The following is a 230,686-nucleotide window of genomic DNA, read 5'->3' on the forward strand; positions in this document are numbered from 1 at the left end:
TGTCAGAACTGGCTAAGGATTTGGGGATAACTCGGCAGGCTCTCTATAAATGGTTGTCAGGGGAGAACCAGCCTGATGATGCTTCAAAAGTCCAATTCATTACCAACCTCAGTAATGTTGCTGACTCTTTTTCCAAAGCTGGACTCAATGATGCGAAGCTATTGGTGAAAATGAAAGCATTCAATGGTAGGTCATTGATGGACTTAGTAAAAGAAGGTGAGGATTGGAACAAGCCAGTTCAGGTACTGATTGATGAAGCTAAAGCGATGAATGCAGCTGCTGAATCGGCCAATTACTTAGCAAGCAAGGCGAAACCGACAGATGATTGGAAGTCATCTATTTCAATTCCTGGAACAGTAGAGGAATAAATCACATTTATGTTGGTACGAGGAACATCATGGCGTCAGGGGCATGTTCTTAAACATGATGATGCCGTTTCACTTGGACTTCTGAAGCCTGATGAAACGAACCATAAAGTTGTAGTTATAACGCATGATTGTGATTTACAGAGTAATTCTGAAAAAAACGTGGAACTGATGTTTGGCCCCTTGAAAAAGGGGTCAAGCAAGATGAAAAGAGCTAAGCATCCGAGAATCCTCGATCTATGCTTTGAAAACCCAGAAAGTGCTAAGAAGAACGCAGTAGAGCTTCGGCATGAAAGAAAAGTCATCATTTCTAAAGAAGCTTTCCGTTGTGAGGAAAACGATCCGGCATTCTCCATTAGCACAGAAGAGAAACAAGCTCTTAAGCAATGGTTAGCAGCTAAGTATGGTCGTCCAGCTTTTCCTAACTCGTTTGAAGAACGCTTGCGGGCTTACGACGAGGATAAAAAGTTTATTTTCGAAAAAGAAGTTGCGGACATTATCGCCACAAACGCAGAGCATTTGATCGGAGTTTTTTTCGATTTGGGCGAAGAAAGATTTAACGATCTTGATGAAGGCATACCATATGAGCTTTCTATCAATGTTGTTTATGATGCAACTGAAGGTGGCCCCGATGCCAGAGGGGCGGCTGAACAAACCTGTTCTGATCTAAAGGCATTGTTTTATAAGTTTTATGGTGATCCAATCTTGGGACATTCAGAGCTTATAGAATTGAATACGTGCATTGCTGTTGCCGATACTCATTTCTCCCTGTATGCATTGAGGCGGATGGATCAATGGAGGGTGGAATACATCAGCCTTGAAGAAGATTCATATGGCGATTTCATTGGTGCCGGTGTTTAAACTGGCTGTTTCGACAGCCAGTTTAAACAGGCTTTAATCAAGCATCGCCTAATTTATATTCGTCAAAACGAATAATTTCGTCATTAAGCCACTCATTTAATTCCATTAATCTTTTTTGAAGTGGAATCAATTCATTACGAACGAATACTCGACTAGCTTTTTCCACATCTCCAAACCCACCAACGTTGCTCGGCATAATTCCCATCATCTGCGGTGGCACGCGGTGCGCTGCCATCATGTCATCGCGGCTAACGTTCTTGATGTTAAGAAACTCATCCTTTGCCGCAACTTCCGACAACGGGATGATCTGGATGCCGTCTTTTTTACCATTGGGCGAGTACATAAACAGGTTGCGGAAGTTGCCTGGCCCTTTGGCGCTTTTCATTGCCTGGCGGATATTGTTAACGTCCTCCTGATTCTGTGCTGCATCGGTCATATACATGATGAAACCCGCATGGCTGCCGTTGATGTAATACTTCCGGCGGAACAGTGTTGCGGACTCGTTGAGCAGGGTTGATGGGATAGCGGAGAGATATCCGGGCAGCCCGTAAATCTCTTGATTAATATCCGGCTCCAGCAGATGAAAGATGTTGCCCTGCGTAAATTCATAGGGCTGCGTGGTCATGCCATACTGCACAAACCAGTAGGTGTCGAGGTCCACGCCGCGCCGTGTATACTTCGCCAGTGCTGGTTCCAGCGAGAGAACGCCGCCGAGCCGGTTGGTGCGCTTTTCCAGATAGGCGTTACCGAACACCAGATAGTCCTGGACAAAACGGGCAAAAGCCTGCTGGCTGAGCAGGCGGTGCGGGATGTAGGTACTGCTGAGAATGTCACGCTTTACGGCAATCGGTGAGCTGTGATGCACAGCGGCGCGATAGGTCCGCGCCAGTCCGTCAAAGCTCACCGGCGGCTCATACCAGCGGTCCATCTGCACGCATTCCACATAGTCCAGTAATTCGCGGCGGTCCAGCACTGGGATCGGATCACCAAAGCTGAATGCTTCCGCCCGGGTGGTGTTTTGTTGCTGCGCAGTTTCCTGCACTGGTGCGGTGCTGGTCTGGGCGTCGTGTTCACTCATTAAAAAATCTCCACAATGTTGCTGGTATTGGCGGCCTCGCCCTGCAGCGGTTCGTTAAACAGTGCGTGCATCGTTGCCCAGGCCAAATCTGCGTGGCTGGCCTCTTCGCTGCGGCTGGCTTCGTAAGTAGGGCGGTTGCCACTGGCGGTGGTGGCCCGGCGGATAGCCATAAAGGACTGCGCAATGTCGGTATGCCCGGCGTCGAACTCCAGACGCCGGTGGCTGATAATGTCGTATGCCTTGAGCACCAGGGCGTTTTTGACGTTGGGGTTGTAGACAAACTCCCGCACAGCAGGAAAGAACGCTTTCACGTTCTCGTAGACACCGTGACCGACGCCGGTTGAGTCGATGCCGATATAAGTCACGTTGTACTGCTGCGTCAGTTTTTTAATGGCGTCAGCCTGGGCGCGGAAATCCATCCCGCGCCACTGGTGCCGCTCAAGAATGCGGAACTTGCCACCCGGCACGGTTGGCGGTGCCATCACCACGCACCCGGCGCTGTCACCGTTCTGCGTGCCTTTCGCCGGGTCGTAACCGATCCAGACTTCGCGCCAGCCAAAAGGGCGCAGCGCCAGCGCCTGAAAATCGGACCATACTTCCCAGCTGTCCACCATGCACGCCTGCAGCTCGCTGAGCGGGAACACTGACGCCAGATCGTCAATAAATTCGCACATCAGCAGGTTCTGGTATTCGTCCGGGCTGTACTCCATGCGCAGCTGGTCAAGGTCGAACAGATTACAGCCGCCGCGCACCGCATCCTCCACGGTGACGATCTGGCGATACTGTCCGTCCGGGCAGAGCACGCCGCGCGCAAGGTTGCTGTGGGTCAGGTCAATATCCACCTTGTCCGCTTTGGCGCGGCCCCGGTTGAACAGCGCACCGGACCAGAACGGATAGGCGCTGTGGGTCAGGCTGGACGGCGTGGAGAAGTAGGTTTGTCGCCATTTCTTGTGAATGGCCATACCGGAAGCAACCTTGCGCAGCTCCTGGAATTTCGGTATCCAGAAATATTCGTCAAGATACAGATTGCCGTGGTAGCTCTGCGCCGTGCGGGCGTTGGTGCCGAGGAAGTACAGGCACGCCCCGTTGCTGAGTGTCATCGGGTCGCCTTTCAGCTCAACATCCACCTCTTTTGCAAAGTCGATGATGTACTGCTTAAAAACGTGCGCCTGCGCCTTACTAGCTGAGAGGAAGATCTGGTTGCGCCCGGTGGTGATGGCATCAATCAGCGCTTCGCGGGCAAAAAAGTATGTTGCTCCGATCTGGCGTGATTTAAGCAGGTTGCGAATACGGTGTTTTACGCCTGCCTGCCACCAGTGGCGCTGATATTCAAACATGCCGTTGCGGAAGATTTCTTCCAGCTTTTCGGTCTGTTCATCAGTGAAAACATTCTTTTCGGGCTGGCGGCGTGGCCCTTTGTTACGGTTGGCAACGTTCGGGTTTAAGTCAGCTTCGTTCCCGCCATCGTTAAATTTACCGATCCGGGCGTGGCGCTCTGACTGGCGCGCCAGCAGGTCAATTTCCTTGAAGTCTTTCCCTTCTTTCTGCTCCTTCATGATGAGCTGGCAGTAACGTGCGGCGGTGGTGAGCTGCATCTGATCCAGCGGCCCATAGTCGCCCCATTTGTCGCGCTTCTTCCAGCTGTGAACGGTTGCAACTTTCTCTCCCAGCATTTCAGCAATGCGGGCTACGCGGTATCCCTGAAAGTACAGCAGCATGGCCTGCCGACGGGGATCGAGGTCTGCGGGGGTCAGTGTCGTGTTCATGGCCCAAACATACGGCCTTGCCTGACGGCTTTCCCCGGCTGCGGTTTGTGTGGTTTACCGTACAAGTGCCGCGCGTTGTTTCGCTCCCCCCATCACCGCAAACATAAGGCTCCAGTAAGTTATTTCTAACGGAGCACGGCTCATGACAGTGAAAGCAAAGCGTTTCCGTATTGGGGTGGAAGGTGCCACCACTGACGGGCGCGAAATCCAGCGTGAATGGCTGGTACAGATGGCTGCCAGCTACAACCCGACGGTCTATACCGCGCTGATTAATCTTGAGCACATCAAGTCTTATCTGCCGGACAGCACCTTTAACCGCTACGGCAGGGTGACGGGGCTGGTTGCAGAAGAAATCAAGGACGGGCCGCTGGCGGGCAAGATGGCGCTTTATGCCGATATCGAACCCACGGACGCCCTAGTGGAACTGGTGAAGAAAGGCCAGAAGCTTTTCACCTCCATGGAGGTCAGCACGAAGTTTGCCGACACCGGCAAAGCCTACCTTGTGGGGCTGGGTGCGACGGACGATCCGGCGAGCCTTGGCACCGAAATGCTGGCATTCAGCGCCAGCGCCGCGCATAACCCGCTGGCGAACCGTAAGCAGAACCCTGAAAACCTCTTTTCAGAAGCGGTTGAAACGCTGATCGAACTGGAAGAAGCCCAGGACGAAAAGCCGTCCCTCTTTGCCCGCGTCACCGCGCTGTTCACCAAAAAAGAGCAGACCGATGAGGCGCGTTTCTCCGACGTGCATAAAGCCGTGGAACTGGTCGCTACCGAGCAGCAGAACCTGAGCGAGCGCACGGATAAATCCCTGACCGAACAGGACAAGCGCCTTTCTGAGTTGGAGTCCTCCCTGCAGGAGCAGCAGGCCGCCTTTGCCGAACTTGAGCAGAAGCTGAGCAGCGAAGACAGCCGTAAAGACTACCGCCAGCGCGCGCCGGGCGGTGACGCACCGGCAGGCACCCTGACCAATTGCTGATGGAGCATAAAACCCGATGAAAAAGAAAACCCGCTTTGCCTTTAACGCTTACCTGCAGCAGCTGGCGCGCCTGAACGGTGTGGAGGTTGAAGAACTCTCCAGTAAGTTCACTGTGGAGCCGTCCGTGCAGCAGACGCTGGAAGACCAGATCCAGCAGTCCGCCGCTTTCCTGACACTGGTTAACATCACGCCGGTCACTGAGCAGTCCGGGCAGCTGCTGGGGCTGGGCGTTGGCAGCACCATTGCCGGAACCACCGATACCACCACCAAAGAGCGCGAGCCTACCGATCCGACGCTCATGGAAGACGTGGAATACAAATGCGAACAGACCAACTTTGATACGGTGCTGACCTACGCAAAACTGGACCTGTGGGCAAAGTTCCAGGACTTCCAGGTGCGTATCCGCAACGCCATCGTCAAGCGTCAGGCGCTGGACCGCATCATGATCGGCTTTAACGGCGTGAAGCGCGCCAAAACCTCCAATCGTGCTGAAAACCCGCTGCTGCAGGACGTCAATAAAGGCTGGCTGCAGAAAATCCGCGAAGACGCGCCGGATCACGTCATGGGCAGCAAAACCGCAGAAGACGGCACCACTACTGCGGAACCGGTAAAAGTAGGTCCGGGTGGTAAGTATGTAAATCTTGACGCGGTGGTGATGGATACCGTCAACGAGCTGATCGATGTGGAGTATCAGGATGATGACGAACTGGTTGTTGTCTGTGGTCGTGAACTGCTTTCTGACAAGTATTTCCCGCTGGTCAACAAAGAGCAGGACAACAGCGAGAAAATCGCCGCCGATCTGATCATCAGCCAGAAACGCATGGGCGGCCTGCAGGCTGTGCGCGCGCCTTTCTTCCCGGCAAATGCCCTGCTGATCACCCGTCTGGATAACCTGTCCATCTACTGGCAGGAAGACACCCGCCGCCGTTCTGTTATCGACAACCCGAAACGTGACCGGATTGAAAACTTTGAATCCGTCAACGAGGCGTATGTGGTCGAGGACTACCGCTGCGCGGCGCTGGTAGAAAACATCGAAATCGGTGATTTCAGCGCGCCTGCCGCACCGGAAAGTGGGGAATAACGCATGAGCCTGAGTCCCGCACGGCAGCACCGCCTGCGCATTCAGGCTGAACAGGCCGCCCGTGAGGGCGGCAGTGTTCGCCATGCGTCGGGCTATGACCTGATGCTGCTGCAGCTGGCAGAAGACCGCCGCCGCCTCAAGGGCGTCCAGTCCACGGTGAAAAAGGCGGAAATCAAGGTGGAACTGCTGCCGAAATATTCCGCCTGGGCGGAGGGCGTGCTGGCTGCCGGAGGTGCGCAGCAGGATGATGTGCTGATGTACGTGATGCTGTGGCGTATTGACGCCGGTGATTATGCCGGTGCGCTCGAAATCGGGCGCCATGCGCTGCGCCATGGCTGGGTGATGCCTCTGGGCAACCGTAACGTGCAGACCGTGCTGGCAGAAGAAATGGCAGACGCGGCGCAAAGCGCTCTGCTTGCCGCTGCCGGTTTTGATGCCGATCTACTTCTGCAGACGCTGGACCTGACCACCGATCTGGATATGCCGGACCAGTCGCGGGCGCGCCTGCATAAAGCCATCGGCGCTGTACTGAGCGAAAGCAACCCAGCGTCTGCCCTGAATCACCTTAACCATGCGCTGCAGCTTGATCCCCGCTGCGGTGTGAAAAAAGAAAAGCAGCAGCTGGAGCGCAGACTGCGCAATGACAGCCGCTAACGAACGTGCCCCGCGCACGGGCGGCACGGGATGGCGAAAGGCACTGCCACATCAAAATTCCGTCCACCGCCCACTTATTCAGGAGAAAGCCGCATGAAGTTTGTTGCGCCAGAACAGGCACCGGAACAGGCGGAGGTCATCAAAAATACGCCGTTCTGGCCTGATGTGGATCTGTCGGAATTTCGCAGTGTGATGCGCACTGACGGCACGGTGACGCCGCCACGTTTAAAGCAGGTCGTGCTGACGGCAATTTCTGAGGTTAACGCTGAGCTGTTCGACTTCCGCAACCGTCAGCAGATGCTGGGCTGGCGGACACTTGCTGAGGTTCCCGCAGAAATGCTGGACGGCAAAAGCGAGCGTATCCGGCACTACCACAACGCTGTTTTTTGCTGGGCGCGCGCCGTGCTCAATGAGCGTTATCAGGACTATGACGCCACGGCGTCAGGTGTGAAGCGAGGGGAGGAGCTGGCGGAGGCCAGCGGCGATCTGTGGCGTGATGCCCGCTGGGCTATCAGCCGGGTGCAGGATGCACCGCACTGTACGGTGGAGCTTATCTGATGAAAGTGCGTGCGCATCAGTATGACACGGTGGACGCGCTTTGCTGGCGTCATTACGGGCGTACGCAGGGTGTCACTGAGCAGGTTCTGCAGGCAAATCCGGGGCTGGCTGAGTACGGCCCATTTTTACCGCACGGGCTGCAGGTGGAGCTGCCGGACATTACGGCGTCAACCACGGCGCAGACCGTCCAGCTATGGGACTGAATTATGACGCTTGAACGAATCAGCGCCTTTATCACTTACTGCATCGCCGTGCTGCTGGCATGGCTGGGCGATCTGTCGCTCAAGGATGCGTCAACGGTTGGCGGCGTACTGATTGGTGTGCTGATGCTGGCTATCAACTGGTACTACAAACACCAGTCTTTCAAATTGTTACGTGGCGGCAAAATTTCGCGGGGGGAATATGAATCCTTCAATCGTTAAGCGCTGCCTTGTCGGGGCGGTGCTGGCTATCGCCGCCACGCTGCCCGGTTTCCAGTCGCTTCATACCTCCGTTGAGGGGCTGAAACTGATCGCCGATTACGAGGGATGCCGCCTGCAGCCTTATCAGTGCAGCGCGGGCGTGTGGACCGACGGGATCGGCAATACGTCCGGTGTGGTGCCGGGCAAAACTATCACGGAACGGCAGGCGGCGCAGGGACTTATCACCAATGTGCTGCGCGTGGAGCGGGCGCTGGAAAAATGTGTGGTGCAGCCGATGCCGCAAAAGGTCTATGACGCGGTGGTGTCGTTTGCTTTCAACGTGGGCACCGGCAACGCCTGCAACTCCACGCTGGTTAAGTTGCTGAACCAGCGGCGCTGGGCGGATGCCTGCCATCAACTGCCGCGCTGGGTATATGTCAAAGGTGTGTTTAATCAGGGGCTGGACAACCGCCGCGCGCGGGAAATGGCCTGGTGCTTAAAAGGAGCATAACGGAATGAAAAAGAAAGTCATGAGCGTTTTTTTCCAGCTGGCATGGGCTGCGCTGTTGGTTATCAGCCTGCTGTATCCGCGCAGCGTTGCGCCGGTTCTGGTTGGTGCGTCTGTCTGGGTGTCATGCTTCCTCGCCTGGCTGCTTGCTGCGCTGTGCGCTGTAGGGTGGTTCGCCGGAGATCGGGCGCGCGATGAGGTCAGGGCGGCATTGCTGAAATTCAGGGCGCACCCCGTAAAACCCGTGCGTACATGGGTAATCAGGCTGCTTATTGTTCTGTGCCTGGCGTTTTCTGGATGGGTGATCACCCTGGTGTTTTACCTGCTGACGCTGGTTCTGTATCAGATTGCCCGCGCGCCGCTTCATGAGCCGATGGCGGCCTGATGCGTGCGCTGGCGGTAGTGCTGGCGCTGGTACTTGCGGCGCTGGGCTGGCAGTCGTGGCGGCTTAACAATGCCAGCCACACTATCGAGACGCAGGGCGCGGCGCTGAAAAGCAAAACGCAGGAGCTGACGAAGAAAAACAGCCAACTGATCGGCCTGTCCATTCTGACCGAAACCAACAGCCGGGAGCAGGCGCGGCTTTATGCGGCAGCGGAACAGACCACCGCACTTCTGCGCAGCCGCCAGCACCGGATCGAGGAACTGAAACGTGAAAATGAGGATTTGCGCCGCTGGGCTGATACTCCTTTGCCTGCTGACATTATCCGGCTGCGGGAGCGTCCGGCCCTCGCCGGAGGTGCAGCTTACCGTGAGTGGCTGTCCCAGAGTGACGCAGTGCCGTCTGGAAAGGTCAGCGCCGCGCAGTAACGGCGATCTGAACGCGGTGCTGGATGAAACCGAGGCCGCCTGGGCGGTCTGTGCTGACAAAGTGGACACGATTATTGCGTGTCAGGAGCGAGACAGTGAACAAACCGCAGTCCTTACGCAGCGCCCTGAATAAAGCGGTTGCTTATGTCCGCGACAACCCGGACAAGCTGCACCTTTTCGTTGATAACGGCTCACTGGTGGCAACCGGTGCCAGCTCTATGTCATGGGAATACCGCTACACCCTGAACGTGGTGATCGAGGATTTCAGCGGCGACCAGAATCTGCTGATGGCTCCTGTGCTGCTGTGGCTAAGTGACAACCAGCCGGATGCTATCAATAACCCGGAGCTGCGCGAAAAACTGTTCACCTTTGAAGTGGATATTCTGCGCAACGATGTGTGCGATATCAGCCTGAACCTGCAACTGACGGAGCGCGTGCTGGTCAGCACTAACGGCAGCGTGTCAAGCGTTGAAGCGGTGCTGGAGCCGGACGAACCCGAAGAAATGTGGACGGTGAAACGTGGATGAACTGCAGAGGGTGGATGACTGGCTGACGGCGCTACTGGCGAATCTGGAGCCTGCCGCGCGCAGCCGTATGATGCGGCAACTGGCGCAACAGTTGCGCCGGACGCAGCAGCAGAACATCAGGCTGCAGCGTAATCCTGACGGCAGCGGCTATGAGCCGCGCCGGGTGACAGCCCGCAGCAAGAAGGGACGCATCAAACGCCAGATGTTTGCAAAGCTTCGCACCACAAAATACCTGAAAACCACCGCCAGTGCGGACTCCGCCAGCGTGCAGTTTGATGGCAAGGTGCAGCGCATTGCCCGTGTTCACCATTACGGCCTGCGGGATCGCGTCAGCCGAAAAGGCCCGGAGGTTCGCTACGCAGAGCGCCGCCTGCTGGGCGTGAATGAAGAAGTGGAAACCGTCACCCGTGACACCATGCTGCGCTGGCTGGCGGGGTGATCTTTGTTTCATCGCTGGTACAACCGCCAGAACTGCCTACCTTTTCCCACTGATGGCAACCTTTCGTTATGAATGCACAACTGACCGAAATCATGCGCCTTATCACCAACCTGATCCGCACCGGCACCGTGACCGAAGTGGACCGGGACGGCTGGCTGTGCCGGGTGAAAACGGGCGAGCTTGAAACCAACTGGATTAGCTGGCTGACATATCGGGCTGGAAAGTCTCGCACCTGGTGGTGTCCGTCACCAGGGGAGCAGGTGGTGCTGTTCAGCCTGGGCGGAAATATGGAAACGGCTTTTGCGCTTCCCGCTATTTACTCCAATGAGTTCCCGCCGCCGTCAGATTCTGAAAGCGCTGACGTGACCGAATATGAAGATGGTGGCTGGTTTGAATATGAACCCGCCACCGGACGATGGTATGTCAAGGGCATCAAATCTATGGTGATCGAGGCAGCAGACAGCGTCACCTACAAAACCCGTGAGTTTGTGGTGGAAGCTGACAGAACGCGTATTAACAGTGACATGGTTATCAATGGCAGCGTCACACAGGGCGGCGGCGCAATGAGTTCTAACGGGATCGTGGTTGATGACCATGAGCATACTGGTGTTCTGAAAGGCGGCGACAACACGGGAGGTCCGGTATGACGTTGTATATCGGTATGAGCAGGAATGACGGGCAGGCCATTGCAGATACAGAACATCTGCGCCAGTCGGTGCGGGATATTCTGCTGACTCCGCAGGGTAGCCGTCTTGCCCGTCGGGAATATGGCTCCCTGCTGTCTGCCCTGATTGACCAGCCGCAGAACCCGGCGCTGCGCCTGCAGATTATGGCTGCGGTCTATGTGGCGCTGAACCGCTGGGAGCCGCGCCTTACGCTGGACTCCATCACCATCAGCGGCAATTTTGACGGATCTATGGTGGTTGAGCTTACCGGACACAGCAATAACGGCGCGCCAGTTTCCCTTTCCGTATCAACAGGAGCAGACAATGGCAGTCATTGATCTTTCCCAACTACCGCCGCCGCAGATTGTGGATGTGCCGGACTTTGAGGCATTGCTGGCAGAACGCAAGGCCGCCTTTGTGGCCCTCCATCCGGCTGATGAACAGGAGGCCGTTATGCGTACGTTAGCGCTGGAGTCAGAACCTGTCACCAAACTGCTGCAGGAAAATACTTACCGCGAAATTCTGCTGCGTCAGCGAATTAATGAGGCTGCGCAGGCGGTCATGGTGGCCTATTCCATGGGGAATGACCTTGAACAACTGGCAGGTAACTGCAACGTGAAGCGCCTGACGGTAGTCCCTGCAGATAATGACGCGGTGCCGCCGGTCGCCGCAGTGATGGAAAGTGATGAAGCATTACGCCAGCGTATTCCTGCAGCATTTGAGGGGCTGTCCGTTGCAGGGCCGACGGGAGCCTATGAGTTCCACGCCAGAAGCGCCGACGGGCGCGTGGCTGATGCCAGCGCAACCAGTCCTGCACCGGCAGAGGTGGTGCTTACCGTACTGAGTCGCGAGGGTGACGGTACAGCAGGGGCTGACCTGCTGGCAGTGGTTGAGCAGGCGCTTAATAGTGAAAAGGTTCGCCCGGTGGCAGACCGCCTGACGGTGCGCAGCGCTGAAATTATTCCGTACAGCGTGGATGCGACGATCTTCCTTTATCCGGGGCCGGAGGCTGAGCCTGTGATGGCAGAAGCAAAAGCCAGCCTGCAGAAATACATTGCCAGTCAGACGCGGCTGGGACGTGATATCCGCCGCAGCGCCATTTATGCCGCGTTGCATGTGGAGGGCGTCCAGCGTGTGGAACTGGCGTCCCCGCTGGAGGATGTGGTGCTGGATAAGACGCAGGCGGCGTCCTGTACAGAGTGGAGCGTCACCAACGGGGGCACAGATGAATAGTCTGTTGCCGCCGGGTTCGTCGCCGCTTGAGCGCAGACTGGCGCAGACCTGCAGCGGGATTTCCGATCTGCAGGTATCGCTGCGTGATTTGTGGAACCCGGCAACCTGTCCGATCAGATTCCTGCCTTATCTGGCCTGGGCGTTTTCTGTTGACCGCTGGGATGAGAGCTGGACAGAAAGCGTCAAGCGCCGCGTTGTGCAGGACGCTTTTTATATCCATCAGCACAAGGGGACAACCAGCGCCGTGCGGCGCGTGGTGGAGCCGTTTGGCTTCCTGATCCGCATCATTGAGTGGTGGCAGACCGGCGAAACGCCGGGGACGTTCCGTCTGGATATTGGCGTGCAGGACCAGGGCATAACAGAAGAAACCTATCTGGAGCTGGAGCGCCTGATCGGTGACGCAAAACCATGCAGCCGTCATCTGGTTGGTATGTCCATCAACCTGCAGACAGGCGGCCCGTATTTTGTGGGTGCAGCCACCTACACCGGCGAAGAAATCACGATCTACCCGTATATCAACGAAACCATTATTTCCGGCGGCACCGCTTATGAGGGCGGGGCGGTCCATGTTATTGACACGATGAGAGTGAACCCATGAGCGCAAAATTTTACACCCTGCTGACGGATATCGGCGCGGCGAAACTGGCAAGCGCCGCCGCGCTCGGTGTCCCGTTGAAAATTACCCATATGGCGGTGGGCAGCGGTGGCGGTGCGCTGCCCACACCCAACGCGCAACAGACCGCATTAGTTACTGAGGAGCGCCGCGCAGCGCTGAATATGCTGTATATCGACCCGCAGAACAGCAGCCAGATTATTGCAGAGCAGGTGATCCCGGAAAATGAGGGCGGGTGGTGGATCCGTGAAGTCGGCCTGTTTGATGAAACCGGCGCGCTGATTGCTGTGGGAAACTGCCCGGAGAGCTACAAGCCGAAACTGGCGGAGGGCAGCGGACGCACGCAGACCGTGCGTATGGTACTGATTACCAGCAGCACCGATAACATCACCCTGAAAATTGACCCTGCTGTGGTTCTGGCAACCCGCAAATATGTGGATGATAAGGTGCTGGAGCTTAAGGTATATGTGGATGACCTGATGGCAAAGCATCTTGCTGCTGTTGATCCCCATTCGCAGTATGCGCCAAAAGACAGTCCGACGCTGACAGGCATGCCTAAAACGCCAACGCCACCGGCAGGAAACAACAGTACCCTGATTGCCAGCACCGCCTTTGTACAGGCTGCTATTATTGCCCTGATTGGTGGCGCCCCGGCAACGCTGGATACGCTGAAAGAAATTGCAGCAGCTATCAATAATGATCCGAATTTCAGTACCACCATTAACAATGCGCTGGCACTGAAAGCACCGCTGGCAAGTCCGGCTCTGACCGGAACGCCAACGGCTCCCACTGCTGTTCAGTCAACGAATAATACGCAGATTGCCACTACCGCGTTTGTGAAATCTGCCGTTGCGGGGCTGGTTGGTTCATCGCCGGAGGCGCTGGACACACTGAATGAACTGGCGGCGGCGCTGGGGAATGATCCTAACTTTGCGACAACAGTGATGAATGCGCTGGCGGGAAAACAGCCACTTGATGCCACGCTGACGAATCTCAGCGGGAAAAGCATTTCGGGTCTTCTCGAATACCTTCAATTGCAAGAAACGGTGAAAGAGGCCGCTGGCTCACTCCAAAAGGGGAATAACTTTTCCGACGTTGAGAATATTGTTGCTGCACGACTTAACCTTCAGTTGGGGGATTCGGCGATTTTAAACGTTGGGAAAGTCTATGGGTCTGTTGCCTCCGGAGATTCTACGTTTGGCATAGCTCAGCAGTATAAAGATGTAACATCCTCTAGGGTGCTCGGCGTGACATATACCAATACAACATCTCGTGCAATAATGATATTGGTCACGTTGGATGTTCCATTAAATGGCCGCCGAGACGCTGTTGTAGGTGGAGTAATCACATCAAGTTTTGCGTCATCAAATTCAGCCAGTCAGATCGGTACGGTTTACGCTGTCGTTCCACCAGGAGTTACATACTCAATAGCAGCATCAATTATCCCTGGTGGTTCACTGATTAGATGGATGGAGCTATCACAATGAAATACTTCAAAGATATAAATAATATTGTCTATGCCTACGAGTCGGATGGTTCTCAAGACGAATTCATAATCCCAGACCTTTCTCCAATAACTGAAAAGGAGGCGATGGATATAGCTAATCCCCCACCGACTCAGGATGAGGTGATAGCAGAGGCTGAGGCTAAAAAATTACAGCTGCGCGCCACCGCTGATGCTGAGATTGCGTGGCGGCAGGACGCTGTCGATGCGGGGGTAGCGACAGCCGCAGAAACCGTGGAGTTGGCAGAGTGGAAAAAATACCGGGTACTGCTGATGCGCGTCGATACAGCAGCCCCCGTCTGGCCTAATGCGCAGGAGGCGTAGGCCATTTGATATCCGGCGCACTGGAGGTGTCTACCGCTTCCAGTGCATCCAGATAATCCAGCCACAAATTATACTGCCCTTTTTCTGTATCTTTCATGCGTCCGAGCGCGGATTTGCCAGGCCACTGCTTGTTGTTCATGTAGTCATTGGCCTGGTCAATCCGGGACTGCTTTTCTGCGTCAGCAGTAGCAACATCAGATGCATTCTGCGCATCTGTATCCGTTACCCACTGCATACCATCCCATTTATCAAAAGGGGTAAGCGGTTTTATCAGGGTTAGCGTCTCAGCTAATTCGCCAATATCGCTCACCGTTACGACCTCACCAGATTCTTTGATATAGGCGGTCATTCCGCGAAAGTCGGGGGCTGCATCCCATGACAATCCATTCCAGATGTACGCAAATCCTTTCTTTGGCTCCGGAGCAATGGTCAGAGTGGAAAAGGCAGGAATACCGGTTCCATCAATAATACGAACATCATAGGTATCAATAAATTCACCAGTCATGGCGTCGTAACTACTGACAGTTGCAACATGTGTTTCTGTCGCATTTCCATTTTTATCAAATAACGACATTATTTAGCCCTCACAATCATATTCCACGCCGCGTTTTTCATTCTGTTTTCATTTGCCGTTCTTACAACTGACGCATTATCAAAGCCTATCGCTCTGTAATATAAATATGCTGATGATACCGCCGCTGAGGCGTACCAGTGCTGAGATGGTTTAGGTGTAATGGTGAATGCGCCGGTAGCCTGGAGAGAGTCACCTGAACCCATATCTGTAAGTTCGCCGGTTATTCTCTGCATCGCATCATTCTGTTCCGACATCAGTACACGTCCGGCATCGACACCCCGCCCCCAGTCCCACCCTCGCACCACGTTAGCACGCATATCTACGGGTAAATGCAGGTTCGGGTGTAATGTCGCAAGTAGCGGATACTTTACCGGATCGAATGACTGCCCTATGTACGGGATAAACTCCATCTTCATATCAGGGTAAATTTCATTCGGCATTTTGTCAGACGGCCATTCAATCAATTCGCCTATCATCGGTGCGCCATACTTTGCGAAATTTGGCAGTTCTTCCAAATGAACGTTTAAGAAAATGCCGTTTTCCCGCCTGGCTGGCATTATTTGGACTTTTGCATAAGGGAAAACAAATGTTAGTCGGCTATGTGCGCGTATCAACAAGTGAGCAAAACACAGCGCTGCAGCGTGATGCACTGGAACGCTCAGGATGTGAGCTAATTTTTGAAGACAAAATGAGCGGAAAAACAGCAGACAGGCCAGGGCTAAAAAGGTTGCTCAGGACGTTATCAGAGGGAGACACGCTGGTTGTATGGAAGCTCGACAGGCTGGGAAGAAGCATGCGACACCTTGTTACCCTGATAGAAGAACTCCGGCAGCGCGGAGTTAATTTCCGTAGTCTGACTGACAGCATAGACACCAGTACGCCAATGGGGCGGTTTTTCTTTCACGTTATGGGGGCATTGGCGGAGATGGAACGCGAGCTGATAGTGGAACGAACCCGTGCGGGACTGGAAGCTGCAAGAGCTAAAGGCAGGATTGGAGGGCGAAGACCAAAACTGACGCCAGAGCAATGGGCACAGGCTGGCAGGTTACTTGCTGCAGGTGAAACACGGCAGCGGGTTGCTTTAATTTTTGATGTGGGGATCTCGACGTTATACCGCAAATATCCTGCGACATTGTGTGATTAACAGGACAACGCCGCGCAGCTGTCTGCGTGACGTAATCAATACAACATAGGGCGAAGCCTATTCCAATCAGGAGGTTCGCCGCTATGGCTCAGGATTACCACCACGGGGTGCGCGTTGTTGAAGTCAACGACGGCACCCGCTCCCTTACCACGGTAAGCACCGCTATCGTGGGTATGGTCTGCACCGGCGATGATGCTGATGCGTCCGTATTCCCTCTCAATAAGCCGGTTCTGCTGACGGATGTGCTGGAGGCCAGCGGTAAAGCAGGCGAGTCCGGCACACTGGCTCGTTCGCTGGATGCGATTGCCGACCAGTCAAAGCCCGTAACGGTTGTTGTGCGCGTGGCACAGGGTGAAACCGAAGCGGAAACCACCTCCAATATTATCGGTGGCGTCACGTCCGACGGTAAAAAAACGGGGATGAAAGCGCTGCTTTCTGCGCAGTCGCAGCTGAAAGTTAAGCCGCGCATTCTCGGTGTGCCGGGGCACGACACGCAGGCAGTTGCCACTGAGCTGATGAGTGTTGCGCAGAGCCTGCGCGGGTTTGCCTACCTGTCTGCCTATGGCTGTAAGACGGTGGAGGAAGCCATTGCATACCGGGACAATTTCAGCCAGCGAGAGGGGATGCTGATCTGGCCTGATTTCATCAACTTTGACACCGTTTTGAAAGCCGATGCGACGGCTTACGCCTCGGCCCGTGCGCTCGGTTTGCGCGCCAAAATTGACGAACAGACCGGCTGGCACAAAACCCTGTCCAACGTGGGTGTGAATGGCGTCACCGGTATTTCCGCTGATGTATTCTGGGATCTGCAGGACCCGGCAACGGATGCGGGACTGCTGAACCAGAACGACGTCACCACGCTGATCTGTAAAGACGGGTTCCGCTTCTGGGGTTCCCGCTGCCTCAGTGACGATCCCTTGTTTGCGTTTGAGAACTACACCCGCACGGCGCAGGTGCTGGCTGACACGATTGCAGAGGGGCATATGTGGGCGGTGGATAAGCCACTGAATCCGTCACTGGCCCGCGACATTATCGAAGGTATCCGCGCCAAATTACGCAGCCTGGTGAATCAGGGATACCTCATCGGGGCTGACTGCTGGCTGGATGAGTCAGTGAACGATAAAGACTCCCTGAAAGCCGGGAAACTCACCATCGACTACGACTACACGCCTGTGCCGCCGCTTGAAAATCTGATGCTGCGCCAGCGCATCACCGATCGCTACCTGGTCGATTTTGCCAGCCGTGTCAGTGCATAAGGGGGATACATGGCATTACCACGCAAGTTAAAACACCTGAACCTGTTCAACGACGGGAACAACTGGCAGGGGATCGTTGAGTCCCTGACTCTGCCGAAATTCACCCGCAAGTTTGAGAAGTATCGCGGCGGCGGTATGCCGGGCGCGGTGGATGTGGATATGGGGCTGGATGACGGCGCACTGGACACGGAATTTTCAATCGGCGGCACCGAATTGTTGTTATTCAAGCAGATGGGAGCTGCCACGGTGGATGGTATCCAGTTGCGTTTTACCGGCTCTATTCAGCGTGACGATACTGGCGAAGTGCAGGCCGTTGAGCTGGTTGTGCGCGGGCGTCATAAAGAGGTGGATTCCGGCGAGTGGAAAACCGGAGAAAGTAGCGCCACCAAAGTCAGCAGCACCAACAGTTACGCGAAGCTGACCATTAACGGCGAGGTGCTCTATGAGGTTGATGTGGTCAACATGATTGAAATCGTTGACGGCGTGGACCTGATGGAAGCGCACCGTAACGCCCTTGGCCTCTGATTTAACTTAACGGCGCGGTGATCCGCGCCAGTATCTGATTAACAGGAAACGAACATGAACGACAAGCTGACTGAAAAAACCGTACAACTGGATACGCCCATCATGCGCGGTAAAACCCAAATCACCGAAATTGTGCTGCGTAAGCCGCAGTCCGGTGCGCTGCGCGGCACCCGCCTGCAGGCCATTATGGATATGGACGTGGGGGCCATGATGACAGTGATCCCGCGTATTTCCACCCCAACGCTGACCGCACAGGAAATGGCTGAACTGGACCCCGCCGATCTCACCGCGCTGTCGGTCGAGGTGGTGACTTTTTTGTTGAAGAAGTCGGTGCTTGCCGGTTTACCGACAGCCTGACGATTGATGACCTGGTGGCGGATATCGCCACCATCTTTCACTGGTCGCCGTCCATCACTGACGTTATGCCGCTGACTGAGGTGCTGGAGTGGCGGCACAAAGCGATTCAGAGAAGCGGGGCCAGCGATGAGTGACAATAACCTGCGTCTGCAGGTGATTCTGAATGCGGTTGACAAGCTCACCCGCCCATTTCGATCCGCGCAGGCCAGCTCGAGGGAGCTGGCTACTGTGCTTCAAACTACCCGGAACAGCCTGAAAGAACTGAATAAACAGGCCGGGCGTATTGATGAATTCCGTAAAACCAGGTCACAGCTTGCTATTACTGCAAAAAATCTCAACGCCGCACGCGAAGAAGCCGCAAAACTTGCCACTCAGTTTGCTGCAACAAACCGCCCAACCGCTGCGCAGGCCAAGTTATTTAGCCAGGCGAAAACCCGCGTACAGGAACTGCAGCAGACATACAACGGTCTGTTGGGTTCGGTACAAAGACAGCGGCAGGCGCTGAAAGAATCCGGGATCGATACTAAACAGCTTAGTAGCGCGCAGCGGGAACTGCGGAAAAATGCAGATGAAACAAGGCAGGCTCTTGAACGTCAGCAGAAATCCCTGAAACGTCTGGGCGAACAGCAGGCAAAAATGAATGCTGCCCGTGAGCAATATTCCCGACGCCTTGAGGTGCGGGATCGCATCGCAGGGGCAGGTGCTACTACCACGGCGGCAGGGGTAGCAATGGGGGCACCTGTTGTGGCGGCAGTTAAGAGCTATAGCAGCATGGAAGATGCCATGAAAGGCGTGGCGAAGCAGATGAATGGCCTGCGGGATGATAACGGGAATCGCACGAAACAATATTATGACATGCAGGATGCCATCAAGGCCGCCAGTGAAGATTTGCCGATGGAGAATGGCGCTATAGACTATGCCGCGCTGGTTGAAGGGGGCGCGCGTATGGGCGTGACCAACCAGGACGATCCCTTTGAGGACCAGAAACGTGACCTGCTGGCCTTTGCATCCACGGCGGCAAAAGCTGCAACGGCCTTTGAACTGCCTGCCGATGAGCTGGCGGAAGGGCTGGGGAAAATCGCGCAGCTCTATAAAGTTCCGACGCGCAATATTGAACAACTGGGCGATGCGCTGAATTACCTGGACGATAACGCCATGTCAAAGGGTGGGGACATTATCAACGTCCTGCAGCGCATGGGGGGAGTGGCTGACCGCCTTGACTTCCGAAAGGCTGCTGCGCTGGGTTCAACATTCCTTTCTTTGGGGGCTGCCCCGGAAATCGCCGCCAGCGCTTCTAATGCCATGGTGCGTGAGCTGTCCATTGCCACCATGCAAAGTAAACGCTTCTTTGAAGGTATGGATCTGCTGAAACTCAATCCGGAGGAGATTGAAAAGCAGATGACCACCGATGCCATGGGAACCATTCAGCGGGTTCTGGAGAAGGTCAACAATTTGCCGCAGGATAAACGCCTGTCAGCCATGACAATGATTTTTGGCAAAGAGTTTGGCGATGACGCGGCAAAGCTGGCTAACAACCTGCCTGAGCTGCAGCGCCAGCTGAAACTCACATCAGGCAGTGGTGCTAATGGCTCCATGCAGAAAGAATCCGACATTAACAAGGATTCATTGTCTGCGCAGTGGTTGCTGGTTAAGACTGGCGCGCAGAACGCTTTCAGCAGCCTGGGGGAAACGTTGCGCCAGCCGCTGATGGATATTATGGGTATGGTTAAGGGCGTGACCGGGGCGCTGCGTCGCTGGGTGGAGCAGAATCCCGTACTGGCTGGCACGCTGATGAAAGTGGCGGCGGCTACGGCGGTTATCACTGTTGGACTGGGAACACTTGCGGTGGCGGTGGCTGCGGTGCTGGGGCCGATTGCAGTGATCCGATTTGGCCTGTCTGTGCTGGGTGTAAAAACATTACCTTCCGTTGCTGCAGCAGTAACACGTACTGGCAGTGCCCTGTCATGGCTGGCAGGTGCGCCACTTTCCCTGTTGCGTCGGGGTATGGCGTCATCCGGTGGCAGTGTCGGGTTGCTGAGTGCCCCGCTTAATTCCCTGCGTCGCTCAGCCGGAATAGCGGGTAATGCACTGAAAACGGTGGCAGGTGTGCCGCTTGCCGTGTTCCGTGCCGGTATGTCAGGCATCCGTAATGTTATCGGTATGGTGATGAACCCGCTGGCGGCGTTGCGGGGTGGACTGACAGCTGCCGGTGGCGTGTTGCGTTTTCTTGTTTCTGGTCCGCTGGCATTACTTCGTGGCGCGCTGTTTGGCATTTCTGGCCTGCTGGGTGCGCTGCTCAGCCCGATAGGGCTGGTTGTGGCTGCGCTGGCTGGTGTGGCGCTGGTTGTGTGGAAATACTGGCAGCCCATCAGTGCATTTCTGGGGGGCGTGGTGGAAGGGTTCAAAGCCGCTGCTGCGCCCATCAGCGCCGCCTTTGAGCCGCTCAGACCCGTGTTTCAGTGGATTGGTGACAGGGTGCAGGCCCTGTGGGGCTGGTTCAATGATTTACTTACGCCGGTTAAATCCACTTCCGAAGAACTGAACAGCGCAGCTGCAATGGGGCGCCGGTTTGGTGAGGCGCTGGCGGACGGTCTGAATATGGTGATGCACCCGCTGGAATCACTTAAATCTGGTGTGTCGTGGCTGCTGGAAAAGCTCGGTATTGTCAGTAAGGAGGCGGCAAAGGCGAAACTGCCCGCGCAGGTCACGCAGCAGCAGCCCGCCACGGTGAACAGTGACGGCAAAGTGGTGCTGCCGCCCGGCGGGTTCCCGGCTTACGCGGGGATGTACGACACGGGCGGGATCATTCCACGCGGGCAGTTTGGCATTGTCGGAGAAAATGGCCCTGAAATTGTGAACGGACCGGCAAATGTCACCAGCAGGCGGCGTACTGCTGCGCTGGCCTCTGTCGTTGCAGGCGTGATGGGGGTAGCTGCGACACCTGCAGAAGCGGCTCCGCTTCATCCGTTCAGTCTGCCTGCGAGGGCATACCAGACGCAGCCAGTTAAGGCTGACAGCCCGCCGTCAGTTATTCGTTATGAGATAAATGCGCCCATTCATATCGTCGCGCAGCCGGGACAGAGTGCGCAGGATATTGCCCGTGAAGTGGCACGCCAGCTTGACGAGCGGGAACGCAGGGCCAGGGCAAAAGCGCGCAGCAATTTCAGCGATCAGGGGGGGTATGAATCATGATGATGGTGCTGGGTTTATATGTATTTATGTTGCGCACTGTCCCTTATCAGGAGCTGCAGTATCAGCGCAGCTGGCGACATGCCGCCAACAGCCGGGTGAACCGCCGCCCGTCAACGCAGTTTCTTGGCCCGGATAATGATTCACTGACACTGTCCGGGGTTCTGCTGCCGGAAGTGACCGGAGGCAGGCTGTCATTGCTGGCGCTGGAGTTGATGGCAGAGCAGGGCAAAGCCTGGCCTTTGATTGAAGGCAGCGGAACCATTTACGGCATGTTTGTTATTGAAAGTCTGAGCCAGACAAAGACGGAGTTTTTTGCCAGCGGAATGCCCAGGCGCATTGAGTTTACGATCACCCTCAAACGGGTTGATGAATCGCTGTCTGACATGTTCGGGAGCCTGAGTGACCAGCTCAGCAACCTGCAGGACTCTGCTGCCTCTGCGATTGGGGGGATTAAGAACACGGTGGGAGGATTGCTGCAGTGAACGTTAATTCTGATCTTCTGAATCTGAACAGCAAAAGCCCGGCTTTCAGTATCGTCATTGAAGGTAAGGACGTGACGACTGTGCTGGATACCCGCCTGATGAGTCTGACGCTGACGGATAACCGGGGCTTTGAAGCGGACCAGCTTGATCTGGAGCTGGACGACGCCGACGGGCTGATCTCCCTGCCGCGACGTGGGGCAGTGATTCAGCTGGCGCTGGGCTGGAAAGGCCAGCCGCTTTTCCCTAAAGGGGCTTTTACCGTGGATGAAATTGAACACAGCGGTGCCCCTGACCGGCTGACCATCCGGGCGCGTAGCGCAGATTTCCGTGAAACCCTCAATACACGGCGCGAAAAATCATGGCATCAGACAACGGTGGGGGAGGTGGTAAAGCAAATCGCCGCCCGGCATAACCTCAAAATGGCGCTGGGTAAAGACCTGACGGATAAGGCGCTGGATCATCTGGACCAGACCAATGAAAGCGATGCAAGTTTCCTGATGAAACTGGCGAGACAGTATGGGGCGATTGCTTCCGTTAAGGACGGGAACCTGCTGTTTATCCGGCAGGGACAGGGAAGAACGGCGAGCGGCAAGCCGCTGCCGGTTATCACCATCACGCGCAAAGCCGGTGACGGTCATCGGTTCACCCTTGCTGATCGTGGTGCTTATACCGGTGTTATTGCCAGCTGGTTGCATACGCGTGAACCCAGGAAAAAAGAGACAACCAGTGTTAAGCGTCGTCGAAAGAAAACCACCACACCCAAAGAGCCGGAAGCAAAACAGGGCGATTATCTGGTGGGAACGGATGAAAACGTGCTGGTTCTTAATCGTACCTACGCCAACCGGAGCAATGCAGAGCGCGCAGCAAAAATGCAGTGGGAACGTCTGCAGCGTGGGGTTGCTTCATTTTCCCTGCAGCTCGCTGAGGGGCGGGCCGATCTCTATACGGAAATGCCGGTGAAGGTTACAGGGTTTAAGCAGCCGATCGATGATGCAGAATGGACCATTACCACCCTGACGCATTCTGTCAGCCCGGATAATGGATTTACGACCAGCATGGAGCTTGAAGTAAAGATTGATGATTTAGAAATGGAATAAATAAGTTCTCAATATTGGTTATTTGTGTATCATTATTGAGATTTTAAAGGTGGCGGAGAATTGAAAATGATGAATTGCCCAAAGTGTGGACATGCGGCGCACACCAGGAGTAGCTTTCAGGTTACTGATAGCACGAAGGAGCGTTACTGCCAGTGCCAGAACATTAATTGCGGCAGCACATTTGTCACCCATGAAACGGTTGTACGATTTATCGTTACACCGACAATAATCAATAATGCCCCGCCACACCCTACGCCGGGTGGTCAAGGGCACATGAATTTTTAAAACAAGAACCTGCAGCAGCAGGTTTTTTTATGTGTCAGGAATTTCACCTGTTTCTATAAAATGCGCAAAACTTTCTTCATCAATGATGATCGTACCCTTCATGCGTGCAGCATTTACTTTGGAAGGACCGGCATTGTACCCGCAACAGAGCATCTGCAGATTTTGAGTAACTGAACTTCTCACTGTCAGGCTGTGCGCTTGGGCAACTTCAATCAAACGCTCTTTATCTGCCTTTTTGAAACCTGTAAAGCAGACGTCAAAAGTGAGGGTTTTAGGCTTGGTTGCCTTGGTTAGATGAATGTAATTTTCTGGTAGGAAGGACTGACAGGCTTGCTGTGCTTCCTCAGCAGATGTGCATTCTTGAAGTATTCTATCTTTACGAAACGTTCTTATTGAATGGGCTGATTGGCATATACCCTGAATGTGGGTATCGCTGTGGCTAACACTGCTTATTGAATGGGCACCAATACGCGCATTCGCATTGATGTAAACAAAGTGCATTTCTTCCATGTGAATCACCTTTATTACACAAACGGCTAAGACGTTAATGAACGGTGGGCAAATTGGCTGCCGCCATTTTGCCGCCACAGCCAAACAAAAAGGGGTTACGTTTGCACGTAACCCCTTGTTTTATTTGGTGGAGCTGGCGGGAGTTGAACCCGCGTCCGAAATTCCTACATCCTCGGTACTACATGCTTAGTCAGTCTTTACATTCGCCTGGCACCTGCGGACAGACACGCCACTACCAGACTAGCCTGATTAGATTTAACGCTTCAACCCCAGGCAGGGCCTCCACGCGATCTCTTTTGGGTTTGACCTCTCTTTGATCCCCGTCTTAAGAGCGGAAGCTAGGGAGAGAGGGCTCAGAGCAGGTTATTAAGCTGCTAAAGCGTAGTTTTCGTCGTTTGCGACTATTTTTTTGCGGCTTTTTACGAGGCCAACCGCCCCTCGGCATGCACCTTGGGTTTCGCGAATCCCGTCGAATCCAGAATCAGCCCCAATGTGTTAGAGCAAGTATAACAGACTTGTGACACGCGTGACCAGCCCCCGCAACCCCTAATCCTCAAGGATTTACCGCTCGCGCAGCGCTTCTTTTGCGCGATTAAACGGTTTGATTAAATAGTCGACGATGGTTTTTTCACCTGTTTTTATATCCACTGTGGCAATCATTCCCGGTACGATGGAGAAATGGCGTCCCAGTTTGTTCTGTAAGAAGTCCTGATGGGTGCGGATAAACACGCGGTAGTAGAATATCTCCGGTTTCACTTTGTCTTGAATAGTATCCGGGGAAATAGTTTCGACTACGCCTTCCAGACCGCCGTAAATCGCGTAGTCATAAGCGGTTATTTTCACCAGCGCCCGTTGGCCGGGGTGGATGAACGCGATATCGCGCGGAGACAGGCGGGTTTCTATCAGCAGATGATCGTCCAGCGGTACAATCTCCATCATCTCGCCATTGGGCGGGATAACGCCGCCAATGGTAGTGACCTGGATGTTTTTCACAATACCGCGCATCGGCGCGCGCACGGTCAGGCGGGTGACGGAATCCTCGCGTCCTTTCAAAATAGCTGCCAGCATATCCACTTCGGCATTGGCTTTTGACAGCGCTTCCCGCGCCTGCACGAAGTATTGTGAGCGCAGATCGGTGATTTTTAATCCTAAATCGCTTTTTTGTCGTTGCAGGCGCAGCACTTCAACGTGGCTGGCGGCACCACTTTTTTCCAGCCGTTGGGTTATGGCCAGCTCTTTATTTACCGAGACCAGCGCATCCTGCAGTTCTGCCATAGAATCAGCGAGCTGCGCGCGGCGACTTTTATACAAGCGCGTTTCGGAGGCGATGAGATCCGGCCAGGCGCGTAGTGAAGCGGGAAACACGAGCGGCAGATCGTTAACTTCGGCATTGAGCCTTGCGCTGGAAGCCAGTGAGGCGCGATAGCGGGCGGCGCTCTCCCCAACGTTGGACTCAGAGCGAGTGGGGTCGAGGCGCGCGACAATCTGATTAGCCTGTACTTTATCTCCTTCGCGTACCGTGAGCTCGGCGAGAATACCGCCATCCAGCGACTGCAAGACCTGCTCGCGCGAGCTGGGGATTACCTTCCCGCTGCCGGTCGAGACTTCATCCAGCTTGCCGAAATACGCCCAGATACCCAGGACGGCAAACAGCAGTGTGCTGAGCAGAATAATGCGGCTGGCCCCGGAAAAACGGTGCTCGCGACGGATATCGAGGTCGTCCATGGCAGCGTCATGCGGATTGGTTTTCATTTTTCCACTCCCGACCGTGAGTAGGGGCTGGTGCCCGGCTCGCATTCAGCGCCTGCGCTTTCGGGGCATCCATGACCAGTTGACCTTCTTTTAACACCACTACGCGCTCGACCAGCTCCAGAACCGGTACGCGATGGGTGGCGACAATCAATGTTCGGTTGCCCAGCCACTGGTTCAGGCGCTGAATAAACTCTCGTTCGGTATGTTCATCCAGCGAGGCGCTGGGTTCGTCGAGCAGCACGATATTGGGCGATCGCAGCAGCATTCTTGCCAGCAGGATCGACTGCCGTTGTCCACCGGACAGACCGTTGCCGCCCTCCATAATGGGGTGTGCCAGCCCTTTGGTGAGTTGTTTAACGAAAGCCGCCGCGCCGCTGACCTCCAGCGCTTCGAAGATCTGCGCGTCGCTGGCATGCGGTGCGCCGAGGGTCAGGTTCTCGCGCAGGGTGCCAAAAAACAGCCGCGCATTCTGACTGAGAAAACCGATATTGCGGCGTAAATCGGCCATATCGATCTGCGCCAGGCTAAGGTTATCGAGTCGGACATCGCCCTGAATAATCTCTACGCCACCCGCCATGGCCTGTAGCAGTGTTGATTTCCCGGCGCCGTTACGCCCGAGGATCGCCACCCGTTCACCGGGCATGACCTCCAGACGCGAGATGCGCAGCGGAACGCGTTGATCGTCGCTGTGGTAGCGAAAGTGCGCATTTTCAAACAGATAATGGCCGTGAAAAATCTCCTGATGCACCCGGTCTTCATCGTACTGCGTTTCGGTGGGAAGCTGCATGATGCTGTCTAACCCCATCTTCGCCGCCTTGACCTGTTGCCAGCGGGCCAGCACGCCGCACAGGTTCGCCATCGGGGCAATCATTCTGGAACCGAGCATCGACGCGGCCACCACCGCCCCGGTGGTCATTGTGCCTTCAATGACCATCGGCGCGCCGAACATAATGATGGCGGCGTAGACCAGGCTTTGTACCGACATGCCCCAGCCAATCAGCCCTTGAGTCAGCTTGCGCGTGCGCAGTCCGGACTCTCCGGTAATACGGATGTAGCTGTTCCACTGTTGTAAAAAGCGGTTTTCCGCCTGCATCAGCTTGATATCTTCCAGCCCCTGAACGCTCTCGACCAGCACCGCGTTGCGCAGGGTGGATTCATGCGCTGCCTGGTTGGCGAGTACCGCCAGTTTCTTCTGTAACAGCAAACCAGGCAGGATCATCAGCAGGGCCGCGACGGGGGCTATCCACGCCAAGGGCGGGGCGATAAAGGCCAGCACCACGATAAACAAAAAGAAAAACGGTAGATCGACAATCGTCGACAGGGTCGAGGAGGTGATCATCTCGCGAACCTGTTCCAGCTCGCGCAGTTGAGAAATAAAGCTCCCCGTCGAGCGGGGGACGGCACTGTTGCGCAGTCGCAATGCGTGGCTGAACACGCGATCGGAAATGCGCATATCGGCGCGTTTGCCGAGCAGGTCCATTATGTGGGTACGCGCTTCGCGCAGCAAAAAGCCAAACAGCACCGCCACCAGAACGCCGGTGGAGAGAACATACAGCGTTGGATAAGACTGGGCGGGGATCACCCGATCATAGACCTGCATCGAAAAGATAATCCCGGCGAGCGACAGGACGTTAATCAGAAAGGCGGCAACCATGACCGGCAGGTAAGGGCGGATGTCCTGTAACACCAGTTCGCGCATCCAGTCGGGCCTGAAGCGCGAAATATAGCGGTCTACCCGACTGTCCTTCAGCGCTGACAGCGGGCGCAGTGCGGTAATGCTCACGATCTCCGGCAGAAGTTCTGCAACTGTGAGTCGGTTACGCTGGCCCTCTTCGGCGATGATAAAAACATCCAACGCATCTTCACCGTTGAAATGTTCTATCACCATCAGTTGGCCGTCGCGCAGTTCCGCCACCACCGGCAGACGCCACTGGCCGAATGCCTGCGTGGCGGTATCCAGCGCATGAAATGACAGCCCTGCCTGACGCGCCAGCTGCGCCAGGGCCATAGCTCGGCTTTTTCCCGCAAACCACGGGGCGTTGGCCTGGATTGCGCCGGGCGAACAGGCAACGCGATAGTGGCTGGCAATATGCGTCATCGCCAGCGCCCACTGGCTCAGGGCGTGTTCGCCAATCGCATCTTCCGCATGTGTATCGACGTCGCTCATAGCTTTATCTCCACCGATTGAATACTGCGGTTATTTAAGGCGAACGCCTGGCGAAGCGAGCCGGTGTTATAGAGGCAGTTCAACTGGAGCTGGCGCAGCTGGTTTTGAGTCTGGAGTTCAGCAAAACGGGCCTGATATACCTCCTGCTCGGCGTTAAGCACGTCGAGCAGTGGGCGTGACCCGAGGTCCAGATACTGCTGTTGATAAAGCTCGCGCGTTTGTTCACTCAGCCGTTGCTGGCGACGCAGGATCTGCAGGGCAGTGGCGAGGCTCATCGCCTGGCTGCGGGATTCCAGTAATTTCTGCCGCACTTCAAGTCGGGTACGCTGGATGGAGTACTGTGCAGACTCTACCGCGTGACTGGCGGCGTTGCGTCTGGCGGTGAGTCCGCCCCCCTGATACAGCGGCATCTCGACTTTTACCCACGTGGAGTACTGGGTTTTGTCGAGCACCTCATGGCTGGGGTATTTGTCGTTGAGATAGTGCTGAACCGACGGCTCCAGGGAGATAGTGGGCGTCATCTGCGCGTTGGCGTAATCGAGATTTGCCTGTGCCACATTCGCCTGCGCCCATGCCGCCAGCACCGCGGGAACCAGCTTATCGTCCGGTTTGACCACATCACAACTGCTGTCCAGTTTGACCGGAAATTCGTTGCTGATGCCGTTAAGCGAGTTCCAGCCGAGGAAGCTCATCAGCGTTGCCTTGCTGCTGTCGAGATTAGCCTGATACTGCGCCAACTGAGAACGTGCAGACTCGATACGCGCATCGGTTTGCACCACGTCGGATAGCGAGGTTGCCCCTTCATCATTGCGTTGACGGGTCAGCCGACCAATACCGTTCAAGGCGCTGAGCTGCTCTTCGGCGGCGTCCACCATTTGCTGCCACGTCTGCACCTGGACTATCGCGTTGGCGGTTGCGTGGGCGATGGTATCAATACTGAGTAACACATTCGCCTGCTGTTGTGCGGATCCGGCGGTTTCAGCACGGACCTGGCTTGCCACTTTGCCGAAGTCGTACAGCATTTGCGACACTGAAATAACCAGGGCCGGGCTAAAGCCGTGATCGGTGTAAGTATTGCTGTAACCGTTGTTCATCCCGGCAGAAACCTGCGGGTAATATTTTGATTTCGCCACGTCGATCTGCTCATTTTGTGAGAGCAGTTTGCCGATGGATTCACGAATAGAAGGATGCCAGCTCACGGCGCGACTCACTGCGTCGTTGAGCGTCAGGCTGCCGGGGGCGGCGGCGCTCAGCGGCAGATCGGCAACCGCGCCGTCCAGCGAGGGCAGCATCTGGCTGGTGGCCAGTCCTTCCGGCGTAATAATTTGCGGTTCATCTTCGGCATTCACCCGCAGGGTACAGAGCGTTAATGCCAGCAGTAAGGCAACAGGCGCGACATTTCTCATAGTTTATCCCTTACAAAATACGGCAGCGACGACTGTTATTGCCCCGGACGTCATGGCATCCGGGGCTGTAGTTATGGCGCTTTAACGTTATGCGTTAGCTTCAGGGCACAATGTGATTTTGTTGCACCAGCTCATCGAGCGTGGTGTGTACGTTCTCCAGCGTTATGAGATTGGTTGAGTGATAAGTGTTGCCCGTACCGTCGCGGTCGATAGCAATCACCGTGTTGTTACCGCTGGTGGTCACGGTGAGGTAGTTGCCGAGCGTAGCGTTCTGCCCGTTCCAGCCCACCAGCAGGTCGCCGATATCGATTTTGTCACCCTGGGCCAGCGAGAAGTTAGTCCAGTTGTCGGTAGCGCCATTGCTAATGTTGCCGCCGGTAGCGTCGTTGGCGTTGAGCAGGTGATAAATCAGCGTATCGCCGTAGACCGATCCGGTGATCACCTCATGCTGTGCGGTGCTTACCATCTGCGGATTCATATTGATGGTCAGCGTAGCGGTGTCCGTATGCCCGTTTTGGTCGTTAAGCGTATAGGTAAAGGTCTCTTTGCTGGTGATCGATGCTACGGTTGCACCCGGCTTCAGCGTGTAGATGTATGAGCCATCCAGGTTCATGGTCAGTGATCCATAATGACCCTGAATTATTGCGCTACTGGCGCTGCTGGCCGGATTGAGGGTGGCAGTACTGCCGTTAAAGCCGGTGACGGTGAGCTGGGTATGGACGGTTGAGAGCTGATCGTGCGCGCCGGCGGCATCACTGCCATCAAAAATATTGCCATTCACCGTGGTGGCGTTAACGTCATAGGTATTGAGGTGCCATGTCGTGCCCGTGACGTTTGGCGTAATGCTGACGTTGCCAACTGCTAGTCCTCCCATTGTTCCGGTGAAGCTGATGTTGTAATGGCCTGCGGCCAGCTCGGCATTACCCAGCGAGATGGCAATTGAACTGCCTAACAGGCTGATGGAACTGGCGGGTACAGAGCCAGAAAGCGAGAATCCGTCGGGACCGGTGATTGTCCAGGCAATGCCCAGCGTACCGACGGTGATAAGCGTGCCGATGTTGAAGTTGAGCGTGGCGCTTTTCAGTACGTCATTTGTCGCGATATCAAACGAACCTGTACCGGTTGCTTTGTTCCCAAGCGTCGGAATTGTCGCTGTTCCCAGCGCGCCGCTTCCGTATGCAGCAGAATCCTGAACGGTACTTACCGCCATTGTGCTGCTGACGTCATTTACGGCGTCCAGCGGCTGCGGCGTTGGTTTGATATTCAGCGAGGCGCTGCCGGTATCGCCGTTTGGTGCTCTGACCTTATACACGAAGCTGTCCGGGGTGTTGATACCGTCTGCACCCAGTCCGCTTCTTAGCGTGTAGGTGTAGTTCCCCTTCGCATCGATAGTCAGCGTGCCGTACTGCCCATTAATAGTGGTTGTGCCCGTCCCGTTAACGACGATACCGTTTACTTCGGTGATAACGGTATTGGCCGGAGCCGAGTCGTTGACCAGCAGATTGCCATTGGTTGTCGCACTCAGGCTGTCGACGGCGTAGGTGTGATCCGCCTGAATATTCAGGGTATAGCTGGTCAGCAGCGTCAGGCCGCCGGAAGCGTTAAGCAGGAACAGATAATCGCCACCCGGTAGCGTAATGGTATACGCTGACGAACTTCCGCCCAGTAGGGCAGTGACCCAGTTTGGCTGTACCCGGTACTGCTCATACTGCTGAATTGACTCGTTGAAGCGATAAACATAGAGATCGAAGCCGCCAAGCGTCACGCCGAGAACATTCGCCTGTACGGTCAGCGTGCGGGTTGCGCCATCGTCAACGTTGAACTTAATCGGGTTAGTCAGACCGTTGACCAGACTGACGTCCAGCACATTGCCGAGTCCGACGCTGGCGAGCGTGAAGCCGGTTTGTTGTGATGGCAAGTGGTCAACCGCGATGACCTGCGTTCCGTAAGTCAGCACTGCTGCATCGTCTGCCGCGGTTACCGTGCTGGTGGTTGGAGCCTGACCGAGCGTTACCACCAGTTTTGCCGAGGAGTGATCGCTGCCATGCGTCAGCGTGTAGGTGAAGCTTTCGGAGCGCCCATACACCGAGATTGACGTATTGGTCAGGGTATAGGTGTAGCTACCGTTCTGATTGATATGCAGGATGCCGTATTTCCCCTGCACATCAATGCCGCCCGCCGGGATATTCACGACGTTGCCGTTACCGTCGGTGATGGAGGTGACCAACGTGCCGGAAGGCGCATTATCCTGCCCGTTGGCGGGATCGGTATCCGTGATGATGTTCCCGGATTCCGTGGTACCGCCGATGATGGTCCCTGCGCTGGCTTTTACCACCGAGACATCAAGGCTGGTGTATGCCCCGGTCGCCAGCAGGTTGGTGTTGTAACTGACCACGCGGTAATCACCGCCAGTCAGCCCGCCGTAATTGAGCGTTACGCCCGAGGCGCCCAGGGTGAGCAAGCTGGCAAAGTCTGATTTACCGGTATCCACCACCGTTACCCAGGCATTCAGCGAGGTGTCAAAGCGTTGGATGACGATCTCCAGCGTGTTTAACAGCGACAGCACCACGCCGGTCGCGGCGGCATTGATCGTAATGGACCCGCTGCCGCCAGAAGCGATGCTGAAATTAACGCTTGCCGTATCGTTCCCCAGCACGTTGGCGACATTCCCCAACGCATTAACCAGCAGGAAACCATAATCGCTTTGATGATCGGTGCTGACGATGACATCGGTTTGCAGCGGCAGACTGGTGACATTGTCTTCAGCCAGCAGCGGTAATACCGGTGCGATAGCGCTTGTCGGCGATGAGGTATTGCCCGCCGCATCGGTCGCTGTGGCGGACAGCGACTGACCTTCAATCTGGCGAACCGGCAGGTTGACGCTGTAGACACCGCTGCTGTTGGCGATTGCCGTCACGCTGGTGCCGCCGGGCAGGGAGATAGTGACCGTGCTTCCCGCTTCGGCGACGCCGCTGACGGTGCCGCCATCGGCGCTGATCAGTATCGTTGGCGCGGTCGGTGGCGTGGTGTCCACAATCACGCTGAACGAGCTGGACAACCCGCTTGCGCCGTTGGCGTTTGTTGCAGTGGCGGTAAACGCGTGGTTACCTTCGCTGAGCGCCCCGGATGGGGTAAAGCTCCAGATCCCGTTACCGTCTGCGGTCGTGGTGCCCATTAGCACGCCGTTGTTGTACAGGCTGACGATGGTGTTAGCCTGCGCCGTTCCGCTGAGCGTTGGCAGCGTATCATTGGTTGTTTTACCGGGGGCGACGGGCCCCGTGATCGTACCGACGTCATCAAGTACGCTGGCAATAACCGGCGCAGGCGGTACGCCAGTAAACGGTGCCAGAACGTTACCCGCCGTGCCAATGTTGCCTGCGGCATCCTGGGCGCTGACCTGCAGCGTTTGCCCACTGATTTGCGGTGGGTTCAGCGTGAAGGTGAAATTACCGGAGGCGTTGGCGGTTGCCGTGCCGAGCACCGTTCCACCGCTGGAGGTAATAATGACCGTGCTGTTTGGCTCGGCAACGCCGGTGAGCGTGGTACCGTTGGCGTTTACCGCCAGCCCTGTAGGAATACCCGGGGCGACGGTATCGACCACGATCGCTGCCGCAGACGATATGCCACTGGTATTACCCGCACTGTCCGTTGCGGTGATGGTAAAGGAGTGGGTACCTTGTGCCAGCGCGGTGGTTGGGGTGTAACTCCAGTTACCGCTGCCGTCCGCCGTCACGCTGATGACAAAGCTGCCGTTATCGTAAATATCTACCCGCGCGTTGGCTTCTGTGGTGCCGTTTAACGTTGGGCGTGCGTCGTTGGTTGGCTGATTAGTGCCAATCGCCCCGGTGTTTGGCCCGACGTCGTCAATAATGCTGCTGATTGAAGGCTGCGTCGGCGCTGTGGTGTCGACCACCACGCTAAAGCCTGCCGTCGCACTGCTGGTGTTGCCCGCCGCATCTGTCGCGGTGACGGTGAAGGTGTGCGATCCATTCGTCAGCGGCGTAGTTGGGGTAAACGACCAACTGTTATTACTTTGCACCAGCGCCGTACCCAGCAGGGTGCTTCCATCATAGATGTTGACGGTGCTGCCTGCCTCGGCGGTACCGTTCAGCGTCGGGCGCGCATCGTTGGTCAGTTGTCCGTTGTTGAGCGCCGCATTGAACACGCCGCCTGCGATATCATCCACCACTGAGACCAGCAGCGGGGCGGATGGCGCAATGGTGTCGACATTAATAATAAACCCGCCGGAGGTGGGACTTACGTTTCCGGCGGCATCGGTGGCGATAGCGGTAAACACATGCTGACCGTTACCCAGCGCGGCAGGCAGATATTCCCAGGTGCCGTCTATCGCCGCAGTTACCGTTGCCAGCAGCGTGCCATTATCGTAGATGGCTACTCGGGCACCGGCTTCCGCTGAGCCGTTGAGTACGGGACGGGTGTCGTTGGTAAAGGCCCCGCTCGACAGCGTTCCGGTTCCCGGTAGCACGTCATCAAAAGCCTGGATAATCGTTGGCGCAAGCGGGGCGACGGTATCAACAACGATGTTAAATCCAGCGGACGTGAGGCTGACGTTTCCGGCAGCGTCGGTGGCTGTCACTGTCAGCGCGTGGTTACCGTTGCCAAGCTCGGTTCCTGGCGTGAAGCTCCAGGCGCCCGTGCCATCCGCTGAGGTAAAGCCGATAAACGATCCGTTATCGTAAACTCTTACCGTGGAATTGGCTTCAGCCGTGCCGCTAAGCGTCGGGAGTGGATCGTTCGTGGCCTGACCGTTGTTCAGATTACCGATCAGCGGGCCGACATCATCTGCAACCTGAGTAATCGCTGGCGTACCAGGCAACACGGTATCCACGATAAGCGTGAAGCTATTGGATGGCTGGCTGGTATTACCGGCGCTGTCGGTGGCGGTGACGGTCAGCGTATGCGGGCCGTTACTGAGTGCATCCGTTGGGGTTAAGCTCCAGGTGCCGTTTGCCCCAACGGTGGTGGTGCCGATGGGCTGACCATCGCTCAGGACGGTTATGGTCGCGCCAATTTCACCGGTGCCGCTCAGGGCCGGACGGGATTCATTCGTGGTCTGCCCGTTGGTTATCGGGCCTGTTGTCGGTGCGGTGCTGTCCTGAACTGAGCTGATGACCGGGATTGACGGGGCAACTGAGTCCAGCTCAATAGTAAACGATGATGATACTCCGCCGGAGTTACCTGCCTGATCGGTGGCAACGGTGGTGAATATATGTTGTCCCTGTCCCAGCGGTGCATCCGGTGTGAAGCGCCAGTTGCCTGACTCGTCCACCTGCGCTGTACCGATGGCGACGCCGTTATCACGGATCGTGATGATGGTACCGATCTCGCCTTTGCCGTTCAGCGTAGGCTGCGCATCGTTTGTCAGTTGTCCGTTGGTCAGTGTTGTATTGCCGGGCTGATCGTCAATTACGGAGGTAATGGTCGGTGCCGCTGGCGGCAGCGTGTCGACGACAACCACAAACGGCGGCGTTGCCGGGCTGATATTGCCCGCGCCATCTGTGACAGTGGCAGTCAGCGAGTGGCTGCCTTCACCGAGGGCAGGCGCAGGCGTAAAGCTCCAGTTGCCGTTTTCATCGCTGATGGTTGTGCCGATGACCGCCCCGTTATCGCGGATGGTAACAATCGAATCCGCCTCGGTAACGCCAGCAAGCGTTGGAGTATTATCGTTGGTCAACTGCCCGGAGGTCAGGGTCTGAATCGCACCAACGTTGTCCGTGACTGTCACAATAGAGGGGGCATTCGGCACCAGGGTATCGACAATGATCTGGAAATCACCGGATGGATCTCCCTGGTTGCCTGCGGCATCTGTTGCGCGAGCGGTAAAGATATGGTCGCCTTCTCCCAGCGGAGCGGTCGGGGTAAAACTCCAGAATCCGTTGCTGTTTACCGTGGTAGTGGCATAAGCGATGCCATTATCGTAAAGGGTGATGGTTGCCCCCGCTTCGCCGGTTCCGTTAAACGTCGGGCGTGAATCGTTGGTAATTTGCCCTTTATCCAACGATCCGGTGCCAGGGGCAATATCGTCAATAATGCTGGTGATAGTTGGCACCTGCGGGGGCGTGGTGTCGATGGTGATTGCGTAGTTGGGCGACAGACCACTTGGGGTACCGTCCACCGTTTGTGAAACCGTGAAGTTATAGGTTATGCCGTTAGTCAGCGCAGTGGGTAGCTGATAACTCCATGCGCCAGACACGGCATCGGCGGTTACCGTGGCGATGGATGCGCCATTTTGATAGATAGTCACCGATGCCCCAGCAGTGGCCGTCCCTTGCAGCAGCGGTAAGGTGTCGTTGGTGGTTTTACCGTTGCCAATCACCCCCATGATGGGCGCGATGTCATCAACGATCTCAAGAGTCGGTGGATGCGGAACGCTGGAGGTAGCGGCGTTAAACGTTGTCGGATCGCTTTGATTTCCGGCGGGGTCCTGAGCGATGGCGTTGAGCGCCTGACCGGTTGTTTGCGCTGGCGAAATGGTGACAGCAAAGTTACCAGAACCGTCTGCCATCCCCTGGCCGAGAATGGTGTTACCGCTGCGAATAATCACGGTGCTGCCAGCATCGGCCGTACCGCTTACCAGCGTCCCGTTAGGATCTACGCTGGTAACCGTAGGCGTTGCAGGCGGCTGGGTATCGACAATCAACGTCAGCGGGTTATCTGCAGCCAGTGAGTTACCTGCGGCATCCACTGCACCGAACGTCAGTGAGTGAGTGACGTTCGGCGTGAGGGGTACATCCACACTCCAGGTGCCGTTAGCAGCAACCGTAGCCGTAGCAATTGCGACGGGATTATTGCCATCGAAAATTAACACCGTACTGCCAGGTGTGCCGGTCCCGCTAATGGTCGGGGTGGTATCGTCCGTGACGCTGCCACTGGTTAGCGAACCGGTAAAGATTCCAACGTTATCCTGAATATCCGTTACCTGCGGCAACGTCAGCTTCGTGTTGTTAACCGTAAACGAAATGCTGGTTGAATTGTCGCTGATGTTACCTGCCGGATCGGTTGCGGTGGCGCTTAACGTGTAGCTTCCGTTCGCCAGCGCAGTCCCTGGCGTAATACTCCAGGTTCCGCCAGCCACCGTTGTAGTACCGATTACCGTCCCCCCGTTATACAGGGTGATGGTATCCCCGTCTGTGCCAGTACCGCGAATGGTTGGTGTGGTGTCATCAGTCACGGCATCTGGCGCAAGGTCGCCCGTGACATCACCGACATTATCGTTGGCGGCGATGATCACCGGTGGTGCAGACGGCGTCGTGTCGATGTTCAGTGTTATGGCGTTAGATGGCAGGCTGACGTTGCCTGCTGGATCGGTTGCGGTGAGAGTTACCTGATAACTACCAGGAGCAACCGGTGCTGACGGAGTGAAGCTCCAGGTACCGTCTGCACCTACTGTTGTTGTTCCCTGCAATGGGGGAGTACCGGCAAGATAGAGGGTAATCAGATCCCCGACGTTCCCCGTGCCGCTAAAGGTTGGCGTGGTGTCATTGGTGTTGCCATTAGTGACCACACCCGTTACCGGAGCCACATCGTCGGTAATGATTGGCGCGGCTGGTTGTGCGGGAGGCGTATTGTCTACTGTCAGAGTAAAGCTTGCCGACGGGATCCCCGTGTTGCCCGCGACGTCAGTCGCCGTGGCGGTAAATTTATGCGGCCCGTCGGCGAGTGAGGTTGGGGTAAATGTCCAGGTGCCGTCTGGCTGTACGGTGACGGTGCCAATAGAACCGCCATTATCATAAATCGTAATCTTCGGGCCGGGCTCGCCGATTCCGGAGAGTTCGGGATTCGAGCTCTTGGTACTGCTGCCGTTATTCAGCGTTTGTAGATTTGTCCCAATCAGACCTTCTGCAGAGCTGATAACCGGGGCAACTGGTGGGGTGGTATCAATCGTCAGCGTAAAGTTCCCTGCATTGCTGGCGTTGCCTGCAGCGTCCGTGGCGATAGCAGATAAATTGTGTGCGCCTTCACTGAGCGGTTGGCTGAGTTGAATACTCCAGGTGCCGGCGGGTAAAACCGTTGTGCTGCCAATTGGCGTGGAACCCTCATAGAGGGTAATTGTAGAACCGGCTATTCCGGTTCCTTTCAGCTCTGGTAAGGTATCGTTTGAACGGCTTCCGGAAGGCAGATCGATCGGCGCATTCCCAACGTCGTCGGTGGCAGCCAAAATGACAGGATCGCCTGGCGGTTGAGTATCTACGGTAACGCTGATCACTGTGGGTGAGGTGATGACATTACCGGCAGCATCGGTTGCCGATACCGTAAACTGATGAGTGCGGTCGCTGAGCACCTGATTTCCCGGAACGGTATAGCTCCAGGTGCCCGAACTGTCGACAAGAATAACCGTCATCAACAGACTGCCATCGTACAGGCTCACCAGTGAACCTGGTTCACCGGTACCCGAGAGAGTTGGCGTATTGTCGTTGGTGACCCAACCGTTATTTGCAACGTTGCCCGTAATGCTGCCAACATCATCGTTAACCAACGTTATTACTGGAACGGTTGGGGCGATGCTATCGACAATAATTTTCCAACTGGCGGCGCTGCTGGTGTTGTTGGCAGCGTCTGTTGCCGTCACCGTAAATACGTGCGCGCCCTGGCTTAGTGCTGCGGTGGGCGTATAGTTCCAGTTACCGTTGTTATCAGCGTTAACGGTCGCAAGCAGGGTGCCATTATCATAAATTTTGACCCGCGAACCTGCTTCGGCGATGCCTTCAATTTTCGGTTTATCGTCGTTGGTTAACGCATTGTTATTGATGGGGCCAGTGAAATCGTCAACATCATCAGTAACGGCAATAATAACTGGCTGGTTTGGTGCAGTGATATCCGGAGCCAACGCGGAGGTAGGCTGACTCTCGTTATTGCTGCTGTCCGTTGCGGTGACGTTTACCGTTTCGCCGTTCTTTTGCGACGGCGCTATAGACACGGTGAAATTACCGCCGCTGTCAGCCTGGCCTATGCCAATCGGGTTACCGTTGCTGTCTTTAACGGTGACGGTGCTTCCCGCTTCAGCATGTCCGCTTACAGAACCGCCGTCTCCGGCGACGGTGACGCCGGTTGGCGCATCAGGTGCCGTGGTGTCCGGTGCGGTGACAGAGGCGTCGTCGCCCTTGTTGCCTGCGGTGTCGGTCGCATTTGCCGTAAGGGGCTCGCCGTTGGTTTGCGGCGGAACCAGCGTTGCGGTGAAATCCCCATCCGTATCGGCAGTTGCCGTACCAATGATATTGCCATCTGGATCCAGAATATTGACCGTACTGTTGGGTTCGGCCTTGCCGGTGACCTGGTCGCCAGTGCCATTAACTAGCAGGTTTGTTGGGGGCTGTGGCGCGGTAATGTCTGGTGCAAGCGCCGTTTCTGGCAGGCTTGGGTTTCCTGCCGGATCGGTTGCGATGGCTTCAATGGTTTCGCCATTGGTCTGTGGTGGGTTAATGGTGATGGTAAATGAGCCGTCCGTTCCGGCGACGCCGCTGCCGATCTGAGTTCCGCCACTGCCGGTGATAACCACGGTATTGCCTGGTTCGGTCGTTCCGGTGACGACAGTCCCATCCGCAGATACGTTGAGATCATCAGGTGGCGACGGTGGCTGGGTGTCGATGTTGATATTGAACGCTGGTGACATGCCTCCTGTACCTGACTGGTTTGTCGCGGTGGCGCTGAAGGCGTGTAGCTCATCTGATAACGGGGAGCTGGAAGTCCATGTCCAGTTACCGTTACCGTCAGCCAGTACGCTGTCGATAATTGTGCCGTTGTCGTAAATAGTCACCGTGCTGTTGGCGTCGGCAGTGCCAGAGAGCGTGGGGGTATTATCATTGGTGGCCTGATTATTGCTCAATGGTCCGGTTGAGGGTGCAAAATCATCCATTATGCTGACGATAACGGGCACGCCCGGGTAGCCAGAGTTGGTGGCATTGAAAGAGGTATCTGGCCCGATGTTGCCTGCTGGGTCCTGAATTTTCGCGATCAGCGCTTCACCGTGCGTCTGTGAGGGCGAAATCGCGATGACGAAATTGCCGGTTTGACCGACCGTTGTTGAACCCAAAACCTGATTATTACTGCCGATGATAATGACCAGGCTTCCCGCCTCAGCGCTACCGGTTACCGTTGTACCTTCCGGATTAACGGAGGAAATGACTGCGGCTGCAGGCGGGGTGGTATCAACGGTGAATGTCGGCACGCGCGTTTCCGCGCTCACGTTACCCGCGGCGTCAGTTTGCGTCAGCGTCAGATTGTGAACACCATCGCTGAGCGGAATGTCCGGTGTAAATGTCCAGTTCCCATTGTCATCCACCCGGGCCATGCCGATCAGAATGCCGTTATCAGAAATGCTGATGAAACTACCTACTTCGCCTGTACCAGTGAGCGTCGGCGTGGCATCGTCGGTTACGCCGTTATTGGCGATAAAGCCGGTAATGGAACCGACATTGTCGGTTTCCTGAGTGACCACGGGGGCGTCGGGGGCAAGCGAATCGACAATAATTTCCCAACTGTCCGACATGCCGCTGCTGCCAGCACCGTTTGAAGCGCTGACGGTAAACTGGTGTGTGCCGTCTGCCAGAGGAGAGGATGGCGTAAACGACCAGTTGCCGTTGGCATCGATTGTGACCTGGCCTATTTCGACGCCGTTATCAAAAATATGTAATGTGGCATTCGCGGGGCCGGTGCCCTGGAGTGTCGGCGTATTATCGTTGGTGGATTCCTGCTGATTGACAGGGCCAGTAATCAGCTCCTGGTTATCGATTATGCTGGTGATAACGGGTACGTCAGGCCTGTTAGGGGTTGTCGTTGGCGGTGTGCCGCCGTCACCGTCACCGTCACCATTACCGTTACCGTTACCGTTACCTTCGCCGTTGCCGCCGTTGCCGCCGTTGCCATTGCCGCCGCTACCATTGCCGTTCCCGTTCCCGGCATTACCGTTCCCAGCGTTATTATCGCTCCCACCGCCGCCACCACCACCACCCGCAGCGAGGCCAATCCCGCCAGCGACAGCGATCCCGCCAAGAACCCACGGCCAGACGGCGCCGCCTTCATGACTGCCTTCGGCCGTCATCAGCGGTGTGAGATCGTCCAGGTGCTGGAAATGGAATGCTCCGTCAGTATCCTGAACCCACCACAGTGCGCCATTACTGTCCTCCAGAACAAGTTGGTTTTGCGCTTCACCTTTTCCGAGGTAGAAATTTTTAATAGTGATGGTTTCACCTGAGCGGAGTGTGACAACCAGATCCTGATTAACGCGCGTGAGTTGACTCACCTCCTCACGCGACACAGACAGTTTCACGATAGAAGGTGAACAGAGCGTAACTTCAGAGGCTTCAACATTTGTGGAAACGCCTGTTAATTTTGATACAACGGCGAGTAGACGCATATGTTCACTCCTGATGGCATGCCGGGAGTATTAATCCGCAACAGCGCGCTGGGAAAATGAGCAGACAGGGGCTCCGTTCATCATAAAGATGAATTTACACATGTAATTTCATTGGGTGATGCTGCCAACTTACTGATTTAGTGTATGATGGTGTTTTTGAGGTGCTCCAGTGGCTTCTGTTTCTATCAGCTGTCCCTCCTGTTCAGCTACTGACGGGGTGGTGCGTAACGGCAAAAGCACTGCCGGACATCAGCGCTATCTCTGCTCTCACTGCCGTAAAACATGGCAACTGCAGTTCACTTACACCGCTTCTCAACCCGGTACGCACCAGAAAATCATTGATATGGCCATGAATGGCGTTGGATGCCGGGCAACCGCCCGCATTATGGGCGTTGGCCTCAACACGATTTTCCGCCATTTAAAAAACTCAGGCCGCAGTCGGTAACCTCGCGCATACAGCCGGGCAGTGACGTCATCGTCTGCGCGGAAATGGACGAACAGTGGGGATACGTCGGGGCTAAATCGCGCCAGCGCTGGCTGTTTTACGCGTATGACAGGCTCCGGAAGACGGTTGTTGCGCACGTATTCGGTGAACGCACTATGGCGACGCTGGGGCGTCTTATGAGCCTGCTGTCACCCTTTGACGTGGTGATATGGATGACGGATGGCTGGCCGCTGTATGAATCCCGCCTGAAGGGAAAGCTGCACGTAATCAGCAAGCGATATACGCAGCGAATTGAGCGGCATAACCTGAATCTGAGGCAGCACCTGGCACGGCTGGGACGGAAGTCGCTGTCGTTCTCAAAATCGGTGGAGCTGCATGACAAAGTCATCGGGCATTATCTGAACATAAAACACTATCAATAAGTTGGAGTCATTACCCGATTCAGCATAAATAAACTATAAACGCGGTGAATGTATTGTGTGGGTTTCGATAACTAAAAAATAAGAACCAGTCTCAGGAGGGGAGACTGGTCACAGGGGAGTAGCGTTTAGCGGCCAGCATTTTTCATGATACGCGCTTTATCTAACTGCCATTCGCGTTCTTTCACATCAGAGCGCTTGTCGTGCTGTTTCTTACCTTTCGCAACGCCAATTTTCACTTTGCACCAGGCATTCTTCCAGTACAACGAAAGCGCAACGACGGTATAACCATCACGATTCATACGACCATACAGGGAGTCGAGTTCACGCTGGTTTAACAACAGTTTACGGGTCCGAGTGGGGTCGCATACCACGTGTGTTGAGGCCACCGCCATTGGCGTGAAGTTGGCGCCAAACAGGAACGCTTCGCCGTCTTTGAGTATGACATAGCTGTCGCCGATGTTGGCTTTACCCGCGCGCAGGGATTTGACTTCCCAACCTTGCAGGGCGAGTCCTGCTTCGAACTCTTCTTCAATAAAGTATTCGTGTCGTGCGCGCTTGTTTAGCGCGATTGTGGCTGAGCCAGGTTTGTGTGCTTTTTTCTTCGTCATAATGCCGCTCAGTATAGGTAATCTGGAATCGAAAAACACCCCATTTCATCCAGCGGGGCGCAAGGCGCTATCTTAGCACGAGTTAGGCTATAGCGTTTTTTTTAGCGGGTGATAAATGGTATTATTTGTGTGATTGATATTGATGGGAATTGTTATGCCTCAGATTAGCCGGACCGCTTTAGTACCCTACAGTGCGGAACAGATGTATCAGCTAGTGAATGATGTTAAGTCCTATCCTCAGTTTTTGCCGGGTTGCACCGGTAGCCGCGTACTGGAGTCGACTCCGGGACAAATGACGGCCGCTGTGGATGTCTCGAAAGCAGGGATCAGCAAAACGTTCACCACGCGCAATCAACTGACCAGTAATCAGAGCATTCTGATGCATCTGGTCGATGGGCCGTTCAAGAAGCTGATTGGCGGCTGGAAGTTTACGCCACTGAGTCATGAAGCGTGTCGTATTGAATTCCACCTTGATTTTGAGTTCACCAATAAGTTAATCGAGCTGGCGTTTGGCCGTATCTTTAAAGAACTGGCTTCAAATATGGTGCAGGCCTTCACGGTTCGCGCGAAAGAGGTTTACAGTGTCAGCGTCGGCTAAAATTGTCGTTGAAGTGGCGTACGCGCTACCCGAGAAACAGTATTTACAGCGCGTAACGCTGCAGCAGGGCGCAACGGTGGAAGAGGCTATCCGCGCTTCCGGGCTGCTGGAATTACGTACCGATATCGATCTCAGTAAAAATAAAGTGGGTATCTACAGCCGTCCGGTAAAGCTTGCTGATGTTCTGCATGACGGCGATCGGGTGGAAATTTACCGGCCACTGATTGCTGACCCAAAAGAGCTGCGCAGACAGCGAGCAGAGAAATCCGCTAAAAAGTAACAAACAATAAAAAAGGTGCTCATTGAGCACCTTTTTTTGATCTCTCAAACCTACTTGTTATCGGTCAAAGCGGGTTTGTTATCAATGTTGGTCAATACGCCGCTGCTGTTAAAGGTCAGCGTCAGCGTTTGCTGGGTTACGCCTTCATGTCCAGGTTGCTGACGGAACACATAAAACCAGGTGTTAGTGCCAAAAGGATCGGACATCATTGGTGTACCCAGAGCATAAGCAACCTGCTGTTGCGTCATACCCGTGCGCACTTTAGCGACATCGGTAGGTGTCAGATAATTTCCCTGGTTGATGTCAGGGCGGTAAACCACTCGCTCCAGAGTGGAACAGCCTGCAGTCAACATCAGTAGTACTGCTGCAGCAGCAGTCAGCGTTTTACAGCGCATAGTGATTTGATTCCTTTTCGGGCCCGAGCAGTACGCGGCTCATATGTAATATGCCGATGATAATAGACCTTTCACCACTTTAAAACCTTTTGCTGTCGGGTCGGTCGGCGATTTTATGTTGAACTCAGACCTTCACAAGGTAAAAAAGTTTATGCCGCCAGCAGTTCTTTTGCATTTGCGAGGGTATTGCGCGTCACTTCGCTACCGCCAAGTAGACGGGCTAATTCCTGCAGGCGAGCGCGTTTATCAAGCGGCTGCATGTGTGTTTCCGTCATCGCGCCATCTGTTTCTTTGCTGACATAGAAATGTTGATGACCACAGCCCGCAACCTGCGGCAGGTGAGTAACACACATTACCTGCGTTGACTCGCCCAACTGTCGCAACATTTTACCCACTACCGCAGCCGTCGGGCCGCTGATACCAACATCCACCTCATCGAAAATTAGCGCAGGCGTTTCCATCTTACGTGCTGTAATGACCTGAATAGCCAGCGCAATACGTGACAGTTCCCCGCCAGAAGCGACTTTCGCAATTGGCTGTAACGGCTGACCTGGGTTAGTGGTCACTTTAAACTCCACGCGATCGGCACCGTCTGCGCTCAGATGATGCTCCTCAAATTTCACATCAATGCAAAAGACACCGTGCGGCATCGAGAGAGCATGCATGCTCTCTGTAATAAGTTGTCCCAGTTCCTGCGCATAATGCTGACGCTGTTGGTGCAGCATTTTTGCCGTTTCCAGCGCCTGCAGGTGGTGATTGTTCACCGCCAGGGTTAAGGTTTCGAGCGAGTCGGCCTGATCGTCCAGTTGCTGTTGTTCATCCAGCAACGACTGATAGAACTGTGGCAGCACTTCAGGGGCAACATGATGCTTACGTGCCAACGAGATTTGCCTGGAGATACGCTGTTCGAGTTCGAACAAGCGGTTAGGGTCTAAATCCAGACGATCGCAATAGTGGCGCAGCTCGTCGCTGGCTTCGCTGAGCTGGATGGTGGCCTCTTCCAGCATATCCAGAATACCTGAAAGTTTGCCGTCCATGCCTGCCAGTTCAGTGACCAGGTGTTTTGCGGTGTACAGTTGGCTTTGCAGATTGATGTCTTCACCATCAGCCAGGATAGCCAGTGCCTGTTGGCTGGTGGTGAGCAATTGCCCACTGTTAGCCAGGCGCTTGTACTCTTCATCAATTTGCTCAAACTCACCCGGCTGCGGATTGAATTCGTTCAGTTCCTTTAACTGGTATTGCAACAATTCCGCCCGGGCTGCGCGTTCCAGGCTTTGTTGCTGATGATGCGCCAGGTCACGACAACTTTGGTGCCACAGCTGGTATCGTGCAGCCATTTCCTGGGTCAGAGACGCTTCATTGGCGTAACCATCAAGCAGGGATTTTTGGTGTTCTGATTTTGTCAGGAGCTGATGCGCATGCTGGCCATGGATTTGAATAAGTAACTGGCCCAGCTCGCGCAACTGCGATAACGGAACGGCGGTTCCGTTAATAAACCCACGGGAGCGGCCATCGCAGCTGATAACGCGACGCAGCAAACACTCACGGCCTTCCTCAAGCTGGTTCTCTTCCAGCCAGCGCAGGGCTGCGGGGGTATCTTTTAAGGCAAAACGGGCGCAGAGGTCGGCTCGCATGGCGCCTGCACGCACCATGTCTGCGTCTGCGCGTCCGCCCAGACACAAACCGAGAGCATCAATGGCAATGGACTTACCCGCACCGGTCTCACCGGTGATAACGGTCATTCCGTTCTGGAAATCGATCTCAAGTTCACGAACGATAGCAAAATTGCTGATGGTCAGTTGTGCCAACATAGCTGTTTTCCTGTATGAAAAACCATAACTGTGATTTCATACAGTATAAACTGGTTTTTTATACAGTAAAGAGGTTAGCGTTAAATTAGAATAATTTTTTTGACCAACCAAGCTTAGTGCTTAATGTGTTGAAATAGCTGTAATCTTTTGGATGTATCAGGTTCAGATGATAATCACAGCGGCGAATCAATACGTCTTCACCTTCCTGTATAGGTAGGGCGATTTGGCTGTCACAGCTGATCTCCAGATCGTTACGGCGATGAGAAAAGCGCAGGCGAATGGTGCTGCTACTGTTGATCACCAGCGGTCGCGCGGAAAGCGTATGCGGAAACATGGGTACCAGCGTAATGGCATCCAGAGAAGGCGTCAGAATTGGGCCTCCGGCAGAGAGCGAGTAGGCGGTAGAGCCGGTCGGCGTCGAGATAATCAGCCCATCTGAACGTTGGGAGAAGGCAAAAATTTCATCGATATAGACTTCAAATTCAATCATGTGCGCCACTTTCCCGGGGTGCAGCACAACTTCATTGATGGCAGTGCTAATGCGCTTCTGGCAATCCTGTTGACACACCTGAGCTTCGAGTAAAAAGCGCTTTTCGCTGATGTAGTGGCCTTCCAGCACGTCAGCTAACTGTTGCTGGGCATTGTCTGGGTCAAGGTCGGTCAAAAAACCGAGGTTGCCGCGGTTAATGCCAATAACCTTGATGTCATAACGTGCCAGGGTGCGTGCGGCGCCCAGCATATTGCCGTCGCCGCCGACTACCACGGCGAGGTCTGCCTGTTGGCCAATTTCTGCGAGCGTACCGGTTTTCACATTTTTCAGCTGCAGTTCGTGGGCGATTTGTTGCTCAACGATAACCTCATAACCTTTGGTGCACAGCCAACGGTAGAGCATTTCATGTGTGGTCAGTGCAGTGGGGTGACGTGGATGCCCCACAATGCCAATACACTTGAAATGTTTGTTCATTTTCTCGAGGTCCTTGTAACGAAGATTAGTGACAATGTGAGTACTTCCCTTGAATCCCTGAATCTGATCCCCATAATAAGCCAAGTTAGCGAGATGAATGCGAAAAAAACGCGGAGAAATTCATGAGTAGTAAAGAACAGAAAACGCCTGAGGGACAAGCCCCGGAAGAAATTATCATGGATCAGCACGAAGAAGTTGAGGCGGTTGAATCAGACGCTTCTGCTGAGCAGGTGGATCCGCGCGATGAAAAAATTGCGAATCTGGAAGCTCAGCTTGCTGAGGCCGAAACTCGCGAGCGCGACAGCGTGTTGCGTATCAAAGCGGAAATGGAAAACCTGCGTCGTCGTACCGAACTGGACGTAGAAAAAGCGCATAAGTTTGCGCTGGAAAAATTCGTCAACGAACTGCTGCCGGTGCTGGATAGCCTGGACCGCGCGCTGGAAGTTGCGGATAAAGATAATGACGCTATGGCGGCGATGGTTGAAGGTATTGAGCTGACCCGTAAGTCAATGCTGGATGTCGTGGCAAAGTTTGGTGTACAGGTGGTTGCGGATATCGATGTGCCGATGGACCCGAACGTGCACCAGGCAATTGCAATGGTAGAGTCTGACGACGTTGCTGCCGGTAATGTGCTGATGGTAATGCAGAAAGGCTATACCCTGAACGGACGTACCATCCGCGCCGCGATGGTCTCTGTGGCGAAAGCCAAAGGCTAATCAGCCTTCAGGCCGGGTAATGCTCACGCGCTACCCGGCCTGAATTACTCTCACTGGTCCGACACGCTTTCCCGTAGCGGTTTGACCGGCAATACCTGCACCTGTTTAATCATATTGTCCTGCACGTCGAGAATATCGATATCGTACTGTCCAATGCGCACACGCGTGCCGGCAACCGGGATCTCTTCCAGCGCTTCAAGAATAATACCATTCACGGTACGTGCGTCATCTTCCGGCAGGTGCCAGTTAAACGCCTTATTGATTTCACGAACGTTGGCGCTGCCGTCAATGATCACCGAGCCATCATTCTGCGGCGTTACCTCTTCGGCAAGCGTGGGTGACATTGAGGTGGTGAAGTCGCCGACAATCTCTTCCAGAATATCTTCGACCGTGACCAGCCCCTGAATATCGCCATATTCATTAACAACCAGACCCACTTTCTTCTTGTTTCGCTGAAACTTAATGAGCTGGGTGCTGAGAGGCGTACCTTCCGGGACGTAATAAATTTCGTCGGCGGCACGTAACATGGTCTCTTTGGTGAACTCTTTTTTCTCTGCCATCAATCGCCAGGCTTCACGTACGCGCAGCATACTGATGGCGTCGTCCAGCGAGTCGCGGTACAGCACAATACGGCCATGTGGAGAGTGCGAAAGCTGACGCACGATTGACTTCCAGTCATCGTTAATATCAATGCCGATGATTTCGTTACGCGGGATCATGATGTCATCGACGCTGACTTTTTCCAGATCCAGCACTGACAGCAGCATATCCTGGTTACGGCGTGAAATTTGCGAGCGCGATTCATTCACCAGCGTTCGCAGTTCATCTTTACTCAGCGAACCGCTCACCACGATATCCGTTTTGATGCCCATCATGCGCATAAGTAGCCGCGTGATGGTGTTGAGTAGCCACACCAACGGCATCATCAGAATCTGCAGTGGAGCCAGCAGTACACTGCTCGGATAGGCGACTTTTTCTGGATACAGCGCAGCAATAGTCTTGGGCAGTACTTCGGCAAAAACCAGCACGACAAACGTCAGTACCCCAGTGGCAATGGCGACACCCGCATCGCCATACAGGCGCATACCGACAATGGTGCCGAGCGCGGAGGCCAGAATATTCACCAGATTATTACCGATGAGCACCAGGCTTATCAGGCGGTCCGGCTTACGAAGTAGCTTTTCAACGCGTTTTGCCTGACGATTTCCCTGCTTGGCCCGATGACGTAGACGATAGCGATTCAGGGTCATCATTCCGGTTTCAGAACCGGAAAAATAGGCGGAAATGACCACCATGATGAGAAGCGTGATAATGAGCGTGGTGGTGGAGATGTGTTCCACGTAGGGTTCCTTAAAGATTTAACTCACGAACTGCTGCAGGATACGACTGCCGAAATAGGCCAGCGTTAGAATGCCTGCGCCTGCGACGTTAAACCATACGACGCGACGTCCGCGCCAGCCTTCATGGTAATGCCCCCACAACAGAACGATATAGACAAACCATGCCACGATAGAGAGAACGGCTTTATCAATGTTCTCGGTACTGAACAGGTTATGCATGTAAAACAGGCCAGTGCACAGGGTGAGCGTCAGCAGAACCACGCCAATTTGGGTGATATGAAACATTTTCCGCTCAATACTCATTAGCGGCGGCATCTCATTGCTGAAGGCCAGTTTTTTGTTTTTCAACTGGTAGTCAATCCATGCCAGTTGCAGCGCATACAGTGCGGCGATAATCAGCGTGGCGTAAGCGAATAGCGATAGCCCGATGTGAATCATCATGCCCGGCGTAGCTTCGAGATGGGTGATGAACTCGTTCGGCATAAACGTGGCGAAGGCCAGGTTGATCAGCGCAAAGGCGTAGACAATGGGCAGCAATAGCCAGCCACGATTGCGGGAAGCGACGATAGTCATTACCGTACAGATCATCAGGCTAACCAGTGAGCCGACGTTCAACAGACTCAGGTTTTGTCCGCTTTCACCGCCGGGCAGAATTCGCGCTTCCAGGGCGATAGCATGACTTACCAGCGCGACGACCGCAGAGAGAATAGCCATACGCCGCCAGCCGCTGTTTTTTTGCAGCAGAGCGGGAATAATCAGCGCGAGGCTGACTGAGTAGGCGACAAGGGCGAGCAGAGCAAAAACGGGCATATAGGTGTCGACAGTTGGCCAGTGATAAAGAAAAGCAGTATAGCGTTACGTGACCGCTGCTCCAACCGTTGCATAACAACAAAGGCGGCTTCATGTTATACTGCGACAAATTTCTGTTGATGTGTCGCTGTCGCGACCGACCGTTTCCACCCCAGGCGAGAGACAATGTTTGATAATTTAACCGATCGTTTGTCGCGCACGCTGCGCAATATCAGTGGCCGTGGACGCCTTACTGAAGACAACGTTAAAGAGACGCTGCGCGAAGTGCGCATGGCGCTGCTGGAGGCTGACGTAGCGCTGCCGGTAGTGCGTGAGTTTATCAATCGCGTAAAAGAGAAAGCGGTTGGTCATGAAGTTAACAAAAGCCTGACGCCGGGTCAGGAGTTCGTCAAGATTGTCCGTAACGAACTGGTTGCGGCAATGGGCGAAGAAAACCAGACCCTGAATCTGGCTGCACAGCCGCCAGCCGTTGTGCTGATGGCTGGTCTGCAGGGGGCGGGTAAAACGACCAGCGTCGGTAAGCTGGGGAAATTCCTGCGTGAGAAGCACAAGAAGAAAGTGCTGGTGGTCTCCGCGGACGTTTATCGCCCGGCGGCGATAAAACAGCTGGAAACGCTGGCCGAGCAGGTCGGTGTGGACTTCTTCCCGTCGGATGTCGGCCAGAAGCCGGTCGATATCGTTAACGCCGCGCTGAAAGAAGCCAAACTCAAATTCTACGACGTGCTGCTGGTGGATACCGCTGGTCGCCTGCACGTTGATGAAGCGATGATGGACGAAATCAAACAGGTCCACGCTTCTATCAAGCCGGTTGAAACGCTGTTTGTGGTCGATGCCATGACCGGTCAGGATGCCGCGAATACCGCAAAAGCCTTCAACGAAGCGCTGCCGTTAACCGGTGTCGTGCTGACCAAAGTTGATGGTGATGCTCGTGGTGGTGCGGCGCTCTCTATTCGTCATATCACCGGCAAGCCGATTAAATTCCTCGGCGTCGGCGAGAAAACCGAAGCGCTGGAGCCGTTCCACCCGGATCGTATTGCTTCGCGTATTCTCGGCATGGGTGACGTGCTGTCGCTGATCGAAGATATCGAAAGCAAGGTTGACCGCGCGCAGGCAGAGAAATTAGCCAGCAAGCTGAAAAAAGGCGACGGCTTCGATCTCAACGATTTCCTTGAGCAGCTCAACCAGATGAAAAAAATGGGCGGCATGGCAAGCCTGATGGGCAAGCTGCCGGGCATGGGGCAGATCCCAGACAACGTGAAATCGCAGATGGACGATAAAGTGCTGGTGCGTATGGAAGCCATCATCAACTCGATGACGATGAAAGAACGCGCTAAGCCGGAAATCATCAAAGGTTCCCGTAAACGCCGTATTGCTGCCGGCTGCGGTATGCAGGTACAGGACGTAAACCGCCTTCTGAAACAGTTCGACGACATGCAGCGCATGATGAAGAAAATGAAGAAAGGCGGTATGGCGAAGATGATGCGTGGCATGAAGGGTATGATGCCGCCAGGCTTCCCTGGTAGATAAATATATCGGGCTACCTAATTTGCCTTTTTGGCGTCGGGGTGGGCTCGAAATGCTCACGTACTGCATGTACGTTCCGCTTTCTGCGCGCACACCGACGCCAAACTGGCTGCAGTGGTAACGCCCTGGTATAAAGCCTCATCACATGTTGATTGCTTTTTTCCCAGAAATCAGTAAAATTTTCGGGCTTTTAATATGACACCCGGGCTCCGTTCCTCGATGGGGCCTGGGTGTTTTATTCACACAAGAGGATGTTATGGTTACTATTCGTTTAGCTCGTCACGGCGCTAAAAAGCGTCCGTTCTACCAGGTTGTTGTTACCGACAGCCGTAATGCACGTAACGGTCGCTTCATCGAGCGCGTTGGCTTCTTTAACCCAATCGCTAGCGAAAAAGAAGAAGGCACTCGCCTGGATCTGGATCGCATCGCTCACTGGGTTGGCCAGGGCGCGACTATTTCTGATCGCGTAGCTACGCTGATCAAAGCAGCAAACAAAGCAGCTTAATCTGTCACGGTGGTCATGATGAGCAAGCAACTCGCCGCGCAGGCTCCTGTGGAACCCATCGTTTTGGGGAAAATGGGGTCTTCTTACGGTATCCGTGGTTGGCTCAGAGTGTTTTCTTCCACTGAAGACGCCGAAAGCATTTTTGACTATCAGCCCTGGTTTATCCAGAAGGCGGGTCAGTGGCAGCAAGTACAGCTGGAAAGCTGGAAGCACCACAATCAGGATCTGATCATCAAGCTGAAAGGCGTTGACGATCGTGATTCGGCGAATCTACTGACTAATTGCGAAATTGTCGTGGATTCCTCGCAGTTGCCAGCGCTGGAAGATGGTTCCTACTACTGGAAAGACCTTATGGGCTGCCAGGTAGTGACCACTGAAGGTTACGATCTCGGTAAAGTCGTCGATATGATGGAAACCGGTTCGAATGACGTCATTGTCATTAAGGCAAACCTGAAAGATGCGTTTGGTATCAAGGAACGTCTTGTACCGTTCCTCGATGGGCAGGTTATCAAGAAAGTCGATCTCGCTACTCGTACTATCGAAGTAGATTGGGATCCTGGTTTTTAAACCACCGGATAAACGGTAAAAGTCGGCGTTATGGGGATTGGCTTGTGTTTATAGGTATCGTTAGCCTGTTTCCAGAAATGTTCCGCGCAATTACCGATTACGGGGTAACTGGCCGGGCAGTAAAAAATGGCCTGCTGAACATCCAGAGCTGGAGTCCTCGTGACTTTACTCATGACCGGCACCGTACCGTGGACGATCGTCCTTACGGCGGCGGACCGGGGATGTTAATGATGGTGCAACCTTTACGGGACGCCATTCATGCAGCAAAAGCTGCGGCTGGTGAAGGCGCAAAGGTGATTTATCTGTCACCTCAGGGACGCAAGCTTGATCAAGCGGGCGTTAGCGAACTGGCCACGAATCAAAAGCTGATTCTGGTGTGTGGTCGCTATGAAGGAATAGATGAGCGCGTGATTCAAACCGAAATTGACGAAGAATGGTCAATCGGCGATTACGTTCTCAGCGGTGGTGAGTTACCGGCAATGACGCTGATCGACTCCGTTTCTCGGTTTATTCCGGGAGTTCTGGGTCATGAAGCTTCGGCAATCGAAGATTCGTTTGCTGATGGGTTGCTGGATTGCCCGCACTATACCCGACCTGAAGTGTTAGAACAGATGGAAGTACCGGCGGTGTTACTGTCGGGGAACCACGCTGAGATACGTCGCTGGCGTTTAAAACAGTCGCTGGGCCGGACCTGGCTTAGAAGACCTGAACTTCTGGAAAACCTGGCTCTGACTGAAGAGCAAGCAAGGTTGCTGGCGGAGTTCAAAACGGAACACGCACAACAGCAGCATAAACATGATGGGCTGGTCTGAGACCCCCAAATATCAGTTTACCCAGGATAAGAGATTAAATTATGAGCAACATTATTAAGCAACTTGAACAAGAGCAGATGAAGCAGGACGTACCTTCCTTCCGTCCGGGTGATACCGTGGAAGTGAAAGTATGGGTTGTTGAAGGTTCCAAAAAACGTCTGCAGGCATTCGAGGGCGTGGTTATCGCTATTCGTAACCGCGGTCTGCACTCTGCATTCACTGTTCGTAAAATTTCCAACGGCGAAGGCGTTGAGCGTGTCTTCCAGACTCACTCTCCGGTAGTTGACAGCATTGCTGTTAAACGTCGTGGTGCTGTTCGTAAAGCTAAACTGTACTACCTGCGTGAGCGCACTGGTAAGTCTGCTCGTATCAAAGAGCGTCTTAACTAAGATTCGCGCAAGCGACATCCTGTTAGAAAAGGGCTGGCCGAAAGGCTGGCCCTTTTTTTATTCCGACCTTATTCTTTTGTTTTATTGCTATTGGATGGCTGCGCGGCGCGCAGCCAGTTGAGGACTTTTACGGCGTAGCGATCACGACTGCAACCCGGCGGTTTTCAGCACGACCTTTTGACGTCTGATTACTGGCGATCGGGTATTTCTTCCCGAGTCCCTGCGTTGTCAGATTAGTGCGGGGAATGTTGGCGCCCTGTGCCCACGCATCGGCAACCACATTCGCGCGTTTGAGCGACAGCGCTTCGTTGTAGCTGTCTTCGCCGTAGTTATCGGTATGACCATCCATACGCGCATGGTTTAACCCGGTAGCTGCCAGTTTGGATGCCATTTCCTGGATCTGCTTTTCACTTTCAGGGCGGAGCTTATAGTCGTTTTTATCAAACAGGATGTTGTCAGACAGACCAAGAGACCAGTCTCCGGAAGCTTCGGTAAATCCGTACGATTTCATGGCTGCAATTTGCTCCGGGGTAAATTTTCCCTGAGGTGCCTGACAGCCTGCCAAAATCAGTAAAAGCAGAAGAAACGGGGATGATAGACGTTTTAGCATGTGTAAGTCCTTATTTTTTAATAATGCGTTCAGAACGCAAATTTTTGGCCTGATACATATTTTTATCGGCAAGTTCTTGTAATTTCTCGGCAGAGGCATGTTCCCACGTCAGCGCAAAACCAATGCTGAGTGTCATGCTTGCCTGATGACCGTTATGCAGGTCAAAAGGTCGGTTAAACTCGTGTGACAGTGCCGCGCAGATCCGCTGAACTTCGTATTCAGAGTGAACGCTGTACAGCACCATAGCGAACTCATCGCCGCCAAGTCTGTAGGGGTGATGTCGATTACCACCAAACTCGGCTAGCCTGTTTGCAACTTCAATCAGGACCCGATACCCCGCTGCGTGGCCCCAGGTATCATTAATAAATTTAAAATTATCACCATCAAGGAATAACAGTGCGGAGCTGCTGTGGGCGGCATGGTCATTCATCAGGGCGTTAATGCTGCTGCGAAATGCGGCGCGATTCGCCAGGCCGGTCAGCGGATCGTGTAGCGCCGTACGCAAAAGCTGGGCGTTCTTTGCCTGCAGTTTAAGTTGCCACTCCTCCATCTCGTCCAGCAGACTATTAAAGTCCTGGGCAAAAAGGTGAAACTCTTCAATGCGCTCTTCTGAAACGCGTCGTGAAAAGTTACGGTTGGTACGAACATCATGTACCACCTCGGTTATATTTTGCAGGGCTTCCACGACGCCATTATGTAAATAACGAGTGAGCATTAATGCAATGCCAGAGGCCAACAGAATGCACCCGGTAAGGACGGCCAGCGACAAATAGATGAAATGGCTGATAACGCTATCGCGCGCAGTCAATCGTACTTCGCCGATGACGTTGCCATTATGCAAAATAGGTTGAGTGACCGGTTGGGGAAACAGCCAGTGGCTGATAAGTCCGCTGATTTTTTCAGTGGTATCCTGCGCGTTATAGCGCCAGGTGGCGATCACCTTCTGGTTTTTATTACGAACTTCTGCAACGGAAAATTGCCCCTGCTGGCCCAGTGCTGCCAGCGTTTCAGTTGCTGCGACGCCATCAGAAAAAACTAATGCTGCTTCAAGCGTGCGGGTCATAGTTGCTGCGGTCAGATCCAGGTTCTTTTGCGCATACTGTCTCAATGCCAGCACCGAAGAAATGCTGAGCAGCAGCCAGATCAGCGTCATAGTTACCAGAACGCTGATTATGCTGATACGCCGTAATGTCCGCTTAAACGTCGGGCGTGTTATGGGAGAATGGCCCTTATCCATGCTTCTGATTCCGTGCAAGCATTAATACGTCCGGACTGACCCTTACGCCACTGCGTGAAAGGGAATCCATATTTACGGAAAATCTCACATCTTCATCTTTAATTATGAGGCAAAAGGCGCTGCCAATAACGCATTCGGGGTTCTGTTCGGCAATTAATAGCAATGCCTTAGACGGATATTTATTCTTTAATTCCACCTGATAAGTAGGGGATTCTTTTCCAAAATAAAAGCCATCACACTGCGAAACTAATATTTCTTGTTCCGTACGAATGATGACGGGAAGATAGGGTAATGCTCCGGCACTGGTATCTCCCAGGACACTGGAAAAACGCGATGAAGAGAAAATACACAGTTTGGGAGGCCCGGACAGTGCAGGCCAGCGCGTATAACTGACGATGCCGGAAACCATAGCGCGTACAGATTTTGCTTCTTCCGTAACGCTTTGGGCGTACAGCGGTAATCCGGTCAGGAGCAGTGCCAGTAGAAGTATGAGTCGGTAAGAATAGCTCATGAATAGTTACCTACCAGCGTTTGCCGTAAAACGTCGAAATACATTCAAGATTATTTAGGACAAAATAACATTATTTTCCTAAGCCGTCATTATGCCAGGTGGAAAGCTATTAGTGATTTAAGTTAAATCTTAGTAATTTATAAAATATAAGCTATTGTTTAATTTAATCTTATTGAGGTGGCACCTTCGTTTGCTCCTTTTTGCCAGGCACTGTGTAACTGGTCAATATTTTCGACCGTATCACAACTTGGGGGAAAGGTTTTCCCGGTCAAACCTCTGGCGTAAACAAAATCCGGCTGGCAGATTTTACGTTGTCCCTCGGCATAACCCTTAAGATATTCCGTACGATCGACTTCGGGGTCATTGTAGTTGTCGGCAAGAGTTTCATTATCTTTAACGGCATACCCCGAAATGGCATCTTGTATTCCGGCGTCGTACCAGGCGGTTCCCGTCCATGTGGGGGCGTGGGTATAAGGATCTATCTGACATCCGCTAAGAAGTAATAGAAATAGGGTGCTGATGAGTTGCTTCATTGCCTGTACTCCCTCGTTTTTTTAAGCATAGTGGATCTCAATATCGGATGATGTAAATTTTAATGTACACAATGGAGGGCGTGTTTTGTCATTAAATTGCATGCTGTAAATTAAAATTTACGGTTTGTGGATTGAAATCTTTACCTGTTGTGTTATCGTTATCACCTCCTCGCTGAGGATCAACTATCGCAAACGAGCTAAACAGGATCACCATCATGCAAAAAGACGCGCTGAACAACGTACATATTACCGACGAACAGGTTCTGATGACTCCGGAGCAGCTGAAAGCTGAATTCCCGCTGAGCCAGGCGCAAGAAGCGCAAATCTCCCAGTCACGCAAAACCATTTCAGATATTATCTCTGGTCGCGATCCGCGCCTGCTGGTGGTATGTGGCCCGTGTTCCATTCACGATCCTGAAATGGCTATTGAGTACGCTCGTCGGTTTAAAGCCCTTGCCGCAGAGGTCAGCGATAGCCTCTACCTGGTGATGCGCGTCTATTTTGAAAAACCCCGTACCACCGTCGGCTGGAAAGGGTTAATTAACGATCCTCATATGGATGGCTCTTTTGATGTTGAAGCCGGCCTGAAAATTGCGCGTCAGCTGCTGCTTGAACTGGTGAATATGGGACTACCGCTGGCAACTGAAGCGCTGGATCCCAATAGCCCGCAATACCTGGGCGATCTGTTTAGCTGGTCTGCAATCGGTGCGCGTACCACGGAATCGCAGACTCACCGCGAAATGGCTTCCGGTCTTTCGATGCCGGTCGGCTTTAAGAACGGTACTGACGGTAGCCTGGCGACCGCCATTAACGCGATGCGCGCGGCGGCACAGTCGCACCGCTTTGTTGGTATTAACCAGGCCGGACAGGTTGCACTGCTGCAAACTCAGGGTAACCCGGACGGTCACGTGATCCTGCGCGGTGGTAAAGCGCCGAACTACAGCCCGGCAGATGTCGCCCAGTGCGAAAAAGAGATGGAGCAGGCGGGACTACGACCTTCTCTGATGGTAGATTGCAGTCATGGTAACTCCAATAAAGATTACCGCCGCCAGCCTGCCGTGGCTGAATCCGTGATTGCACAAATCAAAGATGGCAATCGCTCGATCATTGGCTTGATGATTGAAAGTAATATTCACGAAGGCAACCAGTCTTCTGAACAGCCGCGTAGCGAAATGAAATACGGCGTGTCTGTAACTGATGCCTGCATTAGCTGGGAAATGACGGATGCGCTACTGCGTGAAATTAGCCAGGATTTAAACGGCCAGCTGTCGGCGCGTGTAGCATAAGAGGTTGGTTATGGTTGCTGAATTGACCGCATTACGCGATCAAATTGATGAAGTCGACAAGGCGCTGCTGGGTTTACTGGCACGTCGCCTGGAGCTGGTGGCCGAAGTCGGTGAAGTAAAAAGCCGCTTTGGGCTGCCTATCTACGTGCCGGAACGGGAAGCCTCTATGCTGGCCTCCCGCCGGACGGAAGCGGAAGCCCTTGGCGTGCCGCCGGACCTGATTGAAGATGTGCTGCGCCGGGTTATGCGCGAGTCTTACTCCAGTGAGAACGACAAAGGATTTAAAACGCTTTGTCCTTCTCTGCGACCGGTGGTGATTGTCGGCGGCGGCGGTCAGATGGGACGTCTGTTCGAAAAAATGCTCACCCTGTCAGGTTATCAGGTACGGATCCTGGAACAGCAGGACTGGGATCGTGCGCCGGAGATCGTCTCTGATGCTGGCATGGTGATCGTCAGCGTGCCGATCCACGTCACTGAGCAGGTGATCGCCAAATTACCGCGTCTGCCGTCCGACTGCATCCTGGTGGATCTGGCTTCGGTGAAAAATGGTCCTTTGCAGGCGATGCTGGCGGCGCACGACGGCCCGGTGGTGGGATTACACCCCATGTTTGGCCCGGACAGCGGCAGTCTGGCAAAGCAGGTTGTCGTCTGGTGTGACGGACGTCAGCCGGAAGCTTATCAGTGGTTTCTGGAACAGATTCAGGTGTGGGGGGCGAGACTGCATCGGATCAGTGCTGTTGAACACGACCAGAACATGGCATTTATTCAGGCATTGCGTCACTTTGCGACCTTTGCTTACGGTCTGCATTTAGCGGAAGAGAATGTTCAACTGGAGCAGTTACTGGCACTCTCTTCGCCGATTTATCGCCTTGAACTGGCGATGGTCGGACGTCTGTTTGCCCAGGATCCGCAGCTCTATGCCGATATCATTATGTCGTCTGAGAGTAACCTTGCGCTGATCAAACGCTACTACCAACGTTTTGGTGAGGCGATCGGTTTACTGGAGCAGGGCGATAAGCAAGCGTTCATCGACAGCTTCCGTAAGGTGGAGCACTGGTTTGGTGATTATGCGAAACGCTTCCAGAACGAAAGCCGTACTTTGTTGCGCCAGGCCAACGATAGTCGCCAATAAATACGATGCTTGATGGCAACGCTGATGCGTTGTATCAGTCATACAAGGATCGGCTAAATAGAATGCCGGATAAGCGTAGCGCCATCCGGCATTGTCAAACGTTAGCCTGGATTGACCGGCACCACATTCTCACTTGGATAGCAGCCAAGTACTTTCATCGAGCGCGTAATCTCACCTAACTCCTTCAATGCTTTTTGCATCTGGGGTGATTCCAGGTTGGCCTGGATATCAAGATAAAACATTTCTTCCCACGGATTGCCGTGAATCGGGCGTGACTCCAGTTTAGTCATAATCAGATTATGGTTGCGCAGTACCAGCAGAGCTTCTACCAGCGCACCGGCTTGTTGTCCTGTCGCCATCAGCAACGTGGTTTTTGCTGGCACCTGATCGGAAACATTGATTGCCTTGCGCGCCAGTACCACGAAGCGGGTGATGTTTTGCGTCTGATTAGCTTCGATATGCTCAAGAACCTGCAAACCGTATAGTACGCCTCCGGCTTCGCTCCCCAGAGCTGCCACGCGCGGTGAGTTAGCCTGCGCAACTTTTTCCATCGCCGCCGAGGTGCTTTCGGTGTACTCAATCTTCCAGTGCGGGTAACGACTCAGGAATTTGCTGCACTGCTGGAATGGCTGCGGATGGCTATATACCGTTTCAATGGTCTCGAGATCTGTCGTGCCGGACACCAGTAGGCAGTGGTCAATCGTGATAGTCATCTCGCCAACGATAGACAGGCTGGTGTGCTGTAGCAGGTCGTAAACGTCGTTAATCCCACCGGAACTGGTGTTTTCAATCGGAACCACTGCGTAGTCAGCTTGTCCGGTTTCGACCTGATTAAAGATATCGGCAAATTTCGCGCAGCCGCTTTCTATAAATTGTTCAAAATGGCGGGCAGCATACTGACGTGCGGCAAGATGAGAATATGACCCTTTTGGCCCGAGGAAAGCAACGCGTGCTGAGTGCGGGTTAATTTTGTTCAGATGCTGCTGGAGCAGTGCCTGCTGAGTCAGGACGGAGTCTTCGATTATGAGCTGGAACAGGCGAGTGATGTAGTGAGCATCAAGATGATGTGCTTTGCCAAGCTGAATCAGTCGGTCCAACAGATCGCGCTCACGGTCGATATCACGAACTGGACGATGCGAAAGCAGCTTAGCTTTGCCAACTTCTACGGCCAGTCCACGTCGCTCAGCCAGCAGGGCCAGTAATTTTTCATCCAGCGTGCTGATCTTATCGCGCAGCGCCAGCAATGGGTTATCCGATGTCATAGTGTTGCCTTTCTTGTTATCAATTTATCAATAAAAAAGGCCCCCCGTTGTGGGAGGCCTTATTGTTCGTCTTCGCATTCTTTATCACACGACGAAACGCCTCCCATTCAGGGGAAGGTAAAAAAGAATGCGAAGAAGAACGGGACAAGTTTCATGTAATTTTCCTTTGGCTACGTCAGTAAAGTACCCGTACTGTTTTCACCCTGTCAACAAAAAACGCGCCCGGAGGCGCGTTGGCGATACACTCAATGTAAGGGACTATTCTTCTTCTGCTTCGACGAAGTTGGCGTCTTTGACTGAAGTTGTTGCACGACGGGCTTCGCCTTTGTGCTGCACTTTATTGAGCTGCCGTTCCAGCTTGTTGATCAAATCGTTAATTGCGGTGTACATATCCTCGTGTTTTGCGCTGGCGACCAGATGTCCGTTCGGTGTATTGATGGTGGCATCAGCAATGAAACCCTGCGGCTCCTTAGACAGAATGATATGTGGATTAATCAGATGAGTTTGCCATTTTTCGAGTTTGGCGAGACGGTCTGCGACATGCTGGCGAATTGCCGGAGTAATTTCCATTTGTTTACTGGTAATGTTCATTGTCATAAATTTTACCTCTTGTCTTTCCCGTCTTGGTGATTCCAGCATACCGTTCCTAATGTCAAAATGTGTGATATTAATCACATTTTTTTGTCGCTTTTTGTCAAGAAAACCTTTTTGTGAGGCACCGCAGGAACAAGCGATTTTTTACTTGAGGAATACCTGAAAGCAGGCCATATTTGATGAGATGCGTTGCAGCTAAACCGCTTCAGTTGTGGTGTTTACGGATAAAAAAACGGCAGCCTTTGGGCTGCCGTTTGCATTCTGAGATAAATCAGGTATTGCTGCTGTTGGCGGCAATGATTTTCGCTACTTTTTCTGCCTGCGCATTCATCTGCATCTGGCGATAAGCATTTTCCATCAACGGCAGGGCATTGCGTGTTGCCTGGGTATCCGGGAAGTCGCGCAGCATGCCTTCCACACGGTTTACCACGGCAACCCATGCACCGCGGGCAGTGTAGTATTCCACAACGGAATATTCATACTTCGCCAGACGGTCTTTCAGGAATACCAGACGTTTGGTGGCGTCAGTGGTGTACTGGCTGTTCGGATAGCCACGTACCAGTTTGGAAAAGTCATTAAACGCAGCTCGGGCATGTTGCGGATCGCGATCGCTGCGATCAACACCAAAGAATCCTTGCAGTGCGCTATCATCCAGCGCCATATTGGTCAGGCCACGCATATACATGACATAATCAATGTTAGGGTGTGTCGGGTTAAGACGAATAAAACGATCGATGGCAGCCTGAGCAAGTGGCAGATCGGCGTTTTTGTAGTAGGCGTAGATGAGATCTAATTGCACCTGCTGAGAATACGGTCCAAATGGATAACGGTTATCCAACGCTTCTAATTGCGTTATTGCCTGTTTCCAGTTACCGTCCTGCAGCTTTTGCTGAGCAGTCGCGTAGATTTCATTTGGCGGATTATCGGGCACCTCTTCCTTTGAACCAGAGCAACCCGCCAAAAACAGGCTCAACGTGGCTGCTGCCACCAGATATTTCATGCGCGTCATGACGTTTTGACTTTCCTCAAAATGTTTTACGGGAGATTCTCTGTTCCTGCTCCCGGTTAAGACCAGCTACAATAGCACACTATATTAAACGGCAAAGCCGTAAAACCCAACGTTAAACGAAGAAGCAGTTTATGGCACAACGAGTAGAACTCACCGCAACAGTCTCCGAAAATCAGCTCGGTCAACGCTTAGATCAGGCTTTGGCCGAATTGTTCCCTGATTATTCGCGATCGCGCATAAAAGAATGGATCCTTGACCAGCGCGTACTGGTAAATGGCAATCTTTGCGATAAACCGAAAGAAAAAGTGTTGGGTGGAGAGCGCGTCTCCATCACTGCAGAAATTGATGAAGAGGTTCGTTTTGAACCTCAGGATATCCCACTGGATATCGTTTATGAAGATGACGATATTCTTGTCATCAACAAACCCCGTGATCTCGTAGTGCATCCGGGTGCCGGTAATCCTGATGGCACGGTATTGAATGCATTACTGCATTACTACCCGCCAATCGCGGATGTTCCACGTGCTGGTATCGTGCACCGTCTGGATAAGGACACGACCGGATTAATGGTGGTGGCAAAAACCGTTCCGGCGCAAACGCGTCTGGTGGAGTCGCTGCAGCTGCGTGAAATTACCCGTGAGTACGAAGCCGTGGCGATTGGTCATATGACGGCAGGCGGAACCGTTGAGGAACCGATTAGCCGCCACCCGACCAAGCGTACGCACATGGCGGTACACCCGATGGGGAAACCGGCGGTGACGCACTATCGCATTATGGAACACTTCCGTGTGCACACGCGTCTGCGGCTGCGTCTGGAAACCGGACGTACGCACCAGATCCGCGTGCACATGGCGCATATCACCCATCCGCTGGTGGGCGATCAGGTCTACGGCGGTCGTCCGCGTCCACCGAAAGGCGCTTCTGACGAATTTATCTCCGTTCTGCGTAAGTTCGATCGTCAGGCGCTGCACGCGACTATGCTGCGTTTATATCACCCAATTTCAGGTATCGAAATGGAATGGCATGCACCGATTCCACAAGATATGGTGCAATTGATTGAAGTGATGCGCGCTGATTTCGAAGAACATAAGGATGATATTGCCTGGCTATGAGTAAGCTAATTGTCCCGCAGTGGCCGATACCGCAAGGTGTTGTGGCGTGTAGTTCTACCCGTATTGGCGGTGTTAGCATGCCGCCTTATGATTCGCTGAATCTGGGCGCCCATTGCGGCGACAACCCGGAGCATGTTGAAGAGAACCGCAAGCGGCTGTTTGCTGCGGGCAATCTGCCGTCAAAGCCAGTCTGGCTGGAGCAGGTCCATGGTAAGGATGTCCTGAAACTGACCGGCGAGCCTTACGCCTCCAAACGTGCGGATGCTTCTTACAGCAACACGCCGGGCACCGTGTGTGCAGTGATGACGGCCGACTGTCTGCCGGTGCTGTTTTGCAATCGCGCAGGAACGGAAGTCGCGGCGGCACATGCGGGTTGGCGCGGATTATGCGCCGGCGTGCTGGAAGAGACGGTGGCGTGTTTTGCCGACAAACCTGAAAACATTATTGCCTGGCTAGGCCCGGCGATTGGCCCGAACGCGTTTGAAGTGGGAGCAGAAGTTCGCGCAGCGTTCATGGCGAAAGATCCGCAAGCGGACCTCGCATTTGTACCGCATGGTGATAAATATCTGGCGAATATTTACCAGCTTGCGCGTCAGCGTCTGGCAAATATCGGAGTAGAGAACATCCACGGTGGCGACCGTTGCACCTTCAGCGAAAGTGAGACGTTCTTCTCTTATCGTCGCGACAATACCACGGGTCGTATGGCAAGTTTTATTTGGCTGATATAACCTAAAGAATCAAGACGATCCGGTACGTGTAATTTTCTTTTCACATAATTCAGGTCATTCACCTTGAATAATTGAGGGATGACCTCATTTAATCTCCAGTAGCAATTTTGACCTGTTATGGGAGGAGTTATGCGTCTGGATCGTCTTACTAATAAATTCCAGCTTGCTCTTGCCGATGCCCAGTCACTCGCATTGGGGCACGACAATCAATTCATCGAACCACTTCATCTAATGAGCGCCTTGCTGAATCAGGAAGGGGGATCGGTACGTCCTTTATTAACGTCTGCTGGCATTAATGCTGGCCAGTTACGTACAGCCATTGACCAGGCGTTGAGCCGGTTGCCGCAGGTAGAAGGTACCGGCGGTGATGTGCAGCCTTCTCAGGATCTGGTGCGTGTACTGAATCTTTGCGACAAGCTGGCGCAAAAACGTGGGGACAACTTTATTTCGTCAGAACTGTTCGTACTGGCGGCGCTTGAGTCACGCGGTACGCTGACCGATTTACTAAAATCAGCAGGTGCGACGACTGCGAATATCACTCAGGCAATTGAACAAATGCGTGGAGGTGAAAGCGTGAATGACCAGGGGGCTGAAGACCAACGTCAGGCCTTGAAAAAATATACCGTCGACCTGACCGAACGTGCCGAGCAGGGCAAACTCGATCCGGTTATCGGGCGTGATGAAGAAATTCGCCGTACCATTCAGGTACTGCAGCGTCGTACTAAAAATAACCCGGTGTTAATCGGCGAACCAGGTGTTGGTAAAACGGCCATCGTTGAAGGGCTGGCCCAACGAATTATCAATGGTGAAGTGCCGGAAGGCTTAAAAGGTCGCCGTGTGCTGGCGCTGGATATGGGTGCGCTGGTGGCTGGGGCCAAATATCGTGGTGAGTTTGAAGAACGCTTAAAAGGCGTGCTGAACGATCTCTCGAAACAGGAAGGCAATGTCATCCTGTTTATTGATGAGTTGCATACCATGGTTGGGGCGGGTAAAGCCGATGGCGCAATGGACGCCGGGAACATGCTGAAACCTGCGCTGGCACGCGGGGAACTGCACTGTGTAGGCGCAACAACGCTTGATGAATATCGCCAGTACATCGAAAAAGATGCGGCACTGGAACGTCGTTTCCAGAAAGTATTTGTAGCCGAACCTTCAGTAGAAGACACCATCGCGATTCTGCGTGGCCTGAAAGAACGTTATGAGCTGCACCACCATGTGCAGATCACTGACCCGGCGATTGTTGCGGCAGCTACGCTGTCTCATCGCTATATTGCCGATCGTCAGTTGCCGGACAAAGCTATCGACCTTATCGATGAGGCGGCATCCAGCATTCGTATGCAGATTGACTCCAAGCCGGAGGAACTCGACAGACTCGACCGCCGTATTATCCAGCTCAAACTGGAGCAGCAGGCATTAATGAAAGAGTCTGATGAGGCGAGTAAAAAACGTCTCGAGATGCTCAACGAAGAGCTGGACGATAAAGAGCGCCAGTATTCTGAATTAGAAGAAGAGTGGAAAGCTGAAAAAGCATCCCTTTCGGGAACGCAAACTATCAAGGCTGAGCTGGAGCAGGCGAAAATCGCCATCGAACAGGCGCGTCGTGTCGGCGACCTGGCGCGGATGTCTGAACTGCAGTACGGCAAAATTCCTGAACTGGAAAAACAGCTGGAAGCAGCCACCCAGTCTGAAGGAAAAACCATGCGTCTGCTGCGTAATAAAGTCACGGATGCAGAAATTGCAGAAGTGCTGGCGCGCTGGACCGGGATCCCGGTTGCTCGCATGCTGGAAGGCGAACGGGAAAAACTGTTGCGTATGGAGCAGCAGTTGCACAGCCGCGTGATTGGCCAGAACGAAGCGGTGGAAGCCGTTTCTAACGCCATCCGTCGTAGCCGTGCTGGCTTGTCCGATCCGAATCGCCCGATTGGTTCGTTCTTGTTCCTCGGCCCAACCGGTGTCGGTAAAACTGAACTGTGCAAAGCGCTGGCAAACTTTATGTTCGACAGTGATGATGCCATGGTGCGTATCGATATGTCCGAGTTTATGGAGAAACACTCGGTGTCTCGTCTGGTCGGGGCGCCTCCGGGATATGTCGGCTATGAGGAAGGTGGATATCTGACAGAAGCGGTACGTCGCCGTCCTTACTCTGTCATTCTGCTGGATGAAGTGGAGAAAGCGCACCCGGATGTGTTCAATATTCTGTTGCAGGTGCTTGACGATGGTCGTCTGACTGACGGGCAGGGGAGAACGGTCGACTTCCGTAATACGGTTGTCATCATGACCTCGAACCTGGGGTCCGATCTGATTCAGGAACGCTTCGGTGAGCTGGACTACGGCCACATGAAGGATATGGTCCTGGGCGTCGTGAGCCATAATTTCCGCCCGGAATTCATCAACCGTATAGATGAAGTTGTTGTATTCCATCCGTTGGGTGAGCAGCACATTGCTTCTATTGCACAGATCCAACTGCAACGTCTGTATAAACGTCTGGAAGAGCGTGGCTATGAAATCCATATCTCTGACGAGGCGCTTAAACTGCTGAGTGCGAATGGTTACGATCCGGTGTATGGCGCACGTCCACTCAAACGTGCTATCCAGCAACAGATCGAAAACCCGCTGGCGCAGCAAATTCTGTCTGGTGAGCTGATTCCTGGCAAAACGATTCGGCTGGAAGTGAATGACGATCGCATTGTGGCAGTGCAGTAAGTCACAAAATGACAATAAACGAGCCCTGCGGGGCTCGTTTTTGTTTAAAAACAAAGCGAAAAGCAATGTAACGGTTGAAAAGTAGCCGCTTGATAAGTTTTTTGTATTTTTAACTTGTCAGCCTGAAATAACTCCCTATAATGCGCCTCCACTGACACGGAACAACGGATTACAAACCGCCGGGTCAGCGGAGAAAAGCGAAAATAAACGCTTGACTCTCCAGCGGGATGGCGTAATATGCACACCCCGCGCCGCTGAGAAAAAGCGAAGCGGCACTGCTCTTTAACAATTTATCAGACAATCTGTGTGGGCACTCGAAGATACGGATTCTTAACGTCGCAAGACGAAAAATGAATACCAAGTCTCTGAGTGAACACGTAATTCATTACGAAGTTTAATTCACGAGCATCAAACTTAAATTGAAGAGTTTGATCATGGCTCAGATTGAACGCTGGCGGCAGGCCTAACACATGCAAGTCGAACGGTAGCACAGAGGAGCTTGCTCCTTGGGTGACGAGTGGCGGACGGGTGAGTAATGTCTGGGAAACTGCCCGATGGAGGGGGATAACTACTGGAAACGGTAGCTAATACCGCATAACGTCGCAAGACCAAAGAGGGGGACCTTCGGGCCTCTTGCCATCGGATGTGCCCAGATGGGATTAGCTAGTAGGTGGGGTAACGGCTCACCTAGGCGACGATCCCTAGCTGGTCTGAGAGGATGACCAGCCACACTGGAACTGAGACACGGTCCAGACTCCTACGGGAGGCAGCAGTGGGGAATATTGCACAATGGGCGCAAGCCTGATGCAGCCATGCCGCGTGTATGAAGAAGGCCTTCGGGTTGTAAAGTACTTTCAGCGAGGAGGAAGGTGTTGTGGTTAATAACCGCAGCAATTGACGTTACTCGCAGAAGAAGCACCGGCTAACTCCGTGCCAGCAGCCGCGGTAATACGGAGGGTGCAAGCGTTAATCGGAATTACTGGGCGTAAAGCGCACGCAGGCGGTCTGTCAAGTCGGATGTGAAATCCCCGGGCTCAACCTGGGAACTGCATCCGAAACTGGCAGGCTAGAGTCTTGTAGAGGGGGGTAGAATTCCAGGTGTAGCGGTGAAATGCGTAGAGATCTGGAGGAATACCGGTGGCGAAGGCGGCCCCCTGGACAAAGACTGACGCTCAGGTGCGAAAGCGTGGGGAGCAAACAGGATTAGATACCCTGGTAGTCCACGCCGTAAACGATGTCGACTTGGAGGTTGTGCCCTTGAGGCGTGGCTTCCGGAGCTAACGCGTTAAGTCGACCGCCTGGGGAGTACGGCCGCAAGGTTAAAACTCAAATGAATTGACGGGGGCCCGCACAAGCGGTGGAGCATGTGGTTTAATTCGATGCAACGCGAAGAACCTTACCTACTCTTGACATCCAGAGAACTTAGCAGAGATGCTTTGGTGCCTTCGGGAACTCTGAGACAGGTGCTGCATGGCTGTCGTCAGCTCGTGTTGTGAAATGTTGGGTTAAGTCCCGCAACGAGCGCAACCCTTATCCTTTGTTGCCAGCGATTCGGTCGGGAACTCAAAGGAGACTGCCAGTGATAAACTGGAGGAAGGTGGGGATGACGTCAAGTCATCATGGCCCTTACGAGTAGGGCTACACACGTGCTACAATGGCATATACAAAGAGAAGCGACCTCGCGAGAGCAAGCGGACCTCATAAAGTATGTCGTAGTCCGGATTGGAGTCTGCAACTCGACTCCATGAAGTCGGAATCGCTAGTAATCGTGGATCAGAATGCCACGGTGAATACGTTCCCGGGCCTTGTACACACCGCCCGTCACACCATGGGAGTGGGTTGCAAAAGAAGTAGGTAGCTTAACCTTCGGGAGGGCGCTTACCACTTTGTGATTCATGACTGGGGTGAAGTCGTAACAAGGTAACCGTAGGGGAACCTGCGGTTGGATCACCTCCTTACCTTAAAGAACCGACCTTTGTAGTGCTCACACAGATTGTCTGATGAAAAGTAAATAGCAAGGCGTCTTGCGATTGAGACTTCAGTGTCCCCTTCGTCTAGAGGCCCAGGACACCGCCCTTTCACGGCGGTAACAGGGGTTCGAATCCCCTAGGGGACGCCACTTGCTGGTATGTGTGAGTGAAAGTCGCCGACCGAAGTATCTCAAAACAGACTTTCGAGTCTCGTTTGAGATATTTGCTCTTTAAAAATCTGGAACAAGCTGAAAATTGAAACGACACACTGTTTCATTTCTCCGTAAACAAGAAATGAAAAGCGGTGTGTTCGAGTCTCTCAAATTTTCGCAACACTGAAGTGTTTTACGAAACATCTTCGGGTTGTGAGGTTAAGCGACTAAGCGTACACGGTGGATGCCCTGGCAGTCAGAGGCGATGAAGGACGTGCTAATCTGCGATAAGCGTCGGTAAGGTGATATGAACCGTTATAACCGGCGATTTCCGAATGGGGAAACCCAGTGTGATTCGTCACACTATCATTACGTGAATACATAGCGTAATGAAGCGAACCGGGGGAACTGAAACATCTAAGTACCCCGAGGAAAAGAAATCAACCGAGATTCCCCCAGTAGCGGCGAGCGAACGGGGAGCAGCCCAGAGTCTGAATCAGCATGTGTGGTAGTGGAACGGTCTGGAAAGTCCGGCGATACAGGGTGATAGTCCCGTACACAAAAGTGCATGTGTTGTGAACTCGAAGAGTAGGGCGGGACACGTGGTATCCTGTCTGAATATGGGGGGACCATCCTCCAAGGCTAAATACTCCTGACTGACCGATAGTGAACCAGTACCGTGAGGGAAAGGCGAAAAGAACCCCGGCGAGGGGAGTGAAAAAGAACCTGAAACCGTGTACGTACAAGCAGTGGGAGCCTCTTTATGGGGTGACTGCGTACCTTTTGTATAATGGGTCAGCGACTTATATTCTGTAGCAAGGTTAACCGAATAGGGGAGCCGAAGGGAAACCGAGTCTTAACTGGGCGTTAAGTTGCAGGGTATAGACCCGAAACCCGGTGATCTAGCCATGGGCAGGTTGAAGGTTGGGTAACACTAACTGGAGGACCGAACCGACTAATGTTGAAAAATTAGCGGATGACTTGTGGCTGGGGGTGAAAGGCCAATCAAACCGGGAGATAGCTGGTTCTCCCCGAAAGCTATTTAGGTAGCGCCTCGTGAACTCATCTTCGGGGGTAGAGCACTGTTTCGGCTAGGGGGTCATCCCGACTTACCAACCCGATGCAAACTGCGAATACCGAAGAATGTTATCACGGGAGACACACGGCGGGTGCTAACGTCCGTCGTGAAGAGGGAAACAACCCAGACCGCCAGCTAAGGTCCCAAAGTCATGGTTAAGTGGGAAACGATGTGGGAAGGCACAGACAGCCAGGATGTTGGCTTAGAAGCAGCCATCATTTAAAGAAAGCGTAATAGCTCACTGGTCGAGTCGGCCTGCGCGGAAGATGTAACGGGGCTAAACCATGCACCGAAGCTGCGGCAGCGACACTATGTGTTGTTGGGTAGGGGAGCGTTCTGTAAGCCGTTGAAGGTGTGCTGTGAGGCATGCTGGAGGTATCAGAAGTGCGAATGCTGACATAAGTAACGATAATGCGGGTGAAAAACCCGCACGCCGGAAGACCAAGGGTTCCTGTCCAACGTTAATCGGGGCAGGGTGAGTCGACCCCTAAGGCGAGGCCGAAAGGCGTAGTCGATGGGAAACAGGTTAATATTCCTGTACTTGGTGTTACTGCGAAGGGGGGACGGAGAAGGCTATGTTAGCCGGGCGACGGTTGTCCCGGTTTAAGCATGTAGGCGGAGATTCCAGGTAAATCCGGAGTCTTGTTAACGCTGAGGTGTGATGACGAGGCACTACGGTGCTGAAGTAACAAATGCCCTGCTTCCAGGAAAAGCCTCTAAGCATCAGGTAACACAAAATCGTACCCCAAACCGACACAGGTGGTCAGGTAGAGAATACCAAGGCGCTTGAGAGAACTCGGGTGAAGGAACTAGGCAAAATGGTGCCGTAACTTCGGGAGAAGGCACGCTGATATGTAGGTGAAGTGATTTACTCATGGAGCTGAAATCAGTCGAAGATACCAGCTGGCTGCAACTGTTTATTAAAAACACAGCACTGTGCAAACACGAAAGTGGACGTATACGGTGTGACGCCTGCCCGGTGCCGGAAGGTTAATTGATGGGGTTATCCGTAAGGAGAAGCTCTTGATCGAAGCCCCGGTAAACGGCGGCCGTAACTATAACGGTCCTAAGGTAGCGAAATTCCTTGTCGGGTAAGTTCCGACCTGCACGAATGGCGTAATGATGGCCAGGCTGTCTCCACCCGAGACTCAGTGAAATTGAACTCGCTGTGAAGATGCAGTGTACCCGCGGCAAGACGGAAAGACCCCGTGAACCTTTACTATAGCTTGACACTGAACACTGGTCCTTGATGTGTAGGATAGGTGGGAGGCTTTGAAGTGTGGACGCCAGTCTGCATGGAGCCAACCTTGAAATACCACCCTTTAATGGCTGGTGTTCTAACGTAGACCCGTAATCCGGGTTGCGGACAGTGTCTGGTGGGTAGTTTGACTGGGGCGGTCTCCTCCTAAAGAGTAACGGAGGAGCACGAAGGTTAGCTAATCCTGGTCGGACATCAGGAGGTTAGTGCAAAGGCATAAGCTAGCTTGACTGCGAGAGTGACGGCTCGAGCAGGTGCGAAAGCAGGTCTTAGTGATCCGGTGGTTCTGAATGGAAGGGCCATCGCTCAACGGATAAAAGGTACTCCGGGGATAACAGGCTGATACCGCCCAAGAGTTCATATCGACGGCGGTGTTTGGCACCTCGATGTCGGCTCATCACATCCTGGGGCTGAAGTAGGTCCCAAGGGTATGGCTGTTCGCCATTTAAAGTGGTACGCGAGCTGGGTTTAGAACGTCGTGAGACAGTTCGGTCCCTATCTGCCGTGGGCGCTGGAGAATTGAGGGGGGCTGCTCCTAGTACGAGAGGACCGGAGTGGACGCATCACTGGTGTTCGGGTTGTCATGCCAATGGCATTGCCCGGTAGCTAAATGCGGAAGAGATAAGTGCTGAAAGCATCTAAGCACGAAACTTGCCCCGAGATGAGTTCTCCCTGACCCTTTAAGGGTCCTGAAGGAACGTTGAAGACGACGACGTTGATAGGTCGGGTGTGTAAGCGTAGCGATACGTTGAGCTAACCGATACTAATGAACCGTGAGGCTTAACCTTACAACGCCGAAGGTGTTTTGGCGGATGAGACATCGAAATTCAGCTTGATTACAGATTACATCGACAGACCGAGAGGTGTGTTGATAAACAGAATTTGCCTGGCGGCTGTAGCGCGGTGGTCCCACCTGACCCCATGCCGAACTCAGAAGTGAAACGCCGTAGCGCCGATGGTAGTGTGGGGTCTCCCCATGCGAGAGTAGGGAACTGCCAGGCATCAAATAAAAGCGAAAGGCCCGGTCGAAAGACCGGGCCTTTTGTTTTATCTGTGGTCTGTCGGTGAGTGCTCTCCTGAGGAGGACAAATCCGCCGGGAGCGGATTTGAACGTTGCGCAGCAACGGCCCGGAGGGTGGCGGGCAGGACGCCCGCCATAAACTGCCAGGCATCAAATAAGTGAAGAAACCCATCCTGCCGGATGGGCTTTTTTGCGTCTGCAGGGAGTGAAAACTGCCGGATGCAGCGTACCATTTTATCCAACCCATAAAAGCCCACTCTATTTCAAACCGATTTTTCTCTTTCTCGAACATATCTGAATCCTTTCTCTGCTAATGAAAACCGTGATCTTTCTCTCATAATAAATTATAACAATTATATAACATTTATTTCATCAAAAAAGACACAACCACCATTGATAAATTAATGCAATCGTTGGCAGGGGTACAATTCTAATGGCTGATAGCAGTGTAACTGAGAACAGGGCGCTGGCAGACGGCGATACTCGGCGTCGTATATGGGCGATTGTCGGAGCATCATCAGGGAATCTGGTCGAATGGTTTGATTTCTATATCTATTCTTTCTGCTCTCTCTATTTTGCTCATATCTTTTTTCCATCAGGAAACACCACCACGCAACTCTTACAAACAGCCGGAGTTTTTGCTGCAGGCTTTCTGATGCGACCGATTGGCGGCTGGCTGTTTGGTCGCATCGCGGATAAGCACGGGCGTAAAAAGTCGATGCTGCTGTCAGTTTGTATGATGTGTATGGGATCGCTGGTGATCGCTTGTCTTCCGGGATATGAAACCATCGGTACCTGGGCTCCTGCTCTATTGCTGCTGGCTAGGTTATTTCAGGGGCTGTCTGTGGGTGGTGAATACGGGACCAGCGCTACCTATATGAGTGAAGTAGCCGTTGAAGGTAAGAAAGGTTTTTATGCTTCCTTCCAGTACGTGACGTTAATCGGCGGGCAGTTACTGGCACTGCTGGTTGTGGTCATATTACAGCAAACGTTAGAAGACTCAGCGCTAAGATCGTGGGGTTGGCGTATTCCATTTGCGTTGGGCGCCGTACTGGCTATTGTTGCGTTATGGCTGCGTCAACAGTTGGATGAAACCTCGAAACAGGACGTTCGCGCGCTGAAAGAAGCTGGCTCTCTGAAAGGTCTGTGGCGTAATCGCAAAGCCTTCATCATGGTGCTTGGCTTTACCGCTGCTGGCTCGCTGTGTTTTTACACGTTCACAACCTACATGCAGAAGTACCTGGTTAATACCGCCGGTATGCATGCCAACGTAGCCAGTGGGATTATGACGGCGGCACTGTGTGTGTTTATGCTGGTGCAACCGTTGTTCGGTGCCTTGTCAGATAAAATTGGCCGACGTACTTCAATGCTGTGTTTTGGCGCGTTGGCCGCGATTTTCACCGTCCCCATTCTGACAGCGTTACAAAGCGTGACGTCCCCGTATATGGCGTTTGCTCTGGTGATGTGTGCCTTGCTGATTGTGAGTTTCTATACGTCAATCAGCGGTATTCTGAAGGCCGAGATGTTCCCGGCACAGGTGCGCGCTCTGGGGGTTGGATTATCTTATGCGGTGGCCAATGCTCTGTTTGGTGGCTCAGCCGAATATGTTGCGTTATCCCTGAAGTCTGTCGGTATGGAAACAACATTCTTCTGGTACGTTACAGCACTGGCAATAGTCGCATTTTTGGTATCGCTGATGCTGCATGGGAAGGGGAAAGGTCTGCGCCTCTAGTGATGTGCCAGTTGCCAGACCGCATAGCCGGTAGACGCGCCTGCAACATCCCAGGCGAAGTCTTTCCAGCTCCAGCCGCTCCCAGCGGGGCGGCTGTCCCATAGCTCTTTTGACGCGCCCAGGCTGACAGAGAACATCAGGCCGATAGCCGCGCTGCGATCGCGGCTGTTGCCCTGATGTTGAGCATATTCGTTTCCAGCTGCGGAGAGCATAGCGGAGGCGATAAAGTGTTGAGCCTTGTCTTGTCCGCTCCAGCGGTCGTTTGCCATGTGGCTGCAGCCAGAAATGGCCAGGATACTGAAAAGAATAAACAAGCGCACCGTTGCCTCCATAGGAAAAACCCCGTCACTGGACGGGGTCTTGGTTACAGAATACGGCTAATTAATCTGTCGATACGGATACGGCGTAGTCGACGGATGAGCTTACGCACTTTGACTGGATAGTCGGCAATGCTTTGCAGGTCGCGATAGTGCTTAACGACGGTAGTATGCGTGCGAATAAGCTCCAGCTCTTTATCGCGCTGGGGAGTCAGCTCTTGCTTCGGATCGTGGATAAGGATGGCGTTTTCCAGATCCAGACGCCAGGCGCGAGGGTTAAGGTTGTTGCCGGTGAGCAGCATCCATTTATCATCAACCCACATGCCTTTCAGATGATAGGTGTTGTCATCATCTTTCCATAAGCGCACGACCAGTTGGTCGGTATTCACGTAATATTGCAGTCTGCTCAGGAAACGGCGCAGGTTAATTTCATACAGGTAGGGCAGCGCGCCGATGATTTTAAATGGCTCATCTTCTGGAATGAAAAAGTCGTTGGCGGTTTTATCACCGACAATGATCTCGACCTTTTTGCCTTCACGCAGCAGCTGAATGATATTGCGCACCAGTATAGCGGGCAGGTTGAAATAAGGGGTACAGATTGTGAGCTTGTGCTCCGCGCAGGGCATAAGGTGGAAAATTGTCTTATTTAACAGACTGGATTTTCCAAGGCCTACCAGAGGCGTTACCGAAAGCTGTTCATTATCCGCATCACCCTGAAAATGGAATGACGCATCGCGCAGTTCCTGACGGTACAGGCGGATGTCGTTTTTAATTTCCGGGCTTTTAGGGCGATTAATATCATCAAGGCGATTAACGCCGCGACCGTTCATCAGGTTCTGCGTGACCCAATCGAACATGATATCGGCCATTTGAGCATTGCGAATCAACTGATAACGGTCATAGCGATATTTATCATGCTGATGCAGATAAACATCATTCAGGCTGGCCCCGCTATACAGGACGCTGTCATCGATGATAAAGCCTTTAAAATGCAGGACGCCAAGCGCTTCTCGGGTGTTAATCGGAACACCGTAGACAGGAATATCAATACCTGGGTTTTCTTGTGCCATTCGGCAATACCAGTCAGCGTTGGTATTCGATGCTGCAGCACCAATACGTCCGCGCTGGGCTCGGTGCCAGTCGACAAGCACCCGGACATCCAGTTCAGGACGCTGCCGTTTTGCCGCATAGAGCGCGTCGAGTATGCCTTTGCCACCGTCATCCTGTTCCAGGTACAGCGCAATAATGCAGATCCGTCGCGTCGCGCTGGCTATTTTTTCCAGCAGAGTCTCCCTGAAATTAGCGGGAGCATAAAAGAAATCTACATCATCAACTGACTGAGAAATCTTGGGTAGTTGGGCAAGGTGTTGTTGATGTTTATTACGCTTAAATTTTGACAACATCACAGTGCATTTCTTCTCTGTTCATTGAAGGGTCCTCTGTGCTATGCAGACGACATAAGCGGGTAATGATACCACCAGTACCTATTAATGTGGTCAACATTTCCAGTACCTTACTCACGATTCCTCAAATTGGGCCAGATTAAGCGTTAGCCCAACAATTCCCTCTTCGAGTTGGACGTCAACAGCGAACCCGAGTTTCCGGGCCAGGGCGACCATCCCACGATTGTTTGGCATCGTAATACCATTCAAACGTCTAAGTCCGTGATCTCGGGTATATGCAATTAATTTTTCCATCAACCGGCGACCCAGTCCAAGCCCTTTGAGATCTGAACGAACCAGCACGGCGAACTCGGCGTCAATGTTATCAGGATCCGAGATTGCTCGCGTTACGCCGAGGATCTCTTGCTGATTGTTTTTACAGCGTACCGCAACAAAGGCCATTTCCCGATCGTAGTCGATCTGCGTCATATTGGCTAAATCTTCGTGGGTAAATTCGTTGATCTCACTGAAATAGCGATAATAAAGATCTTCTTTTGTTACCTGAGAAATGAACTGCTGCAGATGAGGTTCATCCTCGGGCAAAATAGGGCGGAACAAGCAACGCTCGCCGTTCTTCAACTCCACCCATTCTTCAAGCTGATGGGGGTAGGGACGTATAGCCAGCCTGCTTTCGTTATCGCCCGTGAAAGGGGCAATGTCCAGCGTGACATCCAGCGCGGTAAATTCACCGGCGGAGGCCAACAGCGGATGAATATCCAGACGCTGAATTTCCGGACAATCGACGATCAGATTGGAGACCTGCACCAGAAGCTGACTTAACCCGGCGATATCCAATGGGCGTAATGCGCTGCGAGCGCGGATCTTTTTATTTTTGATCCCCTGGATCACCAGATAACGCGCCAGATTCATGTTCAATGGCGGCAACGCCACCACGGCTTGCTGTTCTGGTCGCCACTCAACTCCGCCTTCACCAAGCATAATCAACGGGCCAAATACCGGGTCATGTTCAACGACGACGCGCAGCTCCTGAGCGCCAGCGCGATTCGCCATACTTTGTACTAATAAACCGTGAATGCGCGCCTGCGGCCAGGCCATTTTTACCCGATCAAAAATCGCATTGGCTGCCTGCTGCACCTCTGTTGCCGTTCGCAGGTAGAGCATTACCCCCTGAACTTCTGATTTATGCGGGATATCAGGAGAACGCAGCTTTAGCGCCACCGGGTAACCGATTTGCTCCGCGATGTGTACGGCTTCAGCGCTGTCGCTGGCGATCCACGTCGGCAGCGTGTGTAAGCCATAGGCTTGTAAAATCGGCTGCACTTCATGGGTATCCAGCGACGTTGCTCCTTCAGCAATCGCCTGCTGTAACAGATTATGCGCCTCGGCGGTATTGGTGGTCAGGTAGTCGGGCAGCGCAGGGGTTTCCCGCAGTTGCTTCTGGTTACGCCGGTACTCCACCATATGCATAAACGCGGTGATGGTGCCTTCTGGCGTGCGGTAGGTAGGTAATCCGGCTTCGCTAAACAGTCTACGGGCTTCCTGGGAGGAAAACTCTCCGCACCAGTTGGTCAGCAACGAGACGAACTTACCGCGGGGATGACGTTTTACCGCTTCGATTAACGCTTGTGCGCTTTCTGTTCCCGGGGCGGCTGCGCTGGGTGAGTGAATCACCATCAGTGCGTCGAAATCCTGGCTGGCGAGCAAGATATCCAGCGTCTTAACGTAGTGTTCGCTGCTGGCGTCGTCACGCAGATCCAGCGGGTTGGCGATATCAATATGTTCAGGTAACGCATCGCGTAATTTCTGGCAGGTATCTTCACTCAGTGTCGCCAACTTGCCATTTTTTGACCACAGCTCATCTAATGCCAGTGCGGCAGGCGCGGCCCCATTGCTGATGATCATCAGCCTGTCGCCGCGCAGCGGACGCATGTGGCTCAGGGTTTCTACCGCAGAGAACAGCTCGTGAGTGTCTTGTACGCGTAATAAACCGGCACGCTGGATAGCCGCGTCCCACGCTGGGTCCATCCCTGCGCTGGTATGCAATAAACGCTGCGCCGCCGGGCTGCGACCACTCTTAATCACCAGAATGGGTTTATTGCGCGAGGCGCTACGGGCGGCGGAGACAAAGCGCCGGGCATCACTTAAATGTTCGAGATATAGCAATATCGCGCTGGTTTTACTGTCGCGCGCCAGGTAATCCAGCAGTTCATCAACGTCGATATCAAGGCTGTCGCCCAGCGCGATAAACCAGGAAAAACCCATGTCGCGCTGCTGCGCCCAGTCCAGAATGGTGTTGGAAATCGCCGCTGACTGGGAAATAAATGCCAACTTACCGCGCTTGATGGGAACGGGGGAAAAGCTGGCGTTAAGCCCCTGCCAGGGCGCGAGAAGCCCCAGGCTGTTGGGGCCTAGCAGACGTATGTTGTAGCGTGCGGCGCAGGCCAACAATTCCTGGTGCTGCGATGCGGGAGCTGAAAGAATAATGCAGGTTTTACAGCCTTTCTCGCCAAGCGCTTCGAGTAATGCCAGGTTGCGGCTGGCATTGGTGCACAACACGGCAAGGTCTGGGCTAAAAGGCAGGCTGTTGATATTGGGCCAGGCCAGGACGCCCAACACCGCTTTCCATGCTGGCGTCACTGGTAAAACAGGTCCATTGAAACCGCCGGCAAGCAGGTTACGCATCATCAGGTAACCTGCGCGATTAGGCTTCATTGACGCCCCAATCACCGCAATGGATTTCGGTCGCAGTAATGCTTCCAGACCACGCTGACTCATATCGGCTTCCTTAATGACACCAGTGACCGAATGATTTTAAACGCTTTCTGGCGAGTCTGCTGTGACGCTTCCCTGATGTTGAGTTTTTCCTGCCAGGTAGCGGGTTTTAAAGCGAGTGAAATGTTCGCTCAACCCCTCCGCGGCTTGCGTATCGCCCGCCAGATCCAACAACGCAATGGCCACTTCGGCAGTACAGTATTGCCCTTCGGCGTGAATGCCACGCAGGTGGTAAGCGGAAAGTCGCGATAAATCAACGGAGATCACCGGCAGGTTATCAAGGTACGGGCTTTTGCGGAACATTTTACGCGCTTCAGGCCAGGTACCATCAAGCATGATAAACAACGGCGGTTTACCGGCTGGTGGCGCGAAAATCACTTCACGCTCTTCGCCCGCATAGGATGCCGGGAATACAACCATCGGCTGATAATCCGGATTTTTCACCAGTTCGAGCAGCGCCTGTGGCGGTTCGGTGCGTGACCACTGAAAAGCCGTGGTATCGGGCAAAATATCGGCAATCAAACGTCCCGAATTGCTGGGCTTCATCGGCTCGGTATCAAACATCACCAGACAAAAGCGGCTTTTGGCCTCAGACGGCACCAGCGTTGCGCACAAGCAGAGCTTCAGCGGCAGCAGGCAGCGCTGACAGCGGCGAATGCGATTACCTCGGGCAAGGAAAGGGCGCGTGGCGCGCGCGAGGCGCTCAGCGCGTAACTGAAGAACAGCGTTATCGGTCATGGGAGAACACGTTGAAAAACGCTATTGTCGCAGAGGTGAAAACGGGGCACAAGATGCGCCCCGTAGAGATTATAATGATTCGTTAAGCCAGCTATCAAACGGGGCTTTAGGTACGGCGCCATTAAGCATGTCGACGATTTTACCTTTTCTGAAGATCATAATGGTCGGGATGCTGCGGATACCGAAACGGGCGCTGAGTTCTCGCTCGGCTTCTGTATTCACTTTAACAAAACGCACTTTACCGCTACGCTCTTCCGCGACATCTTCAAAAATCGGGGCGAAGTTACGGCATGGACCACACCAGGGGGCCCAAAAATCAACCACCACCGGGAGATCGTCTTTTAACAGTTTATCCAGTGTTTCACCGGTCGCATTGATCACCTCCCCATCAAACAGGTCGTGACCACAGCGTCCGCATTTAGCCGCTTCCTGGACACGATCGTCGGGGATGCGGTTGATAGCCTGGCAGCTGGTACAAACGGTATTCATAACTAACCTCTGGATGAGTGGAGTGGACTTCACGGCAGTAACGCCAGTATGTTTCTATTATGTTACATATTATCGGGGAGTCTGTTCTAAACAACAATGCGTTTTATTCAATGAGTACAATAGTCCTTAGCTTTTAAATGAAATAATGGCTAACGACGTGCACATCGGGTAATCTTCGCGCTTCGCGCAGAGCAGGTGGAGAAAAACATGAGCGACGAACTGAAGAATAAAAACGGCAAGGTCAAAGTGATGTACGTCCGCAGTGACGATGACTCGGACAAACGCACCCAAAATCCACGTACTGGTAAAGGCGGCGGTCGCCCCGGTACTTCCCGAGCCGAAGGCGGTCGTCGCCCTGCCCGTGATGACAGAAAGGGTCCGAACAGCGAACGTGGTCGTGAACGTGGTCGTGGCCGCGATGTAGAACGCGACCGTGGACGTGAAGATTCACCATGGCGTACCGTGTCCCGCGCACCGAATGATGATGCAGCAGACAAAGCCGATCACGGTGGTATCAGCGGCAAAAGCTTTATCGATCCTGAAGTATTACGTCGTCAGCGCGCGGAAGAAACCCGCGTTTACGGTGAGAATGCCTGTCAGGCTCTGTTCCAGAGTCGTCCGGACGCTATTGTTCGCGCCTGGTTTGTTCAGAGCGTAACCCCACGCTTTAAAGAAGCATTACGCTGGATGGCGGCGAACCGCAAAGCCTACCACGTGGTTGACGAAGCCGAGCTGGCGAAAGCCTCCGGCACTGAACACCATGGCGGCGTCTGTTTCCTGATCAAAAAACGTAACGGTACCACTGTTAAGCAGTGGGTTGGTCAGGCCGGGGCGCAGGATTGCGTGCTGGCCCTGGAAGACATTGCTAACCCGCACAACCTGGGCGGCATGATGCGTAGCTGCGCGCACTTCGGTGTGAAAGGCGTGGTGGTACAGGATGCGGCGCTGTTGGAATCAGGTGCGGCTATCCGCACCGCTGAAGGCGGAGCTGAGCACGTTCAGCCGATCACCGGTGACAGTATTGTCGATGTGCTGGACGACTTCCGTAAAGCGGGTTACACGGTAGTGATGACCTCAAGCGTGAAAGGCAAGCCGCTGTTTACTACCACGTTGCCGGAAAAAATGGTGCTGGTATTAGGGCGTGAGCGTGAGGCTCTGCCAGAAGCAGCATGCTCAGCCGACGACCTGTGCGTGGCGATAGACGGTACGGGCAACGTAGAAACGCTCAACGTTTCTGTCGCGACCGGCGTGCTGCTCGCGGAGTGGTGGCGTCAGAACAAAGCCTGATAATAAAAATGCCAGCGATTCGCTGGCATTTTTTTACTCGCTTTCTGCTGGTAATACCGGCGTCCAGTCAATCGGCTTTTCACCTCGCTGTTCCAGCCACTCATTAGCCAGTACAAAGTGATTGCAGCCAAAGAAACCGCGATGCGCAGAGAGCGGTGATGGGTGCGGCGCTTTCAATACATGGTGACGCTGCGCATCAATAATCGCGCCTTTCTTTTGTGCGTGTGAACCCCAGAGCAGGAATACCACGCCTTCCCGATGTTGGTTAATCAGGCTGATGACTTTATCGGTAAATGTTTCCCATCCCAGACTGGCGTGCGAATGTGCCTGCCCGGCACGGACGGTAAGCACGGTGTTGAGTAACAGCACACCCTGGCGTGCCCAGCTTTCCAGATATCCGTGCGTTGGGCGTGTGAAGCCAGGAATCGTTGCTTCCAGCTCTTTGTACATGTTCAGCAACGAGGGCGGGGTGGCAATACCGGGGCGGACAGAAAACGCGAGACCGTGTGCCTGGCCCGGACCGTGGTAAGGATCCTGACCCAGGATGACGACTTTCACGTCACCAAGTTCGGTAAAGCGAAAAGCGTTGAATACATCTTTTTGTGGCGGATAAATTGTCATACCTGACTGACGCTCGCCCGCCACAGTATGCAGCGTGTTAACAAAATAAGGCTGCTGTTTCTCTTCTGCCAGCACATCGTGCCAGGTTAATTCGGTGGCCATCTCGCTCTCCTGCGAATTTTCAATCCCCCTAGCTTAACTGCTTCTTTCGACGTCGCAAAATTCTGTACGTTTCTCAAGGGTCTACCCCTTAAAGATAGTTGAAAATTTATGTAAAAAGTTTAGCTGCGCATGTGGCGTAAGTTGATGTAAAACAATAAAATCCACCTATCACCACTTTTCATGTGTGGTTTTTATTGATTTAAATCAAAGATTCAAGGGTGTGTGAGGGGTATATATACACTCAAGCAACAATGGTTTTACCAATTGGCCGGATGACGGCCAACCGAGATCAAATAATTTTGCCGGGGAGGCATCAAATGATTACAGGTATCCAGATTACTAAAGCTGCAAATGACGACCTGCTGAACTCTTTCTGGCTGCTGGACAGCGAAAAAGGCGAAGCACGCTGCATCGTTGCGAAAGCAGGTTTCAATGCTGATGAAGTCGTTGCTGTCAGCAAACTGGGTGAAATCGAATACCGTGAAGTACCGGTAGACGTACAGCCGGAAGTCCGTGTGGAAGGTGGTCAGCACCTGAACGTGAACGTTCTGCGCCGCGAAACTCTGGAAGATGCGGTTAAGCATCCGGAAAAATATCCGCAGCTGACCATCCGTGTTTCTGGTTATGCCGTGCGTTTCAACTCTCTGACGCCAGAACAGCAGCGCGACGTTATTGCTCGTACCTTTACTGAGAGCCTGTAAGGCTCACGGGGAATAACCCCGTCTGGCAGAGAATCTGAAAGCGGAAGATGCCAACGTATCTTCCGCTTTTTTGTGCACAAAAAATGCCGGGCTAAACGGCCCGGCATTCGGTTTACTCTTTGTCGGACTGCTGGGTAGCAGCTCCGCTTGGCTTACGGCGTTTGCCGACATTTTTGGCGTCGCGGTGACGTTTTTTCACCCGCGGTTTCTCTTTCTCTTTCGCTTTTTGCTCCGCGCGCTTCGCCAGCACTTTCTTGGATGGCTTACCGTTAGATTTCTCACTTGGCGCGCGCGTGGTTGGACGCAGTTCGTCGATGACGCGTGCTTTCAGTGGCTCGTCAATGTAGCGGCTCGCTTTGCCGAGCAGCAGATGGTCGTGGGCTTCAACCAAAGAGATCGCAGTACCTTTACGGCCTGCACGACCGGTACGGCCAATGCGGTGCAGATAGGCATCACCACTGCGCGGCATGTCGAAGTTAAACACATGGCTGATGTCAGGAATATCGATCCCACGAGCGGCAACGTCGGTTGCTACCAGCACGTTCACACGACCATCGGTCAGGCGTTTGATCGCTTCATTACGTTTGTTCTGCACCATCTCGCCTTCGAGATAGCAGTTATTAATGCCCGCCTGGCGCAGCCAGCCTGCCAGCTCGTGCACACGCTCGCGTTTACGTACGAAGACAATCGAGCGAGTCGCTTCCGGCTGTTTTAACAAATGGATCAGCAGGGCCGTTTTGTGCTCGATGTCATCGGCACGGTAGTAAAACTGATGAATTTTCTTGCGTTCGCGCGTAGACGGATCCGCCGAAACTTCGACCGGATCCTCCAGCAGACGCTCAGCAAAATCTTTGATCGCATCGCCTTCCAGCGTGGCGGAGAACAGCATAGTTTGCTTACGCCAGCGGGTTTCTCCAGCGATATGCTCGATGTCCTGGGCAAAGCCCATGTCCAACATGCGGTCTGCTTCATCGAGGATTAGTGTCTCAACCGCATGGCAGTCGAAGTTTTCTTCTTTAATGTACTGCAGCAGACGACCGGTAGTGGCGACCACGATGTCCTGGTTTTCGCTAAAGACTTCCATGTGGTTCATGTAAGCCACGCCGCCGGTAATCGTGGCGATATCCAGATGCGTATTCTTCGCCAGTTCACGGGCGTGTTCGGCAACCTGCATCGCCAGTTCGCGCGTCGGTGTCAAAATCAAAATGCGCGGCGGACCAGATTTCTTGCGCGGGAAGTCGAGCAGGTGCTGCAACGCTGGCAGCAAATATGCCGCCGTTTTACCGGTGCCTGTCGGCGCAGAACCGAGTACATCACGGCCATCGAGCGCAGGCGGAATGGCGGCAGCCTGAATGGCGGTCGGGCGAGTGAAACCTTTTTCCTGGAGGGCATCCAGAAGGCTTTCATCGAGTTCAAGTTCGGAAAAAGTCGTTACAGTCATGTTCTACCTCTGTGTGGGGCGCTGATTATAGACGTTACGGCTGCAATCTTCATCTGTTTGTATGGATATACCTTCTCAGGTATTGTTTTTATCCTATGTTATCGTTTTTTTTCCAGGAAGGTTGTTCTTCATGCCCCAGTCTACATCCGTACTTAGACGTAATGGATTTACTTTTAAGCAGTTTTTTGTGGCACACGATCGTTGTGCAATGAAAGTCGGAACGGACGGCATTTTATTGGGGGCCTGGGCCCCTGTTGCTGGCGTAAAGCGGATCCTGGATATTGGTACCGGGAGCGGCCTGTTGGCGCTGATGCTGGCTCAGCGCACAGATGAAAACGTCATCATTGACGCTGTGGAGCTTGATGTTGATGCCGCGCAGCAGGCGCAGGAGAACATCGCGCAATCTCCGTGGATGCATCGCGTGAACGTTCATACCGAAGATGTGCAGCAGTGGGTACCGCGCCAGACCGTGCGCTTTGATTTGATCATCAGCAACCCTCCCTATTATGAACAGGGAGTGGGATGTGCCACGCCGCAGCGCGAGCAGGCTCGCTACACCACCACGCTCGATCATCAAGTATTGCTAACGCTGGCGGCAGACAGCATTACGGAAGAAGGTTTTTTCTGTGTGGTGCTGCCCGAACAGATTGGTAACGCATTTTCCCAGCAGGCACTGGGCATGGGCTGGCATCAGCGATTGCGCACGGATGTAGCAGAAACCGAGGCCCGACTACCGAATCGGGTACTGCTGGCATTCTCCCCGCAGGCCGGGGAGTGCTTTAGTGACAGGCTGGTGATCCGTGGGCCAGACCAACGTTACTCTGAAGGTTACACGGCGCTGACCCAGGCGTTTTATCTGTTCATGTGATGACTTAGCGGCGAGAGAATGGACGGGCCCGCCTCTGGAAGCTGTTCTGGATAATCCAGCGTATAGTGCAGGCCCCGACTCTCTTTACGCATCATCGCGCAGCGGACAATCAGCTCAGCAACCTGCACCAGATTGCGCAGTTCCAGCAAGTTGTTCGACACGCGGAAATGAGCGTAATACTCGTCGATTTCCTGTTGCAACATGGTGATACGGCGCAGGGCGCGCTCCAGACGTTTAGTTGTGCGCACGATACCGACGTAATCCCACATAAATAGCCGCAGCTCATGCCAGTTATGCTGAATCACAACCAGTTCATCCGGGTTTTCTACCCGGCTTTCATCCCAATCCGGGAGGGTGCTGACGCTGCGAGCATAAGGCATTCGCCTGTCGATATCTTCAGCCGCGGACCAGCCGTAAACCAGGCACTCCAGTAATGAGTTTGACGCCATCCGGTTGGCTCCATGCAGGCCGGTGTAACTCACTTCGCCGATCGCATACAGCCCGTCGACATCTGTACGGCCAAAGTCATCCACCATCACGCCGCCGCAGGTATAGTGCGCGGCAGGAACGATGGGAACCGGCTCTTTGGTCAAATCGATGCCCAGCCCCAGCAATTTTTCATAAATCATCGGGAAATGCTGACGAACAAATTCTTCCGGTTTATGGCTGATGTCGAGAAACATGCAGTCAGCGCCCAGGCGCTTCATTTCGTGGTCAATGGCGCGGGCAACAATATCGCGGGGAGCCAGTTCGCCACGCTCGTCAAAATCGGGCATAAAGCGCGAACCGTCCGGGCGCTTCAGATGTGCGCCTTCGCCACGCAGCGCCTCGGTTAGCAGAAAGTTGCGCGCCTGCGGATGATACAGCGCCGTCGGGTGAAACTGGTTAAATTCCAGGTTGGCGACACGGCATCCCGCACGCCAGGCCATCGCAATCCCGTCACCCGAGGAAATATCTGGATTGGTGGTGTATTGGTACACCTTTGACGCGCCGCCGGTGGCCAACACTACTGACTTGGCATGGCAGGTTTCTACGGCTTCTTTATTACGGTTCCAGATCCAGGCTCCGACAACCCGACGCGTTCCCGGCAGACCGATTTTATCGGAGACAATCAGATCGACGGCATTACTGCGCTCAAGAACCCGTATGTTGGGGTGATTTTGTGCCTGGCTGACGAGGGTGGTTTCGACTTCTTTACCGGTGGCATCCGCAGAGTGCAGAATGCGTCGATGGCTATGACCGCCTTCACGGGTCAGGTGATAGCTTTCTTCACCGTTGGGCTGAACCTGCGTATCAAATAAGACGCCCTGATCGATAAGCCACTGAACGCAGGTGCGGGCATTGCTGGCGACAAATTCAACCGCATGGCGATCGCACAGGCCGGCCCCGGCAATCAGAGTATCTTCAACGTGGGAATCGATGCTGTCGGTTTCATCAAACACCGCGGCAATACCGCCCTGGGCATAAAATGTCGAGCCTTCGCTTACCGGACCTTTGCTCAGGACAATAACCTGATGTTTTTCGGCCAGGCGCAGCGCCAGTGAGAGTCCGGCAGCCCCGCTGCCAATGATCAGCACGTCACAGGATAATTCAGGAGTCGTATTCATGATTTTTGTTTAATTTACTAAACAGTGTTTGATCACCATAGCACCACATTGCGCGATACTGCACGTTTTATTTTTAAATGTGTTGCAGTGACTAAACATGAAAAAAAAGCATGACGAGGACGAAATGAGCAAAAATATTTTGTGAAGCAGGCCGTTAGCACCAGATTATGTGATGAAATAAAGTGGCCGTTGGGTTACTCTGCAAGCGGTGAAATGGGCATTTCTAAACAGATAGTGCGTCGATCGGATTATGTAGACTTATAATGAGAGATAAGACCTGTCTACAACATGACAAACAAAAAACAATGCGTAACGGAACTTTACGAAACTTGAGCACTCTAAGCATTTGCTTGCTCATAGTGAAGCTGATGGAGTGGCGTTTCGAAGGCGCGTGGAAATTTGGTTTGGGGAGACTTTACCTCGGATGAGCGAGCAGTTAACGGACCAGGTCCTGGTAGAACGGGTCCAGAAGGGAGATCAGAAAGCCTTTAACCTACTGGTAGTGCGCTATCAGCATAAGGTGGCGAGTCTGGTTTCTCGCTATGTACCGTCGGGCGATGTACCCGATGTAGTACAAGAAGCATTTATCAAGGCCTATCGTGCGCTGGACTCGTTCCGGGGAGATAGTGCTTTTTATACCTGGCTGTATCGTATTGCAGTCAATACAGCGAAGAATTACCTGGTCGCTCAGGGGCGTCGTCCACCTTCCAGTGATATTGATGCGATTGAAGCAGAAAATTACGAAAGTGGCGGTGCGCTGAAAGAAATTTCGAACCCTGAGAACTTAATGTTGTCAGAAGAACTGAGACAGATAGTTTTCCGGACTATTGAGTCCCTCCCGGAAGATTTACGCATGGCAATAACCTTGCGGGAGCTGGATGGCCTGAGCTATGAAGAGATAGCCGCTATCATGGATTGTCCGGTAGGTACGGTGCGTTCACGTATCTTCCGAGCGAGGGAAGCTATTGATAATAAAGTTCAACCGCTTATCAGGCGTTGACGATAGCGGGATACTGGAAAAGGTATTAGGCATGCAGAAAGAAAAACTTTCCGCTTTAATGGATGGCGAAACGCTGGATACTGAGTTACTCAAAGAGCTGACTCATGACCCGGAAATGCAAAAAACCTGGGAGAGTTATCACCTGATTCGCGATTCCATGCGAGGTGATACCGCCGACGTTCTCCATTTCGATATTTCCGCCCGCGTAATGGCTGCCATCCAGGATGAGCCAGTACGTCAGACGGTGCCATTGATTCCTGAGGCCCAGCCAGCACCGCACCAGTGGCAGAAAATGCCATTCTGGAAGAAAATGCGTCCGTGGGCCGCGCAGCTTACCCAAATGGGTGTGGCCGCGTGTGTATCACTTGCAGTTATTGTTGGCGTCCAGCACTATAATGGGCAATCTGAAACGTCCCAGCAGCCCGAAACGCCGGTATTTAATACATTACCGATGATGGGTAAAGCCAGTCCGGTAAGCTTGGGTGTACCCTCTGACGCGACGGCCAGCGGCGGTCAGCAACAGCAGGTACAGGAGCAGCGTCGTCGTATTAATGCCATGTTGCAGGACTACGAACTGCAACGTCGACTGCACTCTGAACAGCTTCAGTTTGAGCAGGCCCAAACACAGCAAGCCGCTGTGCAGGTGCCAGGAATTCAAACTTTAGGAACGCAATCGCAGTAATGAAGCAACTTTGGTTTGCCATGTCACTTGTGGCTGGTAGCCTGTTTTTCTCTGTAAACGCCTCGGCCAATCCTGCGTCCGGGGCGTTGTTGCAGCAGATGAATCTGGCCAGCCAGTCGCTAACCTATGAGCTGTCATTTGTCAGCATCAATAAGCAGGGTGTTGAATCCCTACGTTATCGCCATGCCCGCCTGGATAACCGTCCGCTAGCGCAACTGTTGCAAATGGATGGACCGCGCCGGGAAGTGGTGCAGCGTGGCAATGAAATCAGCTATTTTGAGCCTGGTCTCGAACCGTTCACGCTGAACGGCGACTATATCGTTGACTCTCTGCCCTCTCTGATTTACACCGACTTCAAACGTCTTGCTCCCTACTATGACTTTATCTCAGTAGGTCGCACCCGCATTGCCGATCGGCTCTGTGAAGTGATCCGCGTAGTCGCCCGTGACGGTACGCGTTACAGCTATATCGTCTGGATGGACACGGAGACTAAGCTGCCGATGCGCGTCGATCTTCTCGACCGTGATGGTGAGACGCTGGAACAGTTCCGTGTTATCGCGTTTACCGTAAACAACGGCGTTAGCGATAGCATGCAGGCGCTGGCGAAAGCCAATCTACCGCCGTTGCTGTCAGTTCCTGCTGGCGAGAAAACCAACTTCAACTGGAGTCCGTCGTGGTTGCCGCAAGGCTTCAGCGAAGTTTCCAGCAGTCGACGTCCGCTGCCGACGATGGATAACATGCCGATCGAATCGCGCCTATATTCTGATGGCCTGTTCAGTTTCTCCGTGAACGTAAACCGTGCGATGCAAAACAGCGCCGATCAGCTGTTGCGAACCGGGCGTAGAACGGTTAGCACCAGCGTGCGTGATAACGCAGAAATTACGATTGTGGGCGAGCTTCCACCGCAAACGGCGAAGCGTATCGCGGACAATATTAAGTTCAGGGCTGCACAATGATTAAAGAGTGGGCGACAGTCGTATCCTGGCAAAATGGTCTGGCGACGGTCAGCTGTGATGTTAAAGCATCATGTAGTAGCTGTGCTTCGCGGGCCGGATGCGGGAGCCGCGTGCTGAACAAACTTGGGCCGCAGACCACGCATACCATCGTGGTGCCCAGCGACGAACCCTTAGCGCCCGGTCAAAAAGTTGAACTGGGTATTGCCGAGGGTAGTCTGCTGGGTTCAGCGATGTTGGTCTACATGTCTCCGTTGGCGGGGCTCTTTCTCTTCGCGGCGCTATTCCAGGTGCTGTTTGGTTCCGACCTTGCGGCATTAAGCGGAGCCGTGCTGGGGGGCGTGGGCGGATTCCTGATTGCCCGTGGATACTCTCGTAAGCTTGCTGAGCGCGAAGCCTGGCAGCCGGTCATTCTGAACGTTGCTCTTCCACCCGATCTCATTCGCGTCGAAACCCAACAGTGATAGCTTTGCCTGATGGCGCTTGTGTCGCCATCCGGCAAAAGTTTCACCGACTTTGCAAAGTTGTTTCCAGTTCCCGCTATCCTTGCTCTATGAACATTTCCTCGCCTCAGCGTTGTAGTGTAGAATGCGGCGTTTCACTTAAACAGACGTTAAGCTCAGATCAGCGACTTCTCAGAGCCTGCTCAGGCGGGCGTAAGGCACAATAATTACACTATATGAAGAACATACGTAACTTTTCAATCATAGCTCACATCGACCACGGTAAATCGACGCTGTCTGACCGTATTATCCAGATCTGCGGTGGCCTGTCTGACCGTGAAATGGAAGCGCAGGTTCTCGACTCGATGGATCTTGAGCGTGAGCGCGGTATTACTATCAAAGCGCAGAGCGTGACGCTCGATTTCAAAGCATCTGATGGTGAAACCTATCAGCTTAACTTTATCGACACCCCGGGCCACGTTGACTTCTCGTATGAAGTTTCCCGCTCGCTTGCCGCCTGTGAAGGCGCATTGCTGGTGGTTGATGCCGGACAGGGCGTCGAAGCACAGACCCTGGCTAACTGCTATACCGCCATGGAAATGGATCTGGAAGTGGTGCCGGTACTGAACAAAATTGACCTTCCAGCCGCCGATCCTGAGCGTGTGGCGGAAGAGATCGAAGATATCGTCGGTATCGATGCGACGGATGCCGTTCGCTGCTCGGCGAAAACCGGCGTTGGCGTCACTGACGTTCTTGAACGTCTGGTGCGCGACATCCCGCCGCCTGAAGGCGACCCGGAAGGTCCGTTACAGGCGCTGATCATCGACTCCTGGTTCGATAACTACCTGGGCGTCGTATCTCTGGTGCGTATTAAAAACGGCACCATGCGTAAAGGCGACAAAATTAAAGTGATGAGCACCGGTCAGGTCTATAACGCTGACCGTCTGGGCATCTTCACGCCAAAACAGGTTGACCGTACCGAGCTGAAATGCGGCGAGGTGGGTTGGTTGGTTTGTGCGATTAAAGACATCCTGGGCGCACCGGTTGGCGATACCCTGACGCAGGCGCGTAACCCGGCGGACAAGCCGCTGCCAGGCTTTAAAAAAGTGAAGCCGCAGGTTTACGCCGGTCTGTTCCCGGTGAGCTCTGACGACTACGAAAACTTCCGTGACGCGCTCGGCAAGCTGAGCCTCAACGATGCCTCCCTGTTCTATGAACCGGAAAGCTCAACCGCGCTGGGCTTCGGCTTCCGCTGTGGCTTCCTCGGTCTGCTGCACATGGAGATCATTCAGGAACGTCTGGAACGTGAATACGATCTGGATCTGATCACTACCGCGCCGACCGTAGTCTACGAAGTCGAAACCACGGCGAAAGAGACGATCTACGTCGATAGCCCGTCCAAGCTGCCGCCGTTGAACAACATTTACGAACTGCGTGAGCCGATTGCTGAGTGTCATATGCTGCTGCCGCAGGCTTACCTCGGTAACGTCATCACGCTGTGTATCGAGAAGCGCGGCGTACAGACCAACATGGTTTACCACGGTAACCAGGTAGCGCTGACCTATGAAATTCCGATGGCGGAAGTGGTACTCGACTTCTTCGACCGTCTGAAGTCAACTTCTCGCGGCTATGCGTCGCTGGACTATAACTTCAAACGTTTCCAGGCGTCTGACATGGTGCGCGTTGATGTTCTCATCAACAACGAACGTGTCGATGCGCTGGCGCTGATTACCCACCGCGACAACTCCCAGAGCCGTGGTCGTGAACTGGTCGAGAAGATGAAAGATCTGATCCCTCGCCAGCAGTTTGATATCGCGATCCAGGCGGCCATTGGTACGCACATCATCGCGCGTTCAACAGTTAAGCAACTGCGTAAAAACGTTCTGGCGAAATGCTACGGTGGCGATATCAGCCGTAAGAAAAAGCTGCTGCAAAAACAGAAAGAGGGTAAAAAGCGCATGAAGCAGATCGGTAACGTCGAACTGCCACAGGAAGCCTTCCTCGCCATTCTGCATGTCGGTAAAGACAGCAAATAATCTTAAGGAGTTGGCATGGCGAACATGTTTGCCCTGATTCTGGTGATTGCCACACTGGTGACGGGCATTTTATGGTGCGTAGATAAATTCATCTTCGCGCCAAAACGCCGGGAGCGTCAGGCAGCAGCGCAAGCTGCTGCAGGTGATTCACTGGATAAAGCAACGCTGAAAAAAGTGGCCCCTAAGCCAGGCTGGCTGGAAACCGGGGCATCCGTTTTCCCGGTTTTAGCTATTGTGCTGGTGGTGCGTTCATTTATTTATGAGCCGTTCCAGATCCCGTCTGGTTCGATGATGCCGACACTGCTTATCGGTGACTTTATCCTGGTGGAGAAATTCGCCTACGGGATTAAAGATCCGATTTACCAGAAAACGCTGATCGAAACCGGCCATCCGAAACGCGGTGATATCGTGGTGTTTAAATACCCGGAAGATCCGCGTCTGGACTACATCAAACGTGCTGTCGGTTTACCGGGAGACAAAGTGACGTACGATCCGGTGGCGAAAGAGGTAACTATTCAGCCAGGATGCAGTTCCGGTCAGGCGTGTGAAAACGTGCTGCCGGTAACGTACTCTGATGTTCAGCCAAGTGATTTTGTGCAGACCTTTGCGCGTCGTAACGGCGGTGAAGCGACCAGCGGCTTCTTTGAGGTTCCGCTGAATGAAACGAAAGATAACGGTATTCGCCTCTCCGAGCGTAAAGAAACGCTGGGTGAGGTAACGCACCGCATTCTGACCGTGCCAATCGCGCAGGATCAGGTGGGGATGTATTACCGTCAGCCTGGCCAGCAGTTGGCAACCTGGATCGTCCCGCCGGGACACTACTTCATGATGGGTGATAACCGTGACAACAGCGCGGACAGCCGTTACTGGGGATTTGTGCCGGAAGCGAATCTGGTTGGTAAAGCGACCGCTATCTGGATGAGTTTCGATAAGCAAGAAGGCGAATGGCCGACCGGTGTGCGTTTAAGCCGTATTGGTGGCATTCACTAATCGCTGATAATCGTTCACGTTGTCGTCATTATGGCGACAACGTGAATTATTTCTCGGATAAATTCCCGCAGACTAACGACATCCCTTGTCGTTGTGTATAGAATATTCCCCCGAAGTTTGAGGTTGGCACCGACAGGTTGCCACGGCACACGAAACAGCGTTGGTTTGTGTATAAATGCATTCAGCCGAAGCGGGATGGCTAAGCGAAATGCGTATATCAGGTCTGTTTCGTGTGCTGAATTGTTGACGCATTCATTTATTGGTATCGCATGAACCCCATCGTAATTAATCGGCTTCAACGGAAGCTGGGCTACACTTTTAATCATCAGGAGCTGTTGCAGCAGGCATTAACTCACCGTAGCGCCAGCAGCAAACATAACGAGCGTTTAGAATTTTTAGGCGACTCTATTCTGAGCTTTGTTATCGCTAATGCGCTGTATCACCGTTTTCCGCGAGTGGATGAAGGTGATATGAGTCGCATGCGCGCGACGCTGGTTCGCGGCAATACGCTGGCTGAATTAGCCCGTGAGTTTGACCTCGGTGAATGTTTACGTTTGGGGCCAGGCGAGCTGAAAAGCGGCGGTTTCCGTCGTGAATCGATCCTGGCAGATACCGTTGAAGCTTTGATCGGCGGCGTCTTCCTCGACAGCGATATTCAAACCGTTGAACAACTGATCCTGAACTGGTATCAGACTCGTCTGGATGAAATTAGCCCAGGCGATAAACAAAAAGATCCGAAAACGCGCCTGCAGGAATATTTGCAGGGTCGCCACCTGCCGCTGCCGTCCTATCTGGTGGTGCAGGTTCGTGGTGAAGCACACGATCAAGAATTTACTATCCACTGCCAGGTCAGCGGCCTGAGTGAACCGGTGGTTGGCACAGGTTCGAGCCGTCGTAAGGCTGAGCAGGCTGCCGCCGAACAGGCGTTGAAAAAACTGGAGCTGGAATGAGCGAAGAGAAAACTTACTGCGGATTTATTGCCATCGTCGGTCGCCCGAACGTCGGCAAATCCACCCTGTTGAATAATCTGCTTGGGCAGAAGATTTCCATAACCTCACGTAAGGCTCAGACAACACGTCACCGTATTGTTGGCATCCATACCGAAGGTGCGTATCAGGCGATTTATGTTGATACCCCGGGCCTGCATATGGAAGAAAAACGGGCGATCAACCGCCTGATGAACAAAGCGGCAAGCAGCTCGATTGGTGATGTTGAACTGGTTATTTTCGTTGTGGAAGGCACCCGCTGGACGCCGGACGACGAAATGGTGCTCAACAAGCTGCGCGACGGTAAAGCCCCGGTTATTCTGGCTGTGAACAAAGTGGACAACGTTCAGGAAAAAGCCGATTTACTGCCGCACCTGCAGTTCCTGGCAAGCCAGATGAACTTCCTTGATATCGTCCCGATTTCTGCCGAAACCGGCCTGAATGTTGATACCGTTGCGGGCATCGTGCGTAACCACCTGCCGGAAGCCATTCATCACTTCCCGGAAGATTACATCACCGACCGTTCTCAGCGCTTTATGGCGTCTGAAATCATCCGTGAAAAGCTGATGCGTTTTCTGGGGGCTGAACTGCCGTACTCCGTTACCGTGGAGATTGAGCGCTTTATCTCTAACGAACGCGGTGGTTACGATATTAACGGTCTGATCCTCGTTGAACGTGAAGGGCAGAAGAAGATGGTTATTGGCAACAAAGGGGCCAAAATTAAAACCATCGGCATCGAAGCGCGTAAAGACATGCAGGAGATGTTCGAAGCGCCCGTTCACCTCGAGCTGTGGGTGAAAGTGAAATCCGGCTGGGCCGATGACGAGCGCGCGCTGCGTAGCCTCGGTTACGGCGACGACGTCTAATTTTTCATAGGTTATGGCTTTCGAGGTGCAGGAAGGCGGCAAGACCGCAGATCCTCGGGAGCTTACTCAAGTGAGTGACTGGGGTGAGTGGGCGCAGCCAACACACCTGCAGCTTGAAAGACGGCGGGTATGATGGAAGGATGGCAACGCGCTTTTGTCCTGCATAGCCGCCCGTGGAGCGAAACCAGTCTCGTGCTGGACGTCTTCACGGAAGAATCGGGTCGTGTGCGCCTGGTGGCTAAAGGCGCGCGATCCAAACGTTCTAATCTCAAAGGCGCGCTCCAGCCTTTTACTCCGTTGTTGCTTCGCTTTGGTGGACGTGGTGAGGTCAAAACCTTACGCAGTGCCGAAGCCGTTTCTCTGGCTCTCCCCCTTAGCGGTATCACACTGTACAGCGGCTTGTATATCAACGAGCTTATCTCTCGTGTACTTGAGTATGAGACCCGCTTTTCTGAACTCTTTTTCGACTACCTGAACTGTATTCAGGCGCTGGCTGGCGCGACGGGTTCGCCAGAGCCTGCGCTGCGTCGCTTTGAGCTGGCCTTACTTGGACATCTGGGGTACGGCGTCGATTTTACCCACTGTGCGGGTAGTGGCGAGCCGGTGGATGACACCATGACCTATCGTTACCGGGAAGAAAAAGGGTTTATCGCAAGCGTAGTGATTGATAACGCCACCTTTACCGGACGCCATCTGAAAGCACTCGAATCGCGGGAATTTCCGGATGCTGATACGCTTCGCGCCGCGAAACGCTTTACCCGCATGGCGTTAAAGCCGTATCTTGGTGGTAAGCCGTTAAAAAGCCGGGAACTGTTCCGGCAATTTATGCCAAAACGCGCATTAAAAACAAAAAATGATTAACGAGGATGGATTGCCATGGCCGAATTACTGTTAGGCGTCAACATTGACCACATTGCCACTTTACGTAATGCACGCGGCACCGCATACCCTGACCCGGTTCAGGCGGCGTTTATCGTTGAGCAGGCGGGCGCAGACGGCATTACCGTGCACCTGCGTGAAGACCGTCGCCATATTACCGATCGCGACGTGCGCATTTTGCGCCAGACGCTGGATACGCGTATGAATCTGGAAATGGCGGTAACCGAAGAGATGCTGGCGATTGCCGTTGAGACTAAGCCGCATTTTTGCTGCCTGGTGCCGGAAAAACGTCAGGAAGTGACGACTGAAGGTGGCCTGGACGTCGCCGGTCAGCGTGACAAGATGCGTGATGCCTGCAAACGCCTGGCGGACGCAGGCATTCTGGTTTCGCTGTTTATCGATGCTGATGACGAACAGATTAAGGCCGCTGCTGAAGTCGGCGCGCCTTACATCGAAATTCACACCGGCTGTTACGCCGATGCGAAAACCGACGCTGAACAGGCCAGCGAACTGGCGCGTATCGCCAAAGCGGCGACCTTTGCCGCCAGCCTTGGTCTGAAGGTGAATGCGGGGCACGGCCTGACGTACCACAACGTTAAAGCCATCGCGCGGATCCCGGAAATGCACGAGTTGAACATTGGCCATGCCATTATCGGCCGCGCGGTGATGAGCGGTCTGAAAGATGCAGTAGTCGAAATGAAGCGCCTGATGCTGGAAGCGCGTGGCTAATGGCGATTCTGGGATTAGGTACGGATATCGTGGAGATTGCCCGCATCGAAGCGGTGATCTCCCGTTCCGGCGACCGTCTGGCAAGACGCGTGCTCAGCGACAACGAGTGGGCAATCTGGGAGACGCATCAGCAACCGGTGCGCTTTCTGGCGAAGCGTTTTGCGGTCAAAGAGGCGGCAGCAAAAGCCTTTGGTACCGGTATTCGCAACGGTCTGGCGTTTAATCAGTTTGAAGTCTTTAACGACGAACTCGGTAAGCCGCGTCTGCGGTTATGGGGGGAGGCGTTAAAACTGGCGGAAAAACTCGGCGTCGCACATATGCATGTGACGCTGGCCGATGAGCGTCACTACGCCTGCGCCACGGTGATTATCGAGAGCTAACGTTTTGTCGACCTGATAAGCATCGCATCATCAGGCAACGTTACAGCTTATCGGCGTGGTGCATCAGTACAAACTTATCCCACAGCTGCTCTTCCGTTTCGACATGTGCCGGATCTTTCAAAATAGTATTGGGGATCGGGCACACCTTCTGGCAGGTTGGCGTGTCGTAATGGCCTACGCATTCAGTACACTTGTCGCTGTTAATCTCGTAAATGCTGTCACCCATCGAAATCGCCTCATTCGGGCATTCGGGCTCGCACATATCGCAATTGATACACTTTTTAGTGATTAACAGGGCCATCAGGAAACTCTCAAAACATCACAAATCGGGCGGGCATTATACGCGCATTCTTTGCTCAGACCAGTTTTTTTACCAGTGCTTCGCTGTGGCGAATGCGTTCCGGAGCATGCTCCAGATCTTGCTGCACCAGCGCCATAAACAGTAAATCAGTGAGCATCATTTGCGCATGGGTAGAGGAAATCGCTGCGCTGCGCGTGGCCTGTTCTTCAGCAATCGTGTACAGACAATGAGTTGCGCGCTGTTGCAGGGCGTTAGGGGTAAATCCGGTGATGGCGAGAATTTTGGCTCCGGCGCGCAACGTTTCATCCGCAGCCAGGTTGAGTTCGCGGCGTTCTCCGGTATACGAAATGGCCAGCAGCAGATCGTTGGGTGAAAGCGCCTGCACCGCCGCCAGCAGGGCGTGCATATCGCGTTCAACCACCGCGTTAAACCCAATCTTTAGCAGTTTCCAGGCAAAATTCTGCGCTACCAGACCCGATGCGCCAATCCCGGTCAGGATAATACGCCGGGCTGAGCGCAGCATCGTGACGCTCTCTATCAGTTTCTCTTCGCTGTTGACATCCAGCGTCGCATGCATCGCCGCCACGTTCTCTTTAATCAGTTTTTCGCCCACCATACGCATGGGGTCGTCACCGCGAATCTGATTATGCACCGGAATGGAATGAGGGTTGGGATTGCTGGCCAACGCTTCGCTAATCGCCAGTTTCAGCGCCGGAAACCCTTTAAAGCCCATCTTTTGCGCGAACTTCACCACGCTGGACTGGCTGACGCCTGCTTCAAAGGCCAGCTGCTGTGAGCTGAGATGACGCGCGGTATCCGGCTGAGCAAGAAGATAATCCGCAAGTTTTTTATCGCTTTGCGCGAGGTCCGGGTAACGCTGACGAATGCGAATTAAACAGTTCATGCTGTCTCCTGGCGAAAACGTGATGGCGATTGCAAAACAAAATTTCACTCGCCTGGATGAATATAATATTCCATTATGACAGATTATTATGAATTAAAAATTCCTAAGGAACAAAAAATGAATCTCGGTGCATTAGTTTCAGAAACCCGCAATCCACAGACCATGGATCTGGATGCGCTCTCAACGTTGGAGTTGGTTCATCGATTTAATCAACAGGATACGCTGGTAGCGGAAGCAGTAAAAGCAACTCTGCCTCAAGTTGCGTGCGCGGTCGATGCGGCAGCCAACGCGCTAAAAGCCGGTGGACGCATTATTTACATGGGTGCAGGTACCAGCGGGCGTCTTGGGGTGCTGGACGCGTCTGAGTGCCCACCGACCTTCGGTGTACCGCATGGTCTGGTAGTTGGGCTGATTGCCGGGGGGCCGGGCGCGCTGCTCAAGGCGGTAGAAGGCGCGGAAGATAACCCGCAGTTAGGCGAGGACGATCTGCGCGCACTCAACCTTACCGCACAGGATCTGGTGGTTGGTCTGGCGGCTTCAGGTCGCACGCCGTATGTGATTGGCGGGCTGAAATATGCGCGTTTGGTGGGTTGTACGACGGCGGCTATTTCCTGCAATCCGGATTCTCCTGTCGCGCATGAAGCGGATATTGCAATCTCCCCGGTGGTGGGACCGGAGGCGTTGACCGGGTCAACACGACTGAAATCCGGCACCGCGCAAAAACTGGTGCTCAATATGATCTCCACCGGTGCGATGGTGAAATTTGGCAAAGTGTACCAGAACCTGATGGTGGATATGCAGGCAACCAACGTCAAACTGGTCGATCGGGCGTGCCGTATGGTGGTTGAAGCCACCGGCATTGCGCGTGAACAGGCGCAAGCGCTGTTAAAGCAGACTGATTTTGACGTTAAGCCAGCGATTTTAATGGCGCTCACTGGCCTGAATGCCGCTGCCGCCCGTGAAAAGCTTGCCGCTCACCAGGGTTTTTTACGCGCGGCGTTAGAACACTAAGAGGTGTATATGGATAAGACGGCGGTGCTGGCCAGCGACATTCTGCTGGGCGTAGGCGGAGAGCAAAATATTCTGCGCCTGGAAAACTGTATGACTCGTGTCAGGGTGGAAGTTCAGGATGACGGTCAGATTGATATTCCCCGTCTCAGGCAACTGCCCGGTGTTAGCGGTTACGTGAAGCAGGGCGCGCAGCATCAGATAATCGTCGGCCCCGGTAAAGCTGCCAAGGTGGTGGATGCCATGCGCTCCCTGATTGCCGGTGGCGGCGAGCGTGCAGATGTGAATAATATCGAGCGCACCAAATCAGAGGCCAAAGCGAAGTACAAAGCGCCAATGAGCGATGCGCTGCGCAAGCTGGCGAACGTCTTTATCCCTCTTATTCCGGCGTTTATCGCCTCCGGTTTGATTACCGGCATTATTAACATCCTTAAGCGACCGGGGTAATGACTCCAACTTATTGATAGTGTTTTATGTTCAGATAATGCCCGATGACTTTGTCATGCAGCTCCACCGATTTTGAGAACGACAGCGACTTCCGTCCCAGCCGTGCCAGGTGCTGCCTCAGATTCAGGTTATGCCGCTCAATTCGCTGCGTATATCGCTTGCTGATTACGTGCAGCTTTCCCTTCAGGCGGGATTCATACAGCGGCCAGCCATCCGTCATCCATATCACCACGTCAAAGGGTGACAGCAGGCTCATAAGACGCCCCAGCGTCGCCATAGTGCGTTCACCGAATACGTGCGCAACAACCGTCTTCCGGAGCCTGTCATACGCGTAAAACAGCCAGCGCTGGCGCGATTTAGCCCCGACGTATCCCCACTGTTCGTCCATTTCCGCGCAGACGATGACGTCACTGCCCGGCTGTATGCGCGAGGTTACCGACTGCGGCCTGAGTTTTTTAAATGGCGGAAAATCGTGTTGAGGCCAACGCCCATAATGCGGGCGGTTGCCCGGCATCCAACGCCATTCATGGCCATATCAATGATTTTCTGGTGCGTACCGGGTTGAGAAGCGGTGTAAGTGAACTGCAGTTGCCATGTTTTACGGCAGTGAGAGCAGAGATAGCGCTGATGTCCGGCAGTGCTTTTGCCGTTACGCACCACCCCGTCAGTAGCTGAACAGGAGGGACAGCTGATAGAAACAGAAGCCACTGGAGCACCTCAAAAACACCATCATACACTAAATCAGTAAGTTGGCAGCATCACCCATTACCGGGGCCATCGCGATTGTGGCGCTACAACCGCTTGGAGGCTGGATTTCTGAATCTATCGCTCACGGCGCATCCTGGGCTATCGACCGCGGCGGTTTCCTGGTTGGTGCCATACTGGCGGGAACTTTCCTGCCATTGGTGCTCACCGGACTTCATCAAGGGTTGGTGCCCATCCACGTTGAGCTGGTACAGGCGCACGGTTATAACGCGCTCTTTCCTATCCTGGCGATGGCAGGCGTTGGACAAGTAGGGGCTGCGATAGCGGTGTTGATGAAAACCCGCAATGCGCGGCTAAAGAAAGTGATCAAAGGAGCGCTGCCGGTCGGGCTGCTGGGTATTGGCGAGCCGCTTATTTTTGGCGTCACGCTGCCGTTGGGTAAACCGTTTATCGGTGCCTGTCTTGGCGGAGCGGTAGGCGGGGCGCTGATTAGCTACTGGAAGGTGGCGACGGTTATCACCTTTGGCATCTCCGGTTTGCCGCTGGCACTGACGATTGTTGCCGGAAAAGTGATGTTCTATCTGTTAGGCTATCTGGTAGCAGTTATCGCCGGGTTCCTGTTTACCTGGCTATTGGGGTTCAACGATCCAGAGGAATAAGGTTTGACCAATCACCAGCGCCGCGTTGTTTTTTTTGATTTGGATGGCACGTTACACCAGCAGGATATGTTCGGTAGCTTTATACGTTATCTGCTGCGTCGCCAGCCGCTGAACGCGTTGCTTGTGCTGCCTCTGCTACCGGTGATTGCGCTGGCGCTGCTGATACAAGGGCGCGCCGCCCGCTGGCCAATGAGCCTGCTGTTGTGGGGATGCACTTTTGGTCGTAGCGAGGCGCGTCTGAAAGGGCATCAGGCTGACTTTGTGCGCTGGTTTCGCAGTAACGTGACGGCCTTTCCGCTCGTGCAGCAGCGCCTGACAACCTACCTGTTAAGCTCTGACGCCGAAATCTGGCTTATCACTGGCTCCCCGCAGTCGCTGGTCGAGCAGGTGTACTTCGACACGCCGTGGCTACCGCGAGTCAATCTGATCGCCAGTAAAATGGCGCGGGGATTCGGCGGGTGGGTGCTGCCTCTGCGCTGTCTGGGCCATGAGAAAGTGACGCAACTGGAACGCCACATTGGTGCGCCGCTTCAGCTTTACAGTGGCTACAGCGACAGTAATCAGGACAATCCTCTGCTCTCTTTTTGCCAGCATCGCTGGCGCGTCACGCCGCGCGGAGAGCTGCAACAACTCGAATAGAGTAAACGATAGCGTCTGTGTATAATGCGCCCGCTTTGATTACTGGAGTTACCCCCTTTGTCTGAAGTTGAATTTAGCCACGAATACTGGATGCGTCATGCTTTAACGCTGGCTAAGCGCGCCTGGGATGAGCGTGAAGTCCCGGTGGGCGCGGTATTGGTACATAACAACCGAGTGATTGGCGAAGGCTGGAACCGTCCGATTGGTCACCATGATCCGACTGCCCACGCTGAAATTATGGCGCTGCGTCAGGGCGGCCTGGTGCTGCAAAACTACCGTCTGTTGGATACCACGCTGTATGTCACTCTGGAGCCGTGTGTGATGTGCGCAGGCGCGATGGTGCACAGCCGTATCGGTCAGGTCGTTTTTGGCGCGCGCGATGCGAAAACGGGGGCAGCCGGGTCATTAATGGATGTATTGCATCACCCTGGAATGAATCATCGGGTGGATGTGACCGAAGGGGTGCTACGGGATGAATGCGCCACGTTGCTCAGTGATTTCTTCCGCATGCGTCGTCAGGAAATCAAAGCGCTGAAAAAAAACGCCAATTTGTAAATGCCGGTCTGATTGCCTGATGACGCTGCGCTTATCAGGCCTACGAGGCTACTTGCCCTCTTTTTTCTGCGGTGAAAACAGCAGGGAAGGGGAGTGCGACAGGTAATTTGACGACGTCTGAGACAAAAACGACGAAAGCGGCAATTCATCTTTACCTATTAGCTCTGCCGGCGTCACCGCCGGGTAATCCTGCGCCAGTTGCTGCGTTTGAAGCGCCCGTTTTTCTTTCTCCTGCAGATACCCCACCAGGCTAATCTGGTACTTACGGATATTTTCTACATAAGCGTAGGCTTCGTGGCCTCGCGCATAACCATAGGTCAGCTTGTTGTAATACGGCTTTTGGCTGAGCAGTGGCAGACGCTGTTTTACGTCGGACCAGCTGTTCGGATTGCCTTTGGTTTTCACGGTCAGCGCCCGTGCATCCAGCATGTGCGCATAACCCATGTTGTAGGCTGCGAGCGCAAACCAGATGCGTTCCCCTTCGGGGACGGTATCGGGCACTTTACTCATCATATCCTGCAAATACCGTGCGCCGCCGCTGATGCTTTGTTCGGCATCGGTACGGTCAGTCAGTCCGAGACTTTGAGCGGTATTTTTGGTCAGCATCATCAACCCGCGTACGCCGGTCGGGGAAGTGGCCTGCGCGTCCCAGTGTGACTCTTGATAAGAGATTGCGGCGAGCAGTCGCCAGTCTATCTCTTGCGCATATTTCTCAAACAGCGGCTTAAGGTCCGGCAATACGCTGTCTACGGCGCGTAAAAAGGTGCGGGTATCAACATAGTCAAAATCATCGCCATGTCCGAGATACTTTTCTTCTAGTCGCGCCAGAGAGCCGTCTTCATTCATGGTGTTAAAAAAATCCAACAGGGCGGCAGACAGCGTGTTGTCATCGTCCAGGCGACTAAACCAGGTCACCGGCTGTTCGTCAGATACGTCCAGCGCTACGGCCAGTTCAGGATGTACGCGTTGGTATAAGCTGATGGCGACGGAATCGGCAATGGTGTAATCCAGCTTCCCGGCGATAACATCATCAAGCAGTTCAGTAGTGCCCTTTTTGTCATCCACCTTCCAGCTCAGATCGGGAAATTTATTCTCTTTAAGTAACTGGAGATCGTTAACCACCACGTGCCCCGGGGCGATGGTCAGTTGATTTTCGTTCACGGTGGCAAGAGTGCGCGGGCGGTATTGCCCAACCCGATACACCAACTGTTGTGAAACCGAATAGTATGTCGGACCTGGCTGGTAATTTTTCACCCGCTCGCTGTTATATACCAGGCCTGCGGCTAACAGATCGGCATGGCCGTTATCCAGGTCGTCAAAAAGCTGGCTGATGTTCTGGCGCACGGTGACTTTTAACTTCACGCCCAGATAGTTGGCGAACGCCTGAGTCAGTTCATAATCCAGGCCGAATTTCTTACCGTTGAGGGTCGCGTAAGTTAACGGCGAGTCGAGGGTACTGACGCGCAGTTCTCCCCGCGACTGAATGGCGGCGATACGATTTTCGGCTTTACCGAACCAGGGAATAGATGGCCAGAGGGCCGCTGCCAACAACAGCGTTAATATGCCGATGAACAGATAATTAATCTTTAATTTTTTCAATTAGTTAATTCTCTGAACCGTACGTTGTCTCTGCCTGCTGTGGTGATGATTAAGAAGTGAAGTCGTCATTAATGAGCGGCATTTTGCTTAAACTTGCGTCAGTTGGCAACTTATTCAGAAACCAGACCGCATTTGATGATAAGAGAAGGTCGTGATTTTATTTCGACGCAAACGGTTTCGTCGGCGCGGTAGATTCTTTATAATGACGCCCGTTTCCCCCACTTGGGCACACCGAAAGCTTAGAAGACGAGAGACTTATGATGGAAATTCTGCGTGGTTCACCTGCACTGTCTGCATTCCGTATTAACAAACTGCTGGCACGTTTTCAGGCTGCCAACCTCCAGGTCCACAATATTTACGCCGAGTACGTCCATTTTGCCGATCTGAATGCACCGTTGAATGAGGATGAGCACGCCCAGCTTGTACGCCTGCTGAAATATGGTCCTGCTCTTCACAGCCATGCCCCTGAAGGCAAACTGCTGCTGGTTACGCCTCGCCCTGGCACCATCTCCCCGTGGTCTTCTAAAGCGACTGATATTGCCCACAACTGCGGCCTGCAACAGATTAGCCGTCTGGAACGTGGCATTGCCTGGTATGTAGAAGCCTCTACGCTGACCGCTGAGCAGTGGCAGATGGTTGCCGACGAACTGCACGACCGCATGATGGAAACGGTTTTCTCTGCGCTGAACGATGCCGAAAAACTGTTTGTCCATCACCAGCCTGCGCCGGTCTCCAGTGTTGATCTGCTGGGTGAGGGACGCCAGGCGCTGATCGACGCTAACCTGCGTCTCGGTCTGGCACTGGCGGAAGACGAAATCGACTATCTGCAGGATGCGTTTACCAAACTGGGACGCAACCCGAACGACATTGAACTGTACATGTTTGCGCAGGCTAACTCCGAGCACTGCCGCCACAAAATTTTTAACGCCGACTGGGTTATCGACGGTAAACAGCAGCCCAAGTCGCTGTTCAAGATGATTAAAAACACTTTCGAAACCACGCCGGACCACGTGCTGTCTGCCTATAAAGACAACGCCGCGGTCATGGAAGGTTCTGAAGTGGGCCGCTACTTTGCCGACCACAAAACCGGCCGCTACGATTTCCATCAGGAGCCAGCCCACATCCTGATGAAGGTTGAAACCCACAACCACCCGACGGCTATCTCTCCGTGGCCGGGCGCGGCTACCGGCTCCGGCGGCGAAATCCGCGACGAGGGTGCAACCGGTCGCGGTGCAAAACCGAAAGCCGGGCTGGTGGGCTTCTCCGTTTCCAACCTGCGTATTCCTGGCTTTGAACAGCCGTGGGAAGAAGACTTTGGTAAGCCGGACCGTATTGTTACCGCGCTCGATATCATGACCGAAGGTCCGTTGGGCGGCGCGGCGTTTAACAACGAATTCGGTCGTCCGGCGCTGACCGGCTACTTCCGCACCTACGAAGAAAAGGTCAACAGCCACAACGGCGAAGAGCTACGCGGTTACCATAAACCGATCATGCTGGCGGGCGGGATCGGTAACATCCGTGCCGATCACGTGCAAAAAGGTGAGATCGTCGTTGGCGCCAAGCTGATCGTCCTCGGCGGCCCGGCGATGAACATCGGGCTTGGCGGCGGGGCGGCCTCCTCTATGGCTTCCGGCCAGTCTGATGCCGATCTTGATTTCGCTTCGGTACAGCGCGACAACCCGGAAATGGAACGTCGTTGCCAGGAAGTTATCGACCGCTGCTGGCAGATGGGCGATGCGAACCCGATCCTGTTTATCCATGACGTTGGCGCAGGCGGTCTGTCTAACGCCATGCCGGAGTTGGTAAGCGATGGCGGTCGCGGCGGTAAGTTCCAACTGCGCGATATCCTTAGCGACGAGCCGGGTATGAGCCCGCTGGAAATCTGGTGTAACGAATCCCAGGAGCGCTATGTGCTGGCGGTTGCCGCTGACCAGCTACCGCTGTTTGACGAACTGTGTAAGCGCGAGCGCGCGCCGTATGCGGTGATCGGTGAGGCCACTGAAGAACAGCATCTCACACTGAGCGACAGCCACTTCGATAACCAGCCGATCGACATGCCGCTTGATGTGCTGCTGGGTAAAACCCCGAAAATGACCCGCGATGTGCAGACGCTGAAAGCCAAAGGCGACGCCCTGAATCGTGGCGAAATCTCGATTGCAGATGCGGTTAACCGCGTGCTGCATCTGCCGACTGTCGCTGAGAAAACGTTCCTCGTGACGATCGGCGACCGTACCGTTACCGGCATGGTGGCGCGTGACCAGATGGTTGGTCCGTGGCAGATCCCGGTAGCCAACTGCGCGGTTACCACCGCAAGCCTGGATAGCTACTACGGTGAAGCGATGTCTATCGGTGAGCGTGCGCCAGTTGCGCTACTGGATTTCTCGGCCTCTGCGCGTCTGGCGGTAGGTGAAGCGCTGACTAACATTGCGGCAACGCAGATTGGCGATATCAAACGCATTAAACTGTCGGCTAACTGGATGGCTGCTGCGGGTCACCCCGGTGAAGATGCCGGGCTGTACGAAGCGGTAAAAGCCGTTGGGGAAGAATTATGTCCGGCGCTTGGCCTGACTATTCCGGTGGGTAAAGACTCTATGTCGATGAAAACCCGCTGGCAGGAAGGTAATGAGCAGCGTGAAATGACTTCGCCGCTGTCGCTGGTGATCACCGCCTTTGCCCGCGTGGAAGACGTGCGCCACACGATAACCCCGCAGCTCTCTACTGAAGACAACGCCCTGCTGCTGATTGATCTCGGTCTGGGTCACAACGCGCTGGGCGCGACGGCGCTGGCACAGGTTTATCGTCAACTGGGCGACAAGCCTGCCGACGTGCGTAACGTTGAGCAACTGAAAGGCTTCTACGACGCCATTCAGGCGCTGGTCACGCAGCGTAAGCTGCTGGCCTACCATGACCGTTCCGACGGCGGACTGCTGGTTACGCTGGCGGAAATGGCCTTCACCGGTCACTGCGGTATTGACGCTGATATCCACTCTCTGGGTGACGATCGTCTGGCGGCGCTGTTTAATGAAGAGCTGGGCGCAGTGATCCAGGTTCGCGCTGCTGACCGTGAAGCGGTTGAGGTGTTGCTGGCACAACATGGCCTGGCAGATTGCGTGCACTATCTCGGCCAGGCGGTAACGGGTGACCGTTTCACCCTGAGCGCCAACGGTCAGCCGGTGTTCAGCGAAAGCCGCACCACGCTGCGCATGTGGTGGGCGGAAACCACCTGGCAGATGCAGCGTCTGCGCGACAACCCGGAGTGTGCCGATCAGGAACACGACGCTAAAACCAACGATGCCGATCCTGGCCTCAACGTTAAACTGTCGTTTGATATCAACGAAGATGTTGCCGCCCCGTACATCGCTACCGGCGCGCGTCCAAAAGTGGCCGTGCTGCGCGAGCAGGGCGTGAACTCCCACGTTGAAATGGCGGCTGCCTTCCACCGTGCGGGCTTTGACGCCATCGATGTGCATATGAGCGACCTGCTGGGCGGACGCATCGGTCTGGGTAACTTCCAGGCGCTGGTCGCTTGTGGCGGTTTCTCTTACGGCGATGTGCTCGGCGCAGGGGAAGGCTGGGCGAAGTCGATTCTGTTCAACAACCGCGTCCGTGATGAGTTCGAAACCTTCTTCCATCGCCCGCAAACGCTGGCGCTCGGGGTGTGTAACGGTTGCCAGATGATGTCTAACCTGCGTGAACTGATCCCGGGAAGCGAGCTGTGGCCGCGCTTTGTGCGTAACCACTCCGATCGTTTTGAAGCCCGCTTCAGCCTGGTCGAAGTGACGCAAAGCCCGTCTTTACTGCTTGCTGATATGGTTGGTTCGATGATGCCGATTGCCGTTTCTCACGGTGAAGGCCGTGTGGAAGTGCGTGACGGCGCACATCTGGCCGCGCTGGAGAGTAAGGGACTGGTGGCGCTGCGCTACGTTGATAACTTCGGTAAGGTGACCGAGACCTACCCGGCTAACCCGAACGGTTCGCCGAACGGAATTACTGCCGTTACTACTGAAAATGGTCGCGTCACCATTATGATGCCGCACCCGGAACGCGTATTCCGTACCGTGAGCAACTCTTGGCACCCGGAAAACTGGGGCGAGGACAGCCCGTGGATGCGTATCTTCCGCAACGCGCGTAAACAACTCGGGTAATCAGCTCGATAACCTTTAAGCCCCTCTGCGTGAGGGGCTTTTTTTTGTGCACAGAAAACCCCCAGCTAGGCTGGGGGTTCCGGAAAGCTTTCAGCTTTGGGCCAGTTATTAAAACCCCTTTTGATTTGTTAAAACACATTGCGGTCTGGCAACTGCAAATGTTTAACAAGAAATCAAAAGGGGGTCCCAATGGGGGACGAAAAGAGCTTAGCGCACACCCGATGGAACTGTAAATATCACATAGTTTTTGCGCCCAAATACCGAAGACAAGCATTCTACGGGGAGAAACGCAGGGCGATAGGCAGCATTTTAAGAAAGCTGTGTGAGTGGAAAAACGTGCGGATCCTGGAAGCGGAATGCTGTGCGGATCATATCCATATGCTTGTGGAAATCCCACCCAAAATGAGCGTATCCGGCTTTATGGGGTATCTGAAAGGGAAAAGCAGTCTGATGCTGTATGAACAGTTTGGGGATATGAAATTCAAGTACAGGAATAGAGAGTTCTGGTGCCGGGGATACTACGTAGATACGGTGGGTAAGAACACGGTGAAGATACAGGAATACATAAAGCACCAGCTTGCAGAAGATAAAATGGGTGAGCAGTTATCGATCGCTTATCCGGGTAGCCCGTTTACGGGCCGTAAGTAACGAAGTCTGATGCAAATGTCAGATCGTATGCGCCTGTTAGGGCGCGGCTGGTAACAGAGCCTTATAGGCGCATCCGAAAAACCTCCGGCTATGCCGGAGGATATTTATTGTGCACAGAAAACCCCCAGCTAGGCTGGGGGTTCCGGAAAGCTTTCAGCTTTGGGCCAGTTATTAAAACCCCTTTTGATTTGTTAAAACACATTGCGGTCTGGCAACTGCAAATGTTTAACAAGAAATCAAAAGGGGGTCCCAATGGGGGACGAAAAGAGCTTAGCGCACACCCGATGGAACTGTAAATATCACATAGTTTTTGCGCCCAAATACCGAAGACAAGCATTCTACGGGGAGAAACGCAGGGCGATAGGCAGCATTTTAAGAAAGCTGTGTGAGTGGAAAAACGTGCGGATCCTGGAAGCGGAATGCTGTGCGGATCATATCCATATGCTTGTGGAAATCCCACCCAAAATGAGCGTATCCGGCTTTATGGGGTATCTGAAAGGGAAAAGCAGTCTGATGCTGTATGAACAGTTTGGGGATATGAAATTCAAGTACAGGAATAGAGAGTTCTGGTGCCGGGGATACTACGTAGATACGGTGGGTAAGAACACGGTGAAGATACAGGAATACATAAAGCACCAGCTTGCAGAAGATAAAATGGGTGAGCAGTTATCGATCGCTTATCCGGGTAGCCCGTTTACGGGCCGTAAGTAACGAAGTCTGATGCAAATGTCAGATCGTATGCGCCTGTTAGGGCGCGGCTGGTAACAGAGCCTTATAGGCGCATCCGAAAAACCTCCGGCTATGCCGGAGGATATTTATTGTCAGTCATTTTGTATGCCGCTATCCGACAATGCGTTTAAGTGTCGGGAAATCCCGACATAGGTGGGGTTACGCTGTCGCTAAAAAGAGACATTTAATTATATGATTTACAATGAATTTGTTTTTAAGTGCTGTGGGTGTTGCTGATTGGCGACAGTAAGGGTGAAAAATAGCCAAAATCATTTTTCATATGAATAAGAACATTTTCCATATTTATCATTGTGTTAATAAAGTGTTTTGAATATTGGCACAGATGCTGCATAATATAGCCCAGTGGCTCATTCACCTTCTTATGTCAGCCCCTTCGGGACGTGCTACATAAACTTCGAATGACGCACAACAAGGTGCCTGCCGTCCAACATCTGATATTAGCATCGCTCATATCAACCTTCGGGCGAAACGTCGAGTTAGGCACCGCCTTATTCCACAACAAAGCCGGGTTAATCCCGGCTTTGTTGTATCTGACGTTCCCCTCAGTTAGCATCAACCTATTCCTGTCCATTGAGAGTAACGCCTTGAAGCGCTGGTCTGTTTTCCCCCGATCTTTACGTCAATTGGTTACGTTGGCATTTTTGCTTATCCTGCTGCCGTTGTTAGTTTTGGCCTGGCAGGCGTGGCAAAGTCTGAATGCCCTGAGCGCGCAGGCGGCGCTGACGAACCAAACCACGCTGATTGACGCCAGACGCAGCGAAGCGATGACCAATGCCGCGCTGGAGATGGAGCGTAGCTACCGGCAATACTGTGTGCTTGATGACCCAACGCTGGCTAAGGTTTACCAGAGCCAACGTAAACGCTACAGCGACATGCTGGATGCGCATGCGGGCGTGTTGCCGGATACCAAGCTTTATCAGGCACTGCGTCAGGACCTCAACGATCTCGCGCAGTTGCAGTGCACTAACAGCGGTCCTGATAGCGTGGCGGCGGCGCGGCTGGACGCTTTCGCCAGTGCCAATACTGAAATGGTACAAGCGACGCGCACGGTCGTCTTTTCTCGTGGGCAGCAGCTACAGCAGGAAATAGCCGAACGTGGGCAGTTCTTTGGCTGGCAGGCGCTGGTGCTGTTTCTTGTCAGCCTGGCGATGGTGTTGCTGTTTACCCGCATGATAATCGGTCCGGTGAAGGGCATAGAAAAAATGATCAATCGTCTGGGGGAAGGGCGCTCGCTGGGCGATAGCGTATTATTTACGGGACCCCGGGAGCTGCGCTCCGTGGGGCAGCGCATTATCTGGCTGAGCGAACGTCTCTCCTGGCTGGAGTCACAACGACATCAGTTTTTACGCCACCTGTCTCATGAGCTGAAAACGCCTCTGGCGAGTATGCGCGAAGGTACCGAGCTGTTAGCCGATCAGGTCGTTGGGCCGTTAACGCCAGAGCAAAAAGAGGTGGTCGGTATTCTCGATGACAGTAGCCGCAACCTGCAAAAACTGATTGAGCAACTGCTCGATTACAACCGCAAGCTGGCGGATGACGAGGTTGAGCTTGAATGTGTGGAAATCGCGCCGCTGGTGGAAAGCGTTGTTTCTGCACATAGCCTGCCCGCTCGCGCCAAAATGATACATACTGATGTTGCGCTTGCGGTGAACGCCTGCCTGGCAGAACCGATGCTATTGATGAGCGTGCTGGACAATCTTTATTCCAATGCGGTGCACTATGGCGCTGAATCCGGTAACATTTGGATCCGCAGCAGTTTGCATGGCTCAATGGTATACATTGATGTAATGAATACCGGCACACCGATTCCAGAAGCAGAACAGACCATGATCTTCGAGCCTTTTTTCCAGGGTAGCCATCAGCGAAAAGGGGCGGTAAAAGGAAGCGGGTTGGGGCTGAGCATTGCCAGAGATTGCATCCGCCGTATGCGGGGCAAACTGTATCTGGTTGATGAGCATGCGCAAAACGTTTGTTTTCGCATAGAACTGCCGCTATCTGCAGCGAAAAATCACTAAAATAAACCTAAGTCTGGTGAGTATGCCATACGTTGTTGTCCGAATGCTTAAACGACATTTTTTCCGTCGCGTCATCCTCGCAAGCCTGCCGTGTCTGGCGCTGGTAGGCTGCGTCCCGAACGCGGTGAATCATATTATCGGCGACCCCTCGCAGGAGAAAATTCCGCCTCATCAACTGGCGGACTACCTTGCAACCGACTGTAGCGATATCTGGTCGTTGTCTGGTCAGCCCACAGAGACCAATCCGCTGTACTGGCTGCGGGCGATGGATTGCGCCAATCGCCTGATGCCGGTACAGGCGCGTAGTGAAGCCAGCACGATGATGCCTAATACCTGGCAGGGGGCTTTCAGGCGCGGGATCCTGCTTGATAACGCCAGCATTACGCCGCCTGAAAGGCGGGAGACGGTTACGCGCCTCGACGCATTAAGCCCGCAAATTCCGCCACAGGTACGCCCGCTGTATCAGGTCTGGCGCAGCAGTCAGACGTTGCAGTTGCAACTGGCCGAAGAGCGTATGCGCTACAGCAAGCTTCAGCAGGCATCAGACAGCGATCTTGATACGTTACGTCAGCAGCAACAACACTTGCAGTCTCAGCTCGATCTCACGACCCGCAAGCTGGAGAATCTGACCGATATCGAACGCCAGCTTTCCACGCGCAAACCTGCCGGTAGTTACAACCCTGATGCGCCGCACGGGAACGATAAACTCACCCCACCTGATAACGAGGAAGGCGCAGCGTCGTCTGCCGATGAGGTCACGCCATGATAAGCCGTAAGCCCGCGCATCTGCTGCTGGTGGATGACGATCCCGGCCTGTTGAAATTACTTGGAATGCGCCTGACCAGCGAAGGCTACAGCGTCGTAACCGCAGAAAGCGGGCAGGAAGGGCTACGGGTGCTTAACCGTGAAAAAGTGGATCTGGTTATTAGCGATCTGCGCATGGATGAAATGGACGGCATGCAGCTGTTTACTGAAATCCAGAAAGTGCAGCCGGGAATGCCGGTTATTATCCTCACCGCTCACGGTTCCATCCCCGACGCCGTTGCGGCGACTCAGCAAGGGGTGTTCAGCTTTCTCACTAAGCCGGTCGATAAAGACGCGTTATACCATGCGATCGACGGGGCGTTGGAACAGTCTGCGCCTGCCGCTGATGACAGCTGGCGTGAGTCCATCGTCACCCGCAGCCCACTGATGCTGCGCCTGCTGGAACAGGCGCGCATGGTGGCGCAATCGGACGTAAGCGTATTGATCAACGGCCAAAGCGGAACCGGGAAAGAAGTTTTTGCCCAGGCCATTCACAACGCCAGCCCGCGCAGCCACAAGCCTTTTATTGCCATTAACTGTGGCGCATTGCCGGAACAACTGCTGGAGTCTGAGCTGTTTGGTCATGCGCGCGGCGCTTTTACCGGTGCGGTGAGCAATCGTGAAGGGCTGTTTCAGGCCGCGGAAGGCGGGACGCTGTTTCTCGATGAGATTGGCGATATGCCCGCGCCGTTGCAGGTTAAATTGCTACGTGTATTGCAGGAGCGAAAAGTCAGGCCGCTGGGCAGTAACCGCGATATCGATATTGATGTGCGGATCGTTTCCGCGACCCACCGTGATTTACCCAAAGCGATGGCTCGGGGGGAATTTCGCGAAGATTTGTACTATCGCCTCAACGTGGTGAGCCTGAAGATCCCGGCGCTGGCCGAGCGTACGGAAGATATTCCGCTGCTGGCAAACCATCTGCTGCGCCAGTCAGCTGAACGACACAAACCGTTCGTGCGCGCCTTTTCGACCGATGCCATGAAACGGTTAATGACCGCCAGTTGGCCTGGTAACGTGCGTCAGTTGGTTAACGTGATTGAGCAGTGCGTGGCGTTGACCTCTTCGCCGGTGATCAGCGACGCGCTGGTGGAGCAGGCGCTGGAAGGGGAGAACACCGCGCTGCCGACCTTTGTTGAAGCGCGTAACCAGTTTGAACTCAACTACCTGCGTAAGCTGTTGCAAATTACCAAGGGCAATGTGACCCATGCGGCGCGAATGGCGGGGCGCAACCGCACCGAATTCTACAAGTTGCTCTCTCGCCATGAGCTGGATGCAAACGATTTCAAAGAATAAATCTGCGGATTATGTTAGTTTTATTCGATCAAAAGACAGGCGACCTTTTCAAGGAATAGCATGAAAAAGATTGATGCGATTATTAAACCCTTCAAGCTGGACGACGTCCGCGAAGCGCTGGCTGAAGTCGGCATTACCGGTATGACTGTAACAGAAGTGAAAGGGTTTGGCCGTCAGAAAGGCCATACTGAGCTGTACCGTGGTGCGGAATATATGGTGGATTTTCTGCCGAAGGTAAAAATTGAAATTGTGGTCACCGACGACATCGTCGATACCTGCGTCGACACCATTATTCGTACTGCCCAGACCGGTAAAATCGGTGACGGTAAGATTTTTGTCTTCGACGTGGCACGCGTGATTCGTATTCGCACAGGTGAAGAAGACGACGCGGCAATCTAAGCCGCGCCGTGCTTGCCGGATGGCGGTGTAAACACCTTATCAGGCCTACAATATCCCGTAGGCCTGATAAGCACAGCGCCATCAGGCATGAGTAATTACAAGACTTTATGCGGGCCGAAGCATTCGTAATGAATGTTCTCGTTTTTCACGCCCAAGCCGACCAGCTGCTTCGCGGCAAACTGCATAAAGCCAACCGGACCGCACAGATAAAACTGCATCGCCGGATCGCTGATTGCGCCTTCCAGTTTGTTCAAATCCATCAGACCAATACTATCAAACGCACCTTTCGCGCGATCGGCTTCGGTTGGCTCACGATACCAGGTGTGTGCGCTAAAGCGTGGCAGCGTTTTGCCCAGTTCATTCACTTCATCGGCAAAGGCATGTACATCGCCATTTTCTGCCGCGTGGAACCAGTTAACCTGCGCCGTATGATTCGCTTTTGCCAGCGTATCCAGCATCGCCAGCATCGGGGTTTGACCCACGCCTGCTGAAATCAGAGACACTGGGGTATCGGTCGCAACGTCCATAAAGAAATCGCCCGCAGGTGCGGCTAAGTGAACGACGTCGCCAACATTCGCATGGTTGTGCAGCCAGGTGGAAACCTGACCACCGTCTTCACGCTTCACAGCAATACGGTAGCCTTTGCCATCGGGTTTACGGGTCAGTGAGTACTGACGAATTTCCTGATGCGGGAAACCTTCCGGCTTCAGCCAGACGCCCAGGTATTGCCCCGGATGATATTCAGCCACTGCGCCACGGTCGACAGGTTCAAATTCAAAGCTGGTGATAAGCGCACTGCGTGGGGTTTTTGCCACGATGCGGAAAGGACGGGTACCTTCCCAGCCGCCATTTTTATTGGCATTTTCACTGTAGATCTGCGCTTCACGGTTGATGAAAACGTTCGCCAGCACGCCGTATGCTTTGCCCCATGCATCCAGAACTTCCTGGCCCGGGCTGAACATTTCGTCCAGCGTTGCCAGCAAATGGCCACCTACGATGTTGTACTGCTCCGGTTTAATCTGGAAGCTGGTATGCTTCTGCGCGATTTTCTCAACGGCAGGCAACAGCGCCGCCAGGTTCTCGATATTGCTGGCATACGCGGCAATAGCGTTAAACAGCGCTTCACGCTGATCGCCATTACGCTGGTTACTCATGTTGAAGATTTCTTTCAGCTCTGGGTTATGCGTAAACATGCGATCGTAGAAATGTGCGGTCAGCTTCGGGCCTGTTTCAACCAGCAGGGGAATGGTGGCTTTCACTGTAGCGATGGTTTGTGCGTCAAGCATACGGTCTTCCTTTATCTGAAATTTTAATGATGTATGTCAAATGCATCTTATAAAAAATACCCCTGCATTGTAAATGGTTCTTTGTCACTTTGCGTTGTAAAGGTTACATCGTGAAAAATCTGCATCACAAACCTGAAAAGAAATCCGTTGAAATTCAGCAGACCTTTGTTCTCCAAAGCCTTGCGTGCCGTGAAGGTAATCGTTTGCGTAAAATCCTTTGTCAAGACCTGTTATCGAAGAATGATTCGGTTATACTGTTCGCCGTCGTCCAACGGGACTGCCTTTTTAGGCCGAAATTCTATTGTTAGCTGAGTCAGGAGATGCGGATGTTAAAGCGTGAAATGAACATTGCCGATTATGATGCCGAACTGTGGCAGGCTATGGAGCAGGAAAAAGTACGTCAGGAAGAGCACATCGAACTGATCGCCTCCGAAAACTACACCAGCCCGCGTGTTATGCAGGCGCAGGGTTCTCAGCTGACCAACAAATATGCTGAAGGTTATCCGGGCAAGCGCTACTACGGCGGTTGTGAGTACGTTGATATCGTTGAGCAATTGGCTATCGATCGTGCAAAAGAGCTGTTTGGCGCTGACTACGCTAACGTACAGCCGCACTCCGGCTCCCAGGCTAACTTCGCTGTTTACACCGCTCTGCTGCAACCGGGTGATACCGTTCTGGGTATGAACCTGGCGCAAGGCGGCCACCTGACTCACGGTTCCCCGGTTAACTTCTCTGGCAAGCTGTACAACATCATCCCTTACGGTATTGATGAGTCCGGTAAAATTGACTACGAAGATATGGCTAAGCAGGCCAAAGAGCACCAGCCGAAGATGATCATCGGCGGCTTCTCTGCTTACTCCGGCGTTGTTGACTGGGCAAAAATGCGTGAAATCGCCGACAGCATTGGCGCATACCTGTTCGTTGACATGGCGCACGTTGCAGGCCTGATCGCCGCAGGCGTTTACCCGAACCCAGTTCCACACGCACACGTAGTGACCACCACCACCCACAAAACCCTGGCGGGTCCGCGCGGCGGCCTGATCCTGGCGAAAGGCGGTGACGAAGAGCTGTACAAAAAGCTGAACTCCGCGGTGTTCCCAAGCGCGCAGGGCGGCCCGCTGATGCACGTGATCGCAGCGAAAGCCGTGGCGCTGAAAGAAGCGATGGAACCTGAGTTTAAGGTTTACCAGCAGCAGGTTGCCAAAAACGCCAAAGCGATGGTGGAAGTGTTCCTGAACCGTGGCTACAAAGTGGTTTCTGGCGGTACTGAAAACCACCTGTTCCTGCTGGATCTGGTTGATAAAAACCTGACCGGTAAAGAAGCTGACGCCGCACTGGGCCGCGCTAACATCACTGTTAACAAAAACAGCGTGCCGAACGATCCGAAGAGCCCGTTTGTGACTTCCGGTATCCGTATCGGTTCTCCGGCTGTAACTCGCCGTGGCTTTAAAGAAGCGGAAGTGAAAGAGCTGGCTGGCTGGATGTGTGACGTTCTGGACAACATCAATGACGAAGCCGTTATCGAGCGCGTCAAAGGTAAAGTTCTGGATATCTGCGCACGCTTCCCGGTTTACGCGTAATTCTGCTTAACGCAAAACGAAAGGCCGCTGATGCGGCCTTTTTTAATGCCTGATAGCGCTGCGCTTATCAGGCTGCTATCACAACGACTTCAGCGCTACGCCTTCATCGCACAGCGCCTCCTCGCTTACCACTCGTCCTGAATGAATTAACTTACGCAGTGCGCGCACTTCGCGTCCGTTGTTGAGCGCTACTGCGCCAATTAGCTTCCCATCACGCAGGTGGAACCAGATAGCCTTGCCGTCATCTGGATTGCCACGACATAGCCATGTTTGCCCTTGCATACCGCCAACAAATTGCAGATTGTCATTAAATTGGTCGGTCCAGAACCAGCCTGGCGTCTTCTCCGGCAACGGCAGATTAAGCATTGCGGCAGCGGCAATCTGTGCCTGGTTATTGGCATTTTCCCAGCTTTCTACTCGTTCTAACGAACCGTCGGGCTGGCGCGTTATCGCCACATCACCGGCGGCGAAAATCGCGGGATCGGAGGTGATGCATGCGGAGTCAACGATAATACCGTTAGCCGTCTCCAGCCCCGCTTCGCGAGCCAGCGCATCATTCGCCACGATGCCGATGCCATAAACCAGCGCATCGGCCTGTAGCGTCTCGCCGTTTTGCAGGGTAAGCGAGAGAAACTCTCCCGCTTCAGCGTGCTCAATGGCGCTGTTGAGCAGCACCCGCACCCCTGCCTGTCGGTGGCGGTTTAGCAGATAGTCGCGCACCGGAGCAGGGGCGTTGCGGCCCATTACCGTTGAGGCCAGCTCCACTAACGTCACCCGACAGCCGCGTTGGATTGCGCTAGCCGCTAATTCCAGGCCAATGGTGCCCGCACCGACAATCACAATCGACTTGCCCGGCAGCAAGGTACCGCGCAGACGCTCGGCATCTGCGGCGTGACGCAGGGTAAAGCAACGTTCGCCCAGTTTATCCAGTAGCGGCAGCGGTCTGGCGGCGGCCCCGGTCGCCAACAGCAACTGCGACCAGCGGTAAGACTGACCATCGGCGAGCATCAGCGTGCGCGAGGTGCGGTCAATCTGACGCAGCGTGACGCCAAGATGCAGCTGTACGTTGTTCTCCAGCCACCAGTCAGCGTTCAGGATCGGATGTCGCTGTGGATTTTCGTCCAGCAGCATCGCTTTGGAGAGCGGAGGGCGTTCATAGGGCAGATACGGCTCATCGGAAAACAGATGCAATTCGCCGTTAAATCCTTGCTGACGCAGTGCGACGGCGGCCATTGCCGCAGCCTGACCACCGCCGACGATAGCGATAATTTTATGGCTCATAACACCTCCTCAGAGATCCAGTCCGGCGGCAACGTGACGAATACCGCGAATACCCAAACCGGCATCGGCATTGATCATCACGCCACTCAATGTGCGATTGTTGCGCTTTGACGCCAGCATCACATACGGGCCGGTAAAATCCGCTGGCTCAGGAAAAAACTGCAACGGCAAAATGGCGGCGATTTTTTCCGGCGTCAGCGACTGCATAATCGACGTATCGCCCTGGCCCAGCGCCTGTGGGCCGCGCAGATCGGTCGCCATACCGCACGGACCGACGCCGTTGACGCGCACCTTTGGCGCCAGCTCGTAGGCTAACTGGCGAATCAACCCGGTGGCGGCATGTTTAGAGGCGGTATACAACGGACCGCCGCCGCCGGGATACCACGCCGCGTTGGAAAGGGTAAAGATGATGTTGCCTTCGCTGGCGATAAGCGCAGGGGCGCAGGCTTTTGCGCCCAGCAGATAGCCCAGCACGTTGACGTTAAACAGCTCATGAAAGCCGCTCTCCAGCGCGTCTGCTGGCGTATTGACCAGCGAGGCGTTGTGATCCCATATCCCGGCGTTGCCGATCAAACAGTCCAGCGTGCCGTAGCGCGCCAGAATTTGATCCACCGCGCGCTGATAGTCGGCGTAGCAGATGACGTTGCCTTCTACTGCCAGCACATGTTCGCCAAAACGTTGGCGCAGGCTGGCGACTTTGGCTGGCGAAAGTTCCAGCGTGGCGACCCGCGCGCCTTCCTCAATGAAACGCTCGACCAGCGCCAGGCCAAGACCGGAGCCGCCGCCGGTGATAAAGACCACGTTATCGCGTAAATCGCTCATCTCGCGTCCTCTGGAATATCAACGAACACATCGCTACCTTCCACGTACACCGCGTAGGTGGTCAGCGGATCGGTGGCAGGTAAACACAACGCCTTACCGGTTTTCAGGCAGAAACTGGCGGCATGCAGCGGACATTCCACCGTCGCGTCGTCTTCCAGATAACCTTCCGACATCGAGGCATTACCGTGGCTACAGCGATCGTTAATGGCATAAAACTCGCCGCCAACGTTGAACAGCGCGATGACGGGCGAGGTGTCGAGCCGGAGCGCTTCACCCTCCGGCAAATCCCCTACGGGGCAGGCATAAATACGACTCATCAGAACAATACACTCAGGTTATGGGAGGTGATCACCGCTTGATCCAGCACGATCTCACGCTCCAGTAAGCGCCACTCATCGCCCGGTAAACGGCGCACTTTGTCCATGCGCATGCCGACGTAAAAGGTTTCATCGCGCTCTTTTTGCGCGCGATACAGCAGATAGTTAAGGCGCACGGCGAATACATCCGGCACTTCGGTTTCACTGACCTGACAGTTGCTGATCAGGTGTCGGGTACGCGACGGCGGCTCCTCTGCCCAGGCCATTCCGGTTTCCAGTCGCGCAATACGGCGTTCAAGCTGATCTTTATTGTCGTTAAAAATCCAGGTGGTTGGCGGCTGCACGCCTTTGCGACGGTCGCGCGTCTGGGCATTGACCGTTGTGCGCATGGTATAGCGAATGTCGTCATCCAGCTGTGCCAGCCAGTCGCGAAACTGCCAGTCATCCAGCAGGCTGGCTTCATGGTAGAGAAACTGCGTAATGCGGTGATGCAGTTCCAGGGAAACTAAAGCACTCATTTCATCACCTCCTGCTGGTAAGCGGCGGTTTTTTCCTGCACTTCCTGCCAGCTTTCGCTGCTGAGTAAATCAGCCCAGCGCTGATACATGCCGCGGGCGGCGGTTTCTGAGAAGATGTAGTTGGTGATCCCCGGAATGCCGTCTTCACGACGTTTCTCCTGACCTAACCCCATTTCCAGGCACAGTTTGCTATTACGCGCCCGATGGCCCTTCAGAAGTTTTTGAATTTCACACCAGTTTTCCGAGTCGTCCTGCTCAAGGAATCCGGCGGGGCCAAAAGCGCGCGTAGCGCTGTTTTCAAATGCGGCTTTCACTTCATCAGAGGCGGCTTTATCGGTAATACAGAACGCCCACACTTCAACCTGATCAGGACCGCGCGGATGCCAGACGCGCAACGTAGCGGTACCATTGAGCCAGGAAAGCGTTGGAAAAATATTGTTGTGACCGGCCAGACGCAGAGCACGAACCTTACCCAGACGCTGTTCAGCTTCCGCGTAGGTGTCGCGGTAGTAGCTGGAGACTTCGCCGTCGACCCACACGTTGGCATCCGGCTTTTCGGTAAAGAAGAAGCCGCTGCCGTGCCCGTCCTGGCCGAACTGTAGTGCATCTTTGGCGGTTTCCCACACCGGGCGAGCGGTTTGTCCGTCACCGAGGCGTTTATCGCTACCGTCGTCTTTTGCCCCCAACACCTGCACAGCGGAGGCGTGGCTGAACAATGCGTGATACTGATCGCTGGCAAACTGTTCGGCGGGGAATTTCCAGTTACAGTCGATGGTCCACTTCTGTACGCCGCCGACGATTTCTGTGCCGCCTTCGCGGCGGTCAAGCACGCCGTCGAGATACCACGCAATGTCGCCGAGATAATCGCGCAGCGTGGGCGCGGTGGAGTCCCAGTTGCCGAAAATCAGCCCTTTATAGCTCTCTACGCCAGGAACTTCGTTCAGTCCCCAGTGCGATTTGCATAGCCCTTGCGGGTATGCGCGAGGCTCCAGCGGGACGTCGATCAGCTCGCCATTGATACCGTACGACCAGCCGTGATACGGGCAGGTAAAGGCGCGAGTGTTCCCGCAGTCGGCGTAGCTGACGCGCATCGCCCGGTGGCGGCACTGGTTGAGAAACGCTTTGATGCTGCCGTCCTTCTGGCGAACCACCACGACCGCATCCTCGCCCATGTAGGTGTTAAAAAAATCACCGGCTTTGGGGATTTGGCTTTCGTGGGCGAGAAATAGCCAGCAGCGCCCGAAGATGCGCTCCAGCTCCAGTTGGTAAATTTCTGGGTCAGTATAAATCCGTGGGGTTACACGACCGTTTTGCGTGTCGATCAGTTGGTAGATGTCTAAATTTGAGGGTGTGGTCATATTTTTTAATCCTGAAAGATAAGATGTATTGACCTTCTATTTTTGTGCCATAAGGATGTTGCTGGTTAGTTATCAATCTGTGAAATAGTAAATTTCTACCAGTTGAGACATTTTTTCGATAACAAGGAGAAGGGCATGGAACTGAGGCACTTACGCTATTTTGTGGCGGTGGCGCAGGCGCTGAATTTCACCCGGGCGGCAGAAAAGCTGCATACCTCTCAGCCGTCGTTAAGCAGCCAGATCCGCGATCTGGAAACCTGCGTGGGCGTTCCGTTACTGGTGCGGGACAAGCGAAAAGTTGCGCTGACGGCGGCGGGGGAGTGCTTTTTACAGGATGCGCTGGCGATCCTTGAGCAGGCGGAAAATGCCAAAGTTCGCGCCCGTAAAACGGGGCAGGAAGATAATCATTTCGCTATTGGTTTTGTCCCTTCCGCTGAGGTGAATTTGCTCCCGAAGGTGCTACCCTTATTTCGTTTAAAACAACCGGATACACACATTGAGCTGGTAAGTCTGATAACCACCGAACAGGAAGAAAGGATCCTCAACGGAGAACTGGACGTGGGCTTAATGCGTCACCCGGTGTACAGCCCGGAGCTGGATTATCTGGAGCTGATTCATGAGCCGCTGGTCGTGGTGTTACCGGTGAATCATCCGTTAGCCAATGAGCCAGCGATCTCCGCAGAACAGTTACACGGCGTAAATTTTGTCAGTACCGATCCCGCTTATTCCGGGGCGCTAGCGATGATTGTCAAAAACTGGTTTCAGCAGCAGGAAAGCCAGCCCAATATTGTGCAGGTAGCGACCAATATTCTGGTGACCATGAATCTGGTCGGCATGGGGCTGGGGGTGACTTTGATACCCGGTTATATGAATAATTTTAATACCGGGCAGGTGGTTTTTCGGCCTATTGTTGGCGATGTTCCGACCATTGCCCTGCTGATGGCGTGGAAAAAAGGGCCAATCAAACCGGCATTGACCGATTTTATCGCCACTGTGCATGAACGTTTAGCCGTGAGCCTGGCGGAGTAATGACTACAGCTCGCTAAGCTGTGATTCGACATAAAGATAGCCAATTCCCATGAGTTGCTGAGGGCGATTAAGCTGACCGAAGCTTATCTGAGTTGCTCTGGCACGCGGGTTATCGCCGTGATCGAACGGATTAAACCCGGTTTGCTGTACCAGCGTATTGAGCCAGCTATCGCCAAATGCACAGCTACGACCATACAACCATATTTGATTAATGTTCAGTATATTCAAAAAATTATAAAGACTCAGGCCGATGGCGCTGGCGGCATGTTCGGCCCAGGCCTGAATGCGAACATCTCCGTGTTGCCAGGCAGTAATAAGCTGGTCGGTGGTGAGCGTTTCCGGGTCGTAAAGGGATGTCGGCTGCGATTTCATCCACACGCGGGCCTGCTTTTTCAACGCGCTCAATGACGCCACTGTTTCCAGACAGCCATAACGGCCACAGTCACAGGCGATCCCATCGGGATGAATGATGGTATGCCCAATCTGACCGCTGCCATACAGACTACCGCGCCAGATGTTATCGTTAATCACAAACGATGAGCCAATACCGTAATCAACGTTAATCACGCAAAAATCACCGTTAGCCGCCGGGTTTTGCCATTTTTCCGCCAGCGCCAGCATCACGCAGTCATTATCCAGCCGGACCTGTACGCCGAGCATCTCCTCCAGCAGATATTTTATTTCCACCGGTGTTTTCCACGGCGCCTGAGGCATGGTTTTTGATGCGCCGGTTATCGGATCAACCTGACCGTGAACGCCAAGCGCCAGGTTAATCGTGACCTCGGGAAATTGTCGACGATATTCCCGCCAGTGCGCCGCCAATGCTGTCAGCAGCGCTTTTGGCGATTCGGGGTTGATGACTTCATGCTGCCAGTCGCCGACGGCAACCAGCCGAGCATCCGCCAGTTGACTGGTGATGCTGGTGGGGGTGACGTTGATACACAGCGTCCAGGCACCTTTTTCTGGCAAATGATAACTGCCACTGCTCAAACCGCGCTGGCTTAAAGTTTCTCGCGAATGGCTGATTCTTCCTTCATCCATCAGTTCTTCGAGGATATTGCTAACCGCCGGGATCGACAGGCTGGTGAGCTGCGCCAGCTGTGACTTGCTGAGCTGCTTTTCTCGCCACAGATGTGACAAAAAAATCTGTTTATTCGCCTGACGTACCCTGGCGTTGTTGAACCCCGAACGCTGCATTCACTTAACTCCCTTAACTATATTGCGTGAGCATTGCGCATTTTAACGCCACTTAACTGCCGCAGAATAGCATCAAGTTGAATTTTTACTTTTGTTTATTAAGTGGAGCGCGGCATGTACGGTTCAGTAAAAGTTTGGCAGGAAACGATCACCCTCCCCACGTGGACAGCGGGTGAAGAAGACGCCAACCCAATGTTTCTGGAAAAGCGAGTTTATCAGGGGTCTTCAGGAGCGGTTTATCCCTATGGCGTGATTGATACGCTGACCGGCAAACGTGAAATGCGCGACTATCAGGCGGTATGGATGGAGAATGACTTCATTCGCATCATGCTGCTGCCGGAGTTAGGCGGACGCATTCATCGAGCGTATGACAAAGTGCAGCAGCGCGACTTCGTCTACTACAACGAAGTGGTAAAACCTGCGCTGGTCGGTCTGCTTGGGCCGTGGATCTCTGGCGGCATTGAGTTTAACTGGCCGCAACATCATCGCCCGACCACCTTTATGCCGGTGGATTTTACGCAACAGCAGGGTGAGCAGGGCGAATACACCGTCTGGATGGGCGAGGTAGAGCCCATGCGTGGTTTACAGGTCATGACCGGATTCACGCTGTATCCGGATCGCGCGTTGATCGAGATAACCGGGAAGGTTTTTAACGGTAACGCTACCCCGCGCCACTTCTTATGGTGGGCGAATCCGGCGGTGAAGGGCGGCGACGATCACCAAAGCGTGTTTCCACCGGATGTGACGGCGGTATTCGACCACGGTAAGCGCGATGTCTCTGCATTTCCCATCGCCACCGGCACATACTACAAAGTGGACTATTCGGCTGGCGTGGATATCTCGCGCTACAAAAACGTACCAGTGCCGACCTCCTATATGGCTGAAAAATCTGATTATGATTTTGTTGGTGCCTGGCATCACGGCGAGCGCGGTGGGTTGCTGCATGTGGCCGATCACCACGTTTCGCCAGGGAAAAAACAGTGGACTTGGGGTTATGGCGACTTTGGCGTTGCCTGGGATCGTAATCTCACTGATGACAACGGTCCGTATATCGAACTTATGACCGGGGTCTTTACCGATAACCAGCCGGATTTCACCTGGCTTGCGCCGTACGAAGAGAAAGTCTTCGTGCAAAACTTCCTGCCTTACAGCGAACTGGGTATGGTGCAAAACGCCAGCACGCAGTTGGCGCTTCGTCTGGTGCGTGAGAGTCGCCAGCTTTCTGTGGGCATTTATGCGATTGCGCCGTTACGCGATGTTCAGGTTACGCTTGCCGCACACGGGCAGCCATTCTATGAAAATACACTCACTCTGGAGCCGGGACAGAGCTGGCTGGCTGATGTGTCAGACAATGGCCATACCCGGGTGACAATGACCGTCACTAACGCCGATGGTGCTACGCTTTTGCAGTACGAAGAGCACATCGCGCAAGAGTTACCGCTGCCTTCGGCGGCCGTCGCGCCAGCACAGCCAGAAGCACTCTCTAATACCGATGAACTCTATTTTATTGGTCAGCATCTGGAGCAGTACAACCATGCCAGCCGCTATGCTGAAGATTATTATCGCCGCGCGCTGGATGTTGATCCGCTGGATTACCGCAATAATGTGGCCCTGGGGACGCTGGCGCTAAACCGCGCGGACTGGGCGCTGGCGGCGTATTGTGCGAGTAAGGCGCTGGAACGGGCGCATAAGCTCAATAAAAATCCGCGTGATGGCGAGGCGAGCATGCTGCTGGCCGCCGCACAGGAACGTCAGGGCGACGATGACAGTGCTTGGGATAATTATTATAAGGCCAGTTGGAGCGGCAACTGTCGGGATGCGGCTTTCTGGTCGTTAGCGCGTCTGGCGATGAAGCGTCAGGACTACGTTGGTGCGTTGGAAAAGGTCGAGCAGAGCCTGCGCTTTAACGGTAGTAATAACCTGGCGATGGGACTGAAAGCGCTGGCGCTGGCAAAACTTGATCGCATTCCGCAAGCCCTGGACTACATTCGCCAACAGCTGGTTGATTATCCTCTGAGCTACACCCTGCACTATGCGCGCTGGGCCATCTGTCAGGACGAGGCGACGGCGCAAGCGCTGATCTCGATTACCGGGCGGCGCGGTACCAACGCGTGTGAACTGGCAGGCTGGCTGATCTCATTGGGGCAAAAGGATGCTGCCCGTGGCGTGCTGGAACTGCTCGACAGCCAGGAAACGCTGCCTATGCTGTGGCGCGCCTCGCTAAGTGACAACCCACAACCCTTCATCGAACGTGCCCGCGAATGCCTGCAAAACCGCGTTCGTTTCCCCAATACGCTGGATGAAGTGCAGATGCTGCAAACCCTCGAACAGAGCGCTTTTGCCCGCTATTTACTTGGCTGTTTCTGGTACAGCAAACGGCGTTATGCCGAAGCGGTATCCTGCTGGAAGTTTACCCTTGCGCAGGAAGCGGATTTCGCTCCTGTACACCGCTTACTGGGGATCTATGCCTGGAACAAACTGCATGATGCGCAGCAGGCGATGCAGTATCTGTCGCAGGCCGTGGCACTGGAGCCGCAAAATGCCCGTTTCCTGTTTGAACTCGACTATCTCAAGAAGCTGATGGCGCAACCGGCTGAGCTGCGCCTGCAGCGACTGGAAGCCAGCAAAGAGATTGTCTTCCATCGTGACGATCTGACGGTGGAACTGCTCAGTCTGTGGAATGGATTAGGGCGTTACGACGATGCCGCAGCAGTATTACGTGAGCGCGTGTTCCATCCGTGGGAAGGTGGTGAAGGCAAAGCCACAGGGCAATATCTGCTGAATCAGATGCATCGTGCGCTGGCTGCCATTCAGTCCGGCGACCCGCAAACCGCCATCGCGCAGTTGCAACAGGCGTTGCACTACCCGCAAAACCTCGGGGAGGGGCGTTTACCCGGACAAACGGATAACGATATCTGGTATTTACTGGGACATTGCGCGCAGCAGCAGGGGTGTTTTGATGAATCCCAGCGTTACTTCTCCCGTGCGACACGCGGCGGTAGCACACTGGATGCTGGCCGTTACTACAACGACCAGCCTGTGGATTATCTCTTCTGGCAGGGTATGGCGCAGAGAAAACTTGGCGATGATGCTCAGGCGAACGCTCTGTTTAATAGCTTCCTGCAATGGGTTGAATCGCATCGCGACAATGTCCCGGATGTCGATTTCTTTGCCGTATCGCTACCCGATCTGGTGGTGCTGGATACCTCAGCACAAGCAAAACACCAGCAACACTGCCTGTTTATCAGTGTGCTCGGGCATCTGGGGTTGGGAAATAGTGCTGCTTGCCAGCGCGATCTTGACGCACTCCTGCAACTCAATCCGGCGCATGACAAGGCATTACTGCTACGTCACGCCATTAACGTAAGGCTTTTCCAGTAACACCCGAAATGGGTGGGGGCAACCTCACCCGAAACCTACTGTCCCCTGCGTTTCCCTGAAAGAGGAATCATAATGAATAACGCGCAGACACATTTAAAGATTGGTTACGTCTGGACTATCTGCCTGGTTGCGGCCTGCGGTGGTTTACTGTTTGGCTATGACTGGGTGGTGATCGGTGGGGCAAAACCCTTCTATGAAGCCTATTTCTCGATTACCGATCCGGCGCAATCCGGCTGGGCGATGAGTTCGGCTTTGGTCGGTTGTATCTTTGGCGCGCTGATTTCCGGATGGTGCGCCGATAAGTTTGGCCGAAAGATGCCGCTGATTCTCTCGGCGATCCTCTTTAGCGCTTCCGCCTGGGGAACTGCCGTCGCCAGTAATTTCGACATGTTTATTGTTTATCGCATCGTTGGAGGCGTGGGGATTGGTCTGGCGTCTGCGCTAAGCCCGTTGTATATCGCCGAGGTTAGCCCGGCTGAAAAGCGTGGGCGCTTTGTTGCCGTTAACCAGCTCACTATCGTGATTGGCGTACTGGCGGCGCAGCTTATTAACCTGATGATTGCCGAACCTGTAGCCTCAGGCGCTACGCAGCAGGCGATTGTGGAAAGCTGGAACGGTCAGACGGGCTGGCGTTGGATGTTTGGCGCTGAATTAGTGCCCGCGATAATTTTCCTGGTGCTGATGTTCTTTGTACCTGAATCGCCGCGCTGGCTGGTAAAAGCAGGCAAAGCCGATCGTGCGCGTACCATGCTGCAGCGCATTGGTTCCGCGGAATATGCTGGTCAAACGCTGAAAGAGATTGAACATACGTTGCAAAAAGATAATCACAAGGTCGCGTGGTCAACGCTGTTACAACCGCAGATCAAACCGATCGTGATTATTGGAATGGTGCTGGCAGTGTTCCAGCAGTGGTGTGGGATCAACGTTATTTTCAACTATGCGCAGGAGATCTTCGCCTCTGCCGGATTCGACATCAACGGTACGTTAAAATCGATCGTGGCGACAGGGATCATCAATCTGGTCTTTACCCTTGCCGCTCTGCCGTTAGTAGACAAAATTGGTCGCCGTAAACTGATGTTGTTCGGGGCGTCAGGATTAACGGTTATCTATATGCTGATTGCCGGGGCGTACGGGTTGGGCATTATGGGCTGGCCGGTTCTGGTTCTGGTGCTGGCGGCGATCGCTATTTATGCCCTGACGCTGGCCCCGGTGACCTGGGTGCTGCTGTCTGAAATTTTCCCTAACCGCGTCCGCGGGCTGGCGATGTCGCTCGGTACGCTAGCGCTGTGGATTGCCTGCTTCCTGCTGACCTATACTTTCCCGCTGCTCAATGCGAGTCTGGGCGCGTCGGGAAGCTTCCTGTTGTACGGTGTGATTTGCGCGATGGGATTCATGTATGTTCTGCGTAATGTTCCGGAAACCAAAGGCGTGACGCTGGAAGCGCTGGAAGAGCAACTGGCGGCGCAGCATACGAAAGTTGGCGCATCAGCCCAACAACGAAGCGCTCGCTAATGGATGGTCTGCTGATGCTACAAAACGCACATCTGCGGATGTGCGTAGATCCGCAGGGCGGTTCGCTATTAAGTCTGGTTTCGTTACAACATCAACAGGCAATTTTACGCGAAGGTCATGGTCAGCAGCCCGGTGATTGCGGCCTGTTCCCGATGCTGCCGGTCGCGAATCGGGTGGCGGGAAATCGTTTTATGCTGCGCGGTGAAGAGGTGGTGTTACCTCAACATGGCGCAGATGACACCTTTTTCCTGCACGGTGACGGCTGGCTGCAACGCTGGCAGGTTATCACCGTGACCCAAAGCGGTTGTTTGCTGCAGTTGCGCAGTTGGCATCCCTGTGGCTATGACTATACGGCGCAACTTTGCTATCAACTGGAAACCTCAAGCCTGCACGTCTCATTGACGCTCACCCATTGCGGTGAACAGCTGATGATTTATGGCTGTGGGTTCCATCCGTTTTTCGCTTTTGATAAGCACAGCACGGCGCAATTCACCACCGGCGGCTACTGGCCGGAGGGGGAACAGCATCTGCCGCTGGAATGGCAACGTGAAATCCCTCCAGCGGCGGATTTCATGTACGCGCAATATGGCGAGGATAGCTGGCTGAACGTTGGATATTCTGGCTGGAGCGGGCGGGCCGTTATTCAGCGAGATGTGATGAAAGTCACGATTTTAGCGCAAACTCCATGGTTGATGCTGTTCAGAATGTCGGGTGAGGAGTTCTTGTGCCTGGAGCCGCAAACGCATCCGGTGAATGCCCACCACATGCAGGGGCAGCCGGGATTGCAGGTTTTAGCGCAGGGAGAACGCTGCCATTTTGCGATGCAGATTTGCGTCGAATAGGGCAAAAATCATGTTATCTGCCTGTTAATGCTCTCTTGCGCCAGCCTGCGTTTGTCGCCAGACTATCGCCTCCAAACGGGAGGGATTCATGGCTTTGCATTCCACGCGCTGGCTGGCGCTCGGTTATTTCACCTACTTCTTTAGCTACGGTATTTTTCTGCCTTTCTGGAGCGTCTGGCTCGAAGGGCTGGGGCTGACGCCGGAAACCATCGGTTTACTGCTGGGCGCGGGGCTGATTGCCCGTTTTCTCGGCAGTTTGCTGATTGCGCCGCGCGTAAGCGATCCCTCTCGTCTGATCTCCGCTTTACGTATTCTGGCCCTGTTGACGCTGGTGTTTGCGCTGGCCTTCTGGGCGGGCACCAACGTGGCGTGGCTGATGGTGGTGATGGTCGGCTTTAACCTGTTTTTCTCGCCGCTGGTGCCGTTGACCGACGCGCTGGCCAACACCTGGCAAAAACAGATAACCATGGACTACGGTCGGGTAAGGCTGTGGGGATCCGTTGCCTTTGTGATTGGCTCCGCGCTGACCGGTAAGCTGGTGAGCCTGTTTGACTATCGGGTGATCCTGGTCCTGCTGTCGCTTGGCGTCGCGTCGATGCTATTGGGGATGATGATCCGCCCGAGCGTGCAGCCAGCAGGGGAAAACCGTCAGCAGGAGAGCGCGGGATGGCCCGCCTGGCGTGCGTTGATAACCCAAAGCTGGCGTTTTCTGGCCTGTGTGAGTCTGTTGCAAGGTGCGCATGCCGCTTATTACGGGTTCAGCGCCATCTACTGGCAGTCTGCCGGATATTCCGCTTCGGCGGTGGGCTATTTGTGGTCATTAGGCGTGGTGGCGGAAGTGATTATTTTTGCGCTCAGTCACAAGCTATTCCGCCGCTTTAGCGCGCGCGATTTGCTGCTGCTTTCCGCTGTTTGCGGCGTGGCACGTTGGGGTTTGATGGGCTGGAGCACTGAGCTACCGTGGCTGATTGTGGTGCAAATCCTCCATTGCGGAACCTTTACCGTCTGCCACCTGGCGGCAATGCGCTATATCGCGACGCGCCAGGGCAGCGAAGTGATACGTTTGCAGGCGGTGTATTCTGCGGTGGCGATGGGCGGCAGCATCGCCATCATGACCGTATTCGCAGGCTACCTGTACCAGAATCTGGGCAACGGCGTATTCTGGGTGATGGCGCTGGTGGCGCTACCGGCAATCTTTCTGCGCCCGAAGGTGGTGGCGCAGCCTGCAACGTTATGATTCGAGGATTTTGCGGATCTGCTGCTGCTGATGCGGCGTAAGTGCCAGATCCGCATGAATCAACGGCGGAGAAAACAGCGGCAGCGGCGTGGTATACGGCGTAATAATCAGCGTGACTCCGCGCGGTGTACCCTGTTTTTGAAAGTCCTGCATCGGCATATGTTTTACGTTGAGCGGCAGCAGCGTCAGTTCGCGCAGCTGTTGCTCAATATGCGCTTCAAGTTGTTCATTGTTGCCGGTCAGCAGGATAATCTGCTTCTCGTGCAAATCCTTCTCCTGCATCAGCCAGGCACCGAAAATAACGGCGACCAGCCCGATCTCTTCTTCTGAAAACTGCACATCGTACTCTGCTTCGAAGCCATGTATCGCCTCGCGGGTAGTACGAACCAGACGGGGATAAAGTCGGCTGAACTCCTCCGGCAGCGTGTTATCTATGCCAATGGCAAACACGCTGCGGTTAAGCGCCTGGGCAAGGTGAATATACAGCTGATCGTTCAGTCCTTGCTCATCGCTGAAGCGCACATTGCCATACTCGCGAAAACGCAGCACCAGCCGTGCAATAGCAAGACGCAGGCGACGATCCTGCTGGTGGTTATCGCGCACGGGGTCGGGGATACGGAGCATTGAGAACAGCAACGCCATAAACAGCGATTCGCCCGGCGGCGCACTCTGCATGACGTGGCGCTGCCAGTGGCGGCCAATTTCCTCAGCGAGCGGATACTCTGCGCAGGATTGCGCCCAGCGTTGCTGGAGCGGATTAAATACCGGGGTGACTCCCGCGTGATGCTGTAGCAGACAATACTGTAAATACAGGCGCAGGAACTGGATGTCACGGTACTCAAACGGCTTCTGCAAGCGCCGGGAGCACAAATTAATGAGCGCATGCAGATTGGTGTCGTCATACAGCGTACGCGCGATACCTTGTTGTTTCAGCGCCATTTTTAAAGCGGGTGTAAAATGCTGGGCGATAAAAGTCGGGCAGATCCGCAGACCGCGGCGCAGCCACTGCAACAGACACAGGCGCTGATTTAGCGGGGTCCCTTCGATCGTATAGCCGCCATTCAGCGCGGTGGTAATCGCGAGCCGGTGATAGCGCTGGATTTCGAGTCCTGCGCCAATAATATCTTCCTCAACAGTGGCATCATCAACGCCATTGAGGCTACTGAAGGTTTGAGCTGTAGCGATTTGCCCTGGCAGGAAAAGCGTCAGCAGCACCTGGCAACGGCGCTGGGGAGCGGAAAGTACAGATGGTGGAGCAAGCGTTGACATCATCTGTAGGATCTCCCGTAAGTATGTTTGATAAGAATAGCTAAAGTTTGCTCATAGATTTGGAGAATGGAATGCTTTCCACCAGGAATGCTGGAGAGCGTCACAGAATTTTTAACGTGCGGAACAGATAGCAGGAGTGGAACGCAGCGCGTTAACTGGCTTTTTCACTGTTTTATCTTCTATTGAGACATAAAAAAACCCGCCTGAGGGTGACGGGTTGAGAAGACGAGTGGAAATGCGCGGTCTGGTGTTACTGCTCGCGGCTCAGCGTTAATCCCACATCACCGCCAGGATGTACAGACAATAGCGTCTCTTTTGAGTAACCGCTTTCGCTCATCAGACAGGCGCAGGCGGCGTCAAAGATAGCCAGGACCAGTAAAATTGAGGTGGTAGCCAACATGTTCAACGGGTCGGCCTCACGCTGGACGCCGGTGGAAATCACCAGCCTTGACGCTTTAGCAATGGCTGAGTCGGCGTTTTCAGTCACGCTCAGGATGGGCACATTTCTCGCAGCCAGTCCGGGCAGCAGTCGGGTGAGTTCATCCGAATTTCCCCCGCGTGATAGCATAATGACCAGGTCGTCGGCGCGTAAAAAACCGAGATCGCCATGCGCCGCATCTGTCGCGTTGAGGTAAATCGCCGGACGTTCCACGCAGGCGAGCATGTGCGCGACTTTACGCGCCGCAATACCGGATGTACCGACGCCAGTGACGACGATTTTCCCCTGGCAACCGCGCAGCTCCGCCATTAGCGACTGCCAGACCGGTTCAGTCAGATGCTGTCCCAGACCTGCGAGGGCATCGCTATAGAGCTGAAATACGCCGGTGGCCTGAGACCAGGAGTCACTCATGCGTCCTCCTGCATCAGTTGGCGGTATTTCATATGATCCTGATACATCTCGTGGAATACCCGATATTTGCGATCGTAGTACTGCTTAATGCGATTGGTCTGCGGGGTGACCGTTTTACCTATCCGGCTCATCGCCGACATCGCTTCCGGGAACGTGTCAAACACGCCTGCGGCGATAGTCCCCATCATGGCGCCGCCCAGCAGCATGGCTTCGCTCTCTTCAGGCAGCAGCATGGCGCAACCGGTGGCGTTGGCATGCTCCTGAACGAAGATCGGGTTTTTCGTCCCGCCGCCGCTGGCCATAATCGTATCGATGGTGTAGCCGCTTTGGTTCATCGTTTCAATGATATGGCGCGTTCCCAGCGCAATGGCCTGGATGGTTGCGAGGTACTGGAGCGCCATATCTTCCGGCGTGCGGGACAGCTTCAGTCCGGTGATTGCTCCCGTGAGCGTGGGGTTAGCACGCGGCGAGCGGTTGCCGTGGAAATAGGGCAGGATGTGCATGTCACGGGTCAAAAAGGCGATATCTTCCGGCTCACCAGCCATTTTGCGCAGCAGCGCATTCAGCACTTCATAAATGGTTTGCCCCTGAGACTTAGCCTGCGTTAGCAGGGTTTCGTAACACGGGTGCGACTGAATAACGTGGTCGATTAACGCCCCGGTTGCTGACTGCCCGCCTTCATTGAGCCAGTATTCCGGCAGTACGGCTGAGTAGTAAGGGCCCCAGACGCCGCCGATAAAACGCGGCTCTTTGGAAATCGCCATGTGTCCGGTGGAGGTGCCACCAATTAACGCGACACGACGGTCAAAATCCGCCACCTCGCCGGAAACACCGCTTGCGCCGAGCGTACCGAGTGTGCCGGCGTGGGCATCGATTATCGAGACGCTGACCGCGGTCCCCGGAATCAGTCCCATTTCGCTGGCGGCGCGCGCGGACAGCCCGTGACCGAGCGGTTCGCCCATGGTTTTCACGTAGCGACCAATTTTGGCAGCATCATGTTCCAGCAGGTCTTCCAGACCAATCTGGCGGAAGTAGCTGGCATCCCATTTGTCTTCATGGCCCATATAGGTCCATTTACACACAGTCGAACACAATGAGCGTGTGTCATCGCCTGTTGCGCGCCAGGTCAGAAAATCAGGCAGATCAAAGTAGTAACCTGCATTGGCCCAGGTATTGGGCATATGCTGCTTCAGCCACAGCAGCTTTGGCGTTTGCATTTCCGGGGAGATAATGCCGCCAACGTAGTCCAGCACCCGATGATGCAGGGCGTTAATGCGTTCAGCCTGGGTAATGGCGCGGTGATCCATCCACACAATGATGTTCTGTTCGCTGCGCCCGGACGGGCTGATGGTCAGCGGTTTACCTTCTTTATCCAGCACCACCAGTGAGCAGGTAGCGTCAAAGCCCAGACCTTTCACCTGGATTGGGTTGATATCTGACTGGTTAATCGCATCGCGAACCGCGTTACACACCGCCTGCCAGATGTTATCGGAAGACTGCTCAACAAAATCGGCCTGCGGGCGGTAAATCTCGATAGCCCGACTGGCCTGGCCGACCATTCTGCCGTTGAGATCAAACACGCCGGCACGGGCGCTTCCGGTTCCGACATCCACACCAATAAAGTAACTTGCCATAATTTTTTCTCCTGAAATCAGGCTTTACGATTCTGTAATGCGATAAAGAGGATCAGCACCGCGCCCCACAGCGCCATCGTCAGATAGCTGCTGACCCCCAGCAAGTTAAGGCCGCTTTCCAGCATTTGCAGCACAATCAGCGCCAGTACCAGGCCGATAATGCGCCCGAAACCGCCATCCGGGTTGATGCCGCCGAGGACGGAGGCAAGGATGGTGACCAGCAGGTATGACTCACCGTATCCGGCTTTTGCCGAGTTGAATTTCGCCATCATCAGAATGGCGGCGACCCAGCCGAGCAGGGCAGAAATCACGTACACGGAAATTTGTACCCGGACGGTATTTACGCCGCTGTAGCGGGTAGCCTGTTCATTGGAACCCACGAGATACAGACTGCGCCCAAGCGTGGTGTGCTCCAGCAGTACCCACAGCAGGATTGCCACCAGGAAAAAGAGCAGCAGCGCTACCGGAATACCGGCAATCGTGGCGTTACCAAGATATTGAATGGCGGTCGGGAAACCGGAAATCACTGTCCCATTGGAAAGCAGAATATTCAGCCCGGAGATAAGCGTCATCGTGCCGAGCGTGGCGAGAATCGGCGAAACCCCGACCCAGGCGATCAGCGCGCCGTTGAGCGTACCGATTGCGACCGCCACGGCAGCGCCTGCCAGCAGCGCCAGCACCAGAAACAGCGGGTTATCCGGATGGGTGACGATAATCGCCGCCATTACCAGCGAGCAGGCATTCGCTCCTGCAATTATCGACAGGTTTATGCCGCCGGTCAGCATGGTCATGCCCATCCCGAGGGCCAGCATGCCAAGGATCGGCAGTTGCGAGCCAATCGACTGGAAGTTAGCGACGCTGAAAAAACGGCTGCCGAGCAGGGCCGAGAAGACCAGGGCGACGACCACAATAATGACGCATTGCAGACGAATGATGGCATCACCGGGTAAAAATCTGGCGATTGTTTTCATCTCAAAGCTCCCTTGCCAGTTTGCGTTTTTCGTTCCAGGCCGTGGCGCTAATGCTGACCAGGATAATGGCGCCGCTGAACACGGTGTGCCAGTAAGAGGAGACGCTGAGCAGCGTCAGGCCATTTTGTAAGAAGGCCAGCAGGACCACGCCGAGCAGGGTTCCGGTTAATGTTCCGCGTCCGCCGCTCATGCTGGTTCCGCCGAGCACGACCGCCGCCAGCACCGTCAACTCAAAGCCGAGCAGCGAATTGGGCGCAACTGACTGGGTGATTTGCGCCTGAACCACGGCGGCAACGCCTGCCAGAATACCCATGTAGCCATACACGTAGAAATGCAGCTTCAGCAGATTCAGCCCCAGGCGCGAAGCCGCATCACGATTACCGCCCATGGCGTAAACCTGACGGCCAAGACGGGTATAGTTCATCAGCACGGCGGTAAAGATGATCACAGCCGCCAGGCACAGCAGAGGCAGTGTCAAGCCGTAGTCGTAGCCATCCGCCGCGGTGAACGAGAACCAATTGATGCCGTTCATAAACCAGTCTGGAAAGCCGTACAGCCAGGTGCCTTTGGTGGCGTACACCAGCAGACCGTAGTAAACGTTCAAAGTGGCGATGGTAATGATGATGGCCGGAACGCGCAGCCAGTAGACCAGGAAGCCATTAATAAGTCCCAGCAGCAGACCCACCGCAATCGCGATGATTAACGCCAGCGCGAAGTTGCCGCCGTGGCCGATAACCCAACTGGCCATCGCATACTGGGCTATCGCGGTCATCGCCGGAAATGAGATGTCGATCCCGCCGGAAATCAGTACCACAAACAGCCCGCAGGCAAGGATGCCGAGAATCGCATAGCTGGTAGCCACATCCGTCAGGTTCCCCAAAGACAAGAACTCATCGGTGCTGATGCTCAGCCCAACGGCAAGGGCCACAACCAGCAGGCCCAGCCAAAACTCATGTTGCCCGATTAAACGGGAGAGATGCATCTTATTCATTGATTACCTCGACCACTTCAGCAATCTCCTCTTCACGGCACTGATGAGGATTAAATTCCGCCACCAGCCTGCCGCGACGCATCACCAGCACGCGGTGGCTGTTGTAATACGCTTCAGGGATTTCATCGCAAATCATCAGCACCGCCATACCCTGTTCCGCCAGATCGCGGGCTATCTGGTAAATACCCTCTTTGTTGGCGATATCTACGCCCACGGTAGGGGAGTCGAGGATCAGGATGCGGGGATTAGTCGCCACCCATTTGGCAATGGCGATACGCTGGGCATTACCGCCGGAAAGGGTTTTAACCGGCAGGTGTGGATCGGACACTTTGATATTCAGCTCGCGGATCAAGTCGGCGACCAGCTTTTGCGCTTTACGGTGATCGAGCAGGCCGCTGCCGGTATGCAGTTGATCAAACACCGTGACGATGGTGTTGTCGTAGATCGACTGCTCCATGATCAGCCCCTGCGTCAGGCGATCTTCTGAGACGTAGCCGATCCCATGTTTAATGGCATCATGGTTATTGCGAAGAGTGACCGGCTGGCCGTTAATGCGAATCTCACCGCTTTCTGGGTGCGTCATGCCAAACAGGCTCAGACAAAGTTCGGTGCGTCCGGCGCCCAGCAGGCCCACAATGGAGACAATCTCGCCGCCGTGCAGCGACAGATTAATGTTTTGGTATTTGCCTCTGCGGCTGAGGTTGCGCAGCTCCAGCAGGGGCTCTTGCTCAATAGCGGGTCTTTCCGGCAGCGGGCTATAGTGGAAGCGTTGTCCGGTCATCAGGAAAGCCAGCTCGTGGCTGTCGAGTTCGCTGGCAGGATAAGTGCCCACCAGTTTGCCGTCGCGCATCACGCTGATGCGGTCAGCCACTTCCATCACTTCATCCAGACGGTGGCTGACAAACACTACACAAATTCCGGCAGCTTTTAGTTCGTTAACGACCCGTAGCAGGCCATTAACCTCCTGACGGGTTAGTGAGGCGGTGGGCTCGTCCATAATCACCAGACGCGCGTCGGCGGCAATCGCCCGGCAAATGGCGACCAGTTGTCGGTCGGCAATCGAGAGTTTTTCAACCTTTTTATCGGGATCGATGTTCACACCGATGCGTTTCATGGCTGCCAGCGCCTGCTGCTTCATGGCGCCACGACGTACCCAGATATCGCCACCGGGCAGATAGCGGTTGACCGCGATATTCTCCGCGACGCTAAAGTTAGGGAACAACGACAGGTCCTGATAAATAACCTGAATGCCATAATGGGAAGAGAGCTGCGGCGTCAGGTGATGGAACAATTTGCCATCGAGTAAAATCTGCGCGCCTTTTTCCGGATGATAAACTCCGGAGATCACTTTAATAATGGTACTTTTACCACAGCCGTTTTGACCCGCCAGACAGTGAACTTCGCCTTTTCTCAGCGTCAGATTCACGTTATCCAGCGCCAGCACGCCCGGGAATTGTTTGCTGATATTCTCAAGAGTGATAAATGCGGTGGTGTCTGCCATGGACAATACCCCTGCGAGCGCCCGGATGGACGCTGAGTGTTAGTTTGGTTGATAGCGCCGGCCAGACGGCCGGCGTTAAGGTTCCCTGGTGTTGGCTAAAGCCTTAGAAACCAAGTGATTGTGCGTTGTCTTTGGTGACTTCGAGGATCTTGTTAAAGCGGATCACTTTCTTCTCCGTGTCGATATCGGCTTTCCCTAAACCATCGATACTCAGGTCGGCGTTAACTTCTTTGCCCTGCAACAGCTGATCGGCAACCGTTACCAGCGCGTAGCCCGCGTCTTTTGGATCCCACAGCAGCGCTTTTTTGATATCACCGCGCATCAGGTAAGGTGCAGCCTGTGCTGGCATTGCGATCCCGACGACGGCGATTTTATCTTTGGCGCGTTTTTTCTGCACAGCCTGACCCGCCCCGATTGGACCCAGCGAGCCGAAACCGATAATGCCTTTCATCTGCGGATAGGTTTTCATCAGGTCCAGCGTCGTGGCGTAGGATTTATCGATGCTTTCCGCGACCGGCAGACGTGAAGTGACCTCAAACATTTCCGGATATTTTTCTTTCTGGTACTTAATTGCATAATCCGCCCACGCGTTATGCAGCGGCACCGTCAGTGAACCGACATAGATGGCGTAACCCCCTTTGCCGCCCATGTTTTTTGCTAACTCATCGACGTTGGCCTGTGCGTATTTTTCACTATCGATGGTTTCGATATCCCATTGGCCAATTTGCTCATCCGGGGATTCGTGCGTCAGAACGACAATGCCTTTATCGCGCGCTTTTTTCAGTACTGGCTCAAGGACCTTGGCGTCATTCGGTACCACGATGATGGCATTGACGTTTTTGGCGATCAGATCCTCAATCACTTTGACCTGCTGTGCCGGATCCGGCGTGGAAGGCCCGGTCTGGTAAGCATTCACATCCAGTTTTTTTGCTGCTTCATTAACACCGGTTTCCATCCGGTTAAACCACGGAATCCCGGTGACTTTGGCAACCACAGCAATTTCATATTTTTCCGCCGCAAAGGACGTGCCGGACAACATGCATGCAGAAACCAGGGTTGCACTGAGTAATGCGAGTTTGAATTTCATAGTTGTACCTTTCGTAGGGGGCAGGACATGTCACGGCGTGAAGTTAACAACGAATGGAAGAGGGAATGAATCACAAGTTTGGTGAATGTGATCTATGCCCATTATTGTAATTTTATGGAAAATAAATGGTTAAATATTAGTTAAATTTGCACGGGAGTACACTCATGGATTTAAATTCAGTGTTAACAAAACATTAAAATGAAACCATAAATTAACAAATTGTTATCATTTTACTTAAGTTGTGGCGACGAAAAGGTATTTGGGAGGATGTTGCTGAAGAAGAAATTGTTGAAATTGAGAACTGAATCGATACCGGAAAAGGGGGCTCAACATTTTTTCGTTCAATGGTATCCTCAGCACACTTTCGCCAAACACGGCATCATTATTTGTGGCGGTGTAGATTTTTCTCGTGGAGAACTCATGCAAGGCGTTAAACGTATCATTATGACGTTGTTTCTCGCGATCCTGTCCTTTGGCGCAGGTGCGCATCCCCACAGCTTTATCCATTTGAAAACCGAGATAGTGAGCGAGAATGACCAGTTCGTCGCGCTAAAAATGCGCTGGACGATGGATGAAATCACCTCGGCAGATCTGCTTTACGATGCGGGAAATGCCAAGCCTGGTGATGAGATCTGGAAAAAACTGGCGGCAGAAGTGATGGCCAACGTCCTCGGGCAGCACTATTTCACCGAAGTGTGGCACGACGGGAAAAAGGTAAAGTTTAAAAACAGGCCGACGGAATATGGCATGGAGCGTGAAGAACATCAGGCAGTGCTGACGTTCGTGTTGCCGCTGGCAGAAGCTCAGCCGCTGAGCGGTCAAAAATATACCATTTCAACCTTCGACCCCACCTACTACGTTGATATGAGCTATGACAAAGACAGCGATGCCTGGCTGGCGCAGGCCATAAGTCAGCAATGCCGTATTTCAGTACATACGCCGACGCCGAATGAACAAATGCTGAGCTTTGCGCAGTCGCTGGATAAAGAAGACGCACCGCCGGAGGATATGGAATTGGGTAAACAGTTTGCACAGACGGTGACGCTGCAATGTCCGTAGTTTATCAACAACGCGCCGCCAGACGCCGCTGGCTCACGCTATGGCCGCTGGCGGTGTTTTTACTGCTGGCTGCAGTCGGCATACTGTGGCTATGGCAGGCCTGGCCGCAGGTGATGATGAAGAGTGTCGTCTGGCAGCGCGACGTTAACCAGCAGATGAGCGGTTTGCTGAAAGCCGTTGCCGCCAATCCGGCCCAGGCCGGGGGATCGCTGCTGTTGTTTAGTTTTCTTTATGGTGTGCTGCATGCGTTGGGACCAGGACATGGAAAAGTCGTCATTACCACCTGGCTGGCAACGCATCCCTCGAAGCTGAGATCGAGTATTGGCCTGACGCTGGCCTCATCTTTATTACAGGGACTGGTCGCCATTGGGCTGGTGGTTGTGGTGCTCACCATTTTGCAGTTGCCTGCACGACAGCTACATATGAGTAGTTTCTGGCTGGAGAAAGGGAGTTATGCGCTGGTTGGCGTGTTGGGCGTTTTATTGTGCGTCCGTGCGCTGAAGAAATTGCGCCAGTTACTGCGTCGCCCGAAATTTATCGCCTTCACGCCGCACCATGTGCATCACGAGGGATGTGGCTGTGGGCATCAGCATTTGCCTGATCCTGAACAGCTGCAAAGCGGTGATGACTGGCGCGCCCGGCTGATGATCGTTTTGTCTATGGGAATGCGGCCATGCTCCGGGGCAATTATGGTTTTACTGTTTAGCAAAGTGGTTGGCGTTTTTAGCTGGGGCATGGCGTCGGCGCTGGCGATGGCGGCCGGAACCTCTTTGACGATTACGTCACTGGCTTTGCTGGTACACAGTTTCCGCTCGCTGGCGGTGAGACTTAGCGGACATAAAGCGCCGGTGCTGTGGCGACAGATTGGCTGGACGACGCTGGCATTAGCCGGTGGTGCGGTGCTGATTGCTGCTGCGGTAGTGATGTGGGTGAGCGCGGTGCCGGTGGGGCGAGGGATTAGACCGTTTTAATCAAAGCCGGATGGCGGCTTCGCCTTATCCGGCCTGTATCAACACGTAAGCCCGGTAAGCATGACACCACCGGGCTGTACTGAATTAACGCTTCAGCGCGTCGCTCAGTTCGTCACGCATGTTAGCCAGCATGGCTTTCACTACGCGCGGATTACCTGCAACGATGTTGCCAGTCGCCATGTAGTTATGACCGCCGGTGAAGTCGCAAACCAGTGCGCCTGCTTCACGAGCAATCAGCTCACCTGCGGCGAAATCCCATGGTTTCAGACCGATTTCGAAGTAACCGTCAACACGTGCAGCGGCAACGTAAGCCAGATCCAGCGCAGCAGAACCTGTGCGGCGGAAGTCAGCGCACTCGGTAAACATCTTGCCAAGAATTTTCATGTAAGACGCGGCGTGCTGTTTCGCTTTGAACGGGAAACCGGTGGCGATGATTGTGCCGTCCAGATCGCGTGCAGTGCTGCCACGCAGACGGTAGCCGTTCAGCTGTGCGCCCTGGCCGCGGGTTGCGGTGAACAGTTCGTTACGCATTGGATCGTAAACAACGGCGACTTCAGTACGGCCTTTAATGCGTACTGCGATGGAAACCGCGAAGTGCGGCAGACGTTTTACGAAGTTGGTGGTGCCATCCAGTGGATCGATAACCCATTGAACATCCTGATCTTCACCAACATGCTCACCGCTTTCTTCGGTGATGATGGTGTGCTGTGGGTAAGATTTGCGAATTGTTTCGATAATAATCGCTTCGGCGGCTTTATCGACGTTAGTCACGAAATCATTGCTGCCTTTCTGGCTGGTTTCTACAGAGTCTGGCGTTTCGTAGTGTTTGGCAATTACATTACCCGCCTTGCGCGCTGCGCGCACGGCGATGGTCAGCATCGGATGCATCGGTCTCTCTCACTGGATGTTAAAGAACGGGAAAACGGCGCAGAGTATAGCAGCGAGTTCGGAATATGTCTTCGTTTTATGATAATATGCCCGAATAATCTTTAGCCGAAGAAATACAATGCTGCAAAATATTCGAATTGTGCTGGTGGAAACCTCTCACACTGGCAACATGGGCTCTGTGGCCCGCGCAATGAAAACCATGGGTTTAACTAATCTGTGGCTGGTAAATCCACTGGTTAAACCGGACTCCCAGGCCATCGCCCTGGCGGCTGGTGCCAGCGATGTGATCGGCAGCGCGCAGATCGTCGATACTCTCGATGAAGCGCTGGCGGGTTGCAGCCTGGTGGTGGGTACCAGCGCGCGCTCCCGTACGCTGCCGTGGCCGATGCTGGATCCGCGTGAATGCGGTTTAAAAAGCGTCTCTGAAGCAACGAACTCGCCGGTGGCGCTGGTGTTTGGACGTGAACGCGTTGGCCTGACCAACGAAGAGCTGCAGAAGTGTCATTATCACGTCGCCATTGCCGCGAACCCGGAATACAGCTCGCTCAACCTGGCGATGGCGGTGCAGGTCATCTCTTATGAAGTTCGCATGGCCTGGCTGGCAACGCAGGAAAGCGACAAGACCGCAGAATACGAAGAAGCTGAGTATCCGCTGGTCGATGATTTAGAGCGTTTTTACGGTCATCTGGAACAAACGCTGCTGTCGACCGGGTTTATCCGCGAAGGACATCCGGGGCAGGTAATGAACAAGCTGCGCCGTCTGTTCACTCGTGCGCGTCCTGAGAGCCAGGAGCTGAACATTTTGCGCGGAATTTTAGCTTCTATAGAGCAGCAGAATAAAGGCAAGTAAGCGTCTTGATGCCGGATAGCTGCACGATTTCCAGGCCGGATTAGCGAAGCGCCATCCGGTAAATGAAAATGGCACTGAAGGTTAAATACCTGACTAAATTAGTCAAGTAAATAGTTGACTGATTTAGTCGGGAATGTCAGACTTGCCCCTGCTATGCAATACCCCCATTTTACAATAAAAAACCCCGGGCAGGGGCGAGTTTGAGGCTAAGTAAGACATGAGACTGACATCAAAAGGGCGTTATGCCGTGACCGCAATGTTGGACGTTGCGCTCAACTCCGAAACGGGCCCGGTACCGTTGGCTGATATTTCTGAACGTCAGGGAATTTCCCTGTCATATCTGGAGCAGCTGTTTTCCCGTTTGCGTAAAAACGGTCTGGTTTCCAGCGTACGTGGACCAGGCGGCGGGTATCTGCTGGGTAAAGATGCCGGCAGCATCGCAGTAGGTGAAGTGATTAGCGCTGTTGACGAGTCTGTAGACGCGACCCGTTGCCAGGGCAAAGGCGGTTGTCAGGGCGGCGATAAATGCCTGACCCACGCGCTGTGGCGCGATCTGAGCGATCGTCTGACCGGTTTCCTCAACAACATTACGTTGGGCGAACTGGTGAATAATCAGGAAGTCCTGGATGTGTCTGGTCGCCAGCACACACATGACGCTCCACGCAGCACTCGCACGCAAGACGCTATCGACGTCAAACTGCGTGCCTAATAAAAATTACGCAATATCTTCTGGTTGCATCAAGGCAGCCAGAAAGATGAAGCGTAAAAAGTATTTCAGAATCAGGCCGGGGTGCCAGACGCCCCGTTAACTCGGTCGTACATCCAGCCGGTTGCCTGGTTCCTTGCATTGAAGCGATGTACGGAGTTTATAGAGCAATGAAATTACCGATCTATCTCGACTACTCCGCAACCACGCCGGTGGACCCGCGTGTTGCCGAGAAAATGATGCAGTGTCTGACCCTGGACGGAAACTTTGGTAACCCAGCTTCCCGTTCACACCGTTTCGGCTGGCAAGCTGAAGAGGCGGTAGATATCGCCCGCAATCAGATCGCTGATCTGGTCGGTGCCGATCCGCGTGAAATCGTCTTTACTTCCGGTGCGACGGAATCCGATAACCTGGCGATTAAAGGTGCAGCCAACTTTTACCAGAAAAAAGGCAAGCACATCATCACCAGCAAAACCGAACACAAAGCCGTGCTGGACACCTGCCGTCAGCTGGAGCGCGAAGGGTTTGAAGTGACCTACCTCGCCCCACAGCGTAACGGCATTATCGACCTGAAAGAACTTGAAGCGGCAATGCGTGACGACACCATTCTGGTCTCCATCATGCACGTTAACAACGAAATCGGCGTGGTACAGGATATCGCAACCATCGGCGAAATGTGCCGTGCTCGCGGCATTATCTATCACGTTGATGCAACCCAGAGCGTGGGCAAACTGCCTATCGATCTGAGCCAACTGAAAGTTGACCTGATGTCCTTCTCCGGCCACAAAATCTATGGTCCGAAAGGTATCGGCGCGCTGTACGTTCGTCGTAAACCGCGTATTCGTATTGAAGCGCAGATGCATGGCGGCGGTCACGAGCGTGGTATGCGTTCCGGTACGCTTCCTGTGCACCAGATAGTCGGGATGGGTGAAGCTTACCGTATCGCCAAAGAAGAGATGGAAACCGAGATGGCGCGCCTGCGCAGTCTGCGTAACCGTCTGTGGAACGGCGTGAAAGATATGGAAGAGGTGTACCTCAATGGTGACCTCGAGCAGGGCGCACCGAACATTCTCAACGTCAGCTTCAACTTTGTTGAAGGCGAGTCGCTGATTATGGCGCTGAAAGACCTGGCTGTGTCCTCCGGTTCTGCATGTACCTCTGCAAGCCTGGAGCCATCCTACGTGCTGCGCGCGCTGGGGATGACCGACGAGCTGGCACATAGCTCAATTCGTTTCTCTTTAGGTCGTTTCACTACCGAAGAAGAGATTGACTACGCCATCAATCTGGTTCGCAACTCCATTGGCCGCCTGCGCGACCTTTCCCCGCTGTGGGAAATGTTCAAACAGGGCGTGGATTTGAACAGTATTGAATGGTCACATCACTAATCGGTACCGATAAGGAGAATTCATCATGGCTTACAGCGAAAAAGTAATCGATCATTACGAGAATCCACGTAACGTGGGCTCTTTTGACAACAGCGACGAGAACGTGGGCAGCGGCATGGTGGGTGCACCGGCCTGTGGCGACGTGATGAAGTTGCAGATCAAAGTCAACAATGAGGGTATCATTGAAGACGCGCGTTTCAAGACTTACGGCTGCGGTTCCGCTATTGCCTCCAGCTCTCTGGTTACCGAATGGGTAAAAGGGAAATCTCTGGACGAAGCACAGGCGATCAAAAATACCGATATCGCCGACGAGCTTGAACTGCCACCGGTGAAAATTCACTGCTCTATTCTGGCTGAAGACGCGATTAAAGCCGCGATTGCGGATTACAAAAGCAAACGTGAAGCAAAATAATTAAGAGTTGAGGTTTTATTATGTCGATTACCTTAAGCGACAGTGCAGCAGCGCGTGTAAATACCTTCCTGGCAAACCGCGGTAAAGGGTTTGGTCTGCGTCTGGGCGTGAGAACCTCCGGCTGCTCAGGTATGGCTTATGTACTGGAATTTGTTGACGAGCCGGCGGCTGAAGATACCGTGTTTGAAGACAAAGGCGTAAAAGTCGTGATCGACGGTAAGAGCCTGCAATTCCTCGACGGTACGCAGTTAGACTTCGTCAAAGAAGGTTTGAACGAAGGGTTTAAGTTCACTAACCCGAACGTGAAAGACGAATGTGGATGCGGCGAAAGCTTCCACGTGTAACGCGCTTACTGATAACCCCACCGTGGTCGCCTGCGCGTGGGGTTTGTTTTACCTGACTCTCTGGTTTTGCCTCATCGAACAACAGAGAATCGATGCCCTGAGAATGTTATGGACTACTTCACCCTCTTTGGCTTACCGGCCCGTTATCAGCTCGATACTCAGGCGCTGAGCCTACGTTTTCAGGATCTGCAACGTCAGTATCATCCTGATAAATTCGCCAGCGGTTCTCAGGCGGAACAACTTGCTGCGGTTTCGCAGTCCGCCACTATCAACCAGGCCTGGCAAACGCTGCGTCATCCTTTGATGCGCGCCGAATACTTGTTGTCTTTACACGGCTTTGATATCCGCAGCGAGCAGCACACGGTGCGCGATACCGCGTTCCTGATGGAGCAACTTGAGCTGCGCGAAGAGCTGGACGAGATTGAACAGGCAAAAGACAATCAACGGCTGGATGCGTTTATGCAACGCGTCAGCGAAATGTACAACGTTCGGCATCAACTGATGGTGGAACAGCTGGATAGCGAGACGTGGGACGCAGCGGCAGATACCGTGCGTAAGCTGCGTTTTCTCGATAAACTGCGAAGCAGTGCAGAACAACTCGAAGAAAAACTGCTCGATTTTTAATTTCCGGAAGCGAAAATGGCCTTATTACAAATTAGTGAGCCTGGTCTGAGCGCCGCGCCGCACCAGCGTCGTCTGGCGGTCGGTATCGATTTAGGCACCACCAACTCCCTGGTTGCGACCGTACGCAGCGGCCAGGCCGAAACGTTGGCAGATCATGAAGGTCGCCACCTGTTGCCGTCAGTGGTTCACTATCAGCAACAGGGCTACTCGGTCGGTTACGATGCCCGCGCCAATGCAGCGCAGGATACGGCAAACACCGTCAGCTCGGTAAAACGCATGATGGGCCGCTCTCTGGCGGATATCCAGGCGCGTTACCCGCATCTGCCTTATTCATTCCAGGCGAGCGAAAACGGCCTGCCGATGATTGAAACCGCTGCCGGTTTGCTTAATCCGGTGCGCGTATCCGCTGACATTCTGAAAGCGCTGGCCGCGCGGGCAACCGAATCGTTGTCCGGCGAACTGGATGGCGTAGTGATCACCGTTCCGGCTTACTTTGACGATGCACAGCGTCAGGGGACGAAAGACGCCGCGCGTCTGGCGGGCCTGCACGTATTGCGTCTGCTGAACGAACCGACCGCTGCGGCGATCGCTTATGGCCTGGATTCCGGTCAGGAAGGCGTGATCGCGGTCTATGACCTTGGCGGCGGTACTTTTGATATTTCTATTCTGCGCCTGAGTCGCGGCGTGTTTGAAGTGCTGGCGACCGGCGGTGATTCCGCGCTCGGCGGCGACGATTTTGACCATCTGCTGGCCGATTACATTCGCGAGCAGGCGGGCGTTGCCGATCGCAGCGATAACCGCGTACAGCGCGAACTGCTGGATGCCGCGATTGCAGCGAAAATCGCACTCAGCGACGCCGATTCTGTGACGGTTAACGTGGCGGGATGGCAGGGTGAAATCACCCGTGAAACCTTTAATGAACTCATTTCCGCACTGGTTAAACGTACGCTGCTGGCCTGCCGCCGTGCGCTGAAAGATGCGGGCGTTGAGCCGCAGGATGTGCTGGAAGTGGTAATGGTCGGTGGTTCAACGCGCGTGCCGCTGGTACGTGAACGCGTCGGTGAATTCTTTGGCCGTACGCCGCTGACCTCTATCGACCCGGACAAAGTGGTCGCTATCGGTGCGGCAATCCAGGCGGATATTCTGGTCGGGAATAAACCGGACAGCGAAATGCTGCTGCTGGACGTTATCCCGCTGTCTCTGGGACTGGAAACCATGGGCGGTCTGGTGGAGAAAGTGATCCCGCGTAACACCACTATCCCGGTGGCGCGTGCGCAGGACTTCACCACGTTTAAAGATGGCCAAACCGCGATGTCCATTCACGTGATGCAAGGCGAGCGTGAGTTGGTGCAGGACTGTCGTTCACTGGCGCGTTTTGCGCTGCGCGGTATCCCGGCGTTGCCGGCAGGCGGCGCGCATATCCGCGTGACCTTCCAGGTCGATGCTGATGGGCTACTGAGCGTCACCGCTATGGAGAAATCCACCGGCGTTGAGTCCTCGATTCAGGTCAAACCGTCCTACGGTCTGACCGACAGTGAAATCGCCTCCATGATTCAGGATTCGATGAGTTTTGCCGAGCAGGACGTTAAAGCTCGTATGCTGGCAGAACAGAAAGTCGAAGCGGCACGCGTACTGGAGAGTTTATCCGGTGCGCTGAACGCTGATGCCGCGCTGTTAAGCGCCGCAGAACGTCAGGCTATCGACACCGCTGCTACGCATTTGAGCGAGGTAGCACAGGGTGACGATGTTGACGCGATAGAACAAGCCATTAAAAACGTAGACAAACAAACCCAGGAATTCGCCGCTCGCCGTATGGACAAATCCGTCCGTAGCGCGCTGAAAGGCCATTCCGTGGACGAGGTTTAATATGCCAAAGATTGTTATTTTGCCTCATCAGGATCTCTGTCCCGATGGCGCAGTTCTGGAAGCTGAGACCGGCGAAACCATTCTCGACGTTGCCCTGCGTAACGGTATCGAGATTGAACACGCCTGTGAAAAATCCTGTGCCTGCACGACCTGCCACTGCATTGTACGTGAAGGTTTTGATTCTTTGCCGGAAAGCACAGAAGAAGAAGACGACATGCTGGATAAAGCCTGGGGACTGGAGCCGGAGAGCCGTTTGAGCTGTCAGGCACGGGTAACCGAGGACGATTTAGTGGTCGAAATCCCACGTTACACAATCAATCATGCACGTGAGCATTAACAGAGGGTAGTATGGGACTGAAGTGGACCGATAGCCGCGAAATCGGCGAGGCGCTGTACGACGCGTTCCCCGATCTCGATCCCAAGACCGTTCGTTTCACCGATCTGCACCAATGGATCTGTGACCTGGAAGAGTTCGATGATGATCCACAGGCATCGAACGAAAAAATCCTTGAGGCCATTTTACTGGTCTGGCTGGACGAAGCCGAATAAGTCAACGGGCTGCCCACGGGTGGCCCGTTTTCCTGTATGCGCGAAATAAGGATAAATAAAATGACAGAAGCCATGAAAATTACGCTTTCCACGCAACCCGCTGACGCTCGCTGGGGTGAAAAGGCGACATACAGCATTAATAATGACGGTATTACCCTGCACCTGAACGGAAAAGATGATCTCAGCCTTATCCAGCGCGCCGCGCGTAAAATTGACGGCCTGGGTATTAAACATGTCCAACTGGATGGTGAAGGCTGGGATACCGAACGTAGCTGGGCGTTCTGGCAGGGTTACAAAGGACCAAAAGGCACCCGCAAAGTTGAGTGGGCCGCTCTGGACGAGGCGCAGCGCAAAGAGCTGGATAACCGTCTGAAGATTATTGACTGGGTGCGCGATACCATTAACGCACCTGCAGAAGAGCTGGGCCCGGAACAGCTGGCGCAACGCGCGGTAGACCTGCTGTGCGGCGTGGCCTGCGACAACGTCTCGTACCGTATCACCAAAGGTGAAGATCTGCGCGAGCAGAACTACATGGGGCTGCATACCGTGGGTCGAGGCTCTGAACGTCCGCCGGTGCTGCTGGCGCTGGATTACAACCCGACTGGCGACAAAGAAGCTCCAGTTTATGCCTGCCTGGTTGGCAAGGGAATTACCTTTGACTCCGGCGGATACAGCATCAAGCAAAGCGCATTTATGGACTCAATGAAGTCCGATATGGGCGGTGCGGCAACGGTCACCGGCGCGCTGGCGTTTGCCATCACCCGTGGCCTGAACAAGCGTGTGAAGCTGTATCTGTGCTGCGCGGATAACCTGATCAGCGGCAACGCCTTTAAGCTTGGCGATATCATTCACTATCGCAACGGTAAAAAAGTTGAAGTGATGAATACTGATGCTGAAGGGCGTCTGGTACTGGCCGATGGCTTAATCGACGCCAGCGCGCAAAAACCTGAATTGATCATTGATGCTGCCACGCTGACCGGCGCGGCGAAAACCGCACTGGGCAACGATTACCACGCGCTGTTTAGCTTTGATGACCAACTGGCCGCGCGTTTGTTGGCAAGTGCGGCGCAAGAAAACGAGCCGTTCTGGCGTTTGCCGTTGGCAGAGTTCCACCGTAGCCAACTGCCGTCAAATTTTGCTGAGCTGAATAATACCGGCAGTGCGGCCTACCCAGCGGGTGCAAGCACCGCAGCGGGCTTCCTGTCCCATTTCGTGGAAAATTACCAGCAAGGCTGGCTGCACATCGATTGCTCTGCAACCTATCGCAAAGCGCCGGTTGAGCAGTGGTCTGCGGGCGCAACCGGTCTGGGTGTGCGCACCATCGCGAATCTGCTGACCGCATAATTCATGACTGTATTGCCGGATGGCGCTACGCTTATCCGGCTTACATGTATTCATCCAATTTGTGATACTTATGTCCGAAACAAAAAATGAATTAGAAACGTTGCTGGAGCAAGCAGCGACAGAGCCTGCGCATCGTCCGGCATTTTTCCGTACTTTACTGGAATCCACCGTCTGGGTGCCGGGTACTGCCGCAGAAGGCGAGGCGGTAGTAGAAGACAGTGCCCTCGACCTTCAACACTGGGAAAAAGAAGACGGCACGACCGTGATCCCGTTCTTCACCTCCCTGGAAGCCCTGCAACAGGCGGTTGAAGATGAGCAAGCATTTGTCGTTATGCCGGTGCGTACGCTATTTGAAATGACGCTTGGCGAAACGCTCTTTCTCAACGCTAAACTGCCGACCGGCAAAGAGTTTATGCCGCGTGAAATCAGCCTGCTGATGGGGGAAGAGGGTAATCCGCTAAGCACCCAGGAAGTACTGGAAGGTGGTGAATCGCTGATCCTTTCTGAAGTCGCTGAACCTCCGGCGCAGATGATTGACTCACTGACCACGCTGTTTAAAACCATTAAGCCGGTAAAACGCGCATTTCTCTGCTCAATCAAAGAAAGTGCGGAAGCCCAGCCGAATCTGCTGATTGGTATTGAAGCTGAAGGTGATATTGAAGAGATCATCCATGCTGCGGGTAGCGTCGCGACCGATACGTTGCCGGGTGATGAACCCATTGATATCTGCCAGGTGAAGAAAGGTGAGAAGGGCGTGAGTCACTTTATCACTGAGCACATCGCACCGTTCTACGAACGCCGCTGGGGCGGTTTCCTGCGCGACTTCAAACAGAACCGGATTATCTGAGGCATTCGGGGTGAGCGCTCACCCCGTTGCTTCCAGCAGCAACAAATCCATGAGTAGCACCAGATTCGATTCAAAAGAGGTCACTCCGGCGGCCTCAGCGGCAAAGTGTACCGCTTCGTCATATAGCGCAAAGTGCAAATCCGCCATGCCCGCCAGCGAATTGGCCGACGCACGGGTAAAGGCCACAATCGTCATGCCAACGTTTTGCGCAATCCTGACTTTATCAATAACCTGTTCCGTTTCGCCGCTGCGTGACACCGCGACGAATACCTGATAGCGGGCGGCATTACTGAGAAAGATGTTCCGGCTGTCACCTGGCCCGGAAATAAAAGCGGTCTTACCGAGAACCTGCAATTTTTTGGTCAGATACTCCGCAAACAGATAGGAAAATCCGGCGCCATACAGAAAGAAACTCTCCTTTTGCCGTAATAAATCAACAAAATGGCGACGTTTTTCCTGGGTATTCCATTGAAAAGTAAGCTGATAGTTGGCGATGAAACGGCTAAGCATCGCCGGTAACTCGCCGCTCTCCGCGGCCTGCGCTGCGATGTGCGGCGTATCGGAGAGCAGCTGTTTGCAGTGCCATATAAACTCGCTGAAACCGCTGAAGCCCAGTTTCTGACACAACCGCATAATGGTGGCCGTGGAAACAAAAGTCGCCTGGGCCAGCTCACGTACCGTGATGTTACCTACCAGCAGCGGATGCTGTGTCAGGTGCGCCAGCACACGGTACTCTGCGCGGGTAAGCGGTTCTCCGCGCGTCAGCAGAGAGGCAAGCCGGTTGTCCATGATCAGGCCGGTTTCACTTGCCGGGCAGGAAGGGAGAAATATGGGATAGTCATTGGGCCTCCGTTTTCATCAATTCGCGGAATTGTCGGTGTTTTCATCCACACCGACAAGTCTTCCGCACCAGACTTTAGCGCAATTCCCCCTCCTGCCAGGCTTTTTTCAGCGCTGGCCAGTAGTCCCGGTTAGCCTCGATCATCTCATCAAGGAGGGTTTTGGCATGTACCATGGTTGGCACCGTCCGGTTCAGCGTGAAAGCCTGTAGTGCCTTCTCGTAGCTGCCTTCAATGGCGGCCTCAACCAGCAGTTGCTCTGAGGCCAGCTGTTGCATCAGCAGCGTCTGGTGAAACAACGGTACTGCCCCCATGCGAACCGGTTCAGCTCCCTGTGAAGTGATGTACGCAGGTACTTCGACCATCGCGTCATAGGGCAGATTGGCAATCGCGCCTCTGTTTTCAACAATCACCAGGTGACGCTGGCGTAAATCAAAAGCCAGGCTACAGGCGACATCAACGATAAACGCGCCGTGAACTCCGACGTGAAACGCATCGGGCAAAATCCCCGTGCTCTGGTATTCCTGAGCTGCGGCGAATAATTTCTTCTCACGCCCCTCCATCACTTCGTTGGCCCGGGTGTGGTCTGGATCCTGATGGGCCACGATCTGTTCCGACATCAGGTAATACTGTAAATACGGATTCGGCAGATATTCCGGGAAGTTGTCCATGATCGGCTTGATGTTACGCCATGTTTTGACCCATGAAGGATCGGCATGCTGCGGATCCGTTTGTGCGGCATCTTCTGTCAGCAGGCCGAATTTAGCGATATGCCGCCGTAACGCCGGGAGCTGGTCTTCGCCATCAACCCGCACGCGGGTAAACCAGCCAAAGTGGTTAAGGCCGAAGTAGTCCACCTCCAGCTTATGACGGTCAACGCCCAGAATCGCACCCATGTTACGCATTGCAGCGACCGGCATATCACAAATATTGAGAACCCGCGCGTTCGGGCGTAAGCGACGTACCCCCTCTGCCACAATCGCCGCCGGATTGGCGTAATTGACAATCCACGCCGCTTTATCGGCAAAACGTTCGACCAGATCGATTATTTCCACCATCGGCAGAATGGTGCGTAGCCCGTAGGCTAAACCACCGGGGCCGCAGGTCTCCTGGCCGACGACGCCGTGTTTTAACGGGATTTTTTCGTCCAGCTCGCGCATTTTGTACTGGCCTACGCGCATCTGCGAGAAAATAAAATGCGCCCCGCGAAAGGCCGTTTGCGCATCGCGGGTTACGGTAAATTTAATTGACTGGCTGTGATCGCGGATCACTTTTTCAACCACCGGTGCAATGGTGCTTTGACGTGCTTCGTCAATGTCATACAGACGAATTTCAGCCAGCGGAAAATCGGCAAGACGCACCATCAGACTTTTGACAATCCCGGGCGTATAAGTGCTTCCACCGCCAGCAATGGATAAAATAAAAGGGGGGGTAAACATGATTGGCTCCTTCAGAGAAACGCCTCTACGGCTTCTCGCATTTTCTTAACATGCAGTCCGTAGACCACCTGAACGTTATTACCTTGTTTAATGACGCCTTTCGCGCCGGTCGCTTTGAGCTGCGGCTCGTTGATGATGGCGATATCTTTCACGGTGACGCGCAGACGGGTGTAACAGTTATCAACCACTTCAATATTGGCGCGACCGCCCAGCCCGGCAATAATGGCTTCGCCTGAATCATCGCGGCCTTTTGCCTGATAATCTTTTTTGCTGTACAAACGTGTCTCCCGCGCGTCCTCCTCACGACCTGGCGTTTTCATATCGAAATAGCGGATAAGAAAGCGAAAGATGACGAAGTAGAGAACGAACATCATCATCCCGACCGCGATGTACATCGGCCAGTTAGCCTTTTCGACGCCCAGCGGCAGGTTGTAGAGAATGAAGTCAATGACGCCGTTGGCGCCGATGGCGTGAACATCCAGCAGAGAAAACAGCATCATGCCGATGCCGGTCAGCACCGCGTGTACCACAAACAGCAGCGGAGCGACAAACAGGAAGGAAAACTCAATGGGCTCGGTGACGCCGACCAGTAATGAGGTCAGCGCGGCGGGGAGCAGAATGGCCTTCGCGGCAGCCCTGCGCTGTGGCGTGGCCGTCATATACATAGCCAGCGCGGCGGCAGGCAGGCCAAACATTTTACTGATGCCGCGAGCGTCCCACACCACCGTATTGCTGAGCTGTGCCACTGTCGGACAGGCCATCTCGGCGAAATAGATGTTGCGCGCCCCCTGATACACATTACCGCAAACCTCGGCAGTGCCGCCCAGTTCGGTATACAGAAACGGCGTGTAAACCAGGTGGTGTAGTCCGGTCGGCACCAGAATGCGTTCAAGAAAACCGTAAATAGCGACGCCGTAAGGTCCGGCGTCTTTAATGGTCAACGCCATGGTACTGATGCCATGCTGAGCGAAAGGCCACAGTTCGCTCATCGCTACGCCGAGAAGCATTGAGGTGGGCAGAATAATGATGGCGACGAAACAGTGGCCTGAGTAAATCGCCATCGCACCGCTGAACTGCACGCCGGAATAGCGGTTATAGAGATAACCTGCCACGACGCCCAGCAAAATCCCGGCAAAAACGCCCATCTCCAGCACCTGCACGCCAAGCACCATACTCTGACCCGCACCGCGCATCTGATCCGTCGCAACCAGATCGCCGCGTAGCTGAAGCGTGACGTTCATCGCGTTGATAAAAACAATAAAAGCGACAAGACCTGTCAAGGCCGCATAACCTTTATCACGGGTGGCAAGGCCAATGGGAATACCGACGGCGAAAACCAGCGCCAGGTTTGCCAGTACAGATACGGCGGATTTCGCAATTAACTGACCACTGTTTTGTAAAATGGGATGAGCGAGAAAAGGCAAATATTGCGCAAGATTGCCATTGCTAAGGACGTTACCGAAGGCAATGAATAAGCCCACGATCGGGAGAATGAGCACCGGACCATAGAGCGATTTGCCAAAATTTTGTAGGGCATTGACAGCTCTTTTCATCATGTTCTCTCTTATATGAACCGCACATCAGAGTGCGAAAACAGGACAAAGTTAGCAGCGTCAAAGGGGGGAATTCTAGCTATCTGTTTGTTTTAAAAACAAATGACGCATAACGTTACATGTAACGTTATGCGTTGTGAGCGGGGTAACAGCAGGGGGAGGGTTAAGCAGAGGGATTATGGGCGGCCGGTTCTACCGGTAAATCGTTACGCGCCCCCCATTCGCTCCATGCACCGTCATACAATGCGACGTTAGAAACGCCCAGTGTGGCAAGCGCCAGCACAACCACCGCCGCCGTGACGCCTGAGCCGCAGCTGGCGATAATGGGGCGGTCAAAGCTTACGCCGTGGCTGAAGAAAATAGCATCCAGTTCGTCGGTAGTTTTCAGTTCACCGTCACGAACCAGTTCTGTCCACGGTACGTTAAGCGCACCAGGCACATGGCCACGCTTGAGGCCCGGACGCGGCTCGTCAACTTCGGCATTAAAACGCGCAGCCGGTCGGGCATCGACGATCTGCGCCGTTTTTTCATGACTGGCCAGCAGTACGTCGGTAACGCGCACAACCGCTTCAGGCGTAAATGCCACGTTAAATTCACCTTCCGGTAAATCCTCATTTCCTTCTTGGAGCATTAGCTCATCGCGCTGCCAGCCAGCCAGACCGCCCGCCAGAATGGAGACATTCTCGACACCAAATGTCCGCAGCATCCACCATGCGCGTGGCGCGGAAAACAGGTTGCCATCATCGTAGACAACCAGGTGTTTATCCTGATGAACGCCCAATTCGCGCATCGCTACGGCAAAGGCTTCCGGTCGCGGCATCATATGCGGTAGCGGTGACGTATGGTCGGAAAGCGCTTCAATATCAAAAAAGACTGCGCCAGGAATATGGCCCGCGCGATACTCCTCGCCAACATCGCGATCTTCCTGTCCTGGAGGTGCCATCCGGGCATCAAGAATTTGTATTTCCGGGTCGTCAATGTGTTCGGCAAGCCAGTCGGCAGCGACAAAAAAGGCGGTGGTCATAGGCATCTCCATTTTTACCAGGTTTTGGCAAATTGTCGGATGTTTAGTGCAATGCGACAAGTAAAAGAGGCTGATTTGTCAGGCGAATCCACATTAATCACGAAAAATAGGACAACCTGGAACAGTTACTGGCTTCCACAGCCGAAAATCTGACGCATAATAGTTGTTCTACGTAGCTAACGGGCCACTACGGCCAGGGATGAAAAATGAAACATTTACGCGTAGCGGCCTGTATGCTGATGCTGGCACTGGTTGGGTGCGATAATAATAACGAAAAATCACCGACGGCTGCGAAGCCTGATGCGCCTGCACCGCAGACTGCGCCAGCAAAAGATAAGGCCCAATTACAAAAGCTGATTCAGCAAAGCCAGGGCAAGTCGCTGACGTTGCTTGATGCCTCCGAGGTCCAACTCGACGGCGCGGCAACGCTTGTTTTGACCTTTTCCATTCCCCTCGATCCGGAACAAGATTTTTCTCGCGTAGTGCACGTTGTTGATAAAAAAAGCGGCAAAGTGGATGGTGCCTGGGAGCTGGCGCCAAATCTAAAAGAGCTACGCTTACGCCATCTCGAACCTAACCGGGAACTGGTGGTTACCATTGAGCGTGATTTGCTGGCGCTGAATAAAGCGACGTTCGCTATCGATTATGAAAAAAACATTACCACCCGCGACGTCCAGCCAAGCGTAGGGTTCGCTAGTCGCGGCTCGCTGCTGCCGGGAAAAGTGATTGAAGGGTTACCGGTGATGGCCCTTAACGTTAATAGCGTGGATGTGAACTTCTTTCGCGTGAAGCCTGAATCGCTCGGTGCGTTTGTCAGCCAGTGGGAATACCGTAATTCGTTGTCAAACTGGGAGTCAGACAATCTGCTGAAAATGGCGGAGCTGGTTTATACCGGACGCTTTGACCTCAATCCTGAGCGTAACACCCGAGAGAAGCTGCTACTGCCACTGAGCGATATCAAGCCGTTGCAGCAAGCAGGCGTTTACATTGCGGTGATGAATCAGGCCGGACACTATAACTACAGCAATGCTGCTACGCTGTTTACGCTCAGTGACATTGGTGTCTCTGCGCACCGTTACCACAATCAACTGGATGTCTTTACGCAGAGTCTGGAAAACGGCGCTGCGCAGCAGGGTATTGAGGTCACGTTACTCAACGAAAAAGGGCAGACGCTGGCGCAGGCTACCAGCGACGCGCAGGGTCACGTCAAGCTGGAAACCGATAAAGACGCGGCCTTATTGCTGGCCCGCAAAGACGGGCAAACCACGCTGCTGGACCTGAAGCTCCCGGCGTTGGATCTGGCTGAATTTGATATTGCCGGCGCGCCGGGATACAGCAAGCAGTTCTTTATGTTTGGCCCCCGAGACCTCTATCGCCCTGGCGAAACGGTGATCCTCAACGGATTACTGCGAGATAGCGACGGCAAAACGCTGCCTGACCAGCCGGTGAAGCTGGAGGTCGTTAAGCCCGACGGACAGGTGTTACGCTCGGTAGTGAGCCAACCGGAAAACGGTCTGTATCGCTTTAGCTGGCCGCTGGACAGCAGCGCGCCAACCGGCATGTGGCATATTCGTGCCAATACTGGCGACAACCAGTCGCGGATGTGGGATTTCCACGTCGAAGATTTCATGCCTGAGCGGATGGCGCTCAATCTCACCGCCAATAAGATGCCGCTGGCTCCAACTGATGAAGTGAAGTTCTCGGTGGTGGGCTACTACCTGTACGGCGCGCCCGCCAACGGCAATGCTCTGCAAGGGCAGCTTTTCCTGCGCCCGTTGCGGGAAGCGGTACAGGCATTACCGGGGTTCCAGTTTGGTAATATTGCCGAAGAAAATCTTTCTCGCAGCCTCGATGAGGTTCAGTTGACGCTGGATGACCACGGTCGCGGCGAAGTGGCTACCAACAGCCAATGGCAGGAGACGCATTCTCCGTTACAGGTGATTCTGCAAGCCAGCCTGCTGGAGTCGGGTGGCCGTCCGGTGACGCGTCGGGTTGAACAAGCCATCTGGCCTGCGGATACGCTGCCAGGTATTCGTCCGCAGTTTGCGGCGAAAGCCGTTTATGACTACCGCACCGATACCACCGTCAATCAGCCTGGCGTTGATGAAAACAGCAATGCCGCTTTTGATATTGTGTATGCCGATGCGCAAGGCGAGAAAAAAGCGGTGTCCGGTTTACAGGTGCGTTTGATCCGTGAACGCCGTGATTATTACTGGAACTGGTCTGAAGGCGAGGGCTGGCAATCGCAGTTCGATCAAAAAGATCTGGTTGAGGGTGAGCAGACCCTGGATCTTAAAGCCGATGAGACCGGTAAAGTCAGCTTCCCTGTCGAGTGGGGTGCCTATCGCCTGGAAGTGAAAGCTCCGAATGATGCGGTGAGCAGCGTGCGCTTCTGGGCTGGTTATAGCTGGCAGGATAACAGCGACGGCAGCGGGGCAGTGCGTCCCGATCGCGTGACCCTGAAACTGGATAAACCCGGCTATCGTCCCGGCGATACCATGAAGCTACACATTGCCGCACCCGCTGCTGGCAAAGGTTACGCGATGGTGGAGTCCAGCGAAGGCCCGCTGTGGTGGCAAGAGATAGACGTACCGACGGATGGTCTTGATATCTCCATCCCGGTCGATAAAACCTGGAATCGCCATGACTTGTATCTCAGCGCGCTGGTGGTTCGTCCTGGCGACAAGTCTCGTTCGGCAACGCCAAAACGGGCAGTCGGCTTACTGCATTTGCCGTTAGGCGATGAAAACCGTCGTCTGGCGCTGGCGCTGGAAAGTCCGGCGAAAATGCGACCAAATCAGCCGTTGACCGTCAAGATTAAAGCCAGCGTTAAAAATGGCGACGTGCCAAAACAGGTTAACGTGCTGGTCTCAGCCGTTGACAGCGGGGTGTTGAACATTACCGATTACGCCACGCCGGATCCGTGGCAGGCGTTTTTCGGGCAAAAACGCTATGGCGCGGATATTTATGATATTTACGGCCAGGTGATCGAAGGGCAAGGACGTCTGGCGGCGCTGCGCTTTGGTGGTGATGGCGATGAGTTAAAACGCGGCGGCAAGCCACCGGTTAATCACGTCAATATTGTGGCGCAACAGGCGCTGCCGGTGACGCTTAACGAGCAGGGCGAAGGTACGGTGACGTTACCAATTGGTGATTTCAACGGCGAGCTGCGGGTAATGGCGCAAGCCTGGACGGCGGATGACTTTGGCAGTAGCGAAAGCAAAGTGATTGTCGCCGCGCCGGTAATTACTGAACTGAACATGCCGCGCTTTCTGGCGGGGGGCGATACCTCGCGCCTGACGCTGGACGTGACCAACCTGACTGACAAACCGCAAACGCTGATTATTAATCTCGCGGCCAGCGGTTTACTGGAGCTGATGGGGCAAGATCCCGCCCCGGTGAATCTGGCGCCAGGCGTACGGACTACGCTGTTTATTCCGGTGCGTGCGCGGGAGGGCTTTGGCGATGGCGAAATTCAGGCGCAAATTAGCGGTCTGAATCTACCGGGTGAAACGCTGCCTGTTCAGCATAAACAGTGGAAAATTGGCGTGCGACCGGCGTTCCCGGCGCAAACTGTTAATTACGGCGTCGCACTTCAGCCGGGCGCAACCTGGCAGCTTCCGGGCGAAGAACTGACGAATTTCTCTCCTGTGACGATGCAAGGACAACTGCTGTTCAGCGGTAAGCCACCGCTGAATCTGGCGCGCTATATCCGTGAACTGAAAGCTTACCCTTACGGTTGCCTCGAGCAAACGGCGAGCGGGTTGTTCCCATCCTTATACACCAATGCCGCGCAGTTGAAGGCGTTAGGTATCGCGGGCGACAGTGATGAAAAACGCCGTGCGGCAGTAGAGATTGGCATCTCTCGTTTACTGCAAATGCAGCGTGATAACGGCGGTTTTGCGCTGTGGGATAAGAACGGGTCGGAAGAGTACTGGCTGACCGCGTATGTGATGGATTTCCTCGTTCGTGCGAATGAACAAGGCTATAGCGTTCCGGCAGAGGTGATTAACCGGGGTAACGAGCGGCTGCTGCGCTATTTGCAGGATCCGGGCATGATGTCGATTCGCTATACCGACGACGCATCAGCAAGCCGGTTTGCCGTACAGGCCTACGCCGCGCTGGTGCTGGCTCGTCAGCAGAAAGCCCCGCTCGGCGCGCTGCGTGAGATCTGGGAGCGTCGTGCGCAGGCGGCTTCCGGTTTACCGCTGTTGCAACTGGGGATAGCGCTGAAAAACATGGGCGACGCCAACCGCAGTGAACAAGCGTTGACGCTGGCGCTGAATACGCCACGTCGCGATGCGCAGCAGTGGATGGCGGATTACGGCAGTCAGCTACGTGACAACGCGCTGATGCTGGCATTGTTGGAAGAGAACAAGCTTAAACCTGACGTGCAGAATACGCTGCTGAACACTTTGTCAGAACAGGCCTTTGGGCAGCGCTGGCTCTCTACTCAGGAAAACAATGCGCTGTTCCTTGCCGCGCGTACGTTGCAGGACTTGCCTGGCTCGTGGCAGGCGCAAACGTCACTCTCTGAACAGGCGTTAGCCGGGGAGAAATCACAAACGCGTAATCTGGATGCTGACGCGCTGTCTACGCTGAACGTCACCAATACCGGTAATCTGCCGCTGTGGCTGCGTCTGGATGTGAGTGGTTACCCGCAAACCTCGCCGACGCCTGCCAGCAACGTCCTGCACATTGAGCGTCAGATCCTGGGGCTCGACGGGAACAGCAAAGCGCTGGATTCTCTGCGCAGCGGTGAGCTGGTACTGGTCTGGCTGGAGGTAAAAGCCAGCCAGAACGTACCGGATGCGCTGGTGGTTGACTTACTGCCAGCCGGCCTGGAGCTGGAAAACCAGAATCTGGCCAACGGCAGCGCCAGCCTGCAGGACAGCGGCAGCGAGGTAGCGAATTTGCTCAATCAGATGCAGCAGGCGGATATCCAGCACGTTGAGTTCCGTGACGATCGCTTTGTCGCCGCGGTAGCGGTCAACGAAGGGCAGCCGGTGACGCTGGTCTATCTGGCGCGGGCGGTAACGCCGGGGACCTATCAGGTTCCTGTGCCGCAGGTGGAGTCAATGTATGTTCCGCAGTGGCGCGCGACCGGTGCGACAGAGGGGCTTTTGATTGTCAGACCGTAAATGATGCGCGGGTTGGGGAAACGCGGCTGCTGGCTCTGGCTGGCAGCCGTTGCGCTATTGCTGGTAATGGGGGGTTGGGCGGCAGATAAAATCTGGCCGCTGCCGCTTCACGAAGTCGATCCGGCACGTGTCGTGGTGGCTTACGATGGTACGCCGCTATGGCGCTTCGCCGACGCGGACGGTATCTGGCGTTATCCGGTGACTATTGATGAGGTGTCCCCCCGTTACCTTGAGGCGTTAATCAACTACGAAGACCGCTGGTTCTGGAAACATCCCGGCGTCAATCCGTTTTCAGTGCTGCGCGCGGCATGGCAGGACCTCTCCTCAGGTCGCGTCGTTTCAGGCGGCAGTACGCTCACCATGCAGGTCGCACGATTGCTCGATCCCCACCCGCGAACTTTCGGCGGCAAGTTCCGCCAGCTCTGGCGTGCATTGCAGCTGGAATGGCATCTTTCTAAGCGCGACATCCTGACGCTATATCTTAACCGTGCGCCGTTTGGCGGCACGCTGCAGGGCGTGGGTGCTGCGAGCTGGGCCTACCTTGGTAAATCTCCCGCACAGTTGAGTTATTCCGATGCCGCGCTGCTGGCCGTGTTGCCGCAGGCACCGAGCCGTCTGCGCCCGGACCGCTGGCCGGATCGCGCTGAAGCGGCGCGCAATAAAGTGCTTGAGCGCATGGCGACGCAGGGCGTTTGGCCTGCCAGACAGGTGCAGGAGTCACGCGAAGAACCGGTCTGGCTGGCGCCCAGACAAATGCCGCAGTTAGCGCCGTTATTCTCGCGCATGATGCTGGGAAAAAGCCGGAGCGATAAAATCGTGACCACCCTTGACGCCGGATTGCAGCGCCAACTGGAAGAGCTGGCGCAAAACTGGAAGGGCCGCTTACCTGCGCGCAGTTCGCTGGCGATGATTGTGGTCGATCACACGGATATGAGCGTGCGTGGCTGGGTGGGGTCGGTAGATATGAATGACGACTCCCGCTTTGGCCATGTGGATATGGTGAATGCGATCCGCTCGCCGGGCTCGGTGCTGAAGCCGTTTATCTATGGTCTGGCGCTGGATGACGGATTAATTCATCCTGCTTCATTGTTGCAGGATGTGCCGCGTCGAACCGGAGATTATCGACCAGGGAATTTTGACAGTGGTTTTCATGGCCCGGTCAGTATGAGCGAAGCGCTGGTGCGCTCGCTGAATTTACCCGCCGTGCAGGTACTTGAAGCCTATGGCCCGAAGCGTTTTGCCGCATCGTTACGTAACGTTGGCTTACCGCTGTATCTGCCCGCTGGTGCCGCACCGAATCTGTCGCTGATTTTGGGCGGGGCAGGGGCCAGACTGGAAGACATGGCGGCGGCGTACAGTGCCTTTGCCCGTCAGGGAAAAGCGGGAAAACTGCGCCTGCAGCCAGACGATCCACTGCTGGAGCGTCCGTTGATGTCGGTAGGCGCGGCGTGGATTATTCGCCGCATTATGGCTGACGAAGCGCAACCGCTGCCGGATAACGCGCTGAGCAGAGTGGTTCCGCTGGCGTGGAAAACGGGTACCAGTTATGGCTATCGCGATGCGTGGGCGATTGGCGTTAACGCCCGTTATGTGATGGGTATCTGGACCGGCAGACCCGACGGTACGCCGGTGGTGGGCCAGTTTGGTTTTGCCAGCGCCGTGCCGCTGCTCAATCAGGTCAATAATCTTTTGCTCTCTCGCGGGACAAATCAGCCGGAGGATCCGCGCCCTGAATCCGTTAGCCGCGGCGTAGTGTGCTGGCCGGGCGGGCAGTCACTTGCGCCCGGAGACAGTAACTGTCGACGCCGTCTGGCAACCTGGCTGCTGGACGGCAGCCAGCCGCCCACGTTGTTATTGCCCGAACAGGAGGGCGTGAGTGGCATTCGTTTCCCCGTCTGGCTGGATGATGAAGGCAAACGTGTGGCGGCGGATTGCCCGCAGGCGCGCGAACAAACGTTAATCGTCTGGCCTTTACCGCTGGAGCCATGGCTGCCGGAGTCAGAGCGCCGTGGGGCGAGATTACCGCCGGTTTCTGCCACGTGTCCGCCGCTGGGGCAGGATGCTTCGCTGCCGTTGCAGTTGACAGGGGTTCGTGATGGCGCGATCGTGAAGCGTTTACCCGGCTCTGCGCTGGCCTCATTGCCGGTACAAACCAGCGGTGGGACTGGCGATCGCTGGTGGTTTCTTAACGGTGAACGGCTGGATGAACGCGGACGCCGTCTTACGCTACGGCTGGCGACCAAAGGGGATTATCAACTGCTGGTGATGGATGACGCCGGACAGGTGGCGACGGTGAGATTTTCGTTGCAGTAGACCACCAGGTGACTTTTGTTGCTAAAATTCATCTTATTTTAAAGAAATGTTATCTTCGTCAATAGTCAATTGCCGGGATGCTCTTTATAATCCGCGCCAGGTAAACAACAACAAAACATCTTTTTCAGAGGTAATCATGGCTATTGAACGTACTTTTTCCATCATCAAACCAAACGCGGTGGCAAAAAACGTTATTGGGAGCATCTTTGCGCGCTTTGAAGCAGCAGGGTTCAAAATTGTCGGTACTAAAATGCTGCACCTGACCGTTGAGCAGGCGCGTGGCTTCTATGCTGAGCATGATGGTAAGCCGTTCTTTGACGGTCTGGTTGAATTCATGACCTCCGGTCCGATCGTTGTTTCTGTTCTGGAAAGCGAAAATGCCGTGCAGCGTCACCGTGATCTGCTGGGTGCAACCAACCCGGCGAATGCGCTGGCGGGTACTCTGCGTGCAGACTACGCTGATAGCTTCACCGAGAACGGTACTCACGGTTCCGACTCCGTTGAATCTGCCGCGCGTGAAATCGCCTATTTCTTCGGTGAAGGCGAGGTTTGCCCGCGCACGCGCTAATCTCCTGCGTCTTTCACATCGCATCGTTTTCTATGCTTTCGGGGAGGCTCGAACGTGCCGCTTTCCTGCGATGCGAAATCCTTTGGAGAGGAATTAGCGATTTACATATTATTTTCGCTAATGCTTCGTGCAAACGTGGCATCCCTGCGCCAGACTTTGTACAATGCAACGCCCCGGAAGAGCAGAACGCTTGCCGGGGCGTTTCTTTTTAACCCTCCACGGGCCACAACGTGTAACAACGAGGCCGGAAAAAATTATGTCTGAATTAGTTAACACCTCTGAAGTCGTCATTCCTGCGGTTCCAAATAAAAATGGAAAAATCAACCTGCTGGATCTGAACCGTCAGCAAATGCGCGAATTCTTCAAAGATATGGGTGAAAAACCGTTTCGTGCCGATCAGGTCATGAAGTGGATGTACCACTATTGCAGCGACAACTTTGATGACATGACTGACATCAATAAGGTGCTGCGTAACAAGCTGAAAGAAGTGGCTGAAATTCGCGCCCCGGAAGTGGTGGAAGAGCAGCGTTCTTCTGACGGTACGATCAAATGGGCCATCGCGGTTGGCGATCAGCGCGTAGAAACCGTGTATATCCCGGAAGACGATCGCGCGACCCTGTGTGTTTCTTCACAGGTCGGTTGTGCATTAGAGTGTAAATTCTGCTCTACGGCGCAACAGGGCTTTAACCGTAACCTGCGGGTGTCGGAAATCATTGGTCAGGTCTGGCGTGCGGCGAAAATCGTTGGCGCGGTGAAAGCAACGGGCGTGCGTCCTATCACTAACGTGGTGATGATGGGGATGGGCGAGCCGCTGCTCAACCTGACCAACGTGGTGCCAGCGATGGAAATCATGCTGGATGACTTCGGTTTTGGGCTGTCAAAGCGTCGCGTCACGCTCTCCACCTCAGGCGTTGTCCCTGCGCTGGATAAGCTGGGCGATATGATTGATGTCGCGCTGGCGATTTCTCTGCATGCGCCGAACGATGAAATTCGTGACGAAATTGTACCTATCAACAAAAAGTACAATATCGAAACATTTCTTGGCGCGGTTCGTCGTTATCTGGAGAAGTCCAACGCTAACCAGGGTCGTGTGACCATTGAGTATGTGATGTTAGATCACATCAATGATGGTACTGAACACGCGCATCAGTTGGCAGAGCTGCTGAAAGATACGCCGTGTAAGATTAACCTGATCCCGTGGAACCCGTTCCCAGGCGCGCCGTATGGCCGTAGCTCTAACAGCCGTATCGATCGTTTCTCCAAAGTGTTGATGAGCTATGGTTTCACTACCATCGTGCGTAAAACACGTGGCGATGACATCGATGCAGCCTGCGGTCAGTTGGCGGGTGACGTTATCGACCGTACTAAGCGTACTCTGCGTAAGCGTATGCAGGGCGACGCTATCGATATCAAGACCGTTTGATGTTGAGTGCACTACGGTATAATTCATGTACCGTAGTGCAACGTAAGCCAAATGAGGTTCTTTGTTGTTTTCGTGAGGTCAATAATAACGGTGCGTTTTTGTCGACTTTAAGGCAGTATGTAGCGGCGCAACAAGCCTTTAGCCCTCAGGTTTACGTTGTTTTGTCTTTGATAGTCTGACCGTTTTATACTGTCTGACGAAGGTTAACTGACCAGATGTTTCGCGGTGTGGGTGAGCATTGTGGCTCGCCGGCATCAGAACCCAAATTTACGCAGCTGTAGCGAATGAATACTGAAGCCACGCACGACAAAAATGAAGCACTATCCACCGGCGTTCGTCTGCGCAATGCCCGTGAACAACTCGGATTCAGCCAGCAGGCAGTCGCGGAGCGACTTTGCCTGAAGGTCTCCACGGTACGTGATATTGAAGAAGATAAGGCACCAGCCGATCTCGCTTCAACATTCCTGCGCGGGTATATCCGTTCTTATGCGCGTCTGGTGCATATTCCTGAAGAAGAACTGTTGCCAGGGCTGGAAAAACAGGCTCCGATTCGCCCAGCCAAAGTCGCACCGATGCAGAGCTTCTCGCTCGGTAAGCGTCGTAAGAAACGTGACGGCTGGTTAATGACCTTTACCTGGCTGGTGCTGTTTGTCGTTGTCGGACTGACGGGAGCCTGGTGGTGGCAGAACCATAAGGCGCAGCAGGAAGAGATCACCACCATGGCCGATCAATCCTCCGCTGAGCTGAATGCCGGTAAAGATGGTGCGCAGAACGTACCGTTAGATACCAGCGCCGCAGCGGGCCAGGATACTACCCCGGCTCCAGACGATGGCGCGGTGGCGGACGCAGCGCCTACGCCAGATGTTGCTGCAACCCCGGCACCTGCCGCTGATGCGCAGCAGAATGCCGTTGTGGCACCTTCTCAGGCTAACGTCGATACCGCAACTGCTGCGCCAGCTACCGCGGCGCCGCTGCCGACTGACCAGGCGGGTGTCACTACCCCTGCCGCCGATCCTAACGCACTGGTAATGAACTTTACTGCCGATTGCTGGCTGGAAGTGACCGATGCGACCGGAAAAAAACTGTTCAGTGGTATGCAGCGTAAGGACGGCAATCTGAATCTGACGGGTCAGGCACCGTACAAACTGAAAATTGGCGCTCCGGCGGCAGTGCAGATTCAGTTCCAGGGTAAACCTGTCGATCTGAGTCGTTTTATCAGAACTAACCAGGTTGCGCGTCTGACCGTTAATGCCGAACAATCACCGGCTCAGTAACAGACGGCAATGCGGGAGATTTTTTAATGCATAACCAGGCTCCAATTCAACGTAGAAAATCGACACGCATTTACGTTGGGAATGTGCCGATCGGCGATGGCGCGCCCATCGCCGTACAGTCTATGACCAATACGCGTACCACAGATGTGGAAGCGACGGTTAATCAGATCAAAGCGCTGGAACGCGTCGGCGCAGATATTGTTCGTGTCTCTGTACCGACAATGGATGCCGCAGAAGCGTTCAAGCTTATCAAACAGCAGGTTAATGTCCCGCTGGTTGCCGATATTCACTTCGACTATCGTATCGCGCTGAAGGTGGCGGAATACGGCGTCGATTGCCTGCGTATCAACCCAGGCAATATCGGTAATGAAGAGCGTATTCGCATGGTAGTGGACTGCGCTCGTGATAAAAATATTCCTATCCGTATCGGCGTCAACGCCGGATCGCTGGAAAAAGATCTGCAGGAAAAATACGGTGAACCGACGCCGCAGGCGCTGCTGGAATCCGCTATGCGCCATGTGGATCACCTCGATCGTCTGAACTTCGATCAATTCAAAGTCAGCGTTAAAGCGTCTGACGTTTTCCTCGCCGTAGAATCCTATCGCCTGCTGGCGAAACAGATCGATCAACCGCTGCATTTGGGGATCACCGAAGCCGGTGGCGCACGCAGTGGGGCGGTAAAATCAGCGATCGGTTTAGGATTGCTGTTGTCCGAAGGGATCGGCGATACGCTGCGTGTCTCTCTGGCGGCGGATCCGGTGGAAGAGATCAAAGTTGGCTTCGATATCCTGAAATCGCTGCGCATTCGTGCCCGCGGGATCAACTTTATCGCCTGCCCAACCTGCTCGCGTCAGGAGTTCGACGTTATCGGTACGGTTAACGCGCTGGAACAACGTCTGGAAGATATCATTACGCCAATGGATGTTTCGATCATCGGCTGCGTGGTGAACGGTCCTGGCGAAGCGCTGGTTTCTACGCTGGGCGTCACGGGTGGTAACAAGAAAAGCGGTCTGTATGAAGACGGCGTGCGTAAGGATCGACTCGATAACGACGATATGATTACGCAGCTTGAAGCCCGCATTCGCGCCAAAGCGAGTATCCTGGACGAAGCGCGTCGTATTGACGTGCAGCAGCTTGAAAAATAACAACGTGATGGGAAGCGGCGTGCTTCCCGTGTATGATTGAACCCGCATGGCGCCCGCATTGTTCGGGTTAGCGCTGAGGGTTCATTTTTATATTCATAAAGAGAATAAACGTGGCAAAAAACATTCAAGCCATTCGCGGCATGAACGATTATCTGCCTGGCGAAACCGCCATCTGGCAGCGCATTGAAGGCACTCTCAAAAACGTGCTCGGCAGCTACGGTTACAGTGAAATCCGCTTGCCGATTGTAGAGCAGACCCCGTTATTCAAACGCGCGATCGGTGAAGTCACCGACGTGGTTGAAAAAGAGATGTATACCTTTGAGGACCGTAATGGCGACAGCCTGACGTTGCGTCCTGAAGGGACTGCGGGCTGCGTACGCGCCGGCATCGAACATGGTCTCCTGTACAATCAGGAACAGCGTCTGTGGTATATCGGGCCGATGTTCCGCCACGAACGTCCGCAAAAAGGGCGCTATCGTCAATTCCATCAGCTGGGTGTCGAAGTGTTTGGCCTGCAAGGCCCGGACATCGATGCTGAACTGATTATGCTGACGGCTCGCTGGTGGCGCGCGCTGGGTATTTCTCAGCATGTCAGCCTTGAGCTGAACTCAATTGGTTCGCTTGAAGCCCGCGCTAACTACCGTGATGCGCTGGTCGCCTACCTGGAACAGCACAAAGAGAAACTGGACGAAGACTGCAAGCGCCGTATGTACACTAACCCGCTGCGCGTTCTCGACTCCAAAAACCCGGAAGTACAGGCGCTGCTCAACGACGCACCTGCGCTGGGCGACTATCTTGATGACGACTCTCGCGAGCACTTTGCGGGCCTGTGCAAACTGCTGGAGTCCGCAGGTATTGCCTATACCGTCAATCAGCGTCTGGTTCGTGGTCTTGATTATTACAACCGCACCGTATTTGAGTGGGTCACCAGCAGCCTGGGCTCTCAGGGTACCGTGTGTGCCGGTGGGCGTTACGACGGTCTGGTAGAGCAACTTGGCGGTCGCGCAACGCCGGCCGTGGGCTTTGCCATGGGTCTGGAACGACTTGTTTTGTTAGTTCAGGCAGTTAATCCGGAATTTAACGCAGATCCTGTTGTCGATATATACCTGGTCGCTTCGGGGGCGGATACGCAGTCGGTGGCAATGCGGCTTGCAGAACGTCTGCGCGATGAAGTTCCTGGTGTGAAACTGATGACAAACCACGGTGGCGGCAACTTTAAGAAACAGTTCGCCCGCGCCGACAAGTGGGGCGCCCGCGTTGCACTGGTACTGGGCGAGTCCGAAGTGGCTGACGGTACTGTTGTAGTGAAGGATTTGCGCTCTGGTGAGCAAACGGCAGTAGCGCAGGATAGCGTTGCCGCGCATTTGCGCACTCTACTGGGCTAAGGAGAAGGACAGCGTGGAAATTTACGAGAACGAAAACGACCAGATTGACGCAGTAAAACGCTTCTTTGCTGAAAACGGCAAAGCGCTGGCTGTTGGGGTCATTTTAGGGGTTGGCGCGCTGGTTGGCTGGCGTTACTGGACCAGCCATCAGACGGAGTCCGCACGCTCTGCTTCTCTGGCATATCAAAATACGGTGACTGCGGTTAGCGCGGGTAAACCGGATAGCCTTCCTGCTGCAGAGAAATTTGCCGCAGAAAACAAAAATACCTACGGCGCGTTAGCTTCACTGGAACTGGCGCAGCAGTTTGTTGACCAAAATGAACTTGAGAAAGCCGCAAGCCAGCTGCAACAAGGCTTAGCAGCGACCAGCGATGAGAATCTCAAAGCGGTGATTAACCTGCGTCTGGCTCGTGTTCAGGTTCAGCTTAAACAGGCTGATACCGCGCTGAAAACACTCGACACCATTAAAGGTGAAGGGTGGACGGCCATTGTTGCCGACCTGCGCGGTGAAGCATTGCTGAGCAAAGGCGACAAACAAGGTGCGCGTAGCGCATGGGAAGCGGGCGTGAAAAGCGATGCCTCTCCTGCTCTGAGCGAAATGATGCAGATGAAAATCAATAATTTGTCCATCTGAGAGGGACCCGATGCAATTGCGTAAATTACTTCTGCCAGGGCTGCTTTCCGTTACCCTATTGAGCGGCTGTTCACTGTTTAGTGGCGAAGAAGATGTCGTTAAGATGTCCCCATTACCGGTGGTTGAAAACCAGTTTACTCCGTCTACGGACTGGAGCACCTCTGTAGGTAACGGTATTGGTGATTTCTATTCCAATCTTCATCCTGCGCTGGCGGATAACGTTGTCTATGCAGCCGATCGCGCCGGCGTCGTTAAGGCGTTGAATGCGGACGACGGCAAAGAAGTCTGGTCTGTTAATCTGGGTGAGAAAGACGGCTGGTTCTCCCGCGCATCTGCACAGCTTTCTGGCGGTGTAACCGTGTCCGGTGGCCATGTTTACATTGGCAGCGAAAAAGCGCAGGTTTATGCGCTGAACACCAGCGATGGTACCACCGCATGGCAGACGAAAGTTGCCGGTGAAGCGCTGTCTCGTCCTGTTGTGAGCGATGGCGTGGTATTAATCCACACCAGTAACGGTCAGTTGCAGGCCTTGAACGAAGCTGACGGCGCTATCAAATGGACCGTTAACCTCGACATGCCTTCTCTGTCTCTGCGCGGCGAATCTGCCCCAGCGACCGCCTTTGGCGCAGCTATCGTTGGCGGTGATAACGGCCGCGTAAGCGCCGTGCTGATGCAGCAGGGCCAGATGATTTGGCAGCAGCGTATTTCTCAGGCGACAGGTCCAACGGAAATCGATCGTCTGAGCGACGTTGATACCACGCCGGTTATCGTCAATGGCGTTGTCTACGCGCTGGCTTATAATGGTAACCTGACGGCGCTGGATCTGCGCAGCGGCCAGATCATGTGGAAACGTGAACTGGGTTCAGTGAATGATTTCATCGTCGACGGTAACCGTATCTACCTGGTTGACCAGAACGACCGTGTACTGGCGCTGACCACCGACGGCGGCGTGACGCTTTGGACGCAAAGCGATCTGCTGCACCGTCTGTTGACGTCCCCGGTATTGTATAACGGCAATCTGGTCGTGGGTGATAGCGAAGGCTACCTGCACTGGATTAACGTTGACGATGGCCGCTTTGTCGCCCAGCAGAAAGTTGACAGCTCTGGTTTCCTGACCGAGCCGGTCTCTGCTGATGGTAAACTGCTGATCCAGGCGAAAGACGGTACGCTGTACTCTATTACGCGTTAATCGTCCCGGCCGCTCGCTTTGAAAAACGGCTCCTGGTGCAGGGGCCGTTTTACTGTTTTTAACAACGGCGCAAAAAATGTGCCCGTTGTCTGATGATTTATTAAATGAGGCTTTAAACATGGTACCTGTGGTCGCGCTTGTCGGGCGCCCTAACGTTGGCAAATCCACGTTATTTAACCGTCTAACTCGCACCCGAGATGCGCTGGTTGCGGATTTCCCGGGTCTGACTCGTGACCGTAAGTACGGTCGTGCGGAAATTGAAGGCCGCGAGTTTATCTGTATTGATACCGGCGGTATTGATGGCACCGAAGACGGTGTAGAAACCCGCATGGCGGAACAGTCGCTGTTGGCGATCGAAGAAGCGGACGTTGTGCTGTTCATGGTAGATGCGCGTGCTGGCCTGATGCCTGCGGATGAAGCCATTGCGAAACATCTGCGTTCGCGCCAGAAACCGACGTTCCTGGTAGCCAACAAAACTGACGGACTCGATCCTGATCAGGCGGTCGTCGATTTCTACTCGCTGGGTCTGGGTGAAATTTATCCGATCGCGGCATCCCATGGTCGTGGCGTTCTCAGCCTGCTGGAGCATGTTCTGCTGCCGTGGATGGATGACGTTGCTCCTCAGGAAGAAGTGGATGAAGATGCAGAATATTGGGCGCAACTGGAAGCCGAAGAGAACGGCGAAGAAGAGCCTGAAGATGACTTCAATCCGCAGGACCTGCCGATCAAACTGGCGATTGTTGGTCGCCCGAACGTAGGTAAGTCCACGCTTACTAACCGTATTCTCGGCGAAGACCGCGTAGTGGTTTACGACATGCCGGGGACCACGCGTGACAGTATTTATATCCCGATGCAACGCGATGAGCGCGAATATGTGCTCATCGATACCGCGGGCGTGCGTAAGCGCGGCAAAATTACCGAAGCAGTAGAAAAATTCTCAGTTATCAAAACGCTGCAGGCGATTGAAGATGCCAACGTGGTGATGCTGGTGATTGATGCGCGCGAAGGTATTTCCGATCAGGACCTGTCGCTGCTGGGCTTTATCCTCAATAGTGGGCGTTCACTTGTTATTGTGGTCAACAAGTGGGATGGCCTGACGCAGGAAGTGAAAGAGCAGGTCAAAGAGACTTTGGACTTCCGTCTGGGCTTTATTGATTTTGCGCGTGTACACTTCATCTCTGCGCTGCACGGCAGCGGCGTGGGTAATCTGTTTGAATCGGTCCGCGAAGCGTATGACAGCTCTACCCGTCGCGTCAGCACCGCGATGCTGACGCGCATTATGACTATGGCGGCAGAAGATCATCAGCCGCCGCTGGTGCGTGGTCGTCGTGTGAAGCTGAAATATGCCCACGCCGGTGGTTATAACCCACCAATCGTGGTGATTCACGGCAACCAGGTCAAAGACCTGCCGGATTCCTACAAGCGCTATCTGATGAACTATTTCCGTAAGTCTTTGGATGTGATGGGGACGCCGATCCGCATTCAGTTCAAAGAAGGGGAAAACCCGTTTGCGAACAAGCGTAATACGCTGACGCCGACGCAGATGCGCAAACGTAAGCGTTTGATAAAACACATCAAAAAAAGCAAGTAACCGTTGCTGATGCTGATAAAAACCCGTGCTTGTCGCGGGTTTTTTTTCGAAGTTTCATCGCCAGCCTCAGCCCGTGCGATGTCAATCACTATTCATTTTTTACCAAGTTTAAATCTAAGAAAGTAGACATTTGTCGAGTTTTCATCTTAAAGTCCGGGGGCTGGTACTAGACAAAACTAGCCTTAGGTTATCAAATGGTTAAATAAATTTTCGCCGCATGTAAAAAATCGGTCAGATACGTAACTGGCTGGCGTACATCGCGGTGTTTACACACACGACGACATAACTTTCGGGAGAATTATGCAATCCTCTGTTAATCAAAAAGAAAGCCGAACTTTCTTCGGCCATCCTTATCCGCTCGGCTCGCTGTTCTTCACAGAGATGTGGGAGCGCTTCTCGTTTTATGGTATTCGCCCGTTACTGATCCTGTTTATGGCTGCTACCGTTTATGACGGCGGCATGGGGCTGGCACGTGAAAATGCCTCGGCGATTGTGGGTATCTTTGCCGGTACGATGTACCTCGCTGCGCTGCCGGGTGGCTGGCTGGCGGATAACTGGCTCGGCCAACAGAAAGCGGTGTGGTACGGTTCCATCCTGATTGCCCTCGGCCATCTGTCAATTGCGCTCTCCGCCATTATGGGGAACAACCTGTTCTTTATTGGTCTGATGTTTATCGTGCTCGGTTCCGGTCTGTTTAAGACCTGTATTTCGGTCATGGTTGGCACGCTGTACAAAAAAGGCGATGCGCGTCGCGACGGCGGTTTCTCGCTGTTCTACATGGGCATCAACATGGGGTCGTTTATCGCGCCGCTGATTTCCGGCTGGCTGATTAAAACCCACGGCTGGCACTGGGGCTTTGGCATCGGTGGTATCGGGATGTTGGTGGCGTTGATCATTTTCCGTGTATTTGCCGTTCCATCAATGAAACGCTACGACAGCGAAGTGGGGCTCGACTCCACCTGGAATAGCCCGGTAGTGAAACGTAACGGTGTGGGCGCGTGGCTGCTGGCGCTGGCCGTCGGTGCGGCGGTTATCGTTACGCTGATAGCGCAGGGCGTGATTGTAATTAATCCGGTCGCGGTTGCCAGCATGCTGGTGTACGTGATTGCAGCCTCCGTTGCGCTCTACTTTATCTACCTGTTCATCTTTGCCGGTCTGAACCGTAAAGAGCGTGCCAGACTGCTGGTCTGCTTTATCCTGCTGGTTTCCGCCGCGTTCTTCTGGTCCGCGTTTGAGCAGAAGCCAACTTCGTTCAACCTGTTCGCCAACGACTACACTAACCGTATGATCGGTGATTTTGAAATCCCGGCGGTCTGGTTCCAGTCGATAAACGCGCTGTTTATTATCCTGCTGGCACCGGTATTCAGTTGGGCATGGCCGAAGCTGGCAAGCATGAATATTCGCCCGAGTAGCATCACCAAGTTTGTTATCGGTATCCTCTTTGCGGCGGCAGGCTTTGGTCTGATGATGCTGGCGGCGCAAAACGTTCTCAGTAACGGCGGGGCAGGCGTTTCTCCATTCTGGCTGGTGGGCAGTATCCTGATGCTGACGCTTGGCGAGCTGTGCCTGAGTCCGATCGGTCTGGCGACAATGACGCTGCTGGCGCCGGAAAGAATGCGCGGGCAGATGATGGGCCTGTGGTTCTGCGCCAGTGCGCTGGGCAACCTGGCCGCAGGTTTGATTGGCGGTCATGTGAAGGCTGACCAACTGGATATGCTGCCGGATCTCTTCGCACGCTGCTCGATTGCGCTGCTGATCTGTGCTGCGGTACTGATCATCCTCATTGTTCCGATTCGTCGCATGCTGGAAAATACGCAAACTAAACCGGCAACTATCGCCTGATAACACCTCGATTGTGCCGGGGCAGACGTTATGTCCCGGCTATTCAATTAACGAGGTAAGAGTATGCTGTTAGGATTTGTTGGGCTTGGTGCAGTCGTTGAAACGGCATACTTGCCCGCATTACGTAATATGTTCGGTGATACACTACGCTGTGTGGGATTTGATGTTCAACCCGCAAAGCAGCCCGCAGACGTGACACGCTGTACGTCGCTCGCTGAACTTCTTGCAATGCCGCTTGATACCCTGTTTATTACCACCGCATCCCTGCATCACCTTGATGTGCTTGAACAGGCGCTGGCGGCTCCCATCGCTCGTATCGTGGTCGAAAAGCCTATTGTCGCCACGCTTTCCCAAATTGAAAAACTGAAAACGCTGCTGGCTCAACCGGATGCTGCCAACCGCGTGCTGGCACTCGACCATTGGATGGCACGCAATGGCGCAATGCAGCTGGCGTTGGGCAAACTCGGAGCGCAGTGGCAGGGCGATAATCCGCAACAGGCACTTGTCTCTCACTTTTCACACATTGCTAAAATCGACGGTTTTTTGCAGGAACCGAGCGGGTTTAACGCTGTTGGAGAACCTATTGCGCTAAACTTTGCCACCGGTGAGCCGGATACCCGTGAGCTTCGTCATCCGGACGGTGTGATTCTGGACATTGGCACACATGTACTGGCAATGCTGCGTGAAACAGTGCGTGACCTGGGCGGTAATGACAGTATGACCTTGCAGGTGAAAAGCGCTAAAGACCGTCTGGGACGTAATATTGTAGAGGGCGACCTGACCACAGCAGAAGGAGAGGCACATCTGCAGGGACAGATTAGCGGCATTCCGCTGGACATCTGGCTGAATAAATACGCGGGGCCGGCTGGCGGACAAAAAGGCCTGCGTCTTTGTTTGCGCGATGGTCGTGTCATTAGCCATGATCGCCGTGGTGTCGAGGATGTGCTCGAATTGATTGACGGTGATGTTGTACAACGCTGGAGTCTGCCTGGTAGCGTATATGCCCATTGTCTGGCGGAGCATATTCTGGGCGCGCAAAGTCTGTTTGAACGCAGTCCACAGGAAGTGAGCCGCACGACGCAGCGCAGGCTGGAGGAAGTGGAGTGCCTGTTAACGTTACAGCAGCAGTTACGCGGGCGGCATTAAACGCATCGTGTTAAACTCAGCGCAGTAATGGATCCCTGTACTGGAGTCGCTATGTCTATTATTTGCCCGGATTGTCATGCAGAGCTGGAGCCGCAAAACGGTATGGCGCACTGTGATAACTGTAATAAAGATATTCAGTTAGAAGCGCACTGCCCGGAGTGCAATCAGCCGCTGCAGGTGCTTAAAGCCTGTGGTGCGGTGGATTATTTCTGCCAGAACGGTCATGGCCTTATCTCGAAGAAACGCGTGGCGTTTGTGCCGCTTTAATCCTGTTTTTTCCTGCGTGTTTTCTTTGTCTTCGTGACAGCTCTCACTTCGCTTTCCACCCATCCGTCAGACAGGCGGGTGGTGAGCACATCACCTGCTGTAACCTGTTTAGTCTGTTTCAGCACTTCACCCTCTTTTGCGGTCGTCACGCTATAACCGCGCGCCAGCGTGGCCAGTGGGCTGACTGCCTCAAGATGGGTAACCGCGTTGCCAAAACGCTCGCGCTGTTCGCTTAAACGCGCACGGATATTTTCCGCCAGTCGGTATTCCAGTTGCTGAATGCGTGTTTGCGCACGGTAAATACGCGGCTGCGGGTTTTGCTGATTCAGACGCTGCAGCATGCGCTGCTGACGCTGATTTGCCTGTTTAATCTTATTCTCAAGTGCGAAGTTCATTCTCTGACGCAGTCGTTCCAGCACGGTCTGCTGACGGGCCAGACGCAGTTGCGGATGCTGCTGTTGCAAGCGGTGATGAAGCTGGGTAAACCGACGAGTACGATTGGCGAGGTAGTAGTCCATCGCCATCTCCAGACGCTGCTGACCATGCTGTATTTGACGCAGCAGTTCAAGCTGATTACGGCTGACAATTTCTGCTGCCGCCGACGGCGTAGGTGCCCGTAAATCTGCAATAAAATCGGCAATAGTGACATCGGTTTCATGGCCGACGGCGCTGACAACTGGAATGCGGCTGGCAAAGATCGCCCGTGCTACACGTTCGTCGTTAAAGCTCCACAAATCTTCCAGCGAGCCGCCGCCGCGCCCGACGATCAGCACATCGCACTCGCCCCGCGCGTTCGCCAGTTCAATGGCCCGAACGATCTGCCCTGGCGCATCATCGCCCTGGACTGCGGTCGGGTAGATAATAACGGGCAGGGAAGGGTCGCGACGCTTCAGGACGTGGAGGATATCGTGCAGCGCGGCGCCGGTTTTAGAGGTGATTACCCCGACGCAGTGGGCCGGTGAGGGCAGCGTTTTTTTGAACTGCTGATCGAATAGCCCTTCAGCCTGCAGTTTGGCCTTGAGTTGCTCATATTTTTGCTGCAGCAAACCTTCGCCCGCTGGCTGCATGCTCTCAACAATTATCTGATAGTCGCCGCGCGGCTCGTACAATGTAATGTTGGCGCGTACCAGTACCTGCTGACCGTGCTGTGGTCGGAACGTTACCCGGCGATTGCTGTTGCGAAACATCGCGCAGCGTACCTGAGCGGTGTCATCTTTGAGCGTGAAATACCAGTGACCGGAGGACGGCTGCGTGAAATTCGAAATTTCACCGCTGATCCACACTTGTCCCATTTCCTGTTCAAGCAGCAAACGAACCGTCTGATTCAGGCGGCTTACGGTAAAAATTGAGGTGGTCTGAGAGGATAACATGTGAGCGGGATCAAATTCTAAATCAGCAAGTTATTCAGTCGAAAGTAACATGCTCACAGAGGAGCGCAAGGTTTTTTTGCAAAAAAGTGTGGATGCAATCGGTTACGCTCTGTATAATGCCGCGGCAATATTTAATAACCTCCCAGGTGAGATATTGCCCATGCTACGTATCGCAAAAGAAGCCCTGACGTTTGACGACGTCCTCCTCGTTCCCGCTCATTCTACCGTTCTGCCGAATACTGCTGATCTCAGCACCCAGTTGACGAAAACCATTCGCCTGAACATTCCTATGCTCTCCGCAGCAATGGACACCGTGACGGAAGCGCGCCTGGCAATTGCCCTGGCTCAGGAAGGCGGCATCGGTTTTATCCACAAAAACATGTCTATTGAGCGCCAGGCGGAAGAAGTTCGTCGCGTGAAGAAACACGAATCTGGCGTCGTGACCGACCCACAAACCGTACTGCCAACCACCACTCTGCGCGAAGTAAAAGAACTGACCGAGCGTAACGGTTTCGCAGGCTACCCGGTAGTGACTGAAGATAACGAACTGGTCGGCATCATCACCGGTCGTGACGTACGGTTTGTGACTGATCTGAGTCAGCCGGTTAGCGTCTACATGACGCCGAAAGAGCGTCTGGTGACCGTTCGTGAAGGCGAAGCACGCGATGTTGTCTTTGCCAAAATGCACGAAAAACGCGTCGAAAAAGCGCTGGTTGTTGACGACAGCTTCCATCTGCTCGGCATGATCACCGTTAAAGATTTCCAGAAAGCGGAACGTAAACCTAACGCCTGTAAAGACGAGCATGGTCGTCTGCGCGTTGGGGCTGCTGTAGGCGCAGGTGCGGGTAACGAAGAGCGTGTTGACGCGCTGGTTGCCGCTGGCGTGGATGTTCTGCTGATTGACTCCTCTCACGGTCACTCAGAAGGCGTACTGCAGCGTATCCGTGAAACGCGTGCTAAATACCCGGATCTGCAGATCATCGGGGGGAACGTTGCGACTGGTGCAGGCGCTCGCGCGCTGGCGGAAGCCGGCTGCAGCGCTGTTAAAGTCGGTATCGGCCCAGGCTCCATCTGTACTACCCGTATCGTTACCGGCGTAGGTGTACCGCAGATTACCGCTGTTTCTGACGCCGTTGAAGCGCTGGAAGGCACTGGTATTCCGGTTATTGCCGATGGCGGTATTCGTTTTTCCGGCGACATCGCAAAAGCGATTGCTGCGGGTGCTTCTGCAGTGATGGTTGGCTCTATGCTGGCGGGGACTGAAGAATCTCCGGGCGAAATCGAACTGTATCAGGGCCGTTCTTACAAATCATACCGTGGTATGGGCTCTTTGGGCGCGATGTCCAAAGGTTCTTCCGACCGTTATTTCCAGAGCGATAACGCCGCTGACAAACTGGTCCCGGAAGGTATCGAAGGTCGCGTTGCGTATAAAGGTCGCCTGAAAGAGATCATTCACCAGCAGATGGGTGGCCTGCGCTCCTGTATGGGCCTGACCGGCTGTGGTACTATCGACGCGCTGCGAACAAAAGCAGAGTTTGTACGTATCAGCGGTGCGGGTATTCAGGAAAGTCACGTTCACGATGTGACCATCACCAAAGAGTCCCCTAACTACCGCATGGGCTCCTGATAAGTTTCCGCGCCCGGCTATATGCCGGGCGAATTTGTTTCACTTGCCTCGGAATTAGCGTCAATGACAGACAATATTCATAAACATCGCATTCTCATCCTTGATTTCGGATCTCAGTACACTCAGTTGGTTGCTCGTCGCGTACGTGAACTGGGCGTCTATTGTGAACTGTGGGCGTGGGATGTTACGGAAGCACAAATTCGCGAATTCAACCCAAGCGGTATCATTCTTTCCGGTGGTCCGGAAAGCACCACTGAAGAAAACAGCCCGCGTGCGCCGGAATACGTTTTCACAGCGGGCGTGCCTGTGTTCGGCGTGTGCTACGGCATGCAGACTATGGCAATGCAGCTCGGTGGTCATGTTGAAGGTTCTAACGAACGTGAATTCGGCTATGCGCAGGTTGAAGTTCAGACCGACAGCGCGCTGATCCGCGGTATTGAAGACTCTCTGACCGCAGACGGCAAACCACTGCTGGACGTGTGGATGAGCCACGGCGACAAAGTGACCGCTATTCCGGAAGGTTTCGTGACCGTTGCCAGCACCGACAACTGCCCGTTCGCCATCATGGCGCACGAGGAAAAACGTTTCTACGGCGTGCAGTTCCACCCGGAAGTTACCCACACCCGTCAGGGGATGCGCATGCTGGAGCGTTTTGTGCGCGACATCTGCCAGTGTGAAGCGCTGTGGACCCCGGCAAAAATTATTGATGACGCCGTTGCCCGCATTCGTGAGCAGGTTGGCACTGATAAAGTGATCCTCGGCCTCTCCGGCGGCGTTGACTCCTCCGTCACCGCGATGCTGCTGCACCGTGCGATTGGCAAAAACCTGACCTGTGTGTTCGTCGACAACGGTCTGCTGCGTCTCAACGAAGCTCAGCAGGTGATGGATATGTTCGGCGACCATTTCGGCCTGAACATCATTCATGTTGAAGGTGAAAAGCGTTTCCTGGACGCGCTGAAAGGCGAGAACGATCCGGAAGCTAAACGTAAAATCATCGGCCGCGTGTTCGTGGAAGTCTTCGATGAAGAAGCGCTGAAGCTGGAAGACGTTAAGTGGCTGGCGCAGGGAACCATCTATCCGGACGTGATCGAATCCGCGGCTTCTGCCACTGGTAAAGCGCACGTCATCAAATCTCACCACAACGTGGGCGGTTTGCCGAAAGAGATGAAGATGGGTCTGGTTGAACCGCTGCGTGAGCTGTTCAAAGACGAAGTGCGTAAGATTGGTCTGGAGCTGGGTCTGCCGTACGACATGCTGTACCGTCACCCATTCCCGGGGCCGGGTCTGGGCGTACGCGTGCTGGGCGAAGTGAAGAAAGAGTACTGCGACCTGCTGCGCCGTGCGGATGCTATCTTCATTGAGGAACTGCACAACGCTGACCTGTACAACAAAGTGAGCCAGGCGTTCACCGTGTTCCTGCCAGTACGTTCCGTTGGCGTCATGGGCGATGGCCGTAAGTACGACTGGGTTGTTTCCCTGCGTGCTGTTGAAACCATCGACTTTATGACCGCGCACTGGGCGCACCTGCCGTATGACTTCTTAGGCCGCGTCTCTAACCGCATTATCAACGAAGTTAACGGTATTTCCCGCGTGGTGTATGACATCAGCGGTAAGCCGCCAGCTACGATTGAGTGGGAATAATATTCCTCCCGTTTAGCGGTTTCTGAACCGGTAGTATGTAAAAGCCCTCTGTTTACAGAGGGCTTTTTATTGCGCGAATTTTATCGATGCGACAGTCCTGCTCGATAGTAGGGTTAATCACACACTTAATGTCTGCGATCCATTCAACACCGCTTCTTATTTACGGAAATAATGAAAAATACTCATGGTATTACCCTGTAGAATTTAATAATGGTAACAATTCAAATAAGCATTTAATTTCATGTGAAATATGAATGTTTTAGTCAGTGATATTTTCTGGAGATATTAATTAGCGTCAATTTGAGCGCAGTGTAGTGGGATTAAAAGATTGTGTATTTGTGCGAAAAACACGGTTGATTATCCGATATATCAGCACGTGTGGGTGGGTAAGACTGCGTGAAGTTTCATCACTCAAATCCCTTACCGGATGGTTAAATGTCAGGCGATTAGCCATCCGGTAAGGAATCTTAATGCTGTAGTATCATCGGCGCGAGCGATCAGCGTACGTCAGTTTGTGCAGGAGATGCCTGTTGCGGCAGGGTGATCTGCTGAGATTCTTTTTTGTTCTGGTGGTGGTGCCACGCACCTATGGCGGAGTAGACGAAGCGTCCGAAGAAGAAAAGAAAGCTGATAAGCAGTACGATCCGGATCATGCGACTGTTAAATCGGTGTCGTTTGCGTAGGCTGGTAACCTGGCTCACAAAAGGTTCCTTGTAGTGTACCCAACTGAGGGCGATAGTCACATTAAGGCATACTGTGAGGGAATGGTCAATTTTTCGTTATGTAAAATTGATTCAGTTGTTTTATCTATTTATGTTATGGAAATTAATATTATTATTTGCATTAATAATGAGATAACGATAAAAAACCATGAAAAGAGTGGTGATGCTGCCAACTTACTGATTTAGTGTATGATGGTGTTTTTGAGGTGCTCCAGTGGCTTCTGTTTCTATCAGCTGTCCCTCCTGTTCAGCTACTGACGGGGTGGTGCGTAACGGCAAAAGCACTGCCGGACATCAGCGCTATCTCTGCTCTCACTGCCGTAAAACATGGCAACTGCAGTTCACTTACACCGCTTCTCAACCCGGTACGCACCAGAAAATCATTGATATGGCCATGAATGGCGTTGGATGCCGGGCAACCGCCCGCATTATGGGCGTTGGCCTCAACACGATTTTCCGCCATTTAAAAAACTCAGGCCGCAGTCGGTAACCTCGCGCATACAGCCGGGCAGTGACGTCATCGTCTGCGCGGAAATGGACGAACAGTGGGGATACGTCGGGGCTAAATCGCGCCAGCGCTGGCTGTTTTACGCGTATGACAGGCTCCGGAAGACGGTTGTTGCGCACGTATTCGGTGAACGCACTATGGCGACGCTGGGGCGTCTTATGAGCCTGCTGTCACCCTTTGACGTGGTGATATGGATGACGGATGGCTGGCCGCTGTATGAATCCCGCCTGAAGGGAAAGCTGCACGTAATCAGCAAGCGATATACGCAGCGAATTGAGCGGCATAACCTGAATCTGAGGCAGCACCTGGCACGGCTGGGACGGAAGTCGCTGTCGTTCTCAAAATCGGTGGAGCTGCATGACAAAGTCATCGGGCATTATCTGAACATAAAACACTATCAATAAGTTGGAGTCATTACCAAAAGAGTAATAATTGATTAATGAGGGACTTATTTATTGATATGTATCAAGCATCACCCTTTGCTGACAACTAGAATTGATGAGTCATTTTAATGTATTTAACTTTATCGTTTTAACGTCAGGTGGGATGCCTGTCCGAATACCCCCTGCAGGATGTGCGGGATTCTACTGAGCATCTATGAAACTCAATAAAAATTATATTGGTATTAGAGATAGATGGTGGGCGTTACCTCTCATCTTGCCTTCTTTGCTGTTGCCTATATTGAGCACTGCTAACACCTATGCCCATATTAGTACCGGGAACGTAATTCTTTTCTACCTGCCTTTAGCGCTGATGGTTAGCCTGATGTTGTTTTTCGGCTGGGCGGCATTACCAGGAATTATCATTTCCATCATCTGGTACAAATATCCGCAGGTTGGGTTATTTGAAATGCTCTCAATAATTTCGCACTTTATAGTTACGATAGTGCTTAGTTGGGGAGGGTATAAAGTTTTTGCTCCCCGGCGTAATAACGTTTCTTACGGTGACTCCCACCTGATGTTTCAGCACATGTTTTGGCAGGTTTTCTGCCCGGCAACGCTGTTTCTGCTATTCTTCCATTTCGCCGCGTTTGTGGGCGTCTATGAGAGCAAATCCGGCATGGTGGGCGTTATGCCCCTTAATACCGGCACGTTGATCAACTATCAGGCCATGCTGGCCGGGAATCTGGTTGGGGTTCCACTGTGCTACTTTATCATTCGCACGATTCGTAATCCTTTGTATATCAGAGGCTATTTATCTCAGTTAAAGCAGCAGTTTGACACCAAAGTTACCAAAACAGAGTTTGCGGTCTGGCTGATTATATTGACCATACTAATGACATTGTTGTGTATGCCGTTAGATGAGCAAAGCTCGATATTTAGCACGAATTATACCTTGTCACTGCTGCTGCCCGTCATGCTATGGGGAGCAATGCGTTACGGTTATAAATTTATTTCGTTAATATGGATGCTCGTACTCATTACAGCAATTCATTATTATCAACGCTATATGCCCTGGTATTCGGGTTACGATGTGCAGCTTGCCATTACCTCATCGAGTTACCTGGTTTTCTCCTTCATCGTGAATTTTATTGCCGTACTGGCAACGCGCCAGAGAATTGTTGCCAGACATTCTCATCGTCTGGCCTTCTTTGACCCCATGGTGCATATTCCGAATTTGCGCGCTTTGAACCGGGATTTGAGAAAGGCGCCATGGTCAGTGCTTTGCTTTTTGAGTGTTCCGGGTATGGAACTGCTGGTGAAAAATTACGGCATTATGCTGCGTATCCAGTACAAGCAAAAACTTGCCCAGTGGGTAAAGCCATTGCTGAAACAAGATGAGCATGTCTATCAGTTATCGGGTAATGATTTAGTTCTGCGTTTTAACACCGAGTCGCATCAGGAGCGTATTGAAGCGCTGGACAGGCATATCAAGCAGTTTCGTTTTATCTGGGATGGCATGCCTTTACAGCCGCAGGTGGGGATTAGTTTTTGCTATGTCCGTTCTCCTGTTAATCACATCTACTTGTTACTGGGGGAGTTAAGCACCATCGCCGAGCTTTCTCTGGCGACCAATGCGCCAGAGAATTTGCAGCGCCGAGGCGTGATGCACCTGCAACGTGACTTGAAAGATAAGGTTGCGATGATGAATCGTCTGCAACTGGCGCTGGAGCACAATCGCTTTTTCCTGATGGCGCAGCCGATTTCAGGCGTGCGCGGCGATGTTTATCACGAAATTCTGCTGCGGCTAGAGGGGGATGATGGTAAAACCATCGGTCCTGACAGCTTCTTACCGGTAGCGCATGAGTTTGGATTGTCATCCAGCATCGATCTGTGGGTGATTGAAAATACGCTGAAGTTTATGGCGCAGAATCGGGAAAAAATGCCCGCCCGTCGGTTTGCTATTAACTTATCTCCCACGTCGGTATGCCGTGCCCGGCTTCCGCATGACATCAACCAACTACTGATTAAGTACAAAGTTGAACCGTGGCAGCTGATTTTTGAAGTAACGGAAAGCAATGCCTTAACCAATGCGGAACAGGCGCAGGCAACGCTACTGCAACTGCAATCATTGGGCTGTCAGATTGCGATTGATGATTTTGGTACCGGATATGCCAGCTATGCGCGGCTGAAGAATGTGAATGCCGATATCCTGAAAATTGATGGCAGCTTTATTCGCAACATCGTTTCGAATAGCCTCGACTATCAAATCGTGGCCTCTATTTGCCATTTGGCGCGGATGAAAAGAATGCTGGTGGTTGCGGAGTACGTCGAAAGCGAAGAAATACGCAGTGCGGTAATTTCGCTGGGGATTGATTACATGCAGGGGTATCTGATTGGTAAACCACAGCCGTTGCATGAAATGCTGGAAGAACAGGTGCCAGAAGAACTGGCACCTGCTGAGAGCTTATGCGGCGATATCGGGTGAACTCTCTTCTTCAATTTTGAGTCGCCAGCCGGTAACGGCTTCCCAGTATTGCTGCTCTTTTTCCAGATCGAGCAGCACCAGCGCATTCTGGCTAAACCAGTCATGCGGAAAGCGTAAGGTCCAGTGGTTGTCGTCGGTAATTAGGGTCAGCGTCGGTGGCGTGGTGGTCGCCTGTCGCTGATTATTCAGCAGCACGCCCAGGCGCAACAGCTGAATTAACGGCAGAAACTGTTTTTTCTTGAACAGCGTAAAGCGGGGCAAATCATCCAGTTTCACCGCTTTGCGATGATATCGAACCAGGGTTGCCATCATCAGCTGTTGTTCCTGATTGAAACCCGGTAAATCGCTGTTTTGGAGGATATACGCCGAGTGGCGATGTAAACCGCTGTGGTTGATGTTCAGCCCAACCTCATGCAGCATCGCCGCCCAGCGCAGCAACGCTTCCAGTTGTGGATTGGCCAGCTTTGGCTGCTGCGTATGCCACTGGTCGTACATTTGCATCGTCGTTTCCAGTACGCGCCGGGCCTGTTCGCTGTCGATGTTGTACTGGTTCGCCAGGCTGCTCGCGGTACGGCTGCGAACGTCCTGGTGGCGAAAACGACCTTCCATCTCATACAGCACGCCTTCGCGTAGTGCGCCATCAGAAAGGCGGAGTTCGCGGATAGCCAGTGCGTCAAAAACGCCGCACAGAATCGCGAGTCCCGGCACAAACACCGCTTTTCGCTCTTCAGACAGCCCCGGCAGGCTGAGCGCATCGAATGACGCATGCTTCAGCACTTCGGTTCGCAGTTTGTCCAGGCGTTCAGGGGTGATAAAACCATCTTTCTCACCCATCTCCAGCAGCACTTCGTGTGCCGCTTTAATCGTGCCCGACGCGCCCAGCGCAACGTTCCAGCCCTGAATGCGAAACTGCCAGGTTAAGGTTTCAAGCTTTTGCGCTGCCGCCATGCGCGCACGCTGGAAGTTTTCCCGACTAATAGCGCCGCCCGGGAAATACATCTGAGCAAAACTGACGCAGCCCATACGACGGCTTTCCACCAGTTTGGGCTCGAAATCTTCGCCGATCACCAGTTCTGTTGAACCACCGCCGATATCAATAACCAGCTTACGACCCTTTTCCGGCTGGGTGTGCTCCACGCCCATAAAAATCAGTCGGGCTTCTTCATTACCGGAAATAATCTCAATCGGGTAGGGGATAACTTTTTCTGCTCGCTTAAGAAAATCGGTCGCATTTAGCGCCTGACGCAAAGTATGGGTTCCCACGATGCATACGCTTGATGGGGGAAAGCCCTGTAGACGTTCGGCGAACAGCGACAGGCAGCTTAATCCGCGCTCCATTGCCTCTTCGCTCAGCTTGTTATCTTCGCCGAGGCCATCCGCCAGATGAACGCGCTGTTTCAGTCGCCCGATAATCTGCATTGCGCCATCAACCACGCGGGCAATGACCATATGGAAACTGTTTGAACCAAGGTCGACCGCAGCAAATTCCTGCGGTCGTGGAGTCTTGTCGTGTATTGGCATAGCGTTAGTCAGGTTGCTCGAGTGATTTGATGTAGTCGTATATCGCCAATTGTGACTGAACCTTACGGCGGTTTCCGCGTGGTACGTAGCGATTACTGAGTTCTTTATCGATGAAGCGAGCCTTCACCGTGTCGCTGAACAGGATATCGATAATATCCAGCACACGCTGCTTAAGACGCGGGTCCAGCAGCGGTGTGGCGACTTCGATGCGATAGTCGATATTCCTGGTCATCCAGTCTGCGGAGGAGAGGTATACCTGCTTGTCGCCACCGTTTTCGAAGATATAAACCCGGTCGTGTTCAAGGTAGCGGTCAACTATGCTTATCACGCGAATATTGTCGCTAATGCCTTCCAGGTTCGGAATCAAAGAGCACATACCGCGAATCAATAAATTGACTGGCACGCCTGAGCTTGAGGCCGCATAGAGACGATCAACCAGGCCTTTATCGACCAGGTTATTCAGTTTTAGGGTGATACCGGAAGGCTGTCCTTGCTGCGCGTTGGCGATTTCTTTGTCAATCATCGCGTACAGCAAACGGCGCGAGTTCTGCGGAGAAACCAGCAGATAATCGAACGTCACCGGACGATACGGGTTCTCGATGAAGTTGAACACCCGACGAACCTCGTTGGTAATGCGTGAGTCGGCAGTAAGTAACGAATAGTCGGTATAGAGACGCGCCGTTTTTTCGTTGAAGTTCCCCGTCCCGATATGCGCATAGCGCACAACTTCATCACCTTCTTTACGCGAGATAAGGAACAATTTTGCGTGAATTTTCAGGCCCGGCGCGGAGAAGATAACGTGAACGCCTGCCTCGGTAAGACGCTTGGCCCAATGAATGTTGGCTTCTTCATCAAAGCGAGCCTGCAACTCCACCACCACGGTGACTTTCTTACCGTTGTGCGCAGCATGGATCATCGAATCAATGATGCGCGAGTCTTTGGCCACACGGTAGATGTTGATTTTTATCGCCAGCACGCTCGGGTCGAAAGAGGCCTGGCGCAACAGTTCAAGAACGTGCTCAAAAGTGTGATACGGATAATATAGCAGCACGTCGCGTTCGCGAACGGCGTCAAAGCCGTTACGAAACTTCTCGTTATCGAACCAGATATGGCGCAAACGCGGCAGCGGTTTGTTCACCAGGTTAGCTTTGCCAACGTTGGGGAAATTAATAAAGTCTTTGAAGTTATGGTAACGCCCGCCGGGAACAATCGAGTCGTAGCGAGAAATCGTCAGCTTTTCACGCAGTACCTCGACCAGCGCATTGGGCATGTCGCGCTGATAGACAAAACGTACAGGCTCTGCGGTCAGACGCTGTTTCAGGCTGGACGACATCAGCTCCATCAGGCTCGATTCCATCTCGTGCACCAAATCGTATTCGGCATCGCGAGTCATTTTCATCGAATAGGCGTTCAGCGCATCGTAATCAAAGAACCCTTTGAAAATGTCGTCAAGGCAGTAGCGTAAGATGTTGTCCAGCAGGATCATCGGTTTGCGACGGCGCGGGGTTTCCGGCGGTAGATTCACAAAACGGGGAACCTTGTCGGAAGGGATTTCCAGCAGCGCGTAGCGGATCGTATCGCCGCGGATAATTTCCACCGCCAGATAGGTGTAGTCATCTTTCAGAAACTGAACTAAATCCGTCTCGCGGTTGATCAGGATCGGTGTAATGTGTTGGCGAAGATATTGTTTGAAGTAGTGGCGTAACCAGCTCTGTTGATTGACCGACAACTGACGTTCATTGATAAGGAAAATCTGGTTGCGCGCCATCTCCAGCAGCAACTCGTTGTACAGGCCGTCAAATTCCTGATCGGCTTTTAACACGCGGGCCTGGATTTTACCTAACAGATGGCGGGAGTGAGAGTTTGAACCCTGTTCTTCGCTAATAATGATTCGGCGCTTCAGTTCGGCAAAACGAACCTTATAAAACTCGTCGAGATTATTGGAATAGATGCCTAAGAAACGCATCCGTTCGATCAACGGGTTTGACTTATCAGCAGCTTCCTGGAGTACACGTTCGTTGAACGCTAACCAGCTGAGTTCTTTCTCGATGTATAGCTTTTCCTGACCCATTACCACTTTTACTCCGTTTCATTCACGGGACACTACCGATTTATTATGGCGAGCATTGCTCTCAGATGTCCAACAGTGCCAGAAAAATATGACAATAAACCGTCTGATAGCAAAGAGAAAGGGGGAGCGTAGATGAATACCGGAGATGTTAACCGGAAAAGGTATTTATGCCTGTAAACCGGATGGTGAGATCCGGTTTACAGGTTGATTTTATTCTTCGTCGGCGGCGTAGCCTTGTGGCGGCAGACAAACGCCGTCCAGCCATGCTGCGTTATCACGCATCTTCAGGCGACCATCAGTAAACCAGCTTACCACCAGCGGGTAAATGGTATGTTCCTGGGCCTGGACTCGTGCCGTGACATCATCTTCGCTGTCGCCTTCAAATACCGGAACCTTGGCCTGGAGAATAACCGGTCCGCCGTCCAGTTCATCGGTGACGAAATGGACGGAGGTGCCATGCTCTTCATCGCCGTTTTCCAGAACCTGACGGTGCGTGTGCAGGCCAGGATACTTCGGCAATAAAGACGGGTGGATATTCAGCAATCGTTCAGAATAGTGAGCAACAAACGCCGGACTTAGAATGCGCATATAACCGGCCAGCACCACGACATCGGGGGCATAAGCGTCGATCTCTTGTATCAGTTGCTGGTCGAATGCTTCGCGACTGGCAAACTGGGCGGCTTCCAGCGAGTGTGCAGGAATATTCGCTTCGCGTGCGCGCTCAAGGCCGAACGCATCGGCCTTGTTACTGAATACTGCACGTATGGTGCCATTGATTTTATTCTGTTCGCAGGCATCCATTATCGCCTGCAAATTGCTTCCGTTGCCGGAAATGAGCACCACAATGTTTTTCATTCAATGACCACACGCTGTTCGGAATCAGAAGCTTTGATGATACCGATTTTCCATGCGTTTTCACCTTTCTCATTGAGCAAAGCAAGGGCTTTGTCCACTTCAGAAGCTGGCAGGGCGATAACCATGCCTACGCCGCAGTTAAAGGTACGATACATCTCATGCTGGCTGACGTTACCCGCCGTTTGCAGCCAGTTGAAGACGGCTGGCCACTGCCATGAAGATTCATCGATCACAGCCTGCGTGTTATCTGGCAGAACGCGTGGAATATTTTCCCAGAAACCACCGCCGGTCAGGTGGGCAATGGCATGCACATCAACCTTCTCAATCAATTCCAGAATGGATTTGACATAAATGCGGGTCGGGGCCAGTAAGTGATCGGCCAGCGGCTTGCCTTCAAGTTCGGTGGTTTCCGGGTCACAACCGCTAACTTCAACAATTTTGCGCACCAGAGAGTAGCCGTTGGAGTGCGGACCGCTGGAACCGAGTGCAATCAGTACGTCGCCGTCAGCCACTTTTGAACCGTCGATGATCTCTGATTTTTCGACGACGCCAACGCAGAAGCCTGCCACGTCGTAATCTTCGCCGTGGTACATCCCCGGCATTTCAGCCGTTTCACCGCCGACAAGCGCACAGCCAGACTGCAGACAGCCTTCGGCAATACCGTTAATGACGCTGGCTGCGGTATCCACATCCAGTTTGCCGGTAGCATAGTAGTCGAGGAAAAACAGCGGCTCAGCGCCCTGAACCACGAGGTCGTTGACGCACATTGCGACGAGGTCAATGCCGATAGTGTCGTGGCGTTTCAGATCCATCGCCAGACGCAGTTTTGTGCCGACGCCATCAGTGCCGGAAACCAGTACCGGTTCACGATATTTTTGCGGCAATGCGCACAGCGCACCGAAGCCACCCAGACCACCCATAACTTCCGGACGACGAGTTTTCTTTACTACGCCTTTGATTCGATCAACCAGAGCATTACCTGCATCAATATCAACACCGGCATCTTTGTAGCTAAGAGAGGTTTTATCGGTCACTGCCTGCTTCCCCACATGTTTACTTGCAGTAAAAGTTAAATTCGGCGCAATTCTAACAGGGAAAGCAAACGTTTGCGAGCCTGCTCTGCATCAAGTTTTATGTGCTGATTTTTTCAGCATTTTACAATCATTTATCTATTTGTTTGAACTGCGCCACGAAAATGAAACCGGGTACAGTCTTGTGCTTGAAACCTGTCTGCTGAATACACAGTATCGTACTGAAACCGGTTTCTGTTTTCTGTTGCGGACCTCATCAACAGCGTTTTGCACAGAGTAATCACGAGAGGGGAAGGGTATGTCAGGATTTAAAGCAGATTTCATGTGGGGTGGTGCCGTAGCCGCTCATCAACTGGAAGGTGGCTGGCAGGAAGGTGGAAAAGGAATTAGCGTTGCCGATGTCATGACGGCGGGGGCGCATGGCGTGGCGCGTGAAATCACTGACGGTGTGATTGCCGGTAAAAACTACCCTAACCACGACGCCATCGATTTTTATCACCGCTATAAAGACGACATTAAGCTGTTTGCCGAAATGGGGTTTAAATGTTTTCGTACTTCGATTGCCTGGACGCGTATTTTCCCCTTAGGCGACGAAGCGCAACCCAATGAGGCTGGCCTGCAGTTCTATGATGACCTGTTTGACGAATGCCTGAAATATGGCATTGAACCGGTGATTACGTTGTCGCATTTCGAGATGCCATACCATCTGGTGACGCAATATGGCGGCTGGCGTAACCGTAAGCTTATCGATTTCTTTGTCCGTTTTGCCGCAGTGGTTTTTACCCGTTACCAGCACAAAGTGAAGTACTGGATGACGTTTAATGAAATTAACAACCAGGCAAATTATCACGAAGACTTCGCGCCTTTTACTAACTCTGGCCTGAAATATCAGCCCGGTGAAGACCGCGAGCCGGTTATGTACCAGGCGGCGCACTATGAACTGGTGGCAAGCGCACTGGCGGTAAAGGCTGCGCGTGAGATTAACCCGGCATTGCAGATAGGGTGCATGATTGCCATGTGTCCTATCTATCCACTGACCTGCGCGCCGGACGATATGATGATGGCGATGAACGCCATGCACCGGCGTTACTGGTTTACCGATGTCCATGTGCGCGGCAAATACCCACGGCATCTTCTCAACTACTTTGCCCGGCGTGGCTTTGATCTTGATATCACTAAGGAAGACCGTCAGGCGCTGACTGAGGGTTGTGTCGATTACATCGGCTTTAGCTACTATATGTCTTTCGCAACGCAGGCCACGGCAGACAACCCACAGCTGGACTACGACGAGTCGAAAAGTCTGGTTTCCAACCCGTACGTGCATAAATCGGACTGGGGCTGGCAGATTGATCCCGTCGGTCTGCGCTATTCGCTGAACTGGTTCTGGGATCATTACCAACTGCCGCTGTTTATCGTCGAAAACGGCTTTGGTGCGATTGACGTGCAGCAGGCCGACGGATCGGTGGATGATTCCTATCGTATTGACTATATGGCCGCACATATCAGCGAAATGAAAAAAGCGGTAGTGGAAGATGGCGTGGACCTGATGGGTTATACCCCGTGGGGCTGTATTGATTTAGTCTCGGCCGGGACGGGGGAGATGAAAAAACGCTACGGCTTTATCTATGTTGATAAAAATAATGACGGAAGCGGAACGTTAGCACGCTCGCCGAAGAAATCTTTTTCATGGTATCAAAACGTTATCCAGACCAATGCTGAATATCTATAAAATTCATAGTATTGACAGCCAGCCCCGCCAATAATGCGGGGCTTGTTTTATACTCATCATCCAGACGCAAACGACTTTGGTTGATCCATATCAAGCGTATCCAGTGTTGCGCCAGAGACGAAAAGCGGTATAATCCGGCGATTTTTTTTGTGGTTGCCACTCGTCTGAGGAAAGGAGAAGAGTATGAAGATCGTGGAAGTCAAACACCCACTCGTCAAACACAAGCTGGGACTGATGCGTGAAAACGACATCAGCACTAAACGCTTTCGTGAACTCGCCTCGGAAGTTGGCAGCCTGCTGACTTATGAAGCAACCGCTGGTCTGGAAACCGAAAAGGTGACCATTGAAGGCTGGAACGGTCCGGTTGAAGTTGACCAAATCAAAGGTAAAAAAATCACCGTTGTGCCAATCCTGCGTGCGGGCCTGGGCATGATGGAAGGCGTACTGGAAAACGTTCCGAGCGCGCGTATCAGCGTAGTTGGTATGTACCGTAACGAAGAAACGCTGGAGCCGGTTCCGTACTTCCAGAAGCTGGTATCTAACATCGATGAGCGTATGGCGCTGATCGTTGACCCGATGCTGGCAACCGGCGGTTCCGTTATCGCCACCATCGACCTGCTGAAAAATGCAGGCTGCACCAGCATTAAAGTGCTGGTCCTGGTTGCGGCACCGGAAGGTATCGCGGCACTGGAAAGAGCGCACCCGGATGTTGAGCTGTACACGGCCTCCATCGATCAGGGGTTGAACGAGCACGGATACATTATTCCGGGGCTCGGCGATGCCGGCGATAAGATTTTTGGTACCAAGTAAACGAATAAGTGAAAAGAAGCCGACTTTAAGAGTCGGCTTTTTTTTGAATATAACAACCCAAGGCTAATAACAAACAACACTCAGAGGAAAACACTATGACGCGCCGTGCTATCGGGGTGAGTGAAAGACCGCCGCTTTTACAGACAATCCCGCTTAGTTTGCAGCACCTGTTCGCCATGTTTGGCGCAACGGTACTGGTGCCAGTCCTGTTCCACATCAACCCGGCTACCGTTCTGCTGTTTAACGGCATTGGTACGTTGCTGTATCTCTTTATCTGTAAAGGTAAAATTCCTGCGTATCTGGGTTCCAGCTTCGCATTTATTTCCCCGGTACTGCTGTTGCTGCCGTTAGGGTATGAAGTGGCGCTGGGTGGTTTCATTATGTGCGGCGTTCTGTTCTGCCTGGTTTCTTTCATCGTTAAGAAAGCAGGAACCGGCTGGCTGGATGTCATGTTCCCTCCTGCGGCGATGGGCGCAATCGTTGCCGTCATCGGTCTGGAGCTGGCTGGCGTCGCTGCGGGCATGGCGGGGTTACTGCCAGCAGAGGGACAATTACCGGATTCAAAAACCATCATCATCTCAATGGTGACGCTGGCGGTGACGGTATTTGGCTCTGTACTGTTCCGCGGTTTTATGGCGATTATCCCGATTCTGATTGGGGTGCTGGCCGGCTACGCGCTCTCCTTCGTGATGGGGGTCGTGGACACCACGCCGATTGCGCAGGCCCACTGGTTTGCTCTGCCAACGTTCTACACGCCGCGCTTTGAATGGGTTGCCATTCTGACCATCCTGCCGGCGGCGCTGGTGGTCATCGCTGAACACGTTGGACACCTGGTGGTAACGGCGAATATCGTGAAAAAAGATTTGATTCGCGATCCTGGCCTGCATCGTTCTATGTTTGCCAACGGCCTGTCTACGGTTATCTCTGGTTTCTTCGGCTCTACGCCGAACACCACATACGGCGAAAACATTGGCGTAATGGCGATTACCCGTGTTTACAGTACCTGGGTTATCGGCGGCGCGGCAATTTTTGCCATTCTGCTCTCCTGTGTGGGCAAACTGGCTGCGGCGATCCAAATCATTCCACTGCCGGTCATGGGTGGCGTATCGCTGCTGCTGTACGGCGTGATTGGTGCTTCTGGTATTCGCGTACTGATCGAGTCAAAAGTTGACTACAACAAAGCGCAAAACCTGATCCTGACCTCGGTTATTTTGATCATCGGCGTGAGTGGTGCGAAAGTTCACATTGGCGCCGCTGAGCTGAAAGGCATGGCGCTGGCGACCATTGTTGGCGTTTGTCTGAGCCTGATTTTCAAAGTTATCAGCCTGCTGCGTCCGGAAGAAGTCGTGCTTGACGCGGAAGATGCCGACAATCCGCAACAGTAAATCTCTTACCGGGTGGCGATGCTGCCCGGTTCTATCACGACGTATTTCTGTGTTAAACTCAACGCGATTTTATGAAATCCTGGGTTGAGGTATCTCTGAACACACCGGCACAGCTCTCTTTGCCACTTTATCTTCCTGACGACGAAACTTTCGCAAGTTTCTGGCCGGGGGATAACTCCTCTTTACTGGCTGCACTGCAAAACGTGCTGCGTCAGGACCATAGCGGGTATATTTATCTCTGGTCGCGTGAAGGCGCTGGCCGTAGTCATTTGCTGCATGCAGCTTGTGCGGAACTGTCCGCGCGCGGCGATGCGGTAGGCTATGTGCCGCTCGACAAGCGTACCTGGTTCGTCCCCGAGGTGCTCGACGGTATGGAGCATTTATCGCTGGTATGCATCGATAACATCGAATGTGTGGCCGGGGATTCGCTGTGGGAAATGGCGATCTTTGATCTCTACAACCGCATCCTGGAGTCGGGGAAAACGCGTCTGCTGATCACAGGCGATCGCCCGCCAAGACAGTTGAATCTGGGGTTGCCGGATCTCGCCTCGCGCCTGGACTGGGGACAAATCTACAAGCTGCAGCCGCTTTCCGATGAAGATAAGCTGCAGGCGTTGCAATTACGCGCCAGACTTCGTGGGTTTGAACTGCCGGAAGATGTGGGACGCTTCCTGCTCAAGCGTCTGGATCGAGAAATGCGTACGCTGTTTATGACGTTGGATCAGCTTGATCATGCATCGATCACCGCCCAGCGTAAGCTGACCATTCCATTCGTAAAAGAGATACTGAAGCTGTAAGCGCCGCAGCCGAAGAGACTGCGGCAGGTTTCAGGTTAACCGATGATTTCCAGTACCTGCTCCAGCGGGCGTCCAATTCTCGCCTGGCCTTTGGCAACCACAATCGGGCGCTCCATCAATTTCGGGTTTTCCACCATTGCCTGAATCAGCGCATCTTCACTCAGATTTACGTCCGCCAGATTAAGTGACTTATAGAGATCTTCTTTCTGGCGCATCAGCTCGCGCGCGCTGGACATGCCCAGCATCTGCAACAATTCACGCAGGGTTGTGGCGTCAGCCGGGGTTTCCAGATACAACACCACTTCCGGGTCCACACCGTTAGACTTCAGTAACTCCAGCGTTTCACGGCTCTTGGAGCAGCGTGGGTTATGGTAGATTTTAATCGCGTCTGACATGACTTCTCCTTGCATAACAATCCTGCCGGATGGCGACCAAAAGACCTTATCTGGCCTACATATCGCCATCCGGCAAGGGTTCGATAATTACATTTTCGTATACGGTTTAAAGCGCTCTTGCAGTTGGCGTAGCTGGTCGATACGGGCATCGTATCTGGCCTGCTGCTGGCTACCCAGCTTGACCTGTGAGCTTGCGCTGCTGAGCATCGAAATCGCCTGATCCAGACGTCCTGCGAGGGCATACCCTTCCGCGCGGGCCGCCAGTTCCTGATCGCGGTTGTTCAGGTTGGCTTCCGTTTGCGCTAACAGATCCCAGCCGTTAGGGTCGTTCTTATGGTTAAACGTATAGCGATTCAGGATGGTCGCCGCCTCTTTGGCTTGCCCGGCCTGTAAATACGCATTTGCCAGGTTGAGCTGCAGTACCGGGTTGGTGCGCAGGTCGCGGGCGTTTTTCAACCGATTAATGGCATCGCTGGTTTTCTTCTGGCCGAGATCGATATCCGTTGCCAGGTCGAGATACCAGGCATTGTTAGCATCTGCCGCCAGCAGCGGTTGCAGTGCTTTACGTGCCTCGTCATATTTACTGGCCTCCATTGCCTGCAATGCCCGGCCATACTGCGCCGCACGTTGCTCACGTATGTTGCCTTTCGACCAGTTACTCAGCAGGTCATCGGTCAGCTGGTTGCGACCAGAGTTGTACATGCCTAAGGTGCGTGCTTTGGCCAGATAAAAATCTTCTGAAGACTGGACGACAGCCGGACGCATTTGGTTGGCGCGGTTACGGGCATCCGACAGACGGCTTTCTGGCAGGGGGTGAGTCAGCAAAATTTCTGGTGGACGCGAAGAGTAACGGGCCTGATCGAGCAATTTTTCCAGAAATGTCGGCATGGCCTGGGGATCGAATCCCGAGCGTTGCAGTACCTGAATACCGATGCGGTCTGCTTCCTGTTCGTTTTGCTGCGTAAAGCTAATCATCCCCTGGCGTGTACCCGCCAGCGTACCGGTCAGCGCCGCCATACCTGCTTGCGGACTGGCCATCGCCAATAAAATTGACCCTAACGCACCCACCCACGTTAGCGGCGCGCTGCGTTTCTGGTCTTCCATTGCGCGCGCCAGGTGACGCTGCGTAACGTGGGAAATTTCGTGCGCCATAACCGATGCCAGTTGGCTTTCGTTATCGGAATAGCGGAACAGTGCGGAGTGCAAAACAACGTTGCCGCCAAAGAAAGCAAAGGCGTTGATTTCATCGTTGTTAATCAAAAAGAAGGTGAAGGGCGTTTTTACCGAGTCGGCGTGCGAGACCAGACGCATCCCCAGCGCATTAATGTATTGCGTCAGCAACGGATCGTTAATTAATGGCGCACTGCCGCGCAGCTGGCGAACATAATAATCGCCCATCTGCATTTCCTGTCCTATGGAAAGCGTACTCCCTGCCGAGGTTCCCATATCAGGCAGGGTGTCCGCGGTTTCTGCAAATGCGGGCGCAACCTGACCGATGGTCAGTGCAGCAATGAGGGTAGCAACCAGGTTTTTTTTCAACTGCCTGAACATAACCTCTGTCCTGTATTCTTTTTTGAGATAGCCATTTGACCAATGCCGTGAAGTATCGTTCACACTCCGCAAGCTTAGGGAGTGTAACTGCGAAACCTGACGATGAACACCCAGGAAAAATGTCTTTTCACTTTGCGTAATCCGCTATAAAAAGCGAAGTCTTTTTTGTGACATTTCGATACAATTCGGGATCGCAATCCCGCTATTGGATTCATGGAAGGGTTTTATGCTCGAAATGTTGATGCAATGGTATCGCCGCCGCTTTAGCGACCCCGAAGCCATCGCCTTGCTGATTATTCTGGTTGCCGGTTTTGGCATCCTGTTCTTTTTTAGCGGTCTTTTGGCGCCGCTGCTGGTCGCCATTGTGCTGGCGTACCTGCTCGAATGGCCGACAGTACGGCTGGAACATATTGGTTGTTCACGGCGTTGGGCGACATCGATTGTGTTGGTGGTGTTTGTCGGTATTTTGCTGCTGATGGCGTTTGTGGTAATGCCCGTTGCATGGCAACAGGGGATCTACCTGATCCGCGATATGCCCGGCATGCTCAATAAATTGTCTGATTTTGCCGCCACCTTACCGCGGCGTTATCCGGCGCTGATGGATGCGGGCATTATTGATGCGATGGCGGAGAATATGCGCTCGCGAATGCTCACCATGGGCGATTCGGTGGTGAAATATTCGCTGGCTTCACTGGTCGGATTGCTGACGCTGGCGGTGTATCTGATTCTCGTCCCGTTGATGGTGTTCTTCCTGATCAAAGATAAAGGACAAATGCTGAACGCTGTGCGTCGGGTGCTGCCGCGTAATCGCGGACTGGCGGGGCAGGTGTGGAAAGAGATGAACCAGCAAATCACCAACTATATCCGCGGCAAGGTGCTGGAAATGGTGGTGGTCGGCGTGGCGACCTGGCTCGGCTTCCTGCTGTTTGGCCTCAACTATTCGCTGCTGCTTGCGGTGCTGGTAGGCTTCTCCGTGCTGATCCCGTATATCGGCGCTTTCGTGGTCACTATTCCGGTGGTCGGTGTGGCATTGTTCCAGTTCGGGCTTGGCACCGAGTTCTGGAGCTGTTTTGCCGTATACCTGATAATCCAGGCGCTGGACGGTAATTTGCTGGTGCCGGTGCTGTTCTCCGAGGCGGTAAATCTGCATCCGCTGGTGATTATTCTCTCAGTAGTGATATTCGGCGGCCTGTGGGGATTCTGGGGCGTATTCTTTGCGATTCCTCTGGCGACGTTAATCAAAGCGGTAATGCATGCCTGGCCGGATGGTCAGGTCGTTGATGAACCCTAATCTGTTTGCTCCGGCGATGCAATGTCGCCGGAGCCGAACTTGTCTGACCTCTATCCACACATTCTGAATAATCTCCTCTGATGTCGTTTTTCTCTGCGTTTGTCTTTAACTTGACCCGCGTGATGTCTTTAAGTCACGCAAGGAATAAGGCCAACAGGAGAACAAAATGGGTCACAACACACACACGCAGCAGAAGGTGGGATGGGGCGGTTATCTCGCTTTTTTTATTACGATTATTCTTTTTTCCGGCATGTTTGCGAAAAGTACCGAATGGTGGCGAGTCTTTGATTTCACCGTTCTCAACGGTGCGTTTGGGCAGATTAATGCGGCGGGGGACACGGCGGTCTCTTTTCGCGGCACGGGCGGTATGGGCGCAAAAGACGGCTTCTTATTCGCGCTTGAGCTGGCGCCTTCCGTCATTCTTTCACTCGGGATAATTTCCGTCACCGAAGGGCTGGGAGGGTTGCGTGCGGCACAGCAACTGATGACGCCAGTCCTGCGCCCGTTACTCGGTATTCCGGGTATTTGTTCGCTGGCGCTGATTGCGAATTTGCAAAATACCGATGCTGCGGCAGGGATGACTAAAGAAATGGCGGAAGAGGGCATTATCACTGAACAGGAACGTGCCATTTTTGCCTGCTGGCAAACCAGCGGCAGTGCGTGTATTACCAACTATTTTTCCTCGGGTGCCGCGCTGTTTACGATGGTTACCGTTCCGGTGATTACGCCGCTGGCGGTGATCCTTGTCTTCAAATTTGTGGGTGCGAACCTGCTGCGTTTGTGGATTGCGCAGTTGGAAAATCGCCGTACGCAGCAGGAGGCGTGAGATGACAACGCAAGTACGTAAAAACGTCATGGATATGTTTATCGATGGCGCACGGCGCGGATTCACTATTGCAACAACCAGCCTGTTGCCTAACGTGGTAATGGCGTTTGTGATTATTCAGGCGCTGAAGGTGACGGGACTGCTTGAGATTGTCGGGCGGGTATGTGAGCCGGTAATGGCGCTGTGGGGACTGCCGGGGGAATCTGCTACCGTACTGCTGGCGGCAGTGATGAGTATGGGAGGCGGCGTCGGTGTTTGCGCCAGCCTGGTTGTCGCCGGTACGCTTTCGGGACATGATGCTACGGTGCTGTTACCGGCTATCTACCTGATGGGCAATCCGGTGCAAAATGTGGGACGCTGTCTGGGTACCGCGGGGGTCCATCCCCGTTATTACCCGCTTATTATTGCGGTATGCGTAATTAATGCGCTGCTCTCTATTTGGGTTATGCAGGTTATTGCCTGACAAGGAAGGTTATGAACTGTTCCATTCTTAATTTGACGTTGTTCCTGCAGGGACACGTGTACGCGCCGGAAGATTTAGGACGCCAGGATATACTGGTATCTGGCAGCAAAATTGTTGCCATCGCGCCGTCGATTTCCCCTGACGATTTTCCTGGCTGCGAGTGTATCAATCTTGACGGTGCGATTGTGTGCCCAGGATTTATCGATCAACACGTCCATCTGATTGGCGGCGGCGGAGAAGCGGGGCCGCACACCCGCACGCCGGAAGTGCGCTTGTCGCGGCTGGTTGAAGCTGGCGTCACCTCGGTGGTGGGATTGCTGGGGACAGATGGTATTACCCGTCACCCTGAATCGCTGCTGGCGAAAACCCGCGCGCTGGAATTTGAAGGCATCAGCGCATGGATGCTGACCGGGGCGTATTCTCTGCCTTCTCCGACCATCACCGGCAGTATCGATCGCGATGTGGCGCTGATCGATAAAATCATTGGCGTGAAATGTGCTGTTTCGGACCATCGTTCTTCAGCCCCGGACACCTCGGCGCTGGCAAACATGGCGGCGCAGTCGCGCGTTGGCGGATTGTTAGGGCGCAAGCCGGGGATTAGCGTCTTCCATATGGGCGACAGCCCGCGCATGCTGGAGCCGTTGTACCAGATCCTCGACAGTTGCGATGTACCGATTACCAAGCTGCTGCCCACACACGTCAATCGTGCGGAACTGCTGTTTCAGTCGGCGCTGGAGTATGCCCGCAAAGGCGGTTATATCGACATTACCAGCAGCATTGATGAACCCGTCGACCCGGCCACGGCTATCGCCACGGCGCTACGCCAGAACGTGCCGCTGTCGCGTATTACCTTGAGTTCAGACGGCAACGGTAGCCAGCCGGAATTTGATGACTACGGTAATCTTACCGGCATCGGTGTCGCAGGCTTTGAATCACTGGCTGAAACAGTGCGCCAGTTGGTGAAGGTTCATGCCATACCGCTGGAACTGGCGCTGTGTCCGCTGACGCGAACGGTCGCAGAATTTTTGGGACTGGAACATAAAGGGCGTCTGGCGGTAGGATGCGATGCCGACATTTTGGTGCTCAATGATGCGCTTGAAGTTCATCATCTGTGGGCGAAGGGCAAAGCCGTCGTCAGAGAGAAAAAAGCCTGTGTAAAAGGGACGTTTGAATAAACGACGTTGATGCCGGATGGCGGCGTAAACGCCTTATCCGGCTACGGAGTTATGCGGATGGTGGCCTGATAAGACGCGTGGCGTCACCATCAGGCGCTATCCGGCAAAATGTAAATCAGGCGTTCTCTTTCAGCCAGTTCATTACTACGTCGTGGTGGTTGCTGGTTTTGAAGTCATCAAACACATGCTCAATTTTCCCTTCAGCATCAATCAGGAAGCTGATACGGTGGATGCCATCATAGGTTTTGCCCATAAATGACTTCTCACCCCAGACGCCGAACTGCTCGCAAACCTGGTGATCTTCGTCGGACAGGAGCGTGAAGTTAAGGACTTCTTTCTCCGCGAATCGGGAAAGCTTCTCTGGTTTATCGGTGCTGATTCCCAGCACTTCAACACCTGCTTTTTTTAACTCATCCATGTTATCGCGCAGGCCGCAGGCCTGTACGGTACAGCCGGGTGTCATGGCTTTCGGGTAAAAATAAACCAGAACACGCTGTCCCTGGAAGTCGGTTAAATTTACTTGTTCTCCGTCTTGATCCGGCAAGCTAAATTTCGGTGCGATATCACCGGCTTTCAGTGGGTTCATTACTTAACTCCATCCTGTTCATCATGCTGTGAGTAATTGACGACGTTAATACTGCCTTGCGCATTGAGTTCTGTACAGAGTGCTTTAAACGCATCTTCAATATTTGCCGAATCATGTGACGCAGGACTATGTGCGGTAATTTGAATAAACAGCTGTGCCGCCTTTTCGTTCTCAGCCGGTTGCGTGCGTGAAACCAGTTCCGCAATATTCATTTGGTGGCTGTCAAACAGGGCGGTAAAGCGTTCAATCAAATGCGGAGAATCAGGAACATCGACCTGCACCCATACCGTAGCGGGCATCGCCGGACGGGGGCGTGCGGTCGTGCGCTTCATCACAATCAGTAAATCCAGCTCTGCACCTTTCAACGGCAAGGTTGATTCAATTAGGGTAATGGCATTCCAGGTGCCCGACAGCAACATGATAAACGTGAACTCGTCACCCAGCATGGCCAGTCGGCTGTCTTCGATATTACAGCCGCAACTGCTGACATGACGTGTGATGGTGTTCACAATTCCCGGGCGGTCAGCACCCAGCGCAGTAATGACCAGATAGTGTTGCGATGACGATGTCAAACCTGTTCTTCCTTTGAGCGGTGAGGTAATCATAAGGAAAGCATAAAAAAAACATGCATACAACAATCAGAACGGCTCTGGTCGCTTGCTTTTATTGTCGTACCAAACGTACCATTGAGACACTTGTTTGCACAGAGGATGGCCCATGTTCACGGGAAGTATTGTCGCGCTTGTTACGCCGATGGATGAGAAAGGTAAAGTCTGCCGGTCGAGCCTGAAAAAACTGATTGATTATCATGTCGCCAGCGGCACCTCGGCGATCGTTTCGGTTGGCACCACCGGTGAGTCTGCCACCCTGAGTCATGATGAGCATGGCGATGTGGTGATGATGACCCTGGAGCTGGCCGACGGGCGTATTCCGGTGATTGCCGGAACCGGCGCTAATGCGACCGCGGAAGCCATTAGTCTGACGCAGCGTTTCAACGACAGTGGTGTTGTCGGCTGCCTGACGGTGACGCCTTACTACAACCGCCCAACCCAGGAAGGTTTGTTCCAGCATTTCAAAGCCATCGCTGAACATACTGACCTGCCGCAAATTCTGTATAATGTACCGTCCCGTACCGGCTGCGATATGTTGCCGGAAACCGTTGGTCGCCTGGCGAAAGTAAAAAATATTATCGCTATTAAAGAGGCCACGGGGAACTTAAGTCGCGTTCACCAGATCAAAGAGCTGGTTTCAGACGACTTTATTCTGCTCAGCGGTGATGACGCGACCGGACTGGATTTTATGCAGCTCGGTGGTCATGGTGTGATTTCCGTGACGTCTAACGTTGCGGCACGCGATATGGCCGAAATGTGCAAACTGGCGGCAGCCGGGAACTTTGCCGAGGCGCGGGTGATTAACCAGCGTCTGATGCCGTTACACAACAAACTATTTGTCGAACCCAATCCTATCCCAGTGAAATGGGCGTGTAAGGAGTTGGGACTTGTGGCGACCGATACGCTACGTCTGCCGATGACGCCAATCACGGATAATGCTCGTGAAATCGTCAAAGCGGCGCTTAAGCATGCCGGTTTGCTGTAAAGTTTAGGGAGATTTGATGGCTTACTCAGTACAAAAGTCGCGCCTGGCCAAGGTTGCGGGTGTTTCGCTTGTTATGTTGCTCGCGGCCTGTAGTTCTGACTCGCGTTATAAGCGCCAGGTGAGCGGTGATGAATCCTATCTGGAGGCCGCACCGCTTGCTGAGCTTCATGCTCCAGCTGGGATGATTCTGCCGGTTATGTCGGGTGACTATAATATCCCGGTCACCAACGGCAGCGGTGCCGTTGGTAAAGCGCTGGACATTCGCCCGCCGGCTCAGCCGTTAGCATTAGTCACCGGTGCTCGCACTCAGATCGCGGGTGATACGTCGACATTGCTGGTGGAAAATGGTCGTGGCAACACGCTGTGGCCACAGGTCGTTAGCGTCATTCAGTCTAAAAACTACACGATCACCAAACGTGATGATGCCAGCCAGACGTTGACCACCGACTGGGTTAACTGGAACCGTCTGGATGAAGACGAGCAGTACCGTGGACGTTATCAAATCTCGGTTAAACCGCAGGGCTATCAGCAAGCGGTAACGGTGAAACTGATTAACCTCGAGCAGGCGGGTAAACCCGTAGCTGATCCAGCATCAATGCAGCGTTACAGCGCTGAGATGATGAACGTTATCTCCGCAGGTCTGGATAAGAACGCCACTGATGCCGCGAATGCCGCGCAGAACCGCTCTGCCGCCACCATGGATGTTCAAAGTGCTGCCGATGACACCGGTTTACCGATGCTGGTGGTACGTGGACCGTTCAACGTGGTATGGCAGCGTCTGCCGGCAGCGCTTGAGAAAGTAGGGATGAAAGTGACCGACAGCACCCGTTCTCAGGGCAGCATCGCCGTGACCTACAAACCACTGTCTGATAGCAACTGGCAGGAGCTGGGCGCAAGCGATCCGGGTCTGGTATCCGGCGACTATAAACTGCAGGTCGGTGATTTAGACAACCGCAGTAGCTTGCAGTTTATCGATCCGAAGGGGCATACCCTGACGCAAAGCCAGAACGACGCGCTGGTCGCCGTCTTCCAGGCAGCGTTCAGTAAGTAAAAATAAAGGGCTGGATAACTCCAGCCCTTTTTTTCTGATATGATACGCAAACGTGTGCGTCGGCAGAAAAACGCAATATTTATCGTTAATTCACACCCAGGAGTAATAAAGATGCAAAAGCAAGCTGAGTTGTATCGTGGTAAAGCGAAGACCGTATACAGCACGGAAAACCCGGACCTGTTGGTGCTCGAATTCCGCAATGATACGTCAGCAGGGGATGGCGCGCGCATTGAACAGTTTGATCGTAAAGGCATGGTGAACAACAAGTTCAACCATTTCATTATGACTAAACTGCAAGAAGCGGGCATTCCTACCCAGATGGAGCGACTGCTTTCCGATACTGAATGTCTGGTGAAAAAACTGGAGATGGTACCGGTTGAATGTGTGGTTCGTAACCGCGCAGCAGGCTCCCTGGTTAAGCGTTTAGGCGTTGAGGAAGGTATTGAACTGAATCCGCCGCTGTTTGATCTGTTCCTGAAAAACGATGCTATGCACGATCCAATGATTAACGATTCCTATTGCGAAACTTTTGGTTGGGTGAGCAAAGAGAATCTGGTGCGTATGAAAGAGCTGACCTACAAAGCCAACGACGTGCTGAAAAAGATGTTTGATGATGCCGGTCTGATTCTGGTCGACTTCAAACTTGAGTTTGGTTTGTATAAAGGTGAAGTGGTCCTGGGCGATGAATTCTCACCGGACGGTAGCCGTCTGTGGGACAAAGAAACGCTGGATAAAATGGACAAAGATCGCTTCCGCCAGAGCCTGGGCGGCCTGATCGAAGCCTATGAAGCCGTCGCGCATCGTCTGGGTGTGAAGTTAGACTAATCCTCCCCTGAGCCGGCGATCGCTCTCCGGCTCATCAATCCCGCCGATTTTGATTACTGTTTCTTATGGTAATCCTGTTCCGAACCGCCTACGATCATCATCATAATGAATAAAAAGTTGAGGTGATTATGCGCTGGCAAGGGCGTCGTGAAAGTGACAATGTGGAAGACAGACGAAATAGCTCCGGTGGCGGCCCTTCTATAGGCGGCCCTGGTTTTCGTTTGCCCAGTGGTAAAGGCGGCATCATCCTGCTGATTGTGGTGCTGGTGGCGGGATATTATGGCGTGGATCTCACCGGATTAATGACCGGCCAGCCAGTTTCCCAACAGCAATCATCACACTCCATCAGCCCAAATGATGATGAAGCAGCAAAATTTACCTCGGTGATTCTGGCCACCACGGAAGATACCTGGGGGCAGCAGTTTGAAAAAATGGGCCGGACCTACCAACAGCCGAAGCTGGTAATGTATCGCGGAGCGACGCGTACCGGCTGTGGCGCGGGTCAGTCGGTGATGGGGCCGTTTTACTGCCCGGCGGATGGTACGGTGTATATCGACCTCTCATTTTATGATGACATGAAAAACAAGCTGGGCGCCGATGGTGATTTTGCTCAGGGCTATGTTATCGCCCATGAAGTGGGCCACCACGTGCAGAAACTGCTGGGTATTGAACCGAAAGTTCGCCAGATGCAGCAGAATGCCTCACAGGCTGAGGTAAACCGTCTTTCCGTACGTATGGAACTGCAGGCGGACTGCTTTGCCGGCGTCTGGGGCAACAGTATGCAGCAGCAGGGCGTGCTGGAGTCCGGCGACCTGGCAGAAGCGCTGAATGCCGCTCAGGCCATTGGCGACGATCGCCTGCAGCAGCAGGGACAAGGACGCGTTGTGCCGGACAGCTTTACCCACGGCACTTCTGAGCAGCGGCTTAGCTGGTTCAAACGCGGTTTTGACAGCGGCGATCCGGGACAATGTAATACTTTTGGTAAAGGCATTTAAGCTACTGAGGCAGGGATGTCTGATAATACGGCGCTGAGCGCGTTAACCGAACAGATGGCCCACGAAGGGATCCGTCGTCTGCTGATTATCAGTGGCGAGGGGAACTGGTGTCAGGAGCGGGCATTAGCGCTACGCGACACGTTACCCGGCGACTGGTTATGGGTGGGCGCCCCCGCCCCTGCTGAGCCAAACTGTACGCCACAGGCGCTGCAAACGTTATTAGGCCGCGAGTTTCGTCATGCGGTTTTTGACGCCGGGCAGGGATTTGACGCTGCGGCGTTTGCCGCCTTAAGCGGAACGCTGATCGCCGGGAGCTGGCTGGTTTTGCTGACTCCCCCCTGGCATACCTGGCACACGCATCCGGACGTGGATTCACTGCGCTGGAGCGACTGTGCTGAACCTATCCCAACGCCGCACTTTGTTGAACATGTCAAACGGGTGATTTCCCGTGACGGACAGGCTCTGCACTGGCAGCAGCATCACGCAGTTTCCAGCCCGCGTTTTCCTGTTCGTGTAGTCTGGCACGCGGCAACCGGTGATCCTCAGCCTGAACAGGCGATGATTTTAACCCAGTTGCTGGATATGCCTCCCGGCGTGGCTGCGGTCACAGCCGCACGTGGCCGGGGTAAATCGGCTCTGGCAGGGCAACTGATAGCACGTATCAACGGGACCGCGATTGTCACCGCGCCTGCTAAAGCGGCAACGGATGTGCTGGCGCAATTTGCCGCAGAGCGATACCGCTTTATGGCCCCGGATGCGCTGTTAAGCAGTTCTGCAACCGCAGACTGGCTGGTTGTGGATGAAGCCGCCGCGATCCCCGCGCCGCTGCTGCACCAACTGGTTGCGCGTTTCCCTCGTACGCTGTTAACCACCACCGTACAGGGCTACGAGGGAACCGGCAGAGGCTTTTTGCTGAAATTCTGCGCCCACTTTCCCCATCTTCGACGCTATGAGTTGCAACAACCCGTGCGCTGGGCGCAGGGATGTCCGCTGGAGAAAATCGTCAGCGATGCGCTGGTGTTTGACGACGAAACCTTTGCGCATGCCCCCTTGGGGGAGCTTAACTTCTCGGCATTTGATCAACTCTCATGGCAGACAAACCCGGCGCTGCCGTTAGCGGTATATCAGCTACTTTCCGGTGCGCATTATCGCACCTCGCCACTGGATCTGCGGCGAATGATGGACGCGCCGGGTCAGCATTTTCTTCAGGCTTCGGCTGCTGACTCGGTGGCGGGTGCTGTCTGGCTGGTCGACGAGGGGGGATTATCCGCAGAATTAAGCCAGGCCGTCTGGGCCGGATATCGCCGACCAAGAGGAAATCTGGTTGCGCAGTCACTGGCGGCGCACGGCGGAGACCCATTGGCAGCGACGCTCGTCGGGCGGCGGGTTAGTCGAATTGCGGTTCATCCCGCACGTCAAAGAGAAGGTATTGGGCAACAGCTGATTCTGCAGGCCCGGCACTATTGCACGCAGTGCGACTATCTGTCCGTCAGCTTTGGTTATACGGCTGAATTATGGCGTTTCTGGCAGCGTTGCGGTTTTGTCCTGGTACGGATGGGCAATCATCGGGAAGCCAGCAGCGGCTGTTATACCGCTATGGCGGTGCTGCCCATCAGCGAAGCGGGAAAACGCCTTGCCTGGCGGGCGCACCAGCGCCTGCGACGGGATGCGGAGATTCTTGCGCAGTGGAACGCAGAGCGCCTTCCGCTGGTACCACTGAAAGAGACTACGCTTAATGAGGATGACTGGGGTGAGCTGGCTGGGTTTGCCTTCGCGCATCGACCATTACTGACATCATTAGGTTGTCTGAGTCGTTTGCTTGAGCGCAGCGAGTTGCCTCTTCCAGCATTGCGCGGGCGTATACAGGCTCAACGCAGCGATGCCGAATTGTGCCAACAGCTGAAGATATCGGGTCGCAAAGCGCTGTTAGCAGTTCAGCGCGCCGAGGCGGCGCAGGCCTTAAAACAGCTGGATGCTGAGCGTGAACAACGGCTACATAATCGCATTATGCAATGGCAATTTTTTCACTAACTTCTTCAATTTCCTGGCATGGTCATTGCGGTTAAGCGGCGTAGAATGATTCTCATCAGTTAAGGAGATCGCCATGAAACATGACCATTTTGTTGTTCAAAGTCCCGATAAACCCGCTCAACAGCTCTTGTTGCTGTTTCATGGCGTCGGCGATAACCCGGTTGCCATGGGCGAAATTGGCTCCTGGTTTGCGCCGCTGTTTCCGGATGCGCTAATCGTCAGCATTGGCGGGGCAGAGCCTTATGGTACGACTTCCGGGCGTCAGTGGTTTTCGGTACAGGGGATAACGGAAGAGAACCGCCAGGCGCGTATTGACGCGATTATGCCGGTCTTTATCGAAACCGTTCGCTACTGGCAGAAGCAAAGCGGCGTTTCGCCTCAGGCGACCGCGCTGATTGGTTTTTCTCAGGGCTCGATTATGTCGCTTGAGAGTATTAAAGCCGAGCCTGGGCTGGCGTCGCGGGTCATCGCCTTTAATGGTCGCTATGCCACGTTGCCGGAGGTTGCAACCACCGCGACGACGGTGCATTTGATTCACGGCGGTGAAGACCGGGTGATTGAATTATCTCATGCCGTTGCCGCGCAGGAGGCGTTAATACGCGCCGGTGGGGATGTGACGCTGGATATCGTCGAAAATCTGGGGCACGCCATTGATGAACGCAGTATGCAGTTTGCGCTCGACCACCTGCGTTTTACCGTACCGAAGCATTACTTTGATGAAGCGCTGAGCGGTGGTAAGCCTCACGATGATGATGTGATTGAGATGATTTAACCCGCAGGCCGGATGGCGATGTGAAACCGCCATTCGGCCTACGTTGGCTTATTTCTTCGGTTGATCCTTGTTTGGCCAATCGTCGTCGTCATCCCACTTATCGTTAAAATCACGATGCGGGGGAAGCTCCGGCTTATTGGCAAGAAATTTCTTGTGGTCGACGCGCTTGAGATCTTTAATCACGTTCAGCAATACGCCTACCAGAAACACCAACACTAGAATCCACCAGTATTTTGCCAGCCAGTCCATGCTCATTTCCTCTTACAGGAACACTCATCAGGCGACGAGTTGCTCCATGATACGTTGATACATACGGGCAAGCAGTTGCAGGTCGGCGGCATTAACACATTCATTAATTTTATGAATGGTCGCGTTGACCGGCCCCAGTTCTACTACCTGTGCCCCCATGCGGGCAATAAAACGCCCGTCGGACGTCCCGCCTGTAGTCAGTAACTGCGGTTTAATCTCATTATAGTGCTCAATGGCGTTCACCACCGCATCCACCAGTTTACCGCGTGCGGTCAGGAACGGCTGACCGGAAAGCCACCAGTCGACGGTATAACGCAACTGATGTTTCTCCAGCAGTTCCAGCACCCGGGACTTAATCATTTCATCGTTTAATTCGGTGCTGAAACGGAAGTTGAACTGGATAAACAGTTCGCCGGGAATAACATTGTTGCTGCCGGTTCCTGCCTGAATATTGGCAATCTGCATGCTGGTAGCCGGGAAGAATTCGTTGCCCTGATCCCACTCAATCGCCACCAGTTCATTGAGCATTGGCGCCGCGCGGTGTACCGGGTTATCGGCCAGATGCGGGTAGGCTACGTGGCCCTGCACGCCGTGAATGGTCAGATTGCAGGTCAGTGAACCACGACGCCCATTTTTCACCACGTCACCAACGATTTCCGTGCTGGACGGCTCGCCAACCAGACAATAATCCAGTCGTTCATTGCGTGCCATAAGTGCTTCAACCACTTTTACGGTGCCGTTTTGGGCGCTGGCCTCTTCGTCAGAGGTTATCAAAAACGCCAGACGACCCTGATGGTTCGGATGCTGGGCGACAAAACGTTCTGCGGCCACGACCATTGCCGCCAGTGAGCCTTTCATATCGGCTGCGCCACGCCCGAACAACATGCCATCGCGAATGGTCGGTTCGAACGGTGGATTAATCCAACGATCGACATCGCCGACAGGCACTACGTCAGTGTGACCGGCAAATGCCAGAGTCTCACCTTTGCCGCGCCATGCCCAAAAATTCTGTGTGTCACCAAAATCCATACGCTCAACGGTAAAACCTACCGCGCGCAGGCGTTCAATCATTAACGCCTGGCACCCGGCATCATCCGGGCTCAGGGAAGGACGGCGAATAAGCTGCTGTGTCAGCTCAATAACCGGGCACGACATAGACTATACCTCATTAAAAAACTGCGTATAACTGGATTCACTAAAGCCAAGCAGCATAGGCTTACCCGGCGCGCAGAGCAATGGGCGTTTGATAATTGCAGGCATTTCAATCATCAATGCAGCAGCAGAGGACGCATCGGTGATTTGGTTACGTGTGGCTTCATCCAGTTTGCGCCAGGTGGTTCCACGTGTATTGAGCAGCGCCTCCCAACCTAATTCGCTGATAAAGGCGTGTAATAACGCGTTGTCCAGGCCGTCGACGCGATAATCATGGAAGCGGTAGTCGACCCCATTGTCTTCCAGCCAGCGTCTGGCTTTTTTAATCGTATCGCATACTTTAGGAGAAAGGCCATACATGATAAGTGTCGGTTCAGAACGGTCTGTCATGTTGTTTTACCTATGCAATTTGGTTAGGCCTGTAGCATACAGATGTTCATAATCCATTAACACCACAAGAATATTCGATGATAATCAAAATGTTACCGATTTTTGTATTCGCGGTAAAAAATAATGAGTTCATATATTGTTAAAAGAGCCGTTCATTGATAGCGTTAGCTCATCTTAGTTTTCTGTCGTTGTTGTTTGCCAGTCTGAATATTCAGAAAGGAGCAGTTGTGAGAAGTGCTAAAGCTTATTCCTACGTTCGTTTCAGTACCCCTAAACAGGCCCAGGGGGATAGCTATCGCCGCCAACTTCAGCAGGCTCGGGACTACTGCACGACTCACAATCTCGTGTTGGATGACAAGACCATTGAGGACTTTGGAGTTAGTGCTTTTCGTGGTAGCAACCGTACTGATGGTGCACTGGGTCGCTTCATCGATGCAGTTAAAGGTGGGGAAATCGTAAGGGGTTCTTATCTCTTAGTTGAATCGGTGGATCGGCTGAGCAGGCAGGCGATTGAAGAAGCTCTGACGCAGTTCTTGGAAATAGTCAGAGAAGGCATTGTGATAGTCACTCTTTCAGATAATCAGGTCTTTCGCAGTGGTGAGGTGGATTTCACAAAGCTGATTGTTTCGATTGTCTATATGGCTCGTGCCAATGATGAATCTGAAATGAAAAGCCGCCGTAGTCGTGCTGCATGGTCCAATGGACGCCAACAAGCGAGAGAAAATAACAAAGTGATAGCTAACTCTCGCCTCCCTTCATGGTTGAAGCTTGAGGGGGACAAGATCGTTCCTATCCCTGAACGGGTCGCTATTGTGAACGAGATGTTCCAAATGGCTCGATCTGGCCAAGGTTATCAACAGATTGCTAAAGTATTCAGCGAGAACGATTACAAGACATTTGGGAAGGGTAAAGCATGGCGTCCTGCTGGTATTCAGTCAGTGATTAAGAATAGGGCCGTAATCGGTGAATTTCAGCCTCATAGAATTTATGAAGGGAAGCGAGTGCCAGACGGTGATCCACTTTTTGGCTATTATCCAACGATTGTTTCACCTGCAATTTTTGCAGAGGTGCAACATATTGTGGATAAGAGGAGCAACCATAGCGGCTCTTACAGAAAAGGCCTCTATAACAATCTGTTCAGTGGGGCTATCCGTTGCCAGTGTGGCGAATTGCTGCGCTTCCACAATAAAGGTAGCAAGGGACAGGTTCGTAATTATCTTGTTTGCCCAATGGAAGGCGTTACGGGTTGCCAGTTACCGTATTTGCCATACAACAGAATTGAACCACAATTGCTACAGGCTCTGGGTAGGCTATCCAGCGTTATGAAGCAACGTCAACCGCAAACAGGCAGAATGCCAGTTCTGAAAGACGATCTGGCTGTGTTACGAAATGAGCTAGAAGCGGAAGGCAAAAAGAGAATGAAGGCAGCCCAGTCCATGCTGGATTTTGATGATGATGCTATTTTCCGAATGTTATTTGAAGAGTCTAAGGATGCCTGTCGTGTACTGGAGGAAAAAATCTTGCAAATTGAAGGTGAGATTATGGCCTTAGAGCTCTCTAGCAGAACAATTAATCACTTTCTACGTCCAGAGGATTTAATCGGTACGGAGCAGCGTCAGCAGTTCAACAGCCAGCTAAAGTCAGCTATCACGATAGAATTTATTTATGAAAATACTGGGCTGGTTGCCGTAATCAAAGACTTGGAAGGTGAGCTCATGTTGGAGCAAGCATTTGGTCCCAAATTAATGAGCAGTATCGTCCATGATTTTGAAGGCCATATCTGTGTTAAAACTATCGCTGATGCTCCTTATGTTGATCCTGTCTGGATTGAAGAAGAAAGAGTGGAGTATGAAAAAGGGAACCTTATCGAATTTGATGAGTGTGGCGATTTTAATGTCGACAATTTGAACAAAAAATGTTGAGATTTTGTAACCTTCTTTCGATGTATTAGTTATGAGTAACGCACTGCTGGAAAAGCCGGGTTGCGATGAGCATTTGAGACCGCATCATTAGCCACACGGACTCGAATAGGAACGAAAGTGAAAACTATGGCGATAAACTAGTAGAAGCCATTGAGACAATCTTAAGGTTAAGCCTACGCCGAATCAAGGACTGGAGTCTTTAAGCCGGGTACTCCCGGCCTTAATCGGTAGCTCCTAGAGATCACTACCGGCATCCGTGCCCGTTGACTCAGAAAGTATAAACCTGTGTTTTACGCCGTATGTGGTCGGTGATCGTCGCCGTAACAGGCTGACCATCTAGGTGCCGAAGCAACCTACGCATAATGGATTCGGCATGCCACTGAGTGAGGCTGCCCCGGTAGCCTGAAGCGGGCAGTCCGGCCTCAGTGAGGACTGTCGGAAGCACAAGGTCGGCATCAATCGCACAGTTAAAACCAATGGGATGCTTATCACGGTCAATGATTAGTCTTAAATAGTTCATAAGCTCTCGTTCTCCTTTAATGTGAAATAGATTTAAGCACATACTTTATTTTACCGCACAGTAAGGACATTTTATGTCAGTAGACGACGAAATTGAACGCATGAATGATTTGGAATCAAAGTTTCTACTCCTTTATAAAAAAATAAAGTTCAATCAGGACTGTTTTTATATCGATGATGAACTTGGGGCAGTTCGAATCGATCCGGATGAAAATGGTAAATATGTTTTTGATGAACCATTTAAATATTCCAGAGTCGCAAGTTCTATTCCACCTGACACCCACAAAGAAGTCATCGAGATAATAACGGAATATCTTGATGAAAACTGGAAAATGCCTAGTGAGATGAGGGGGTATTTATCTGTAAGGTTTAAAGAAGCAATAGGTCAAAATCCAAAGAATCTGGATTCATTATTTGGGTTGAGACCTAAGAAAAGAAGTAGAGAAGACGACATGAATATAGAGGATGCGATTTATTACATCCAATTCAGAATAGCCTTGCATAAAGAAATTAGACCGAAGGGTGATAAAAACCCGTTTTTCAGGGGCGAAGCGTTAAATGACTTTTTATGTGACGAGTTGAGTTCCATTTTTTTAAAAGGGAACGTAAGCAGAGATAAATTAAAGGACTTGACTAATAAAGGAAAAATGGTTGGATTAAGTAATAATTTTTTCCAAAACTATGGTCAAAAAGATATTAAGTGCTTGGTTAAATACAGGGGGTATTTGAGTGAAATTATCATTGCAATGAATGACATCATTCCCACAGAAAATAATCAACAAAAATTAGATGCTCTGAATTTTATCTTAGCCAAAATTGAACAGAAACTACATAAACTACCGCATATCAAGGTAACGCTATAACGTCAACTGCTTTTTAAGGGGGAATTGATGTTACGGAAAATCCCCCCTTCTATTTTGTCGACATGTCACTGCTAATCCTAATAACATTTCTCTCATCGCAGCGAGACACTCTTGCTGCAAAGATGAGGAAATCCAATGATATGTAACAACGAAAGCTTCAAGCAAAGGGCTGCTACCTTTAGCCAGTTCACCTCTGTTGAAGATAAATGCGAATACGTATCCGAGTTGCTTGAATGTATCTGTCCCGTTGAAGATGGGCATGCTATATATAGCGAAGAGTACGACTGCTATCAGTTTTTCTCCGGAGGAGACTGCTGTAGCATGCGCCTTGTCATGAGTCCTTACGGAGATATCGAACACTTCGAATTCAGCTGTAACTAACTATACAATATCGCATTGGCTTTACCCGCAAGGGGAACGTCAACTCTCCCTTGCTAAAGTCATGCGAGGAGTCAATATGAATATTGAAGAGCATAATGAAAATGCATTAATTGAAGCGTTACAGCTCGCAAAAGAACATGGTATTGCCGCAGAGAATGCCGAATTAAAAGCAATCGATACGGATTTTCCCAGATGTCAGGATGTTTATGATAAACCTGGGCGTGCGAGTGCCTGGTTAAGTCCATATAGTAATGAGGAAGGTAAGATTCTCAGGGTATATATTAGTAGCTACCATGAAGATTTAGGTAGCGCTATATGGGATCATGATGGCCTGCATTCATTACTGCCAGAAAGACTCCAGGAGCTAGATAATGAACTGAAAGCACTGAAGGCTAAACGAATACAGGAAAAGGATAGCCTTCTCGCTGATAATAGAGCTAAATTAGAAAGAAATTTAAAATCACTCTCGCCAGCATCACAGCATCCTTATTTATCAAGGAAGCAAGTTTCAGGTAATGGCCTTTTTGTGGATGGAAATACATTAATTATCCCCATTCATTCTTATGGCGGTGAGTTTGTTAATGCTCAGCGTATTTTTCCTGATGGAACTAAATACTTTTTTAAGGATTGCGGTAAAAAAGGTGCCTGCCATGTTATCCAAGGTGATGATAGCACGATATTAGTCGCTGAGGGGTATGCCACAGCAGCGTCCTGCTTTGATGCGACGAGATATACATCGGTTATGGCAATTGACTGCGGGAATATATATTCAGTTGTCGAGTCTATTCGCTTACATACAAAGGCACCAATCGTCATTGTTGCCGATAACGATAAATATAAGGAGAAAAATGCAGGGGTAGAAGCGGCTGAAAAGGCAGCAAAAGCGTTTGAAGGTGTATCTGTGTTCATCCCTGAATTTCAGGACGCTACGAATAAACCAACAGATGCCAACGACCTGATGTTGCTGGAGGGGATGGACGAGTTGAAAAGACAGCTATCCCCCGTTATCGCTCATGCGAGGATGGGTATTCCATCCAGCTATTTCTTTTCAAATGGCTGGCTGTGTCAGAAACGTGAGTCGGTGAAGGAAAGCTATAACGTAAAGATAAGCTCAGCCGTGTATCCCGTTGCACAATCTAGGGATAAAGCAAGCGAGGACTGGGGATTGGTACTGAAGTTTGCCGACTCAGATAGTCATGAGCATCAATATGCACTGCCTAGAGCCGCATTAGTTAAAGATCCGGCTGCTGTACTGGAGCCGTTAGTCTCACGAGGTTTGCAATACGATCCCCATGAGATCAGGGCTCTTCTGAGCTACATCTACACGGTTCAGCCTGTGGACAGGGCCAGGAGCGTATCGCAGACGGGCTGGTACGGTGATGTTTACGTGCTTCCCGATGAAGCGATAGGGGCATCCAGTGAGACGGTAATTTATCAGTCGTTCTCCGGGGCCCCCCCAGGCTATGAGCAGTCAGGCAGCCTGAAGGACTGGCAGGAGAATATTGCAGCGAAATGTGTGGGAAATAGTCGCCTGGTACTGATGGTTGCCGCTGGTTTTGCCGGGCCGTTGCTGGAACTGGATAACTCGCTGGAGTCTGGTGGGTTTCATATCCGTAGTGAGAGCAGCAGGGGCAAGTCGACCGCTCTCAGGGTTTGTAAGTCGCTCTGGGGGGCCCCGGATAAGCTTGTAACATGGCGTGCTACATCCAACGGGCTTGAAGGTGTCTGCTTCGCTCATAACGACGCGACGCTGGTGATCGATGAATTGGGTCAGATGGCAGATGAAAACCCCGCAGAAGCGGCTCAGACGGTCTATATGGTCGCAAATGGGTCGAGTAAGCAGAGGGCAAATAGAACGGGAGGTGCAGCGGGGATTAAAACATGGCGGCTTATCTTCGTATCGGCTGGAGAAGTCTCCCTGTCGAACCTGATGGCTCAGGCAGGTAAGACGGTTAAGGCCGGGCAAGAGGTGCGTTTCATCGATATCCCAGCAGATGCTGGTAAAGGGCTGGGCTTGTTCGAAGAGCTGCATGGTAGCCCTGATGGTGCCAGCTTTGCCGAGGCAGTGAACAGTAACAGTAAGAGCTTCTATGGAACGGCAGCTCGTGCGTTTCTGGCTCAGGTCACGGCTGACAAGGCGGGATTCACTAGCAGGCTCAAGGTGCTGATGGCTGAATTCTTGCAAAATGTGCCAGAGGGAGCTGATGGTCAGATTAAGCGCTCAGCGAACCGGTTCGCCCTCGTGGCGGCAGCAGGGGAATTAGCCTCAGATATTACGGGATGGCCTGAAGGCGAGTCCTCCCGTGGGGTTAAGGCTTGTTTTGATGCTTGGCTTGCCGAGCGTGGGGAAGGATCTCACGAATCGAACCTAGCCATTGAGTCAGTCCGGGCTCGTCTGCTGACATGGGGAGATTCGCGTTTCGGGCAGGCTGCTAATGCTCCTGTCTGGGGAGTAAGAACCGAGCGTGATTTTTGGGTATACCCTGCCACGTTCAGGGACGAACTATGCCGAGGACTAGATCATCGGAATGTAGCTAAGGTACTTCGTGATAATGATTTTCTATCAGATACGGCAGCGGTAACAAAACGGATACCTGGCGGTGGTACTCGTAAGTTTTATGTCATTTCGGGAAAGCTTTTAGGGGATGAACCAGAGACGCCAGTACCAACGCAGCGCGATGACTCACCATATACAGTGTAATTCATAGGGGGCTCTGTCCCCCTTTGTTACGTTGTTACGATTACCAAAAAGTGAACGTAACAGCGAGATCGTTGATATGACTGCATGTTACGCTGTTACTTTTGTTACCGTTGAAAAACATCAAGTTGGAGATTGATATGGATTGGCCTAAGGAGTACAGCAATATATCTCAGGATGTAAGAGATGTGGCATATGAATTATACGATGTTGAAGCTATCACCAGATCAGTGCTGCTGCCGGGGCAGGTGAAAACGGCTTACCACGGTGGACCGCTAACGACGGATTATTACCTTTTCTTATTCACCAGCAGGGAGAATCCGAAACTTACAGGGTATTTTACCTGTGGGCTGCATGCAGCAAAGGGTTGGTTTGAATTGAATGGGCAGAAACCTGAAGATATTCCATCGTATAACCCCCTTACTGGCGAATCCTCAGGTAGTGGTAAAACTCGCGGAAGCGGGACTGCAAAACAACCCAAAGCTGAATCAAATCCAAGAATGAAACGTCTTATCAGGGTACTCCAGACGTACATTTCTCTGACGGATGATGAAAAGGGGAAAATCAAAGGCGAATCAAAAACACTGGAAGTCCTACAGAAGCTCATAAAAGCTTCAAAAGATGCCCCCAACACGTCAAACATCAGATCAGTAAATACCATTCTGTACAAAGCGCTTAAGGATGGCCGTTATGGTGGAGCTCATACATTCACTCAATTAGTTGATAACTATGAAGTCCTTCATGAGGTAGTTTTCAAGAAGATCGCTATTGAAGATTTCAACCAAGAGATTGACGATACCCGCAACAAGTCGGCTACATACCAGTACATCCCTTTAGCATCATTCTGAAATGAAGGGCTCCGGCCCTTTCCGATTGATGTTTTTCCAGCGTAACAGCCGTAACATGTGTCACACGCCGTCATATCAATGTTTTCTCTGTTACGTTCTCCAATTTCGTCCCGTAACAAAAGTAACACCATCGGTAAGCTTTTATATTCCTTATACCCTCACAGCAATTCAATATTGAACGCTCTCCCAGGTACAAGAAACGTGCATACAACCACAGGAGAAAACTATGCACGATATCATCAATCAGGCCCGTGAGCTGTTGACAGCAAGGCTGTACCGTAACCAGTCCCTCGGATCCCCCAAAGAAACCGAAAGCTACCTCGCCCTCCAGCTTGGCGAACGTGAGCAAGAGGTTTTTGCCGTCATCTTTCTGGATAGTCAGAATCAGGTTCTCCAGTACAAGGAAATGTTCTACGGAAGTATCGCGTCCACCAGCGTCTACCCACGTGAAATAGCCCGCCTAGCGCTTCGTCTGAACGCCGCTGCGGTTATCTGCTCCCATAACCATCCTTCGGGTCATCCTGAGCCGTCAGCGGCTGACAGGACAATTACCGAACGGATAAAGAACTCGATGGAACTGATAGACGTTCGTGTGCTGGATCACGTTGTCGTCGGTGGTGGTCGAACTGTTTCGTTCGCTGAGAGAGGCTGGCTTTGAAATGCATACTGCCGTTACAGCGTGGCTTCATCGCGATACTGGATCAACACCGCAAAACAGGTGAGTGCATCCTTAATTTCCGTTCACCGGATTACTCGACAGAAGGCGGTTACCACCCGGTTGAGATCCGTCTGGTTGGTGACACGTTGGATTACGTTACCGAGTTTTCCTACTTCGGATATGAACTGGAAAAGTCACTGGATTTCGACTTCGGTCAGGGTGTCGGTTTTCAGGCCTATGCAGGTTGTACCGACATCTGGCGTTACCGTGAGCTATTCCAGCTCTGGCAGCGAAACTTCATAGCCTACTATCGGGCAGGCATCTACGAGGTCAAATCATGAGTTGGAAAGCGTTACTTGTCGAAGCTCTGATTATGGCCTTAACAACCTTTGCAACCGTCTTCTTCCGGGGAATGGCTACACACTACGCACCCGACGAAGATTTCTTCTAATTTCCTCTCATTAATAGACCCCTGCCGATAGGTTATACCCTAAAGATCTGCCAGCACTACAACGGTGCAATGCCTCACGAATCCCTGCCACTATGCGGATTACGAGTTTTGGCAGGTCATGTGCACCGTAGCATACCTATTGGCAGGGTAAGGGGGTTCATATGGCTATTGTTGGCTACGCCCGGGTATCCACCACAGGGCAAAGTTTGGATGTACAAATTTCAGCCTTATCCGGCTGTGAAAAAATCTTTAAGGAAATAATCAGTGGCGCTAAGGATGACCGTCCTCAGTTATTGGCAATGCTGGAATTTGTCCGTGAGGGTGACACTGTACAGGTAACGAAACTTGATCGTCTCGCCCGTAACACTCGCCACCTGCTGGAAATATCTGAGTACCTCCAGAAAAAAGGGGTGGCGTTGAGCATTCTTAACATTGGCATCAATACAGTTACTCCGACCGGAAAACTCATGCTGACGATGATAGGGGCAATCGCCACGTTCGAAAGAGAAATGATTCTAGAGCGTCAAGCTGAGGGGATAGCGCTGGCAAAACTAAAAGGTAAGTACAAGGGCAGAAAGGCCACGGCTCGTAGCAAATCACAGGAAGTTCTGGATATGCTGGATCAAGGACTGAGTAAGCCCGCAATTTCACGCCAGTTGGGGATAGGTATCACCAGTATTTACCGAATAGTCAGAAACAAACCAAGTTAAAGGAATACAAAATGAATCACGTTTCACTATTAACAGTGCTATCGCTTGTTATAGTCATCTGTTTCCCCACAAGAGCAGAAAGTAAAGTAATGGATATAAAGTTAATTTGTGAGAACAGCATAACCGCTGATATTCATTACGCAGATGAGCAAGGCTTTATCGACATTAACTCACCAGATGGCGAGCGAAAAATACGCTTACACAAAACAGACATTATCGATAAATATTCGATCATCACTTTCTACGATGGGTCAGTACTGGCAAAAGTTATGTTTATGAACGGCAGTAAGCAAAACCACTTTGAATTGCAGATAGGTCCACACGGCGAGCTTAATACATGTAAAGGAGTCAGGTAATGGTACTTAAAAATCGCCCAGAAGTCCTGTCAATACTGGCCGTAGTGCTTGCCCTCGCTTCCATCGGTTACGCTAAAGGTATCGTGGGCTATCAGGTCTGGACGACTGACGTGGGCTACAGTTTCGGCTCACAGGTTCTGCTGCCCCGCATTGGGCTTATTATCAGTGGCTTTATTGGTGCATGCGGTGCATTCACCATTGCAAATAAATGCAGCCAGTCGGAAGATGAGTTCAGTGCTGTATATAAGCTGGCATCCATTATGATGTTCATCATTGGTGCTGGCATGCTGCTCTACGGCTTCTGGAACTGGAAAACCGACTATCAGATAATCTACAGCATATTCGGGCCTGCATTTGTCGGAAACGGCATGTTCATATTCATACACAAGCTAAAATGGCTTAAAAATAAGATCGCCACAATGTCTTTCGCAGTGATACTGCTGATACTAGCTTTCGCAGTAGCAAGCATAGGCAGGCCGTCTCCGTTTGATGTATGGCAGTTTGTGGTTGTCCTGAATGGAGGTACTGGCTTATTCATATTGATGGCGACTCTGAGCGGCAGTTTCGTTATGAATTGTCTGCTACATCAGAAAATATGATCGATGACTTGAGGTTGTGATGAGGGCAGAATCGAAGCGCAAAGATAATTTATTGTTCATCCATGATTCAGATGAGATGCCGATAAAGTCTTGCCTTCGATTCTGTTATAAACACACTTACAACGATTCCCTGCCACCGCCCTGGTAGAGGTACTTCTGGAAGCCAATAAAAGAGTCCCTTACCAGCTCTGCTGAGCCTAGTTCGGCAAATGCATCGGCCAGAGCATTGTTATATTTGAGCTTGAGTAGAGGTCCCAGCTTGGTCTCATCCAGTTCAGAAACCCCCTCCTTAACATAATGGCCCAGTACAAAACTGAGGAAAGTATGTTGCTTGCTGTCAAATGCCTTGCCGATAATTGTTTCGGCTCGGATGGCTCGCTCTTGCCTGGTTAATGGTTCGCTGGCATAAGCTACATACGCCAAGACATCAAACAGGTCACTTTCCTCAGCCTCTAGAACTTTCTGCATCTCAGTCAATTGGTCAGTGCCAAATCCCTTTTCTGCCAAGCCATCGAGCAGTTTCTTACGCGTACTCGGTTCACTCCAGATAGTACGGAGTTCATCCTCATCCTTAAAAAACTCTGGGAGCTTGCCAAAAAGGTTTCCCATAAACTCTGTTGCTGACATTGGAGTACCATCCGGATGCCAGAAGCTGGTTGCACTCATATGCTGTATTTTGCGGGCCTTGCCGTCTGCCAGCTCGATTTTAATTTTTGCCTTTTTGTTGCAGCTACAGGGTTTATGACCACACAATTGACATTGATCCTCGGATGTCGGCTCCTTTAGGCATTCACATGGGCGTTGATTACACACTGCACATATCTTTGCAGCGGGCTTTTCGCATGAGCAGGGACTGGTACTACAGACTTCACATTCCTCTGGAGGCAGAGGCTCACCGTCCCATTCAGGATCACTAAAATGGTGATGGGCCTTCACAAAATCATGGATAGTAAAGTAGTTCTTACCATCATATAGCCGAGTTCCACGGCCGATGATCTGCTTAAATTCAATCATTGAATTAATCGGGCGCATAAGAACTATATTACGCACATTGCGAGCATTCACCCCGGTCGACAACTTCTGTGAAGTGGTCAGAATTGTCGGGATCGATTTCTCGTTATCTTGAAACTCTCGTAGCCACTGTTCGCCCAAGGCTCCGTCATCAGCCGTAACTCGGTGGCAATAATTGGGATTGCTGCTTTTTTTTACCTGATTAATAAGGTCGCGAACAGCCAATGCATGCTCTTGGGTTGCACAGAATACTATCGTCTTCTGGCTCTGATCGATCTCCTGCATGAATATTTCTATTCGTTTACGTTCCCGGGGTGTAATTTCGATAACGTGGTTAAAATCCTTCTCTGTGTATATCCGGCCGAGCTCCACTTCACCTTCAATTACTTGATCATCGGATGTATAGATATATTCATCCAAAGTAGTTGCGTGCTGGCGCACCCTAAATGGCGTCAGGAAGCCATCGTTGATCCCTTCTTTGAGGGAATAGGTGTAAACAGGTGTGCCAAAATAAAAATAGGTATCAACGTTATCTTTGCGCTTTGGAGTCGCCGTCAATCCAAGTTGTACTGCTGGCTTAAAGTAGTTGAGAATGTCTCGCCAGTTCCCCTCATCATTGGCACCACCTCGATGACACTCATCAATAATAATAAGGTCGAAGAAATCGGGCGGGTAGTCACCAAATACCGGGGATGGTTTGCCCTCGGCATTTGTGCCAGTCATGAACGTTTGGAAGATAGTGAAGAAAATATTGCCATTCTTCGGTGCTTTCCCTTTTTTTCTTATCTCGTCAGGTGAGATTCGCACTAAAGCATCTTCGGGGAAGGCAGAGAAGTCGTTGAACGCTTGATTAGCAAGAATATTGCGGTCAGCCAGAAATAGAATACGTGGGCGGCGAGTTGGTTCTCCCTCTTGTTTCCAGTCATTGAGGTTCCAGCGGCTATGGAATAGCTTCCAGGCAAGCTGAAATGCGATAAACGTCTTGCCAGTGCCTGTAGCCAGAGTGAGTAAGATTCTATCTTGCCCTTCGGCTACGGCTCGTAACACACGCTCTATAGCGATGTCTTGATAGTAACGCCCTTGCCAATAGCCACCTTTATCTTCAAAGGGCACGCCAGTGAAGCGATCCCACCACTGGTTTTGCAGCACAAAAGTGGCTTGCCATAGTTCATCGGGAGTAGGGAAACTGAGGACTGTTTCCTCCTTACCTGTTTCCATATCGATGGCATAGATACCCTGCCCATTGCTGGAATAGGTATAGCGGATGGTAAGCTTACTCGCGTAATCTTTAGCCTGTGCTACCCCGGAGGTGAGTGGCTTGTCCCAAGCTTTGGCCTCGATTACGGCTAGCTTAGTATTCCGATATTCCAGTACATAATCGGCGGAGAGCGCATTACCACGTTTGCCATTACCTTCTAGTCGTCCCAGGGTGATGAGGTATTCTCGGCGAATACGGCTCCCAGGAACTATACCCCAACCAGCAGCCACCAGCATGGGATCTATATGTTCGGCTCTAGTTTCGGCTTCATTCATAACTGTTATCTTCCCATGCCCAAATCTGTTCGCAAATTTGCTGGATTAACCATTGGCGTTCATCTATATCAGCTTTTCGGAATTTTTCATGTGATTGAAATTTGAGTTTTTGGCTTACTGCCATAGATAAAAAATTCGGATTGTTTATGTAAGTTTGTGGATGCAACGATTTTGCCAGCAGATTTTCTTTCAGATAGTGTGGGACTTTCTCATCATAGGACATGGCTCCGTAAGATTGATTAGTGCCACGAGGTAAGAGGAGTAGGTCTCCTATTCGGTTTCGATAAGTGTCGAATTCATGTTTCTGTTCAAATTCGTCGAAATGTTCTTCAAACTTATCGGCCCAAATATGCTCGACTTCGTAAGGTTTTGAGTTTTCAGCTTGAATGAAGTAAGTTGAAAAATTGCTTTTAAGACCTGAGTGTGACTCGATGTATGCTGTCACACGCGATAACAAGAACTTAACGAAGTAGCGGTTCTGACCGTGTAATCGAAACTGAGCCATACCTTCCCACTTTTCTTGCATCTCTTCAATCTTGTTGCCTAAGACTGAATGCAACTCTTCAATACTTTTGCCACGAATGTCCTTCACTAGCGAGTACATCGTGTAGCGAATTGAACTGGCACCAAAGTTTCTAAAGTTTATGGCTCGCCGCACCGAAAAGGTTTCCAGAAATTTAGCTACGAGATTTATTTTAAGCCTGACCGTTTCGCCGTTGTCCGACGAGAGGAGCGGAGCCAACATTAATGGTAAGCTTAATGAGTCGGCAATACCCCAGTTATAGTGGTAGAAAATTTGTTCCCAACCAGGCTTTTCTTCTTTTTGCGCTTCCAATATCTTCAAATATGCATCCAAATAGAATGCCATTTCAATGTGAACGAATGTTTGGAAATCTGCCACAGAATTGGCTTTTAATTTTGCTTTACCTATGTTGTCGCGAAACCAATTATGGAAGCGTGTGCCTATTTTCTCGAAATCTTCATTTGACGAGCCAGCTTTGCTCTGCCTGATCGTGTCTGCATATTGACCACGAAACCAGGCTTGAATAAAACGAAGATCTTCTTCTTTACTTTCTATATGCAAGTTTTGGATAGACTCTTTCCAGAAAGAGTTGGCTTTATCCCTGCTTTTTTGATCGGGCAAACGAGATAAAATGTAACTCTTCAACATTTCAGTGGCAGTTAGATTCAAGCCACGATCATTCATCGACTCGAAAATTGTATAGGCATTTTCGTCAGAATAGGCCGTGATCTCTACCAAAATTACGTTGTATTTCAACCAGTCCAAAAAATAAGGGAACGCTGTAGCTTTTATCTCTTCTGGGAAAGCCAGTGCGATATCGCCATATCGTTCCGCCATATTGAAAGTAGATTCATCATCACCCTCCCGGACTTCGTACTGACCTTCCTGAAACAGTTTTTCCAGGCAGCGCTTACGCTCTTCTACCTGAATATTAAAAGACTTTACGCCGTATTTTTCTGAGAAAATCATCGGCTCGATGGACTCCTTTCCACCGTTCTGCTTTTGCAAATTGTTGAGATAAATCAGCAGGAGCGTGAGTGATGTCAGCCGCTGTTGTCCATCAATAATGCTGCGTGCCCCATCTTTACTGGCAACGACAAATGGGCCAAGGTAATAATTGTTATAATGTTCGACCTCAGACCTAGCATCACCATCCTCATAGGCGGCAAGAAAAGCAGAGCTCAGATCGGTAACCAATTGCTCAATATGTTTTTTTTCCCAACTATACTCGCGTTGGAAGTAATCAACCGTGTATTTTCGCTCGTTCAATACTTCAAACACGCAACGGTCATCCGCATCAATCTTGTGGTCGTCTTTGCTCATGCTTAATCCTTATAGCTGTCCGCTGAATGCTTGATGTAGAAGAGATTGTTTCAGCTCATCCAGTGCGTCAATTTTACGTTGGTAGAGGGAACTAAGGTGTTTAGTTTCGGCATTACGTTGATCAAGATATGAAACAATTTTCATTTGCTCATCTAAAGGCGGAACACTCACAGGTAATAGCCGCAAATCTTCGAGATTAATCCCTACGTATGTAGCCCCTTTCTTCACCCCTCCGAGCCACTGCTGGCTAACACCTGACCCAATTAGGTAACTCAGGAAGTTTGGATTCATTTGAAGAGGGTCTACTGGAACCATGGCAACCTCTCGCGAAATATTCCAACCTGTCATTGTAGGTTCGACAACAGCAACTCCACCAAGGGTACCTCGAACGTTTACCAGGACCTCGCCACCCTTAAGTATGGTTCGTGCGTAATCAGCAGAAAGTTTTGCGGCTATTCGCTTTATTCCCTGTGTTTCGATATTAAGCCAACGAACATTACTTGTTCGTAGGCAGGGCACCCCATTTGGGGTTTCATCTCCAAGCTTGATGACACCGTAAGTAATTACTCTTGCAGGCTCGCATAAATCAGCAAGAGGTTTTACCACCCATCCTTTCCCTTGCTGACTAAAAATGTCATGAAGATAACTCTCAAAAAGGGTGAGCGAATTCTGGCGATTTTTCTCAGTGTTGGCTCTGGCTGCTGCTATTCCCTCAAATGCTTGTTCTAACAGGCTAACAATACGTTGTTGTTCGAATAGCGTTGGAAGGTTAATCTTAACCTGCTGGAGTTTCTGAATTGTCAGAGTATCGACAGTTGCACCATTTCCACGATCCAATTGCTCGAAAAATAGTGGTGATTTCAGCCATAAATTTACAAATTGACTACTAACCTCACTTTTTCTCTTCATCCAAAGAATACTGGCATCCTTAAAGTAAAACCGGTCATTTGGTTGAACAATATACGAATTACCGATCGTACCAATCGCTGTGATAATAATATCCCCAGCTTCAGGTACTCCGGATTTGGCAGCAAGTTCCTTGTAATGTTCTTCGGAAATAAAAAGCTCATTATCGACCGATCCATTTAATGCTAAACGTGTCACTTCTCGACCACGATAGAACGGAACTCCACATTCTTTCCATTGGAACTTCAATACTCGTTTGCTAGAACCAATCTGGAAAAGTGAGCTAAGTGGTACTGCCATATGGTTCATAAAAGCCCCCGAATGCTGGCTAATAATTTTGCACTCTTCGCATCGAGTATCGCTATTTCATCTATGATTTCCTGAGGTGAGCGGTGTATGAGTTCTTCCGCACCATTTGGGTTCTTCACAGTCAAATCATAATTGCTGCTGTTGATATCAGATATATTTAGACTCCAGCTTTTGTCTGAGTCAGCAAAGCGTGCTTGAAACGCCACAAATTCCGTTAGATCTTCATCATTCAACGGATTGGTTTTGCCCAAGTTGCGCCCTGGCTCAAGCTGATAGAACCAAACTTTGTTAGTCGTGGTGCCTTTGTCGAAAAACAGCACCACGGTTTTCACTCCTGCACCTTGGAAGGTACCACTAGGGCAATCCAGCACGGTATGCAGGTTGCAGCTCTCCAAAAGCAATTTACGTAGTGCCACTGAAGCATTGTCTGAGTTGGAAAGGAAGGTGTTCTTGATGACGATGGCGGCACGACCGCCCACTTTTAGCATCTTGATAAAGTGTTGCAAAAACAGAAATGCCGTTTCGCCGGTACGGATCGGGAAGTTCTGTTGTACCTCTTTGCGTTCCTTGCCCCCGAATGGCGGATTGGCGAGGATTACTTCCATCCGATCTTTTTCCTGAATATCCGCCAAATTCTCGGCCAGAGTATTAGTATGTTGGATATTAGGTGCTTCGATTCCATGCAGAATAAGGTTCATAATGGCAATAACGTAGGCGAGGCTTTTCTTCTCCTTGCCGTAGAAGGTCCGAGTTTGCAGTGTATCGAAATCGGCGGTAGTGAGATTTGGATTTGCTGACAAGTAATCGTGGGCTTCGCATAAGAAGCCCGCCGAGCCACAAGCCCCGTCGTAAATACGCTCGCCAATGCGTGGCTTGACCACCTGGATCATTGCACGAATCAGTGGGCGAGGTGTGTAGTATTCACCACCGTTACGTCCGGCGTTTCCCATCCGCTTGATTTTCTCTTCATAGAGAGCTGAGAGTTCGTGCTTCTCGACCTGTGAGCGAAAACGTAACTCGTCGATATAATCGATGATATCTCTTAAGGTGTACCCACTACGTATTTTGTTTCTAATCTCGCTGAAGATCTCCCCAATCTTGTATTCGATGGTATCCGGGCCATTGGCTCGTTGCTTGAAACCCTCGAGATAGCCAAACAAATCTTTGTCTACGAATTCAATCAGGTCATCGCCTGTTAAAGCAACATTGTGGTCAATCTTTCCGTCCGCCCCCTTAGGAGCCGCCCAGCGGGACCAACGATAGCGCGGTGACAGGATAGGGGTGTAGGTTTTGCCTTCCAGCAGGGCTTCATTTTCTTTGTCCTGTTCCAGTCCATCGAGATACTTGAGAAACAGTAACCAAGAGGTCTGCTCGGTGTAATCTAGTTCTGAACTACAGCCAGACTCTTTGTGCAGGGCATCGTCAATATTTTTGAAGGCTTGATCAAACATGAAGGGTATCCGAGTAATTCATGGAGTAAGGTCGAGCCGAAGCAGACACTTACAGCTAATAGATTGAGTTGGCAGCTATTCTAGCTCTTACAGAAGTCGCTATAAACAGGCATGGGTTGTTTTGAAGCATTATTGGATGTACATGAGTGATAAGGGACAAATTTGACAGGCTCTTACTCAACTTGGACGCGAACAATAAAGTTGGTGAGCTAGGCATCAGAACGGCATCGTACTCAGTTTTGTACGTAAGCGTCGTCTGAGTACCGTCTGGTCCCGAATCCAGGATCCTGTAACTTAAGCACCCACTTATTTTGCAGGTGGACACCTCATGCGCGCTAAAGAAAGACTTCCCCGGAAACACTATTCCCCTGAATTCAAAATGGAACTGGTCAGGCTGGCTCTTGAAGAAGAAGGCAGTATTGCCGCACTGGCCCGGAAACATGACGTCAATGATAACCTGCTCTTTAAATGGATAAGGCTCTGGCAGCGTGAAGGGCGGGTCTGTCGGCCCCGAAAAAACTCATCGTCGCTTCCTGCCCTGATACCCGTGCAGCTTCAGGCGGGCTCTTCTCTCCCAACCTTCGAACTACCATCCTGCTCTCCTCCCGCTACCTGCCACATAAAATGTCGGGGAGGAGAAATAACACTGACTCATCCCTCTGCTGAACTCATGAGCACTGTCCTGCGCGAACTGATGCGGGGGCCGGTATGATAAATCTTCCCGCAGGCACAAAAATCTGGCTGGTTGCCGGTATCACCGATATGCGCAACGGCTTCAATGGCCTCGCCGCAAAGGTGCAGACCGCGCTGAAAGATGACCCGATGTCCGGCCACGTCTTCATCTTCCGGGGACGCAGCGGCAGTCAGGTAAAACTGCTCTGGTCCACCGGCGATGGTCTGTGCCTGCTGACAAAGCGACTGGAACGTGGTCGCTTCGCCTGGCCCTCAGCCCGCGATGGCAAAGTGTTCCTGACGCCGGCGCAACTGGCGATGCTGATGGAAGGTATCGACTGGCGACAGCCAAAGCGGTTACTGACATCCCTGACCATGTTGTAGCGCTCTTTATCCTGGTTGTCGCAGAATAAGCCTGGTAAAATACAGGCTTATGAACGATACCTCTTCTGACGACATCCTTCTGCTGAAACAGCGCCTGGCCGAACAGGAAGCGTTGATCCACGCCCTGCAGGAAAAGCTGAGCAACCGGGAACGCGAAATAGACCATCTGCAGGCGCAACTGGATAAGCTGCGCCGGATGAACTTCGGCAGTCGTTCCGAAAAGGTATCCCGCCGTATCGCGCAAATGGAAGCTGACCTGAACCTGCTGCAGCAGGAAAGCGATACGCTGACCGGCCGGGTGGATGACCCGGCAGTGCAGCGCCCGCTGCGTCAGACCCGCACCCGCAAACCGTTCCCTGAGTCACTCCCACGGGATGAGAAGCGGCTGCTGCCGACTGAGCCGTGTTGCCCGGAGTGCGGTGGTTCGCTGAGTTACCTGGGTGAGGATGCCGCCGAACAGCTGGAGCTGATGCGCAGCGCCTTCCGGGTTATCCGGACAGTCCGTGAAAAGCATGCCTGCCGTCGGTGCGATCGCATCGTTCAGGCCCCGGCTCCTTCGCGCCCCATCGAACGGGGGATCGCCGGACCGGGGCTGCTGGCCCGAGTGCTGACCTCAAAGTATGCAGAGCACACACCGCTGTATCGCCAGTCGGAGATCTATGCCCGCCAGGGTGTAGTGTTGAGTCGTTCTGTACTGTCGGGCTGGGTGGATGCGTGTTGTCGTCTGCTGGCACCGCTGGATGAAGCCCTTCAGCACTATGTCCTGACCGACGGCAAACTCCATGCTGACGATACGCCTGTCCCGGTGCTGTTGCCGGGCAATAAGAAGACGAAGACCGGGCGCTTATGGACGTACGTTCGAGACGACCGCAACGCCGGATCAGCGCTGGCCCCCGCAGTGTGGTTCGCTTACAGCCCGGACAGAAAAGGTATCCACCCTCAGACCCATCTTGCAGGCTTCAGTGGCGTACTGCAGGCTGATGCCTACGCCGGGTTCAACGAGCTCTACCGCGACGGCCATATAAAGGAAGCCGCGTGCTGGGCCCATGCCCGCCGAAAAATCCACGATGTTCACGTCCGTACCCCGTCAGCCCTGACGGAGGAGGCGCTGAAACGGATCGGCGAGCTGTATGCCATCGAGTCGGAGCTCAGAGGTAAAAGAGCAGAGGAACGGCAGGCAGTCCGGCACCAAAAAGTGCTGCCGCTGCTGGCGTCACTGGAGGGGTGGCTGCGGGAGAAACAGAAAACCCTCTCAAGGCACTCAGAACTGGCGAAGGCGTTCGGGTATGCGCTGAACCAGTGGCCGGCGCTGACCCGCTATGCAGAAGATGGCTGGGTGGAGGTGGATAATAACATTGCCGAAAACGCCCTACGACTGGTCAGTCTGGGGAGAAAAAACTGGCTGTTCTTCGGCTCGGATCATGGTGGTGAGCGCGGTGCGTCACTGTACAGTCTTATCGGGACGTGCAAATTAAACGGCGTGGATCCGGAACGCTATCTGCATCATGTACTTGATGTCATCGCCGACTGGCCTGTGAACCGGGTGGGTGCTCTGCTCCCGTGGCGGGTTACTCTGCCTGCCTGACCAGCTTCACTTCGTCAATACGGTTCTCACTGCACGCTTACTTTTGTACGGCAATAATGACTAGAAGCAATAAAGCTAAAAAAGAATTTTAAACAACATCGGCTAATCAGTATCCTATTAGAGGTTTCACATCTCGTTCGATACAGAGTTGTCCCAATTACACTGGGACAGGTAAGTTTTTAAGGTGCCTTTATCAATGTCCCAGTTCATCCATCCCATTACGCAACTTGTGCATAGTACTGTACGCATTGAGTGTACAGATTCACAAAACAGAATCTCATCAGGTTCTGGCTACATATTCATGTTTTGCGAGACAGAAGCAACTGCAGTTCCTTGCGTAGTAACAAACAAACATGTTACCGAAGGTGCTGTCCGTGGGGTTTTCCATTTAACATTAAAAAATGAAGACGGTACTCCAGCACTTGGGATGCATGAAGCTGTTGTTCTTGACGAGTTAGATAAATATTGCATCCCCCACCCGATAACAGCAATCGATTTGGTCGCTTTTCCTATTGGGCCAATCTTAAATAGTGCAAGCAAAGACGGGCGAGCTTACTACTTCGTGCCTCTTGGTAAACAGAATTTAGCGAGCAGTGAGCTTTTAGAGTTACTTCCCCCGATGGAAGAGATCGTAATGATTGGTTATCCCAACGGGCTATGGGATCAACTTCATAATCTGCCAATCATCAGAAAGGGGATTACTGCCACTCATCCCAAGCTGAAGCTGAATGGAAAACCTGAATTTCTCATCGATGCGGCTTGTTTCCCTGGCTCTTCGGGCTCACCTGTATTTTTAGCAAATATTGGGAGTTTTGTTAGCCCGGATGGTGCATTGTGTGCAGGAAATCGAATTGCATTACTTGGTACTTTGTATGCAGGCCCTCAGCACTCGACTAGCGGGGAAATCGTTGTTGTTGATGTTCCTACTGATACGAAACAGATATCAATCGGAAGTATCCCAAATAACCTTGGGTATGTAATTCAGGCAAGTGAGCTGATGGTCCTTGAAGATGCCGTAAAGCAAGTTCTTCAGCCCGCTCCGAAGGTATCGCGAAATGATCTTTGTCCTTGTGGCAGTGGAAAGAAGTTCAAAAGGTGCTGCGGAGCGCTTGGTTAATTCATTGTTGGATGGGAACCAAGCTATCTCTCTGGTTCCCTTTGTTAAGGTTCTAATGATAAAAATAGCTCGCAATTCTTAATGCCGTAGAGGGTGATCATTTGAATCCTTATTGACGTAATTTGAATATTTATTCTCGTGTTCTATAAACATGAATAATACATATTGTCATCGAACCGTTATAGAAAAATATAACATTGTTGTTGAATGGTGAATAATGATTCCTGAAAGTTCCAAAATTCACGGGAAACTGAAAATCAGAATTTGCCTGTTTGCATCAGCCTGTTTTTCCATCAGAATTGCCAAAGTCGTAGATGATGTATGAATATTTCAAAATATTGCAGTAAGTCACATAAAATTTATGGGGTTAGCGCATAGTGATTACATATACCCCCGAACACTGGAGGATGTAATCACAACAATTGGTTAAATGATCTTCTTTTTATGATGATGATTTCGTAGAATGCCCATAATAATAAGAGAGGTTGTTATGATTGAACGTGAACTGGGGAACTGGAAAGACTTTATCGAAGTGATGCTTCGTAAATAATTTTCTGGAAGAAATTCATATCCTGCAAAGGATAATAAAAGGCGACTCAACGTAAGTCGCCTTTTTTGTGTCCGATTATTCTGGGCGTGGCTTCAACGGGAAGCGTCTGCGTACCAGCACAAAGAACAGAGGAACGAAGTAAATCGCCAGGACAGTGGCTGAAATCATCCCGCCCATTACGCCAGTCCCCACCGCATGTTGACCGCCGGAACCTGCGCCACTGCTGATGGTCATCGGCAACACCCCAAAGATAAACGCCAGTGACGTCATCAGAATTGGGCGTAAGCGTTGGCGACAGGCATGCAGCGTGGCGTCGAGCAAGTCGTGACCTTTCTCGTTCATCTCATTGGCGAATTCAACAATCAATATTGCGTTCTTCGCCGAAAGCCCGATAACGGTGAGTAACCCGACCTGAAAGTACACGTCGTTTTCCAGACCGCGCATCCAGGTAGCGAGCAGCGCGCCAATGACCCCCAGCGGTACAACCAGCATGACGGAGAAGGGAACCGACCAGCTTTCGTACAGAGCCGCCAGACACAGGAACACCACCAGCAAAGAAATGGCGTACAGGGCTGGCGCCTGAGAGCCCGACAGCCGTTCCTGGTAAGACATTGCGGTCCATTCGAGGCCGAATCCGGTCGGCAACTGGTGGACCAGCGATTCCATAATGTCCATCGCCGTACCGGTACTGACGCCTGGGGCGGCTTCGCCAACAATCTCGACGGCGGAGTAGCCGTTATAGCGTTCCAGACGCGGTGAACCCGTTTCCCAGCGCGACGTGGCAAAGGCCGAGAAAGGCACCATGCCGCCGCTATTATTGCGGACGTACCACAGATTGATGTCGTCCGGGAGCATGCGATATTTTGCCGCCGCCTGCACGTAAACCTTCTTCACACGACCCCGGTCCATAAAGTCATTGACGTAGCTGGAGCCCCAGGCCGTTTGCAAGGTGTCGTTGATGTCATCAATGGAAACGCCCAGCGCCTGGGCTTTGCGCTGATCGATATCAATTTGCAACTGCGGGCTGTCGTCCAGACCATTATGACGAACGCGGGTCAGAGACGCGTCTTTCCCGGCCAGCTCAATCAGCTTGTCGCGCGCGGCCATTAACGCATCATGGCCCGCACCGGCGTGATCTTGCAGCTCCATATCGAAACCGGCAGAGCTCCCGAGACCGCTAATCGCCGGAGGGCTGCTGGCGAAGACGCGGGCTTCTTTAATCTTATTAAAGGCTTTAGTCGCGCGCTCGATGATGGCGAAAGAGGTTCCGGTGGTGGTGTCGCGATCATCCCAGTCTTTTAAGCGGACAAACATCCGCGCCACGTTTTGACCGTTCCCGCCAGGGCCGGAACCGACCGTGGAAAAGACCGACGTAATGTTGTCTTTCTCATGGGTGAAGTAATACTTCTCCACTTCCTCAACCACTTTCAATGTTTGCTGCTGGGTCGAGCCGCTGGGCAACTGTATCGAGGTGGTAAACATGCCGCGGTCTTCGAGCGGCAGGAAGGAGGTTGGCAGGCGCAGGAACAGGAAAACCATACCACCGAGCAGCAGGCCGTAAATCAGTATCCAGCGCAGGCTGCGGTGCAGGATCCTGGCGACGCCTTTTTCGTAGCGTTCGGCGTTGCGGTTAAACATCCGGTTAAACCAGCCAAAGAAACCGGTTTGCCCGTGATGCTCGCCTTTATGTAGAGGTTTGAGCAGAGTGGCGCACAGGGCAGGGGTGAGGATCATCGCCACCAGAACTGAAAGAACCATTGCGGAGACGATGGTAATCGAGAACTGGCGGTAGATAGCCCCGGTAGTGCCGCCGAAGAAAGCCATCGGGATAAACACCGCCGACAGCACCATGGCGATACCGACCAGCGCGCCCTGGATTTGCCCCATCGATTTCCGCGTCGCTTCCCGCGGCGAGAGGCCTTCCTCACTCATAATTCGCTCGACGTTTTCCACCACCACAATGGCATCATCGACCAGCAGGCCGATCGCCA

General features: G+C 53.1%; 204 protein-coding genes, 1 tRNA gene, 3 rRNA genes, 1 other RNA gene, 2 pseudogenes and 1 other annotated feature (2 of these 212 only partly in view). Of the genes and pseudogenes, 138 read left to right on the forward strand and 73 right to left on the reverse strand.

Translation table 11 applies throughout. The features are described from left to right. Both HV334_RS05955 and HV334_RS05960 read left to right on the forward strand, forming a co-directional pair. A protein-coding gene (locus tag HV334_RS05955) for a hypothetical protein (RefSeq protein ID WP_096079987.1) crosses the window boundary here: on the forward strand, positions 1-368 show its 3' portion. It extends 295 nt beyond the left edge of the window; only the last 368 of its 663 coding nucleotides appear in the window; the start codon falls outside the window, past its left edge; its stop codon occupies positions 366-368. Between the two features lie 9 nt (positions 369-377). After that, complete coding sequence (locus HV334_RS05960; protein ID WP_137272649.1) at positions 378-1,226, forward strand: hypothetical protein; 849 nt, start codon at positions 378-380, stop codon at positions 1,224-1,226. Between the two features lie 37 nt (positions 1,227-1,263). Here HV334_RS05960 and HV334_RS05965 read toward each other — a convergent pair whose 3' ends face one another. Continuing rightward, a complete protein-coding gene (locus tag HV334_RS05965; protein ID WP_137272650.1) occupies positions 1,264-2,304 on the reverse strand; it encodes a phage portal protein in 1,041 nt (346 codons plus the stop codon). Further along, positions 2,304-4,070 (reverse strand): terminase ATPase subunit family protein, encoded by a 1,767-nt coding sequence (locus tag HV334_RS05970; protein ID WP_137272651.1) that lies wholly within the window; start codon positions 4,068-4,070, stop codon positions 2,304-2,306. The genes HV334_RS05965 and HV334_RS05970 overlap by 1 nt, the downstream gene beginning before the upstream one ends. Before the next feature lie 142 nt (positions 4,071-4,212). On the opposite strand from HV334_RS05970, the gene HV334_RS05975 reads away from it, so the two are divergent. From HV334_RS05975 to HV334_RS06055, 18 genes are all read left to right on the forward strand, one after another. Next, on the forward strand, positions 4,213-5,046 hold the full coding sequence (locus HV334_RS05975; protein WP_024552864.1) for a GPO family capsid scaffolding protein: 834 nt from the start codon (positions 4,213-4,215) through the stop codon (positions 5,044-5,046). 16 nt (positions 5,047-5,062) lie between these two features. Next, positions 5,063-6,127 carry a phage major capsid protein, P2 family gene (locus tag HV334_RS05980; RefSeq protein ID WP_181221281.1) on the forward strand — a complete coding sequence of 355 codons (1,065 nt, stop codon included), beginning with the start codon at positions 5,063-5,065 and terminating at the stop codon, positions 6,125-6,127. A gap of 3 nt (positions 6,128-6,130) precedes the next feature. Continuing rightward, complete coding sequence (gene gpM / locus HV334_RS05985; protein ID WP_000059173.1) at positions 6,131-6,781, forward strand: phage terminase small subunit; 651 nt, start codon at positions 6,131-6,133, stop codon at positions 6,779-6,781. 93 nt (positions 6,782-6,874) lie between these two features. Next, positions 6,875-7,339 carry a head completion/stabilization protein gene (locus HV334_RS05990; protein ID WP_063886531.1) on the forward strand — a complete coding sequence of 155 codons (465 nt, stop codon included), beginning with the start codon at positions 6,875-6,877 and terminating at the stop codon, positions 7,337-7,339. Then, positions 7,339-7,542 (forward strand): tail protein X, encoded by a 204-nt coding sequence (locus HV334_RS05995; RefSeq protein ID WP_000868184.1) that lies wholly within the window; start codon positions 7,339-7,341, stop codon positions 7,540-7,542. Before HV334_RS05990 ends, HV334_RS05995 begins: the two co-directional genes overlap by 1 nt. A 3-nt stretch (positions 7,543-7,545) precedes the next feature. Beyond that, positions 7,546-7,761 (forward strand): HP1 family phage holin, encoded by a 216-nt coding sequence (locus HV334_RS06000; RefSeq protein WP_000171565.1) that lies wholly within the window; start codon positions 7,546-7,548, stop codon positions 7,759-7,761. Further along, entirely contained in the window at positions 7,742-8,251 is a 510-nt protein-coding gene (locus HV334_RS06005; protein WP_058109215.1) for a lysozyme, read from the forward strand. Before HV334_RS06000 ends, HV334_RS06005 begins: the two co-directional genes overlap by 20 nt. A gap of 4 nt (positions 8,252-8,255) precedes the next feature. After that, complete coding sequence (locus HV334_RS06010; RefSeq protein WP_001528673.1) at positions 8,256-8,633, forward strand: DNZ54_00345 family protein; 378 nt, start codon at positions 8,256-8,258, stop codon at positions 8,631-8,633. Beyond that, a complete protein-coding gene (lysB, locus tag HV334_RS25255) occupies positions 8,630-9,058 on the forward strand; it encodes an Rz-like lysis system protein LysB (RefSeq protein ID WP_172725519.1) in 429 nt (142 codons plus the stop codon). Before HV334_RS06010 ends, lysB begins: the two co-directional genes overlap by 4 nt. After that, complete coding sequence (lysC, locus tag HV334_RS25150) at positions 8,946-9,191, forward strand: Rz1-like lysis system protein LysC (RefSeq protein WP_072600794.1); 246 nt, start codon at positions 8,946-8,948, stop codon at positions 9,189-9,191. The genes lysB and lysC overlap by 113 nt, the downstream gene beginning before the upstream one ends. Then, positions 9,154-9,585 (forward strand): phage tail protein, encoded by a 432-nt coding sequence (locus HV334_RS06020; protein ID WP_181221282.1) that lies wholly within the window; start codon positions 9,154-9,156, stop codon positions 9,583-9,585. The genes lysC and HV334_RS06020 overlap by 38 nt, the downstream gene beginning before the upstream one ends. Next, the gene (locus HV334_RS06025; protein ID WP_046669932.1) at positions 9,578-10,024 is read left to right on the forward strand and encodes a phage virion morphogenesis protein; all 447 of its coding nucleotides are present in this window, start codon (positions 9,578-9,580) and stop codon (positions 10,022-10,024) included. Before HV334_RS06020 ends, HV334_RS06025 begins: the two co-directional genes overlap by 8 nt. A 68-nt stretch (positions 10,025-10,092) precedes the next feature. Then, positions 10,093-10,671, forward strand: a complete 579-nt coding sequence (locus tag HV334_RS06030; RefSeq protein ID WP_181221283.1) for a phage baseplate assembly protein V — start codon at positions 10,093-10,095, stop codon at positions 10,669-10,671. Continuing rightward, a complete protein-coding gene (locus tag HV334_RS06035; RefSeq protein WP_181221284.1) occupies positions 10,668-11,027 on the forward strand; it encodes a GPW/gp25 family protein in 360 nt (119 codons plus the stop codon). Before HV334_RS06030 ends, HV334_RS06035 begins: the two co-directional genes overlap by 4 nt. Next, the gene (locus tag HV334_RS06040) at positions 11,014-11,922 is read left to right on the forward strand and encodes a baseplate assembly protein (protein ID WP_058109218.1); all 909 of its coding nucleotides are present in this window, start codon (positions 11,014-11,016) and stop codon (positions 11,920-11,922) included. The genes HV334_RS06035 and HV334_RS06040 overlap by 14 nt, the downstream gene beginning before the upstream one ends. Next, positions 11,915-12,520 (forward strand): phage tail protein I, encoded by a 606-nt coding sequence (locus HV334_RS06045; RefSeq protein WP_001397640.1) that lies wholly within the window; start codon positions 11,915-11,917, stop codon positions 12,518-12,520. Before HV334_RS06040 ends, HV334_RS06045 begins: the two co-directional genes overlap by 8 nt. Next, positions 12,517-14,022, forward strand: coding sequence for a phage tail protein (locus HV334_RS06050; protein ID WP_249415057.1), 1,506 nt, complete (start codon positions 12,517-12,519; stop codon positions 14,020-14,022). Before HV334_RS06045 ends, HV334_RS06050 begins: the two co-directional genes overlap by 4 nt. Further along, a complete protein-coding gene (locus tag HV334_RS06055; protein WP_108361571.1) occupies positions 14,019-14,363 on the forward strand; it encodes a tail fiber assembly protein in 345 nt (114 codons plus the stop codon). Before HV334_RS06050 ends, HV334_RS06055 begins: the two co-directional genes overlap by 4 nt. On the opposite strand, the gene HV334_RS06060 is transcribed toward HV334_RS06055, so the two are convergent. Further along, positions 14,344-14,937, reverse strand: a complete 594-nt coding sequence (locus HV334_RS06060; RefSeq protein WP_127790544.1) for a tail fiber assembly protein — start codon at positions 14,935-14,937, stop codon at positions 14,344-14,346. The genes HV334_RS06055 and HV334_RS06060 overlap by 20 nt on opposite strands. After that, complete coding sequence (locus HV334_RS06065; RefSeq protein ID WP_181221285.1) at positions 14,937-15,413, reverse strand: hypothetical protein; 477 nt, start codon at positions 15,411-15,413, stop codon at positions 14,937-14,939. The genes HV334_RS06060 and HV334_RS06065 overlap by 1 nt, the downstream gene beginning before the upstream one ends. A 110-nt stretch (positions 15,414-15,523) precedes the next feature. Between HV334_RS06065 and HV334_RS06070 the strand changes: the two genes are divergently transcribed. The 9 genes from HV334_RS06070 (at position 15,524) to HV334_RS06110 (ending at position 23,275) form a co-directional block, all read left to right on the forward strand. Next, on the forward strand, positions 15,524-16,081 hold the full coding sequence (locus tag HV334_RS06070; RefSeq protein WP_048233364.1) for a recombinase family protein: 558 nt from the start codon (positions 15,524-15,526) through the stop codon (positions 16,079-16,081). Between the two features lie 83 nt (positions 16,082-16,164). Further along, the gene (locus HV334_RS06075) at positions 16,165-17,337 is read left to right on the forward strand and encodes a phage tail sheath protein (RefSeq protein WP_071445014.1); all 1,173 of its coding nucleotides are present in this window, start codon (positions 16,165-16,167) and stop codon (positions 17,335-17,337) included. 9 nt (positions 17,338-17,346) lie between these two features. Then, on the forward strand, positions 17,347-17,862 hold the full coding sequence (locus HV334_RS06080; protein WP_001397630.1) for a phage major tail tube protein: 516 nt from the start codon (positions 17,347-17,349) through the stop codon (positions 17,860-17,862). A 54-nt stretch (positions 17,863-17,916) separates the two neighbouring features. Continuing rightward, positions 17,917-18,219, forward strand: a complete 303-nt coding sequence (locus HV334_RS06085) for a phage tail assembly protein (RefSeq protein WP_001397629.1) — start codon at positions 17,917-17,919, stop codon at positions 18,217-18,219. Positions 18,220-18,233: 14 nt separating this feature from the next. After that, the gene (locus HV334_RS06090) at positions 18,234-18,353 is read left to right on the forward strand and encodes a GpE family phage tail protein (protein WP_001397628.1); all 120 of its coding nucleotides are present in this window, start codon (positions 18,234-18,236) and stop codon (positions 18,351-18,353) included. Next, a complete protein-coding gene (locus HV334_RS06095) occupies positions 18,346-21,411 on the forward strand; it encodes a phage tail tape measure protein (RefSeq protein WP_181221286.1) in 3,066 nt (1,021 codons plus the stop codon). The genes HV334_RS06090 and HV334_RS06095 overlap by 8 nt, the downstream gene beginning before the upstream one ends. Continuing rightward, the gene (locus HV334_RS06100) at positions 21,408-21,893 is read left to right on the forward strand and encodes a phage tail protein (RefSeq protein ID WP_000980407.1); all 486 of its coding nucleotides are present in this window, start codon (positions 21,408-21,410) and stop codon (positions 21,891-21,893) included. Before HV334_RS06095 ends, HV334_RS06100 begins: the two co-directional genes overlap by 4 nt. Further along, positions 21,890-22,990 (forward strand): phage late control D family protein, encoded by a 1,101-nt coding sequence (locus HV334_RS06105; protein WP_181221287.1) that lies wholly within the window; start codon positions 21,890-21,892, stop codon positions 22,988-22,990. Before HV334_RS06100 ends, HV334_RS06105 begins: the two co-directional genes overlap by 4 nt. A gap of 66 nt (positions 22,991-23,056) precedes the next feature. Then, the gene (locus HV334_RS06110; RefSeq protein WP_023184674.1) at positions 23,057-23,275 is read left to right on the forward strand and encodes an ogr/Delta-like zinc finger family protein; all 219 of its coding nucleotides are present in this window, start codon (positions 23,057-23,059) and stop codon (positions 23,273-23,275) included. A 27-nt stretch (positions 23,276-23,302) separates the two neighbouring features. Here HV334_RS06110 and HV334_RS06115 read toward each other — a convergent pair whose 3' ends face one another. The 6 genes from HV334_RS06115 to HV334_RS06140 all read right to left on the reverse strand — a co-directional run bounded on the left by HV334_RS06115 (position 23,303) and on the right by HV334_RS06140 (position 40,484). Then, positions 23,303-23,785: a hypothetical protein gene (locus HV334_RS06115; protein WP_119922109.1), complete on the reverse strand. Its 483-nt coding sequence runs from the start codon at positions 23,783-23,785 to the stop codon at positions 23,303-23,305. A 125-nt stretch (positions 23,786-23,910) separates the two neighbouring features. Continuing rightward, positions 23,911-24,274, reverse strand: a transfer-messenger RNA (tmRNA) gene (gene ssrA, locus HV334_RS06120). 72 nt (positions 24,275-24,346) lie between these two features. Continuing rightward, a complete protein-coding gene (locus tag HV334_RS06125) occupies positions 24,347-25,510 on the reverse strand; it encodes an HlyD family efflux transporter periplasmic adaptor subunit (RefSeq protein ID WP_085951071.1) in 1,164 nt (387 codons plus the stop codon). A gap of 7 nt (positions 25,511-25,517) precedes the next feature. Continuing rightward, complete coding sequence (locus HV334_RS06130) at positions 25,518-27,704, reverse strand: type I secretion system permease/ATPase (RefSeq protein ID WP_181221288.1); 2,187 nt, start codon at positions 27,702-27,704, stop codon at positions 25,518-25,520. Further along, positions 27,701-29,110: a TolC family outer membrane protein gene (locus HV334_RS06135; protein WP_046275995.1), complete on the reverse strand. Its 1,410-nt coding sequence runs from the start codon at positions 29,108-29,110 to the stop codon at positions 27,701-27,703. The genes HV334_RS06130 and HV334_RS06135 overlap by 4 nt, the downstream gene beginning before the upstream one ends. 100 nt (positions 29,111-29,210) lie before the next feature. Further along, on the reverse strand, positions 29,211-40,484 hold the full coding sequence (locus HV334_RS06140; protein ID WP_181221289.1) for a BapA/Bap/LapF family large adhesin: 11,274 nt from the start codon (positions 40,482-40,484) through the stop codon (positions 29,211-29,213). 169 nt (positions 40,485-40,653) lie between these two features. On the opposite strand from HV334_RS06140, the gene HV334_RS06145 reads away from it, so the two are divergent. Beyond that, positions 40,654-41,351, forward strand: a protein-coding gene (locus HV334_RS06145) for an IS1-like element IS1B family transposase (protein ID WP_095033700.1) whose coding sequence is annotated in 2 segments (ribosomal slippage) — positions 40,654-40,903 and positions 40,903-41,351 — 699 coding nt in all. Because the reading frame shifts where the segments join, the coding sequence is not laid out codon by codon here. A gap of 125 nt (positions 41,352-41,476) precedes the next feature. Here HV334_RS06145 and smpB read toward each other — a convergent pair. Next, positions 41,477-41,959, reverse strand: a complete 483-nt coding sequence (gene smpB, locus HV334_RS06150; protein WP_003031211.1) for an SsrA-binding protein SmpB — start codon at positions 41,957-41,959, stop codon at positions 41,477-41,479. A 154-nt stretch (positions 41,960-42,113) separates the two neighbouring features. Here smpB and ratA point away from each other — a divergent pair, with 154 nt between their 5' ends. Both ratA and HV334_RS06160 read left to right on the forward strand, forming a co-directional pair. Continuing rightward, complete coding sequence (ratA, locus tag HV334_RS06155; protein WP_003031213.1) at positions 42,114-42,557, forward strand: type II toxin-antitoxin system toxin RatA; 444 nt, start codon at positions 42,114-42,116, stop codon at positions 42,555-42,557. After that, complete coding sequence (locus HV334_RS06160) at positions 42,541-42,837, forward strand: RnfH family protein (RefSeq protein WP_003839823.1); 297 nt, start codon at positions 42,541-42,543, stop codon at positions 42,835-42,837. The genes ratA and HV334_RS06160 overlap by 17 nt, the downstream gene beginning before the upstream one ends. 50 nt (positions 42,838-42,887) lie before the next feature. Here HV334_RS06160 and bamE read toward each other — a convergent pair whose 3' ends face one another. From bamE to nadK, 3 genes are all read right to left on the reverse strand, one after another. Then, positions 42,888-43,232 carry an outer membrane protein assembly factor BamE gene (bamE, locus tag HV334_RS06165; RefSeq protein ID WP_003826401.1) on the reverse strand — a complete coding sequence of 115 codons (345 nt, stop codon included), beginning with the start codon at positions 43,230-43,232 and terminating at the stop codon, positions 42,888-42,890. Positions 43,233-43,381: 149 nt separating this feature from the next. Continuing rightward, entirely contained in the window at positions 43,382-45,043 is a 1,662-nt protein-coding gene (gene recN, locus HV334_RS06170; RefSeq protein WP_181221290.1) for a DNA repair protein RecN, read from the reverse strand. A gap of 85 nt (positions 45,044-45,128) precedes the next feature. Continuing rightward, on the reverse strand, positions 45,129-46,007 hold the full coding sequence (gene nadK / locus HV334_RS06175) for an NAD(+) kinase (protein WP_016154073.1): 879 nt from the start codon (positions 46,005-46,007) through the stop codon (positions 45,129-45,131). A 122-nt stretch (positions 46,008-46,129) separates the two neighbouring features. Here nadK and grpE point away from each other — a divergent pair, with 122 nt between their 5' ends. Further along, entirely contained in the window at positions 46,130-46,723 is a 594-nt protein-coding gene (gene grpE / locus HV334_RS06180; RefSeq protein WP_003031221.1) for a nucleotide exchange factor GrpE, read from the forward strand. A gap of 50 nt (positions 46,724-46,773) precedes the next feature. On the opposite strand, the gene HV334_RS06185 is transcribed toward grpE, so the two are convergent. Together HV334_RS06185 and HV334_RS06190 are read right to left on the reverse strand one after the other, a co-directional pair. Beyond that, positions 46,774-48,063: an HlyC/CorC family transporter gene (locus HV334_RS06185; RefSeq protein ID WP_008785520.1), complete on the reverse strand. Its 1,290-nt coding sequence runs from the start codon at positions 48,061-48,063 to the stop codon at positions 46,774-46,776. An 18-nt stretch (positions 48,064-48,081) separates the two neighbouring features. Next, positions 48,082-48,873 carry an inner membrane protein YpjD gene (locus tag HV334_RS06190; protein WP_003031224.1) on the reverse strand — a complete coding sequence of 264 codons (792 nt, stop codon included), beginning with the start codon at positions 48,871-48,873 and terminating at the stop codon, positions 48,082-48,084. 165 nt (positions 48,874-49,038) lie between these two features. Here HV334_RS06190 and ffh point away from each other — a divergent pair, with 165 nt between their 5' ends. The 5 genes from ffh to rplS all read left to right on the forward strand — a co-directional run bounded on the left by ffh (position 49,039) and on the right by rplS (position 52,670). Beyond that, the gene (gene ffh, locus HV334_RS06195) at positions 49,039-50,400 is read left to right on the forward strand and encodes a signal recognition particle protein (protein WP_181221291.1); all 1,362 of its coding nucleotides are present in this window, start codon (positions 49,039-49,041) and stop codon (positions 50,398-50,400) included. Positions 50,401-50,653: 253 nt separating this feature from the next. Beyond that, positions 50,654-50,902 carry a 30S ribosomal protein S16 gene (rpsP, locus tag HV334_RS06200; RefSeq protein ID WP_003031228.1) on the forward strand — a complete coding sequence of 83 codons (249 nt, stop codon included), beginning with the start codon at positions 50,654-50,656 and terminating at the stop codon, positions 50,900-50,902. An 18-nt stretch (positions 50,903-50,920) separates the two neighbouring features. Next, positions 50,921-51,469 carry a ribosome maturation factor RimM gene (gene rimM, locus HV334_RS06205; protein WP_003031230.1) on the forward strand — a complete coding sequence of 183 codons (549 nt, stop codon included), beginning with the start codon at positions 50,921-50,923 and terminating at the stop codon, positions 51,467-51,469. Between the two features lie 44 nt (positions 51,470-51,513). Further along, positions 51,514-52,281 (forward strand): tRNA (guanosine(37)-N1)-methyltransferase TrmD, encoded by a 768-nt coding sequence (gene trmD / locus HV334_RS06210; protein WP_016157187.1) that lies wholly within the window; start codon positions 51,514-51,516, stop codon positions 52,279-52,281. A 41-nt stretch (positions 52,282-52,322) separates the two neighbouring features. Beyond that, positions 52,323-52,670, forward strand: a complete 348-nt coding sequence (gene rplS / locus HV334_RS06215; protein ID WP_002914145.1) for a 50S ribosomal protein L19 — start codon at positions 52,323-52,325, stop codon at positions 52,668-52,670. 127 nt (positions 52,671-52,797) lie between these two features. Here the strand turns inward: rplS and HV334_RS06220 are convergent, their stop codons facing one another. From HV334_RS06220 to HV334_RS06235, 4 genes are all read right to left on the reverse strand, one after another. Next, entirely contained in the window at positions 52,798-53,280 is a 483-nt protein-coding gene (locus tag HV334_RS06220; RefSeq protein WP_016154071.1) for an OmpA family protein, read from the reverse strand. 10 nt (positions 53,281-53,290) lie between these two features. Beyond that, positions 53,291-54,517, reverse strand: coding sequence for a diguanylate cyclase DgcN (gene dgcN, locus HV334_RS06225; protein WP_181221292.1), 1,227 nt, complete (start codon positions 54,515-54,517; stop codon positions 53,291-53,293). After that, a complete protein-coding gene (locus HV334_RS06230) occupies positions 54,510-55,028 on the reverse strand; it encodes a YfiR family protein (RefSeq protein WP_016157185.1) in 519 nt (172 codons plus the stop codon). Before HV334_RS06230 ends, dgcN begins: the two co-directional genes overlap by 8 nt. Positions 55,029-55,186: 158 nt before the next feature. Continuing rightward, positions 55,187-55,561: a DUF2799 domain-containing protein gene (locus HV334_RS06235; RefSeq protein ID WP_016157184.1), complete on the reverse strand. Its 375-nt coding sequence runs from the start codon at positions 55,559-55,561 to the stop codon at positions 55,187-55,189. 215 nt (positions 55,562-55,776) lie between these two features. On the opposite strand from HV334_RS06235, the gene aroF reads away from it, so the two are divergent. Continuing rightward, positions 55,777-56,847, forward strand: coding sequence for a 3-deoxy-7-phosphoheptulonate synthase AroF (aroF, locus tag HV334_RS06240; RefSeq protein WP_016154067.1), 1,071 nt, complete (start codon positions 55,777-55,779; stop codon positions 56,845-56,847). A gap of 10 nt (positions 56,848-56,857) precedes the next feature. After that, positions 56,858-57,979, forward strand: a complete 1,122-nt coding sequence (gene tyrA, locus HV334_RS06245; RefSeq protein WP_049282582.1) for a bifunctional chorismate mutase/prephenate dehydrogenase — start codon at positions 56,858-56,860, stop codon at positions 57,977-57,979. A 101-nt stretch (positions 57,980-58,080) separates the two neighbouring features. Here tyrA and pheA read toward each other — a convergent pair whose 3' ends face one another. From pheA to bamD, 4 genes are all read right to left on the reverse strand, one after another. Further along, on the reverse strand, positions 58,081-59,241 hold the full coding sequence (gene pheA / locus HV334_RS06250; protein WP_103766807.1) for a bifunctional chorismate mutase/prephenate dehydratase: 1,161 nt from the start codon (positions 59,239-59,241) through the stop codon (positions 58,081-58,083). 30 nt (positions 59,242-59,271) lie between these two features. Continuing rightward, positions 59,272-59,397: a sequence feature (Phe leader region), on the reverse strand. After that, on the reverse strand, positions 59,349-59,396 hold the full coding sequence (gene pheL, locus HV334_RS06255) for a pheA operon leader peptide PheL (protein WP_100250063.1): 48 nt from the start codon (positions 59,394-59,396) through the stop codon (positions 59,349-59,351). It overlaps the preceding feature by 48 nt. 102 nt (positions 59,398-59,499) lie before the next feature. Continuing rightward, positions 59,500-59,838 (reverse strand): ribosome-associated translation inhibitor RaiA, encoded by a 339-nt coding sequence (gene raiA, locus HV334_RS06260; protein WP_003031244.1) that lies wholly within the window; start codon positions 59,836-59,838, stop codon positions 59,500-59,502. Between the two features lie 268 nt (positions 59,839-60,106). Further along, positions 60,107-60,844: an outer membrane protein assembly factor BamD gene (gene bamD / locus HV334_RS06265; RefSeq protein ID WP_016154064.1), complete on the reverse strand. Its 738-nt coding sequence runs from the start codon at positions 60,842-60,844 to the stop codon at positions 60,107-60,109. Positions 60,845-60,975: 131 nt separating this feature from the next. On the opposite strand from bamD, the gene rluD reads away from it, so the two are divergent. The 8 genes from rluD to HV334_RS06305 all read left to right on the forward strand — a co-directional run bounded on the left by rluD (position 60,976) and on the right by HV334_RS06305 (position 72,598). After that, complete coding sequence (gene rluD / locus HV334_RS06270) at positions 60,976-61,956, forward strand: 23S rRNA pseudouridine(1911/1915/1917) synthase RluD (protein ID WP_016154063.1); 981 nt, start codon at positions 60,976-60,978, stop codon at positions 61,954-61,956. Continuing rightward, positions 61,953-62,684 carry a purine nucleoside phosphorylase YfiH gene (yfiH, locus tag HV334_RS06275; RefSeq protein WP_047499528.1) on the forward strand — a complete coding sequence of 244 codons (732 nt, stop codon included), beginning with the start codon at positions 61,953-61,955 and terminating at the stop codon, positions 62,682-62,684. The genes rluD and yfiH overlap by 4 nt, the downstream gene beginning before the upstream one ends. Positions 62,685-62,813: 129 nt before the next feature. Beyond that, the gene (gene clpB / locus HV334_RS06280; protein WP_047499529.1) at positions 62,814-65,387 is read left to right on the forward strand and encodes an ATP-dependent chaperone ClpB; all 2,574 of its coding nucleotides are present in this window, start codon (positions 62,814-62,816) and stop codon (positions 65,385-65,387) included. Positions 65,388-65,803: 416 nt separating this feature from the next. After that, a 16S ribosomal RNA gene (locus tag HV334_RS06285) occupies positions 65,804-67,345 on the forward strand. Positions 67,346-67,430: 85 nt separating this feature from the next. Further along, positions 67,431-67,506, forward strand: a tRNA-Glu gene (locus HV334_RS06290). Positions 67,507-67,726: 220 nt separating this feature from the next. After that, a 23S ribosomal RNA gene (locus tag HV334_RS06295) occupies positions 67,727-70,633 on the forward strand. A 97-nt stretch (positions 70,634-70,730) separates the two neighbouring features. Next, positions 70,731-70,846, forward strand: a 5S ribosomal RNA gene (gene rrf, locus HV334_RS06300). The 16S, 23S and 5S rRNA genes sit together here with 1 tRNA gene alongside, the layout of an rRNA operon. Before the next feature lie 453 nt (positions 70,847-71,299). After that, complete coding sequence (locus tag HV334_RS06305; protein ID WP_181221293.1) at positions 71,300-72,598, forward strand: MFS transporter; 1,299 nt, start codon at positions 71,300-71,302, stop codon at positions 72,596-72,598. On the opposite strand, the gene HV334_RS06310 is transcribed toward HV334_RS06305, so the two are convergent. The 5 genes from HV334_RS06310 to trxC form a co-directional block, all read right to left on the reverse strand. Then, complete coding sequence (locus HV334_RS06310; protein WP_016157180.1) at positions 72,595-72,918, reverse strand: YfiM family lipoprotein; 324 nt, start codon at positions 72,916-72,918, stop codon at positions 72,595-72,597. The two genes, HV334_RS06305 and HV334_RS06310, sit on opposite strands and share 4 nt — an antisense overlap. A gap of 44 nt (positions 72,919-72,962) precedes the next feature. Further along, positions 72,963-74,318 (reverse strand): CDP-diacylglycerol--serine O-phosphatidyltransferase, encoded by a 1,356-nt coding sequence (gene pssA, locus HV334_RS06315; RefSeq protein WP_003835350.1) that lies wholly within the window; start codon positions 74,316-74,318, stop codon positions 72,963-72,965. 114 nt (positions 74,319-74,432) lie between these two features. Continuing rightward, positions 74,433-77,093, reverse strand: coding sequence for a protein lysine acetyltransferase (gene pat / locus HV334_RS06320; protein ID WP_181221294.1), 2,661 nt, complete (start codon positions 77,091-77,093; stop codon positions 74,433-74,435). A 36-nt stretch (positions 77,094-77,129) separates the two neighbouring features. Further along, positions 77,130-77,828 carry a tRNA-uridine aminocarboxypropyltransferase gene (tapT, locus tag HV334_RS06325; protein WP_181221295.1) on the reverse strand — a complete coding sequence of 233 codons (699 nt, stop codon included), beginning with the start codon at positions 77,826-77,828 and terminating at the stop codon, positions 77,130-77,132. A 69-nt stretch (positions 77,829-77,897) separates the two neighbouring features. After that, on the reverse strand, positions 77,898-78,317 hold the full coding sequence (gene trxC, locus HV334_RS06330; RefSeq protein WP_181221296.1) for a thioredoxin TrxC: 420 nt from the start codon (positions 78,315-78,317) through the stop codon (positions 77,898-77,900). A gap of 207 nt (positions 78,318-78,524) precedes the next feature. On the opposite strand from trxC, the gene HV334_RS06335 reads away from it, so the two are divergent. Then, complete coding sequence (locus tag HV334_RS06335; RefSeq protein ID WP_016157178.1) at positions 78,525-79,604, forward strand: tRNA/rRNA methyltransferase; 1,080 nt, start codon at positions 78,525-78,527, stop codon at positions 79,602-79,604. A gap of 33 nt (positions 79,605-79,637) precedes the next feature. On the opposite strand, the gene ung is transcribed toward HV334_RS06335, so the two are convergent. Continuing rightward, the gene (gene ung, locus HV334_RS06340) at positions 79,638-80,327 is read right to left on the reverse strand and encodes a uracil-DNA glycosylase (RefSeq protein WP_016154055.1); all 690 of its coding nucleotides are present in this window, start codon (positions 80,325-80,327) and stop codon (positions 79,638-79,640) included. Positions 80,328-80,644: 317 nt separating this feature from the next. Between ung and grcA the strand changes: the two genes are divergently transcribed. Beyond that, positions 80,645-81,028, forward strand: coding sequence for an autonomous glycyl radical cofactor GrcA (gene grcA / locus HV334_RS06345; protein WP_003037563.1), 384 nt, complete (start codon positions 80,645-80,647; stop codon positions 81,026-81,028). 112 nt (positions 81,029-81,140) lie between these two features. Here grcA and srmB read toward each other — a convergent pair whose 3' ends face one another. Continuing rightward, a complete protein-coding gene (gene srmB / locus HV334_RS06350; RefSeq protein WP_181221297.1) occupies positions 81,141-82,469 on the reverse strand; it encodes an ATP-dependent RNA helicase SrmB in 1,329 nt (442 codons plus the stop codon). Positions 82,470-82,599: 130 nt separating this feature from the next. Here srmB and trmN point away from each other — a divergent pair, with 130 nt between their 5' ends. Beyond that, a complete protein-coding gene (gene trmN / locus HV334_RS06355; RefSeq protein ID WP_181221298.1) occupies positions 82,600-83,337 on the forward strand; it encodes a tRNA(1)(Val) (adenine(37)-N(6))-methyltransferase TrmN in 738 nt (245 codons plus the stop codon). Here the strand turns inward: trmN and nadB are convergent. Next, complete coding sequence (gene nadB / locus HV334_RS06360) at positions 83,322-84,944, reverse strand: L-aspartate oxidase (protein WP_047358259.1); 1,623 nt, start codon at positions 84,942-84,944, stop codon at positions 83,322-83,324. The genes trmN and nadB overlap by 16 nt on opposite strands. Before the next feature lie 305 nt (positions 84,945-85,249). Between nadB and rseD the strand changes: the two genes are divergently transcribed. The 12 genes from rseD to acpS all read left to right on the forward strand — a co-directional run bounded on the left by rseD (position 85,250) and on the right by acpS (position 94,888). Further along, entirely contained in the window at positions 85,250-85,372 is a 123-nt protein-coding gene (rseD, locus tag HV334_RS06365) for a rpoE leader peptide RseD (protein WP_223306697.1), read from the forward strand. Then, a complete protein-coding gene (gene rpoE, locus HV334_RS06370) occupies positions 85,369-85,944 on the forward strand; it encodes an RNA polymerase sigma factor RpoE (RefSeq protein WP_003037573.1) in 576 nt (191 codons plus the stop codon). Before rseD ends, rpoE begins: the two co-directional genes overlap by 4 nt. 31 nt (positions 85,945-85,975) lie before the next feature. After that, the gene (gene rseA / locus HV334_RS06375; protein ID WP_114680834.1) at positions 85,976-86,626 is read left to right on the forward strand and encodes an anti-sigma-E factor RseA; all 651 of its coding nucleotides are present in this window, start codon (positions 85,976-85,978) and stop codon (positions 86,624-86,626) included. After that, complete coding sequence (gene rseB / locus HV334_RS06380) at positions 86,626-87,582, forward strand: sigma-E factor regulatory protein RseB (protein ID WP_016154050.1); 957 nt, start codon at positions 86,626-86,628, stop codon at positions 87,580-87,582. Before rseA ends, rseB begins: the two co-directional genes overlap by 1 nt. Next, complete coding sequence (gene rseC, locus HV334_RS06385) at positions 87,579-88,043, forward strand: SoxR-reducing system protein RseC (protein WP_016157173.1); 465 nt, start codon at positions 87,579-87,581, stop codon at positions 88,041-88,043. The genes rseB and rseC overlap by 4 nt, the downstream gene beginning before the upstream one ends. A 215-nt stretch (positions 88,044-88,258) precedes the next feature. Next, entirely contained in the window at positions 88,259-90,058 is a 1,800-nt protein-coding gene (gene lepA, locus HV334_RS06390; RefSeq protein WP_003037577.1) for a translation elongation factor 4, read from the forward strand. Between the two features lie 15 nt (positions 90,059-90,073). Beyond that, entirely contained in the window at positions 90,074-91,048 is a 975-nt protein-coding gene (gene lepB / locus HV334_RS06395; protein ID WP_181221299.1) for a signal peptidase I, read from the forward strand. Between the two features lie 269 nt (positions 91,049-91,317). After that, entirely contained in the window at positions 91,318-91,998 is a 681-nt protein-coding gene (gene rnc / locus HV334_RS06400; RefSeq protein WP_003037579.1) for a ribonuclease III, read from the forward strand. Beyond that, positions 91,995-92,900 (forward strand): GTPase Era, encoded by a 906-nt coding sequence (gene era / locus HV334_RS06405; protein ID WP_181221300.1) that lies wholly within the window; start codon positions 91,995-91,997, stop codon positions 92,898-92,900. The genes rnc and era overlap by 4 nt, the downstream gene beginning before the upstream one ends. A 132-nt stretch (positions 92,901-93,032) precedes the next feature. Beyond that, positions 93,033-93,761 (forward strand): DNA repair protein RecO, encoded by a 729-nt coding sequence (gene recO, locus HV334_RS06410; protein WP_181221861.1) that lies wholly within the window; start codon positions 93,033-93,035, stop codon positions 93,759-93,761. 15 nt (positions 93,762-93,776) lie between these two features. After that, positions 93,777-94,508: a pyridoxine 5'-phosphate synthase gene (gene pdxJ, locus HV334_RS06415; RefSeq protein WP_016157172.1), complete on the forward strand. Its 732-nt coding sequence runs from the start codon at positions 93,777-93,779 to the stop codon at positions 94,506-94,508. Continuing rightward, positions 94,508-94,888 carry a holo-ACP synthase gene (acpS, locus tag HV334_RS06420; protein ID WP_003037588.1) on the forward strand — a complete coding sequence of 127 codons (381 nt, stop codon included), beginning with the start codon at positions 94,508-94,510 and terminating at the stop codon, positions 94,886-94,888. Before pdxJ ends, acpS begins: the two co-directional genes overlap by 1 nt. Before the next feature lie 40 nt (positions 94,889-94,928). Here acpS and HV334_RS06425 read toward each other — a convergent pair whose 3' ends face one another. Together HV334_RS06425 and HV334_RS06430 are read right to left on the reverse strand one after the other, a co-directional pair. Next, complete coding sequence (locus HV334_RS06425) at positions 94,929-95,189, reverse strand: YfhL family 4Fe-4S dicluster ferredoxin (RefSeq protein WP_003037590.1); 261 nt, start codon at positions 95,187-95,189, stop codon at positions 94,929-94,931. Between the two features lie 55 nt (positions 95,190-95,244). Then, positions 95,245-96,093, reverse strand: coding sequence for a MurR/RpiR family transcriptional regulator (locus HV334_RS06430; protein ID WP_016154045.1), 849 nt, complete (start codon positions 96,091-96,093; stop codon positions 95,245-95,247). 117 nt (positions 96,094-96,210) lie between these two features. On the opposite strand from HV334_RS06430, the gene murQ reads away from it, so the two are divergent. Then, positions 96,211-97,104 (forward strand): N-acetylmuramic acid 6-phosphate etherase, encoded by an 894-nt coding sequence (gene murQ / locus HV334_RS06435; RefSeq protein ID WP_181221301.1) that lies wholly within the window; start codon positions 96,211-96,213, stop codon positions 97,102-97,104. Positions 97,105-97,113: 9 nt separating this feature from the next. After that, positions 97,114-97,542 (forward strand): annotated as a pseudogene (locus HV334_RS06440) (PTS transporter subunit EIIB); the annotation flags it as partial. A 16-nt stretch (positions 97,543-97,558) separates the two neighbouring features. Here HV334_RS06440 and HV334_RS06445 read toward each other — a convergent pair. Next, positions 97,559-98,256, reverse strand: a protein-coding gene (locus tag HV334_RS06445; protein WP_095033700.1) for an IS1-like element IS1B family transposase whose coding sequence is annotated in 2 segments (ribosomal slippage) — positions 97,559-98,007 and positions 98,007-98,256 — 699 coding nt in all. Because the reading frame shifts where the segments join, the coding sequence is not laid out codon by codon here. Positions 98,257-98,312: 56 nt separating this feature from the next. Between HV334_RS06445 and HV334_RS06450 the strand changes: the two are divergent. The 3 genes and pseudogenes from HV334_RS06450 to tadA all read left to right on the forward strand — a co-directional run. Further along, a pseudogene (locus tag HV334_RS06450) lies at positions 98,313-98,912 on the forward strand (PTS transporter subunit EIIC); the annotation flags it as partial. A 3-nt stretch (positions 98,913-98,915) separates the two neighbouring features. Beyond that, complete coding sequence (gene yfhb, locus HV334_RS06455; RefSeq protein ID WP_016157167.1) at positions 98,916-99,551, forward strand: phosphatidylglycerophosphatase C; 636 nt, start codon at positions 98,916-98,918, stop codon at positions 99,549-99,551. 90 nt (positions 99,552-99,641) lie between these two features. Further along, the gene (gene tadA, locus HV334_RS06460) at positions 99,642-100,106 is read left to right on the forward strand and encodes a tRNA adenosine(34) deaminase TadA (protein WP_249415066.1); all 465 of its coding nucleotides are present in this window, start codon (positions 99,642-99,644) and stop codon (positions 100,104-100,106) included. Positions 100,107-100,154: 48 nt separating this feature from the next. Here the strand turns inward: tadA and mltF are convergent, their stop codons facing one another. Continuing rightward, positions 100,155-101,705 carry a membrane-bound lytic murein transglycosylase MltF gene (gene mltF / locus HV334_RS06465; RefSeq protein ID WP_181221303.1) on the reverse strand — a complete coding sequence of 517 codons (1,551 nt, stop codon included), beginning with the start codon at positions 101,703-101,705 and terminating at the stop codon, positions 100,155-100,157. A 257-nt stretch (positions 101,706-101,962) separates the two neighbouring features. Here mltF and purL point away from each other — a divergent pair, with 257 nt between their 5' ends. The 7 genes from purL to glnB all read left to right on the forward strand — a co-directional run bounded on the left by purL (position 101,963) and on the right by glnB (position 111,762). Continuing rightward, positions 101,963-105,850, forward strand: coding sequence for a phosphoribosylformylglycinamidine synthase (gene purL / locus HV334_RS06470; protein WP_181221304.1), 3,888 nt, complete (start codon positions 101,963-101,965; stop codon positions 105,848-105,850). A 189-nt stretch (positions 105,851-106,039) separates the two neighbouring features. Next, positions 106,040-106,498 carry an IS200/IS605 family transposase gene (tnpA, locus tag HV334_RS06475; RefSeq protein ID WP_131381019.1) on the forward strand — a complete coding sequence of 153 codons (459 nt, stop codon included), beginning with the start codon at positions 106,040-106,042 and terminating at the stop codon, positions 106,496-106,498. Positions 106,499-106,750: 252 nt separating this feature from the next. Further along, positions 106,751-107,209, forward strand: a complete 459-nt coding sequence (gene tnpA, locus HV334_RS06480; protein ID WP_131381019.1) for an IS200/IS605 family transposase — start codon at positions 106,751-106,753, stop codon at positions 107,207-107,209. A gap of 623 nt (positions 107,210-107,832) precedes the next feature. After that, a complete protein-coding gene (gene qseE / locus HV334_RS06485; RefSeq protein ID WP_181221863.1) occupies positions 107,833-109,263 on the forward strand; it encodes a two component system sensor histidine kinase QseE/GlrK in 1,431 nt (476 codons plus the stop codon). Between the two features lie 22 nt (positions 109,264-109,285). Beyond that, positions 109,286-110,029, forward strand: a complete 744-nt coding sequence (qseG, locus tag HV334_RS06490) for a two-component system QseEF-associated lipoprotein QseG (RefSeq protein WP_181221305.1) — start codon at positions 109,286-109,288, stop codon at positions 110,027-110,029. Next, on the forward strand, positions 110,029-111,363 hold the full coding sequence (gene glrR, locus HV334_RS06495; protein ID WP_304412487.1) for a two-component system response regulator GlrR: 1,335 nt from the start codon (positions 110,029-110,031) through the stop codon (positions 111,361-111,363). The genes qseG and glrR overlap by 1 nt, the downstream gene beginning before the upstream one ends. A gap of 60 nt (positions 111,364-111,423) precedes the next feature. Further along, a complete protein-coding gene (gene glnB, locus HV334_RS06500; protein ID WP_002914032.1) occupies positions 111,424-111,762 on the forward strand; it encodes a nitrogen regulatory protein P-II in 339 nt (112 codons plus the stop codon). Between the two features lie 95 nt (positions 111,763-111,857). Here glnB and hmpA read toward each other — a convergent pair whose 3' ends face one another. Then, entirely contained in the window at positions 111,858-113,048 is a 1,191-nt protein-coding gene (gene hmpA, locus HV334_RS06505) for an NO-inducible flavohemoprotein (protein ID WP_181221306.1), read from the reverse strand. 326 nt (positions 113,049-113,374) lie between these two features. Here hmpA and glyA point away from each other — a divergent pair, with 326 nt between their 5' ends. After that, positions 113,375-114,628: a serine hydroxymethyltransferase gene (glyA, locus tag HV334_RS06510; RefSeq protein ID WP_047416460.1), complete on the forward strand. Its 1,254-nt coding sequence runs from the start codon at positions 113,375-113,377 to the stop codon at positions 114,626-114,628. 78 nt (positions 114,629-114,706) lie between these two features. Here glyA and hcaD read toward each other — a convergent pair whose 3' ends face one another. The 5 genes from hcaD to hcaE are packed head-to-tail and all read right to left on the reverse strand — an operon-like array spanning position 114,707 to position 118,924. After that, positions 114,707-115,909: a phenylpropionate dioxygenase ferredoxin reductase subunit gene (hcaD, locus tag HV334_RS06515; RefSeq protein ID WP_181221307.1), complete on the reverse strand. Its 1,203-nt coding sequence runs from the start codon at positions 115,907-115,909 to the stop codon at positions 114,707-114,709. 9 nt (positions 115,910-115,918) lie between these two features. Next, on the reverse strand, positions 115,919-116,731 hold the full coding sequence (gene hcaB, locus HV334_RS06520; RefSeq protein ID WP_181221308.1) for a 3-phenylpropionate-dihydrodiol/cinnamic acid-dihydrodiol dehydrogenase: 813 nt from the start codon (positions 116,729-116,731) through the stop codon (positions 115,919-115,921). Continuing rightward, the gene (hcaC, locus tag HV334_RS06525) at positions 116,728-117,048 is read right to left on the reverse strand and encodes a 3-phenylpropionate/cinnamic acid dioxygenase ferredoxin subunit (RefSeq protein ID WP_016154025.1); all 321 of its coding nucleotides are present in this window, start codon (positions 117,046-117,048) and stop codon (positions 116,728-116,730) included. Before hcaC ends, hcaB begins: the two co-directional genes overlap by 4 nt. Continuing rightward, positions 117,048-117,566: a 3-phenylpropionate/cinnamic acid dioxygenase subunit beta gene (gene hcaF / locus HV334_RS06530; RefSeq protein ID WP_016154024.1), complete on the reverse strand. Its 519-nt coding sequence runs from the start codon at positions 117,564-117,566 to the stop codon at positions 117,048-117,050. Before hcaF ends, hcaC begins: the two co-directional genes overlap by 1 nt. After that, entirely contained in the window at positions 117,563-118,924 is a 1,362-nt protein-coding gene (gene hcaE, locus HV334_RS06535; protein WP_181221309.1) for a 3-phenylpropionate/cinnamic acid dioxygenase subunit alpha, read from the reverse strand. Before hcaE ends, hcaF begins: the two co-directional genes overlap by 4 nt. Positions 118,925-119,059: 135 nt before the next feature. On the opposite strand from hcaE, the gene hcaR reads away from it, so the two are divergent. After that, positions 119,060-119,953 carry a DNA-binding transcriptional regulator HcaR gene (gene hcaR / locus HV334_RS06540; protein ID WP_181221310.1) on the forward strand — a complete coding sequence of 298 codons (894 nt, stop codon included), beginning with the start codon at positions 119,060-119,062 and terminating at the stop codon, positions 119,951-119,953. 3 nt (positions 119,954-119,956) lie between these two features. On the opposite strand, the gene HV334_RS06545 is transcribed toward hcaR, so the two are convergent. Further along, positions 119,957-121,150: an ROK family transcriptional regulator gene (locus tag HV334_RS06545; RefSeq protein ID WP_046275227.1), complete on the reverse strand. Its 1,194-nt coding sequence runs from the start codon at positions 121,148-121,150 to the stop codon at positions 119,957-119,959. Between the two features lie 114 nt (positions 121,151-121,264). On the opposite strand from HV334_RS06545, the gene HV334_RS06550 reads away from it, so the two are divergent. The 4 genes from HV334_RS06550 to HV334_RS06565 all read left to right on the forward strand — a co-directional run bounded on the left by HV334_RS06550 (position 121,265) and on the right by HV334_RS06565 (position 128,122). Further along, positions 121,265-124,531: a DUF5107 domain-containing protein gene (locus tag HV334_RS06550; protein WP_181221311.1), complete on the forward strand. Its 3,267-nt coding sequence runs from the start codon at positions 121,265-121,267 to the stop codon at positions 124,529-124,531. Positions 124,532-124,603: 72 nt separating this feature from the next. Beyond that, complete coding sequence (locus tag HV334_RS06555; protein WP_046275225.1) at positions 124,604-126,043, forward strand: sugar porter family MFS transporter; 1,440 nt, start codon at positions 124,604-124,606, stop codon at positions 126,041-126,043. Next, positions 126,043-126,885, forward strand: coding sequence for an aldose 1-epimerase (locus HV334_RS06560; RefSeq protein ID WP_181221312.1), 843 nt, complete (start codon positions 126,043-126,045; stop codon positions 126,883-126,885). The genes HV334_RS06555 and HV334_RS06560 overlap by 1 nt, the downstream gene beginning before the upstream one ends. 88 nt (positions 126,886-126,973) lie before the next feature. Further along, complete coding sequence (locus tag HV334_RS06565) at positions 126,974-128,122, forward strand: 3-phenylpropionate MFS transporter (protein ID WP_019077391.1); 1,149 nt, start codon at positions 126,974-126,976, stop codon at positions 128,120-128,122. On the opposite strand, the gene csiE is transcribed toward HV334_RS06565, so the two are convergent. The 7 genes from csiE to HV334_RS06600 all read right to left on the reverse strand — a co-directional run bounded on the left by csiE (position 128,117) and on the right by HV334_RS06600 (position 136,425). Beyond that, a complete protein-coding gene (csiE, locus tag HV334_RS06570) occupies positions 128,117-129,394 on the reverse strand; it encodes a stationary phase inducible protein CsiE (RefSeq protein WP_181221313.1) in 1,278 nt (425 codons plus the stop codon). The genes HV334_RS06565 and csiE overlap by 6 nt on opposite strands. Positions 129,395-129,641: 247 nt before the next feature. Then, the gene (locus HV334_RS06575) at positions 129,642-130,241 is read right to left on the reverse strand and encodes an SIS domain-containing protein (RefSeq protein ID WP_047358248.1); all 600 of its coding nucleotides are present in this window, start codon (positions 130,239-130,241) and stop codon (positions 129,642-129,644) included. Then, positions 130,238-131,875 carry an FGGY-family carbohydrate kinase gene (locus tag HV334_RS06580; protein ID WP_003847100.1) on the reverse strand — a complete coding sequence of 546 codons (1,638 nt, stop codon included), beginning with the start codon at positions 131,873-131,875 and terminating at the stop codon, positions 130,238-130,240. The genes HV334_RS06575 and HV334_RS06580 overlap by 4 nt, the downstream gene beginning before the upstream one ends. 17 nt (positions 131,876-131,892) lie before the next feature. Further along, positions 131,893-132,846 (reverse strand): ABC transporter permease, encoded by a 954-nt coding sequence (locus HV334_RS06585; protein WP_003037658.1) that lies wholly within the window; start codon positions 132,844-132,846, stop codon positions 131,893-131,895. A gap of 1 nt (position 132,847) precedes the next feature. Continuing rightward, positions 132,848-133,837, reverse strand: coding sequence for an ABC transporter permease (locus tag HV334_RS06590; RefSeq protein WP_008785467.1), 990 nt, complete (start codon positions 133,835-133,837; stop codon positions 132,848-132,850). Further along, positions 133,830-135,338, reverse strand: coding sequence for a sugar ABC transporter ATP-binding protein (locus HV334_RS06595; protein WP_016154014.1), 1,509 nt, complete (start codon positions 135,336-135,338; stop codon positions 133,830-133,832). The genes HV334_RS06590 and HV334_RS06595 overlap by 8 nt, the downstream gene beginning before the upstream one ends. Positions 135,339-135,441: 103 nt before the next feature. Next, positions 135,442-136,425, reverse strand: a complete 984-nt coding sequence (locus HV334_RS06600) for an autoinducer 2 ABC transporter substrate-binding protein (RefSeq protein ID WP_003037665.1) — start codon at positions 136,423-136,425, stop codon at positions 135,442-135,444. A 420-nt stretch (positions 136,426-136,845) separates the two neighbouring features. Here HV334_RS06600 and HV334_RS06605 point away from each other — a divergent pair, with 420 nt between their 5' ends. Both HV334_RS06605 and HV334_RS06610 read left to right on the forward strand, forming a co-directional pair. Next, the gene (locus HV334_RS06605) at positions 136,846-137,484 is read left to right on the forward strand and encodes a DUF1007 family protein (RefSeq protein WP_019077386.1); all 639 of its coding nucleotides are present in this window, start codon (positions 136,846-136,848) and stop codon (positions 137,482-137,484) included. Beyond that, a complete protein-coding gene (locus HV334_RS06610; protein WP_049041547.1) occupies positions 137,475-138,455 on the forward strand; it encodes a nickel/cobalt transporter in 981 nt (326 codons plus the stop codon). Before HV334_RS06605 ends, HV334_RS06610 begins: the two co-directional genes overlap by 10 nt. Before the next feature lie 84 nt (positions 138,456-138,539). Here HV334_RS06610 and suhB read toward each other — a convergent pair whose 3' ends face one another. Next, positions 138,540-139,343, reverse strand: coding sequence for an inositol-1-monophosphatase (suhB, locus tag HV334_RS06615; RefSeq protein WP_046275219.1), 804 nt, complete (start codon positions 139,341-139,343; stop codon positions 138,540-138,542). Between the two features lie 118 nt (positions 139,344-139,461). Here suhB and trmJ point away from each other — a divergent pair, with 118 nt between their 5' ends. The 11 genes from trmJ (at position 139,462) to sseB (ending at position 148,270) form a co-directional block, all read left to right on the forward strand. Continuing rightward, a complete protein-coding gene (trmJ, locus tag HV334_RS06620) occupies positions 139,462-140,193 on the forward strand; it encodes a tRNA (cytosine(32)/uridine(32)-2'-O)-methyltransferase TrmJ (protein WP_016157139.1) in 732 nt (243 codons plus the stop codon). Positions 140,194-140,410: 217 nt separating this feature from the next. After that, entirely contained in the window at positions 140,411-140,902 is a 492-nt protein-coding gene (iscR, locus tag HV334_RS06625; protein WP_005120405.1) for a Fe-S cluster assembly transcriptional regulator IscR, read from the forward strand. A 167-nt stretch (positions 140,903-141,069) separates the two neighbouring features. After that, positions 141,070-142,284, forward strand: coding sequence for a cysteine desulfurase (gene iscS, locus HV334_RS06630; RefSeq protein WP_003835233.1), 1,215 nt, complete (start codon positions 141,070-141,072; stop codon positions 142,282-142,284). Between the two features lie 25 nt (positions 142,285-142,309). Next, entirely contained in the window at positions 142,310-142,696 is a 387-nt protein-coding gene (gene iscU, locus HV334_RS06635; RefSeq protein ID WP_002913991.1) for a Fe-S cluster assembly scaffold IscU, read from the forward strand. 20 nt (positions 142,697-142,716) lie between these two features. Continuing rightward, positions 142,717-143,040: an iron-sulfur cluster assembly protein IscA gene (gene iscA, locus HV334_RS06640; RefSeq protein ID WP_003835203.1), complete on the forward strand. Its 324-nt coding sequence runs from the start codon at positions 142,717-142,719 to the stop codon at positions 143,038-143,040. Between the two features lie 108 nt (positions 143,041-143,148). Then, positions 143,149-143,664 (forward strand): co-chaperone HscB, encoded by a 516-nt coding sequence (gene hscB / locus HV334_RS06645; RefSeq protein WP_016154008.1) that lies wholly within the window; start codon positions 143,149-143,151, stop codon positions 143,662-143,664. A gap of 15 nt (positions 143,665-143,679) precedes the next feature. Beyond that, on the forward strand, positions 143,680-145,530 hold the full coding sequence (gene hscA / locus HV334_RS06650; RefSeq protein WP_181221314.1) for a Fe-S protein assembly chaperone HscA: 1,851 nt from the start codon (positions 143,680-143,682) through the stop codon (positions 145,528-145,530). 1 nt (position 145,531) lies between these two features. Continuing rightward, a complete protein-coding gene (gene fdx, locus HV334_RS06655) occupies positions 145,532-145,867 on the forward strand; it encodes an ISC system 2Fe-2S type ferredoxin (protein ID WP_003037690.1) in 336 nt (111 codons plus the stop codon). Between the two features lie 11 nt (positions 145,868-145,878). Beyond that, positions 145,879-146,079 (forward strand): Fe-S cluster assembly protein IscX, encoded by a 201-nt coding sequence (gene iscX, locus HV334_RS06660; protein WP_003037694.1) that lies wholly within the window; start codon positions 145,879-145,881, stop codon positions 146,077-146,079. Positions 146,080-146,139: 60 nt separating this feature from the next. After that, positions 146,140-147,423 carry an aminopeptidase PepB gene (gene pepB / locus HV334_RS06665; protein ID WP_016157137.1) on the forward strand — a complete coding sequence of 428 codons (1,284 nt, stop codon included), beginning with the start codon at positions 146,140-146,142 and terminating at the stop codon, positions 147,421-147,423. A 70-nt stretch (positions 147,424-147,493) separates the two neighbouring features. Then, positions 147,494-148,270, forward strand: coding sequence for an enhanced serine sensitivity protein SseB (gene sseB / locus HV334_RS06670; RefSeq protein WP_016157136.1), 777 nt, complete (start codon positions 147,494-147,496; stop codon positions 148,268-148,270). An 18-nt stretch (positions 148,271-148,288) separates the two neighbouring features. Here the strand turns inward: sseB and HV334_RS06675 are convergent, their stop codons facing one another. From HV334_RS06675 to sseA, 4 genes are all read right to left on the reverse strand, one after another. After that, a complete protein-coding gene (locus HV334_RS06675; protein WP_016157135.1) occupies positions 148,289-149,059 on the reverse strand; it encodes a MurR/RpiR family transcriptional regulator in 771 nt (256 codons plus the stop codon). Positions 149,060-149,186: 127 nt separating this feature from the next. Next, entirely contained in the window at positions 149,187-150,548 is a 1,362-nt protein-coding gene (locus HV334_RS06680; protein ID WP_181221315.1) for a 6-phospho-alpha-glucosidase, read from the reverse strand. Between the two features lie 11 nt (positions 150,549-150,559). Continuing rightward, complete coding sequence (locus tag HV334_RS06685) at positions 150,560-152,101, reverse strand: PTS transporter subunit EIIC (RefSeq protein ID WP_016157133.1); 1,542 nt, start codon at positions 152,099-152,101, stop codon at positions 150,560-150,562. Positions 152,102-152,264: 163 nt separating this feature from the next. After that, positions 152,265-153,125 carry a 3-mercaptopyruvate sulfurtransferase gene (gene sseA, locus HV334_RS06690; protein WP_181221316.1) on the reverse strand — a complete coding sequence of 287 codons (861 nt, stop codon included), beginning with the start codon at positions 153,123-153,125 and terminating at the stop codon, positions 152,265-152,267. Between the two features lie 206 nt (positions 153,126-153,331). Between sseA and HV334_RS06695 the strand changes: the two genes are divergently transcribed. From HV334_RS06695 to HV334_RS06755, 13 genes are all read left to right on the forward strand, one after another. After that, positions 153,332-158,266 (forward strand): alpha-2-macroglobulin, encoded by a 4,935-nt coding sequence (locus HV334_RS06695; protein WP_181221317.1) that lies wholly within the window; start codon positions 153,332-153,334, stop codon positions 158,264-158,266. Next, a complete protein-coding gene (gene pbpC, locus HV334_RS06700; RefSeq protein WP_181221318.1) occupies positions 158,267-160,579 on the forward strand; it encodes a peptidoglycan glycosyltransferase PbpC in 2,313 nt (770 codons plus the stop codon). It begins immediately after the preceding gene. Positions 160,580-160,715: 136 nt separating this feature from the next. After that, positions 160,716-161,147 carry a nucleoside-diphosphate kinase gene (gene ndk, locus HV334_RS06705; protein ID WP_003037710.1) on the forward strand — a complete coding sequence of 144 codons (432 nt, stop codon included), beginning with the start codon at positions 160,716-160,718 and terminating at the stop codon, positions 161,145-161,147. 256 nt (positions 161,148-161,403) lie between these two features. Continuing rightward, positions 161,404-162,570, forward strand: coding sequence for a bifunctional tRNA (adenosine(37)-C2)-methyltransferase TrmG/ribosomal RNA large subunit methyltransferase RlmN (locus tag HV334_RS06710; protein WP_016154002.1), 1,167 nt, complete (start codon positions 161,404-161,406; stop codon positions 162,568-162,570). A 284-nt stretch (positions 162,571-162,854) separates the two neighbouring features. Next, complete coding sequence (rodZ, locus tag HV334_RS06715; RefSeq protein ID WP_016154001.1) at positions 162,855-163,844, forward strand: cytoskeleton protein RodZ; 990 nt, start codon at positions 162,855-162,857, stop codon at positions 163,842-163,844. A 26-nt stretch (positions 163,845-163,870) separates the two neighbouring features. Beyond that, on the forward strand, positions 163,871-164,989 hold the full coding sequence (gene ispG / locus HV334_RS06720) for a flavodoxin-dependent (E)-4-hydroxy-3-methylbut-2-enyl-diphosphate synthase (protein ID WP_016154000.1): 1,119 nt from the start codon (positions 163,871-163,873) through the stop codon (positions 164,987-164,989). Between the two features lie 110 nt (positions 164,990-165,099). Then, positions 165,100-166,374: a histidine--tRNA ligase gene (gene hisS, locus HV334_RS06725; protein ID WP_016153999.1), complete on the forward strand. Its 1,275-nt coding sequence runs from the start codon at positions 165,100-165,102 to the stop codon at positions 166,372-166,374. Positions 166,375-166,387: 13 nt separating this feature from the next. After that, positions 166,388-167,008 (forward strand): YfgM family protein, encoded by a 621-nt coding sequence (locus tag HV334_RS06730; protein ID WP_016157128.1) that lies wholly within the window; start codon positions 166,388-166,390, stop codon positions 167,006-167,008. Positions 167,009-167,018: 10 nt separating this feature from the next. Then, positions 167,019-168,197 (forward strand): outer membrane protein assembly factor BamB, encoded by a 1,179-nt coding sequence (bamB, locus tag HV334_RS06735; protein WP_016153997.1) that lies wholly within the window; start codon positions 167,019-167,021, stop codon positions 168,195-168,197. A gap of 118 nt (positions 168,198-168,315) precedes the next feature. Then, complete coding sequence (der, locus tag HV334_RS06740; RefSeq protein ID WP_016153996.1) at positions 168,316-169,788, forward strand: ribosome biogenesis GTPase Der; 1,473 nt, start codon at positions 168,316-168,318, stop codon at positions 169,786-169,788. 300 nt (positions 169,789-170,088) lie between these two features. Then, on the forward strand, positions 170,089-171,630 hold the full coding sequence (locus HV334_RS06745) for a peptide MFS transporter (protein ID WP_181221319.1): 1,542 nt from the start codon (positions 170,089-170,091) through the stop codon (positions 171,628-171,630). Between the two features lie 63 nt (positions 171,631-171,693). Continuing rightward, positions 171,694-172,776, forward strand: a complete 1,083-nt coding sequence (locus tag HV334_RS06750) for a Gfo/Idh/MocA family oxidoreductase (RefSeq protein WP_181221320.1) — start codon at positions 171,694-171,696, stop codon at positions 172,774-172,776. A gap of 51 nt (positions 172,777-172,827) precedes the next feature. Then, positions 172,828-173,043, forward strand: coding sequence for a zinc ribbon domain-containing protein (locus tag HV334_RS06755; RefSeq protein ID WP_016157125.1), 216 nt, complete (start codon positions 172,828-172,830; stop codon positions 173,041-173,043). Here the strand turns inward: HV334_RS06755 and xseA are convergent. After that, complete coding sequence (xseA, locus tag HV334_RS06760) at positions 173,040-174,413, reverse strand: exodeoxyribonuclease VII large subunit (protein ID WP_080860045.1); 1,374 nt, start codon at positions 174,411-174,413, stop codon at positions 173,040-173,042. The two genes, HV334_RS06755 and xseA, sit on opposite strands and share 4 nt — an antisense overlap. A gap of 160 nt (positions 174,414-174,573) precedes the next feature. Here xseA and guaB point away from each other — a divergent pair, with 160 nt between their 5' ends. Further along, a complete protein-coding gene (gene guaB / locus HV334_RS06765; RefSeq protein ID WP_047501585.1) occupies positions 174,574-176,040 on the forward strand; it encodes an IMP dehydrogenase in 1,467 nt (488 codons plus the stop codon). A 63-nt stretch (positions 176,041-176,103) separates the two neighbouring features. Further along, positions 176,104-177,681 carry a glutamine-hydrolyzing GMP synthase gene (gene guaA / locus HV334_RS06770; RefSeq protein WP_016153990.1) on the forward strand — a complete coding sequence of 526 codons (1,578 nt, stop codon included), beginning with the start codon at positions 176,104-176,106 and terminating at the stop codon, positions 177,679-177,681. A 497-nt stretch (positions 177,682-178,178) separates the two neighbouring features. On the opposite strand, the gene HV334_RS06775 is transcribed toward guaA, so the two are convergent. After that, positions 178,179-178,382, reverse strand: a complete 204-nt coding sequence (locus tag HV334_RS06775; RefSeq protein ID WP_047416419.1) for a YfgG family protein — start codon at positions 178,380-178,382, stop codon at positions 178,179-178,181. Positions 178,383-178,617: 235 nt separating this feature from the next. Here HV334_RS06775 and HV334_RS06780 point away from each other — a divergent pair. Continuing rightward, positions 178,618-179,315, forward strand: a protein-coding gene (locus tag HV334_RS06780) for an IS1-like element IS1B family transposase (RefSeq protein ID WP_095033700.1) whose coding sequence is annotated in 2 segments (ribosomal slippage) — positions 178,618-178,867 and positions 178,867-179,315 — 699 coding nt in all. Because the reading frame shifts where the segments join, the coding sequence is not laid out codon by codon here. A 193-nt stretch (positions 179,316-179,508) separates the two neighbouring features. Further along, the gene (locus tag HV334_RS06785; RefSeq protein ID WP_047501586.1) at positions 179,509-181,779 is read left to right on the forward strand and encodes a sensor domain-containing phosphodiesterase; all 2,271 of its coding nucleotides are present in this window, start codon (positions 179,509-179,511) and stop codon (positions 181,777-181,779) included. Here HV334_RS06785 and ppx read toward each other — a convergent pair. The 4 genes from ppx to purM all read right to left on the reverse strand — a co-directional run bounded on the left by ppx (position 181,759) and on the right by purM (position 187,260). Next, entirely contained in the window at positions 181,759-183,300 is a 1,542-nt protein-coding gene (gene ppx, locus HV334_RS06790; RefSeq protein ID WP_016153985.1) for an exopolyphosphatase, read from the reverse strand. The genes HV334_RS06785 and ppx overlap by 21 nt on opposite strands. Before the next feature lie 4 nt (positions 183,301-183,304). Continuing rightward, positions 183,305-185,371 (reverse strand): polyphosphate kinase 1, encoded by a 2,067-nt coding sequence (ppk1, locus tag HV334_RS06795; RefSeq protein ID WP_003835119.1) that lies wholly within the window; start codon positions 185,369-185,371, stop codon positions 183,305-183,307. A gap of 210 nt (positions 185,372-185,581) precedes the next feature. Further along, complete coding sequence (purN, locus tag HV334_RS06800; RefSeq protein ID WP_049041566.1) at positions 185,582-186,226, reverse strand: phosphoribosylglycinamide formyltransferase; 645 nt, start codon at positions 186,224-186,226, stop codon at positions 185,582-185,584. Continuing rightward, entirely contained in the window at positions 186,223-187,260 is a 1,038-nt protein-coding gene (gene purM / locus HV334_RS06805) for a phosphoribosylformylglycinamidine cyclo-ligase (RefSeq protein ID WP_019077369.1), read from the reverse strand. Before purM ends, purN begins: the two co-directional genes overlap by 4 nt. 295 nt (positions 187,261-187,555) lie before the next feature. On the opposite strand from purM, the gene HV334_RS06810 reads away from it, so the two are divergent. The 4 genes from HV334_RS06810 to HV334_RS06825 all read left to right on the forward strand — a co-directional run bounded on the left by HV334_RS06810 (position 187,556) and on the right by HV334_RS06825 (position 191,978). Continuing rightward, on the forward strand, positions 187,556-188,986 hold the full coding sequence (locus HV334_RS06810) for a 6-phospho-beta-glucosidase (protein ID WP_181221321.1): 1,431 nt from the start codon (positions 187,556-187,558) through the stop codon (positions 188,984-188,986). Between the two features lie 183 nt (positions 188,987-189,169). Continuing rightward, positions 189,170-189,796, forward strand: coding sequence for a uracil phosphoribosyltransferase (gene upp, locus HV334_RS06815; protein ID WP_181221322.1), 627 nt, complete (start codon positions 189,170-189,172; stop codon positions 189,794-189,796). Between the two features lie 95 nt (positions 189,797-189,891). Then, positions 189,892-191,181, forward strand: coding sequence for a uracil permease (gene uraA, locus HV334_RS06820; protein ID WP_181221323.1), 1,290 nt, complete (start codon positions 189,892-189,894; stop codon positions 191,179-191,181). Positions 191,182-191,276: 95 nt separating this feature from the next. Further along, positions 191,277-191,978, forward strand: a complete 702-nt coding sequence (locus tag HV334_RS06825) for a DnaA inactivator Hda (RefSeq protein ID WP_200049399.1) — start codon at positions 191,277-191,279, stop codon at positions 191,976-191,978. A gap of 35 nt (positions 191,979-192,013) precedes the next feature. Here the strand turns inward: HV334_RS06825 and arsC are convergent, their stop codons facing one another. Then, positions 192,014-192,373 (reverse strand): arsenate reductase (glutaredoxin), encoded by a 360-nt coding sequence (gene arsC / locus HV334_RS06830; protein WP_181221324.1) that lies wholly within the window; start codon positions 192,371-192,373, stop codon positions 192,014-192,016. Between the two features lie 87 nt (positions 192,374-192,460). Beyond that, complete coding sequence (gene bepA, locus HV334_RS06835; protein ID WP_047501595.1) at positions 192,461-193,924, reverse strand: beta-barrel assembly-enhancing protease; 1,464 nt, start codon at positions 193,922-193,924, stop codon at positions 192,461-192,463. 226 nt (positions 193,925-194,150) lie between these two features. Here bepA and HV334_RS06840 point away from each other — a divergent pair, with 226 nt between their 5' ends. From HV334_RS06840 to iadA, 4 genes are all read left to right on the forward strand, one after another. Then, positions 194,151-195,215, forward strand: a complete 1,065-nt coding sequence (locus HV334_RS06840; protein WP_016153975.1) for an AI-2E family transporter — start codon at positions 194,151-194,153, stop codon at positions 195,213-195,215. A 166-nt stretch (positions 195,216-195,381) separates the two neighbouring features. Beyond that, a complete protein-coding gene (locus tag HV334_RS06845; protein WP_016153974.1) occupies positions 195,382-196,041 on the forward strand; it encodes a nucleoside recognition domain-containing protein in 660 nt (219 codons plus the stop codon). 1 nt (position 196,042) lies between these two features. Next, positions 196,043-196,504 carry a YjiG family protein gene (locus HV334_RS06850; protein ID WP_003037948.1) on the forward strand — a complete coding sequence of 154 codons (462 nt, stop codon included), beginning with the start codon at positions 196,043-196,045 and terminating at the stop codon, positions 196,502-196,504. An 11-nt stretch (positions 196,505-196,515) separates the two neighbouring features. Continuing rightward, positions 196,516-197,679, forward strand: coding sequence for a beta-aspartyl-peptidase (gene iadA / locus HV334_RS06855; RefSeq protein ID WP_181221325.1), 1,164 nt, complete (start codon positions 196,516-196,518; stop codon positions 197,677-197,679). A 115-nt stretch (positions 197,680-197,794) separates the two neighbouring features. Here the strand turns inward: iadA and bcp are convergent, their stop codons facing one another. Together bcp and HV334_RS06865 are read right to left on the reverse strand one after the other, a co-directional pair. Next, positions 197,795-198,265, reverse strand: a complete 471-nt coding sequence (gene bcp, locus HV334_RS06860) for a thioredoxin-dependent thiol peroxidase (RefSeq protein WP_003835095.1) — start codon at positions 198,263-198,265, stop codon at positions 197,795-197,797. Next, positions 198,265-198,837, reverse strand: coding sequence for a glycine cleavage system transcriptional repressor (locus HV334_RS06865; protein WP_019077363.1), 573 nt, complete (start codon positions 198,835-198,837; stop codon positions 198,265-198,267). The genes bcp and HV334_RS06865 overlap by 1 nt, the downstream gene beginning before the upstream one ends. Before the next feature lie 145 nt (positions 198,838-198,982). Here HV334_RS06865 and dapA point away from each other — a divergent pair, with 145 nt between their 5' ends. The 6 genes from dapA (at position 198,983) to ypfH (ending at position 205,535) form a co-directional block, all read left to right on the forward strand. Beyond that, the gene (gene dapA, locus HV334_RS06870; protein ID WP_016153972.1) at positions 198,983-199,861 is read left to right on the forward strand and encodes a 4-hydroxy-tetrahydrodipicolinate synthase; all 879 of its coding nucleotides are present in this window, start codon (positions 198,983-198,985) and stop codon (positions 199,859-199,861) included. A gap of 16 nt (positions 199,862-199,877) precedes the next feature. Continuing rightward, a complete protein-coding gene (gene bamC / locus HV334_RS06875; protein ID WP_016153971.1) occupies positions 199,878-200,912 on the forward strand; it encodes an outer membrane protein assembly factor BamC in 1,035 nt (344 codons plus the stop codon). A 111-nt stretch (positions 200,913-201,023) separates the two neighbouring features. Next, positions 201,024-201,737, forward strand: a complete 714-nt coding sequence (gene purC, locus HV334_RS06880; protein ID WP_181221326.1) for a phosphoribosylaminoimidazolesuccinocarboxamide synthase — start codon at positions 201,024-201,026, stop codon at positions 201,735-201,737. A 128-nt stretch (positions 201,738-201,865) separates the two neighbouring features. Next, the gene (locus tag HV334_RS06885; protein ID WP_016153970.1) at positions 201,866-202,732 is read left to right on the forward strand and encodes a neutral zinc metallopeptidase; all 867 of its coding nucleotides are present in this window, start codon (positions 201,866-201,868) and stop codon (positions 202,730-202,732) included. Between the two features lie 15 nt (positions 202,733-202,747). Then, positions 202,748-204,763, forward strand: a complete 2,016-nt coding sequence (locus tag HV334_RS06890) for a GNAT family N-acetyltransferase (RefSeq protein WP_181221327.1) — start codon at positions 202,748-202,750, stop codon at positions 204,761-204,763. A 73-nt stretch (positions 204,764-204,836) separates the two neighbouring features. Next, positions 204,837-205,535, forward strand: coding sequence for an esterase (gene ypfH / locus HV334_RS06895; RefSeq protein ID WP_016157110.1), 699 nt, complete (start codon positions 204,837-204,839; stop codon positions 205,533-205,535). 48 nt (positions 205,536-205,583) lie between these two features. Here ypfH and HV334_RS06900 read toward each other — a convergent pair whose 3' ends face one another. The 3 genes from HV334_RS06900 to HV334_RS06910 are packed head-to-tail and all read right to left on the reverse strand — an operon-like array spanning position 205,584 to position 207,326. Then, positions 205,584-205,784 carry a YpfN family protein gene (locus HV334_RS06900; RefSeq protein WP_003835080.1) on the reverse strand — a complete coding sequence of 67 codons (201 nt, stop codon included), beginning with the start codon at positions 205,782-205,784 and terminating at the stop codon, positions 205,584-205,586. Between the two features lie 27 nt (positions 205,785-205,811). Then, positions 205,812-206,939 carry a succinyl-diaminopimelate desuccinylase gene (gene dapE, locus HV334_RS06905; RefSeq protein WP_016153967.1) on the reverse strand — a complete coding sequence of 376 codons (1,128 nt, stop codon included), beginning with the start codon at positions 206,937-206,939 and terminating at the stop codon, positions 205,812-205,814. 3 nt (positions 206,940-206,942) lie between these two features. After that, a complete protein-coding gene (locus HV334_RS06910) occupies positions 206,943-207,326 on the reverse strand; it encodes an ArsC family reductase (RefSeq protein ID WP_181221328.1) in 384 nt (127 codons plus the stop codon). A 227-nt stretch (positions 207,327-207,553) separates the two neighbouring features. On the opposite strand from HV334_RS06910, the gene HV334_RS06915 reads away from it, so the two are divergent. The 9 genes from HV334_RS06915 (at position 207,554) to HV334_RS06955 (ending at position 217,331) form a co-directional block, all read left to right on the forward strand. After that, positions 207,554-209,248: a recombinase family protein gene (locus HV334_RS06915; RefSeq protein ID WP_181221329.1), complete on the forward strand. Its 1,695-nt coding sequence runs from the start codon at positions 207,554-207,556 to the stop codon at positions 209,246-209,248. Positions 209,249-209,841: 593 nt separating this feature from the next. Continuing rightward, positions 209,842-210,630: a hypothetical protein gene (locus HV334_RS06920; protein WP_181221330.1), complete on the forward strand. Its 789-nt coding sequence runs from the start codon at positions 209,842-209,844 to the stop codon at positions 210,628-210,630. 457 nt (positions 210,631-211,087) lie between these two features. Beyond that, complete coding sequence (locus HV334_RS06925; RefSeq protein ID WP_181221331.1) at positions 211,088-213,712, forward strand: DUF927 domain-containing protein; 2,625 nt, start codon at positions 211,088-211,090, stop codon at positions 213,710-213,712. 137 nt (positions 213,713-213,849) lie between these two features. Beyond that, complete coding sequence (locus tag HV334_RS06930; protein ID WP_181221332.1) at positions 213,850-214,557, forward strand: hypothetical protein; 708 nt, start codon at positions 213,850-213,852, stop codon at positions 214,555-214,557. 226 nt (positions 214,558-214,783) lie between these two features. Continuing rightward, positions 214,784-215,215: a DNA repair protein RadC gene (gene radC, locus HV334_RS06935; protein WP_181221333.1), complete on the forward strand. Its 432-nt coding sequence runs from the start codon at positions 214,784-214,786 to the stop codon at positions 215,213-215,215. Then, on the forward strand, positions 215,212-215,556 hold the full coding sequence (locus tag HV334_RS06940; protein ID WP_249415058.1) for a DUF2787 family protein: 345 nt from the start codon (positions 215,212-215,214) through the stop codon (positions 215,554-215,556). The genes radC and HV334_RS06940 overlap by 4 nt, the downstream gene beginning before the upstream one ends. 271 nt (positions 215,557-215,827) lie before the next feature. Further along, positions 215,828-216,376, forward strand: a complete 549-nt coding sequence (locus HV334_RS06945; RefSeq protein ID WP_181221334.1) for a recombinase family protein — start codon at positions 215,828-215,830, stop codon at positions 216,374-216,376. Positions 216,377-216,387: 11 nt separating this feature from the next. Then, positions 216,388-216,732, forward strand: a complete 345-nt coding sequence (locus HV334_RS06950; RefSeq protein ID WP_181221335.1) for a hypothetical protein — start codon at positions 216,388-216,390, stop codon at positions 216,730-216,732. Beyond that, positions 216,732-217,331, forward strand: coding sequence for a hypothetical protein (locus tag HV334_RS06955; RefSeq protein WP_181221336.1), 600 nt, complete (start codon positions 216,732-216,734; stop codon positions 217,329-217,331). Before HV334_RS06950 ends, HV334_RS06955 begins: the two co-directional genes overlap by 1 nt. A 117-nt stretch (positions 217,332-217,448) precedes the next feature. Here HV334_RS06955 and HV334_RS06960 read toward each other — a convergent pair whose 3' ends face one another. Genes HV334_RS06960 through HV334_RS06975 form a run of 4 tightly spaced genes read right to left on the reverse strand, consistent with a single transcriptional unit; the run spans position 217,449 to position 224,387 of the window. Beyond that, positions 217,449-219,875, reverse strand: coding sequence for a type I restriction endonuclease subunit R (locus HV334_RS06960; RefSeq protein ID WP_181221337.1), 2,427 nt, complete (start codon positions 219,873-219,875; stop codon positions 217,449-217,451). After that, complete coding sequence (locus HV334_RS06965; protein WP_181221338.1) at positions 219,868-221,721, reverse strand: DUF262 domain-containing protein; 1,854 nt, start codon at positions 221,719-221,721, stop codon at positions 219,868-219,870. Before HV334_RS06965 ends, HV334_RS06960 begins: the two co-directional genes overlap by 8 nt. A gap of 9 nt (positions 221,722-221,730) precedes the next feature. Then, positions 221,731-222,936 carry a restriction endonuclease subunit S gene (locus HV334_RS06970; RefSeq protein WP_181221339.1) on the reverse strand — a complete coding sequence of 402 codons (1,206 nt, stop codon included), beginning with the start codon at positions 222,934-222,936 and terminating at the stop codon, positions 221,731-221,733. Further along, positions 222,933-224,387: a type I restriction-modification system subunit M gene (locus HV334_RS06975; protein WP_181221340.1), complete on the reverse strand. Its 1,455-nt coding sequence runs from the start codon at positions 224,385-224,387 to the stop codon at positions 222,933-222,935. The genes HV334_RS06970 and HV334_RS06975 overlap by 4 nt, the downstream gene beginning before the upstream one ends. 708 nt (positions 224,388-225,095) lie before the next feature. Between HV334_RS06975 and tnpB the strand changes: the two genes are divergently transcribed. The 4 genes from tnpB (at position 225,096) to ypfM (ending at position 228,695) form a co-directional block, all read left to right on the forward strand. Then, positions 225,096-225,443, forward strand: a complete 348-nt coding sequence (gene tnpB / locus HV334_RS06985) for an IS66 family insertion sequence element accessory protein TnpB (RefSeq protein ID WP_000609174.1) — start codon at positions 225,096-225,098, stop codon at positions 225,441-225,443. Between the two features lie 49 nt (positions 225,444-225,492). Continuing rightward, on the forward strand, positions 225,493-227,028 hold the full coding sequence (locus HV334_RS06990; RefSeq protein WP_001000406.1) for an IS66 family transposase: 1,536 nt from the start codon (positions 225,493-225,495) through the stop codon (positions 227,026-227,028). Between the two features lie 196 nt (positions 227,029-227,224). Then, a complete protein-coding gene (locus HV334_RS25455) occupies positions 227,225-228,145 on the forward strand; it encodes an SEC-C metal-binding domain-containing protein (RefSeq protein WP_181221341.1) in 921 nt (306 codons plus the stop codon). 490 nt (positions 228,146-228,635) lie between these two features. Then, positions 228,636-228,695: a protein YpfM gene (gene ypfM, locus HV334_RS07000; RefSeq protein ID WP_001386977.1), complete on the forward strand. Its 60-nt coding sequence runs from the start codon at positions 228,636-228,638 to the stop codon at positions 228,693-228,695. Positions 228,696-228,770: 75 nt separating this feature from the next. Here ypfM and acrD read toward each other — a convergent pair whose 3' ends face one another. After that, positions 228,771-230,686 carry the 3' portion of a multidrug efflux RND transporter permease AcrD gene (acrD, locus tag HV334_RS07005; protein ID WP_181221342.1) on the reverse strand. Its footprint extends 1,198 nt past the window's final position, so the window shows 1,916 of its 3,114 coding nt (coding positions 1,199-3,114); its start codon lies beyond the right edge, outside the window; its stop codon occupies positions 228,771-228,773.

Origin of the sequence: Citrobacter sp. RHBSTW-00944 (genome assembly GCF_013615435.1) — a bacterium.
In the GTDB taxonomy this organism is placed as follows: domain Bacteria; phylum Pseudomonadota; class Gammaproteobacteria; order Enterobacterales; family Enterobacteriaceae; genus Citrobacter; species Citrobacter braakii.

Coding starts and splice junctions, on each gene's coding strand:
- HV334_RS05960 (WP_137272649.1), top strand. CDS start 378: ATGTTGGTACGAGGAACATCATGGCGTCAGGGGCATGTTCTTAAACAT.
- HV334_RS05965 (WP_137272650.1), bottom strand. CDS start 2,304: ATGAGTGAACACGACGCCCAGACCAGCACCGCACCAGTGCAGGAAACT.
- HV334_RS05970 (WP_137272651.1), bottom strand. CDS start 4,070: ATGAACACGACACTGACCCCCGCAGACCTCGATCCCCGTCGGCAGGCC.
- HV334_RS05975 (WP_024552864.1), top strand. CDS start 4,213: ATGACAGTGAAAGCAAAGCGTTTCCGTATTGGGGTGGAAGGTGCCACC.
- HV334_RS05980 (WP_181221281.1), top strand. CDS start 5,063: ATGAAAAAGAAAACCCGCTTTGCCTTTAACGCTTACCTGCAGCAGCTG.
- gpM (WP_000059173.1), top strand. CDS start 6,131: ATGAGCCTGAGTCCCGCACGGCAGCACCGCCTGCGCATTCAGGCTGAA.
- HV334_RS05990 (WP_063886531.1), top strand. CDS start 6,875: ATGAAGTTTGTTGCGCCAGAACAGGCACCGGAACAGGCGGAGGTCATC.
- HV334_RS05995 (WP_000868184.1), top strand. CDS start 7,339: ATGAAAGTGCGTGCGCATCAGTATGACACGGTGGACGCGCTTTGCTGG.
- HV334_RS06000 (WP_000171565.1), top strand. CDS start 7,546: ATGACGCTTGAACGAATCAGCGCCTTTATCACTTACTGCATCGCCGTG.
- HV334_RS06005 (WP_058109215.1), top strand. CDS start 7,742: ATGAATCCTTCAATCGTTAAGCGCTGCCTTGTCGGGGCGGTGCTGGCT.
- HV334_RS06010 (WP_001528673.1), top strand. CDS start 8,256: ATGAAAAAGAAAGTCATGAGCGTTTTTTTCCAGCTGGCATGGGCTGCG.
- HV334_RS06030 (WP_181221283.1), top strand. CDS start 10,093: ATGAATGCACAACTGACCGAAATCATGCGCCTTATCACCAACCTGATC.
- HV334_RS06035 (WP_181221284.1), top strand. CDS start 10,668: ATGACGTTGTATATCGGTATGAGCAGGAATGACGGGCAGGCCATTGCA.
- HV334_RS06040 (WP_058109218.1), top strand. CDS start 11,014: ATGGCAGTCATTGATCTTTCCCAACTACCGCCGCCGCAGATTGTGGAT.
- HV334_RS06045 (WP_001397640.1), top strand. CDS start 11,915: ATGAATAGTCTGTTGCCGCCGGGTTCGTCGCCGCTTGAGCGCAGACTG.
- HV334_RS06050 (WP_249415057.1), top strand. CDS start 12,517: ATGAGCGCAAAATTTTACACCCTGCTGACGGATATCGGCGCGGCGAAA.
- HV334_RS06055 (WP_108361571.1), top strand. CDS start 14,019: ATGAAATACTTCAAAGATATAAATAATATTGTCTATGCCTACGAGTCG.
- HV334_RS06060 (WP_127790544.1), bottom strand. CDS start 14,937: ATGTCGTTATTTGATAAAAATGGAAATGCGACAGAAACACATGTTGCA.
- HV334_RS06065 (WP_181221285.1), bottom strand. CDS start 15,413: ATGATAGGCGAATTGATTGAATGGCCGTCTGACAAAATGCCGAATGAA.
- HV334_RS06070 (WP_048233364.1), top strand. CDS start 15,524: ATGTTAGTCGGCTATGTGCGCGTATCAACAAGTGAGCAAAACACAGCG.
- HV334_RS06075 (WP_071445014.1), top strand. CDS start 16,165: ATGGCTCAGGATTACCACCACGGGGTGCGCGTTGTTGAAGTCAACGAC.
- HV334_RS06080 (WP_001397630.1), top strand. CDS start 17,347: ATGGCATTACCACGCAAGTTAAAACACCTGAACCTGTTCAACGACGGG.
- HV334_RS06085 (WP_001397629.1), top strand. CDS start 17,917: ATGAACGACAAGCTGACTGAAAAAACCGTACAACTGGATACGCCCATC.
- HV334_RS06095 (WP_181221286.1), top strand. CDS start 18,346: ATGAGTGACAATAACCTGCGTCTGCAGGTGATTCTGAATGCGGTTGAC.
- HV334_RS06100 (WP_000980407.1), top strand. CDS start 21,408: ATGATGATGGTGCTGGGTTTATATGTATTTATGTTGCGCACTGTCCCT.
- HV334_RS06110 (WP_023184674.1), top strand. CDS start 23,057: ATGATGAATTGCCCAAAGTGTGGACATGCGGCGCACACCAGGAGTAGC.
- HV334_RS06115 (WP_119922109.1), bottom strand. CDS start 23,785: ATGGAAGAAATGCACTTTGTTTACATCAATGCGAATGCGCGTATTGGT.
- HV334_RS06125 (WP_085951071.1), bottom strand. CDS start 25,510: ATGGACGACCTCGATATCCGTCGCGAGCACCGTTTTTCCGGGGCCAGC.
- HV334_RS06130 (WP_181221288.1), bottom strand. CDS start 27,704: ATGAGCGACGTCGATACACATGCGGAAGATGCGATTGGCGAACACGCC.
- HV334_RS06135 (WP_046275995.1), bottom strand. CDS start 29,110: ATGAGAAATGTCGCGCCTGTTGCCTTACTGCTGGCATTAACGCTCTGT.
- HV334_RS06140 (WP_181221289.1), bottom strand. CDS start 40,484: ATGCGTCTACTCGCCGTTGTATCAAAATTAACAGGCGTTTCCACAAAT.
- smpB (WP_003031211.1), bottom strand. CDS start 41,959: ATGACGAAGAAAAAAGCACACAAACCTGGCTCAGCCACAATCGCGCTA.
- ratA (WP_003031213.1), top strand. CDS start 42,114: ATGCCTCAGATTAGCCGGACCGCTTTAGTACCCTACAGTGCGGAACAG.
- bamE (WP_003826401.1), bottom strand. CDS start 43,232: ATGCGCTGTAAAACGCTGACTGCTGCTGCAGCAGTACTACTGATGTTG.
- recN (WP_181221290.1), bottom strand. CDS start 45,043: ATGTTGGCACAACTGACCATCAGCAATTTTGCTATCGTTCGTGAACTT.
- nadK (WP_016154073.1), bottom strand. CDS start 46,007: ATGAACAAACATTTCAAGTGTATTGGCATTGTGGGGCATCCACGTCAC.
- grpE (WP_003031221.1), top strand. CDS start 46,130: ATGAGTAGTAAAGAACAGAAAACGCCTGAGGGACAAGCCCCGGAAGAA.
- HV334_RS06190 (WP_003031224.1), bottom strand. CDS start 48,873: ATGCCCGTTTTTGCTCTGCTCGCCCTTGTCGCCTACTCAGTCAGCCTC.
- ffh (WP_181221291.1), top strand. CDS start 49,039: ATGTTTGATAATTTAACCGATCGTTTGTCGCGCACGCTGCGCAATATC.
- rpsP (WP_003031228.1), top strand. CDS start 50,654: ATGGTTACTATTCGTTTAGCTCGTCACGGCGCTAAAAAGCGTCCGTTC.
- rimM (WP_003031230.1), top strand. CDS start 50,921: ATGAGCAAGCAACTCGCCGCGCAGGCTCCTGTGGAACCCATCGTTTTG.
- rplS (WP_002914145.1), top strand. CDS start 52,323: ATGAGCAACATTATTAAGCAACTTGAACAAGAGCAGATGAAGCAGGAC.
- HV334_RS06220 (WP_016154071.1), bottom strand. CDS start 53,280: ATGCTAAAACGTCTATCATCCCCGTTTCTTCTGCTTTTACTGATTTTG.
- dgcN (WP_181221292.1), bottom strand. CDS start 54,517: ATGGATAAGGGCCATTCTCCCATAACACGCCCGACGTTTAAGCGGACA.
- HV334_RS06230 (WP_016157185.1), bottom strand. CDS start 55,028: ATGAGCTATTCTTACCGACTCATACTTCTACTGGCACTGCTCCTGACC.
- HV334_RS06235 (WP_016157184.1), bottom strand. CDS start 55,561: ATGAAGCAACTCATCAGCACCCTATTTCTATTACTTCTTAGCGGATGT.
- aroF (WP_016154067.1), top strand. CDS start 55,777: ATGCAAAAAGACGCGCTGAACAACGTACATATTACCGACGAACAGGTT.
- tyrA (WP_049282582.1), top strand. CDS start 56,858: ATGGTTGCTGAATTGACCGCATTACGCGATCAAATTGATGAAGTCGAC.
- pheA (WP_103766807.1), bottom strand. CDS start 59,241: ATGACATCGGATAACCCATTGCTGGCGCTGCGCGATAAGATCAGCACG.
- raiA (WP_003031244.1), bottom strand. CDS start 59,838: ATGACAATGAACATTACCAGTAAACAAATGGAAATTACTCCGGCAATT.
- bamD (WP_016154064.1), bottom strand. CDS start 60,844: ATGACGCGCATGAAATATCTGGTGGCAGCAGCCACGTTGAGCCTGTTT.
- rluD (WP_016154063.1), top strand. CDS start 60,976: ATGGCACAACGAGTAGAACTCACCGCAACAGTCTCCGAAAATCAGCTC.
- yfiH (WP_047499528.1), top strand. CDS start 61,953: ATGAGTAAGCTAATTGTCCCGCAGTGGCCGATACCGCAAGGTGTTGTG.
- clpB (WP_047499529.1), top strand. CDS start 62,814: ATGCGTCTGGATCGTCTTACTAATAAATTCCAGCTTGCTCTTGCCGAT.
- HV334_RS06305 (WP_181221293.1), top strand. CDS start 71,300: ATGGCTGATAGCAGTGTAACTGAGAACAGGGCGCTGGCAGACGGCGAT.
- pssA (WP_003835350.1), bottom strand. CDS start 74,318: ATGTTGTCAAAATTTAAGCGTAATAAACATCAACAACACCTTGCCCAA.
- pat (WP_181221294.1), bottom strand. CDS start 77,093: ATGAGTCAGCGTGGTCTGGAAGCATTACTGCGACCGAAATCCATTGCG.
- tapT (WP_181221295.1), bottom strand. CDS start 77,828: ATGACCGATAACGCTGTTCTTCAGTTACGCGCTGAGCGCCTCGCGCGC.
- trxC (WP_181221296.1), bottom strand. CDS start 78,317: ATGAATACCGTTTGTACCAGCTGCCAGGCTATCAACCGCATCCCCGAC.
- HV334_RS06335 (WP_016157178.1), top strand. CDS start 78,525: ATGAGCGACGAACTGAAGAATAAAAACGGCAAGGTCAAAGTGATGTAC.
- ung (WP_016154055.1), bottom strand. CDS start 80,327: ATGGCCACCGAATTAACCTGGCACGATGTGCTGGCAGAAGAGAAACAG.
- grcA (WP_003037563.1), top strand. CDS start 80,645: ATGATTACAGGTATCCAGATTACTAAAGCTGCAAATGACGACCTGCTG.
- srmB (WP_181221297.1), bottom strand. CDS start 82,469: ATGACTGTAACGACTTTTTCCGAACTTGAACTCGATGAAAGCCTTCTG.
- trmN (WP_181221298.1), top strand. CDS start 82,600: ATGCCCCAGTCTACATCCGTACTTAGACGTAATGGATTTACTTTTAAG.
- nadB (WP_047358259.1), bottom strand. CDS start 84,944: ATGAATACGACTCCTGAATTATCCTGTGACGTGCTGATCATTGGCAGC.
- rseD (WP_223306697.1), top strand. CDS start 85,250: ATGCGTAACGGAACTTTACGAAACTTGAGCACTCTAAGCATTTGCTTG.
- rpoE (WP_003037573.1), top strand. CDS start 85,369: ATGAGCGAGCAGTTAACGGACCAGGTCCTGGTAGAACGGGTCCAGAAG.
- rseA (WP_114680834.1), top strand. CDS start 85,976: ATGCAGAAAGAAAAACTTTCCGCTTTAATGGATGGCGAAACGCTGGAT.
- rseB (WP_016154050.1), top strand. CDS start 86,626: ATGAAGCAACTTTGGTTTGCCATGTCACTTGTGGCTGGTAGCCTGTTT.
- rseC (WP_016157173.1), top strand. CDS start 87,579: ATGATTAAAGAGTGGGCGACAGTCGTATCCTGGCAAAATGGTCTGGCG.
- lepA (WP_003037577.1), top strand. CDS start 88,259: ATGAAGAACATACGTAACTTTTCAATCATAGCTCACATCGACCACGGT.
- lepB (WP_181221299.1), top strand. CDS start 90,074: ATGGCGAACATGTTTGCCCTGATTCTGGTGATTGCCACACTGGTGACG.
- rnc (WP_003037579.1), top strand. CDS start 91,318: ATGAACCCCATCGTAATTAATCGGCTTCAACGGAAGCTGGGCTACACT.
- era (WP_181221300.1), top strand. CDS start 91,995: ATGAGCGAAGAGAAAACTTACTGCGGATTTATTGCCATCGTCGGTCGC.
- recO (WP_181221861.1), top strand. CDS start 93,033: ATGGAAGGATGGCAACGCGCTTTTGTCCTGCATAGCCGCCCGTGGAGC.
- pdxJ (WP_016157172.1), top strand. CDS start 93,777: ATGGCCGAATTACTGTTAGGCGTCAACATTGACCACATTGCCACTTTA.
- acpS (WP_003037588.1), top strand. CDS start 94,508: ATGGCGATTCTGGGATTAGGTACGGATATCGTGGAGATTGCCCGCATC.
- HV334_RS06425 (WP_003037590.1), bottom strand. CDS start 95,189: ATGGCCCTGTTAATCACTAAAAAGTGTATCAATTGCGATATGTGCGAG.
- HV334_RS06430 (WP_016154045.1), bottom strand. CDS start 96,093: ATGAACTGTTTAATTCGCATTCGTCAGCGTTACCCGGACCTCGCGCAA.
- murQ (WP_181221301.1), top strand. CDS start 96,211: ATGAATCTCGGTGCATTAGTTTCAGAAACCCGCAATCCACAGACCATG.
- tadA (WP_249415066.1), top strand. CDS start 99,642: ATGCGTCATGCTTTAACGCTGGCTAAGCGCGCCTGGGATGAGCGTGAA.
- purL (WP_181221304.1), top strand. CDS start 101,963: ATGATGGAAATTCTGCGTGGTTCACCTGCACTGTCTGCATTCCGTATT.
- tnpA (WP_131381019.1), top strand. CDS start 106,040: ATGGGGGACGAAAAGAGCTTAGCGCACACCCGATGGAACTGTAAATAT.
- tnpA (WP_131381019.1), top strand. CDS start 106,751: ATGGGGGACGAAAAGAGCTTAGCGCACACCCGATGGAACTGTAAATAT.
- qseG (WP_181221305.1), top strand. CDS start 109,286: ATGCCATACGTTGTTGTCCGAATGCTTAAACGACATTTTTTCCGTCGC.
- glnB (WP_002914032.1), top strand. CDS start 111,424: ATGAAAAAGATTGATGCGATTATTAAACCCTTCAAGCTGGACGACGTC.
- hmpA (WP_181221306.1), bottom strand. CDS start 113,048: ATGCTTGACGCACAAACCATCGCTACAGTGAAAGCCACCATTCCCCTG.
- glyA (WP_047416460.1), top strand. CDS start 113,375: ATGTTAAAGCGTGAAATGAACATTGCCGATTATGATGCCGAACTGTGG.
- hcaD (WP_181221307.1), bottom strand. CDS start 115,909: ATGAGCCATAAAATTATCGCTATCGTCGGCGGTGGTCAGGCTGCGGCA.
- hcaB (WP_181221308.1), bottom strand. CDS start 116,731: ATGAGCGATTTACGCGATAACGTGGTCTTTATCACCGGCGGCGGCTCC.
- hcaC (WP_016154025.1), bottom strand. CDS start 117,048: ATGAGTCGTATTTATGCCTGCCCCGTAGGGGATTTGCCGGAGGGTGAA.
- hcaF (WP_016154024.1), bottom strand. CDS start 117,566: ATGAGTGCTTTAGTTTCCCTGGAACTGCATCACCGCATTACGCAGTTT.
- hcaE (WP_181221309.1), bottom strand. CDS start 118,924: ATGACCACACCCTCAAATTTAGACATCTACCAACTGATCGACACGCAA.
- hcaR (WP_181221310.1), top strand. CDS start 119,060: ATGGAACTGAGGCACTTACGCTATTTTGTGGCGGTGGCGCAGGCGCTG.
- HV334_RS06545 (WP_046275227.1), bottom strand. CDS start 121,150: ATGCAGCGTTCGGGGTTCAACAACGCCAGGGTACGTCAGGCGAATAAA.
- HV334_RS06550 (WP_181221311.1), top strand. CDS start 121,265: ATGTACGGTTCAGTAAAAGTTTGGCAGGAAACGATCACCCTCCCCACG.
- HV334_RS06555 (WP_046275225.1), top strand. CDS start 124,604: ATGAATAACGCGCAGACACATTTAAAGATTGGTTACGTCTGGACTATC.
- HV334_RS06560 (WP_181221312.1), top strand. CDS start 126,043: ATGGATGGTCTGCTGATGCTACAAAACGCACATCTGCGGATGTGCGTA.
- HV334_RS06565 (WP_019077391.1), top strand. CDS start 126,974: ATGGCTTTGCATTCCACGCGCTGGCTGGCGCTCGGTTATTTCACCTAC.
- csiE (WP_181221313.1), bottom strand. CDS start 129,394: ATGATGTCAACGCTTGCTCCACCATCTGTACTTTCCGCTCCCCAGCGC.
- HV334_RS06575 (WP_047358248.1), bottom strand. CDS start 130,241: ATGAGTGACTCCTGGTCTCAGGCCACCGGCGTATTTCAGCTCTATAGC.
- HV334_RS06580 (WP_003847100.1), bottom strand. CDS start 131,875: ATGGCAAGTTACTTTATTGGTGTGGATGTCGGAACCGGAAGCGCCCGT.
- HV334_RS06585 (WP_003037658.1), bottom strand. CDS start 132,846: ATGAAAACAATCGCCAGATTTTTACCCGGTGATGCCATCATTCGTCTG.
- HV334_RS06590 (WP_008785467.1), bottom strand. CDS start 133,837: ATGAATAAGATGCATCTCTCCCGTTTAATCGGGCAACATGAGTTTTGG.
- HV334_RS06595 (WP_016154014.1), bottom strand. CDS start 135,338: ATGGCAGACACCACCGCATTTATCACTCTTGAGAATATCAGCAAACAA.
- HV334_RS06600 (WP_003037665.1), bottom strand. CDS start 136,425: ATGAAATTCAAACTCGCATTACTCAGTGCAACCCTGGTTTCTGCATGC.
- HV334_RS06605 (WP_019077386.1), top strand. CDS start 136,846: ATGCAAGGCGTTAAACGTATCATTATGACGTTGTTTCTCGCGATCCTG.
- HV334_RS06610 (WP_049041547.1), top strand. CDS start 137,475: ATGTCCGTAGTTTATCAACAACGCGCCGCCAGACGCCGCTGGCTCACG.
- suhB (WP_046275219.1), bottom strand. CDS start 139,343: ATGCATCCGATGCTGACCATCGCCGTGCGCGCAGCGCGCAAGGCGGGT.
- trmJ (WP_016157139.1), top strand. CDS start 139,462: ATGCTGCAAAATATTCGAATTGTGCTGGTGGAAACCTCTCACACTGGC.
- iscR (WP_005120405.1), top strand. CDS start 140,411: ATGAGACTGACATCAAAAGGGCGTTATGCCGTGACCGCAATGTTGGAC.
- iscS (WP_003835233.1), top strand. CDS start 141,070: ATGAAATTACCGATCTATCTCGACTACTCCGCAACCACGCCGGTGGAC.
- iscU (WP_002913991.1), top strand. CDS start 142,310: ATGGCTTACAGCGAAAAAGTAATCGATCATTACGAGAATCCACGTAAC.
- iscA (WP_003835203.1), top strand. CDS start 142,717: ATGTCGATTACCTTAAGCGACAGTGCAGCAGCGCGTGTAAATACCTTC.
- hscB (WP_016154008.1), top strand. CDS start 143,149: ATGGACTACTTCACCCTCTTTGGCTTACCGGCCCGTTATCAGCTCGAT.
- hscA (WP_181221314.1), top strand. CDS start 143,680: ATGGCCTTATTACAAATTAGTGAGCCTGGTCTGAGCGCCGCGCCGCAC.
- fdx (WP_003037690.1), top strand. CDS start 145,532: ATGCCAAAGATTGTTATTTTGCCTCATCAGGATCTCTGTCCCGATGGC.
- iscX (WP_003037694.1), top strand. CDS start 145,879: ATGGGACTGAAGTGGACCGATAGCCGCGAAATCGGCGAGGCGCTGTAC.
- pepB (WP_016157137.1), top strand. CDS start 146,140: ATGACAGAAGCCATGAAAATTACGCTTTCCACGCAACCCGCTGACGCT.
- sseB (WP_016157136.1), top strand. CDS start 147,494: ATGTCCGAAACAAAAAATGAATTAGAAACGTTGCTGGAGCAAGCAGCG.
- HV334_RS06675 (WP_016157135.1), bottom strand. CDS start 149,059: ATGGACAACCGGCTTGCCTCTCTGCTGACGCGCGGAGAACCGCTTACC.
- HV334_RS06680 (WP_181221315.1), bottom strand. CDS start 150,548: ATGTTTACCCCCCCTTTTATTTTATCCATTGCTGGCGGTGGAAGCACT.
- HV334_RS06685 (WP_016157133.1), bottom strand. CDS start 152,101: ATGAAAAGAGCTGTCAATGCCCTACAAAATTTTGGCAAATCGCTCTAT.
- sseA (WP_181221316.1), bottom strand. CDS start 153,125: ATGACCACCGCCTTTTTTGTCGCTGCCGACTGGCTTGCCGAACACATT.
- HV334_RS06695 (WP_181221317.1), top strand. CDS start 153,332: ATGAAACATTTACGCGTAGCGGCCTGTATGCTGATGCTGGCACTGGTT.
- pbpC (WP_181221318.1), top strand. CDS start 158,267: ATGATGCGCGGGTTGGGGAAACGCGGCTGCTGGCTCTGGCTGGCAGCC.
- ndk (WP_003037710.1), top strand. CDS start 160,716: ATGGCTATTGAACGTACTTTTTCCATCATCAAACCAAACGCGGTGGCA.
- HV334_RS06710 (WP_016154002.1), top strand. CDS start 161,404: ATGTCTGAATTAGTTAACACCTCTGAAGTCGTCATTCCTGCGGTTCCA.
- rodZ (WP_016154001.1), top strand. CDS start 162,855: ATGAATACTGAAGCCACGCACGACAAAAATGAAGCACTATCCACCGGC.
- ispG (WP_016154000.1), top strand. CDS start 163,871: ATGCATAACCAGGCTCCAATTCAACGTAGAAAATCGACACGCATTTAC.
- bamB (WP_016153997.1), top strand. CDS start 167,019: ATGCAATTGCGTAAATTACTTCTGCCAGGGCTGCTTTCCGTTACCCTA.
- der (WP_016153996.1), top strand. CDS start 168,316: ATGGTACCTGTGGTCGCGCTTGTCGGGCGCCCTAACGTTGGCAAATCC.
- HV334_RS06745 (WP_181221319.1), top strand. CDS start 170,089: ATGCAATCCTCTGTTAATCAAAAAGAAAGCCGAACTTTCTTCGGCCAT.
- HV334_RS06750 (WP_181221320.1), top strand. CDS start 171,694: ATGCTGTTAGGATTTGTTGGGCTTGGTGCAGTCGTTGAAACGGCATAC.
- HV334_RS06755 (WP_016157125.1), top strand. CDS start 172,828: ATGTCTATTATTTGCCCGGATTGTCATGCAGAGCTGGAGCCGCAAAAC.
- xseA (WP_080860045.1), bottom strand. CDS start 174,413: ATGTTATCCTCTCAGACCACCTCAATTTTTACCGTAAGCCGCCTGAAT.
- guaB (WP_047501585.1), top strand. CDS start 174,574: ATGCTACGTATCGCAAAAGAAGCCCTGACGTTTGACGACGTCCTCCTC.
- guaA (WP_016153990.1), top strand. CDS start 176,104: ATGACAGACAATATTCATAAACATCGCATTCTCATCCTTGATTTCGGA.
- HV334_RS06785 (WP_047501586.1), top strand. CDS start 179,509: ATGAAACTCAATAAAAATTATATTGGTATTAGAGATAGATGGTGGGCG.
- ppx (WP_016153985.1), bottom strand. CDS start 183,300: ATGCCAATACACGACAAGACTCCACGACCGCAGGAATTTGCTGCGGTC.
- ppk1 (WP_003835119.1), bottom strand. CDS start 185,371: ATGGGTCAGGAAAAGCTATACATCGAGAAAGAACTCAGCTGGTTAGCG.
- purN (WP_049041566.1), bottom strand. CDS start 186,226: ATGAAAAACATTGTGGTGCTCATTTCCGGCAACGGAAGCAATTTGCAG.
- HV334_RS06810 (WP_181221321.1), top strand. CDS start 187,556: ATGTCAGGATTTAAAGCAGATTTCATGTGGGGTGGTGCCGTAGCCGCT.
- upp (WP_181221322.1), top strand. CDS start 189,170: ATGAAGATCGTGGAAGTCAAACACCCACTCGTCAAACACAAGCTGGGA.
- uraA (WP_181221323.1), top strand. CDS start 189,892: ATGACGCGCCGTGCTATCGGGGTGAGTGAAAGACCGCCGCTTTTACAG.
- arsC (WP_181221324.1), bottom strand. CDS start 192,373: ATGTCAGACGCGATTAAAATCTACCATAACCCACGCTGCTCCAAGAGC.
- bepA (WP_047501595.1), bottom strand. CDS start 193,924: ATGTTCAGGCAGTTGAAAAAAAACCTGGTTGCTACCCTCATTGCTGCA.
- HV334_RS06840 (WP_016153975.1), top strand. CDS start 194,151: ATGCTCGAAATGTTGATGCAATGGTATCGCCGCCGCTTTAGCGACCCC.
- HV334_RS06845 (WP_016153974.1), top strand. CDS start 195,382: ATGGGTCACAACACACACACGCAGCAGAAGGTGGGATGGGGCGGTTAT.
- HV334_RS06850 (WP_003037948.1), top strand. CDS start 196,043: ATGACAACGCAAGTACGTAAAAACGTCATGGATATGTTTATCGATGGC.
- iadA (WP_181221325.1), top strand. CDS start 196,516: ATGAACTGTTCCATTCTTAATTTGACGTTGTTCCTGCAGGGACACGTG.
- bcp (WP_003835095.1), bottom strand. CDS start 198,265: ATGAACCCACTGAAAGCCGGTGATATCGCACCGAAATTTAGCTTGCCG.
- dapA (WP_016153972.1), top strand. CDS start 198,983: ATGTTCACGGGAAGTATTGTCGCGCTTGTTACGCCGATGGATGAGAAA.
- bamC (WP_016153971.1), top strand. CDS start 199,878: ATGGCTTACTCAGTACAAAAGTCGCGCCTGGCCAAGGTTGCGGGTGTT.
- purC (WP_181221326.1), top strand. CDS start 201,024: ATGCAAAAGCAAGCTGAGTTGTATCGTGGTAAAGCGAAGACCGTATAC.
- HV334_RS06885 (WP_016153970.1), top strand. CDS start 201,866: ATGCGCTGGCAAGGGCGTCGTGAAAGTGACAATGTGGAAGACAGACGA.
- HV334_RS06890 (WP_181221327.1), top strand. CDS start 202,748: ATGTCTGATAATACGGCGCTGAGCGCGTTAACCGAACAGATGGCCCAC.
- ypfH (WP_016157110.1), top strand. CDS start 204,837: ATGAAACATGACCATTTTGTTGTTCAAAGTCCCGATAAACCCGCTCAA.
- HV334_RS06900 (WP_003835080.1), bottom strand. CDS start 205,784: ATGGACTGGCTGGCAAAATACTGGTGGATTCTAGTGTTGGTGTTTCTG.
- dapE (WP_016153967.1), bottom strand. CDS start 206,939: ATGTCGTGCCCGGTTATTGAGCTGACACAGCAGCTTATTCGCCGTCCT.
- HV334_RS06910 (WP_181221328.1), bottom strand. CDS start 207,326: ATGACAGACCGTTCTGAACCGACACTTATCATGTATGGCCTTTCTCCT.
- HV334_RS06920 (WP_181221330.1), top strand. CDS start 209,842: ATGTCAGTAGACGACGAAATTGAACGCATGAATGATTTGGAATCAAAG.
- HV334_RS06925 (WP_181221331.1), top strand. CDS start 211,088: ATGAATATTGAAGAGCATAATGAAAATGCATTAATTGAAGCGTTACAG.
- HV334_RS06930 (WP_181221332.1), top strand. CDS start 213,850: ATGGATTGGCCTAAGGAGTACAGCAATATATCTCAGGATGTAAGAGAT.
- radC (WP_181221333.1), top strand. CDS start 214,784: ATGCACGATATCATCAATCAGGCCCGTGAGCTGTTGACAGCAAGGCTG.
- HV334_RS06945 (WP_181221334.1), top strand. CDS start 215,828: ATGGCTATTGTTGGCTACGCCCGGGTATCCACCACAGGGCAAAGTTTG.
- HV334_RS06950 (WP_181221335.1), top strand. CDS start 216,388: ATGAATCACGTTTCACTATTAACAGTGCTATCGCTTGTTATAGTCATC.
- HV334_RS06955 (WP_181221336.1), top strand. CDS start 216,732: ATGGTACTTAAAAATCGCCCAGAAGTCCTGTCAATACTGGCCGTAGTG.
- HV334_RS06960 (WP_181221337.1), bottom strand. CDS start 219,875: ATGAATGAAGCCGAAACTAGAGCCGAACATATAGATCCCATGCTGGTG.
- HV334_RS06965 (WP_181221338.1), bottom strand. CDS start 221,721: ATGAGCAAAGACGACCACAAGATTGATGCGGATGACCGTTGCGTGTTT.
- HV334_RS06970 (WP_181221339.1), bottom strand. CDS start 222,936: ATGAACCATATGGCAGTACCACTTAGCTCACTTTTCCAGATTGGTTCT.
- HV334_RS06975 (WP_181221340.1), bottom strand. CDS start 224,387: ATGTTTGATCAAGCCTTCAAAAATATTGACGATGCCCTGCACAAAGAG.
- tnpB (WP_000609174.1), top strand. CDS start 225,096: ATGATAAATCTTCCCGCAGGCACAAAAATCTGGCTGGTTGCCGGTATC.
- HV334_RS06990 (WP_001000406.1), top strand. CDS start 225,493: ATGAACGATACCTCTTCTGACGACATCCTTCTGCTGAAACAGCGCCTG.
- HV334_RS25455 (WP_181221341.1), top strand. CDS start 227,225: ATGTCCCAGTTCATCCATCCCATTACGCAACTTGTGCATAGTACTGTA.